This is a genomic window from Streptomyces corchorusii, assembly GCF_001514055.1.
GTDB lineage: Bacteria > Actinomycetota > Actinomycetes > Streptomycetales > Streptomycetaceae > Streptomyces > Streptomyces olivaceoviridis.
On sequence record NZ_KQ948355.1, the window covers coordinates 347,439 to 578,124 of the forward strand.

155 protein-coding genes, 1 tRNA gene and 4 pseudogenes (1 of these 160 running past the window's edge) are annotated in these 230,686 nt (G+C 74.3%); 74 read left to right on the forward strand and 86 right to left on the reverse strand.

Annotation, left to right across the window (positions count from 1 at the left end):
* Positions 1 to 115 precede the first annotated feature (115 nt).
* On the forward strand, positions 116 to 3,946 hold the full coding sequence (locus tag AQJ11_RS14400) for a S8 family peptidase (protein ID WP_244218235.1): 3,831 nt from the start codon (positions 116 to 118) through the stop codon (positions 3,944 to 3,946).
* Between the two features lie 188 nt (positions 3,947 to 4,134).
* On the opposite strand, the gene AQJ11_RS14405 is transcribed toward AQJ11_RS14400, so the two are convergent.
* The gene (locus AQJ11_RS14405; RefSeq protein WP_014670479.1) at positions 4,135 to 5,139 is read right to left on the reverse strand and encodes a helix-turn-helix transcriptional regulator; all 1,005 of its coding nucleotides are present in this window, start codon (positions 5,137 to 5,139) and stop codon (positions 4,135 to 4,137) included.
* Between the two features lie 136 nt (positions 5,140 to 5,275).
* Here AQJ11_RS14405 and AQJ11_RS14410 point away from each other — a divergent pair, with 136 nt between their 5' ends.
* The 6 genes from AQJ11_RS14410 to AQJ11_RS14435 all read left to right on the forward strand — a co-directional run bounded on the left by AQJ11_RS14410 (position 5,276) and on the right by AQJ11_RS14435 (position 14,920).
* On the forward strand, positions 5,276 to 5,713 hold the full coding sequence (locus tag AQJ11_RS14410; protein ID WP_244218236.1) for a hypothetical protein: 438 nt from the start codon (positions 5,276 to 5,278) through the stop codon (positions 5,711 to 5,713).
* 37 nt (positions 5,714 to 5,750) lie between these two features.
* On the forward strand, positions 5,751 to 6,512 hold the full coding sequence (locus AQJ11_RS14415) for a class I SAM-dependent methyltransferase (protein WP_208616510.1): 762 nt from the start codon (positions 5,751 to 5,753) through the stop codon (positions 6,510 to 6,512).
* 532 nt (positions 6,513 to 7,044) lie between these two features.
* Entirely contained in the window at positions 7,045 to 8,310 is a 1,266-nt protein-coding gene (locus AQJ11_RS14420) for an MFS transporter (RefSeq protein WP_059263307.1), read from the forward strand.
* Positions 8,311 to 8,709: 399 nt separating this feature from the next.
* Positions 8,710 to 12,798, forward strand: a complete 4,089-nt coding sequence (locus AQJ11_RS14425; protein WP_059263308.1) for a discoidin domain-containing protein — start codon at positions 8,710 to 8,712, stop codon at positions 12,796 to 12,798.
* A gap of 193 nt (positions 12,799 to 12,991) precedes the next feature.
* Positions 12,992 to 13,852 (forward strand): NAD-dependent epimerase/dehydratase family protein, encoded by an 861-nt coding sequence (locus AQJ11_RS14430; protein ID WP_059263309.1) that lies wholly within the window; start codon positions 12,992 to 12,994, stop codon positions 13,850 to 13,852.
* A 171-nt stretch (positions 13,853 to 14,023) separates the two neighbouring features.
* Positions 14,024 to 14,920 (forward strand): LysR family transcriptional regulator, encoded by an 897-nt coding sequence (locus AQJ11_RS14435; protein WP_059263310.1) that lies wholly within the window; start codon positions 14,024 to 14,026, stop codon positions 14,918 to 14,920.
* Positions 14,921 to 15,174: 254 nt separating this feature from the next.
* Here AQJ11_RS14435 and AQJ11_RS14445 read toward each other — a convergent pair whose 3' ends face one another.
* From AQJ11_RS14445 to AQJ11_RS14455, 3 genes are all read right to left on the reverse strand, one after another.
* Positions 15,175 to 16,560, reverse strand: coding sequence for a vWA domain-containing protein (locus AQJ11_RS14445; protein ID WP_244218237.1), 1,386 nt, complete (start codon positions 16,558 to 16,560; stop codon positions 15,175 to 15,177).
* Positions 16,557 to 17,861, reverse strand: a complete 1,305-nt coding sequence (locus AQJ11_RS14450) for an AAA family ATPase (RefSeq protein ID WP_059263312.1) — start codon at positions 17,859 to 17,861, stop codon at positions 16,557 to 16,559. Before AQJ11_RS14450 ends, AQJ11_RS14445 begins: the two co-directional genes overlap by 4 nt.
* A 109-nt stretch (positions 17,862 to 17,970) precedes the next feature.
* Positions 17,971 to 19,467: a serine/threonine-protein kinase gene (locus AQJ11_RS14455; protein WP_059263313.1), complete on the reverse strand. Its 1,497-nt coding sequence runs from the start codon at positions 19,465 to 19,467 to the stop codon at positions 17,971 to 17,973.
* A gap of 198 nt (positions 19,468 to 19,665) precedes the next feature.
* Here AQJ11_RS14455 and AQJ11_RS52675 point away from each other — a divergent pair.
* The 3 genes and pseudogenes from AQJ11_RS52675 to AQJ11_RS45845 form a co-directional block, all read left to right on the forward strand.
* A pseudogene (locus AQJ11_RS52675) lies at positions 19,666 to 20,118 on the forward strand (transposase family protein); the annotation flags it as partial.
* Between the two features lie 103 nt (positions 20,119 to 20,221).
* Positions 20,222 to 20,776 carry an AAA family ATPase gene (locus tag AQJ11_RS14465; protein ID WP_208616511.1) on the forward strand — a complete coding sequence of 185 codons (555 nt, stop codon included), beginning with the start codon at positions 20,222 to 20,224 and terminating at the stop codon, positions 20,774 to 20,776.
* 24 nt (positions 20,777 to 20,800) lie between these two features.
* Positions 20,801 to 21,025 (forward strand): annotated as a pseudogene (locus AQJ11_RS45845) (transposase); the annotation flags it as partial.
* Positions 21,026 to 21,313: 288 nt separating this feature from the next.
* Here the strand turns inward: AQJ11_RS45845 and AQJ11_RS14470 are convergent.
* Complete coding sequence (locus tag AQJ11_RS14470) at positions 21,314 to 21,799, reverse strand: DoxX family membrane protein (protein WP_014670492.1); 486 nt, start codon at positions 21,797 to 21,799, stop codon at positions 21,314 to 21,316.
* A 336-nt stretch (positions 21,800 to 22,135) separates the two neighbouring features.
* Here AQJ11_RS14470 and AQJ11_RS14475 point away from each other — a divergent pair, with 336 nt between their 5' ends.
* The gene (locus AQJ11_RS14475; protein WP_059263315.1) at positions 22,136 to 22,681 is read left to right on the forward strand and encodes a hypothetical protein; all 546 of its coding nucleotides are present in this window, start codon (positions 22,136 to 22,138) and stop codon (positions 22,679 to 22,681) included.
* Between the two features lie 303 nt (positions 22,682 to 22,984).
* On the opposite strand, the gene AQJ11_RS14480 is transcribed toward AQJ11_RS14475, so the two are convergent.
* From AQJ11_RS14480 to AQJ11_RS14510, 7 genes are all read right to left on the reverse strand, one after another.
* Positions 22,985 to 23,266 carry a WhiB family transcriptional regulator gene (locus AQJ11_RS14480; protein ID WP_059263316.1) on the reverse strand — a complete coding sequence of 94 codons (282 nt, stop codon included), beginning with the start codon at positions 23,264 to 23,266 and terminating at the stop codon, positions 22,985 to 22,987.
* A 77-nt stretch (positions 23,267 to 23,343) separates the two neighbouring features.
* The gene (locus tag AQJ11_RS14485; RefSeq protein ID WP_014670494.1) at positions 23,344 to 24,060 is read right to left on the reverse strand and encodes an alpha/beta fold hydrolase; all 717 of its coding nucleotides are present in this window, start codon (positions 24,058 to 24,060) and stop codon (positions 23,344 to 23,346) included.
* A 199-nt stretch (positions 24,061 to 24,259) separates the two neighbouring features.
* Complete coding sequence (locus AQJ11_RS14490; RefSeq protein WP_244218239.1) at positions 24,260 to 25,126, reverse strand: AraC family transcriptional regulator; 867 nt, start codon at positions 25,124 to 25,126, stop codon at positions 24,260 to 24,262.
* 35 nt (positions 25,127 to 25,161) lie between these two features.
* Positions 25,162 to 26,031, reverse strand: coding sequence for an alpha/beta fold hydrolase (locus AQJ11_RS14495; protein ID WP_244218240.1), 870 nt, complete (start codon positions 26,029 to 26,031; stop codon positions 25,162 to 25,164).
* A 315-nt stretch (positions 26,032 to 26,346) separates the two neighbouring features.
* On the reverse strand, positions 26,347 to 27,600 hold the full coding sequence (locus AQJ11_RS14500) for a PucR family transcriptional regulator (protein ID WP_059263318.1): 1,254 nt from the start codon (positions 27,598 to 27,600) through the stop codon (positions 26,347 to 26,349).
* A gap of 320 nt (positions 27,601 to 27,920) precedes the next feature.
* Positions 27,921 to 28,211, reverse strand: a complete 291-nt coding sequence (locus AQJ11_RS14505; RefSeq protein ID WP_014670498.1) for a DUF6355 family natural product biosynthesis protein — start codon at positions 28,209 to 28,211, stop codon at positions 27,921 to 27,923.
* Between the two features lie 318 nt (positions 28,212 to 28,529).
* Positions 28,530 to 29,300, reverse strand: coding sequence for a GNAT family N-acetyltransferase (locus AQJ11_RS14510; RefSeq protein WP_208616520.1), 771 nt, complete (start codon positions 29,298 to 29,300; stop codon positions 28,530 to 28,532).
* A gap of 271 nt (positions 29,301 to 29,571) precedes the next feature.
* Here AQJ11_RS14510 and AQJ11_RS14515 point away from each other — a divergent pair, with 271 nt between their 5' ends.
* A complete protein-coding gene (locus AQJ11_RS14515; RefSeq protein WP_059263320.1) occupies positions 29,572 to 30,864 on the forward strand; it encodes a ThuA domain-containing protein in 1,293 nt (430 codons plus the stop codon).
* Positions 30,865 to 30,988: 124 nt separating this feature from the next.
* Here the strand turns inward: AQJ11_RS14515 and AQJ11_RS14520 are convergent, their stop codons facing one another.
* Genes AQJ11_RS14520 through AQJ11_RS14530 form a run of 3 tightly spaced genes read right to left on the reverse strand, consistent with a single transcriptional unit; the run spans position 30,989 to position 36,426 of the window.
* Complete coding sequence (locus tag AQJ11_RS14520) at positions 30,989 to 32,263, reverse strand: protein kinase domain-containing protein (RefSeq protein ID WP_059263321.1); 1,275 nt, start codon at positions 32,261 to 32,263, stop codon at positions 30,989 to 30,991.
* A gap of 1 nt (position 32,264) precedes the next feature.
* Positions 32,265 to 35,768, reverse strand: a complete 3,504-nt coding sequence (locus AQJ11_RS14525; RefSeq protein ID WP_059263322.1) for a WD40 repeat domain-containing serine/threonine protein kinase — start codon at positions 35,766 to 35,768, stop codon at positions 32,265 to 32,267.
* Between the two features lie 10 nt (positions 35,769 to 35,778).
* Positions 35,779 to 36,426 carry a DUF7019 family protein gene (locus AQJ11_RS14530; RefSeq protein ID WP_014670503.1) on the reverse strand — a complete coding sequence of 216 codons (648 nt, stop codon included), beginning with the start codon at positions 36,424 to 36,426 and terminating at the stop codon, positions 35,779 to 35,781.
* 191 nt (positions 36,427 to 36,617) lie between these two features.
* Between AQJ11_RS14530 and AQJ11_RS14535 the strand changes: the two genes are divergently transcribed.
* Entirely contained in the window at positions 36,618 to 37,406 is a 789-nt protein-coding gene (locus AQJ11_RS14535) for an SAM-dependent methyltransferase (RefSeq protein WP_014670504.1), read from the forward strand.
* A gap of 218 nt (positions 37,407 to 37,624) precedes the next feature.
* Here AQJ11_RS14535 and AQJ11_RS14545 read toward each other — a convergent pair whose 3' ends face one another.
* Positions 37,625 to 38,725: a PP2C family protein-serine/threonine phosphatase gene (locus AQJ11_RS14545; RefSeq protein ID WP_014670505.1), complete on the reverse strand. Its 1,101-nt coding sequence runs from the start codon at positions 38,723 to 38,725 to the stop codon at positions 37,625 to 37,627.
* A 1,233-nt stretch (positions 38,726 to 39,958) separates the two neighbouring features.
* Between AQJ11_RS14545 and AQJ11_RS14555 the strand changes: the two genes are divergently transcribed.
* A complete protein-coding gene (locus AQJ11_RS14555) occupies positions 39,959 to 42,601 on the forward strand; it encodes a SpoIIE family protein phosphatase (RefSeq protein WP_059263325.1) in 2,643 nt (880 codons plus the stop codon).
* Positions 42,602 to 42,626: 25 nt separating this feature from the next.
* Here the strand turns inward: AQJ11_RS14555 and AQJ11_RS14560 are convergent, their stop codons facing one another.
* Complete coding sequence (locus AQJ11_RS14560; RefSeq protein ID WP_014670507.1) at positions 42,627 to 43,355, reverse strand: SDR family oxidoreductase; 729 nt, start codon at positions 43,353 to 43,355, stop codon at positions 42,627 to 42,629.
* A 183-nt stretch (positions 43,356 to 43,538) separates the two neighbouring features.
* Between AQJ11_RS14560 and AQJ11_RS14565 the strand changes: the two genes are divergently transcribed.
* From AQJ11_RS14565 to AQJ11_RS14590, 5 genes are all read left to right on the forward strand, one after another.
* Positions 43,539 to 44,561, forward strand: coding sequence for a LacI family DNA-binding transcriptional regulator (locus AQJ11_RS14565; RefSeq protein WP_059263326.1), 1,023 nt, complete (start codon positions 43,539 to 43,541; stop codon positions 44,559 to 44,561).
* Positions 44,562 to 44,816: 255 nt separating this feature from the next.
* Entirely contained in the window at positions 44,817 to 45,944 is a 1,128-nt protein-coding gene (locus AQJ11_RS14570; RefSeq protein ID WP_059263327.1) for a glycoside hydrolase family 12 protein, read from the forward strand.
* A 156-nt stretch (positions 45,945 to 46,100) separates the two neighbouring features.
* A complete protein-coding gene (locus AQJ11_RS14575; protein ID WP_059263328.1) occupies positions 46,101 to 48,287 on the forward strand; it encodes a glycoside hydrolase family 3 N-terminal domain-containing protein in 2,187 nt (728 codons plus the stop codon).
* A gap of 342 nt (positions 48,288 to 48,629) precedes the next feature.
* Positions 48,630 to 49,730, forward strand: coding sequence for a lytic polysaccharide monooxygenase auxiliary activity family 9 protein (locus AQJ11_RS14585; protein WP_059263330.1), 1,101 nt, complete (start codon positions 48,630 to 48,632; stop codon positions 49,728 to 49,730).
* A 110-nt stretch (positions 49,731 to 49,840) separates the two neighbouring features.
* Positions 49,841 to 50,401, forward strand: coding sequence for a DinB family protein (locus tag AQJ11_RS14590; RefSeq protein ID WP_208616512.1), 561 nt, complete (start codon positions 49,841 to 49,843; stop codon positions 50,399 to 50,401).
* Between the two features lie 13 nt (positions 50,402 to 50,414).
* Here AQJ11_RS14590 and AQJ11_RS14595 read toward each other — a convergent pair whose 3' ends face one another.
* Entirely contained in the window at positions 50,415 to 51,326 is a 912-nt protein-coding gene (locus AQJ11_RS14595; protein ID WP_059263332.1) for a LysR family transcriptional regulator, read from the reverse strand.
* 177 nt (positions 51,327 to 51,503) lie between these two features.
* Here AQJ11_RS14595 and AQJ11_RS14600 point away from each other — a divergent pair, with 177 nt between their 5' ends.
* Both AQJ11_RS14600 and AQJ11_RS14605 read left to right on the forward strand, forming a co-directional pair.
* The gene (locus tag AQJ11_RS14600; protein ID WP_014670516.1) at positions 51,504 to 51,842 is read left to right on the forward strand and encodes a hypothetical protein; all 339 of its coding nucleotides are present in this window, start codon (positions 51,504 to 51,506) and stop codon (positions 51,840 to 51,842) included.
* A 30-nt stretch (positions 51,843 to 51,872) separates the two neighbouring features.
* A complete protein-coding gene (locus AQJ11_RS14605) occupies positions 51,873 to 52,244 on the forward strand; it encodes a hypothetical protein (protein ID WP_014670517.1) in 372 nt (123 codons plus the stop codon).
* 45 nt (positions 52,245 to 52,289) lie between these two features.
* Here the strand turns inward: AQJ11_RS14605 and AQJ11_RS14610 are convergent, their stop codons facing one another.
* Positions 52,290 to 54,473 carry an FUSC family protein gene (locus AQJ11_RS14610; RefSeq protein WP_244218241.1) on the reverse strand — a complete coding sequence of 728 codons (2,184 nt, stop codon included), beginning with the start codon at positions 54,471 to 54,473 and terminating at the stop codon, positions 52,290 to 52,292.
* 225 nt (positions 54,474 to 54,698) lie between these two features.
* On the opposite strand from AQJ11_RS14610, the gene AQJ11_RS14615 reads away from it, so the two are divergent.
* From AQJ11_RS14615 to AQJ11_RS14625, 3 genes are all read left to right on the forward strand, one after another.
* Positions 54,699 to 55,910 carry a glycosyltransferase gene (locus AQJ11_RS14615; protein ID WP_175252062.1) on the forward strand — a complete coding sequence of 404 codons (1,212 nt, stop codon included), beginning with the start codon at positions 54,699 to 54,701 and terminating at the stop codon, positions 55,908 to 55,910.
* A 182-nt stretch (positions 55,911 to 56,092) separates the two neighbouring features.
* The gene (gene helR, locus AQJ11_RS14620) at positions 56,093 to 58,249 is read left to right on the forward strand and encodes an RNA polymerase recycling motor ATPase HelR (RefSeq protein ID WP_059263333.1); all 2,157 of its coding nucleotides are present in this window, start codon (positions 56,093 to 56,095) and stop codon (positions 58,247 to 58,249) included.
* 578 nt (positions 58,250 to 58,827) lie between these two features.
* Positions 58,828 to 61,617 carry an AAA family ATPase gene (locus tag AQJ11_RS14625; RefSeq protein ID WP_079082313.1) on the forward strand — a complete coding sequence of 930 codons (2,790 nt, stop codon included), beginning with the start codon at positions 58,828 to 58,830 and terminating at the stop codon, positions 61,615 to 61,617.
* A gap of 81 nt (positions 61,618 to 61,698) precedes the next feature.
* Here AQJ11_RS14625 and AQJ11_RS14630 read toward each other — a convergent pair whose 3' ends face one another.
* From AQJ11_RS14630 to AQJ11_RS14675, 10 genes are all read right to left on the reverse strand, one after another.
* Complete coding sequence (locus tag AQJ11_RS14630; protein WP_059263335.1) at positions 61,699 to 72,210, reverse strand: type I polyketide synthase; 10,512 nt, start codon at positions 72,208 to 72,210, stop codon at positions 61,699 to 61,701.
* Positions 72,211 to 72,319: 109 nt separating this feature from the next.
* On the reverse strand, positions 72,320 to 83,125 hold the full coding sequence (locus AQJ11_RS14635; protein ID WP_059263336.1) for a type I polyketide synthase: 10,806 nt from the start codon (positions 83,123 to 83,125) through the stop codon (positions 72,320 to 72,322).
* 82 nt (positions 83,126 to 83,207) lie between these two features.
* A complete protein-coding gene (locus AQJ11_RS14640; RefSeq protein ID WP_058079137.1) occupies positions 83,208 to 84,497 on the reverse strand; it encodes a methylaspartate mutase in 1,290 nt (429 codons plus the stop codon).
* On the reverse strand, positions 84,494 to 84,946 hold the full coding sequence (locus AQJ11_RS14645) for a cobalamin B12-binding domain-containing protein (RefSeq protein WP_041664935.1): 453 nt from the start codon (positions 84,944 to 84,946) through the stop codon (positions 84,494 to 84,496). The genes AQJ11_RS14640 and AQJ11_RS14645 overlap by 4 nt, the downstream gene beginning before the upstream one ends.
* On the reverse strand, positions 84,946 to 86,184 hold the full coding sequence (locus tag AQJ11_RS14650) for a type III PLP-dependent enzyme domain-containing protein (protein WP_059263337.1): 1,239 nt from the start codon (positions 86,182 to 86,184) through the stop codon (positions 84,946 to 84,948). The genes AQJ11_RS14645 and AQJ11_RS14650 overlap by 1 nt, the downstream gene beginning before the upstream one ends.
* The gene (locus AQJ11_RS14655) at positions 86,181 to 87,707 is read right to left on the reverse strand and encodes a class I adenylate-forming enzyme family protein (protein WP_059263338.1); all 1,527 of its coding nucleotides are present in this window, start codon (positions 87,705 to 87,707) and stop codon (positions 86,181 to 86,183) included. Before AQJ11_RS14655 ends, AQJ11_RS14650 begins: the two co-directional genes overlap by 4 nt.
* A complete protein-coding gene (locus AQJ11_RS14660) occupies positions 87,704 to 89,266 on the reverse strand; it encodes an amino acid adenylation domain-containing protein (RefSeq protein ID WP_059263339.1) in 1,563 nt (520 codons plus the stop codon). The genes AQJ11_RS14655 and AQJ11_RS14660 overlap by 4 nt, the downstream gene beginning before the upstream one ends.
* A gap of 25 nt (positions 89,267 to 89,291) precedes the next feature.
* Positions 89,292 to 89,543, reverse strand: a complete 252-nt coding sequence (locus AQJ11_RS14665; protein WP_014670529.1) for a phosphopantetheine-binding protein — start codon at positions 89,541 to 89,543, stop codon at positions 89,292 to 89,294.
* A 26-nt stretch (positions 89,544 to 89,569) separates the two neighbouring features.
* Positions 89,570 to 90,505, reverse strand: coding sequence for an ACP S-malonyltransferase (locus tag AQJ11_RS14670; protein WP_059263340.1), 936 nt, complete (start codon positions 90,503 to 90,505; stop codon positions 89,570 to 89,572).
* A gap of 114 nt (positions 90,506 to 90,619) precedes the next feature.
* Positions 90,620 to 91,516 carry a proline iminopeptidase-family hydrolase gene (locus AQJ11_RS14675; protein ID WP_014670531.1) on the reverse strand — a complete coding sequence of 299 codons (897 nt, stop codon included), beginning with the start codon at positions 91,514 to 91,516 and terminating at the stop codon, positions 90,620 to 90,622.
* Positions 91,517 to 92,602: 1,086 nt separating this feature from the next.
* Here AQJ11_RS14675 and AQJ11_RS14680 point away from each other — a divergent pair.
* The 3 genes from AQJ11_RS14680 to AQJ11_RS14690 are packed head-to-tail and all read left to right on the forward strand — an operon-like array spanning position 92,603 to position 95,347.
* A complete protein-coding gene (locus AQJ11_RS14680; protein ID WP_059263476.1) occupies positions 92,603 to 93,835 on the forward strand; it encodes a cytochrome P450 in 1,233 nt (410 codons plus the stop codon).
* Between the two features lie 58 nt (positions 93,836 to 93,893).
* Positions 93,894 to 95,129, forward strand: coding sequence for a cytochrome P450 (locus AQJ11_RS14685; RefSeq protein WP_059263341.1), 1,236 nt, complete (start codon positions 93,894 to 93,896; stop codon positions 95,127 to 95,129).
* A gap of 26 nt (positions 95,130 to 95,155) precedes the next feature.
* The gene (locus AQJ11_RS14690) at positions 95,156 to 95,347 is read left to right on the forward strand and encodes a ferredoxin (RefSeq protein WP_059263342.1); all 192 of its coding nucleotides are present in this window, start codon (positions 95,156 to 95,158) and stop codon (positions 95,345 to 95,347) included.
* Between the two features lie 81 nt (positions 95,348 to 95,428).
* On the opposite strand, the gene AQJ11_RS14695 is transcribed toward AQJ11_RS14690, so the two are convergent.
* The 6 genes from AQJ11_RS14695 to AQJ11_RS14720 all read right to left on the reverse strand — a co-directional run bounded on the left by AQJ11_RS14695 (position 95,429) and on the right by AQJ11_RS14720 (position 102,461).
* A complete protein-coding gene (locus AQJ11_RS14695) occupies positions 95,429 to 96,292 on the reverse strand; it encodes an SDR family oxidoreductase (protein WP_059263477.1) in 864 nt (287 codons plus the stop codon).
* Entirely contained in the window at positions 96,289 to 97,044 is a 756-nt protein-coding gene (locus tag AQJ11_RS14700; RefSeq protein WP_014670536.1) for a thioesterase II family protein, read from the reverse strand. The genes AQJ11_RS14695 and AQJ11_RS14700 overlap by 4 nt, the downstream gene beginning before the upstream one ends.
* Positions 97,045 to 97,154: 110 nt before the next feature.
* Positions 97,155 to 97,799 carry a response regulator gene (locus AQJ11_RS14705; RefSeq protein ID WP_014670537.1) on the reverse strand — a complete coding sequence of 215 codons (645 nt, stop codon included), beginning with the start codon at positions 97,797 to 97,799 and terminating at the stop codon, positions 97,155 to 97,157.
* Entirely contained in the window at positions 97,763 to 99,061 is a 1,299-nt protein-coding gene (locus tag AQJ11_RS14710) for a sensor histidine kinase (protein WP_208616513.1), read from the reverse strand. Before AQJ11_RS14710 ends, AQJ11_RS14705 begins: the two co-directional genes overlap by 37 nt.
* Before the next feature lie 86 nt (positions 99,062 to 99,147).
* Positions 99,148 to 101,658 carry an FtsX-like permease family protein gene (locus AQJ11_RS14715; protein ID WP_059263343.1) on the reverse strand — a complete coding sequence of 837 codons (2,511 nt, stop codon included), beginning with the start codon at positions 101,656 to 101,658 and terminating at the stop codon, positions 99,148 to 99,150.
* Positions 101,658 to 102,461: an ABC transporter ATP-binding protein gene (locus AQJ11_RS14720; RefSeq protein WP_058079146.1), complete on the reverse strand. Its 804-nt coding sequence runs from the start codon at positions 102,459 to 102,461 to the stop codon at positions 101,658 to 101,660. Before AQJ11_RS14720 ends, AQJ11_RS14715 begins: the two co-directional genes overlap by 1 nt.
* Before the next feature lie 287 nt (positions 102,462 to 102,748).
* Between AQJ11_RS14720 and AQJ11_RS14725 the strand changes: the two genes are divergently transcribed.
* Entirely contained in the window at positions 102,749 to 103,003 is a 255-nt protein-coding gene (locus AQJ11_RS14725) for a hypothetical protein (protein ID WP_041664937.1), read from the forward strand.
* 66 nt (positions 103,004 to 103,069) lie between these two features.
* Here AQJ11_RS14725 and AQJ11_RS14730 read toward each other — a convergent pair whose 3' ends face one another.
* The 10 genes from AQJ11_RS14730 to AQJ11_RS14780 all read right to left on the reverse strand — a co-directional run bounded on the left by AQJ11_RS14730 (position 103,070) and on the right by AQJ11_RS14780 (position 138,492).
* Complete coding sequence (locus tag AQJ11_RS14730; protein WP_059263344.1) at positions 103,070 to 106,930, reverse strand: type I polyketide synthase; 3,861 nt, start codon at positions 106,928 to 106,930, stop codon at positions 103,070 to 103,072.
* 93 nt (positions 106,931 to 107,023) lie between these two features.
* Positions 107,024 to 122,425 carry a type I polyketide synthase gene (locus tag AQJ11_RS14735; RefSeq protein ID WP_059263345.1) on the reverse strand — a complete coding sequence of 5,134 codons (15,402 nt, stop codon included), beginning with the start codon at positions 122,423 to 122,425 and terminating at the stop codon, positions 107,024 to 107,026.
* 67 nt (positions 122,426 to 122,492) lie between these two features.
* Complete coding sequence (locus tag AQJ11_RS14740) at positions 122,493 to 127,241, reverse strand: type I polyketide synthase (RefSeq protein ID WP_059263346.1); 4,749 nt, start codon at positions 127,239 to 127,241, stop codon at positions 122,493 to 122,495.
* Positions 127,241 to 132,745 (reverse strand): type I polyketide synthase, encoded by a 5,505-nt coding sequence (locus tag AQJ11_RS14745; RefSeq protein ID WP_059263347.1) that lies wholly within the window; start codon positions 132,743 to 132,745, stop codon positions 127,241 to 127,243. Before AQJ11_RS14745 ends, AQJ11_RS14740 begins: the two co-directional genes overlap by 1 nt.
* Positions 132,746 to 132,982: 237 nt before the next feature.
* Complete coding sequence (locus AQJ11_RS51025) at positions 132,983 to 133,723, reverse strand: EamA family transporter (protein ID WP_244218242.1); 741 nt, start codon at positions 133,721 to 133,723, stop codon at positions 132,983 to 132,985.
* 65 nt (positions 133,724 to 133,788) lie between these two features.
* A complete protein-coding gene (locus AQJ11_RS14760) occupies positions 133,789 to 134,739 on the reverse strand; it encodes a GlxA family transcriptional regulator (RefSeq protein ID WP_059263348.1) in 951 nt (316 codons plus the stop codon).
* A gap of 23 nt (positions 134,740 to 134,762) precedes the next feature.
* Positions 134,763 to 135,407, reverse strand: a complete 645-nt coding sequence (locus tag AQJ11_RS14765) for an HD domain-containing protein (protein ID WP_014670548.1) — start codon at positions 135,405 to 135,407, stop codon at positions 134,763 to 134,765.
* Between the two features lie 210 nt (positions 135,408 to 135,617).
* The gene (locus AQJ11_RS14770; RefSeq protein WP_107120831.1) at positions 135,618 to 136,847 is read right to left on the reverse strand and encodes a glycoside hydrolase family 88 protein; all 1,230 of its coding nucleotides are present in this window, start codon (positions 136,845 to 136,847) and stop codon (positions 135,618 to 135,620) included.
* A gap of 218 nt (positions 136,848 to 137,065) precedes the next feature.
* Positions 137,066 to 137,509, reverse strand: coding sequence for an ester cyclase (locus AQJ11_RS14775; RefSeq protein WP_059263349.1), 444 nt, complete (start codon positions 137,507 to 137,509; stop codon positions 137,066 to 137,068).
* A 227-nt stretch (positions 137,510 to 137,736) separates the two neighbouring features.
* On the reverse strand, positions 137,737 to 138,492 hold the full coding sequence (locus AQJ11_RS14780) for an FG-GAP repeat domain-containing protein (protein WP_059263350.1): 756 nt from the start codon (positions 138,490 to 138,492) through the stop codon (positions 137,737 to 137,739).
* A gap of 529 nt (positions 138,493 to 139,021) precedes the next feature.
* On the opposite strand from AQJ11_RS14780, the gene AQJ11_RS14785 reads away from it, so the two are divergent.
* Complete coding sequence (locus AQJ11_RS14785; protein ID WP_059263351.1) at positions 139,022 to 139,672, forward strand: hypothetical protein; 651 nt, start codon at positions 139,022 to 139,024, stop codon at positions 139,670 to 139,672.
* A 192-nt stretch (positions 139,673 to 139,864) separates the two neighbouring features.
* Here AQJ11_RS14785 and AQJ11_RS14790 read toward each other — a convergent pair whose 3' ends face one another.
* Both AQJ11_RS14790 and AQJ11_RS51030 read right to left on the reverse strand, forming a co-directional pair.
* Complete coding sequence (locus AQJ11_RS14790) at positions 139,865 to 140,752, reverse strand: NAD(P)-dependent oxidoreductase (protein WP_059263352.1); 888 nt, start codon at positions 140,750 to 140,752, stop codon at positions 139,865 to 139,867.
* 19 nt (positions 140,753 to 140,771) lie between these two features.
* Complete coding sequence (locus AQJ11_RS51030; protein WP_059263353.1) at positions 140,772 to 141,164, reverse strand: SRPBCC family protein; 393 nt, start codon at positions 141,162 to 141,164, stop codon at positions 140,772 to 140,774.
* A gap of 32 nt (positions 141,165 to 141,196) precedes the next feature.
* On the opposite strand from AQJ11_RS51030, the pseudogene AQJ11_RS52390 reads away from it, so the two are divergent.
* Positions 141,197 to 141,286: pseudogene (locus tag AQJ11_RS52390) on the forward strand (LysR family transcriptional regulator); the annotation flags it as partial.
* Here the strand turns inward: AQJ11_RS52390 and AQJ11_RS52395 are convergent.
* On the reverse strand, positions 141,245 to 141,694 hold the full coding sequence (locus AQJ11_RS52395) for a hypothetical protein (protein ID WP_059263354.1): 450 nt from the start codon (positions 141,692 to 141,694) through the stop codon (positions 141,245 to 141,247). The pseudogene AQJ11_RS52390 and the gene AQJ11_RS52395 sit on opposite strands and share 42 nt — an antisense overlap.
* Before the next feature lie 38 nt (positions 141,695 to 141,732).
* On the opposite strand from AQJ11_RS52395, the gene AQJ11_RS52400 reads away from it, so the two are divergent.
* From AQJ11_RS52400 to AQJ11_RS14820, 4 genes are all read left to right on the forward strand, one after another.
* Complete coding sequence (locus tag AQJ11_RS52400; protein ID WP_341846281.1) at positions 141,733 to 142,053, forward strand: LysR substrate-binding domain-containing protein; 321 nt, start codon at positions 141,733 to 141,735, stop codon at positions 142,051 to 142,053.
* Positions 142,054 to 142,143: 90 nt separating this feature from the next.
* Positions 142,144 to 144,993 carry an AfsR/SARP family transcriptional regulator gene (locus AQJ11_RS14810; RefSeq protein ID WP_244218243.1) on the forward strand — a complete coding sequence of 950 codons (2,850 nt, stop codon included), beginning with the start codon at positions 142,144 to 142,146 and terminating at the stop codon, positions 144,991 to 144,993.
* Positions 144,994 to 145,060: 67 nt separating this feature from the next.
* Positions 145,061 to 145,594: a chloramphenicol phosphotransferase CPT gene (gene cpt, locus AQJ11_RS14815; RefSeq protein WP_175252064.1), complete on the forward strand. Its 534-nt coding sequence runs from the start codon at positions 145,061 to 145,063 to the stop codon at positions 145,592 to 145,594.
* Positions 145,561 to 147,318 (forward strand): AfsR/SARP family transcriptional regulator, encoded by a 1,758-nt coding sequence (locus tag AQJ11_RS14820; protein WP_106436813.1) that lies wholly within the window; start codon positions 145,561 to 145,563, stop codon positions 147,316 to 147,318. The genes cpt and AQJ11_RS14820 overlap by 34 nt, the downstream gene beginning before the upstream one ends.
* 140 nt (positions 147,319 to 147,458) lie before the next feature.
* On the opposite strand, the gene AQJ11_RS14825 is transcribed toward AQJ11_RS14820, so the two are convergent.
* Positions 147,459 to 148,736, reverse strand: a complete 1,278-nt coding sequence (locus AQJ11_RS14825) for a CPBP family intramembrane glutamic endopeptidase (protein ID WP_059263357.1) — start codon at positions 148,734 to 148,736, stop codon at positions 147,459 to 147,461.
* Between the two features lie 151 nt (positions 148,737 to 148,887).
* On the opposite strand from AQJ11_RS14825, the gene AQJ11_RS14830 reads away from it, so the two are divergent.
* Positions 148,888 to 149,637 (forward strand): SDR family oxidoreductase, encoded by a 750-nt coding sequence (locus AQJ11_RS14830; RefSeq protein ID WP_059263481.1) that lies wholly within the window; start codon positions 148,888 to 148,890, stop codon positions 149,635 to 149,637.
* A 22-nt stretch (positions 149,638 to 149,659) separates the two neighbouring features.
* Here the strand turns inward: AQJ11_RS14830 and AQJ11_RS14835 are convergent, their stop codons facing one another.
* The 5 genes from AQJ11_RS14835 to AQJ11_RS14855 all read right to left on the reverse strand — a co-directional run bounded on the left by AQJ11_RS14835 (position 149,660) and on the right by AQJ11_RS14855 (position 154,082).
* The gene (locus tag AQJ11_RS14835) at positions 149,660 to 150,724 is read right to left on the reverse strand and encodes a YihY/virulence factor BrkB family protein (protein ID WP_059263358.1); all 1,065 of its coding nucleotides are present in this window, start codon (positions 150,722 to 150,724) and stop codon (positions 149,660 to 149,662) included.
* Between the two features lie 139 nt (positions 150,725 to 150,863).
* Complete coding sequence (locus AQJ11_RS14840; protein ID WP_014670564.1) at positions 150,864 to 151,313, reverse strand: peptidoglycan-binding domain-containing protein; 450 nt, start codon at positions 151,311 to 151,313, stop codon at positions 150,864 to 150,866.
* Between the two features lie 161 nt (positions 151,314 to 151,474).
* Complete coding sequence (locus AQJ11_RS14845) at positions 151,475 to 152,077, reverse strand: Rv1733c family protein (protein WP_059263359.1); 603 nt, start codon at positions 152,075 to 152,077, stop codon at positions 151,475 to 151,477.
* Positions 152,078 to 152,265: 188 nt separating this feature from the next.
* Complete coding sequence (locus AQJ11_RS14850; protein WP_059263360.1) at positions 152,266 to 153,003, reverse strand: TIGR03943 family putative permease subunit; 738 nt, start codon at positions 153,001 to 153,003, stop codon at positions 152,266 to 152,268.
* The gene (locus AQJ11_RS14855; RefSeq protein WP_244218244.1) at positions 153,000 to 154,082 is read right to left on the reverse strand and encodes a permease; all 1,083 of its coding nucleotides are present in this window, start codon (positions 154,080 to 154,082) and stop codon (positions 153,000 to 153,002) included. Before AQJ11_RS14855 ends, AQJ11_RS14850 begins: the two co-directional genes overlap by 4 nt.
* Before the next feature lie 195 nt (positions 154,083 to 154,277).
* Here AQJ11_RS14855 and AQJ11_RS14860 point away from each other — a divergent pair, with 195 nt between their 5' ends.
* The 3 genes from AQJ11_RS14860 to AQJ11_RS14870 all read left to right on the forward strand — a co-directional run bounded on the left by AQJ11_RS14860 (position 154,278) and on the right by AQJ11_RS14870 (position 156,708).
* Positions 154,278 to 155,072 (forward strand): serine hydrolase, encoded by a 795-nt coding sequence (locus AQJ11_RS14860; protein ID WP_059263361.1) that lies wholly within the window; start codon positions 154,278 to 154,280, stop codon positions 155,070 to 155,072.
* A gap of 147 nt (positions 155,073 to 155,219) precedes the next feature.
* On the forward strand, positions 155,220 to 155,633 hold the full coding sequence (locus AQJ11_RS14865; RefSeq protein WP_014670569.1) for an SRPBCC family protein: 414 nt from the start codon (positions 155,220 to 155,222) through the stop codon (positions 155,631 to 155,633).
* Position 155,634: 1 nt separating this feature from the next.
* Positions 155,635 to 156,708 carry a class I mannose-6-phosphate isomerase gene (locus tag AQJ11_RS14870; RefSeq protein WP_059263362.1) on the forward strand — a complete coding sequence of 358 codons (1,074 nt, stop codon included), beginning with the start codon at positions 155,635 to 155,637 and terminating at the stop codon, positions 156,706 to 156,708.
* Positions 156,709 to 157,038: 330 nt separating this feature from the next.
* Here AQJ11_RS14870 and AQJ11_RS14875 read toward each other — a convergent pair whose 3' ends face one another.
* Positions 157,039 to 158,577: a hypothetical protein gene (locus AQJ11_RS14875; RefSeq protein ID WP_059263363.1), complete on the reverse strand. Its 1,539-nt coding sequence runs from the start codon at positions 158,575 to 158,577 to the stop codon at positions 157,039 to 157,041.
* Between the two features lie 267 nt (positions 158,578 to 158,844).
* Between AQJ11_RS14875 and AQJ11_RS14880 the strand changes: the two genes are divergently transcribed.
* From AQJ11_RS14880 to hypA, 11 genes and pseudogenes are all read left to right on the forward strand, one after another.
* A complete protein-coding gene (locus tag AQJ11_RS14880) occupies positions 158,845 to 159,423 on the forward strand; it encodes a hypothetical protein (protein WP_059263364.1) in 579 nt (192 codons plus the stop codon).
* A gap of 309 nt (positions 159,424 to 159,732) precedes the next feature.
* Positions 159,733 to 160,361 (forward strand): annotated as a pseudogene (locus tag AQJ11_RS14885) (LysR family substrate-binding domain-containing protein); the annotation flags it as partial.
* 117 nt (positions 160,362 to 160,478) lie between these two features.
* Positions 160,479 to 162,023 (forward strand): hypothetical protein, encoded by a 1,545-nt coding sequence (locus AQJ11_RS14890; protein ID WP_059263365.1) that lies wholly within the window; start codon positions 160,479 to 160,481, stop codon positions 162,021 to 162,023.
* The gene (locus AQJ11_RS14895; RefSeq protein WP_059263366.1) at positions 162,010 to 162,555 is read left to right on the forward strand and encodes a hemerythrin domain-containing protein; all 546 of its coding nucleotides are present in this window, start codon (positions 162,010 to 162,012) and stop codon (positions 162,553 to 162,555) included. Before AQJ11_RS14890 ends, AQJ11_RS14895 begins: the two co-directional genes overlap by 14 nt.
* Entirely contained in the window at positions 162,552 to 163,643 is a 1,092-nt protein-coding gene (locus AQJ11_RS14900) for an NADH-quinone oxidoreductase subunit B family protein (protein ID WP_014670576.1), read from the forward strand. Before AQJ11_RS14895 ends, AQJ11_RS14900 begins: the two co-directional genes overlap by 4 nt.
* Before the next feature lie 48 nt (positions 163,644 to 163,691).
* Entirely contained in the window at positions 163,692 to 165,491 is a 1,800-nt protein-coding gene (locus tag AQJ11_RS14905; RefSeq protein WP_014670577.1) for a nickel-dependent hydrogenase large subunit, read from the forward strand.
* Positions 165,484 to 166,026 (forward strand): NifU family protein, encoded by a 543-nt coding sequence (locus tag AQJ11_RS14910; RefSeq protein WP_014670578.1) that lies wholly within the window; start codon positions 165,484 to 165,486, stop codon positions 166,024 to 166,026. The genes AQJ11_RS14905 and AQJ11_RS14910 overlap by 8 nt, the downstream gene beginning before the upstream one ends.
* Positions 166,023 to 166,610, forward strand: a complete 588-nt coding sequence (locus AQJ11_RS14915) for a DUF5947 family protein (protein ID WP_014670579.1) — start codon at positions 166,023 to 166,025, stop codon at positions 166,608 to 166,610. The genes AQJ11_RS14910 and AQJ11_RS14915 overlap by 4 nt, the downstream gene beginning before the upstream one ends.
* A 26-nt stretch (positions 166,611 to 166,636) precedes the next feature.
* Positions 166,637 to 166,843: a hypothetical protein gene (locus AQJ11_RS14920; RefSeq protein WP_041664940.1), complete on the forward strand. Its 207-nt coding sequence runs from the start codon at positions 166,637 to 166,639 to the stop codon at positions 166,841 to 166,843.
* Positions 166,844 to 166,851: 8 nt separating this feature from the next.
* Entirely contained in the window at positions 166,852 to 167,073 is a 222-nt protein-coding gene (locus AQJ11_RS14925; RefSeq protein ID WP_059263367.1) for a hypothetical protein, read from the forward strand.
* Between the two features lie 7 nt (positions 167,074 to 167,080).
* Positions 167,081 to 167,437 (forward strand): hydrogenase maturation nickel metallochaperone HypA, encoded by a 357-nt coding sequence (hypA, locus tag AQJ11_RS14930; RefSeq protein WP_014670582.1) that lies wholly within the window; start codon positions 167,081 to 167,083, stop codon positions 167,435 to 167,437.
* Positions 167,438 to 167,458: 21 nt separating this feature from the next.
* Here hypA and hypE read toward each other — a convergent pair whose 3' ends face one another.
* The 10 genes from hypE to AQJ11_RS14980 form a co-directional block, all read right to left on the reverse strand.
* Positions 167,459 to 168,538 carry a hydrogenase expression/formation protein HypE gene (gene hypE, locus AQJ11_RS14935; RefSeq protein WP_014670583.1) on the reverse strand — a complete coding sequence of 360 codons (1,080 nt, stop codon included), beginning with the start codon at positions 168,536 to 168,538 and terminating at the stop codon, positions 167,459 to 167,461.
* Positions 168,531 to 169,676, reverse strand: coding sequence for a hydrogenase formation protein HypD (gene hypD / locus AQJ11_RS14940; RefSeq protein ID WP_059263368.1), 1,146 nt, complete (start codon positions 169,674 to 169,676; stop codon positions 168,531 to 168,533). Before hypD ends, hypE begins: the two co-directional genes overlap by 8 nt.
* Positions 169,673 to 169,963 carry a HypC/HybG/HupF family hydrogenase formation chaperone gene (locus tag AQJ11_RS14945; protein ID WP_058079171.1) on the reverse strand — a complete coding sequence of 97 codons (291 nt, stop codon included), beginning with the start codon at positions 169,961 to 169,963 and terminating at the stop codon, positions 169,673 to 169,675. The genes hypD and AQJ11_RS14945 overlap by 4 nt, the downstream gene beginning before the upstream one ends.
* 3 nt (positions 169,964 to 169,966) lie before the next feature.
* The gene (gene hypF / locus AQJ11_RS14950) at positions 169,967 to 172,366 is read right to left on the reverse strand and encodes a carbamoyltransferase HypF (RefSeq protein ID WP_059263369.1); all 2,400 of its coding nucleotides are present in this window, start codon (positions 172,364 to 172,366) and stop codon (positions 169,967 to 169,969) included.
* Complete coding sequence (gene hypB, locus AQJ11_RS14955) at positions 172,363 to 173,082, reverse strand: hydrogenase nickel incorporation protein HypB (protein ID WP_014670587.1); 720 nt, start codon at positions 173,080 to 173,082, stop codon at positions 172,363 to 172,365. Before hypB ends, hypF begins: the two co-directional genes overlap by 4 nt.
* 58 nt (positions 173,083 to 173,140) lie before the next feature.
* The gene (locus AQJ11_RS14960; RefSeq protein WP_014670588.1) at positions 173,141 to 173,719 is read right to left on the reverse strand and encodes a hydrogenase maturation protease; all 579 of its coding nucleotides are present in this window, start codon (positions 173,717 to 173,719) and stop codon (positions 173,141 to 173,143) included.
* On the reverse strand, positions 173,716 to 175,425 hold the full coding sequence (locus AQJ11_RS14965) for a hydrogenase maturation protein (protein ID WP_059263370.1): 1,710 nt from the start codon (positions 175,423 to 175,425) through the stop codon (positions 173,716 to 173,718). The genes AQJ11_RS14960 and AQJ11_RS14965 overlap by 4 nt, the downstream gene beginning before the upstream one ends.
* 66 nt (positions 175,426 to 175,491) lie before the next feature.
* Complete coding sequence (locus tag AQJ11_RS14970) at positions 175,492 to 175,860, reverse strand: hypothetical protein (RefSeq protein WP_014670590.1); 369 nt, start codon at positions 175,858 to 175,860, stop codon at positions 175,492 to 175,494.
* A gap of 119 nt (positions 175,861 to 175,979) precedes the next feature.
* Positions 175,980 to 176,504, reverse strand: a complete 525-nt coding sequence (locus AQJ11_RS14975) for a hypothetical protein (RefSeq protein ID WP_014670591.1) — start codon at positions 176,502 to 176,504, stop codon at positions 175,980 to 175,982.
* Between the two features lie 141 nt (positions 176,505 to 176,645).
* Positions 176,646 to 177,905 (reverse strand): FAD-dependent oxidoreductase, encoded by a 1,260-nt coding sequence (locus AQJ11_RS14980; protein WP_014670592.1) that lies wholly within the window; start codon positions 177,903 to 177,905, stop codon positions 176,646 to 176,648.
* Positions 177,906 to 178,062: 157 nt separating this feature from the next.
* On the opposite strand from AQJ11_RS14980, the gene AQJ11_RS14985 reads away from it, so the two are divergent.
* The 4 genes from AQJ11_RS14985 to AQJ11_RS15000 all read left to right on the forward strand — a co-directional run bounded on the left by AQJ11_RS14985 (position 178,063) and on the right by AQJ11_RS15000 (position 181,155).
* Positions 178,063 to 178,554, forward strand: coding sequence for a DUF1360 domain-containing protein (locus tag AQJ11_RS14985; RefSeq protein WP_014670593.1), 492 nt, complete (start codon positions 178,063 to 178,065; stop codon positions 178,552 to 178,554).
* Between the two features lie 122 nt (positions 178,555 to 178,676).
* On the forward strand, positions 178,677 to 179,111 hold the full coding sequence (locus tag AQJ11_RS14990) for a DUF2267 domain-containing protein (protein WP_059263371.1): 435 nt from the start codon (positions 178,677 to 178,679) through the stop codon (positions 179,109 to 179,111).
* A gap of 263 nt (positions 179,112 to 179,374) precedes the next feature.
* On the forward strand, positions 179,375 to 179,833 hold the full coding sequence (locus tag AQJ11_RS14995) for an ANTAR domain-containing protein (RefSeq protein ID WP_059263372.1): 459 nt from the start codon (positions 179,375 to 179,377) through the stop codon (positions 179,831 to 179,833).
* A gap of 146 nt (positions 179,834 to 179,979) precedes the next feature.
* Positions 179,980 to 181,155: an AI-2E family transporter gene (locus AQJ11_RS15000; protein WP_059263373.1), complete on the forward strand. Its 1,176-nt coding sequence runs from the start codon at positions 179,980 to 179,982 to the stop codon at positions 181,153 to 181,155.
* Positions 181,156 to 181,213: 58 nt separating this feature from the next.
* On the opposite strand, the gene AQJ11_RS15005 is transcribed toward AQJ11_RS15000, so the two are convergent.
* Positions 181,214 to 181,771, reverse strand: a complete 558-nt coding sequence (locus tag AQJ11_RS15005) for a TetR/AcrR family transcriptional regulator (RefSeq protein ID WP_014670597.1) — start codon at positions 181,769 to 181,771, stop codon at positions 181,214 to 181,216.
* Positions 181,772 to 181,859: 88 nt separating this feature from the next.
* Here AQJ11_RS15005 and AQJ11_RS15010 point away from each other — a divergent pair, with 88 nt between their 5' ends.
* Entirely contained in the window at positions 181,860 to 183,017 is a 1,158-nt protein-coding gene (locus AQJ11_RS15010) for an FAD-dependent monooxygenase (protein ID WP_059263374.1), read from the forward strand.
* Between the two features lie 72 nt (positions 183,018 to 183,089).
* Here the strand turns inward: AQJ11_RS15010 and AQJ11_RS15015 are convergent, their stop codons facing one another.
* Together AQJ11_RS15015 and AQJ11_RS15020 are read right to left on the reverse strand one after the other, a co-directional pair.
* A complete protein-coding gene (locus tag AQJ11_RS15015) occupies positions 183,090 to 183,638 on the reverse strand; it encodes a hypothetical protein (RefSeq protein WP_059263375.1) in 549 nt (182 codons plus the stop codon).
* 40 nt (positions 183,639 to 183,678) lie between these two features.
* A complete protein-coding gene (locus tag AQJ11_RS15020) occupies positions 183,679 to 184,077 on the reverse strand; it encodes an ArsR/SmtB family transcription factor (protein ID WP_063609134.1) in 399 nt (132 codons plus the stop codon).
* A 99-nt stretch (positions 184,078 to 184,176) separates the two neighbouring features.
* Between AQJ11_RS15020 and AQJ11_RS15025 the strand changes: the two genes are divergently transcribed.
* Positions 184,177 to 186,264 (forward strand): heavy metal translocating P-type ATPase, encoded by a 2,088-nt coding sequence (locus tag AQJ11_RS15025; RefSeq protein ID WP_059263376.1) that lies wholly within the window; start codon positions 184,177 to 184,179, stop codon positions 186,262 to 186,264.
* 124 nt (positions 186,265 to 186,388) lie between these two features.
* Entirely contained in the window at positions 186,389 to 187,495 is a 1,107-nt protein-coding gene (locus AQJ11_RS15030) for an FUSC family protein (RefSeq protein WP_059263377.1), read from the forward strand.
* Between the two features lie 62 nt (positions 187,496 to 187,557).
* Here AQJ11_RS15030 and AQJ11_RS15035 read toward each other — a convergent pair whose 3' ends face one another.
* The 5 genes from AQJ11_RS15035 to AQJ11_RS15055 all read right to left on the reverse strand — a co-directional run bounded on the left by AQJ11_RS15035 (position 187,558) and on the right by AQJ11_RS15055 (position 193,715).
* A complete protein-coding gene (locus AQJ11_RS15035; protein ID WP_059263378.1) occupies positions 187,558 to 188,073 on the reverse strand; it encodes an MOSC domain-containing protein in 516 nt (171 codons plus the stop codon).
* A gap of 63 nt (positions 188,074 to 188,136) precedes the next feature.
* Positions 188,137 to 189,033, reverse strand: a complete 897-nt coding sequence (locus AQJ11_RS15040) for a lysozyme (protein ID WP_398780304.1) — start codon at positions 189,031 to 189,033, stop codon at positions 188,137 to 188,139.
* An 84-nt stretch (positions 189,034 to 189,117) separates the two neighbouring features.
* Positions 189,118 to 190,980: a M1 family metallopeptidase gene (locus tag AQJ11_RS15045; RefSeq protein WP_059263379.1), complete on the reverse strand. Its 1,863-nt coding sequence runs from the start codon at positions 190,978 to 190,980 to the stop codon at positions 189,118 to 189,120.
* A gap of 256 nt (positions 190,981 to 191,236) precedes the next feature.
* Complete coding sequence (locus AQJ11_RS15050) at positions 191,237 to 191,893, reverse strand: maltokinase N-terminal cap-like domain-containing protein (protein WP_059263380.1); 657 nt, start codon at positions 191,891 to 191,893, stop codon at positions 191,237 to 191,239.
* A 205-nt stretch (positions 191,894 to 192,098) separates the two neighbouring features.
* The gene (locus AQJ11_RS15055) at positions 192,099 to 193,715 is read right to left on the reverse strand and encodes an adenosine deaminase family protein (RefSeq protein WP_351794565.1); all 1,617 of its coding nucleotides are present in this window, start codon (positions 193,713 to 193,715) and stop codon (positions 192,099 to 192,101) included.
* A 326-nt stretch (positions 193,716 to 194,041) separates the two neighbouring features.
* Here AQJ11_RS15055 and AQJ11_RS15060 point away from each other — a divergent pair, with 326 nt between their 5' ends.
* Both AQJ11_RS15060 and AQJ11_RS15065 read left to right on the forward strand, forming a co-directional pair.
* Entirely contained in the window at positions 194,042 to 194,317 is a 276-nt protein-coding gene (locus AQJ11_RS15060; protein WP_059263381.1) for a DUF5133 domain-containing protein, read from the forward strand.
* A gap of 218 nt (positions 194,318 to 194,535) precedes the next feature.
* Positions 194,536 to 195,399, forward strand: a complete 864-nt coding sequence (locus AQJ11_RS15065) for an SGNH/GDSL hydrolase family protein (RefSeq protein ID WP_059263382.1) — start codon at positions 194,536 to 194,538, stop codon at positions 195,397 to 195,399.
* A gap of 53 nt (positions 195,400 to 195,452) precedes the next feature.
* Here AQJ11_RS15065 and pgm read toward each other — a convergent pair whose 3' ends face one another.
* The 3 genes from pgm to AQJ11_RS15080 all read right to left on the reverse strand — a co-directional run bounded on the left by pgm (position 195,453) and on the right by AQJ11_RS15080 (position 199,987).
* Positions 195,453 to 197,093 (reverse strand): phosphoglucomutase (alpha-D-glucose-1,6-bisphosphate-dependent), encoded by a 1,641-nt coding sequence (gene pgm, locus AQJ11_RS15070; protein ID WP_059263383.1) that lies wholly within the window; start codon positions 197,091 to 197,093, stop codon positions 195,453 to 195,455.
* A gap of 343 nt (positions 197,094 to 197,436) precedes the next feature.
* Positions 197,437 to 198,294, reverse strand: a complete 858-nt coding sequence (locus AQJ11_RS15075; RefSeq protein ID WP_014670611.1) for a chitosanase — start codon at positions 198,292 to 198,294, stop codon at positions 197,437 to 197,439.
* A 145-nt stretch (positions 198,295 to 198,439) separates the two neighbouring features.
* On the reverse strand, positions 198,440 to 199,987 hold the full coding sequence (locus AQJ11_RS15080) for an MFS transporter (RefSeq protein WP_059263384.1): 1,548 nt from the start codon (positions 199,985 to 199,987) through the stop codon (positions 198,440 to 198,442).
* Between the two features lie 177 nt (positions 199,988 to 200,164).
* On the opposite strand from AQJ11_RS15080, the gene mgrA reads away from it, so the two are divergent.
* The 7 genes from mgrA (at position 200,165) to AQJ11_RS15110 (ending at position 205,027) form a co-directional block, all read left to right on the forward strand.
* Positions 200,165 to 201,208, forward strand: coding sequence for an L-glyceraldehyde 3-phosphate reductase (gene mgrA / locus AQJ11_RS15085; RefSeq protein WP_059263385.1), 1,044 nt, complete (start codon positions 200,165 to 200,167; stop codon positions 201,206 to 201,208).
* A 140-nt stretch (positions 201,209 to 201,348) separates the two neighbouring features.
* Positions 201,349 to 201,528 carry a hypothetical protein gene (locus AQJ11_RS15090; protein ID WP_014670614.1) on the forward strand — a complete coding sequence of 60 codons (180 nt, stop codon included), beginning with the start codon at positions 201,349 to 201,351 and terminating at the stop codon, positions 201,526 to 201,528.
* Positions 201,529 to 201,648: 120 nt separating this feature from the next.
* The gene (locus AQJ11_RS15095; RefSeq protein ID WP_058079197.1) at positions 201,649 to 202,134 is read left to right on the forward strand and encodes a cation:proton antiporter regulatory subunit; all 486 of its coding nucleotides are present in this window, start codon (positions 201,649 to 201,651) and stop codon (positions 202,132 to 202,134) included.
* A gap of 5 nt (positions 202,135 to 202,139) precedes the next feature.
* Positions 202,140 to 203,432 (forward strand): cation:proton antiporter, encoded by a 1,293-nt coding sequence (locus tag AQJ11_RS15100; RefSeq protein ID WP_059263386.1) that lies wholly within the window; start codon positions 202,140 to 202,142, stop codon positions 203,430 to 203,432.
* Positions 203,433 to 203,466: 34 nt separating this feature from the next.
* Positions 203,467 to 204,087 (forward strand): DedA family protein, encoded by a 621-nt coding sequence (locus tag AQJ11_RS15105; protein WP_014670617.1) that lies wholly within the window; start codon positions 203,467 to 203,469, stop codon positions 204,085 to 204,087.
* A gap of 80 nt (positions 204,088 to 204,167) precedes the next feature.
* Complete coding sequence (locus tag AQJ11_RS45865) at positions 204,168 to 204,341, forward strand: CsbD family protein (protein ID WP_078611676.1); 174 nt, start codon at positions 204,168 to 204,170, stop codon at positions 204,339 to 204,341.
* Between the two features lie 236 nt (positions 204,342 to 204,577).
* On the forward strand, positions 204,578 to 205,027 hold the full coding sequence (locus AQJ11_RS15110; RefSeq protein WP_014670619.1) for an ATP-binding protein: 450 nt from the start codon (positions 204,578 to 204,580) through the stop codon (positions 205,025 to 205,027).
* Positions 205,028 to 205,045: 18 nt separating this feature from the next.
* On the opposite strand, the gene AQJ11_RS15115 is transcribed toward AQJ11_RS15110, so the two are convergent.
* From AQJ11_RS15115 to AQJ11_RS51040, 4 genes are all read right to left on the reverse strand, one after another.
* On the reverse strand, positions 205,046 to 207,457 hold the full coding sequence (locus tag AQJ11_RS15115) for a SpoIIE family protein phosphatase (protein WP_014670620.1): 2,412 nt from the start codon (positions 207,455 to 207,457) through the stop codon (positions 205,046 to 205,048).
* Between the two features lie 61 nt (positions 207,458 to 207,518).
* A complete protein-coding gene (locus AQJ11_RS15120) occupies positions 207,519 to 211,775 on the reverse strand; it encodes a HAMP domain-containing protein (protein ID WP_059263387.1) in 4,257 nt (1,418 codons plus the stop codon).
* 265 nt (positions 211,776 to 212,040) lie between these two features.
* Positions 212,041 to 212,691, reverse strand: coding sequence for a thiamine pyrophosphate-dependent enzyme (locus tag AQJ11_RS51035; protein WP_244218245.1), 651 nt, complete (start codon positions 212,689 to 212,691; stop codon positions 212,041 to 212,043).
* Complete coding sequence (locus AQJ11_RS51040) at positions 212,688 to 213,752, reverse strand: thiamine pyrophosphate-binding protein (protein WP_244218246.1); 1,065 nt, start codon at positions 213,750 to 213,752, stop codon at positions 212,688 to 212,690. Before AQJ11_RS51040 ends, AQJ11_RS51035 begins: the two co-directional genes overlap by 4 nt.
* Positions 213,753 to 213,941: 189 nt before the next feature.
* Between AQJ11_RS51040 and AQJ11_RS15130 the strand changes: the two genes are divergently transcribed.
* The 3 genes from AQJ11_RS15130 to nrfD are packed head-to-tail and all read left to right on the forward strand — an operon-like array spanning position 213,942 to position 216,872.
* Positions 213,942 to 214,856 carry a ubiquinol-cytochrome c reductase cytochrome subunit B gene (locus AQJ11_RS15130; RefSeq protein ID WP_244218247.1) on the forward strand — a complete coding sequence of 305 codons (915 nt, stop codon included), beginning with the start codon at positions 213,942 to 213,944 and terminating at the stop codon, positions 214,854 to 214,856.
* Positions 214,840 to 215,856 carry a 4Fe-4S dicluster domain-containing protein gene (locus AQJ11_RS15135; protein ID WP_014670625.1) on the forward strand — a complete coding sequence of 339 codons (1,017 nt, stop codon included), beginning with the start codon at positions 214,840 to 214,842 and terminating at the stop codon, positions 215,854 to 215,856. Before AQJ11_RS15130 ends, AQJ11_RS15135 begins: the two co-directional genes overlap by 17 nt.
* Positions 215,853 to 216,872: an NrfD/PsrC family molybdoenzyme membrane anchor subunit gene (gene nrfD, locus AQJ11_RS15140; RefSeq protein ID WP_208616514.1), complete on the forward strand. Its 1,020-nt coding sequence runs from the start codon at positions 215,853 to 215,855 to the stop codon at positions 216,870 to 216,872. Before AQJ11_RS15135 ends, nrfD begins: the two co-directional genes overlap by 4 nt.
* Positions 216,873 to 216,917: 45 nt before the next feature.
* On the opposite strand, the gene AQJ11_RS15145 is transcribed toward nrfD, so the two are convergent.
* Together AQJ11_RS15145 and AQJ11_RS15150 are read right to left on the reverse strand one after the other, a co-directional pair.
* Positions 216,918 to 217,631, reverse strand: coding sequence for a haloacid dehalogenase type II (locus AQJ11_RS15145; protein ID WP_059263389.1), 714 nt, complete (start codon positions 217,629 to 217,631; stop codon positions 216,918 to 216,920).
* The gene (locus AQJ11_RS15150; RefSeq protein WP_059263390.1) at positions 217,621 to 217,959 is read right to left on the reverse strand and encodes a hypothetical protein; all 339 of its coding nucleotides are present in this window, start codon (positions 217,957 to 217,959) and stop codon (positions 217,621 to 217,623) included. Before AQJ11_RS15150 ends, AQJ11_RS15145 begins: the two co-directional genes overlap by 11 nt.
* A 250-nt stretch (positions 217,960 to 218,209) precedes the next feature.
* On the opposite strand from AQJ11_RS15150, the gene fdh reads away from it, so the two are divergent.
* Positions 218,210 to 221,470: a formate dehydrogenase gene (gene fdh / locus AQJ11_RS15160; protein ID WP_244218248.1), complete on the forward strand. Its 3,261-nt coding sequence runs from the start codon at positions 218,210 to 218,212 to the stop codon at positions 221,468 to 221,470.
* A 62-nt stretch (positions 221,471 to 221,532) separates the two neighbouring features.
* Here the strand turns inward: fdh and selD are convergent, their stop codons facing one another.
* Positions 221,533 to 222,546 carry a selenide, water dikinase SelD gene (selD, locus tag AQJ11_RS15165; protein WP_059263392.1) on the reverse strand — a complete coding sequence of 338 codons (1,014 nt, stop codon included), beginning with the start codon at positions 222,544 to 222,546 and terminating at the stop codon, positions 221,533 to 221,535.
* Between the two features lie 37 nt (positions 222,547 to 222,583).
* Between selD and AQJ11_RS49225 the strand changes: the two genes are divergently transcribed.
* Both AQJ11_RS49225 and AQJ11_RS15170 read left to right on the forward strand, forming a co-directional pair.
* Positions 222,584 to 222,676, forward strand: a tRNA-Sec gene (locus AQJ11_RS49225).
* Between the two features lie 313 nt (positions 222,677 to 222,989).
* On the forward strand, positions 222,990 to 223,652 hold the full coding sequence (locus tag AQJ11_RS15170) for an HAD family hydrolase (RefSeq protein ID WP_203348833.1): 663 nt from the start codon (positions 222,990 to 222,992) through the stop codon (positions 223,650 to 223,652).
* Here the strand turns inward: AQJ11_RS15170 and AQJ11_RS15175 are convergent.
* Positions 223,633 to 224,859 carry an NsdA family TPR-like regulatory protein gene (locus AQJ11_RS15175; protein WP_059263393.1) on the reverse strand — a complete coding sequence of 409 codons (1,227 nt, stop codon included), beginning with the start codon at positions 224,857 to 224,859 and terminating at the stop codon, positions 223,633 to 223,635. The two genes, AQJ11_RS15170 and AQJ11_RS15175, sit on opposite strands and share 20 nt — an antisense overlap.
* A gap of 666 nt (positions 224,860 to 225,525) precedes the next feature.
* On the opposite strand from AQJ11_RS15175, the gene tgmA reads away from it, so the two are divergent.
* The 3 genes from tgmA to tgmC are packed head-to-tail and all read left to right on the forward strand — an operon-like array spanning position 225,526 to position 227,899.
* Positions 225,526 to 225,819, forward strand: a complete 294-nt coding sequence (tgmA, locus tag AQJ11_RS15185; RefSeq protein ID WP_059263395.1) for a putative ATP-grasp-modified RiPP — start codon at positions 225,526 to 225,528, stop codon at positions 225,817 to 225,819.
* Between the two features lie 14 nt (positions 225,820 to 225,833).
* Positions 225,834 to 226,766: an ATP-grasp ribosomal peptide maturase gene (tgmB, locus tag AQJ11_RS15190; protein WP_059263396.1), complete on the forward strand. Its 933-nt coding sequence runs from the start codon at positions 225,834 to 225,836 to the stop codon at positions 226,764 to 226,766.
* Complete coding sequence (gene tgmC / locus AQJ11_RS15195; protein WP_059263397.1) at positions 226,763 to 227,899, forward strand: ATP-grasp peptide maturase system methyltransferase; 1,137 nt, start codon at positions 226,763 to 226,765, stop codon at positions 227,897 to 227,899. The genes tgmB and tgmC overlap by 4 nt, the downstream gene beginning before the upstream one ends.
* A gap of 197 nt (positions 227,900 to 228,096) precedes the next feature.
* On the opposite strand, the gene AQJ11_RS15200 is transcribed toward tgmC, so the two are convergent.
* Positions 228,097 to 229,863, reverse strand: a complete 1,767-nt coding sequence (locus tag AQJ11_RS15200) for a SelB domain-containing protein (RefSeq protein ID WP_059263398.1) — start codon at positions 229,861 to 229,863, stop codon at positions 228,097 to 228,099.
* 272 nt (positions 229,864 to 230,135) lie between these two features.
* On the reverse strand, positions 230,136 to 230,686 hold the final stretch of the coding sequence (gene selA, locus AQJ11_RS15205) for an L-seryl-tRNA(Sec) selenium transferase (RefSeq protein WP_059263399.1). 853 nt of this gene lie beyond the right edge of the window; the window shows 551 of its 1,404 coding nt (coding positions 854–1,404); the start codon falls outside the window, past its right edge; it ends in the stop codon at positions 230,136 to 230,138.

A 230,686-nucleotide genomic window follows, 5' to 3' on the forward strand; every position in this document is an offset into this window, starting at 1 on the left:
GTCGCCGTTGGGACATGTCGCAGCTGTGACACCGCATGCCCGTGACAGGTCCGGCCTTCTCACCGAATGATTTCGGACAGTTGTGATCTACGACTGTTCGAAAGGTGTTTCCCCGATGGCAAAGTTCCGCCCCATGGCGGTGATATCAACAGGGTTGATACTGCTCGCAGGCGTCGTACCCACCACCGCCGTGGCGCGGACGGCGGCCGGCGGTACCGTCGCTCCTCCCGCGTCCGAGGCGGGGGCTCGGTCCACGACCGTACGGCTGATCACCGGGGACCAGGTGACCGTGACGTCGCTGCCCGGCGGACGGCGCACCGCGTCGGTGCGGCCCGGCCCCGGTCGCGAGCACATCCCCTTCCAGACGCTCGAAGAGGACGACAAGTCGCTGACCGTGCTCCCGTGGGACGCCGAGGGCCTGGTGTCCGCGGGCGCACTGGACCGCCGGCTGTTCGACGTGACGGCGCTGATCTCCCAGGGCTACGACGAGGCGCACACCTCCGCGCTGCCGTTGATCGTCTCCTCCGAGCCGTCCCGGAAGGGGGCCAGGGTCACCGCCGAGGCGGCACGGGCCGCGGCGGCCACCGCCGACCGGCTCGTGGCGCTCAACGCCCCGGGGACCCCCTCCCGGAACCTGCCGAGCATCCACGCGCGGTCGCTCCGGGTCGCCGACCGCCGACTGGGGGCCTTCTGGAAGACGTTGAACCCCGGCGGCAAGACCGGTGTCGCCCGTGCCGCGCTGACCCCCCGGGTGTCGCTGGACGGCAGGGTGAAGGCCGTGCTGGACCGCAGCACCGCGCAGATCAACGCCCCCACCGCCTGGAAGGCGGGGGACGAGGGCCAGGGCGTCAAGGTGGCCGTGCTCGACACGGGCGTCGACGCGAGCCATCCCGACCTCGCCGGCCGCATCACGGAAGCCGTGGACCTCTCCAACAGTTCCAACACGGACGACCACTTCGGGCACGGCACGCACGTCGCCTCGATCGTCGGCGGCAGCGGCGCCGCGTCGGGCGGTACCCGTCGGGGCGTGGCGCCCCGGGCCGACCTCCTCATCGGCAAGGTCCTCGGCGACGACGGCTACGGCTCCGAGTCGGCCGTCATCGACGGCATGCAGTGGGCGGCGCGCGAACACGCCAAGGTCGTCAACATGAGCCTGGGGTCCGGGTCTGCGACCGACGGCACCGATCCGCTCAGCCAGGCCGTCGACTCCCTGACCGCGTCCAGCGGGGCGCTCTTCGTCGTCGCGGCGGGCAACGAGGGGGAGACGGGTCCCTCCAGTGTCGGCTCGCCGGGTGCGGCCGACGCGGCGCTCACCGTGGGGGCCGTCGACCGTGACGACTCCCTCGCCCCGTTCTCCAGCCGCGGCCCGCGCCTGGGCGACGGCGCGGTCAAGCCCGACGTGACCGCCCCCGGAGTCGGCATCATCGCCGCCCGCGCGTCCGGCACCACGCTGGGCGACCCGGTCGACGCGCACTACGTCGCCCTGTCGGGGACCTCCATGGCCACCCCGCACGTCGCCGGCGCCGCCGCGCTCCTGGCCCAGCGGCACCCGGACTGGGACGCCCAGCAGCTCAAGGACGCGCTGATCAGCACCGCGCACACCGTGCCCCACACCCAGGTGACCGAACAGGGCGGCGGCCGTATCGACGTGGCCACGGCCATGGGGCCCGTCAGGGCCAGCGGTTCCGTCTCCCTCGCCCCGCTGACCACCGGCGGCTCGGGAGGGCGGCAGCAGTCGGCCACCGTTCGCTACACCAACTCCGGCGACCGCCCGGTCACGCTCTCCCTGGCCCTCGGCCTGGCCACCGCATCCGGGCGCGCGCTTCCGGACGGGGTGGTCGGCCTCGGCTCCGACACGGTGCGGCTCGCCCCCGGCGCCACGGCCGAGGTGCCGCTGAGCACCGACGCCCGGAACGCGGTCCGCGGCACCTACTACGGGTACCTCACCGCGAAGTCGGCGGACGGCGCCGTACTCACCCACACCACCGTCTCCCTCGCGGTGCACGCCCCGCGGCACCGGCTGACCGTGTTCTACCGCGACCGCGACGGCAAGGTGATGCCGGACTGGTTGCCCACGATCTGGGGCCCTGACGGATTCGTGGACTACACGGACAGGCAGGCCCACGTCGCCCTCGTGGAGGAGGGCACGTACTACGTGAGTTCGGCCTTCTACGACATGACCGATCACGGCGGCGAGGCGGGCACCGTCGTCGTCCCCGAGGTCAAGGTCACCAAGGACCGGACGGTGACGCTGAACGCCGCCGAGGCCACCCAGGTGCACATCCGCACACCGCGCCCGGCCGAACAGCACGGCATCCTCAGCACCACCGTGTACCGCCGGATCGACGGTCACGGACTGGTCCAGGGAGTCATGTACTTCGACGACGTCACACGCCTCTACGTCAGCCCGACCTCCCGGGTGACCGACGGCGCCTTCGAGTTCTCCTCGCGCTGGCAGATGGTGGCCCCGCAACTGCGGGCGAAGGTCTCCGGCGGCTCCCGGGAGTTCGTCCCGTTCTACGAGCCCGACTCCTCCGTCTTCCCGGACCGCGGCGCACGGCTGACCGCCGTGGACGCGGGCACGTCGTCGGCGCCCGACTTCCGCCGGGCACGCGGGAGACTCGCCGTCGTACGGTACGACTTCTCCGTCACCGAGCCGGAACTCGCCCGGTCCGCCGCGAAGGCCGGGGCCAAGGCGCTGCTGATGGTGTGGCCCCAGGAGCAGGGCAGTGCCTGGACCCGGTGGCAGCCGACCGGTGACCGGACGGCTCTGCCCAGCATGCGGGCCTCCTGGAAGGACGGCACCGCCCTGCTGAAGCGCGTCGAGAAGGGCACCACGACGGTCGCGTTCTCCGGCACGGTGCGCAGCCCGTACCTGTACGACGTGATGCAGGTGTCGAAGGGCTTCGTCCCCAAGCAGGTCGTGCACACCGTCTCGGAGCGGGAGAGCGCCGTAGTGCGCAGCACGTACACCCGCACCGGTGCCGCGCTGTGGGCCAGCGAGCAGCGTTTCGGGTGGCGGCCGTACCAGGAGACCGCGTGGAACCAGTACAGCCGCTACGTCCCGGTGGGCCGGGAACGCGTCGAGTACGTGACCGGCGGGGACACGCTGTGGAACCACGTCGTGCACCACGACGTCGTCGACGTCCCCGACCTGCCGCTGGCGGCCGGCATGCGGAACGCGCCGCGTACCTACCGTCCCGGCGGGCACGTCACGGAGACGTGGTTCGGAGCGCCGGTCCGTCCCTCCATCCCCCGCGGCTGGACCCGGCCGTCGGTCCGCACCGGCGACACCCTGACCGTGTACGTCCCGGAGTTCACCGATTCCGACGCCGGCCACTGGTCGTTCGCGGAGAGGAGTGGCTTCGGCGTCGGCCGGGCGTCCGCCGCCGACGACGTCGCGTCGGCGGTGCTGTACCGGAACGGCGAGCGGACCGCGGTCTCCGACGACGGAGCGTGGGGCAGTTTCGAAGTGGCCCCGGGCGATGCCCGGTACCGGCTGGACCTGACGACCGCCCGTGTCTCGGACGACTGGCGCCTCGGCGTGCGCACGCGCACCTCGTGGACGTTCCGCTCGGACACCACGGCCGATGCCGCCCCGCTGTCGCTGCTCCAGCTCGACTACGACGTACCGGTCGACGCGCAGGGCGCCGTGAGCCGGGCACGCGCACAGCGACTGGGCCTCACCGTCCGCATGCAGGACGGCATGGCCGCCCCGCGCGGCGTGCGTCTGAAGGCCGAGGCGTCGTACGACGGCGGGAAGACGTGGACCACGGCGCGCACCGAACGGCACGGCGACGGCCGGCGGTTCACGGCCACCGTGGAGCGGCCGTCGAAGGTGCGCGGTGACGCTTACGTGACGCTCCGCGTGACCGCCACGGACTCCGCAGGCGACAGCGTGCGCCAGACCGTGGAACGGGCGTACCTGCACCGCGGTACGGCGTGACGCGCGGACGACGCTGACCCGCTCGTGCGGTCAGTCGGCGCGGCGGGTGCCATGCCCATGGTGGGCCCGGTACCCGCCGCGCCGGTGCAGGAGCGGGACGACTCCACCGTGGCGTCGATCGGCACCCGCCCGGGAACCGCGTGCCCACAGTGCGCGTACCGGCGTCCTGGGCCTCCGGGCGGGCCTCTTCACAGCCAGCCGCGGCGCGACGCCTGCCAGGCGAGTTGCATACGGGTCACCGCGCCGGCGCGCTCCATCATGCCCTGGATGCGGCGCTGGACCGTCCGGCGGCTCAGCCCCATCTGCGAGGCGATCGCCTTGTCGGCGACCCCCGCCACGAGCAGCGACAACAGCTTGCGGTCGGTGGCCGAGAGCGAGTCGCCGGGGCCGGCCCCGTCGGTCCCGGCGAGCGTGCCGGTGCCGTCGATGTCCAGGGGGACGGCGTCCTCCCAGTAGCGGTCGAACAGGGCGAGGAGGGCCGCGAGCAGGTTGCTGTCCCTGACCAGCGCCGTGGTCGGCTCTTCCGGGCTGCCGTGCGGCCCACCGGCCACGAGGGGGAAGACGGCGACGGAGCGGTCGGCGATGGCCAGGCGCAACGGCAGGTGCGGTACGGCACGGGCCACCTCGCCGGCCCGTACACCCGCCACGACGTTCTCCAGGGCACCCTCGTCGTCGAAGAACGCCTTCTCGTACAGCACTCGGTAGCGCACGCCCCGGGCCAGCGCCTCGAACTCCTCGGCGTTGGTGCCCGACGGCATGGCCACGTACTGGGCCTTGCAGAACCACAGCATCTCGTGGCGCGCGCCCGACTGAATCTGCCGGAGCTGCTGGCGCAGGGCCTCCGCCCCGGTGATCACCTCCAGCAACTGGCCGGCGTCATGCCTGCGCATCGTCTCCCGATAGGACTCGATGAGCCGTGCGGCCTCGAACCGGGCCAGGTCCAGCGCGTCGGCGCTGCGCTTCAGCCGGGGCAGCAGCGCCACCTCCGGCGGAGCGGGACGGAACACCCGGGGCGTGCCGTCCGTATGGGTGGCGAGGCCCTTGGCGACCAGTGAGTCCAGGATCCGCCCGGTCTCCGCGCCGGTCAGGCCGGCCCGCTGGGCGATGTCCTCGCCGGTGGCCCGACCGGACGTCACGAGCATCTGGTAGAGGGATTCCTCCTCGGGCGAGACGCCAGCCACCTCCAGCGCCACGGACGCCTCCCGGAATCTCGGAATCCAATGGTTGAAGATCGTACATGGGGGTGCGGGGGCGGCGCGTGGAGCACGTACGGGGTGAACCGGCACGGTACCGGGCCCGCCACCGGTCCGAGGCCGTGCAGGGGAACCCGTGGGGATCACGAGCGGTGCCGGTACCAGCCTGGTGGCCTGCCCCGTGGACACCGGCGGGTACGCGGGCCCTGAGGCGGAGTCGGAGTCGTTCCGAACCGACCCGCCGCCCGAGCACCTGAAGGCCGGGGACGTCTGCCGGGTCGGAGTGGTCGCCGACCCGGCAGTCCACGTCACCGCCGCCGACCACCACGACCCGCCCCTGGACACGGGCTGGCTGCCGCGTCCCCGGCTGACCGCGAGCGTGCCGCGCCGCGGCCTGTCCTACCGGGAGTTCCCGGACGAGAGCCACCTCACCGGCTCGGGATACGCCATCGACGGAGAACGGGATACCGTCGACCGGCTCCCACCAGGAGACGGCCCGGCACTGGACGTCCCTCACCGGCGCCCCGCCCACGCCTGCGAGTGCTGTGACCGCATCGGTTCGCCAGGTCGGTGACGGTCGAATGTTCGGTGCCGGGGGCGATGATGAGGGTATGACCGCCAGTTCTCGCGCCCAGTCCTTCGACGTAGCCGCGGCTCAGTACGCGGCGAGCCGGCCTTCTTACCCCGCCGCGCTCTTTGACGGCATCGAGGAGTTCGCGGGCCGTCGTCTGGCGGGCGCCCGGGTCGCGGATGTCGGCGCGGGCACCGGAATCGCCAGCGTGCTGCTGCGGGAGCGGGGTGCTGATGTGATCGCCGTCGAGCCGGGTGAGGCCATGGCTGGTGAGTTCCGTCAGGCGCTCCCGGGGGTGCCGGTCGTACGGGGTGACGGTAATGCTCTGCCGCTGGCCGCGGCTTCCTGCGACCTCATCACGTATGCCCAGTCCTGGCAGTGGACCGACCCTGGCCGGTCCGTCCCGGAGGCATTGCGTGTCCTGCGGGCGGGCGGTGCGCTGGCGATCTGGTGGAACACCACGGCCTTCGACGTGCCGTGGATCCGCGAGCAGCACGGGCGCATCGCGCACCACTGCGGGGTGAAGCCGAGGTCCGCCGTGCGCCCTTCGGACGACGACGCCATCCGGCTGGCGGGGCTGACAGGGCTACGGGTTGCGCGCCGTCAAGTGCGCTGGAGCCGCACCGTCTCCTTGGACACGCATCTCGCCAACATCGGCAGCCGCTCGGCATTCCTCGTCCTCGAAGAGGCCGACCGCCAGGCGTTCTTCGTTGATGAGCGTGAGCGGCTGGTCAAGATTTTTCCTCGCTATGAGGTGGAGGAGACCTACGTGGTCGATCTCCTGGTCGCACTCCGTCCCTGACGTCGTGCGCCTGCGAGGCGGTGGCGGCGCGCCCATGCAGCCGAGACGAGTGGCCGTCCGCCGCCACGCTCCTCAACGCCGCCGGCCGCGACACCGTCTGCCTGGAGGCCCGCGACCGCGTCGGCCACTCCCTCTTCGGCCACCCCCTCTCCCAACACCCGGCGCTCGACCACCGGTTGCACTGGGCATCGACCGAGACGGCGACCGAGCACGCCGGACACGTCGAAGGCGCCCTCTCCTCCGGGGGAGCGCGCGGCCCTGGCCGTCCTCGCGGCGCCCTCCGGCGCGGACGAGCCCGGCACCGGCGTCATCGCGTCGGCACGGAGAAATCCCGTTGTCGTGCGCCGGCCCGCAACGGGAAGGTTGTGACCCGGCGCGCCGACGCGTTACGACGGATCGTACGAAGTCACCCTCGTACCCCTCGTACCCCTCGCACACACCGTAAGAAGTCGCCCTCGTACGAAGCCCCTTCGGACAGCAACGCGGGAAACCCCTTCCCCGTGCACGGCGACACCACCGCCCCGGGAGAGACATGACCAGCACCGCACCCGCCGGTACGACGGCCCACATACGCGACCCCGCACAGGCGCAGCGCCGCGTCCTGCGCGTCCTGGTCGCCTCCCAGGTCCTCAGCGGCGCGGGCCTCGCCGCCGGCGTGACCGTCGGTGCCCTCCTCGCGCAGGACATGCTCGGTTCGACCAGCCTCGCCGGCCTGCCCAGCGCCCTGCTCACCGCCGGATCCGCGCTCACCGCGGTGGCCGTCGGCCGTATCTCCGACAAGCACGGCCGCCGTCCCGGTCTCGCCGCCGGGTACCTCACCGGTGCCGTCGGCTCGGCCGGCGTCATCACCGCCGCCGTCCTGGACGATCCCGTCCTGCTGTTCGTCGCCCTCTTCGTCTACGGCGCGGGCTCCGCCACCAACCTCCAGGCCCGCTACGCCGGAGCCGACCTCGCCCACCCCGGTCACCGGGCCCGAGCCGTCTCCACGGTCCTGGTCGCGACCACGCTCGGCGGTGTCGCCGGCCCCAACCTCGCCGCGCCGACCGGCACGTTCGCCGAACACCTCGGCATCCCGAACCTCGCCGGCCCCTTCCTGCTGTCCGGCACCGCCTACGCGCTGGCCGCGCTCGTTCTCGCCCTCCGGCTGCGCCCCGACCCGCTGCTCCTGGCCCGTGAGGTCGCCGTGGCCGAGGAAGCCGGTGTGGCCGCGCACCGGGCCGCCGCGGAGGCCGTCGACCGGGGCGAGGGGCGCGGAGGCGTCGTCCTCGGCGCGCTGGTCATGGTCCTCACCCAGCTCGTCATGGTGGCGATCATGACCATGACGCCGGTCCACATGCACGACCACGGGCACGGCACCGCCGCCTCCGGCCTCGTCATCGCCCTCCACGTCGGCGCGATGTACCTGCCGTCGCCGCTGACCGGCCGGCTCGTCGACCGCCACGGCGGCATGAAGGTCGCCGCCGCCTCCGGCATCACCCTGCTGGCGGCCGGTGTGCTCGCCGCCGCGGCGCCCGGTGACTCCGTGGCCCTCCTGGCGCTCGCCCTGGCCCTGCTGGGGCTGGGCTGGAACTTCGGCCTCGTCTCCGGTACGGCGATCATCACCGACACCGTGCCGCTGGCCACCCGCGCGAGGACCCAGGGCGTGGTCGACGTCTCCATCGCCATCGCCGGCGCCACCGGCGGCATGGCCTCCGGCCTCATGGTCGCCGCCGCCGGCTACCCCGCCCTCGCCCTCACCGGCGGCCTCCTCTCCCTCGCCCTGCTGCCCGCCGTCGCCGCCACCGCCTACCGCCGATGAGCGCCCCGTGAGCCAGGCGTGACGTTCACCCGTCACCGTCCGACACCGATCACATCTGCAACCACCCTGCGGATTCAGGGCGAGCTCCCACCCACCTCGCCACGGTCGGCCGACCCGACGTGCCACGCCGCGGAAATGCCGCGTGGCAGGATTTCGCCACCGTAGGACCCCTCTTCGAGCCCTCTGCGCCCACGGATGACGACCGCCCGCTTCCCTCATTCGCTCCAGCCATGATCCACCGGAACCCGTCACAAGACGGCGGAAGCGGTCACACATCGATCCACGCATCAGGGGTTGACATGAGCCGCTGCGCCATCGAGCCTTTGGCAACGTTGTCATTGCTCCTGCGGCAGACCCAGAGAGGTCCGGACTGCACCGCTTTTGATGGGACGTCAGCTCATGACAGATCAGTCGGATCCGTCGCGCCATCCGTCGCGACGGGCCATCGTCACCACGGGTACCACCCTGCTGGCCGGGTTCGGCCTGGGTGCCGTGCTTCCCGCGGCGACCGCCGTCGCCGCGCCCGACGGCGCGCCGGTGGGCTCCGCCGCCTCCCCCGGTGAGCTGGCGCTCTACCGGCCGGTCTCGGTCTCCTCGACGGCCTACGCCGCGACCCCCGGGTCCTTCGTGGTCGACCGCCTCTCCTCCCCCGGTGTCAAGGGCAGCGGCTGGCGTGCCGAGGGCGGCGATCCGCAGTGGATAGCCGTCGACCTCCAGGCGGCCTGCGAGGTCACGCGGGTCCGCCTCACCTTCGAGGCCGACGCCTCCGACCCGGTGTACACGCCGCCCACCACCGGCAATGTGCACAGCGGCACCACCGGCGAGGAGATCCAGTCGAGCTTCTCGCTGGTCTTCGTGGTCGAGACGTCCGTGGACCACGAGTCCTGGACGACGGTGTACAGCACCACGTCCGGGACCGGTGGCGTCGTGGACGTCCCGCTTGCCCGCCCGGTGTCCGCGCGCTGGGTGCGCATGACCTCGCGGAAGCGCTCCAGTCCGCTGCCCCTCGGCCTCAACGGCTTCGAGGTGTACGGCACCGCCAAGGGCCACCGCCCCTCGGCCACCGGCTGGACCGACTGGGGCACCCGGCACGACGAGGCACCGGCGCTCACGGTCGCGGACGACGGGACCGTGCCCGTGGAGTCGGGCTGGCGGCTCACCATGGACGACTGGGCCGGGGCGGACGGCGCCGGCCTGTCGAAGACGTCCGTCGACACCAGCGGCTGGCTGCCCGCCACCGTTCCCGGCACCGTGCTGGGCTCGCTCGTGGAGCAGGGCAAGCTGCCCGACCCGGTGGCGGGTCTGAACAACCTGCACATCCCGGAGGCGTTGTCGCGCCACTCCTGGTGGTACAAGCGGGACTTCGCGTTGCCGCGCGGTCTGCGCACCGGCGCCGGCCGGCACGTCTGGCTGGAGTTCGACGGCGTCAACCACAAGGCCGATGTGTGGCTCAACGGCAAGCAGGTGGGCGACCTGACCTACCCGTTCGCCCGTGCCGCCTTCGACGTCACCCGGCAGCTCGCCGAGAGCGGCGACAACGCGCTCGCGGTGCGGATCACGCCGATGCCGGTCCCCGGCAGCCCCGGTGACAAGGGTCCGCTGGGCGAGTCCTGGGTGGACGCCGGCGCGCAGCAGATGAACCTCAACTCCCCGACGTACCTGGCGTCCTCGGGGTGGGACTGGATGCCGGCCGTACGCGACCGCGCGGCGGGCATCTGGAACCACGTCCGGCTGAGATCGACCGGGCACGTCGTCATCGGCGACCCCCGCGTGGACACCGTGCTGCCCTCGCTGCCGGATGTCTCGGTGGCCGAGCTGACCGTCGTGGTGCCGGTGCGCAACGCGGACAACGCCGACCACCAGGCGACGGTCACGGCCGCCTTCGACGGGATACGGGTGTCGAAGACGGTCACCGTGAAGGCGGGCGAGAGCCTGGACGTCGTCTTCGCTCCGGACGCCTTCGGCCAGTTGAGGCTGCGCGACCCCCGGCTGTGGTGGCCGAACGGCCTGGGCGAGGCCCACCTGCACGACCTCACGCTCACCGCCTCGGTCGGCGGCCAGGAGAGCGACCGGCGCACCACCCGCTTCGGCATCCGCCAGTTCGGCTACGAGTACGACGTACCGCTCGCGTTCACGGCGTCCGGCGACGCCTACACGCAGACCGTGACCTTCGACCGGCAGCAGGCCCGGCACGTCCGCATCCGCTGCCTGACGCGGGCCACTTCATGGGGCAGCTCCCTGTGGACCCTGTCCGTGCGGGACAGCGCCCAGCCGGGCACCGACCTCGCGCTGCACGCCCAGGCGGATGCGTCCAGCACCGATCAGGACAGCAACCGCGCGGCCAACGCCACCGACGGCGACGCCGGCACCCGCTGGTCCTCCGCCTATGAGGACGACCAGTGGATCAGCGTCGACCTCGGCTCCGTCCAGTCCTTCGACAGGGTCGACCTCACCTGGGAGCAGGCGTACGCGAAGACCTTCGTCGTCCAGGTCTCCCCGAACGGCTCGGACTGGACCGATGTGAAGTCGGTGGACAACGGGGCGGTGCCGCTGCCGTTCAACAACGGCAACGCCAGCCTCCAGATCGAGGACTTCGACCGGCGGACCGCACGCTATGTCCGTCTCAACTGTGGCTTGCGCAATACCAGTTGGGGCAACTCGTTGTGGTCGTTCTCCGTCGTCGACCGCAGTGAGCCCGGCACCGACCTCGCCCTGCGCCAGAAGGCCACCGCCTCCACGGAGGAGTCCGACCACCCGGCGTCGAACGCCACCGACGGCAACCCGAACACCCGCTGGTCGTCCGCCTACGAGGACCATCAGTGGATCCAGGTGGACCTCGGCTCCTCCCGGGCGTTCGACCGCATCGCCGTTGTCTGGGAGACCGCGTACCCGAAGTCGTACACGATCCAGGTGTCCGACGACGGCGAGCAGTGGACCGACGTCAAGTCCGTGTCGAACACGCCGGACCCGCTGAAGATCAGCGTCAACGGCGTGCGCGTGCTGGCTCGCGGCGGCAACTGGGGCTGGGACGAACTGCTGCGCCGGATGCCGGCGGAGCGCATGGACGCGGCGGTGCGGATGCACCGGGACATGAACTTCACCATGATCCGCAACTGGGTCGGCAGCAGCGACCGGGAGGAGTTCTTCGCCGCCTGCGACCGGCACGGCATCCTGGTGTGGAACGACTTCCCCAACGCGTGGGGCATGGACCCGCCGGACCACGACGCCTTCAACGCGATCGCACGGGACACCGTGCTGCGGTACCGCATTCACCCGTCCGTGGTGATCTGGTGCGGCGCGAACGAGGGCAATCCCCCGGCCGCCATCGACAAGGGGATGCGCGAGGCGGTGGAGCGGCAGGTGCCCGGCGTGCTCTACCAGAACAACTCGGCGGGCGGCATCATCACGGGCGGCGGTCCCTACGGCTGGGTGGAGCCGGAGAAGTACTTCGACCCGATGACGTACGGCAGCCGTGACTTCGGCTTCCACACCGAGATCGGCATGCCCGTCGTCTCCACCGCCGCGAGTACCCGCAGCATGACGGGCGACGAGCCGGAGTGGCCGATCCGGGGTGCGTGGTACTACCACGACTGGAGCGAGCGCGGGAACCAGGCGCCGCAGAACTACAAGGCCGCCATCGAGGCCCGCCTCGGCGAGTCCGGCGACCTGGACGACTTCGCCCGCAAGGCGCAGTTCGTCAACTACGAGAACACCCGCGCCATGTTCGAGGCGTGGAACGCCAACCTGTGGGACAACGCCTCCGGTCTGATGCTGTGGATGTCCCACCCGGCCTGGCACAGCACGGTCTGGCAGACGTACGACTACGACTTCGACGTCAACGGCACCTACTACGGCGCCCGTTCGGCCTGCGAGCCGCTGCACGTGCAGGCCGATCCGGTGAAGTGGCGGGTCATCGCGGTGAACCACACGTCGGCGGACCTGCGGGGCGCCACCGTCACCGCCCGGCTGTACGACCTGTCCGGGCGGCAGCTCGGCGGCAGCAGGACCGCCCGGCTGGACGTGGAACGGGCGGCCACCGCCGAGGCGTTCACCGCCGCGTGGACGGACGGCCTGCCGGACCTGCACCTGCTGCGGCTGACGCTGGAGGACTCCCGGGGCAGGGAGCTGTCGCGGAACACCTACTGGCGCTACCGCGAGGCCGCCGCGCTGCGGGGGCTGAACAAGGTGAAGCAGGTGAAGCTCACAGGTGCGATCACCGGGTGGTCGCGCTCCGGCGACCGCCAGGAGCTGACGGCGGTGATCCGCAACCAGGGCTCGGCGGTGGCCGCCATGGTCCGGCTGTCGCTGCTGGAGGACGCGCACGGCCGCCGGGTCCTGCCGACGCTGTACAGCGACAACTACCTGTGGCTGCTGCCCGGCGAGTCCCGGACCGTCCGGCTCTCCTGGCCGAAGGGGGCCGGCTCGGCACGGCGCCCGGTGCTGACGGCCGAGGCGTACAATAGCCCGGCCGCGACGCTGCGCGGCTGAGCCACTGCGCGCACCGGGCCGCCGCCCGGACCCGGCAGACGCCGGGCCCGGGCGGCGGCCACGCGTCCTGCGCGACTGTTGATGCTCATCGGGTATCACAGACGGCGGAAGAGGTCTTGGACGGGCATCCCTCCCCGGGCTCAGGCTGGTCAGCGAAGTCAGCGAGCGAGCTACGGAGACAGGAGCCACGGCCATGAAGATCTTCCTCACCGGCGGGTCCGGATACATCGGCAAGGCCACGATCAGCGCGCTGATCCGCCACGGACACACCGTCGAGGCGCTGGCCCGCACCGACCGCGCCGCCGAGACCGTCGCCTCCCTCGGGGCGACGCCGGTGCGCGGCGGGCTGGGCGATCTCGGTGTGCTGAACGCGGCGGCGGCCCGCGCGGAGGCGGTCGTCCACCTGGCGCAGGCGGAGACCGGGGACGAGGACCTCGCGGCGGCCACCGCCATGCAGGACGGCATCGGCACCGGCACCTACGTGCACACCGGCGGCACCTGGGTCTACGGCGACACGGACGGGGTCGTGGACGAGACCGCCCCCTGGAACCCGCCGTCCCTGGTCGCCTGGCGCAAGCCGGTGGAGGACGCCGTACTGGGGCGCGCGCAGCAGGGCGGCCGTCCCGTCCTGGTGCAGCCCGGTCTGCTGTACGGCGGCGAGAACCGCCTGATCGACGCCTTCTACGCCGTCCCCGGCAAGGAGGCGGGCGCCGTTCCGTACATCGGCGACGGTGCGAACCGCTGGGCGCTGGTGCACATCGACGACATCGCGGAGCTGTACGCCGCCGCCCTGAGGGCGAGGCCCGGTTCGGTGTACGTCGGTGTGGGCGGCGTGAACCCCACCGCCAAGGAGTGCTCGCTGGCCGTCGCCCGCTCCGTCGGCCTCGACGGCAAGGTCGCCTCCATCACGCTGGAGCAGGCACGTGAGCGGATGGGTCCGGTAGCGGACGCCTTCGCCCTGGACCAGCAGCTCACTCCGGCACGCGCCGAGGCCGAGCTGGGGTGGACCCCCACGCACACCGACCCGCTGGCCGTCCTCGCCGGCGAGGAGTGACCCCGGTCAAGGACAGGACGGGCACCGTCCGTGACGGCTCGCCGTGGCCGGGACGGGTAGATTCGTGCGCAGCTGCCTGGATCGTCCTGCGAGGCGATCGAGGAGTCGTTCCAGGAAGAGCCGACCGCCCGGCGGGGCCGTCGCCTCGGAGAGAGTGAGCGGTGAGTCCGGGTGGATCTTGACCTGCGGAAGCTCCGGTATTTCGTGGCCGTGGCCGAGGAGCTCCACTTCGGGCGCGCCGCCGAGCGGCTGCACATCGCGCAGCCCGTGCTGTCCCGGCAGATCCGGAGCCTGGAGGACGACCTGGGCGTCGAGGTCTTCGCACGGGACCGGCGCGGCACGCTGCTCACTCCGGCCGGGGAGCAGTTGCTGGAGGACGCCGTCCCGCTGCTCGCCTCGGCCGAGGCGCTGCTGCGGCGGGTGAGGACGGCGGCGCGGGGCACCCCCACCCTCACCATCGGGTTCATGCCCGGCATCACGGTCACCCCGGCGACGGCCGTCTTCGCCGCCCGCCGCCCCGGCGTCGACGTGCGTCTGCTGCGCACCAGTTGGGACAACCAGGTGGAGGTGCTCCAGGACGGCCGGGCGGACATCGGCGTCGTACGGCTGCCCGTCGACCAGCGGGGCCTTCAGGTGCGGCCGCTCTTCCGGGAGCCCCGAGTCGTCATGCTGCCGGCGGGGCACCGTCTGGCGGACAGGGCGTCGGTGACCGTCTGCGACCTCGCCTCCGAGCACCTGCTCCAGGACCCGGACGCCGTACCCGAATGGCGTGACGTGGCACTGGAGTTGCGGGAGCGGCGGCGCCCCGTGGTGCCCGCGATCCACCAGGTGGAGGAGAAGCTGGAACTGGTGGCCTCCGGTGCGGGCATCTGCGTGCTCCCCTTGTCCACCGCCTCCTTCTACACCCGCCCGGATGTGATCTCGCTGCCCGTGGAGGGCATCGGCCCCAACGAGGTGGCCCTGGCGTGGGTGGCGTCCCGGCGCTCGCCCCTCATCCACGACTTCGCCGAGGCCGCGGCGGAGACCCTGGGCCGGCCCCGGACCGAGGAACAGCCGCCGCAACGCTGAGGATCACACGAGAAGCCCGTCCGGATCTCCTGGAGACACCGGGCCGGTTCGCCCGGGACCGGCCTCAGGCGCCGGTGGCCCGGTGCCGCAGTGCGGGGAGAGATCCGCCCAGGCGTGGCTCTTCACGCCCCCCGCCATCCGCAACGCCACCGACGACAACGAGGCCGCCCGGCTCAGGCGGCACCGCGCGGCCGTCGCCACCTCGGTCGAGGCGCCGGCCGGGCGACTGATGCCGCCCGGTACCGGTCGCGGTCTCAGCCGATCGTGACGACCCGTGCCCAGGACGGTGGGGTGTCCGGGACGTAGTCGGGGTCTTCCTCGTCCACGGCGTGGGCGGGGCGTGGGAAGAGGCCGACGACGGTGCGGCAGGGCGGCTGGGCGGAGGGCCACGGCGTCTGCCCGTCCGTGAGGACGACCACCACGTCCGGGCGGGGACGGGAGCGCAGCGCCCGGGTGAAACCGGAACGCAGATCGGTTCCGCCGCCGCCGACCAGTGCGATGTTCTCGGCGCGGCAGAGGGGGACGGCGACCCCGGCCGCCGCGTCGCAGGAGATCACCGAGACCAGGTCGCGCCGTCCGCCCACCGCCCGCGAGATCGCCGCGACCTCCAGCAGCGCGCTGCCCAGTTCGGCGTCGCTCACCGACCCGGAGGTGTCGATCACGACGCAGACCCGGGGCGGTTTGCGGCGCAGGCTCGGCAGCAGCACTCCGGGGACGCCGGCCGAGCGCCGGGACGGACGCCGGTAGCTGTGGTCCTCCCCCGCCCCGGGCGCGCCCGTCGCCGAGCGGACCGCCGCTCCGAGCAACTGCCGCCAGGGCTGCGGCGGGTGGAACACCTCCTCGGCCCATCGGCGCCAGCCCTCCGGCGCGTGGCCGGGCCGGCCTGCGATGCCCTCGGCCACCCGGAAGCGGACCGCGTCCCGCTGCTGCCTGCTCAGCCCGTGCGCCCCGTCGGGTCCCAGCTCCCACGGCCGGGCCTGCCCGTCGGCGCCGCTGCCGCAGTCCAGCCAGGCCAGGTCCGCGGTGAGCCCGGACAGCGACGCCGTGCGCAGGTACTCCTCCATGAGGAGGCATTCGGGCAGCCGCAGCATCGACGGGTGCACCGCTCCGAGGGGGCGGGGCAGGCCGTCGCCGTAGATGTCGTCGTTGATCTCGAAGTCGGCGGCGATGTTCCGCCGTAGCCTCTCCCGGCCTTCGGTCTGGGAGGTCCCCGTCTCGCTTCGTTCGCCCGGCCCCTGCGTGTCGTGCTCCCGCGCGTACCGCTCGCCGCGCGCGTGGTGGTCGCGGAGCAGGTGGGAGACCTCGTGCACCCAGACACCCGCCAGTTCCTCCACCGGGGTGCGCGCCACGAAGCCGGGTGAGACGTAGCAGCGCCAGTGGGCGTCCACCGCCATCGTCGGCACCGAGCGGTCCTCCACCACGTGCAGCGCGAAGAGGGCGGCTGCCAGGTAGGGGCGGACCTTCACGGCGTGCAGCCGGGCGGCCAGCAACTTCTCCTGGTCCAGCGGCGGTCCGGGACGGTCGTCCGGCCCACCGGAGGCGGTCGGCGGGGGCGGCACCGTGGCCCGTACCGGGCGGGGCGGCGCGGGCCGGGGCAGGGGACGTGGCAGCGGTCCGGGGCGCTTCGTGCTCCCCGTCATCGGCGCGTTCCCGGCGTGCGCCCGGCGTAGGCCGCCGTGGCCCGTCCCACCGACTGCTCCGCCCGTCGGGCGAGGCCGACCACCCCGGCCAGCCGCTCCACCGCGTCCGGCACCTCCCAGTCGTCGCGCCGCAGCGCCGCCAGTGCCGCCGCCGGGGCCACCAGCAGGTCGGGGGCGCCGGTCTCCAGGGCCCGGACCAGTACCGCCCAGCCCGCCTCCCACCGTTGCCGCTCCGGTCGCGCTCCGACGGCGGCCACCACCGCCTCCAGCGCCGCCTGGCGCAGATCGCCCCGCACCGGCAGTTCGGCGGAGGCGGGATCGGCCAGCAGCGGTTCCGGGTCCGGCAGGTCCATCCGGTCCAGGTGGGCGAGGAGTTCGAGCCCTGGGCCGTCCCCCACCGCGCCCCGTACCAGCAGTGCCAGCACCTCCCGGGAGACGGAGGCCGCCGTGCCGAAGGCCAGCAGGGTCAGCGCGGCGTCCCAGCTGCGCGGCGAGGGCCAGGCGGTGCCACGCCGTGTCTCCGTGCTCGGCAGCCGGTGGATCAGCGTCGGCCGGGCCCGCAGGAAGCCGCAGACCGCGCGCCGGGCGTGGGCCGCCGCTTCCGGCAGCCGCTCGGGCACCAGCCGGGGCAGCTCCGCCCGGGGCCAGACCCCGCCCAGCCCGCGTACCACCACCTCCGGATCGTGCACCCAGTGCAGATGCACGAACCGGTTGGCGAGCGGCGGGCTCAGTTCCCACCCGTCCGCCGCGGAAGCGCGGGGATTGGCGGCGGCGACGATCCTCACCCCCCGCGGTAGTTGGAGAGCGCCCACCTTCCGCTCCAGGACGACCCGGAGCAGTGCGGCCTGGACGGCGGGGGTGGCGGTGGAGAGTTCGTCCAGGAAGAGCAGCTCCCGTCCGGCCCGCACCAGTTCCACGGCCCACTGCGGCGGCGCCATCGGCACACCCCGCACCGCCGGGTCGTCGCCCACGATGGGCAGCCCGGAGAAGTCGGACGGCTCGTGGACGCTGGCGATCACGGTCGTCAGCGGCAGGCCGAGGGAGTGGGCGAGCTGTGTCAGGGCCGCGGTCTTGCCGATGCCCGGTTCACCCCAGAGCAGTACGGGCAGGTCGGCCGCGACGGCCAGGGTGAGTGCTTCGAGCTGGTCGTCGGGGCGGGGCTCGGTGGTGGTGGTCCGCAGGAGGGTCAGGAGGTCGTCGGCGACGGCGAGTTGGGCGCGGGTGCCGGACGGGCCGGCGGGCAGGGGTGCGGGCGCGCCGACGGCGGGGACCGCGGGCTGCGCGAGGGTGCTGGGGGTCATGGGCATCACCTGGGTGGGATGAGGGGACGGGGCGGCCCGTCCGGATGTCATGAGGCATGGGGCGCCGAAGGTGCGGCGCCGGTGGGCGAGTCGGGCGGTGGACGAGCGGTCAGCGCATGAGGCCGGTGCGTGGCCGGGCCCGGCTGCTCCGCTTGCGGAGCATGGCGTGAGGGGTACGGCGGTCGGGCCGGGGGCGATGACTGGTGTCGGCGTGTTCCGCGTCCGGGGCGTTCCCGCCTCCGGAGGCACGGGCAGCGGGGTGCACGGTGACCAGCCCCGAGCGGAAGAGACCGTGGTCGACGCGTCGGGTCGCGGCCGACTCCAGTTCCCGCCGGAGCGGCCCGTCGGGCAGGAGGGCGCCGGGGCCGAGGAGTCCCTCGACCACGGTCAGCGCTCCGGCGACGTCACCGTGGAGGAGCCGCTCCCGGACCGCGGGCAGTGCCTCCGGGCTGCGGTGCACCGCGTCGATGGCCCGCAGGCAGGGCAGCGCCGGCCCGCCGAGCGCCACCAGCAGGTCCTCCCGCCGCAGTTCCGCCGGATCGTGGTCGATCGCCGTCAGCGCCCCGTCCCGCAGCGCGATCCGGTGGACCTCGCCCCGGCACCGCACCCGGTGCGGGTCGTCGGATGCGGGGGCCGGTCCGGTCGCTGCTGCCGGGCCCGGCTCCGCCAGCGCCGCGGCGACGAGCGGATGCAGGCGGTCGGCCGCGACGAGTCCGGCGCGCAGCAGTTCCAGATCGGGCAGGACGCGGGCCGCCGCCTCCGGCAGCACCGGAAGCGCGGCGACCTGCTGCGTCGGCAGCGGCTCCCGCAGCGGCCGGAACGTCGGGGCGTGGCTGTCGTCGGGCGCGACGAGTTCGAGCACGGCGCGGCTGCGCGCACCGAGCCGCACGGTGAAGGCGCCGCGAGGGCGGCGGCCCTCGGCCCGCAACAGCAGCTCCGCCTCGGCGGCCCAGCGGGAGACCGCCCACGACGCGTCGCCGCCGCTGGGCCGCTCCGGAAGATCCGGAGGGGCGGGACGGCGGGGGCCGGCGGAGCGGCCGGACGGCACCCTCGGCGGTGCGCCGTCCGCGCCGCATCGCTGCGCGAGTTCATCGCTTCGTCCGGCGTCCCAGAGGTGCCGGTGCAGGTCGAGACGGTGGCGCCGGTCGGGGTAGGGGTGCGGGTGGTGTCCCGGGACGCTGCTTCCGGGCCCCTCCCACAGGGCCAGCGACATACGCTGGCCGGCGTCCGCCAAGGTCGGTGGTGTCCGCACCACCAGGTGCAGCGGCGTGCCGCCCGAACTGCCGTAACGGGCCAGGGAGAGGGTGAGACCGGGCCGGAGCCGCCCGTCGGGGGCGATCCGGGGCATGTGCCAGCGGAGCAGGTCCGGCGCCAGCCGGCGCAGATCCGCACGCAGCAGAGAGGCGACATCGGTGCCGTGGCGCTTGCGCACGGCGCGCAGATCGAGATCGATGTCGATGCGGGCGGCGGCGCAGGCCCCCGACCAGTCACCGACCGCACGACGCGCGGTCGCGGTCTCGATCATGGACGGTGGCACGGCGTACTCGCGTACGCGCCGCCACATCAACAGGCGGGACGGGATGTCGTTCGCGAAGTGATGTGCCATCAGCACTCACCTTGCGCGAACGAGTCCCCCAATCCGTACGAGGAGAAGTTCTTCATCGCCGGCATCGTAACCACACCGCTGACCACCTGTCCCCGAATTTCACACCGGGCGCACCGCGGTGGCCACACAGACCGGGATCAGCCCGGTGATCCGGGGTGCCCAGTCGTGGACCAGCGCGGGACCGGGGTGGAGCCGCTGATGCCGGCCGATCCGGTCCGGGGACGGCGGTGGGCCGTCGACGGCACTTGGGGAGAGAATCTTCACCGCCGTCCCTGCGGCAGCCGGTGCCGCCGACGACATCGGCTGGACCGTGTCGGTCGGCTCCACCGCCGTCCGAGCACACCAGCACGCCGTCGGATCACTCAGAAGGGGCTGAAGGCCGGAGCGAGCCGGCCGACCACGCACTCGGACGCTCCCGGGGCGGGCTGAGCACCAAGATCCATCTGACCGCAGACGGCCATGCACGGCCCCTGGCACTGGCCGTCACCGCGGGACAGGCCCGGTGACGCGTCATGGCCCCTGTCCGGGTACCGAGAACCGGCCCCGGCCGGCCCCGGATCCGCCCCACCATGCGTCCTGGCCGACCGTGCCTGCTCACCCCGCGCGATCCGCGGCCACCTGCGCCGCAGGCGGATCCACGCGGTCATCCCGTAGTCGTCCGACCCGATCGGCCACCGTCTGCGCCGGGGCCGCCACGGCGGACGCCCGCCCTATCGGATCGCGAAAGACGGATGCGGGCTGGCACGCTGCCTCTATGGATCACGCGGAAGTGCTACTGATCGGCGGGCGGGCCGGAGTCGGCAAGACGACGGTGGGGTGGGAGGTTTCGGCGTTGCTGCGGGCTGCGGCGATCCCTCACGCGGTCATCGACGGTGACTTCATGGGGCAGGTGCACCCGGCCCCGGAAGGGGATCCTCACCGCTCGGAGATCACCGAGACGAACCTCACCGCTGTGTGGGCCAACTTCGCCCGGCTCGGCTACCGCCGACTGATCTATACGAACACTCTCAGTGTGCTGCCCGAGGAGACCGGCATGTTCCAGCGGGCCATGGGAACGGGTGTCCGGATTGTACGGGTCCTTCTCACCGCCTCCGATGCCACGGCCCGCGAGCGGTTGATGCGCCGGGAGCTCGGCTCGGAACTGAAGCGGGAGCTGGAAGGCAGTGCCCGCAAGGCGCGGCTCCTGGACCAGCGCGTCCCCGCAGAGACGATACGGGTGGTGACGGACGGGAGGGCTGTCGTAGACATCGCGGGTGAGGTCGTGGCTGCCACGGGCTGGTCCGGGCGGCACTCCGCGACCGGACCGTGATCGAGTCGGCAGGCCGGTCCGGACTCGCCCCGTCCGGTCCCGCTGTCCACCCTGGTCAAGGCCGCCGGAAGCCGCTGGACGGTGGAGGAGACCTTCCAGAGCTCCAAGACATTGGCCGGACTGGACGAGCACCAAGTGCGCCGCTGGGATTCCTGGCACCGTTGGGTCACTCTTGCCCTGCTCGCCCACGCCGTCCTCCCCGTCACAGCCGCGCTCGAACGCCGTGGCCCGACTCCGGCTGACGACGAAACCAGCACCGACGGGCTGATCCCGTCCAGGACTGCTCGTTCACCTTCGTGCGCGGCCAATCGGTATGACCGATTTCCCTGCTCGACAGTCACCAAGTGGCTACGGATCCTCAAATGGGATATCCAAGTCGTATATGCACCTGTGACGTGCTTCGAGGTGGGTTGCACGGCATCTGCCGGTGCCGCCGAATGCAACGCGGCCAGCGCGGGTCTGAAGCACATGTGCAAGCAGTCGACGACGACTACGAACTGGCACCTCTACATCTGCGATTCCAAAGAGACAGCACACCTAGACGCTGAGTGAGATCGCGGCGCCGATGCCGCCCAGGCCGAGGGCGACGGCCGCCTCCGTCCAGCCGCCCCTGCCCCAGGGGAGGAAGCGGTCGGCGGCCAGCCGGCCGGGGCCGATGGCGGCTACGGCCAAGGCGGCGACGGCGATCGCCACGTTGTACTCCACACCGCCGTACGTGTCCCACAGGCCGTGGGCGGCGGTCACCGTGACCATCGCGTTGATCATGACGCCGATCAGGGCGGCAGCCGCGAGCGGGGTCAGCAGCCCCAGCGCCAGACCGAGACCGCCGAGCAGCTCCGACAGGCCCCCGATCGCGGCGAAGAGCTTGCCCGGGCGATACCCCAGGGACTCGAAGGCCTTGCCGGTCGCGGTCAGGCCGCCACCTCCGAAGAGACCGAAGACTTTCTGAGCGCCGTGCGCGGCCATGAACAGGCCGAAGGTCAGCCGGAGGAGCAGCAGCCCGCAGTCGGCCGCGGTCACCATCGGCCCGGTGGCCCTCGCCGGAGGCTCCGTGGCGGTGGGGTGCGCTGCCGATCGCGGAGACTGAGGAGAACGGTTCAGGATGCGTTTGATCAACATGACAATGGTCCGGTTGGAGCGCCGAAACGGGCGTTTCCCCCAGCTCGCACGGATGCCGAGCAACCGATGACGTGTGGGTGCGCGCACCGCACACCAGCACGGAGCACACACGCCTCACAAGCGATCCTTGCCGTGCGGGCCGCGTCGTGCATCTGGGAGGCCCGCCACCGGGTCGAACGGGCGTGCGGTGGTCGTGCGCGTCGGTGACCATCGGCGCGCACGTCTTCGAGGAAACGCGTGATGACACTTCACAGCACGAGACCCGCGGCGGCCGGCTCACGCCGCATCGCGGTGGCGGCGGCGCTGGCGCTGGTGCTCACCGGTGCCGTGGGCGGGGCGGGAACCGCCTTCGTCTCCGCCGCCGACCCGGCGGCCGAGACGCCGTCCTCGATGGCCCGGCGCACCGGCGCGGTGGCCGGCATCAACGGCGACTACGTCGAGATCCACGCCAGTGGACGCCCGCTCGGCGGCATCGTCTCGGACGGGCACATGCTGAAGAGCCCCAAGCCGGGTTTCGCCTCCCAGCTGGGCGTCAGGCCTGAGGGCACTATGGTGATGGGCCCGGAGACGTTCTCCGACACCGTCACGGCCGGTTCCGCGACCCGCTCTCTGACCTCGGTGAACACGGTGAACGACGTGTCGACCGGCGGCATCACCGAGGTCACCCCCGATCTCGGCGAGACTCCGGACCTGGCCAAGCCGTCCACGCTGGTCGCGCCGGCCGACCAGGGCGGCATCTCCCACTTCGCGCTGGTCCGGATCGGTGACGACGGTGGCCTCCCGTAGACCGTGGAGCCTGCGCTCGCGTCGATCACGGTCCACGGTCCGAAGGACCCCGTCGCCAAGGGCGAGCAGATCGGCGGCGACACCATCGCGGCACCGTCACCGTCTCGGTGACCGCCGGCGGTGTCACGGGTCGTACCGGGGTCGTCGTGCGGTGACCTGACCCACGGCCGGGGTGCCCGGGCCTTCTCGGGCACCCCGGCCCACCGGGACCGCTTCCGGCGCGGGCCGGCCGACCGGTCTCCCCGCGCGGCTCCGGGCGCCCTGCCCCGTGGTGCCGACGGCCCACGCCCGAGGCTGGAAGGTTCAGGCGCTCCGCATGTCCGGGGTCGCGTTGGCGACGCGGCGATCGGCCTCCGTGCTGCCGCCCCACACGCCGTACCGCTGGTCGGACGTCGCGGCGAAACCCGCGCACGGCACGCGCACCGGGCACTGCCGGCAGATCTCCTGCGCCCTCTGTTCGCGCCGGCGCCGCGCCGAGCCCCGCTCACCGGGCGGTGAGAAGAACACCGAGCTGTCCAGGCCCCGGCAGGCGGCCTCGGCCTGCCATTCCCACGTCCGCAGAAGCGGCTTGAGCTGCGTCGTCATCGGCTGGTCGTTCCTTTCGGCTGCGGTCTCATGCGGGGGGATGCGTATGGGGGCCGCGCGGGCGGTCGCGTACGGGGTCAGCTCACCGCGTGGACGGCGTCACGGATGAGCCGGGCCACGGCCGTGGGCTGGGAGAGGGTGACGGCGTGCGAGGCACCGTCGATCTCGACCACCGTCGACCCGGCCCGCGCGGCGCCGAAGCGCTCCGCATCCGGGGCGATCACCCGGTCCGCGCCGGCCACCAGGGCCCACGACGGTTTGGTCCGCCACGCGGCGGCAGTGGCCTTCTCCTCGGCAGCGGCCAGGGCCAGCGGCGGCTGACAGGAGGCGAGCACCTCGGCGACTGGGGCCGACACATCGGTGGCGAACACGGCCGCGAACGCCTCCACGTGGAGGGTGACTTCGACGCCCTCACCGCCACCGGGGACCGGGTAGCTCCACCGCCGCAGGCCGCCCGCCGGTCCGGCGGCGGGGAAACGGCCCTGGAGTTCGGCGAGGCTCTCCCCCTCCTCCGGCACATGGGCGGCGACGTAGACCAGGGCGACGACGTTGTCGGCGGTGCCCGCCACGGTGATCACCGCGCCGCCATAGGCATGCCCGACCAGGACGACGGGGCCGTCGATCTGCGCGGCCACCGACGCGATGCGCGCGGCGTCGGCCGCGAGGCCGCGCAGCGGGTTCGGCGGGGCGACGACCGGGATGCCGTGGCTGTGCAGTTCGGCGACGACGCCGAACCAGATCGCCGTGTCGGCGAACGCTCCGTGGACCAGGACGACGGTGGGGGTTGGGGGCATGGCGGTGTTCCTTCCCGGTTCACGGGTGCGTCGGCGAGGGATGGCCGGCCAGGGGGCGGACGCTGGCGTGCCCGGCGGCCTCGACGGCTTCGCATGGGTGGCCTCGTGGGCGGTGGTGGGATGCGGGGCTGCGGCGGCGGGAGATGCCGGCGAACGGGCCGGCGGGTGCGGGTGCCTCTGGCGGTGGCGGGTGGGCGGCTCAGGCGTCGCAGGACGCGGCGGCCTGCCACTCCTTGGGGGTGATGCCGTAGGTCTGCCGGAAGAGACGGCTGAAGTGGGAGGGGCTGGCGAAGCCCCAGCGGTTGGCCACGGCGGCCACGGTACGGCGCCGCCCGCGCAGTTCGGCGCGGCAGGCGTCGAGTCTGCGCTGCCGTATCCAGGCGCTCACGGTGGTGCCGCCGGACTGGAAGAGCTTGTGCAGGTAGCGCACCGAGATGTGGTGTGCCCGGGCGATCGACTCGGGCGCGAGGTCCGGGTCCATGAGGTTGTCCTGGATGTGCTGCTGGATCCGCGCCAGCATGTCCTGAGCCCCGGGGGCCGCGCGCCGGCCGCGCATCTGGAGCACGTCCCCGACGAGGAGGGCCACGAGGTCGGCCGTGTTCAGGGCGAGACGACGGCCGCCGGTCAGGCGCTGGTGGCGCGGCGTTCTGGCGAGTGCGGTCAGGAACTGCGAGACCAGCGACGTCAGGCCGCTCCGACCGCTGAGATGGGTGTGCGAGACCTCGTGCAGATCGGCCGCCGACGCGTCCAGCAGGCACAGGGGAATACGGAACAGGGCCAGCTTCTCGCCGCTGGAAAGGAGCTGGGGGCTGCGGAAGGCGGCGCCGATGACGATGTCACCGGGCTCCAGTCGCAGAAGGGAATCGTGCGGGAAAGGCACGGTCTCGTCGGAGACGTTGACGGCCAGATACAGGTGCTCGTCGTCGCCGACGGTCGGCCAGGGCAGGTTGATGAAGGGGCCTGAATCATTTCCCGGGGCCGTGGTGGACGGCTCGTGTTCGGGGGTTTCGGGCAGGGCAGGGGTGATCGACCGGGTCACATCGGGCTCCCGTCGTTTCTTTTTCATGTTCAGTTTTCCAAAGACGAAGCCGGACGTCGGATTCAGACGTTCACGCCGGTGTGATCCACTGGATCCGGCTGCTCGGAGAGGAATGCGCCGACGACGTCGTTGAAGGCCGGCGGATTCTCCAGGAAGGGAAAGTGCGAGTTGGCCACCGTGACCGGGAAGACATGGAGCCGCGCGCCCGGGATGCGCTGGGCGACGAACTGCTGCGAGCGCGGGTGGACATGGCTGCCGTCGCACCCGATGACCAGCGTCGGCACATCGATACGGGGCAGCACGTCCCGCCAGTCCTGGGCGCAGTGGTCGAAGAGGAGCGGCACTCCCGCGTGCGCGGGGGTGGCTTTGATCTGCTCGGCCACGAAGGAGAGGATCGCGGGGTCGGGGTCACCGGAGAACATGCCGCGGACGAACTCGTATCGTGCCTGTTCACCGCCCGGACCGGCGAGCTGAGCGCCGAGCGCGAGCAGACCGGCCACATCGAAGATGGCACCCGACTGCCGTTGCTCCTCGACCGACATCCACGGCACCGCGGCGACGGCCGCGGGCTGGTCCACGGCGACGAAGCGCCGGAGACGGCCGGTGCCGTACTGGTCGACGAAGCTCCACCACACCGAGGCCCCCATCGACCAGCCCAGGGCGTCGAACCGGTCGAGACCCAAGTGGTCGACGAGGTCCAGCACATCGGCCGCGAAACGAGCGATGCGATAACCGTGGTACGGCTTGTCGGACACCCCGTGTCCCCGGAAATCCAGGGTGATGACGCGGTGCGCGGGGGAAAGTCCCCGCACCTGGTGGCGGAACATCTCCTGCGTCTGTCCCCAGCCGTGCAGCATGACCAGAGGGAATCCCTCTCCCCCGCTGTCCCGGTACACCAGGCGCACTCCGTCGCCGGTCGTCAGCTGTTCCACGGCCCCCACGTCGATCCTTCCTGGTACTCCACCGCTACGGCGTGCTCCGCGTCGGCGAGTTACGGTTCTGATTCACGGACCCGGCCTCAGCACGGCTCCCGCATACCGGAATTCTGTGCCATCCGACACCTCGCGCACCACCGCGCTCCGTAGTGATCGGCCGGCGAAATCTTCGTCATTCTGTAGGGGGCCGGTACCGCACCCCGGCGCCGTGTAGTGATCGGCCGGCGCTCGTTTCGTCACTCTGTAGGGCGGGCCCGGTTCCGCCCGGTACCGGTGGCGTCCCGCGTTCTCCCGCACCGGGAGGCGGCCCGGTCAGACGGCGGGCTGGACATCGGTCTCCGCCTGGAGCAGCTCAAGGGTGCGCAGGCCCAGGTGCAGGACCAGGCGGTCGCCGCCGCTGTCGAGGTCGAGTCCGGTGATCTCCTGGATCTGGCGCAGCCGGTAGTACAGGGAGGTGCGGTGGATCTGGAGGGCCTCGGCCGTGCGCGGGATGGACCCGGCGTGTTCGAGGAAGCACCGCAGTGTGTCCACCAGGCGCTGGCCGCCGGGGCTGTCCAGCAGCCGGTGCAGCGGTGTGGGCACCAGTGACCGGGTCAGGGCGTGGTCGGGTACGTGCAGGAGTACGGCGAGTTCCCCCAGCGATTCCCAGGCGCCGACGCCCTTGAGGTGGGGCAGCCGGCGCGCGGCGCGGGCCGCGACCATGGCCTGCGCGTGCGAGGTCCAGGCGTCGGCGAGGCCGTCCTGGGTTCCGCCGATGCCGAGGACGGGGGCGGCCGAGGCTTCCAGGTAGGCGGCGAGTGCCTCCCGGACAGCCGTGGCCTGGTCTGCCAGTTCCTGTGCCGACAAGGGCTTGGACGACACCTGGAGGAGCACCGCGCCGTCCGGCGTGGCGGCCATGGCGCCGTCCGCCGAGCGAGTGCGCAGGAACCGCTCCAGGGACGCGCGCAGCGCGATCTCCACCTGTCCCGGCGGCTCCACCGAGCGGGAGATCTGGACGACGCTCACCACCGCGTGCGGGGCGTCGGGCAGGACGCCGCCGTCCAGGATCTGCCGGCGCGCCGCGGCGCGGGCCGCCTCACCGGTGCCGAAGAGGGAGTGCAGTGTCTCGTGCAGGTCCACCTCGTCGGCGGAGGCGGCCAGTTGGTCCGCGCGGAGCTGGGCGCTGATCGCCGGCACCGCCTGCGCGACCTGGTCGGCCTCCTCGCGGGTGAGCGTTCCGTCCGGCGCGACGACCATGAGCAGGCCGAGCAGTTCGCCGCGTTCGCGCAGCGGTACGCAGTAGCGGGTGAGCAGCCCCAGGTCGTCGCGGCCCGCGATGAACCCCGGCTTCGTCCAGCGGGCGACGCCCTGGTCGAGGACGTACCGGATAGCGACGTCGTCGGCCCGGCCCCGCAGCAGGCTACGGATGCGGACCGGGTCCTCGTCGCCGAAGTGCTGACTGGAGCAGATCAGCCGGACCAGGGGGTCGTCGACGACCACGGACCGCTCCAGCCGTTCCGCGAGTTCCTCGATCAGTTCCTGGAGTGCGTCGCTGCCCACCCGGATTCGCAGTCGCCGCTCAGCCATGGCGTCTCCCTCCCTCTGCCCCGGTCTTTCTACAAGGCGTGGAAGGAGAGGTTCAAATGTTCAACAAGGTGCGGAAGACCGTGCCGGAGGCCGCGGGAGCTGCCGGGTGGAGGCGGTCCGGAGGCGTACGGACACGTCGACGGCCCCGAAGGGGCCGGGAAACGCCGGGTGATTGCCTCAGAGCGCACCAACCCTGGTCCCGGAGTGCACAGAAGGGCCGGCGTCCTTGCCGTGGCAGGTCGGCCGGCACCCGCGCAAGAGTGCACTCACAGAACAGTTCCGGTGCGCTCGGAGAACACAGGGCTGGAGTGACGCCGGGGTCAGCAGGTGCGGCCCACGTAGTAGGCGCCCTGGATCTTGGTGGCGGAGCCCAGCCAGGTCCTGCCCGGGGCGACGCACCGCTCGTAGTCGGGCGCCAAGGCCACCTCGACCTTGATCACCACGTGGGAGCCGTCGGAGGTGCAGTGGTTGTAGTAGGCGTCGGAGCCGGTCTCGTAGAAGCCGCACGGATCGGCCGCCGCCGGGGTCGCGGTGGCGGTGCCGGCGCCCAGGAAGGCGAATGCGAGGGCGAAGGAACCGAGGGTACTGGTGAGCTGACGACGGACACGCACGACGATCTCCTCGTGGGATGCGGGAGGGCAGAAGACGTGCCGCCGGGACGGCGGGGCCGCCCGGTCGGGCACGCGCCCATGCTCACGGACCGCGGCGCCCCGGTACGCCTCCCGCCTCCCGATTCACCCGCCGAATCATTTCCTCGGTACGCCATCCGGGTCACGGATCCGGTCGCGCGCCCGGAACTGCCCCGGGCCGCCGGACGAAGGGGCCGCTCTCCTCACACCACACCGGCTACACCACCCGCGCCGAGCCGGCCGGCGCCATCGCGGCCCTCGGCGCGCTGGACTGACGCCTGGCACCCCCAGCGGTGCCGGTCACTGCTTCAGTGCGTAGAAGTGGATCGGCGAGTTCGGCCTGAAGCCGATGCGGGGATACACGGGCGCTCCCGCCTCGGTCGCGTGCAGCGTGGCGCGGGTCAGGCCGGTGGCCCGGGAGCCCTCGTACAGGGCCTTGCGCGTCACCGCCTCCCCGTAGCCCCTGCGCTGCCAGTCCGGCGAGGTGGCGACCAGCACGACGAACAGGCGGCCCTCCGCCTCGACGGTTCCGGCGCACGCCACCGGGACACCGTCCCGCAGCCCCAGGTAGGCATGCACCTGGTGCTTCCACAGCGCCGAGCCGAGGAGTCCGTCGCGGCCGTCCTCCAGCGGGAAGCCGTACGCGCGCGAGTTCAGGTCCGCGTACGCCCGCACGTGTTCCTCGGTGGTCACGCGTACGAACGTCAGGTCCGGGTGCGACGGCTCGGGGAGGGGGAGGATGTCGCCGGCCATGCCGGTGCCGGGAAAGGCGTACTCAAGGCCCGCCTCCTCGGCCGCGGTCCGTACGCCCGCACGCGCCTCGTCGCCGAGGAGGTCCTCGAAGAGCCACAGGAATCCCGGGTGCCGCTTCGCGCGCATGATGTCCGCCGCCTGGCCCAGGCGTTCCTGGACCAGGGCCGGGTCCGCGTCGACGTCCGTCAGGGTGACGCAGTTCCAGAAGGCGAACCGGCAGTCGGCCCAGCGGACGGCGATGCCCGGGAGGTCCCGCACATCGGCGTCCGTGTCGCGGTCGAGCACCATGGCGCGCCAGACCACGGCGAGCTGCTCCATCGATTCGACCGACTCGGCGCGGTCCTCACGGTCCGTCACATCGCCTCCTTGGCAGTGGAGTTGTCGCAGCCTATCCATGTCCGTTGGCTACAAGTGCTTAACGCATCCGATCTGCCGGCGGCATTCTTGTCGTCGGCTCTTGACGGGTCTGGTACAGACCTTTAGGTTCACCGGCCAGCAGCATCTACGCATACGACCAGCACTCACGTTCATGAACGCCTTCGTTCATGCCTGGCCCCCTTCCCGGGCCCGGCCGAGAAGGGAGCATCGGATGCAACAGGTGAGATCCGGCGCGGCACGCATCCCCATGTGGCTGGCCTTTCTCCTCGCGGCCCTGGTGAGCCTGACGGCACAGCCACCCGCCCAGGCCGCGCCGGCCGCGGAGCCGTTCCGCGTACTGGCGCTGTACAACGGCACCTACGACGCCGCACACATCAGCTTCGTCCACGAGGCCAACCAGTGGTTCCCGCAGCAGGCAGCCGCGAACGGCTTCACCTACACCGCCAGCAACAACTGGGACCTGCTGGCGAACGGCGGCGTCAACAACTACCAGGTGGTCCTCTTCCTCGACGACCTGCCCCAGTCGGCCGCCCAACGGGCGGGCTTCGAGCAGTACATGCGCAACGGCGGCGCATGGATGGGCTTCCACGTCTCCGCCTTCACCACCGACGCGCAGAGCTGGCCGTGGTACCACAACCAGTTCCTGGGCAGCGGGAACTTCGTCTCGAACACCTGGGGACCGACCACGGCCGTCCTGCGCGTGGAGGACCGTACGCACCCCTCGACCCGTAACCTGCCCGCCACCTTCACCTCGTCGGTGAGCGAGTGGTACAGCTGGTCCAACGACCTGCGCAAGAACCCCGACATCAAGATCCTGGCCTCCGTCGACCCCAGCAGCTTTCCGCTCGGCACCGACCCCAACCAGACCTGGTACAGCGGGTATTACCCGATCCTGTGGACGAACACCAAGTACAAGATGCTGTACGCGAACTTCGGCCACAACGCGATGAACTACGACACCAACACGGCCCTGTCGTCCACCTTCGCCAGCGCCACGCAGAACCAGTTCGTCCTGGACGGGCTGAAGTGGCTGGGCGGAGCGGCATCGTCCCAGCCGCCCGCGGACGGCATCTCCGAGACCGCCTGGTACACGCTGGGCAACACCGGGAACGGCACGTGTGTCGACGCCCGAGCCGCAGGCACCGCCAACGGGACCGTCATCCAGCAGTACACCTGCAACTCCACGACGGCACAGCAGTTCCAGTTCCGCTCCACCGACAGCGGCTACACGCGCATCGCCGCCCGCGGCAATCCGCAGCAGGTCGTCGACGTCGTCGACCGTTCCACAGCCGACAACGCGCCCTTGCAGCTGTGGTCCTACGGCGGTGGCACCAACCAGCAGTGGCTGCCGGTGAAAGAGGCCACCGGGCGGTACCACTTCACCGCCCGGCACAGCGGAAAGTGCCTGACCGCGTCCGGCACGGCCGCCGACAGCGTCCAGCTCACCCAGCGGACCTGTGACGGCTCCGCCGCCCAGAGCTTCCAACTGACCGCGCAGCCCTGATCGCTCGGCCCCGGTCCCGCCCCCGGCCGGACATCGCCGCCCCGGTGCCCCGTCCGCCGCGCAGCCGCGGACACCGCATCGGGGCGGCACTCGTCGCGGCACCTGGCGGCGGGCGGTGCCTCGCTCACAGCGCCTGACGGATGGCGCGTGCCAGGTCGGCCGCGCTGGTCAGGGTGACACGGGGCGCGTCGACGAGAGCGGTGTCGATGACCGCGGCGAGTCGGCGGGGCAGGGTGGGCAGCCGGTCGCGCACGGGCACGACCGGCTCGCGCAGGACTACGGCGACGGGATCGGCACCGGCCGGGAAGTCCCGTGGGGGCGAGCCGGTGAGCATCCAGTACAGACAGGCCGTCATCGCCCACAGATCGACTTCGGGCAGCGCGTACTTGAAGTCGATGACCTGGCCCCGCGGCATGAAGGCCAGGCTGCCGCCCATCGCACCGGTGAGGGTGTGGCCGGACAGGCCGGCGCTGTCGAACGCCTTGGACAGGCCGAAGTCGGCGACTTTGACGGTCGCGCGGTCCCTGGCCCCGGTGAGCAGGAGGTTCTGCGGCTTGATGTCGCGGTGCACCAGCCCCCGGTGCGTCGCCGAGGTCCCGTCGGCCAGCCGTACCGGCACCTCGGCCCCGTGCGCGTAGTGCAGTCCCCGGAGCGCCTGGAGGGTCACCCCCACCGCCTGGTCCACGCCGAGTCTGCCGCCGGCGTGGGCCACGAGGTCGGCGACGCTGCCCAGACGGCAGAACTCGCAGGTGAAGTAGAAGGTGCTGTCGTGCACGCCGCCGCCGTGGAAGGCGACGACGTGGGGATGGCGCAGGGCGCGCGTGCAGGCGAACTCGCGCAGGAAGCCGTCGCGGGCGGCGGGGTCGACGGCACGGTGGGCCGGCAAGGTCTTCAGGGCGAGGAGTTCGCCGGTCTCCTCGTTCCGGACGAGGTGGACGACGCCCTGTCCGCCGCGGCCGAGTTCCTGGAGCAGCCGGTAGCCGCGGATGCCGGCGAGTCCCGGCTCTCCTGCCTCGGCCGCGTCGAGCAGCGTGTGCAGTGCGTCGACGGGGTCCCGCGCGTCGGCGTGCGCCGGCGAGGGCTCCCCCGCCTGGACGGAGACGCGCAGTACCGCGCCGCCGACGCGGATCTCGTCGCCGTCGGCCAGGTCCCGCCCGGCCGACCCCGGCGCCAGCCGTTCGCCGTTGACGAAGGTGCCGTTGCGGCTGTCGAGGTCCCGCACGCGCAGGTGCGGGGGATTGACGTCCAGCAGGCAGTGGTGCCGGGAGACCTTCGTCTCGGTGCGGGCCAGCCGGATCCCGCACTCGCTCGCCCGGCCGACCAGACAGGTGGTGCGGTGGCTGAAGACGTACGCCGCGGCCGGGGGCGCGCCGTCGGGGGTCAGGGTGACGGACGGCATGTCACCAGTCGTAGTCCCAGTCGAGTTCCCAGCAGCGCACGGAGTCGACCCCGGCCGCCAGCAGGTGGCGGGCGTCGGCACTCAGGGCCAGGCCGAAGACCTGCCCCTGGTGTCCTGACAGGACGCGCAGCCGCCGCCCCTGGTCGAGGTCCCACACGTGGACCTCCTGGTGTGCGAGGCCCACGAGGGCGAACCGGCCGTCGGAGGTGAGGGTGAGGGTGTTGATCAGGCCGGGATCGCGGATCTCCCGGAGCACACGGCCCGTGGCCGGGTCGAGGACGACCAGGGTCCCGTATCCGGCGATCACCGCGCGCCGGCCGTCCGCGGAGGTCACCAGCGTCCTGACGCTGTAGGGGCCGTCCACCGCGCAGATCCGGCGCCCGCTCGCGGCGTCGTAGGAGTGCACGCTGGAAAGGCCGTACTCCAGCAGGGTCCGGCCGTCCGGGGTGAACCGCAGGCCGGCTCGGCCGGGGCGCCCGGTGTGCCGCCACAGACGCTGCCCCGAGGCCAGGTCCCACCCGCAGAGTTCGTCCTGGTCGTGGCGCCGCTGCCGGTCCTCTTCGGCGCCGGCGAAAGCGTTCGACGCGCCGTACCGGCCATCGGGGCTGATCGCGACGGACTCCACCTGCTCCTGGTGGGCGCGGAACGCGAGGGAGGGCTTCGCGTGGTCGTGGCGCCTCGCCACGTCCTCGATGTCCCAGCGGCACAGGTGTCCGCTGTCGTCGCCGGTGAGCAGCCATCCGCTGTCGTCGGCCCATGCCACGGCCCTGACCGCGTCGTGCGGCAGCATGACGGTCCTGTCGTCCCGCAGGTCGAGCAGGGCCGCCTCTCCCATGCCGTGGACGACGGCCCGGGTGCCGTCGCGGGTCACCACAAGGGCCACGTCGGCCGTGGCCGTTGAGGCGATCACGCGGTACTGCCGTGCGTTGGCGGCGTCGCACAGCAGGAACCTGTCACCGTGCAGCGCGGCGAGGAACAGGCTCGTGTCCCCGACGAACGCCAGCGCCGAGGGGTGCGCCACTCTGCCGGTGAAGTCGAACGTCTGCCAGGCACCGAGCAGTCCCGTACGGCGCCCGTGCCGGCCCAACGCGTTCCACGCGTGCCGCAGGTCGGGATGCCGTGCGTGGCCGGGCACCGCCCGCGCGGTGCGCAGCCAGGCGGCCGACCGGGCGTAGCGGCCTTCGTCCAGGAGCCGTTCGCCCTCGCGCATGGCCGCCCGGAACCGCCCGGCGTGATCGGACAGTTCACCGGCGGGCCGGGGCCGGGCGTACGCCCACGGCGCACGGTAGCCCGGGACCGGAAGGGGCTGCACCCTGATCCGCACGCCGTCTGTCGTGCGCAGTACGGCGTAGCGGCCGTCGGCGCTCACCGCCAGGTGGTGCACGTGCCGTGCCGTGCCCTCGTCGAGCGTGCGCAGGCAGCGGCCGGTCGCCGTCTGCACCACCTGGAGCGGGTTGCCGCTCCCGACGACGGCGAGGGAGCCGTCGGGGGTGAGGGCGAGCGCCGTGACATCCGTCAGGTGGTGAGACGCCTGGGTGGCGATCCGGCCCGTCCGCACGTCCCACAGCACCATCGGCCCGCCCCACACCTGCACGGCGTACCGCGCGCCCGGGGCCGCGGCGGCTCTGCGCACGAAGCCTCCCCAGGCCGAGTGGAGGGGATTGGCCCGCGGCTCGGTGAGGACGGCCCGGCAGACGCCCGTGGCGACGTCCCACAGGCGGACCTTGTCGTCCCGCAGGTCGCCGGCCGTCAGGGCGACGGAGCCGTCGTCACTGAGCTCCAGCACGGTCATCAGCTCCGCCTGGCTCTGCACCGGACCCAGGACTCGCCGCGTGCGCAGGTGCCGGAACAGGAGGGTGCCGTCCGCGTGTCCGGTGGCGCCGACCGACCCGTCAGCGCTGAGCGCGACCGCGGTGACGCCGGCGGCGACAGGGCCCGGCGGAAGGGGGAGCCGCTCGCCGTGCGCGAGGTCCCATGCCTCCGGCGGACCCTGCTCGCGTCCGACCAGGCCGATCCGCCCCTCGGCGTCCAGGGCGGTCACCACGACGGCCGGGCCCTCGGACGTCAGCTCCCGCAGGCACCGGCCGCCGGCCGTTTCCCACAACCGCAGGCCGCCCCGATGGTCGCCGGACAGCACCAGGCCCCCGTCGGCCGACACCGCCACCGCGCTCACACCGGCCTCGTGGCCGGCGAGGACCACGGGGCGCGTCCCCGGATGGCGTGTCAACTCCGCCAGCGCGGCCTCGGTCTCGGCCGGGTCCGGTTCGCCCGGGGTCGCCGGGCGCAGCAGTTCGGCGGCGCGCTCGCGGTCGTCGCGCTCAAGGTGGACCAGACCGATCAGCCGCGCGCCCAGGACGTCGTCCCCGCTGATCTCACGGGCGGACTCCAGTTCGGCGATGAGGTCGAGATCGGTCTTCTGCGCCGTGCGCCAGCGGTGCAGGCCGAAGTTGAAGGTCGCGATCAGGTGGTGGGGTTCCGCCGTCATCGCCTCCCGCCACCGCGCCTCGGCCTCCTCGGTCCGGCCGAGGTCGAGCAGGGACAGCGCCTGGTTGGAGAGCCCGTCCGCCAGCAGGGCGGCGGCCTGCGGAGCCCGCCGCGGGAACGGTGTGCCGGTGAGGTCGCCGTACGCGTCGCGCAGCACGTCGGCGACTTCGTCCAGCCGGGCCGGCCGCGCCGTCGCCTCGGTCCGGAAGCACTGGCGCAGCAGCCCCACGACCACCGGCGGCATGGGCGGCACGCGGGGGTCGGCCGGGCCGGCGTCCAGCAGCGCTTCGAGTACGGCTGCGGCGGCTTGGCCGTACCGGGTGGGACGGCGGCCGGTGAACATCTCCAGCACGGTCAGCGCCCACGACCACACGTCCGTCGCGGGGGTGAGCCGGATCTCCCGGCGACCGGCCGCGGCGAGCGCCTGCTCGGGGGAGCAGTAGGCCGGGGTCATACCGCCGAAGGTGACGGCGGACGGAGTGGCGGGCGTCCCGCCGGTGTCGGCCGGTCGCGCTCCGGCCAGCCCGAAGTCGGTGACCTTGGCGGTCCCGTCGGGTTCGAGCATGACGTTGGCGGGCTTGACGTCCTGGTGGACCAGGCCGGTGTCGTGGGCGTGCTGGAGGCCCCACGCGGTCTGGACGGCGACGTCCAGCACGCGCGCGAGGGCGGCCCGGGGACCGCCCTCGTAGAGGCTGCCGCCGGTGATCGCCTCGGCGAGGCTGCCGCCGTCGACCCACTCGGCGAAGACGCGGGGCAGGCCGTCGACCGTGCGGACGTAGGCGCAGTTGACGGTGTGCGGGTGCAGGCCCAGGCTCACCCAGGTGCCGGCCTCGGCTTCGAACCGGCGCCTGCCCGTCTCGGAGGCGACCAGCTCAGGGCGGGGCGTCTTGACCGCGAGGTCCACGTTCCAGCCGCGGTGCCGGACGCGGTGGACCACGCCCATGCCGCCGCTGCGCACGTCGTCGAGTACCTCGTACAGATCGAGGACCACCTCGCCGGGCCGCCAGGTGCCGAGGGCCATCGCCGCGCCGTCAGTCGGCCAGGGCCACGTACAGGGGGCTGCCGAGCAGTACCCGCATGCCGGGCCGGGCGTCGAGTTCGGGGTAGGGGCTGGGGCCGGACAGCAGGCGCCGGGCGACGAACTCCACTTGCTGCCGGGGGCCGCGCAGCAGGCGTCCGGCGGTGTGCACCCAGGCCAGGGACGACTCCTCGGCGGGCATCTCGGCGCTGTCGGCGGCGAACGCCGAGGCCAGGCCGGCCAGGAGCGTCGGCACCGAGGAGGGCGCGAACTCCTGGGCCTGCGGGGCGCTCGCGCCGAGCACATGGCCACTGGCGCCGCCGAGACCGAGGACCGTCTGCTCGGTCCGGCCGCCGAAGTACACCAGTGACCCGCCGTTCTCGCCGTTCAGGGGCCCCCACTGCATGGGCAGGCTGCCGCGGAAGTACGGTCCCGGGTCGTCCACCGATCCGGTCTGCCCGGTCTCCTCCAGGTGCCGCAGGACGCGCTCCAGTTTGGCCGTCCGGTCCGGCGCCGGTGCTTCGACGCTGCGCCTGACGCTGAACAGCTTGACGCTCACGCCGGCTTCGGTGGTGCTCCTGCGGCCGAAATCGGGGTCGATCTGGGAGAGCAGCATGTCGACCTTGGAGTCGCTGATGTACACGTAGTACCGGACCGTCACCCCCCGAGGCTATCGCGCAACCGCCGTCCGGGTCCCCGGTTTCGACCCCGGGCATCGGAAGTCGCCGGGGAGTCGCGGACGGCCGTCGTCCGCTTCAACTCCCGTTCCCCGCGCGGCACGAGGCACGTCCGGGCGCGAGTAGGATGATCGAACACATGGCCTGAACTGCTCACCCGCGCAACGGAGCTGCTATGACGACCGATTCACTGCCGCCCCTGGAGATCGACACCAGCAAGGCGCACCCTGCGCGGGTCTACGACTGGCTGTTGGGCGGCAAGGACAACTACCCGGTCGACGAGGCCGTGGGACAGCGGCTGCCGGCCGAGGCGCGGGACGCGGCGCGGCAGAACCGCCAGTTCATGCACCGGGCCGCCGCCTGGCTCGCCGGGCAGGGAATCGACCAGTTCCTGGACATCGGCACGGGCATCCCCACCCAGCCCAATCTGCATCAGATCGTCCAGGAGATCGTGCCGACGGCGAAGGTCGTCTACACCGACAACGACCCGATCGTCCTGCGCCACGCAGAGGCGCTGCTGATCAGCAGCGACGAGGGTGTCACCGACTACATCCAGGCCGATGTGCGGGAGCCGGAGTCCATCGTCCGTCACGCCCGCCGGATCCTGGACTTCGACCGGCCGATCGCGCTGTCGCTGATCGCGCTGATGCACTTCGTCACCGACGAGCAGGACGCCCACGGAATCGTCCGGAACCTGATCGCCACGCTGCCCACGGGCAGTCACCTGGTGCTGTCGCACGCCGCGTCCGACCTCTATCCGGAACTCGCCGCGCAGGTCACGGCCGAGTACGCCAAGGGCGGCATCCAGCTCGGTTTCCGGACGCGCCCGGAGGTGGAGCGCTTCTTCGACGGCCTGGATCTCGTGCCGCCCGGCCTGGTGACCGCCACGGAGTGGGGCGTGTCGGGTACGGACGCGGTGCCGGAGGGAAGCGGGATCTACGCGGCGGTGGCCCGCGTTCCGTGACCCTGCTTCCGCCCTGCGGCGGTGCGCCGCCGGGGCGCGGGCCCCGGCGGCACGGCCGGTGGGCGGTGACGGTACGGCTGGACGCGGACAGCTCCCGGCCGCCGCCGGCCGGTGATGACGCCGAGTCCGAGCCGGAGAGGGTGCCGGTGCGCGGGGAGGCGGCGGATCCTCTGCTGCCCTTCTGATGCGGTGGCGGCCCGGGGTGCCGCGCGCCGTGCTCAGCCGGGCGGCGGCGTGGCCGGTACGGCCGGTTCGTCGGCCGGGAGGCGGACGGCGAGCGCCGCGATGTCGTCCTGGAGCCGGTCGCCGCTGTAGGCCAGCAGGTCGCGGTGGAGCCGTTCCAGGAGCTCCCGGGGCGGCAGGGCGGACCAGGAACGCAGGCGCTGGAGCAGGGGGTAGAACGAGCCGGCCGCGTCACGCGTCTCGGTGATGCCGTCCGTGTACAGCAGGAGCTGGTCACCGGGCCGGAAGGAGTAGGCGTCCACGTGGTACGGCTCCCCCAGCAGCACCCCGAGGTTCAGCGGCGGCGCCGACCGCCCCCGGTCGAGTTCGCACACCTCGCCGGAGCGGATGCGGACCGGGGGTGGATGGCCGCAGTTGACGACGCGGATCAGCGGCTCCCCGAAGGGGATCTCGGCGAAGACCGCGGTGACGAACCGTTCGCCCACCTCGCTGCCGCCCAGCAGCACGGCCCTGCGGTTCATGCTCGTCTCCACCCGGTCGGCCAGGGCGGGCAGAGCGGGTTCGTCGTGCGCCGCCTCGCGGAACGCGCCGAGCAGGGCCGCGGCGGTCTCCACCGCGAGCAGCCCCTTGCCGCGGACGTCGCCGATGAGCAGCCGGACGCCGTACCGGGTGGGGACGGCCTCGTACAGGTCGCCGCCGATGCGTGCCTCCGCGGCGGCGGACCGGTACAGGCTGTCCAGGTGGAGGCTGCCGATCTGGTGCGGAACCGGCCGGAGCAGGACCCGCTGGGCGATGTCGGCCACGAAGCGCAGGTCGGCCAGTGTGCGCTCACGGCGGATGCGGTGCCCGGCCAGGATCATGCCGAGGACGCCGACCAGGCCGGTGCAGATGTAGGAGGCCACGTAGTGGCGGTCCCACAGGTAGCCGACCTCACGGCCCGCGCAGCACGGGGTGCCGGCCAGCACCCCTTCCAGGACGACGGCGAACACGGTGGCGCCGCCGACGACGGCCGGGCCGTGGGCGAAGGCGGCCACGAGGGGCAGGGCGATCAGCACGAAGCTGACCGGCCACTCCACGGGCGTCACGGGTTCCAGCAGCAGAAGGGCCGCGACGTACAGGACCGGTAGCCATCGCATCCATGCCGGAGGGGCCGACAACTGCGTCCGCGCACCGGCTCCGCCCTCCGGATCCCGACCGGTATGTCCAGGCTTCGGCATACGTGGCACACGGACTCCTGTCACAGGAACTCGACAAGACGTCCAGCCTGGTGCGCGGGGCCGCGACGCGCCGTGATTGCTCCACTCAGCGGCATGTTCCCTGGGGTGGCCACGCGTACGGGACGTCCGTCGGGTGCCAACCCGAGGAGTGGACCCCGTGAGGGGGTGGCCACGCGCGTACGGGACGTCCTGCGCCCGTGCGGAGCCGATCCGCTGCCCGTGCTCGTGCGCCACGGCCCCGAGTGGGTCGCTGAGTCTTCCGGGTCCGCCGGGGTATCGGCGTCGTCGAACGGTCCGACCGGCGCGGCGCGCACCGGCAGGTATGCGGTGAACCAGGTGCCGGTCAGCAGCACGCAGACGCGGTTGCCCGTGTCCCGGGACGGCCCCCGGTGTACCTCGGCGTCCATGAGCCGCGCCTGGTCGCCGCCGTCCGCGTCGGCGACGGCAGGCCGGGCCCGGCGCGGTGCGGGCCGCGGCACGTTCGGCGATCCACGCACCGGGCGGCGCACGACCGCCTGGCACCGGTCGTCGGGGCGGTGGCGGCCGGCGCCCCGGAACCGTCGACGGGCGGCGCGCCCGATGCGCGGGTCCAGGGTGCCCACGCGCCCGCCGCCGAGGCCCGGCAGGGCGCATGACCGCCCCGGCCCCCGATCCGCGCCGCCCGTGCCATGCCCCGCCCCGCGCATCGGCGGCCACATCACGGGCCAGGCTCCCGCCCACCTCGGCACGGCATGTGCCCGCCCGCACCCCATCGAGGTCCACACCGGTCGCCGATCGCACGATCGCACCCCCCGGCAACCCCGACATCACACGGCCCCCTTCCGCCCACAACCGACACACACACCCGGCCGCCCGCCCACCCGGCACACAACACCCCACGCCCACCCCCGGCACACAGACCAGCCGCCCGCCCACCCCGGCACACCGCGCCCCGCCCCCACCCATCGGCGGACGCACCGGTCGCCGAGCGTGGTGGCGCAGTGCTAGAAAAGGGAGATGAGCGGACGTTCCCGCTGGCCATGGGCGAGCGCGGCGCCGCCGCCCGGTTCACGGGGGTCATCCGGTCCGACCCGTGACCGCGGGCTCTGGCCGCCACGCAGACGCCCTCTTTCGCCGTCCCTGAGCGTCCGCACGCTCGCCGCGCAGGTCTTCGTGCTGCAAGCGCTGATCATGCTGTTGCTGGTGGCGGCGGGGGCCACCGCCCTGGTGGTGCAGGGGCGGTACGACGCCCGGCGCACCGCCGAGGACCGCTCCCTCGCCGTGGCGGAGGCGTTCGCGCACGCGCCCGGAACGGCGGTCGCGCTGCGGTCGGCGCATCCGGCCGCCCAGTTGCAGCCGGCGACGGAGCAGGTGCAGAAGGGGTCCGGCGTCGACTTCGTCAGCGTCCTCGACCGGCGCGGAATCCGGATCACCGACAACGACCCCACCCTGATCGGCACGAAGGCCGGGGGCGTCGGCCGGGCCGCCACGGGCGAGATGTACACCGAGACGTTCCACGGCCCGCCCGCCGACGCCGTGCGGGCGGTCGTACCGGTGACGGACCCCGGCAGGCGCGTGGTCGGCGTGGTCACCGCCGGGATCCAGTACGGCAACGTCGGCCAGGTGCTGGACCAGCAGTTGCCCATGCTGCTCGGCATGGCCGCGGGGGCGCTGCTGCTGGCGACCGGCGGCGCGGCGCTGGTCAGCCGCCGGCTGCTGCGGCAGACCCACGGTCTCGGGCCGGCCGAGATGACCCGGATGTACGAGCACCACGACGCCGTGCTGCACGCGGTGCGCGAGGGCGTGGTGATCGTCGACGGCGACGGGTGCGTGGTGCTGGCCAACGACGAGGCACACCGGCTGCTGGGCCTGCCCGGGGACGCCGACCGGCGGCATGTGCGGGAGCTGGGGCTGGGACCGGTCCTGACGCGGCTGCTGCTGTCGGGTGAGACGGCGACCGACCAGGTCGTCCCGGCCGCGGACCGGCTGCTGGCCGTGAACACCCGGCCCACCGCCCCGTACGGCGGTGCCCAGGGCCTGGTCGCCACCTTCCGTGACACCACGGAGCTGAGGGCGCTCTCCGGGCAGGCCGAGGTGGCGCGGAGCCGGCTGTCGTTCCTGTACGAGGCGGGGGTGCGGATCGGCACCACGCTCGACGTACGGCGTACGGCGGAGGAGCTGTCCGAGGTGGCGGTCCCCCGCGTGGCCGACTTCGTCACCGTGGAACTGCTCGACTCCGTGCTGCGCGGTCAGGAGCCCACGAGCGCGGTCCGCGAGATGCGCCGTACCGCGCTGCGGGCCTCGCGGGGCGGACACCCCTTGCAGCCGGTGGGCGAGGTGATCCGGCTCCTGGTGGCCGACACGCCGATGGCGGCGGCGCTGCGGCGGGGCAAGGCCGTCCTGGTCCCGGACCTGCACTGTGCCGAGGACTGGCGGGCGCAGGACCCCGAGGGGGCGCGGCGGGCGCTGGACTATGGCATCCACTCGCTGGTCACGGTGCCGCTCCGGGCGCGCGGGGTGGTCCTCGGCATGGTCAACTTCTGGCGTGGTGCGGGCTTCCCCCGGTTCGAGGAGGAGGACGTGGCCGTGGCCGAGGAGCTGGTGGCCCGCGCCGCCGTCGCGATCGACAACGCGCGCCGGTACTCCCGTGAACACGCGCTCGCCGTGACGCTGCAACGCAATCTGCTGCCGCTGGGCCTGCCGGACCAGGACGCGCTGGAGGTCGCCTCGCGTTATCTGCCGGCGGAGTCGGGCGTGGGCGGCGACTGGTTCGACGTCATCCCGCTGCCCGGGTTCCGGGTGGCGCTGGTGGTCGGGGACATCGTGGGGCACGGGCTCCAGGCCGCGGTCACCATGGGACGGCTGCGCACGGCCGTGCTGAACTTCTCCTCGCTGGACCTGGCCCCGGACGAACTGCTCGGGCATCTGGACGAGATGGTGACCCGGCTGGACACCCAGCTGGACGGCCCGAGCGCGACCGCCGACGACGACCGGGTTCCGCTCACCGGTGCCACCTGCCTCTACGCCGTCTACGACCCGGTCGGCGGGCACTGCACCCTCTCCCGCGCCGGGCACCTCGCACCCGCCGTGGTGGATCCGCGGGGCAGGGTGTCCTTCCCCGACCTGCCGCTGTCGCCGCCACTGGGGGTGGGCGGTCATCCCTTCGAGGCCGGGGAGCTGGAGCTGCCCGAGGGCAGTCGTCTCGTCCTGTTCACCGACGGGCTGATCGAGAACCGTGGACGGGACGTCGACGAGGGCTTGGCGATGCTGTCCTCGGCCATCGCCGACGCGGACCGGACGCCGGAGGAGACCTGCCGCGTCCTCGTGGAGAGGATGCTGCCCGGGCATCCCAGCGACGACGTGGCGCTGCTGGTCGCCCGGACCCGGCTGCTCGACCCGGCGTGCGTCGCGACCTGGGACGTCCCCTTCGACGTGGAGGCCGTGTCCCGGGTACGCGGCGAGGCGAGCCGGCGGCTCGCCGACTGGGGGCTGGAGGAGACGGCGTTCGGCACGGAGCTGATCCTCAGCGAACTCCTGACCAACGCGATCCGCTACGGCGCTCCGCCCGTACGGGTGAGGCTGCTGCTGGGCCGCACCCTGGTGTGCGAGGTGGCGGACGGCAGCAACACCTCACCCCGGCTGCGGCGCGCGGCGAGCACCGACGAAGGGGGCCGCGGTCTGTTCCTGGTCTCCCAGTTCGCGGACATGTGGGGGACGCGTTACGCGCCGCAGGGCAAGGTCATCTGGGCGGAGCAGCGGCTGGAGGGCGCCCCGGAACCGGACCCTTCGGCCCTCCTGGAGGTCCTGGGCATCTGACGTCGCGGTCCGGCACCGGGGCGGGTCAGGAGAGCCAGTCCTCGTAGCGGGTGGGGGCGAGCCGGGCGTGCGGGTCGGTGAGCACGTCGCCTTTGACGACGGCGAACATGCCGGCGGTCGGATCGGTGACGACGTCGCGGTCGTCGCCCTTGCGGGACAGGGTCGTGCGGCCCAGCTCGTCCAGGGTGAAGACCTCGGGGCCTGCGATGTTGCGGATGCCGTTGAGCGGGGCGCCCACGGCGACCTCCGCCACCGCGTCGGCCACGTCCCTGGCGGCGATCGGCTGGATCGGCGTGGCGGGCAGCCGGACGGTGTCGCCCTCGGTGGTCCAGGACAGGACGTCGTCCATGAACTCCATGAACTGCGTGGCCCGGACGATCGAGTACGGGACGCCACCGGCCGCGAGGATGTTCTCCTGGAGCACCTTGGCCCGGTAGTAGTCCAGCTCCGGCACTTGGTCCACGCCGACGATCGAGAGGATCACGATGTGGCCGACGCCGCCCTTCCGGGCGGCGGCCAGGAGGTTGTCCATCGAGGTCTGGAAGAAGGTCAGGGAGGCCGCGTCGAAGGTCGGGGAGTTCGTCGTGTTGACCACCACATCGGCTCCCGCCACGGCCTCGTCCAGCCCCTGGCCGCTGATGACGTCGACCCCGGTGGAGTGCGAGTGCGGCACCGCCTCGTGCCCCGCCGCCTTCAGGTTCCTGACGACCTGCGACCCGATCAGCCCGGTACCGCCGATGACTGCGACCTTCATGGCACACCTTTCGTCGTAATTACCCGCAATATGGCATATGCGCCTCGGCGGAGCGCGGGGTGGGACGGCGGGCGGGGCAAAGGGGTGACCGGTCACGACCCCTCCCGGCAGCCCGTTCGAAACTTTCCGTGGGCCCGCCGTCGCCGGACCCGTAATATCGGTGATCTCTTGGGGGAGGTGGTCATGGGCAAGCGGCGCCCTGGCTCGCCGACGCTGGAGGAGGTGGCCGCTCACGCCGGAGTGGGCCGGGGCACGGTCTCCCGCGTCGTCAACAACGCGGCCGGCGTGAAGGAGTCGACACGCCGGGCCGTGCAGCAGGCCATCGCGGAACTGGGCTACGTCCCCAATCTCGCGGCCCGTTCACTCGCCGGGCGGCGGGCCGACGCGGTCGCGCTCGTCATGACGGAGCCGGACTGGCGGAAGTTCGCCGAGCCCTTCTTCTCCGAGATCGTCCGTTCGCTCGGCGACGCCCTGAGCGACACCGGGATGCAACTGCTGCTCACCCTGGTCCGCTCGGACACCGACCGGGAGCGCTTCCTGGAGTACGCCCGCGGCGGCCGGGTCGACGGGGTGCTGGTGATGTCCGTGCACGCCGACGATCCGTTGCCCGACAGGCTCGCCGAGGCCCGGCTGCCGACCGTCCTGCTGGGCCGCCGTTCGGCCGACGAGCACGTCAGCTACGTCGACGCGGACAACGTCGGCGGCGCCCGCAGCGCGGTCGCCCATCTGCTGGACAAGGGCCGGCGGACGATCGCCACGATCACCGGGCCGCTCGACATGTACGTCACCCGGTGCCGGCTGCGCGGTTACCACGAAGCCCTGGCCCACGCCGGGCTGGACGCCCCGCCGTCCTGGGTCGCGGAGGGCGATTTCACCGCGGAGAGCGGCCGGCGCGCCATGGCCCGGCTGATCGAACGGCACCCGGAGATCGACGGTGTGCTCGCCGCCTCGGACACCACCGCCGCCGGCGCCCTTGAGGCGCTGCGCGCGGCGGGACGCCGGGTGCCGGAGGACGTCGCCGTCATCGGTTTCGACGACTTCCCGCTGGCCGAGCGGACCGAGCCGCGGCTGACCACGGTCCGGCAGCCGCTGGAGGAGATCGGGCGGGCCATGGTGCGGCTGCTCCTGGAGGAGATGGAGGAGTCGTCCGTGGCGTGGCGGCACGTGATCCTCCGTACGGAGTTGGTGGTGCGCGAGTCGGCGTAGCGCCGGCGGGCGTGCCGGGGTGCACTGCGGCGAATCCCCGCTTCGGGAGCGCTCCCAGGCGACGGCAGCCGAGCCGACCGGGCCGTCGCCGACCTGCGGTTTCGAAACTTCTTCGACACTCCTCGCGCGCGGAGCCTTGTCAGGGACATGAACTCTCCCTACAGTCCCTGCCCAACGGAGGGAATGGGAGCGCTCCCATCCAGCTGCGCCCGGGAGCGCTCCCGAACTCCCCTCACCGTCATGGAGAGGACCCGCATGCGACCGTACAAGCACCCTGTCCGTGGAGCGCGCGGCCTGCTGGGCGCCCTGCTCACCGCGCTCGCCGCCCTGGCGGCGCTGCTCACCGTCGCTCCCGCGGCCCAGGCCGGCACCGCGATCTGCGAACAGTACGGCTCGACGACGATCCAGGACCGCTACGTCGTCCAGAACAACCGCTGGGGCACCAGCGAGACCCAGTGCATCGACGTCACGGACTCCGGATTCCGCGTCACCCAGGCCGACGGCTCCGTTCCGACGAACGGCGCCCCGAAGTCCTACCCGTCCGTCTACAACGGCTGCCACTACACCAACTGCTCGCCCGGGACGAACCTTCCGGCCCGGCTCAGCAGCATCTCCCGCGCTCCCACGAGCATTTCCTACGGCTATGTGAGCAACGCGGTGTACGACGCCGCGTACGACATCTGGCTCGACCCCACGCCCCGCACCGACGGCGTCAACAAGACCGAGATCATGGTGTGGTTCAACAAGGTGGGCTCCATCCAGCCGGTGGGCTCGCAGGTCGGCACCGCGACCGTGGCCGGGCGTCAGTGGCAGGTGTGGTCCGGCAACAACGGCGGCAACGACGTGCTGTCCTTCGTCGCGCCGTCGGCGATCACCAGCTGGAGCTTCGACGTCATGGACTTCGTCCGGCAGGCCGTGTCCCGCGGACTCGCGCAGGACAGCTGGTACCTGACCAGCGTGCAGGCGGGCTTCGAACCGTGGCAGAACGGCGCCGGCCTGGCCGTCACCTCGTTCTCCTCCACGGTCGAGACCGGCAGCGGCGACCCGGGCGGCCCCGGGAACCCGGCGGCCTGCAAGGTGGCCTACGGGACCAACGTCTGGCAGGGCGGCTTCACCGCCGAGGTCACCGTCACCAACACCGGCTCCTCCCCCGTCAGCGGCTGGCGGCTGGTCTTCGCCCTGCCCTCGGGGCAGCGGATCACCAGCGCCTGGGGGGCCGCCGTGACGCCGTCCTCGGGGGCGGTTACGGCGAGCGACCTCACCTACAACGCACAGATCGCGCCCGGTGGTCAGGTGACCTTCGGCTTCCAGGGCAGCTACGGCGGCACGTTCGCCAAGCCCTCCGGATTCACCCTGAACGGGGCCGCGTGCACCACCGCGTGACCCGCGCACCGTCCGTGTGACACACCCATCCGCTCCGGGACCCGCCCGTCTCGCACCGGCCGATCGGGCGGGTCCCGGCTCCACCTCCCGGCGCCGCCCCGCTCAACGGACCTGCCCCGTCCCGCTCCCGGACCGCTCCAGGAAAGGCCCGCCCGCATGAGCCTCCCGCTCGCCCGCCGCCGCCCGGTGACGGCCCTGGCCGTGTGTGCCGCGACCCTGGCCCTCACCGCGTCGGCCGTCGCCGCACCGGAGCCCGTCGCCGCCTCCCCGGCCGCGGTCCTGCCGTACCAGGACCCGTCCGCACCCGTTCCGGACCGCGTCAGCGATCTGCTGGCGCGGATGACCCTGGACGACAAGCTCGGCCAGATGACGCAGATCGAGAAGGACGCCCTCGTCCCGCAGTCCGACCTCGCCGCCTACCGGATCGGCTCCGTGCTCTCCGGCGGTGACTCGACCGTCAGCCCCAACAACGCGCAGACCTGGGCGGACACCTACGACGCGCTCCAGCGCACGGCCCTGACGACCCCGCTCGGCATTCCGGTGATCTACGGCATCGACGCGGTGCACGGCCACAACGCGGTGCGCGGGGCCACGCTCTTCCCGCACAACATCGGCCTCGGCGCCACCCGGGACCCCGCGCTCGTCCAGCGGATCGGGCGGGCGGTGGCCGAGGAGGTGTCGGGCACCGGGATCGACTGGGACTTCGCGCCATGCCTGTGCGTGGCCCGCGACGACCGGTGGGGCCGTACCTACGAGTCGTACGGCGAGACGCCCGAACTGCCCTCCTCCCTCACGACGTTCATCACCGGGCTCCAGGGCGAGCCCCTGGGCGAGGGGCCGGCGCCCGTGCTGGCCACCGCCAAGCACTACCTCGGTGACGGCGGCACGGCCGGGGGTGTGGACCAGGGCGACACCAGGCTGTCCGAGGCCGAGCTGCGCGCCGTCCACCTGCCGCCGTTCAAGGAGGCGGTGCGCCGGGGCGTGGGCGCGGTGATGCTGTCGTACAGCAGTTGGAACGGGGTGCGGTCCCACGCCAACAGGTACCTGGTGACCGACCTGCTGAAGGGTGAACTCGGCTTCGGCGGGTTCGTGGTGTCCGACTGGGCCGCGGTCGACCAGCTCGACGGGCAGAGCGGCTTCACCGGCGCCGAGATCACCACGGCCGTCAACGCGGGCGTCGACATGGTGATGGTGCCGCACGACTACAAGAAGTTCCTCACCCTGTTGCGCGGCGAGGTCGCCGCGGGCCGGATCGCGCAGTCCCGGATCGACGACGCCAACCGGCGCATCCTCACCAAGAAGTTCCAACTCGGCCTGTTCGAGCGCCCGTTCACCGACCGCTCGTACACCTCCACGGTCGGTTCGGCCGCGCACCGGGAGCTGGCCCGGCAGGCGGTGCGCGCCTCGCAGGTGCTGCTGAAGAACGAGGGCGGTGTGCTGCCCCTGCCGAAGTCGGCCAAGCTGTTCGTCGCGGGCAAGTCCGCCGACGACATCGGCAACCAGAGCGGCGGCTGGACCGTCGGCTGGCAGGGGCGCAGCGGTCCCGTCACGGACGGCACCACGGTCCTGGAGGGCATCCGGGCCGCCGTCACCGACCCGTCCCGGGTCACCTACGACCGGTACGGCAACGGCATCGACTCCAGTTACCGCGCCGCTGTCGCCGTGGTCGGCGAGACCCCGTACGCCGAGGGCCGGGGCGACCGGCCGGGCGGCCTCGGGCTGGACCAGGAGGACCTCCAGACCCTCGCCCGGCTGAGGGCGAGCGGGGTGCCGGTCGTCGTGGTCCTCGTCTCGGGCCGTCCGCTCGACGTCTCCGGCCGGCTGCCCGACTGGACGGCGCTGCTGGCCGCCTGGCTGCCCGGCACGGAGGGCGCAGGCGTGTCCGACGTCCTGTTCGGCGACTACGCACCCACCGGGAAGCTGCCGGTGAGCTGGCCGCGGACCTCCTCGCAGGAACCGGTCAACGACGGGGACGGCAAGGACCCGCTCTTCCCGTACGGGTACGGGCTGACGTACTCCGGTGCCGGCCCCACTTCCCCGCCGGCGCCCGGAGCGTGTACCGCGCGGTTCCGCACGGCCTCCTCCTGGCAGGGCGGTTACCAGGCGGAGGTGACGGTCGAGAACACCGGCTCGACCGCGCTGACGGGCTGGTCGGTGGACTGGGACCTGGGCGGCTCCCGCGTCACCAGCCTCTGGAACGGCTCCCTGACCACGGCCGGCGGCCGGGCCACCGTCCGCGACGCCGCCTTCAACGGTTCCCTGCGCCCCGGCGACACCACGACGTTCGGCTTCACCGCGGAAGGCACCGCCGGCACACCCGCCCCGCACTGCGCCGGGAGCTGAATGACGCGCCCGCCGACCGCACCTGCCCCCCTGCCACCCGCAGCCCCGCACCAGGAGGACGCATGACACACCCCACCCGCCGGACACCCGCGCACCGGCCGAGACCAGGGCGCCGGCGGCACCGGGCGGCCTCGCTGGGCGCGCTGTTCGCCACCCTGGCGCTCGGTCTGACCGGGCAGCTCACCGCGCACCCCGTCGTCGAGACCAGCGCCGGCACCCCGTCCGCCCGCCCGCTCGGCGCCGGCGTGACGTACACCGACGCCCCGGCGGTCCCGCCGTACTCCGGTACGGCGCCCGCCCGGGGTTTACCCCCCGTCTGATCCGAATCGGAAGGAGCTGAACGTGGCTCGACGCAACAGACTGATGTCGGTGGCAGCGGCTCTGTCGACGCTGCTGGCGGCACTCGCCCTCACTCTCCTGGGGCAGACCAGCGCCCAGGCGCACGGGGTGGCGATGCTGCCCGGATCCCGCACCTACCTGTGCTACCTGGACGCGCACACGACGACCGGCGGGCTGGACCCGACCAACCCGGCGTGCCGGGACGCGCTGGCCAAGAGCGGCGCGTCGGCGCTGTACAACTGGTTCGCCGTGCTCGACTCCAACGCCGGTGGCCGGGGCGCCGGTTACGTCCCGGACGGCACCCTGTGCAGCGCGGGTGACCGGTCGCCGTACGACTTCCGCGCCTACAACGCGGCCCGCTCGGACTGGCCGCGCACCCATCTGACCAGCGGGGCGACCATCCAGGCGCAGTACAGCAACTGGGCGGCGCACCCGGGTGACTTCCGGGTCTACGTCACCAAGCAGGGCTGGTCGCCCACCTCCGCCCTGCGCTGGGCCGACCTCGACCTGGTCCAGACGGTCACCAATCCGCCGCAGCAGGGGTCGCCGGGCACCGACGGCGGCCACTACTACTGGGACCTGAAGCTGCCCTCCGGGCGGTCCGGTGACGCCCTGCTGTTCATCCAGTGGGTCCGTTCGGACAGCCAGGAGAACTTCTTCTCCTGCTCGGACATCGTCTTCGACGGCGGCCATGGCGAGGTCACGGGCATCCGCACCTCCGGCGGTACGCCGACGCCCACGCCGACGCCCACGCCCACGCCCACGCCCACGGATCCGCACACCGGTTCCTGCATGGCCACGTACTCCGTGGTGAACTCCTGGAGCGGTGGCTTCCAGGCCTCCGTCGAGGTCATGAACCACGGCACGGCGCCGCTCGACGGGTGGGCCGTGGCCTGGCAGCCCGGAGCGGGCACCAAGATCAGCAGCGTGTGGAACGGCACGCTGTCCACCGGTACCGACGGGACGGTCACGGTCCGCAACGTGGACCACAACCGGGCCGTGCCCGCCGACGGCAGTGTCACCTTCGGCTTCACCGCCACGTCGACCGGCAACAACGTCCCCGCCGGTTCCATCGGCTGCGTCACGGCACAAGGCACCACCTGACGCGGACGGCCCCGCCGCCTCCCCGGCCGGTTCCGGTCAGGCGGCGGGCGCCCCGAGGGACATGACCCGGCACTGGCGAACTCCTGCCCGGCGGGGCGACGATGGCACGCATGACTGAGCAACCCGCGCGCTGGAGCCAGGCAACCGTCCACCCCGACATGTGGGTCGACCCCGCGGACGATCCCCGGCACAGCGAAGGGGCCGGTCCGGAAGGCGAGTCGGCGACCCTGGAGGACTTCCTCACGGGGTACCGCACCACCCTGCGGATGAAGTGCGAGGGCCTGGACCCGGAGCAGCTCGCCCGCCGGTCGGTACCGCCGTCGACGATGTCGCTGCTCGGCCTGCTGCGCCACCTCGCGGAGGTGGAGCGGGACTGGCGCGGCTGGATCAGCGACGGTGACCCGCTGCCGACGCTGTACGGCGAGCCGGACGGGGACTTCCTCGGAGCCGTCGCCGAGCAGGCCGTGGTCGACGCCGCGTACGCCGATCTGGAGCGCGAGCAGGCCGCGACCGACGCGGCGCTGGCCGGGCACCCCGATCTGGGTGAGCGGCTGGGGAAGGACAGGATCGCGGTGCGCGAGCTGCTGGTGCACCGGATCGAGGAGTACGCCCGTCACTGCGGACACGCCGATCTGCTGCGCGAGTGCGTCGACGGACGGGTGGGCCAGTGACCGGGGCGGAGTGTCACGGGCGTTGCTCACGGTCCTGTGCGGTGGCGCGGGCCGCCTCGCGCAGGGCGCGTACGGCGAGCACGTCCCGGTGTGCCGGGAGCCAGGCCAGGTAGGACTCCGATTCGCCGAGCTCGGGCGCGTCCACGTAGACGAGGCCCGGCCGTGGGTAGAGCTGGCGCGCGGCTGCCGGGAGGAAGGTGATGGCCCGTGCCTGGAGCACGGCGAGCACCATGGCCTCGGTGTCCCGGACGACGGGGCCGAACCGCACCGGCGTACCGTCCGGTCGTGGATTGACCGTGAGGTGGTCCCACCACAGCCGCGGGACGTCGCGTGGCATGTCGACCACCGTGCGGTCCGCGAGCTGCGCCAGGGTGAGGGTGGTCTCGCCGGCCAGGGGGTCGTCCGCCGGGAGGCAGACGACCCGCGGCTCACTGGCCAGCCGGACGCTCTGGAGGCCCGGGGGCAGGGGGCCGCGCAGGAAGGCCGCGTCGACCTCCCCGTTCGCCAGTGCGTCGAACTGCTCGACGAAGTTCAGGTTGCGCACCTCGACCCGGAGGTGCGGGTGGTGGTCACGCAGGTGGGCGAGGACGGCCCTGGCGTGCGGCATGGCCGCTTCGGCGCCGAGCGAGCCGACGCACAGCTCCCCCCGGACGGCGTCGGCCTGCGCGTCGGACACCCGGAGCAGTCGTTCCATCGCCGCGACGACGGACCTGGCCTCCTCGACGACGGCCGCACCGGCGGTCGTCAGCCGGGCACCGCCGCCGCCGCGCTCGACCAGGCCGATCCCCAGACGTTCCTCCAGCGCCCGGATCTGCTGACTGAGTGCCGGTTGCGAGATGAACATCCGCGCGGCTGCCCGCTTGAAGTGCAGTTCCTCCGCCACCGCCAGGAGCAGGCGCAGCTGATGGACGCTCGGCTCCCGCACCTTCCCGCGACGTCCTTGAGCAGGGACCATAGTCAAAAGGCTATCGAAGCATCGACCTTTCTCCTACGGACCGTCCCTGTCCCGGTCGCCGGGACGGCGGGCAGCATGGTCCGAGGACAGCAGCAGGACATGACCGCGTCACCGACCGCCTGCTGCGCTGGGACTGGGGGAATCCACATGCGTCGTTCCCGTGTGCTCGCCGCCCTCGGCGTCCTCACCGCGGCGGTGGTCGTCGCACCGGTGGGGACAGCCGCCGCGGCGGCCGACGAGACGTCGTACGGCGTGGTGCCGTACGAGAACGTCAATGTCCGCAAGCTGCCGACCAAGGACAGCGCCTATCTGGCCACGCTCACCGCCGGCCAGACCTATCAGGCCTATTGCTGGACACACGGTCAGACCATCACCGACAACGGCTACACCAACGACATCTGGATCGGCTTCGCGGACGGCTACAGCAGCGCCGTGTACTTCAAGGGCGACGCGTACGCCAACCTGCCCGCGTCGGCGCAGTGTTGAGCGCGTGCCCGCTCAGGACAGGGGGATGACATGAACAAGATCTCGCGAGGGCTCGCCGTAGCCGTGACCGCCGCGGCGTCCGTCGTGGCGCTGAGCGGCGCGGCGCAGGCGCGGCCCGCCGCAGGTGACTGGAACGGCTGCCCGTACGGGGCCGTCTGCATCTGGGGGCAGGACCGCAACCCGTACCTCGACCCGCACCCGACCAACGTGTACTGGAGCTACGGCGCGCACAACCTGAGCAACCAGTACGGCGATCATTACGTCTTCAACAACCAGTACGGCGGTGCCAGCATGAGCCTGTGCACCGGCTACAACGGTGCCGGGTGCCATCTGGCGCTGCTGGAGCAGGAGATCGGGAGCTTCAACCTGACGCCGTACAACTCGGTCACCCTCAACCGGTAGCCGCGGGCGCGGCACCTCCTCCGGGCGCCGCGCCAGGCGCCCGGCTCAGGAGGTGTCGGCCGTCGTCCTCGCCGACGGGTGCCACGGGACGGCGTACGTGATGCGTGTCAGGTCGGTCATGAGGGAGTCCAGCCACGCGACGGTCGCGTAGTACCGGCGGGGAGCGCCGGGCGGCTCGGCGGTGAGACCGGGCAGGGCCGGATCGATCAGCGGTGTCGCCGCGACGGGGGTGTCGTCTCCCGGGTCCAGCGCCGCCGAGACCAGCAGCATCCGGCCCGCCACCCGCTCCCCCAGCATGCCGGCCGACAGGGCCGCCGCCGGGTTCAGCGGGGTGAGCGGCGGCTCCAGCAGCCGTGCCGAGCCCCACAGGGTGTGGTGCCCGGCGATCAGCGTCGCCTGCCAGTCCAGGGCGGGTGGCCGCACCCGGCGCCCGCTGCCGCCGAAGGGCGGTGTCGGCTCGCTCTGCACCTGTGCGTACGCGGACTCCGCGAGGACGATGGCACGTTGCAGGCAGCGGTGATGGGGCGCCCTGGACAGCGGGGGCGACACCGTGCCGCACGCCACCGAGGCACTGGTGGCCACGACGATCTCCGCGGCCCTGCGCAGCAGGTCCGCCGCCGTCCGGCGCAGCTCCTCGTGGCCGCCCCGGGGCCAGGCCAGCACGCCGAAGACCGCGCCGATCGCGCTGCCGATGAGCACGTTCAGCACGCGGACCTCGGCCAGCCGCCAGGTCGGCGGCGCGAGCTGTGCGAAGACCAGCGCCACCAGCACGGTGAACAGTCCCTGCGCCCATCCCACGCCCCTGACCGGCCCCACCGTGAAGCCGAGCAGCATCCACAGCGGCAGGAGGACGGCGTACACGGTGGTGTCGGAGCCCACGGTGATCAGGATGCCGACGCTCAGCAGGGCCCCGGCCAGCGTGCCCACCAGGGCCAGGCGGATGGTGCTCCAGGTCTCGCCCATGGTGGTGCGGGTCAGGGTGAGGGTCGCCAGCATCGCCCAGAAGCCGTGCGGCAGCGTGTCCACCCCGGCCACGAGCCGGGCCGCCGTCAGGGCCAGGGCGATGCGCACCGCGTTCTGGAAGAACACCGAGCGGCGCCCGGCATGGCCGCGCAGCCGGTGCCACCACAGGACGGGGGCCCAGGTGGTGGCGTACCAGAACCGGCCGGGCTGGAGTTCCACCGAGGCGTGCCGGCCCCGCACCGCCAGATCGGCCGCCGCGCCCATGGCCAGCGCCGCGTCGGCGATCTCCAGCACGGCGGCGTGGCAGCGCAGGACGGCGGGCGGGAGAAATGCGCCGGCCGGGGTGGCAGGGGGGCCCGCGGACACGGCGGACAGGTCGGCGCGTGCCGCGGTCAGCTCCTTCTGCCGTGCCGCGGGGGACGTCCCGGCCCGCAGACAGCTCGCGGTCGCCGTGGCCGTGCGCGCCACCGCCCGCAGTACGGCGGTCACCTCGGGTGCCGGGCCCTGGTGCGGCAGGGCGGGCAGCTCGGCGAGCCTGCCGAGCAGGGTGCGGGTGGCCAGGCCGGTGTGGGCGAGGGCGCGGGCGCGCACCCCGGGCCCCGCCGGCCGCTCCGCCTCGGGCACGCTGAGCGACCGCAGCGACTGGCTCGCCTCCTGGGCCGCCAGGACGTCGGTGCCGGACAGGGCGTCCCGGTGTGCCGCGAGCTTCGCCGCGCACCGCTCGGCGACCACCGCCGCGCGGGCGACCCGCTCCCGGTACGTCGGCGCGGCGGGCTCCCGGAAGAGCAGCGCCTCGGCCGCGACGAAGAGGGCCAGCCCCGTCGTCGTACCGATCAGCCGGTCGCCCAGCGAGCCGGGGTCGTACGGCGGGAAGGAGGGGAGGATGTAGAGGAGTTGGAGGCCCGGCGCCGCGCCCGCCGGGCGGGGTCCGCCGACGGCGGCGAAGGCCAGCGTGAAGCCGACCACCAGCATGCCGACGACCGCGCTCCAGGTCCGCACCGACAGATAGGTGCCGGCGGCCACCAGCACCCAGCACACCGGCAGCAGGCGCGTCATCACCGCCGCTCGCTGCCGCCCGGTACCGGGGATCCTGGCCAGCCCGCCCAGCGCGACCACGGTGAACAGCGCATAGGTCGCCGCCACGGGACGGCCGAAGCCGTAGCGGAAGGCGTAGAAGCCGGTCGCGGCCACGAGTGTCACACGCAGCGCACGACGGCCGGAGGCGGCGTAGGCCGCCTGGAGCCGCGCACCTCGCTCACCCCACACTCCTCCAGAATCACCTACCGCGGGGCATCCGGCACCTCACTGGGCAGGCGGGTCGCCGAGGGGGCGCCCAGGGGATTCGCTGGGGCACAAACACGAAGGCGAGGAGTCAGCCACTCCTCGCCACTCTTAACTTATAGCGCACCGGGGGGCTTGCGGCAAGGCCCCCGCCGTACCGCAGAATTGCCCGCCGAGGCCAGGAAGCTGCGGAAACAGGTGATGCGCGAAGTGCGGGTACTTCTGTCGACATATGGGTCGCGCGGGGACGTCGAACCCCTGGCGGGACTCGCCGCGCGGTTGCGGGGACTCGGCGCTCAGGTGCGGGTGTGCGCGCCGCCGGACGAGGACTTCGCGCGGCGGCTGGCCGAGGTCGGCGTCCCGCTGGTCCCGGTCGGCCCGTCGGCGCGCGCGCCGACGAAGGCGGCGCCCCCGCCCGCGTCCCTGCCCCGGCGCGCGGCGGAGCTGATCGCCGGTCAGCTCGACACGGTCACCGAGGCGGCGCAGGGCTGCGATGTGCTGGTGGCGACCGGCATGCTGCCCGCCGCGGCCGGTGCGCTGTCGGTGGCGGAGAGGCTCGGCGTCCGTTCCGTGTCCGTGACCTTCCAGCAGCTCACCCTGCCCGCGCCGCACCGCCGGCCGCCGGCGTACCCGGGCCGCCCGCTCCCGCCGGAGGTGACCGACAACGAGGTGCTGTGGGAGCTGGACGCCCGGAACGCCGACGCGCTGTTCGCCGAGGCGCTCAACACGAGCCGTGCGTCGGTCGGCCTGCCCCCGGTGGAGAACGTGCGCGACTACGTCATCGGCGACCGGCCGTGGCTGGCGACGGACCCGGTGCTGGACCCCTGGCGGAAGAGCCCGGACCTCGACGTCGTCCAGACCGGCGCCTGGCTCCTGCCCGACGGACGCCCGCTGCCGGCCGGCCTGGCGGCGTTCCTTCAGGCCGGCGCACCGCCGGTGTACGTGGGTTTCGGCAGCATGCCCCTGCACGCGGCGGCGGGCATCGGCCAGGTCGCCGTCGAGGCGGTCCGCGCGCAGGGGCGGCGCGTGGTGGTGGCCCGGGGCTGGGCCGGCCTGTCCCCGGCCGGCGACCGGGACGACTGCTTCGTCGTCGGCGAGGTCAACCAGCAGGCCCTGTTCGGCCGGGTGGCCGCCGTCGTGCACCACGGCGGCGCCGGTACGACGACGACCGCGGCGCGGGCCGGCGTGCCCCAGGTGGTCGTGCCCCAGGCGGCGGACCAGCCGTACTGGGCGGGCCGGGTGGCGGGGCTGGGCATCGGCGCGGCGCACGACGGTCCCACGCCGACGTTCGCCTCCCTGTCGGCCGTTCTGCGGACGGCCCTCGCCCCGACGACCCGCGGACGAGCGGCGGCCCTGGCCGGCCGCGTCCGCACCGACGGGGCGTCGGTGGCCGCGCGGCTGCTGCTCGACGCGCACGGCTGAGCCCGCCGCCCCGAACCGGGAGCGGCCACACGGCACACGGAGCACCGCGCCCCGATGGCCCCGAGCTCGCCGCCCCCCCATCCCCCCATCCCCTCGTCCCCCCGTCCTGCCACCTGCCACCTGCCACCTGCCGCCTGCCGCCTGCCGCCTGCCGTAACCGGCCTCACAAGGGAGCCCCTGACGTGAAACTTCCCCTGCCCACCCGTGCCTTCGACCTCCCCGACCGTCTCGCCGCGAAGGCCGACCCGGCGCTGATCGCCGACGACGAGCGGCACTTCGCGGCCATCGCGGAGTGTCTTGAGGAGTCGATCGCCGAACTCTCCGACCGTCTCGACGCCGAGCGCAGGGCGCCGGGCGGCAAGGGCCGGCAGGCGATGGACCGGGACGCCGAGATCCACCGGCTCACCGGTCGCCTGCGCGCCCTGCGCCGCTACGGACTGGACCTGTGCCTCGGACGCATGGTCGGCGCGGACGGCCAGGAGCCCGTCTACGTCGGCCGGCTCGGGCTCACCGACAGCGCGGGCCGCCGGCTGCTGGTCGACTGGCGCTCCCCCGCAGCCGAGCCGTTCTTCGGAGCCACCCACGCCCGCCCGATGGGGCTGGCGAGCCGTCGCAGGTACCGCTGGACCGACGGCCGGATCACCGACTACTGGGACGAGGTGTTCACCCCGGACGGGCTGGTCGGGCATGCCGCGCTGGACGACCAGTCCGCGTTCATCGCCAGTCTGGGCGGCAGCCGCTCGCCGCGGATGCGGGACGTGCTCGGCACCATCCAGGCCGACCAGGACGCCGTCATCCGGGCGGGCTCGCGCGGTGCCCTCGTCGTGGACGGCGGCCCGGGTACGGGCAAGACCGTCGTCGCCCTGCACCGCTCTGCCTACCTCCTGCACGCCGACCCGCGCCTGGGCCACCGCCGGGGCGGCGTCCTGTTCGTCGGTCCGCACCGGCCGTACCTGGCCTACGTCGCCGACGTCCTGCCCAGCCTCGGCGAGGAGGGCGTGCAGACGTGCACCCTGCGGGACCTGGTCGCCGAGGGCGCCGCAGCCGTGGCCGAGGCCGATCCGGAGGTGGCCCGGCTGAAGTCGTCCGCCGACATGGTGAAGGCGATCGAGAAGGCCGTCGCGTTCTACGAGGAGCCGCCCGCCGAGGGGATGACGGTCACCACGCACTGGGGCGACGTCCGGCTGACCGCCGACGACTGGGCCGTGGCGTTCGAGGCGGCCGAACCCGGTACTCCGCACAACGAGGCGCGGGACCAGGTGTGGGAGGAACTGCTCACGATCCTGGTGGACAAGCACGACGGTGACGCCCCGCCCGAACTGCTGCGCAGGTCGCTGCTGCGCAACCGGGACCTGCTCGCGGCCTTCGGCCGTGCCTGGCCGCTGCTGGAGGCGGCCGATCTCGTCGGGGACCTGTGGTCGGTACCGGCCTACCTGCGGATGTGCGCCCCGTGGCTGAGCCGCGAGGAGGTGCGGCTGTTGCAGCGCGCGGAGGCCCAGGCCTGGACGGTGTCCGACCTGCCGCTCCTGGACGCGGCCCGGCAGCGGCTCGGCGACCCGGAGGCGGCCCGGCGAAAGCGCCGCCACGCCGCCGTCCTCGCCGCCGAACGGGAGCGCATGGACAGGGTCGTCGACAACCTGCTGGAAGCGCACACCTATGACGACGGCGAAGGCGTGCTGGTCATGCTGCACGGGCAGGACATGCGCAACTCCCTGGTCGACGACAGCGCCCTGCCCGCCGCCGACCCCGACCTGCTCGCCGGGCCGTTCGCGCACGTCGTCGTGGACGAGGCGCAGGAACTGACCGACGCGGAGTGGCAGATGCTGCTCCTGCGGTGCCCGTCCCGCAGCTTCACCATCGTCGGGGACCGTGCCCAGGCCCGGCACGGGTTCACGGAGTCGTGGCAGGAGCGGCTCGCCCGGGTGGGGTTCGACCGGATCCGCCTGGCGTCCCTGACCGTCAACTACCGCACGCCCGAGGAGATCATGGCGGAGGCCGAGCCGGTCATCCGGGCGGTGCTGCCGGACGCCAACGTGCCGACGTCCATCCGCGGCAACGGCGTCCCCGTCGTCCACGGCTCGGTTTCCGAGCTGCGCTCGGTCCTCGACACCTGGCTCGCCGCGCACGCCGACGGGACCGCCTGTGTCATCGGCGATCCCGCGTTCCGGCCGACCGCCCGCGTCAGTTCCCTGACGCCGGAGCTGTCGAAGGGACTCGAATTCGACCTGGTCGTCCTGGTCGACCCGGAGAAGTTCGGCGAGGGCGTCGAAGGGGCGGTCGACCACTACGTCGCCATGACCCGGGCGACCCGGCAACTGGTCGTCCTCACGAGTCCCTGACCCACGGTCCGGTGCAGGAAGGTCCGGTGGTGGCCGGAGGCGTGCCCTCTTCGTATACCGCCACCGGCCTAAAGGGTTCACAGGCTCCCGGGCAATGGCCTTGCCCGAACGGGCAGCGGAAGCGCTTTCCCGTGACCGATGTCACGATTGACCGTGCCCGGCCCCTTTCTTTAACCGTCCGGTAAATCAACAGACTGTAAAAGGACGTCTCGGTGGACGATCCGCACAGTAGGGCAGGAGGTCGTCAAGGGCGACAGTTGACAACGTTGGCCTAGACAGATAGCGTTTCTGCCTGCTATGAGCACCTAATCTTTATTCGGTACTTCACCAGCAAAGCCGCGGACATCCGAACCAAAATCAGCCACGCAATTGGCCGAAATCATTCGGGTACATCGATGCGACACTCTTCGCCGCCGGTCAGAGGCCATTTTGACCGATTCCGGGCCGATCCGGCGCGCCGCCTTCGCGACAGCGCCGTCGCCTTACAAACTCTCCACGCAGCGTCGCGCGACGCCGCCTCGTCACGGGGGAAACGGGGCGCCATCTCGCTCGAAAAAATGAATCTAGGGGGAACCTCGATGCACCTTTTCGGCCGTACGCGAGAACTCCGGGCCCTGGGTGAGGCGTTCACTGACAGCGCGCGGGGACACGGCCGTCTCGTGATCATCACGGGTGGTCACGGATCAGGCAAGACCCAGCTGGTACATGAATTCCTGACCACGCTGAACAGCACCGGCGCACACATACTGACCGGTACTGCCGGTTCGGCCGAACGAGATCATCCGATGGGTCTGGCCGGGCAATTGCTCCGCGCCGCCCAGGCGGAGTGCGCCATGTCACACCCTGCCCCGTCGGCAGTGCACTCCTCGCCGGACGTCCGCCGGCCCACGGACCCCGCGCACCAGCCCGTCGGCGCGCCCGCCGGACACGACACGGCGGCCGAAACCCTGCTGCGCCTCGCCGGTGGCGACCGGCCCCTGGTCATCGCCGTGGACGACGCCCACGCCATGGACCGGGCCTCGTTACAGACGATCGTCCACCTGCTGCACCGCGGCCGCTCCCGGCGGGTGCTCGTGGTGTGCGCCACCTCGGGACACCTCGGCGAGACCCGCTCGCCCGCGCACACCGAGCTGCTCCGCCAGCCGCACCGACGCGTACGCCTGGCCCCCCTGTCCGAGGCGAGCGTCGGCGAACTGCTCGCCGCACAGGCCGGCCGGGCCCTGCCTGGACACATCCGCGACGCCTACCACCGGGCCACCGCCGGCAGCCCGCTCCTCGTCCACGCCCTGCTCGACGACAGCACCCACTCCGCCCCCGAGATCGGCCTGCCCGTCGCCGGCGCCGCCTACCGCCAGGCGGTGCTGTCCCTGCTGCACCGCGGCGAGCCGGGCCACGTCCGGGTGGCCCGCGCACTGGCCGCGCTCGGCGGCCTGGCGGGGACCGTCCCCGTGGGAGAGCTGGCCGGCACCACACCGGCCGGCACCCAAGAAGCCGTGGACGTCCTCAACTCCTCGGGCCTGCTGGACGGTCACGCCTTCCGGCACCCGACCGCCGCCGCGGCGGTGCTGGAGGACATGGACGCCGTCGCCCGCACCCGGCTGCACGGCCGGATCGCCCACCTGCTGTACCGTTCCGGCGCGCCCGCCGTCGAGGTGGCGCGCCACCTGCGTCTCGCGGACCTGGTTCCGGCGGGCTGGGGCGCGGGCATCCTGCGCACCGCCGCGGAACAGGCGCTGGCCGCCGACGACGTGGAGCGCTGCACCGACTACCTCGGCCTGGTCCTGCGCGACTGCGCCGACGAGCGGGAGCGCCACGCGCTGTCGGTGGCCCTCGCGCGCGCGCAGTGGCGCACCAACCCGGCGGCGGCCACCCCCCATCTGGAACCGCTGCGGGAGGCCGCGCTCGCCGGCGAACTGAGCATGCGGGACGCCGCCACCGTCCTGCGGTACCTGCTGTGGCAGGGCGACACCGAACTGGCCGCCCAGGCCGTGGCCACCCTCGTCCACGCGCAGTCGCCCGCCGACGCCCAGATCGTCGCCGAGGTCGAGTTCGTGCGGCAGTGGTTCTACGGCGTGGCGCTCCCCGGCAAGGGCGCCCCCGTGGCCGGTCTCGACCCGCGCCGCCGGCAGGCGCACGCCGGTACCGGCGGACTGGCCGCCCGGGTGGCCGCGCTCATCGGCGGTGAGGCAACCGACGACTCCGCGGCGGCCGTCGCCCAGGCCCTCCAGGGGCACCAACTCGACCACCTCAACCTGGAGTTGGCCGCCATGTCCCTGCTCGCGGTCGCCCACGCGGACCGGCCCGCGATCGCCGCCGACGCCTGCGACGCACTGCTGGAGCGGGCCGTGGAACGCCGGGCGACGACCTGGCAGGCCCTGCTCGGCAGCATCCGGGCGGAGATCGCCCTGCTCCAGGGGGACGTGACCACCGCGTCGCAGGGCGCGCTCGCCGCGCTCGGCACCCTGCGCGCCGAGAGCTGGGGGGTCCTCATCGGCCTCCCGCTGTCGACGGCGATCTCCGCGCACACCGCCCTGGGCTCCTACGACGAGGCCGAGGAACTGCTCAAGCACGACGTGCCCGAACCGATGTTCCGCACCGTGTTCGGCATCCAGTACCTGCGTGCCCGCGGTCACCACTTCCTCGCCACCGACCGGCCCTTCGCCGCGCTGGGCGACTTCGAGACCTGCGGACGGCTGCTCCGGGAAGGCAACCCCAGCCTCCAGAAGGGCATCCCCTGGCGGTCCGACCTGGCCCTGGCCAATCTGCGGATCGGCAAGGCCCGCACCGCCCGGGAGTGGGCCGAGGAACAGCTGCGGCTGCCCGGAGGACACAGCTCCAGGGCCCGGGCGATGGCGCTGCGCCTGCTGGCCGCCACCTGCAAGCCGCACCGCCGGGCCTCGCTGCTGCGCGAGTCGATCGACCTGCTCAAGGCGTGCGGCGACCGGTACGCGCTGGCCCAGGCGTACGCCGACCTGTCCGCGGCGCACTACGAACTCGGCGAGTACGCCCGGGCCCGGCTGGTGGCACGGCAGGCGGCGCGGGAGGCCGAGGCCTGCCGCATCGAGTCGCCGGTCGACGCGCACCTGCTGGAGGACCCGGTGCGGCCCGACAGCGCCGACTCCGACGCCGGCCCCGCCATCCTGAGCGACGCGGAGTGCCGGGTCGCCGGGCTGGCCGCGCTCGGGTACACCAACCGGGAGATCAGCGCCCGCCTGCACGTCACGATCAGCACGGTGGAGCAGCACCTCACCCGGGTCTACCGCAAGCTGAACGTGGCCAACCGCTCGGAGCTGCCGTCGAAGATGCTGGACCACCGCATACCGAAGCTGTCGGACCGCTGGGCCGGCACCCACTCGTCCGCCGGCTGAGCGGTCCCCGGCTCACCGTCCACGGAGCGCGGCCCCACCGGAGGTGTCTCCGGTGGGGCCGCGCTCCGTCGGGCGTGTGCCTCAGCTGAAGCTGCCCAGTTCACCGTCCAGGATGTCGAACAGCTCGTCGGCCGTGGCCGTCTCCAGACCCGTGTCCCCGGTGGGACCGGTGCCGCTCTCCCGCCACTCACCGGTGCCGTCCCAGCGCGCGCTCAGGGTGCGCAGCCGGGCGGCCACCCGGGCCCGCTGCTCCTCGTCCAGCGCGGCCGAGTCCAGCGCGGTGCCCAACAGCTCCTCCAGGCGGACCACTTCGGCCTCGATGTCGACCGCGTCGCCGGACGTGTCCCCGCCGAGCTCCTCGAAGAGGTGCCGGGCGAGGGCGTCGCAGGTCGGGTAGTCGAAGGTGAGGGTGGTGGACAGCCGCAGGCCGGTCTCGGCGCCGAGCCGGTTGCGCAGGTCCAGGGCGGCGAGCGAGTCCACGCCCAGGTCGCCCAGGGAACGCTGGGGATCGACCGCGCTGCCGGAGCCGTGTCCGAGGACGTCGGCGACGTGCCCGCACACCGTCTCCACCAGCAGCCGCACGGCGTCGGCGGCGCTCAGCCGGGCCAGCCGCCGCGGCAGCGGTTCGACGGCTGCCGGCGCCTCGGTGGCCGCCGCCCGGGCGGTGCGGCGTACGGCCGCCGGGGCGAGGCCCCGTACCAGGGCGGGGGCGTCGGCGGTGACCTGGACGCGGACCGGGAGCAGCAGGGCGCGGTCGGCGGCCGTGGCGCCCGCCTCGGTCAGCGCCGCGTCCCACAGGTCCAGCGCGCGGTCGGCGGGCAGCGGCAGGATGCCGTCGCGGGCCAGCCGGCGCAGCTCCGTCTCACCGAGACCGGCCGCCATGCCCTCCCCCGTGTCCCACAGCCCCCAGCCCAGCGACAGGGCCGGCAGGCCCTCGGTGCGGCGCTGCGCGGCGAGGGCGTCCAGGAAGGCGTTCCCGGCCGCGTAGTTGGCCTGCCCCGCCGCGCCCAGGGTGCCGGCGGCGGAGGAGAACAGGACGAACGCGGCGAGGCCGAGGTCACGGGTCAGCTCGTGCAGATGCCAGGCGGCGTCGGTCTTCGGGCGCATCACCGCCTCCAGCCGCTCGGGGGTGAGGTCGGTGAGCAGTCCGTCGTCCAGGACGCCGGCGGCGTGCACCACGGCGGTCAGCGGGTGCTGGGCCGGCACGGACGCCAGCAGGGCGGCGAGCGCGTCCCGGTCGGTGGCGTCGCAGGCGGCGACGGTCACCTTCGCGCCGAGGGCGGCCAGGTCGTCCAGGGCGCCGGGCTCGGGCAGCCGCCCGCCCCGGCCGGTCAGCAGCAGGTGGCGTACGCCGTGCCGGGTGACCAGGTGCCGGGCCAGCAGTCGGCCGAGGCTGCCGGTGCCGCCGGTCACCAGCACGGTGCCGTCCGGGTCGAGCGCGGGCGCCGGGCCGGGCTCCGCGTCCGTGGCCTTGGCCAGTTCCGGCACGTACACCGTGCCCGCCCGCAGGGCGAGTTCGGGTGCGCCGGTGGCGACGGCGGCCGGGAGGACGGCGGCCGAGGCCGGGTCGTCGTCGGTGTCGACGAGCACGAACCGGCCGGGGTGCTCGACCGCCGCCGCCCGCACCATGCCCCAGAGCACGGCCTGCGCCGGGTCGGGCACGGCGTCGGCGTGGACGGCGACGGCGGACCGGGTCACCACCACCAGCGGCGCGCCGTCCGGCACGTCGGCGAGGTCCCGTCGCAGCGCGGCGAGGGCCCGCACGGCGGTCCGACGGGCCAGCGCGGGCAGGTCGTCACCGGGGTCACCCTCCGTCGGCACGGTGAGGGTGCGGGGCTCGGGTGCCGAGTCGGTGCGGGTGAGCGGGAGTTCGGTCCAGCGCACGCGGAACAGGTCGCCTGGGGCCGGTGTGGCCGCGTTCAGCTGCTCGGTGGTGACCTGGCGGACGCGCAGCGCGGTCACCTCGGCGACGGGGGCGCCCGTGCCGTCGTACAGGCGCAGGGTCATGTGGTCGGTGCCGTGCGGGGTGAGGCGCAGCCGGACGGCCGTGGCGCCGGTGGCGTACAGGGTGACGCCCTCCCAGGAGAAGGGCAGGGTCATCACGGTCGGGTCCTGGCCGTCGAGCAGGTCGATGGCGTGCAGCGTGGAGTCGAGCAGCGCGGGGTGCAGTCCGAAGCCGTCGGCCGCCTCGGCGTCGGGCAGGGCGAGTTCGGCCCAGACCTCCTCGCCGAGCCGCCAGGCGCCGCGCAGGCAGCGGAAGGACGGGCCGTAGTGGTAGCCCTGTTCGGCGAGGTGGTCGTAGGTGCCGGTGACGTCCACGGGGACGGCTCCGGCGGGCGGCCAGTCGGTGACCGGGGCCGGTTCGGGGGCGCTGTGCGGGGCGAGGACGCCGGTGGCGTGCCGGGTCCACTCGCCGTCCGCGCCCTCCGGACGGGCGTGCACGGTCAGCCGCCGGCGCCCGTCGGCGTCGGGGGCCGCGACGGCCACCTGGAGGTGGACGGCGCCCCGATCGGGCAGGACCAGCGGCCGTTCCAGGGTGAGTTCCTCCACGCGCGGGCAGTGCGTGCGGTCGCCGGCCCGCACGGCCAGTTCGACGAAGGCGCTGCCCGGGACGAGGACGACCCCGGCCACGGCGTGGTCCGCGAGCCACGGGTGGGTGGCGAGGGACAGCCGGCCGGTGAGGGCCACCCGGTCGTCGCCGGCGAGTTCCAGGGCGGCACCGAGCATCGGGTGCCCGGCCGGTGCCTGGCCCAGCCCGCCGGCGTCGGTGACCGCGCCGGGCTCGTCGTCCAGCCACAGCCGCCGCCGCTGGAAGGCGTAGGTCGGCAGGTCGGTGCGGCGGGCCCCGGTACCGGCGAAGACCCGTTGCCAGTCGACGGTCACGCCGCGCACGTGGGCGGCGCCGAGCAGCGTCGCGAAGGTCCGCTCCTCGTCGCGGTCACGGCGCAGCGCGGGCACGAACGCCGACCGTTCGGCGTCGGCGACGGCCTGCGCGCCCATGGCCGACAGGACGGCGTCGGGACCGAGTTCGAGGAAGGTGCGCACGCCGTCGGCCTCCAGTGTGCGGACGGCGTCGCCGAAGCGGACCGCCTCCCGGACGTGCCGGACCCAGTACTCGGGCGCGCACAGTTCGTCCTCGCCGGCGCGTACGCCGGTCACGTCGGACACGACGGGGATCGCGGGCGGCGCGTACCGCAGTTCGCGGGCCGTCTTCTCGAACTCCGCCAGCATCGGGTCCATCAGCGGGGAGTGGAAGGCGTGGCTGACCCGCAGCCGCTTGGTGCGGCGGCCGGGGAACGCCTCGGCGACGGCGGCGACGGCGGCCTCGGAGCCGGACACGACGACGGCGCGGGGCCCGTTGACGGCGGCGACGGACACCTCGGGGCCGAGGTGCTCCAGCACCTCCTCCTCGGTGGCGTCGACGGCGAGCATCGCGCCGCCGGCGGGCAGCGCCTGCATCAGCCGGCCGCGCGCGGCGACCAGCCGGGCGGCGTCCGCCAGGTCCCAGACGCCGGCGACGTGCGCCGCCGTCAGTTCGCCGATGGAGTGCCCGGCGAGCCAGTCGGGCCGTACGCCGCAGGACTCCAGCAGCCGGTACAGGGCGGTCTCGACGGCGAACAGGGCGCTCTGCGTGTAGAGGGTGTGGTCGAGCAGGCCGGCGTCCTCGGTGCCTGGCTCCGCCCACATCACGTCCCGCAGCGGGCGGTCGAGGTGGGCGTCGAGCGCCTGGCAGACCTCGTCGAGGGCCTGCCGGAAGGCCGGGTGGGCGGCGTACAGGGCGCGGCCCATGCCGGGACGCTGGGCGCCCTGGCCGGTGAAGAGGACGGCGGCCTTGCCGTCGGCGGGCCGGCCGCGGACCACGGTGTCCGAGGCGGTGCCGTCGGTCAGCGCGGCGAGTCCGGCGAGGAGTTCGTCCCGGTCGCGGGCGACGACGGCGGCCCGGTGGGTGAGGGCGGCGCGGCCCGTGGCCAGGGAGCGGGCGAGGTCGGGCAGGGACCGGTCGGCGACCGCGCTCAGCCGGGCGGCCTGCGCGGCCAGGGCCTCGGGGGTGGCGCCGGAGAGCACGAGGGGCAGCAGCGGGGCCGGTGCCGCGTCCGTGTCCGTGTCCGGGGCGGGCTCCCCGGCCGGGGCCTCCTCGATGATGGTGTGGACGTTGGTGCCGCTGATGCCGAAGGAGGACACACCGGCACGGCGCGGACGGTCGGTCCGGGGCCAGGGCCGCTCCTCCGTCAGCAACCGCACCTGTCCGGCGTCCCAGTCGACCTTCGTGGACGGCTGATCGACGTGCAGCGTCCTCGGCAGCACCTCGTGACGCATCGCCATCACCATCTTGATGACACCGGCGACACCGGCGGCGGCCTGCGTGTGCCCGATGTTCGACTTCACCGACCCCAGCCACAACGGCTCGGTACGGTCCTGCCCATAGGTGGCCAGCAGCGCCTGCGCCTCGATCGGGTCACCCAGCGTCGTCCCCGTACCGTGCGCCTCCACCACGTCCACGTCCGCCGCAGACAGCCGGGCCGACGCCAACGCCTGCCGGATCACCCGCTGCTGCGACGGACCGTTCGGCGCCGTCAGACCATTGGACGCCCCGTCCTGGTTCACGGCCGAACCCCGCACCACCGCCAGCACCGGATGCCCGTTGCGCCGCGCGTCCGACAGCCGCTCCAGGACGAGCATGCCGGCGCCCTCGGACAGGGCCGTGCCGTCGGCGGCGTCGGCGAAGGACTTGGCGTGGCCGTCGGCGGCGAGGTTGCGCTGCCTGCTGAAGTCCACGAACGTGTCGACGGTCGACATCACGGACACACCGCCGGCCAGGGCCAGGGTGCACTCGCCCTGGCGCAGTGCCTGCGCGGCCAGGTGCAGGGCCACCAGGGACGACGAGCAGGCCGTGTCGACGGTGAGCGTCGGGCCCTCCAGACCGAGGGCGTAGGCGACCCGGCCGGAGGCCACGCTGCCGAGGCTGCCGTTGCCGAGGTAGTCGCGGACGGACTCGGGGACGTGCCGCAGCCGGCTGCCGTAGTCGTGGTACATGACGCCGGCGAAGACGCCGGTGCGGCTGCCGCGCACGGAGTGCGGGTCGATGCCGGCCCGTTCCAGCGCCTCCCAGGAGGTCTCCAGGAGCAGCCGCTGCTGCGGGTCCATGGCGAGGGCCTCGCGCGGGCCGATGCCGAAGAAGTCGGGGTCGAAGTCGGCGGCGTCGTACAGGAATCCGCCCGCCCGGGTGGAGGAGTGGCCGGCCTTGCCCGGCTCCGGGTCGTACAGGCCGTCCAGGTCCCAGCCGCGGTCGGTCGGGAAGGCGCCGATGCCGTCACCGCCGTCGGCGAGCAGCCGCCAAAGCTCCTCGGGTGTGCTGACGCCGCCGGGGTAGCGGCAGGCCATGGCGACGATGGCGACCGGCTCGTCGGGTTCCCGCGCGGCGGCCTCGGCGGCGGCCTCGGCCTGGTCCCCGAAGAGTTCGCTCCGCAGGAATCCCACGAGGGCGCCCGCGTCGGGGTAGTCGAAGACGAGGGTGGCGGGCAGGCGCAGGCCGACCGCGGTGCCGAGGCGGTTGCGCAGTTCCACGGCGGTCAGCGAGTCGAAGCCCAGTTCGCGGAAGGAGCGGCGCGGGTCGAGCGCCATGTCGCCGCCGTGGCCGAGGACGGCGGCGACATGGGTGCGGACGAGTTCCGTGAGGGCCGCGTCGCGTTCGGCGGGGCCGAGGGCGGCCAGCCGGTCGGCGAGCGATCCGGCGTCCGCGCGAGAGGCCGCGGTACGGCGGGCGCGCACGGGCACCAGAGCGCGCAGCACGGCCGGGACGTCGCCGGCGCGGCGCAGGACGGCCAGGTCCAGGCCGACCGGGAGCAGCAGCGGCTCGGCGGTGCCCAGGGCGGCGTCGAGCAGCCGCAGGCCCTCCTCGGTGGCGAGGGGACGGACGCCCGCGCGGGCCATGCGGGCCACGTCGGCGTCGGTGAGGTGGGCGGTCAGTCCGGTGCGCTGCTCCCAGAAGCCCCAGGCCAGCGAGTGCGCGGGCAGGCCGTGGTGCCTGCGGTGGGCGGCCAGCGCGTCGAGGAAGGCGTTGGCGGCGGCGTAGCCGGACTGTCCGGCGCCGTCGACCGTGCCGGCGGCGGAGGAGAACAGGACGAACGCGGCGAGGCCGAGGTCGCGGGTCAGCTCGTGCAGGTGCCAGGCGGCGTCGGCCTTGGGACGCAGTACGGCGTCCAGGCGTTCGGGCGTCTGGTCGGTGACCAGTCCGTCGTCGAGGACGCCGGCGAGGTGGACGACGGCGGTCAGCGGGTGCTCGGCCGGTACGTCGGCGAGGAGGCGGGTCAGCTGGCCGCGGTCGGCGGCGTCGCAGCGGGCCACGACGATCTCCGCGTCCAGGTCGGCGAAGTCGTCGGCGGCGGTGCCGCTGCGCCCGGCCAGCACCAGGCGGCGCACGCCGTGCGCGGCGACCAGGTGACGGGCGACCAGGGCGCCGAGCACGCCGGTGCCGCCGGTGATCAGCACGGTGCCGTCCGGGTCGAGGGCGGGCGGCGGTCCTGCCGGGGTGGCGCGGGCGAGCCGGGGCACGTGGACGGTGCCGTCGCGCAGGGCGAGTTGGGGTTCCGCGGTGGCCGCCGCGACGGCCACGGCGGCGTCGGCGTCCGCGCCGTCCACGAGCACGAACCGGCCCGGGTGCTCGCCCTGCGCGGCCCGGACCAGGCCCCACACGGCGGCCCCCGCCAGATCGGTGACGTCCTCCTCCCCCACCGCGACGGCGCCGCGCGTGAGCACCAGCAGCCGTGCGGAGGCGGTGCGTTCGTCGGCCAGCCAGTCCTGTACGGCGGTCAGCACCCGCTCGGTCGCCCGGCGCGCCCCGGTGAGCGGGTCGGCGTCGCCGGCCGGCAGCACCACCCACGCGGGCACGGTGTCCAGCGCGGCCGGGCCCTGTTCGTCCAGGACGGCGAAGCCGGGCGCGGGCGCCTCGGGCACGGGCAGGGCCGGCCAGTCCAGGCGGTACAGGTCGTCCGGGCGGGCGGCCGGGGTGAGGGCGGCCGGGTCGACGGGCCGGGAGACGAGGGCCTCGACCTCGGCGACCGGGGCGCCCGTGGGGTCGGCCAGCTGGACGGAGAGCGTCTCGCCGCCGTGCAGCCGGACCCGCAGGGCGGTGGCCCCGGCCGCGTGCAGCGAGACCCCGGTCCAGGCGAAGGGCAGCCTGGCGGTGGCCTCACCGTCGGCGGGGGAACCGTCCGCGGCGAGGCCGTCGGCGTGCAGGGCGGCGTCGAACAGCGCCGGGTGCAGGGCGAAGCCCTCACGCTCGACCGGCAGTTCGACCTCGGCGAAGGTCTCGTCGCCGCGCCGCCAGACCGCGCGCAGCCCCTGGAAGGCGGGCCCGTAGTCGTAGCCGAGGCCGGCCAGGCGGTCGTAGGCGTCCTCGACCGGTACGGGCCGGGCGCCCTGGGGCGGCCAGGCCGTCAGGTCGAAGGACGGCGGGGCGGCCCGCGGGGCGAGCAGACCGGTGGCGTGCAGGGTCCAGGCCGTGCCGTCGGCGCCCTCGGGGCGGGAGTGGACGGTCAGCGCGCGGTGTCCGCCGTCGTCGGCGGCGGCCACGTGCAGCTGGAGCTGGACCGCGCCCCGCTCGGGCAGCGGCAGCGGCGCCTGGAGGGTCAGTTCGGCGAGGTGCCCGCAGCCGAGGTCGTGGCCCGCGCCGAGCGCCAGCTCGACCAGGGCGGTGCCGGGCAGCAGGGTGGTGCCGGACACGGCGTGGTCGGCCAGCCAGGGGGCGGTGGCGGTGGAGAGCCGGCCGGTGAACAGGGTGCCGCCCTCGGCGACCGGGACGGCGGCGCCCAGCAGCGGATGGCCGGTGGTGTCCAGGCCGGCGGCGGTGACGTCACCGGTGGCGGCGGACCGGCCCAGCCAGTACCGCTCGCGCTGGAAGGCGTAGGTGGGAAGGTCGGCGGCGCGTACCGGCATGCCGCTGAACACGGCCGACCAGTCGACCGGGACGCCCGCGACGAAGGCCTCGCCCAGGGCGGTCAGGACGCGCTCGGGGCCGCCGTCGTCGCGGCGCAGCGAGCCGAGGCCGGTGACGTCGGCGCCCGCGGCGTCGGCGGTCTCCTCGATGCTGTGCAGCAGCACGGGGTGCGGGCTGCACTCCACGAACACCCCGTACCCGGCGTCGAGCAGGGTGCGGGTGGTGGGCTCGAACAGCACGCTCTGGCGCAGGTTGGTGTACCAGTAACCGGCGTCCAGGCGGGTGGTGTCCAGCCGGGCGCCGGTGACGGTGGAGTAGAACGGCACCTCGGCGGGCCGGGCCTGAATGCCCGCCAGGTCGGTGAGCAGCCGCTCCCGGATCGACTCGACGTGCGCGCAGTGCGAGGCGTAGTCCACGGGGAGCCGCTTGGCGCGGTCGCCGCCGGCCACGATGGTCTCGCGGAGTTCGTCCAGGGCGTCGGCGTCGCCGGACAGCACCACGGAGGAGGCGCCGTTGACGGCGGCCACCGCGACCCGGCCGTCGTAGCGGCCCATGAGCTCGCGCACCCGGGCCTCGGGCAGCGCCACCGACATCATGCCGCCGCGGCCGGAGAGTTCGCGGGCGATGGCCTGGCTGCGCAGGGCGACGACGCGGGCGCCGTCGGCGAGGGAGAGCGCGCCGGCCACGCAGGCGGCGGCGATCTCGCCCTGGGAGTGGCCGATGACGGCGGCGGGCCGGACCCCGTGGGCGCGCCACACCTCGGCGAGCGACACCATGATCGCCCACAGCACGGGCTGGACGACGTCCACCCGCTCCAGCGGCTGCCGCGCCCGTACGGTCTCGATGAGGTCCCAGTCGGTGACGGGGGCTAGGGCGGCGGCGCAGTCGGCCATGCGCGCGGCGAACGCGGGTGAGGTGTCGAGCAGGTCGGCGGCCATCCCGGCCCACTGGGAGCCCTGTCCGGGGAAGACGAAGGCGATCCGGGACTCGGTCGCGGGCCTGCCGCGCACCACGTTCGGCGCGGTGCCGCCCTCGGCGAGGGCGGTCAGGCCCGCGGTGAGGGCGGGCAGGTCGGCGCCGGTGACGACGGCCCGTTCGGTGAGCGCGGCGCGTCCGGTGGCGAGGGTGTGGGCGATGTCGGGGACGGGGTCGGTGCCGGTGGTGAGGTGGTCCAGCAGGCCGCGGGCCTGGGCGGCGAGGCCCTGCTCGCCGTGGCCGGACAGCACCAGCGGGAGCGGTCCGGTCCAGGAGGGCTCCTGTGCGCGGGGCTCGGGCTCCGGGGCGGCCTCGATGATGACGTGGGCGTTGGTGCCGCTGATGCCGAAGGAGGAGACGGCGGCGCGGCGGGGCTCGCCGTCGGCGGGCCAGTCGCGGGCGTCCTTCAGCAGTTCGACGGCGCCCTCCTCCCAGTCGACCCGGGAGGTCGGCTGTTCGGCGTGCAGGGTCCTGGGCAGCCGGCCGTGCCGCATGGCCATCACCATCTTGATGACCCCGGCGACACCGGCGGCGGCCTGGGTGTGCCCGATGTTGGACTTGACCGACCCCAGCCACAGCGGCTCGGCCCGGTCCTGGCCGTAGGTGGCCAGCAGCGCCTGCGCCTCGATCGGGTCGCCGAGCGGGGTGCCGGTGCCGTGGGCCTCGACGGCGTGCACCTGGCGGGGTTCGAGGCGGGCGTCGGCGAGGGCGGCGCGGATGACCCGCTGCTGCGAGGGGCCGTTGGGGGCGGTGAGGCCGTTGGAGGCGCCGTCCTGGTTGACGGCGGTGCCGCGGACCACGGCCAGCACGCGGTGGCCGTGGCGGCGGGCGTCGCCGAGCCGTTCCAGCAGGAGCAGGCCGGCGCCCTCGCCCCAGCCGGTGCCGTCCGCGCCCTCCGCGAAGGACTTGCAGCGGCCGTCCAGTGCGAGGCCGCGCTGGCGGGAGAAGTCGATGAAGGTGTCCGGGGTGGACATGACCGTGACGCCGCCCGCGAGGGCGAGGTCGCACTCGCCGGTGCGCAGTGCCCGCACCGCGAGGTGGAGGGCGACGAGCGAGGAGGAGCAGGCGGTGTCGACGGTGACGGCGGGCCCTTCCAGGCCGAGGGTGTAGGAGACGCGGCCGGAGGCGACGCTGCCCAGGTTGCCGTTGCCGAGGTAGCCCTCGACGCCCTCCGGCACCTCGGTGAGCCAGCTGCCGTAGTCGTGGTACATGACGCCGGCGTAGACGCCGGTGCGGCTGCCCTTGAGGGTGTGCGGGTCGATGCCGGCGCGTTCGAAGGCCTCCCAGGACGTTTCCAGCAGCAGCCGCTGCTGCGGGTCCATGGCGATGGCCTCGCGGGGGCTGATGCCGAAGAAGCCGGGGTCGAACCGCGGCGCGTCGTACAGGAAGCCGCCCTCACGGACATGGGTCTTGCCGGGGGCGTCGGGGTCGGGGTCGTAGATGCCCTCGGTGTCCCAGCCGCGGTCCGCGGGGAAGTCGCCGACGGCGTCCGTGCCGGTGTCGACCAGCTCCCACAGCTGCTCGGGGGTGGTGACGCCGCCGGGGTAGCGGCAGCTCATGGCGACGATCGCGACGGGCTCCTGCGCCGCCTCGGTGAGCTGGGCGTTCTGCTGGCGCAGCCGCTCGTTATCGAGCAATGACTCGCGCAGCGCCTCGACGATCTGCTCGACGGATGTGTCCACGGTCGGTGTCGCTCCCTGCTGGTTCGGCGGCGCTGGTGACGCGGTGGAGGTGCGCCGGTACGGGTGGCCCGGTGCCGGACCAGGCGCGTCGTCCGGCACCGGGGCGGGGTCACTGGGTGCCGCTGCGGTCGAGCGCGGCGCGCACCAGGTCGGCGACGGCCATGGACTTGATGTCCAGGGCGCGGTCGGCGGGGGCGGGGTCCGGGGCCCGCTCGGAGAGCTTCAACAGGCTGTCGAGCAGGCCGGCTTCCCGGATGCGGGCGACGGGGATGCGGGAGATCAGGGCGCGCAGTTCGTCGTCGCCGTGCGTGGCGGCCGGGGGTTCGGGGTCCGCGGTGTCCGGGAGGAGCCGCTGGAGGAGGTGGCCGGCGAGGGCCGCCGGGGTGGCGTAGTCGAAGATCAGCGTGGACGGCAGGCGCAGTCCGCAGACCGCGTTCAGCCGGTTGCGCAGTTCGACGGCGGCGAGCGAGTCGAAGCCCAGCTCGGTGAAGGCGCGGCGCGGCTCGACGGCGGCCGGTCCGGCGTGGCCGAGGACGGCGGCGACCTCGGTGCGGACCGCCTCCAGGACGGTGTGCTCGTGGTCGGCGGCGGGGAGCCCGGCCAGTCGCTCGCCCAGGGTGCGGGCCCGGTCGTCGCCGGCCTTGCGGGCGGTGGCGCCGGCCAGGGTCCGCAGTACGGCGGGAACGTCGTCGCCGCGCCGGCGCAGGGCCGCGGTGTCCAGCCGTACCGGTACCAGGGCGGGGCTGCCGGTGGCCACGGCGGCGTCGAACAGCTCCAGTCCCTCGTCCGGGTCGAGCGCGCCGATGCCGGAGCGTTCGATGCGCTGGATTCCGGCCTGGTCGAGGGCGGCGCCCATGCCGCCGCCGGACCACAGTCCCCAGGCGAGGGAGGTGGCGGGCAGGCCGAGCCCGGCGCGGTGGGCGGCCAGCGCGTCGAGGAAGGCGTTGGCGGCGGCGTAGTTGCCCTGGCCGGAGGCGTCGAGGGTGCCGGCGGCCGAGGAGAACAGCACGAAGCGGGACAGCTCCCGGTCCCGGGTGAGGTCGTGCAGGTGCCAGGCGGCGTCCGCCTTGGGCCGCAGTACGGTGTCCAGCCGCTCCGGCGTCAGCGAGGCCACCAGGCCGTCGTCCAGGACGCCGGCGGTGTGCACGACGCTGTCCACGGGGTGCGCGCTGAGCAGGGCGGCGAGCGCGGCGCGGTCGGACACGTCGCAGGCGACGATCTCGGCGTCGGCGCCCCGTTCCGCCAGGTCCGCGCGCAGGGCGGCGGCGCCGGGCGCGTCGGGCCCGCGGCGGCTGGTCAGCACCAGCCGGGTGACGCCGTGCCGGGTGGCCAGGTGGCGGGCAACGAGGGCGCCGAGTCCGCCGGTGCCGCCGGTGACGAGGACGGTGCCCCACGGTCGTTCCTGGGCCGGGGAGTCGTCGGCGCGCACCAGGCGCGGGGCGTGCGCGCGGCCGTCCCGCCAGCGGACCTCCGGCTCCCCGGAGTCGAGGAGGGCGGCGAGTGCGGCCCGGTCCGGTACGGGGCCGCCCTGACCGGTCCGTGCGACGAGCAGGATGCGGCCGGGGTCCTCGGCCTGCGCGGCCCGCACCAGGCCGTGCACGGCGGCGTCGGCGAGGCCGCCGCCGGTGAGCACCACCAGCACGGACCCGCTGTACCGTTCGTCGGCCGTCCAGGCCCGCAGGGTCCCAAGGGTGTGGCCGAGCACGGTCCGCACGGCGCCCGGCAGTCGCTCGCCGTCCGCGCGCGGCGCGGTGACGGGCAGGATCACCACGTCGGGCACCGAGGCGCCGAGCGCGTCCAGGCCGGTGTGGACGGGGACGCCGAGGCCGAGGTCGTCGTCGCCGAGGACCGCCCAGGTACGGCGGTCGGGGCGTCCGGCGGTCTCGGGCAGCGGTTCGTCGGTGACGGCGTAGAGGTGGCGCTGCCGCTGGGTGAGCCGGTCGGCGGTGACCGGCCGGGTGGCGTACGACGCGACGGTGGCGAGGGGCCGGCCCTCGCCGTCCGCGAGGTCGATGCGGGTGCCGTCGGTGCCGGGGGTGACGCGGACGCGGGCGGTGAGGCCGCCCCGGCCGTGCGGGGCGACGCCGGTCCAGGTGAAGGGCAGGGCGATGCCGTCGGTGCTCTGGTCCGGCTCGCCGTCCGCGAGGGACGTGACGTGCAGGGCGGAGTCCAGCAGGGCCGGGTGCAGGGTGTGCCGGGCGGCGTCCTGCCGTGCGGAGTCGGGGAGTTCGAGTTCGGCGAGGAGGCAGTCGCCGTGCCGCCAGGCGGCCTTGACGCCGCGGAAGACGGGGCCGTAGTCGTAGCCCTCGGCGTGCAGGCGCGGGTAGAGGCCGGTGACGTCGAGCGGGGTGGCGCCGGGCGGCGGCCAGGCGCCGGGCGCGGGCGGGGGTGCGGTGGCGGAGCCGGTGAGGGTGCCGGTGGCGTGCCGGGTCCAGCCCGCGTCCGCCGGGGCGTTCTCGGGGCGCGAGTGGATCTCGACGGTACCGTCGGGGCCGGTCGCGACCTGGAGGTGGAAGGCGGTGTCCGCGTCCAGCACCAGCGGGGCCTGGAGGGTCAGTTCCTCCACGACGGGGCGTCCGGTGAGACGTCCGGCGTGCAGGGCGAGGTCGACCAGCGCGGCACCGGGCACCAGGACCGTGCCCAGCACCGCGTGCTCGGCGAGGACCGGGTGGGTGGCGGTCGAGATCCGGCCGGTGAGCAGGACCCCGGCGTCGCCGGGCAGGTCCAGGCGGGCGCTGACCAGCGGGTGGCCGGCGGCGGCGAGCCCGTGTCCGGCGGCGTCGCCGACGGCGACGGCGGGCGTGGGCAGCCAGTACCGGCGGTGCTCGAAGGCGTAGGTGGGCAGTTCGACTGGGCGGCCCTCGTACGACGCGTAGAGCGCCGCCCAGTCGACGTCGAAGCCCCGGGTGTGCACGGTGGCCAGGGCGGCCAGCAGGCCGGGCACGGGGTCGGTGTCCTTCCGGCCGGCCGGGACGAACGCGGTGTCCTCGGCGTCCGGCAGGCAGTCGGGGCCCAGCGCGGTGAGCACGGGCACGGCCCCCAGTTCGAGGAAGGTGTCGGCGCCCTGCGCGGCCAGCGTGGTGACGGCGTCGGCGAAGCGCACGGTCTGCCGCACGTGCCGCACCCAGTAGTCGGCGGAGCCGAGTTCGGCGGCGCCGGCCGGTGCGCCGGTGAGGGTGGAGACGATCGGCACGGCCGGTTCGGCGGCCTCGATGCCGTTCATGACCTCCCGGAACGCGGCCAGCATGGGCTCCATGCGGGGTGAGTGGAAGGCGTGCGAGACGCGCAGCCGGCGGGTCGTCGTGAAGTGCGCGGCGACCTCGGTGACGGCGTCCTCGTCGCCCGAGACGACCACGGCGCGGGGGCCGTTGACGGCGGCGATCCCGCACCGTCCGTCCAGCAGCGCCGCCACCTCCTCCTCGGTGGCCTGTACGGCGGTCATCGCGCCGCCCTCGGGCAGCGCCTGCATGAGCCGGCCCCGGGCGGCGACCGCGGTGACGGCGTCCGCCAGCGACCACACGCCCGCGACGTGCGCGGCGGCGAACTCGCCGACGGAGTGGCCGGCCAGCCAGTCGGGGCGCAGCCCGAAGGACTCCAGCAGCCGGTAGAGCGCGACCTGGGTGGTGAACAGCGCGGCCTGGGTGTACGCGGTCTGCTCCAGGGGCTCCGGGTCGTCGCCGAAGACGACCTCGGCCAGGGGCCGTTCGAGGTGCTTGTCGAAGAGGGCGGCGGCGCGGTCGAAGTGCTCGGCGTAGACGGGGAAGGCGTCGTACCAGTCGCGGCCCATGCCGGGGCGCTGGGCGCCCTGGCCGGAGAACAGGTAGGCGAGCGTGCCGTCGGTGGCGGAGCCGGTGACGAGCAGCCCGGGTGCCTCGGTGCCGTGGGCCAGGGCGTCCAGCGCGGCGGCGGTCTGGTCGTCGCCGCCGGCGAGGAGCACGGCGCGGTGCGGGTGGGTGCCGCGGGTGGTGGCGAGGGCCAGGCCGAGGTCGGCCGCGGTCGTGCCGGTCAGTTCCCGCAGGCGCCGGGCCTGGCCGCGCAGGGCCTCGGGCGAGCGGGCGGAGACGGGCAGGGCGAGCACCGGCGGGGCGGTGGCGGGGTCCGGCTCGGCGGGCTCGGGCGGGGCGAACTCCTCCAGGATCACATGGGCGTTGGTGCCGCTGATCCCGAACGAGGACACTCCGGCGCGGCGCGGCCGGTCCGGGGCCGGCCACGGGCGCCGCTCGGTGAGCAGCCGTACCGCGCCCGCCTCCCAGTCGACCTGGGGGGACGGCGCGTCGACGTGCAGGGTCTTCGGCAGGACCCCGTTGCGCATCGCCATGACCATCTTGATGACGCCGGCGACGCCGGCGGCGGCCTGGGTGTGCCCCATGTTCGACTTGACGGAGCCGAGCCACAGCGGTTCGGCGCGGTCCTGGCCGTAGGTGGCGAGCAGCGCCTGCGCCTCGATCGGGTCGCCGAGGGTGGTGCCGGTGCCGTGTGCCTCGACGGCGTCGACGTCGGCGGGGCCGAGCCCGGCGGCGGCCAGCGCGGCGCGGATGACGCGCTGCTGGGAGGGGCCGTTGGGCGCGGTGAGGCCGTTGGAGGCACCGTCGGAGTTGACGGCGGAGCCGCGGACCACGGCCAGCACGCGGTGGCCGTTGCGGCGCGCGTCGGAGAGGCGTTCCACGACGAGCACGCCGGCGCCCTCGCCCCAGCCGGTGCCGTCGGCCGCGGCGGCGAAGGACTTGCAGCGGCCGTCGGCGGCCAGCCCGCGCTGCCGGGCGAAGTCGATGAACGTGTCCGGTGTCGACATGACGGTCACGCCGCCGACCAGGGCGAGGTCGCACTCGCCCTGCCGCAGCGCCTGGGCCGCCAGGTGCAGGGTGACCAGGGAGGAGGAGCAGGCCGTGTCGACGGTGACGGCGGGTCCCTCCAGGCCGAGGGCGTAGGCGACCCGGCCGGAGACGACGCTGCCGAGGCTGCCGTTGCCGAGGTAGGCGGCGAGGTCCTCGGGCACCTCGGCGAGCCAGGTGCCGTAGTCGTGGTACATGACGCCCGCGAACACGCCGGTACGGGAGCCGCGCAGCCGGTGCGGGTCGATGGCGGAGCGCTCCAGCGCCTCCCAGGACACCTCCAGGAGCAGCCGCTGCTGCGGGTCCATGGCGGTGGCCTCGCGGGGGCCGATGCCGAAGAAGCCGGCGTCGAACTCGGCCGCGTCGTACAGGAAGGCGCCCTGGCGGGTGTAGGTGCGGCCGGGGGTTCCCGGCTCGGGGTCGTACAGCGCCTCGGTGTCCCAGCCGCGGTCCGCCGGGAAATCACCGACCGCGTCGACGCCGTCGGCGACGAGCCGCCACAGGTCCTCCGGGGAGCGGACCCCGCCGGGGTAGCGGCAGCTCATGCCGACGATGGCGATCGGGTCGTCGTCCGGTGCGGTGCGGGTGGCGACGGCGGGGGTGTGCCGCGGGCCGGTGCCGAAGAGCGTGTCGCGGACGTGCTCGGCCAGGGCGCGGGAGGTGGGGTGGTCGAAGACGAGGGTGGCGGGCAGCCGCAGCCCGGTGGCGGTGTTCAGCCGGTTGCGCAGTTCCACGGCCGCCAGCGAGTCGAAGCCGAGGTCGGAGAAGGCCCGGCCGGGGTCGATGGCGGACGGCCCGTCGTGCCGGAGGACGGCCGCGACCTCGGTGCGCACCAGGTCGAGCAGGGCGCGGTCGCGGTCGGCGGCGGGCAGCGCCGCGAGCTGTCCGTCCGTGCCCGTGGCGGGTGGGGCGCTCGCGGCGGCGCGGCGGGCGACCGGGCGGACGAGGCCGGTCAGCAGCGGCGGTATGCCGTCGGGGCGGCGGCGTACGGCGGCGGCGTCGATCTCGACGGGGACGAGGTGGGGCGCGCGGGAACGGACGGCCGCGTCGAACAGCTCCAGGGAGCGGGCGGCGGACAGGCCGGGGATGCCGTAGGCCGCGATGCGCTCCCGGGCGGCCTCGTCCAGTGCGGCGCCCATGCCGCTGTCGATGTCCCACAGGCCCCAGGCGAGCGCGGTGGCGGGCAGGCCGAGGGCGGCGCGGTGCGCGGCGAGGGCGTCGAGGTAGGCGTTGGCGGCGGCGTAGTTGCCCTGGCCGGGGCCGTCGAGGACGGCGGCGAGGGAGGAGAACAGCACGAAGTGGGCGAGGTCGCGGTCCCGGGTCAGCTCGTGCAGGTGCCAGGCGCCCAGCGCCTTGGCGTGGAAGACCTCGTCCACCATCGCGTCGGTGAGGGTGTCCACGACGCCGTCGCGGACGGTGCCCGCCGCGTGCACGACGGAGTCGACGGGGTGCTCGGCGAGCAGGCGGCGCAGCGCCTCGCGGTCGCCCACGTCGCAGGCGGCCACGGTCACCTCGGCGCCGAGCGCGGTGAGTTCGGCGTGCAGGCCGGGGGCCGTGCCGCGGCGGCCGGCGAGCACCAGGCGGCGCACGCCGTGGGCGCGGACCAGGTGCAGGGCGAGCAGCGCGCCGAGGCCGCCGGTGCCGCCGGTGACGAGGACGGTGCCCCAGTCGGCGGTGGGTTCGTCCCCGGAGGGCAGGACGGTCAGCCGGGGCACGTCGAACCCGCCGTCGGCGAGGGACAGTTCGGGTTCGCCGGTGGCGAGGACCCGGCGCAGGTCGGCCTCGCCGGGCAGGTGCTCGTGCTCGACGAGGACGTACCGGCCGGGGTTCTCCGCCTGGGCGGACCGGACGAGGCCGCGGACGGCCGCGTGGGCGGGGCTGCCGGGCGGGGTGACGACGACGAGCCGGGTGCCGGCCAGCCGCTCGTCCTCCTGCCAGGTGCGCAGCAGCCGCAGGACGTGGTGGACGTGGGCGCGCGCCGCGGTGGCGTCGGCGTCCGCCGGGCCGGGCACGCGGTGCACGACGGCGTCCGGGGCGGGGCCGTCGAGCAGGGCGTCCACGGAGTCCGTGAGGACGGCGGTGCGCGGGGGTGGCGCGGTGGTCGCCGGTCGGGGGTACGGCGACCACCGCACCGCGTACAGGACGTCACCGTCCGGTACGGGACGGGAGGTCAGGGCCTCGATGTCGGCCACCGGGGCGCCGGTGGCGTCGGCGAGGCGCAGGGCGATGGTGTCGCCGCCGGCGCGGGTGATCTTCACGCGGAGGGCGGGGGCGCCGGTGGCGTGCAGGGTGACCCCGCTCCAGGCGAACGGCACCAGGACCTCGGGGCGCGGCGGGGCGTCGAGGTCGGCGGCGTGCAGGGCCGCGTCGAGCAGCGCCGGGTGCAGGCCGAACCGGGAGGCGTCGGTGGCGGCTTCCTCGGGCAGGGCGACCTCGGCGTAGACGTCGTCACCGTGCCGCCAGGCGGCGCGCAGGCCCTGGAAGGCGGGGCCGTACCCGTAGCCCTGGTCGGCGAGGTCCGCGTAGACGCCGGCGGTGTCGAGCGGGCGGGCGTCCCGCGGGGGCCACACGGTGAGGTCGGCCGTGGCGGCGGGGGCGGTGGTGGTGAGGACGCCTGCGGCGTGCTGGGTCCAGGGGGCGGCTTCGTCGGCGCGGGTGTGGACGGTGACGGGGCGGCGCCCGGCCTCGTCGGGTTCGCCGACGGCGACCTGGACGGCGACGTCCTCGTCGGCGCGCAGCACGAGCGGGGCGCCGAGGGTCAGTTCCTCCAGGGTGTGCGCGCCGACGTGCTCGCCGGCGCGCAGGGCGAGTTCGACGAAGGCGGTGCCGGGGAACAGCACCCGCCCGCCGATGACGTGGTCGGCGAGCCAGGGCTGGGTCCGGGTGGACAGCCGCCCGGTGAGGACGACGCCCTCGGCGCCGACGGCCACCACGGCGGCCAGCAGCGGGTGGCCGGCGGGGAGCTGGCCGAGGCCGGCGGCGTCGGTGGCGGCGCGCTGCTCCAGCCAGAAGCGGCGCCGCTGGAACGGGTAGGGCGGCAGGTCGATCCGGTGCCCGCCGAGGCCGGCGAAGTGCCGCCGCCAGTCGACGGGGACGCCCCGGGCGTGGGCGGCGGCGAGCGCGCCGACGGCCTCGCGGGCCTCGGGCCGCTCGCGCCGCAGCACCGGCAGGAAGGCGGTGCCGGGTGCGTCGGTGCAGTCGGGGCCCATGGCGGTCAGGACGGCGTCGGGGCCGACCTCCAGGAAGGTGCGGACCCCGGCGTCGGCGAGGGCGCGGACGGCGTCGTGGAAGCGGACCCGGGCGCGTACGTGCTCCACCCAGTACTCGGGGTCGCACAGCTCGGTGGTGACGGGCCCGCCGGTGACGGTGGAGACCACCGGCACTCTCGGCTCGGCGAAGTCGAGCACGTTCACCACGCGCCGGAATCCGTCCAGCATCGGTTCCATCAGCGGCGAATGGAAGGCGTGGCTGACCCGCAGCCGCTTGGTGTCGTGGCCGCGCGCGGCGAGTTCGGCGGCGATGCGCTCCACGTCGTCCGCGTCGCCGGACACCACGACGGAGGCGGGCCCGTTGACGGCGGCGATGCCGGTGCGCGGGGTGAGCAGCGGCGCCACCTCGTCCTCGGCGGCGCGTACGGCGACCATGGCGCCGCCCTCGGGCAGTCGCTGCATGAGCCGGCCACGGGCAGCGACCAGGATCGTCGCGTCCTGGAGGGTGAGCACGCCGGCCACGTGCGCGGCGGCAATCTCGCCGACGGAGTGCCCGGCGAGCTGGTCCGAGGTGAGGCCCCAGCTCTCCAGGAGCCGGTGGAGAGCGACCTCCACGGCGAACAGGGCGGGCTGCGCGTACTCGGTACGGTGCAGCAGCTCGGCCTCGGGAGTGCCGGGCGCGGCGAACAGGACGTCCGTGAGCGGCCGGGCGAGCTGGAGGTCGAAGTGGGCGCAGACGTCGTCCAGGGCGTCGGCGAACACCGGGTAGGCGGCGGCCAGTTCGCGGCCCATGCCGATCCGCTGGCTGCCCTGCCCGGTGAACAGGAAGGCCAGCTCGCCGTCGGCGCGCCCGGTGAGCGGGGTGACCCCGGAGGCCAAGTCCTCCAGCGCGGCGCGGAGTTCGTCGCGGTCGGCGGCGACGAGGACGGCCCGGTCGTCGAGGGCGGCCCGGGTGGTGGCCAGCGAGTGGGCGAGGTCCAGCGGGTCGGTCTCGTCCACGAGAGGCAGCAGATCAGCGGCACGGGCCCGCAGAGCGGCTCCGCCGCGAGCGGACAGGGCGAAGGGCAGGGGGGTGCCGGGGTCGGCGGTCCCGAGCACGGAGTCCGGGCGTACGGGGCCGCCGGCCGCACCGTCGGCCGCGTCTTCCGACCGCACCGGGAGACCGCCGGCCGCACCGCCGACCGCACCGTCGTCCGCGTCCTCCGGCCGCGCCGGGAGACCCGCGTCCGTGGGGTTCGGCTCCTCCAGGATGACGTGGGCGTTGGTTCCGCTGACGCCGAAGGACGACACGCCCGCTCGTCGGGCGCGGCCGGTGTGCGGCCAGGCGCGTTCCTCGGTGACGAGTTCCACGGCACCGGAGGACCAGTTGACGTTCGGGGTGGGGGCGTCGACGTGCAGGGTCGCCGGTACGCGGCCGTGCCGCATGGCGAGGATCGTCTTGATCAGGCCGGCGGCGCCGGCGGCGGCCTGGGTGTGCCCGAGGTTGGACTTGACCGAGCCCAGCAGCAGCGGGGCGTCGGCGGGCCGGCCCTGGCCGTAGGTGGCGAGGAGCGCGGTCGCCTCGATGGGGTCGCCGAGCCGGGTGCCGGTGCCGTGCGCCTCGACCACGTCGACGTCGGCGGCGGTGAGGCCGGCGTCGGCGAGCGCCCGGCGGATCAGCCGCTGCTGGGAGGTGCCGTTGGGCGCGGTCAGGCCGTTGGAGGCGCCGTCCTGGTTGACGGCCGAGCCGCGCACGAGGGCCAGGACGCGGTGCCCGTTGCGGCGCGCGTCGCTCAGCCGCTCCAGGACGAGCACGCCGACGCCCTCGGCGAATCCGGTGCCGTCCGCGGCGGCGGCGAACGCCTTGCAGCGGCCGTCGGGCGCGAGGCCCCGCTGCCGGCTGAAGGCGGTGAACACACCGGGACCGCCCATGACCGCGACACCGCCCGCGAGCGCGAGCGAGGACTCGCCCTGCCGCAGCGAGCGGCAGGCCAGGTGGACGGCGACCAGGGAGGCGGAGCACGCGGTGTCGACGGTGACGGCCGGCCCTTCGGCGCCCAGCACGTAGGCGACGCGGCCGGAGATGACACTGTTCGCGTTCCCGGCGAGCAGGTAGGCGTCGAGCCCGTCCGGGGCGTCGTGCAGGCGCGGCCCGTACTCCTGCACCTCGGCGCCGAAGAACATCCCGGCCGGCGTGCCGCGCAGCCCCGTGGGGTCGATGCCGGCGTCCTCCAGGGCCTGCCAGGACGTCTCCAGGACGAGCCGCTGCTGCGGGTCCATGCCGAGCGCCTCGCGCGGGCTGATGCCGAAGAAGTCGGCGTCGAACTCGGTGGCGGTGTCGAGGAATCCGCCGCTGCGGACGTAGGCGCTGCCGGGTACCTCGGGGTCCTCGTCGAAGAGGGCGTCCAGGTCCCAGCCACGGTCCCGCGGGAAGCCGGACAGCACCTCGCCGCCCTCGGTGAGCAGCCGCCACAGGTCGGCGGGCGAGGAGATGCCGCCGGGGAAGCGGCAGCCGATGCCGACGACCGCGACGGGTTCGTCGGCGCTGCCGTCAGCGGCCGGCTCGTCGGGGACGTCGGCCCCGCCGTGGACCTCGGCGAGCAGCCGGGCCGCCAGGTCGTGCACGGTCGGGCAGTCGTAGGCGACACCGACCGGCAGGTCGAGCCCGGTCCGCTCGGTCAGCCGCCGGTGCAGGTCGACGGCGGCGAGCGAGTCGAGTCCCTGCGCGGCGAACGGGGCGGCCGGGTCGAGGGTGTCCACCGTGCCCGGCCGGGCCGCTTCAATCGCCTCGGTCACGGCGGTGCGCACCAGTTCGGTCACCAGCCTGCGGTGCTGGGACGGTACGGCCGTGGCGAGCCGTCGCGCCAGAGCTGAGTCGGTTCCGGGCCCGTTCATCCACGCATCTCCACTTTCGGCCGACACCGGTTTTCCTCACCTTTTTCCACACCGTAGTGACGGCCCCGGAAAGGCCACACCCTTAAGCACCCCTAGGGGCCGGCAACGCGACCGGCCATGTGTCGTCGGGGTCGTGCCGGTCGAACGAACGGCGTACATACGACAGCGAGTCGAGCAGATCCGCGGAGGTGATGGCCCGGGCCGGGCGTACGTCGGCGACACCGTCCAGCGGCATCCTTCCGATGTCGGCCCAGCACAGCCGGCCGTCCGCGGCGATATAACTCCGGCTGAATCCGGCGTTGTCCGGATGCAGACAGTAGGGAACGTCGAGATATCCCTTGGCGAACGCCGTGAGCAGCGCGGCGCCGAGGTCGTCGTCCAGTTCCAGCACGGCGTTCACCAGCGCCGACGCCTCGGCGTAGGTCTGGGTGCCGGTGCCGTCGAGTGGGGCGCGCGGCGTGCGCGCGGCGACGGCCGCGGCATGTTCGAGGGCGGCGACGTTCTCGGCGACCGACGGAATGCGGCGGGATTCCGCGACGGTTTTCACGATGAGCCGTTCGGAGCCGGTGGCGGCGGCGAGTTCCGCCGCTTTCCCGAGCAGCCGGTAGGCGCCTTCCTCGGTTTCCGGGAACAGTCCCATGTAGGCGTAGACGACGACGTGCCATTCGGTGTCCGGCAGCAGTCGCGCGCACAGGCTGCGCAACGCGGCCACCGCTTCGGCGTCCTGGCGCGGGTCGGTCTGCTGCGCGTAACTCAGCGAAATGCTCCGGATGCCGTGCCGGCGGAAGAACAGCGCCTCCAGCACGCTGACGGCGACGAGCAGGGCGGGCGGGCAGAGCTGGCCGAGGACGCAGCCGCCGAAGGTCTCCAGGTGCGGTTCGGCTCCCGATTCCCGCCCTGCGGCGAGCAGTTCGCAGGAGGCGGCCCAGTGGGCGACGGACTCGCGCAGCGGGACCCGGCCGTAGGGCAGGCAGTAGGAGACCGGTCCGCCCTCGGAGGCGTCGAGGCCGACGGCCGTCAACGCCCGGAAGATGTCCTCCGGCGCGGCCGAGCCGTGCCGGACCTGGACCGGGAAGTCGGGGCCGTGGATCCCGTCGAGGACGTTCAGGGTGGTGGTCGTCTCGTGGCTCACGATCGGGTAGCCGTTGAGGGCGACGCCCTCCAGGACGGCCAGTTCGGCCGACTCCAGGTCGCCGACCCGGGTGTAGCTGTCCAGGGTGATCGTGCCGACGGTGGTCGCCGCGGCGCCCTTCGTGGCGAGCAGCCCGGCCCGCATCCGTTCCGGACTGCTCATCCCCATCCGGGGCTGGACCACCAGGTGGCCGGCGTCGTGAGCCCGGCGCACGAACGCGCCGAACCCGACGCCGGTCACACCAGGGCCCGCTGCGGCAGCGTGTCGAGCATCCGCCGGAAGGCGGCGACGCCCTCGGCGCTGTCGTCGAACACCGCGTCGTAGCCGGCGGCGCGCAGCGCGGCCACCTCGTCGCCGCCGCAGGGCCCGGCGATGCCGAGCTTGCCGCCGATGACGGCGGGCACACCGGCGAGCTCCGGGTGTTCGCGCAGCCGGGTGACGGTGCGCATGCCGTCGTGGTAGCCGTGGCCGTTGACGCTGCTGATCACGATGAGGGCCGGGCGGTGCGCGAGGGCTTCGGCGATGAGCAGGTCCTCGGGGACGCAGGGGCCGAGGTTGACCACGCGGTGCCCGTGCTCCTGAAGCAGGAGCTGGAGGTAGACGAGGTTCCAGGTGTGGGAGTCGGAGATGCCGCCGGCCACGAGCACGGGCTGGTCGCCGGGGGCGGGGGCGGTCGGGAAGGGGCTCATCACAGGGCCTGTCCGTGGTCGTAGGTGCGGGTGTGCCGGATGCGGGAGACGGAGACGAGGGTGTCGCCGCGGACGACGATCTCGGCGGGGGCGGGCCGGCCGAGGAACATCAGCAGGCTGGCCGTGGGTCCGTAGGCGCCGGCGTTGGGCACGGTGAGCAGGTCGCCCGGTGCGAGCTCGGGCAGCGGGACGTTCCGGCCGAGCAGGTCGCCCGGGGTGCACAGCGGCCCGGCGAGGCTGGCGGGGGTGCCGTCCGCGCCGACGGACTCGTGCGGCTCGACGGACACGGGCAGGATGCGGCCGAGTCCGGACATGCCGCCGAAGGTGTTGATGCCGGCGTCGAGGACGAGGTAGCGGGTGTCGCGGCTGTCCTTGACGTTGACGACGGAGGTGAGCAGGGTGCCGCTGTCGGCGACCAGGTAGCGGCCCGACTCGCAGGCGATCCGCGGGGCGCCGTCCCGCCAGCCGGGGAAGTGCTCGTCCAGGGTCTCGGCGAGGGCGTCGCGGAGCCCGCCGTAGACGGGCCGCTCGCCCTGCACGGCGTAGGGCGCGGCGAACCCGCCGCCGATGTCGAGGAAGCGGAAGGTGACGCCGAGGGCGTCCTGGAGGGCGGCGGCGGTGGCGACGGTGTGGCGGAACTCGGCGACGAGGCTGGCCTCGTCCTTGGCGTTGCTCAGCGGGAAGAAGTGGAGTCCGGCGATGCTGGTGCCGGGGACCTCGCGCAGTGCGGCGGCGAGGCCGGGCAGGGTCTCGCTGTCGAAGCCGAACTGCGAGGGGACGCCGGTCATGCGGATGCTGGTGGCGGCTGCGCCGGTGGCGTTGTTGACCCGGATCAGGCAGTCGGCGGTGAGGCCGAGTTCGAGCGCTGTCTCGCCGACGCGGCAGAGGTCGCCGTAGGACTCGGTGGAGAACAGGCGGACGCCGCGCGTCAGCGCCTCGGTCAGTTCCCCGGTGGTCTTGCCGGGGCCGGTGTAGAGGATGCGGTCGCCGGGGAAGCCGGCCCGCAGGGCGGCGTCGAGTTCGCCGACGGAGCTGATCTCGGCGCGGCAGCCGCGGGCGCCGCCGCAGCGCAGTTCGCGCAGGACTTCGGGGTGCGGGTTGGCCTTGGCGGCGTAGAACACCTCGACCTCGTCGGGCAGCGCGGCGAACAGGTCGTCGCGGGCCGCCGCCACCCGGTCCAGGTCGTACACGTAGGACGGGGTGCCGAAGCGTTCGGCCAGCTCGGTGGGGCCGGTCACGGGGTGGTTCCTTCCAGGAGGCGGGCGAGCTGCTTGCGGTCGTGCTTGCCGTGCGGGGTCAGCGGCAGCTCGGCCACGACGCGGCTCACGCCGGGCACCTTGGCGGGCTCAAGCCGCAGGGACAGCTCCTTGAGCAGGGCGTGCGGGTCGATGTCGCCCTCGGCGAACACCGCGAGGTCGCGGCCGGGGGCGGGCGGCAGCACGGCGGCGGCGCGGACGCCGGGGACGTCGGTGGCGGCGCTCTCGATCTCGGTGGTGCTCATGCGCACGCCCTTGTGCTTGAACATGTCGTCGCGGCGGCCCTCGTAGTACAGGAAGCCGTCCTCGTCCACGTGGCCGAAGTCGCCGGTGTGCAGCCGCAGTCCGCCGCCGGGGGCGGGGCGGAAGGCGCGTGCGGTCTGTTCCGGCGCGCGCCAGTAGCCGGGCATGACGTGCGGGCCCTCGACCACGATCTCGCCGGTCTGCCAGGGCGGCAGCGCGTTGCCCTCGTCGTCCACGACGTAGGCGCGGGTGCCGGGCAGCGGGCGGCCGACCGAGTCCGGTTTGGCGTCCTGGTGGGCCGGCGGCAGTACGGAGACGCGCTTGCACTCGGTCTGCCCGAACTGGATGACCACCTCCGCGCCGGGGAACGCGCCGCGCAGTCCGTCGGCGGTGGACTTCGGCAGCGCGGCACCGGTGTTGGTGAACATGCGCACCCGGGACTCCCGGCCGGGTTCGCGTTCGGCGAGGGCGCAGATCATCGTGGCCAGGGACGGCACGATGGGGACGATGGTGGCGCCGGTCTCGCGGATGCGGCGCAGCAGCACCAGGTCGGACTCGCCGTCGGCGAGCACGATCTCGCAGCGGCCGGCCGCGGTGAGCAGCACCTTGTACAGGCCGTAGTCCCAGGAGATGGGGAAGCGGCAGAACACCACGTCGTCGGGGCGGTAGCCGAGTTCCAGGTTGATGGCCTCAGTGGCGAAGACCATCCGGCCGTGCGGGCAGATGACCGCCTTGGGGGCGGCGGTGGAGCCGGAGGTGTAGACGAGGACGGCGATGTCCTCGGGGTCGACGTCCGCTCCGCCGGTGCGCGCCCCCCGCACCCGCAGCGCGGTGATCTCCCGCCACGCCTCGCCGAGGCCGAGGACCGGGACGCCGCCGGCGAGGGCGGTGATCCGCTCGACGGCGGGATCGGTGACGACGACCAGCGCGGGGTCGGCGTTCTCGGCGACCGACCGCAGGTGGTAGTCCTTCATGCCGGTGTTGACGGGGACCAGGACGGCGCCCCGGCGCGCGGTGCCGTACAGCAGCGCGACCAGTTCGCGGGTGCTGGGCAGCTGGACGAGGACCCGGTCGCCGTGGCCGATGCCGCGCTCTTCCAGCCAGGCGTCGACGGCGTGGCTGTGGGCGGCGAGTTCCCGGTAGGTCCAGCGGCCCGTGCCGTCGGTGACCGCCGGGGCGTCGGGGCGCTCGGCGGTGGCCTCGTCGAGCAGGTCGTGGACCCGGGCGTCGGTGCGGGCCTGCGCTGTCGGTTGACCGTTCACTGCGACTCCTGCCGCCTTTCGTGTGTGCGTCCCGCCCCGGTGGCCTGCCGCATGGCCGTGGCCCGGGAGGCGAGCTTCCTGCGGTCGGTCTTGCGGTTGGAGTTGAGCGGGAGCGCGTCCAGGTGGTGGTAGGCACGCGGGACGACCCCGGCCGGCAGCAGCTCCCGCAGGTGCCTGGCGAGCCGGGCGGGTGGCACGGGCTCGCCGGTGTGGAAGACGGCCAGCTCCACCGTGCCGTCCACGGGCACCGCCACGGTGACGGCGTCCTCGACGCCCGGGCAGGTACGCGCGGCGGCGTCCACCTCGGCGAGTTCCACCCGCACCCCGTGCACCTGGACCTGGGCGTCCTGCCGGCCCAGGTAGAGCCAGCCGCCGTCACCGGCGCGCCGGACGCGGTCGCCGGTGCGGTAGAAGCGGTGGCCGTCGTGGTGCAGGAACCGTCCGGTGTCGTCGGCCGGGTCGAGGTAGCCGGGGGTCAACTGGAGTCCGGCGACGCACAGTTCGCCCTCGTCCCCGGCGGTGGGCGTGCCGGAGGGGTCCAGCAGGAGCGTCGTGTGGCCGGGGTGGACGGCGCCGATGGGCACCATGTCGTTCAGGTACCGGCCCGGCGTCCAGCGGTGCGCGGTGACGGTGATGGTGAGTTCGGTGGGGCCGTACAGGTTCTCCAGGGTCGCGCCCGGCGCGGCGGCGGCCCAGTCCTCGGCGTCCTTGCAGCTGAGCGCCTCCCCCGCGAAGAAGCTCCAGCGCAGCGACGGCAGCGCGCCCGGCCCGAGCCCGCCGGTGCGGCGCACCAGGGTGATCGCGCTGGGCGTGGAGAACCACACGGTCATCCGCTGCTCGGCCACGAACTCCGGCAGGTGCGCGTACGCCCGCGCCGGGACCGGTACGACGGCGGCGCCGGCGCCCCAGGCGCAGAACAGGTCGAACATCGCGCAGTCGAAGTTGAGGTCGAAGGTCTGCGAGAAGACGTCGTGCGGCCCGAAGTCGTAGCGCTCGTCGAGCAGGCGGAAGTAGTGCGCGGTGTTGGCGTGGGTGACCGGGACGCCCTTGGGCCGGCCGGTGGAGCCGGAGGTGAACAGCACGTAGGCGATGTCGCAGGGCCGGGCCGGCAGGGGCGCCTTCAGGGTGCTGTCCGGGTCGACGGCGAGCGCCGGCATGGGGTGCCCGCCGGGCGCGAACAGGGTCGGCAGGGTGACGCCGGCCTCGTGCAGGGCGGTCAGGGCGGGCAGGGCCTCGTCGTCGGCGAGCAGCGCGCCGACCCCGGCGGCCTCGATCATCTGCCGGGTGCGGGCGGCGGGGAAGGCCGGCTGGAGGGGGACGACGGTGAGGCCGCTGTACAGGCCGGCCAGCAGGGCCGCGTACGCCGTGGGTCCCTTGCCGGCCAGCACCCCCACGGCGGGCTGCCGCCCGGGGAACCCGGCCAGCAGCGAGCCGGCCAGGAGCAGGGCGCGTTCGTGCAGTTCGCGGTAGGTGAGCTCGACGCCGTCGGCGCGCAGCGCGGGCCGGTCCGGGGCGAGGGCCAGGCCGCGCGCGAACCGGGCGGACAGCGTGCCGTCCATGGTGGGGTCCACGGTGGCCGTCCCGTCAGCTCGCGGTGCTCTGGAGCATGCCCCGCACGGTGTCCCACAGCACGCCGGCGGTGCGGAAGGTGTCCATGGTCAGCGCGCTGTCGCGGAAGCGGACCTGGTAGTCCTCCTCCAGCGTGCCGAGGAGCTGGACGGTGCCGAGCGAGTCCAGGCCGAGGTCCTTCAGGTCGGTTTCCGGCGTCAGCTCCTCCTGCGGCGGAAGGAACGGCAGGAAGGGGCGGAGTATCTGTTCGAACCGGTCGTCCCACATGGGTGCCTCCAACGTGTCGGGCGGGGTCAGGCGGCGCGCGAGCGGCGCCGGGGGGTCATCGCCAGCCGCGGTTGCGCGGCGACGACGTCGAACTGGCGGATCGTGCGGGGAACCCGGCCGAAGAGGCTGTCGGGCCCGGCGACGCACAGGCGGCGGACGCCGGCCTCCTTGAGGGCCGTGGTGACGCTCGGCCAGTCCATCGGGTGGTCGAAGCCGTCGAGCAGCATGGTGCGCAGTTCCTCGCCGGTGTGCAGGAGCCTGCCGTCCTGGTCGGCGACGACGGGCAGCCGGGGGTCGGCGAAGGTGTAGCGGGACACCACCTCGCGCGCGGCCTTGTCGCGCAGCGACCGGAACGCCGAGGCGTGCATGGGGGGCCGCATGGTGTACAGCGGGAGGCTGCCGATGGCGCGCAGCCGCTCCTGCATCCACTCCACGCGGCGCTCGGACAGGGAGACCATGTAGAAGCCGTCGTCGACGTGGCAGGAGATCTCGTGCCACTCCCCCGCCGCGTCGAGGTCGGCGAGGATCGCGTCGAGCCCGTCGCGCGGGGCGCGGACGAAGGACAGGGTCACCTTGTCCCGGTGCTCCTCGGCGAAGTACTCCTCCAGGCAGCGGGCGATCTCGGCGGTCAGGCGGACCGCGTCGGGCAGCTCCAGGGCGCCGGTCCAGGCGAGGGCGGCCTTCTCGCCGAAGCTGGGCCCGGCGACGATGTCGGGTTCCACGCCGAGGTGGTCCCGGGCCCAGTGGGCGCAGGCCAGGCAGTTGACGAAGAAGGCGACCTGGGCGGCCTCGGAGTAGTCGCCCGGGGAGGTCCGGAAGGCGTCCACGAGCGAGTAGCCGAGCGCTTCGTCGGCGACGGCGACCAGGTCCCGGGCGAAGGGGTTGGCCACCATGAACCTGCCGACCTCGGCGAACGGGACGGGGCCCATGCCGGGGAAGACGAGCGCGGTGTCGTGTGCCATGGCGGGTTCCCCGCCCCCTTTCACGGACTCGTGGATGTCAGCGGCTCTCGTGGACGTCAGCGGGGCCTCGGGACGTCGGCCGATTCCGTGGACGTCAGCGGGCCTCGGCGGGCGTCAGAGGCTCTTGAGGAAGTCGGTCATGACCGCGAAGAACCGTTCCGGTTCCTCCAGGTGCGGAAGGTGGCTGGACTCCTCGAAGATCTCCCAGCGCGCTTGGGGGATCTCGTCGTGGTACGGCCGCACGACGGCCGGTGTGGCCTCGTCGTGGCGCCCGCTGATCAGCAGGGTCGGCGTGCGGATGCGGTGCAGGTCCCCGACGATCGACCAGTCCTTGAGCGAGCCGATGACATGGAACTCGTTGGGCCCGTTCATGGCGTAGTAGACGGTCGGGTCGTTGTAGATCTCCATGAAGGAGGACAGGAAGTCCCGGGGCCAGGGCGTCACACGGCACACGTGGCGGTCGTAGAAGACCCGCATCGCGGCCAGGTACTCCTCGCTGTCGTAGGTGCCGGCGGCCTCGTGGCGCAGCAGGGTCTCCTGCACGTCCGGAGGCAGCTCGGCGCGCAGGCGGGCCATCTCCTGGAGCCAGAGCGGGTACGAGGCGGGGGCGTTGGCGATGACCAGTCCGCGCAGACCGGCCGGGGCCGTCATGGCGTGCCGGGCGCACAGAGGGCCGCCCCAGGACTGGCCGAACAGCACGTAGTCGTCGGCGATCCCCAACCGCTCGACCAGGTTGCCGAGTTCCTCCTCGAAGAGCTCGACGGTCCAGAACTCGGCGCCCTTGTCAGGCAGATGGGTGGAGCCGCCGTTGCCGAGCTGGTCGTAGTGGACGACGGGCCAGCCGTCCTCGGCGAGCCGGGCCAGCGGCAGCAGGTAGTCGTGGGTGCTGCCGGGGCCGCCGTGCACGGCGACGACCGCCGGTCGTCCCGCGCCGAGCTCACCGGTCACCCGGTACCAGGTCCGGTACTCCCCGAAGGGTACGGTGCCCTTCGCGCTGGGATCCGGGGTCACGCTGATCACCTCTGCTCGGCTGCGGGACTTCGGCGGCGGCCGGGGACGGGACGCCGGCCGGGACCGGGAGAGCCGGGGCGGTGGGGATCCGTGTCCCTGTCCGGTCCGCCGTGCCTCTGCCCGTGTTCCGCAGCCGACGCTAACCGCCGCCGCGCCGCCGCCGGACCCCTAACCGCCCCTAGGCGGGGTCCGGCCGGGAGGGCATCGTCTAGGGGTCGGCGGGGGGCGGCGACGGGCGGACCCGGCGGAACGCAGGGGAACCTCAGCAGGTGCTGGACAAGGCCGCGGAACTCCGCGTACCCCCTGCCGGCGTCCTGCGGCTGTCCCCCGCTGGGCCGGGCCCGCGCCCACGGGAGGGAGCTCGCGCCGCGCCGTCCGGACCAGACGGCCGCGCCGGACGTCCTGCGGGTGCCCGAGGCGGTGCACCTGGTGACCTCGTGGCCTCCCGAGGACGGCCACGGCCGCCGGTGGAACGCCGGCGTCGAGGAGGCGAGGGCACGCTGGACGTGTCGAACACCTCCGCGTACTCCGCCCACTGCACGGCACAGGTGCTCGCCGCGGCGACCGACCCGGACGGCCACCCGTACCGCTGGGCCTTCGATCAGACGCCCGACCGCGAACTCGTCCTCGATCCGTCCGTCGGACCAGCGCGGGGGGGGGGGGACGGGAGGAGTCGGCGCGAGCCTGGCGGGCGGAGTCGCCGCGAGCCGGCCCACCGGAAGAGTCGGCGCCGGTCGCCGGGCCAGAGCCCATGGCAGCCGGCCGGGGATCAGCGCGGGCGTGCAAGTCGCCGGCCGGTCGCCGGAGTCGGCACGTGGCGGCCGGTCGGAGGCGTCGGCGCCGCGTCGAGCCGGCCGCACAGGACCGCACATGGTGACCGGTCGTAAGGGGTGGCTCCCCAGGGCGGCGGGGAGGGCGGTGCTGCTCGGGGGCGATCGGGGTGGTGACCCTAGGGGCGCCTAGGGGTTGGGGCCCCGGTCGTGGCTGCTTAGCGTGCGAGGGGCGGCTGACAGCGCCGCACCGGCGCCGGGCCCGGACCCGCTCCGCTACCGGCGCGTCCCGCTCCCTCCGTGCGATGAGGACATGATGACTGCACCTGCCGAACCGGCCGACGAGGCCGCGCTGCCGGAGTTCCCGATGCGGCGGGCCTGCCCCTTCAGCCCGCCGGCCGCCTACGCCGAGCTGCGCGAGACCGAGCCGGTCTCCCGGGCCCGGCTGAAGGTGAACGGCAAGCCCGCCTGGCTGGTCACCCGTCACGACCTGTACAAGAAGCTCCTGGGCGACTCCCGGGTCAGCGCCAATCTGAAGCTGCCCGGATATCCCCTCCAGGTGCCGGTCCCACAGGAGACGCTCCAGTCGGTGCCGCTGACCTTCCTCTCCATGGACCCGCCGGACCACACCGTCCAACGCCGCATGCTCGCCCCGGAGTTCAGCGTCCGCCGGATGCGCGAGCTGCGCGGCCGGGTGCAGCAGATCGTGGACGAGCAGATCGACCAGATGCTCGCCAAGGGCGCGGACGGCCCGGTGGACCTGGTCACCGCGCTCGCGCTGCCGGTGCCGTCCCTCGTCATCTGCGAACTGCTCGGCGTGCCGTACGAGGACCACGGCCGGTTCGAGGAGTGGGCGTGGGCCATCATGAACCACGACATCAGCGACGAGGACCGGGGCCGCGCGCACTACGAGCTGGACCGGTACGTGGACGGGCTGGTCACCGCCAAGGAGAGCGAGCCCGGCGACGACATGATCAGCCGGCTGATCGAGTTCAACCGGCAGACACCGGCGGTGGAGCACTCCGACATCGTCAGCATGTCCAAGCTGATGCTGGTCACCGGGCACGAGACCACCGCCAACATGATCGCTCTGGGCGTGCTGGCGCTGCTGGAGCACCCCGACCAGCTCGCCGCCCTCCGCGCGGAGCCCGAGCTGATGCCGAAGGCGGTGGAGGAGCTGCTGCGCCTGTTCTCCATCTCCGACGCGGGCACCGCCCGGGTCGCCCTGGAGGACATCGAGCTGGGCGGGGTGACCATCCGGGCCGGCGAGGGCATCCTGCCGCTGAACAACGCGGCCAACCACGACGAGCGCGTGTTCCCCGACCCCGACCGCCTCGACGTGCGGCGCGAGGCCCGCAGCCACCTGGCGTTCGGTTACGGCGTCCACCAGTGCATCGGGCAGAACCTGGCGCGCATGGAGCTGGACGTCGTCTACTCGACGCTGCTGCGGCGCGTGCCGACGCTGCGCCTGGCCGCCCCGCTGGAGGAGCTCAGGTTCAAGGACGACGCGATCGTCTACGGCCTGTACGAGCTGCCCGTCACCTGGTGACACCGCGGCCCCGCCCCCGTACCCCGCTTCCGTCACCGACACGTACCGAAAGGCAGCCATGACCCAGTCCGCCGACGCCGTACCCGAGACGGGGTCGCCGCTCCCGCGGTTCCCGATGCGGCGCACCTGTCCGTTCAGCGAGCCGCGCGAGTACGCCGGGATGCGCGCGAACGCCCCCGTCTCGCGTGCCGCGTTGAAGGTGAACGGCAAGCCGACCTGGCTGGTCACCCGGCACGAGGACGTCCGGCAGGTGCTGGGCGACAGCCGGGTGAGCTCCAACCTGAAACTGCCGGGCTACCCGCACCAGTTCCACATCCCCGAGGAGATGCTGGCGCAGGTCCGGCTGATGATGCTCAACATGGACCCGCCGGAGCACAGCGCCCAACGGCGCATGCTCATCCCGGAGTTCACCGCGCGGCGGGTGAGGGAGATGCGCCCGCGCATCCAGCAGATCGTGGACGAGCACGTCGACGCGATGCTGGCACAGGGCGGCCCGGTGGACCTGGTCACCGCGCTCGCGCTGCCGGTGCCGTCCCTGGTCATCTGCGAACTGCTCGGCGTGCCGTACGAGGACCACGCCCAGTTCGAGGAGTGGTCGGCGGCGATGATGAACCACGATCTGAGCCCGGCGGAGTACGGGGCGGCGGTGCAGGCCCTGGACACGTACCTCGACAAGCTCGTCACCCTCAAGGAGGACGAGCCGGGCGACGACCTCATCAGCCGGTTCCTGGAGAAGAACCGCACCGAGAAGGTCGCCGACCACGTCGACGTGGTGACGATGGCCCGGCTGATGCTGGTCGGCGGACATGAGACGACGGCGAACATGATCGCCCTCGGTGTGCTGGCCCTGCTCCGGCACCCCGAGCAGATGGCGGCGCTGCGGGACGACCCCGCGCTCCTGCCGAACGCCATCGAGGAGTTGCTGCGCGTCTTCTCCATCTCCGACTCCGGCACGGCGCGGGTGGCGGTGGCGGACATCGAGGTCGGCGGCGTCACCATCCGCGCCGGCGAGGGCATCCTCGCCCTGAACAACGCCGCCAACCACGACGAGTCCGTCTTCCCGGACCCGGGCACCCTCGACATCCGCCGCGAGGAGGCCCGCAGCCATCTCGCCTTCGGCTACGGCATCCACCAGTGCATCGGCGCCAACCTGGCCCGGGTGGAGCTGGAGACGGTCTACGGCACGCTGCTGCGCCGCGTCCCCGGCCTGCGGCTGGCGGCCGAGCCGGAGAAACTGCGCTTCAAGGACGACGCCATGGTCTACGGCGTCTACGAACTCCCCGTCACCTGGTGACGGCCGACCCGGACGGAGTCCCCCTCATGCGTGTCACCGCCGACCGCGACCGGTGCGTGGGCTCCGGCCAGTGCGCGATGCTCAGTCCCGAGGTGTTCGACCAGGACGACGACGGCCTCGTCCTGGTCCTGCGGGAGGTGCCGGGCGCGGATCTCCACGAGGAGGTGCACCGGGCCGCCGACCTGTGCCCGGCGCGCTCGATCCAGGTGCAGGACTGAATCTCGTCGGCCGTCATGGTCGCGGGCCTCGGAGGCGGATCGGCCACCTCCGAGGCCCGCGTCGCATCGATGGCCGCTCGTTCACGGGGTGGGCCGGGGCCCGGCCAGGGACTCGGCCTGGTCGAGGAAGCGGGGCAGCCACTGCTCGTAGGAGACGCCCGCGAGGAACCCCAGTGCCGCTTCCGCGTCCTTGCCGACCACCGTGTGCAGCGGGGTGCCGGGGTCGTCGGCGGCGGCGACGACGGCCTCGGCCGCCTCCGCGCAGTCGGCGGCGCCTTCCGCGACGCGGGCGAGGAACCGGGCCAGCCAGGCGTGGTCCGCGCGGTACGGGTCGTCCTCGGACGGTTTCCCGTCGCTCGCGCCGGCGACGGACCTGCCCTGGATGCGGGAGGCGAAGCTGCCCGGTTCCAGGCACACCACCCGGATGCCGAAGGGCTGGACCTCCGCGTACAGGGCCTCGCTGAGCGCGCCCAGGGCGGCCTTGCTCGCCGCGTAGAACCCGCCGTGCGGCACCGCGAACGTCCGCCCCGCGAGGGACGAGACGTTCACGATGACCCCGCTGCCACGGGCACGCATGCCGGGCAGCACGGCGCGGGACACGCGCAGCGGCCCCCAGAGGTTGGTCTCCATCAGGGCCCGCGCCTGGTCGAGCGGCATGGTCTCGACGGGGCCGGTCCGGTCGATGCCCGCGTTGTTGACCAGCACGTCGACAGGTCCGTGCCGGTCCTGCACCGCGGTGACGGCGGCGGTGACGGACGCGTCGTCGGTGACGTCCAGCCGGGGCACGTCCAGGGTGAGGTCCTCGGCGCGGGCGCGCCGGAGCAGTTCCTCCGCGCCGGCGGGGTCGCGGACGCAGGCGTGGACGCGGTCCCCGCGCCGTGCGAACGCCAGCGCCGTCTCCAGGCCGATGCCGCTGCTGCACCCGGTGATCAGGACCGACGTCACGACCGCACCGCCCACGTGGTCAGCAGGTCCAGGACGTCCTGGGCGTGCGCGGTCAGGTAGAAGTGGCCGCCCGGGTAGACGTGGAACTCGGACGCCGTGTCCGTGTGGCGCGACCATGCGCGGGCCTCGTCCACGGTGACCTTGGGGTCGTCGTCGCCGACCAGGCTGACGATGGGGCAGGCCAGGTTCGGGCCGGGCTCGTAGGTGTAGGTCTCGGCCGCGCGGTAGTCGGCGCGGATCGCGGGCAGGGCCATGCGGATCAGTTCCTCGTCGTCGAGGATGGCCGCGTCCGTGCCGCTCAACTGGCGCATCTCCTCGACGAGTCCGTCGTCGTCGCGCAGGTGGACCGTCTCGTGCCGCGGGCAGGAGGGGGCCCGGCGGGCGGAGGCGAACAGTGCGCGCGGGACGATGCCGTGGTCGCGTTCCAGCCGGCGGGCGACCTCGAAGCCGAGGGTGGCGCCCATGCTGTGGCCGAAGAGGACCAGCGGGCGGTCCGCCCACGGCAGCAGGACGGCGGTGACCTGGTCGGCGAGTTCGGCGATGCTCGTGGCGCACGGCTCGGTGCGGCGGTCCTGGCGCCCCGGGTACTGCACGGCGAGTACGTCCACGGAGGCCGGCATGCCCGCCGACACCGGGTGGTAGAAGGTGGCCGAGCCGCCGGCGTGCGGCAGGCACACCAGCCGGGCCGCCGCGTCCGGGCGGGGATGGTAGCGGCGGATCCAGAGACTGTCCTGCTCGGTGAGGGTGGTCATGGGGGCGGGCGTTCCCTTCCTGGGCTGCGGCGCGGGGCGCGGGGCGGTGCCCCTGAAGTCTCACGCGCGAAGCGGGGGCGGACCACCCCTACCCGCCCCAACCGGCCTGCTCAGGCGTTGAGGTAGGCCAGTACGGCGAGCACCCGGCGGTTGCTGTCGCCCGAGGGCGGCAGCATCAGCTTGGTGAAGATGTTGGAGATGTGCTTCGCCGCCGCGCCCTCGGTGATGGTGAGCCGCTGGGCGATCGCCGTGTTCGAGCAGCCCTCCGCCATCAGTTCCAGCACCTCGCGCTCGCGGGCGGTGAGCGCGGCCAGCGGCTCGTCCCGGGAGTGACTGGTCATCAGTTGGGCGACCACGGCGGTGTCCATGGCCGTGCCGCCGGCCGCGACCCGGCGCACGGCGTCGATGAACTGCTCGTCGTCCAGCACGCTGTCCTTGAGCAGATAGCCGATGCCGCCGGTGCCGTCGGCCAGCAGTTCGCGGGCGTACATCTGCTCGACGTGCTGGGAGAGGACGAGGATCGGCAGGCCGGGCTGCTCGCGGCGGGCGCGTAGGGCGGCCTGGAGGCCCTCGGTGGTGAAGGTGGGCGGGAGCCGTACGTCGACGATGGCGATGTCGGGCCGGTGCTCGGTGATCGCGGCGGCGAGGTCCGTGCCGTTGTCGACGGCGGCGACCACCTCGAAGTCATACGCCTCCAGCAGTTGGATGATCCCCTGCCTCAGGAGGAAGAGGTCTTCGGCGAGGACAACGCGCACGGCAACTCCATCTTCATCACGGTCGGACCGCCCGGTGGACTGTCGATCTCCAGGACCCCGTCAAAGGATGCCAGCCGCCGCCGGATGCCCGCGAGGCCGCTCCCGGCCGACGCGTCGGCGCCGCCGCGGCCGTCGTCGGTGACCCGGGCGTGCAGCATGCCCTCCTCGCACCAGGCGACGACCTCCACGCGCCGCGCGTCGGCGTGCTTGAGGGCGTTGGTGAGCAGCTCGGACACCGCGAAGTACACGGCGGACTCGACCGGGTCGGGCAGCCGGCCGGGCAGGTCCGCCACCACGGTGACGTGGAGCGGGCTGGCCAGGCCCAGGGCGCGCAGGGCGTCGGGCAGGCCCCGCTCGGCGAGGACCGGCGGGTGGATGCCGTGCACCAGGTCGCGCAGTTCGCGCAGTGCCTGCACCGACGAGGTGCGGGCCTGCCGCAGCAGCCGCCGGGCCTCCTCCGGGTCCTGGTTCATCGTCCGGTCCACGGCGCCGAGTTGGAGACCGAGGCTGACGAGCCGGGCCTGGGCTCCGTCGTGCAGGTCGCGTTCGATGCGGCGCAGTTCGGCGGCCTGGATGTCCAGGGCGCCGGAGCGGGTCTCGGACAAGTGCTGGACGCGCGAGGCCAGTTGGGACTGACGGGTGGGGCCGAGCAGGAAGCGGACGAAGTAGGCGTACCCCTTGAGCACCAGCGGGCCGAGGAACAGCCAGCCGGTGAGCACGACGAGTGCGAGCAGGGCCGCGGCGAGCGCGGCCGGCCAGCTGTCGACGGTGACGAAGGAGTACCAGCGGCCGTGTCCGTCGTCCGCGAGGGGCCGCCACAGGCCGCAGGCGAGGAACAGCCCCTCCCCCGCGTAGTAGAGCAGCGCGGCCGGGACGAACCCGACGAGGCCGACGACGCAGTTGAGGAGCAGCCACAGCAGGTCCCGCCAGGTCGCGGGGTCGGCGAGGATCCACTTGCAGCGCCGCATCCAGCCGACGATGTCCTTCTCGATCTCCTCCGGCTCGGGCCGGTAGGGCCGCTCCACCGGGACGCCGGAGCGCGCGGCGGCCCGCCGGTTGAGGTCGCACAGCCATCGCACGGCCCGGGTGAGGTAGGGCAGCGCGAGGAAGCCGATGCCGATGAGGCACAGGACGATGAAGTAGGTGGTGGAGACGAAGAGGACGACCGACAGCAGCGCTCCGGAGGCGATGGCCACGCCGACCAGGGTGTCCACGGTGGCGCGGCCGAGTCGGCCGCGCCACGTGACCGGCACAGTCTTCATGTCCTCATGCTCCCATTCCCGACCGCCCGTCATGGAGGGGCCGCCCCCGCCCGGGGAAAGCGGGGGCGGCCCGGCCAGGAGGTGACTCACGCGGCCTTCACCGTCTCCACGGCGGGGCTGCGCATGCCGCGCCAGGACGGCAGCAACGTGGCGCCGAACACCAGCAGCAGCGATCCGCCGACGATGGCGAGGTAGATGCCGATGGATCCGGAGGGCAGGTAGGAGTCGCTCTTGACGAGGCTGTAGGGGACGATGGTCGTCGCGGAGGCGACGGTGCCGAGGACGGTGGCGACGACGCCGATCAACAGGCCCTCGACGGTCAGCATGCCGAGCACCTGGGCGCGGGTCGCGCCGGTGAGCCGCTGGAGGCCGAACTCGGCGCGCCGTTTCCGGGTGACGGACACCAGGGTGTTGACGACGGTGATCGCGGCGTACCCGACGATCATGGCGACGATGGTGTAGTTGGCGGAGACCAGGATCTGCTGGATCTGGTTGTTCCGGCCGGCCAGTGAGGAGCTGTCGTCCAGTTCGGTGCCGGGCACCTGGGCGGCCAGCGCGGCGAGGCGTGCGTGGACGTCGGCGCCGCCGCCGCGCGCGGTGCGGACGAGGATCTGGTGCGGCAGCCCGTCACCGGTGTGCGGGGCGAGGGTGGCCGCGGGCAGCGTCAGGTACTCCTGCTTGGGGTTGTCGGCGTACAGGGCCACGACGGTGGGGCGTACGGCGGTGCCGTCCCCGAGGTGCATCGGCAGCCGCTCGCCGACCTTCACCCCGTACTCCCGGGCCTTCTTGTCGGACAGGGCCACGGTGTCACCGCGCAGGCCGGTGAGGGAACCGGCGACCACGGGCAGGTCCAGGCTCTGCCGCACGCCGTCGGCGGAGACGCCGCGCAGGTCGACCTGGTCCGGGCCGCCGGCGCGGTCCACGAAGCCGCGGCTGGTGACGAACTCGGAGGCCGCGGCCACCCCCGGGGTGGCGCGCACCCGGTCGACGACACCGGGCGCGAATCCGCCCGTCGTGGAGTCGAGGACGTAGTCGGCGAGGATGTTGCGGTCGTAGGAGGTCCGCGAGACGTGGTCCTCGGTGGACTGCATGTACAGGGTGCCGGTGGCGATGCCGATGAGCAGGACGATCGGCGCGACCGCGCCCGCCATGCGGACGTTGGCGGTGGCGGCGTTGCGCAGCGCCAGCTGACCGGAGAGCCCGGAGAGGGCCCGCACCGGCAGGCGGAGCAGCGCGACCATGGCCTTGGTGATGCCGGGGGCGAGCAGGGCGAGCCCGATGCAGAAGAGCACGGAGGCGGGTCCGGCGGTGCTGGCGAGGGTGGGGCCGTCCTCCATGACGGTGGCGGTGGCGACGGCCAGGCCGATGCCGTTGGCCAGGAAGAACAGCGCGAGCAGCAGCCGGGGCACGCTGAACCAGCGGGTGCCGGCGGTGGATTCGGCCAGCGCGGCGACCGGTTCGGTGCGGGCGGCGCGCCGTCCGGCGAAGCGGGTGGCGCCGGCCGCGGCGAGGACGGTGACGACGGCTCCGACGGCCATCGGCATCCAGCCGGCGTGGTAGACGATCGCCGGCGACACCACACCGCTGGCGGTCAGCACCCCGAACAGCAGCCGCCCGATGGCGTAGCCGGGCAGCAGGGCGAGCAGGACGGAGCCCACCGACAGCACGGCCGTCTCGGTGAGGATCATGCGGCGCAGCTGGTGCGGGGTGGAGCCGACGGCGCGCAGCAGGGCCATCTCGCGGGCGCGCTGCTGGAGGGAGAGGCCGAGGGTGGAGGCGACGCCGAACATGACGATCAGGACGACGGAGGAGCCGAAGACCGCGGCGAGGATGACGACGGTGCGCTTGCTGGAGAGGGTGCCGGGCAGTTCGGCCAGTCCCCGGCGTTCGCCGGTCAGCACCTCGGCACGGTCGCCGACCTCGGCGCGCACCGCGTCCGCGACCGCGGCGACCCGGGCGCCGGGGGCGGGCAGGACTCCGATGGAGTCGATCCGGCCACCGGCGAGGGTGCGGGCCTCGTCGTCCGTGAAGAACACGGCGGCGTCGGGGTTGTGGTCGCCGCGCTGCTCGGCGATCCCGCTGACCAGGAACCGGCGGACCGTGCCCTGGACGACGATGTCGACCGAGGATCCCGGGCGCGCTCCGGCGCGCCGGGCGAGGTCCGCGTCGAGAACGGCCTCGCCGCCGGCGACGGGGGTTTTTCCGGCGGCGAGGGTATAGGGGGTGAGCCGGGCGGAGGCCCAGCCGTGGCCGTACGAGGCGGACTCGCCGGTCACCGGCTTGCCGTCCTTGAGGACGGTGGCCGGGACGGACACGTCGCCGACGGCCGCGCGGACGCCCCGTACCCGGGCGACCTCGCCGACGAGGCCGGGGGCGATGCGGTGGCGCTCGGTCAGGGCGGTGGAGTCGTAGGTCTGTTCACCGGTGACGACGACCGGGGCGCCGCCCAGGCGCTGGGGTTCGGCCGCCATGCGGACGCCCGTCTCCATCAGGCCGCCGCAGCCGATGACGATCGCGGCGCCGAGGAACATGGCGAGGAAGGTCGCGACGAAGCTCGTCCTGCGGAACTTCAGGGTGCGCAAGGCCAGGCGCCACATCAGTACCGCCCTCCCGAGGGCTGCGCGGCGCCCTGCCGGTGGGTGTCGTCCTCCCAGGCGCCGAGCCGGGTCATCCGGGCGGCGACGGCCTCGGCCGTCGGCCGCAGCAGTTCGCCGGCGAAGGCGCCGTCGGCGAGGAAGACCACGCGGTCGGCGTAGGAGGCGGCCACCGGGTCGTGGGTGACCATGACCAGCGTCTGGCGGGCGGTGTCGACGGACTCGCGCAGCAGACCGAGCACGGAGGCGGCGGTGCGGGTGTCGAGGGCGCCGGTGGGCTCGTCGGCGAAGACCACGGCGGGGCGGGTCACCAGGGCGCGGGCGATGGCGACGCGCTGCTGCTGGCCGCCGGAGAGCTGGGAGGGCAGGTGGCCGAGCCGCTCGGCCAGGCCCACGCGCTGCACGACGGTGCGGATCAGGCTCTTGTCGGGCCGCTGTCCGGCCAGTTGCAGCGGCAGGGTGATGTTCTGCATGACGGTCAGCGCGGGCAGCAGGTTGAAGGACTGGAAGATGAAGCCGATCCGGTCGCGGCGCAGCTTGGTCAGCCGGGTGTCGTCCAGGCCGGCGAGGTCGGTGCCGCCGACGGTGACCGTGCCGGAGGTGGGCTGGACCAGTCCCGCGGCGCAGTGCAGGAAGGTGCTCTTGCCCGATCCGGACGGTCCCATGACGGCGGTGAAGGTGCCGTCGGCGAAGCTCACGGTGAGCCCGCGGAGCGCGGCCACCTGGCTGTCCCCTCGGCCATAGGTCTTCGACACGGCGTCCAGCCGTACCGCCTCCGCCCGGCGGAGGTCGTGTGAAGTGTGCACGGGGGCTCCCCTACGAGATTTCGCTTCTCACGCGGTGTCTGCGGACCAGATTAGGAACGCCGGGACCGCGGCGCATTGGCATTGCCAGGCCGGTTCGAGGTAGAGGTTTCTCTACCTCGAACCGGCAGGTTCCGGCGGGTGTCCACCACCTTTGTGCCGCGGTGTCATCACCCTTGTCCGCATATTTGACTCCCCTTCGAAAGGGCCGGTTGCCACCCGTGTCCCGGGGCTTGTCCGCGGGTACCGTCGGAACCGTCCACGGAAATCCGCGAAAGAAGGGAAGTGCCATGGTCACGAGGCCTGACCAAGAACTGACCGCACGGGTCCGGCCCGACGGATATCTGGAGCTGTTCTCCCGGCGCACCGGGAAGCGGCACCGATGCGGCCCACGCGGCACGACGATGTGGCTGGCGCTCCAGCGCAGCGGCTGGCAGCCCGAATCGGCCGCGGATGAAATCGCCCTGCAATTAGGTGTCGATCCGGCCAGTATCCGATGCGATATCCACGCGTGGCTGGCGCATTTCCGCGAGGCCGGCGAGTGAAGAGGAATCGGGGCGCGGGCAGCCTTTCGGCCGCCCGCGCCCCTTCTCTTCCGACCGCCCCGGATTTCAGGACGCGACGGTGGACCGGGCCGCCGTGAGCCACGCCTCGACCGCCTCGGCGGTGGTCTCCGCGCGGTCCTCCAGCATCGTGAAGTGCGTGCCGGGCACGTCGGCCGGCTCGTGCTCCGTGGGCCAGCTCGCCCGCCAGTCGTCGCTGCCGGCGGCGAAGGACTCCGTGGGCCGTACGAACAGCACGGGCGCCGCCAGGGCGCCGGGCAGGCAGTGCTGGATCAGGTCGCTGTAGCGGCTCATGGCGGCGAGGCGGGCGGTCCCGAAGCCCCCGAGGGACGACTCCCGGTCCAGCATGCCGTCGAACATCTGCCGCCACAGGTCGTCCTTGCCGTCGTCCCCGGGCAGATAGGTGTCCAGCAGCACCACGCCGGCGGCCGGCTGTCCGGCCTTCTCCATGATCTCGGCCGCCGCGTGGGCGAACTGACCGCCGGAGGAGTAGCCGACGAGCACGTACGGCCGTTCGTCCGCGCAGGCCCGGCGGATGCCCTCGACGACCACCTCCACCACCGCGTCCACGGAACGCGGCAGCGCCTCGCCGGGGCCGAAGCCGGGCACCGCGGGCACCACGACGTCCCGGCGGCCGTCGAAGTGCCGGGCGAAGCGGGCGTACTGGTGGGCGCCGCCGAGCGCCATCGGCGAGGGCAGGCAGACGAGCCGTGGGGCGGCGTCGCCGGTGGCCAGCCGCACCGGGTCGGGGACGGCGCCGAACTCGGCCAGGGAGGAGAAGCCGGGCAGGATGTCGGCCACGGTGCGCAGGAGGTCGATGGCCCGCTCCATGCGCCCGTCCGAGGCCGCGCGCCGCACCAGCCCGCTGACGGATTCGAGGTCACCGGCGCCGGCCGGGCCGGGAGCGCCGCCCGCCAGGTGCCCGCGCAGGGCGGCGGCGAGAGCGGCCGGGGTGCGGTGGTCGAAGACGGCCCCGGCCGGCAGGGTGCTGCCCAGGGCGGCGCCGAGGGCCCCGCGGAGTTCGGCCGCGGAGACGGAGTCCATGCCGATCTCCAGGAAGACGGCGTCGGGCTCGACGGCCTCCGGTCCCGGGTGCCCGAGGATCGCCGCGGTCTGGGCCCGGATCACCTCGGTCAGCAGCGCCTCCTGTTCGGCCGGCGGGGCACCGGCGAGCCGTTGCCCGAGCGGCCTGGCGTCCACGGGCGCGGCGGGCGACGCGGGTTCGGCGGCCGGAAGGGCGGTGAGGGCCACGTCCGCGTTCAGCCAGTACCGCTCGTGCCGGAACGCGTAGGTGGGCAGGTCCACGCGGGCCGTGCCGGGGAAGAGCGCCGCCCAGTCGGGGGCGAGGCCGTCGGTGTACAGACGGGCGAGACCCGTGAGGAGGGCCACGGGCTCGCTGCCGTGGCGCCGGCCGAGGGCGACGAGGACGGCGCCGTCGGCCGCCGGGCACGCGCGGACGAGGCCGGTGAGCACGGCGTCCGGGCCGACCTCCACGAAGCGGCCGACGCCCGAGGCGGCGAGGGCCGTGACGGCGTCGGCGAAGCGGACCGTCTCCCGCACGTGCCGCACCCAGTAGCCGGGGTCGCACAGCTGCTCGCCGTCGACGGGGCGCCCGGTGAGCGTGGACACCAGCGGGATGCGCGGCTGATGGAACGTCAGCTTCTCGGCGACCGCCCGGAACGCGTCGAGCATGCCGTCCATCAGGGGCGAGTGGAAGGCGTGCGAGACGGTGAGCCGCTTGGTCTTCGCGAAGCCCTCGGCGGCGGCGAGCACCGCCGCCTCCTCGCCCGAAAGCACCACGGAGGACGGCCCGTTGACCGCGGCCAGCCCGACGCGGTCGTCCAGCAGCGGCCGTACCTGCTCCTCGCCGGCCTGTACGGCGACCATCGCGCCGCCCTCCGGCAGCGCCTCCATCAGCCGGCCGCGGGCGGCGACCAGGGTGCAGGCGTCGTCCAGGTCGAGGACGCCGGCCACATGCGCGGCGGCGATCTCCCCGACGGAGTGCCCGGCCAGGACGTCGGGCCGCACGCCGAAGGACTCCAGCAGGCGGAACAGGGCCACCTCGAAGGCGAACAGCGCCGGCTGGGCGTACCCCGTGCGGTGGACGGCGTCGGCGTCGTCGCCGGCCAGCAGTCCGGCGAGGTCCAGGCCGAGCCGGGCGTCGACCGCGTCGAAGGCGTCGGCGAACACCGGGTAGCGGGCGCGCAGTTCGAGGCCCATGCCGAGGCGCTGGGCGCCCTGGCCGGTGAACAGGAACGCCGTACGGGTGCCGGTCCGCGCCCTGCCGGTGGCGGCCGTGGGGGCGGGGGTACCGTCGGCGAGCGCGCGCAGTCCGGCGAGAAGCTGGTCCCGGTCGGTGCCGGTGACGGCCGCGCGGTGGTCGAAGGCGGTGCGCCGGGTGCCGAGGGCCCTGGCGACGGCCGCCGGGTGCAGCTCGGGCCGGTCCGCCAGGAAGGCGTGCAGGCGCTCGGCCTGCGCGGGCAGGGCCGCTGCCGAGCGGGCGGACAGGGGCCAGACGACCGCCGGGGCGTCCGGTTCGGCCTCCGCCGGCTCCTGCGCGGGCGCCTCCTCGATGATGGCGTGGGCGTTGGTGCCGCTGATGCCGAAGGAGGACACACCGGCCCGGCGCGGACGGTCGGTCCGGGGCCAGGGCCGCTCCTGCGTCAGCAGGCGGACCTGCCCGGCGTCCCAGTCGACCTTCGTGGACGGCTGATCGACGTGCAGGGTCCTCGGCAGCACCCCGTGACGCATCGCCATCACCATCTTGATGACGCCCGCGACACCGGCGGCGGCCTGCGTGTGCCCGATGTTCGACTTCACCGACCCCAGCCACAACGGCGCGTTCGCGGAGCGCTCCTGCCCGTAGGTGGCCAGCAGCGCCTGCGCCTCGATCGGGTCACCCAGCGTCGTCCCCGTACCGTGCGCCTCCACCACGTCCACGTCCGCCGCCGACAACCGGGCCGACGCCAACGCCTGCCGGATCACCCGCTGCTGCGACGGACCGTTCGGCGCCGTCAGACCATTGGACGCCCCGTCCTGGTTCACGGCCGAACCCCGCACCACCGCCAGCACCGGATGCCCGTTGCGCCGCGCGTCCGACAGCCGCTCCAGCACCAGGACGCCCAGTCCCTCGGAGAAGCCGGTGCCGGCCGCGTCGTCGGCGAAGGAGCGGCAGCGCCCGTCCGGGGAGAGGGCGCCCTGCCTGCTGAACTCCACGTACGTGCCCGGCGAGGCCATCACCGTCACTCCCCCGGCCAGCGCCAGGGTGCACTCGCCCTGCCGCAGCGCCTGCGCGGCCAGGTGCAGCGTGACGAGCGACGACGAGCAGGCGGTGTCCACGCTGAGCGTCGGCCCCTCCAGGCCGAGGGTGTAGGCGACGCGGCCGGAGACGATGCTGCCCGAGCCGAAGCTGCCGAAGTAGTCGTGGTACATGACGCCCGCGAACACGCCGGTGCGGCTGCCGCGCAGCCCGGCGGGGTCGATGCCGGCGTTCTCCAGGGCCTCCCAGGAGCCTTCGAGCAGCAACCGCTGCTGCGGGTCCATGACGAGGGCCTCGTTCGGGCTGATGCCGAAGAACGCGGCGTCGAAGTCCCCCGCGTCGTGCAGGAACCCGCCCTCACGGGTGCGGGAGCGGCCCGGCACGCCCGGCGTCGGGTCGTACAGGTCCGGGTCCCAGCCGCGGTCGCCGGGGAACGGGGTGATGCCCTCCGCGCCGTCCGCGACCAGCCGCCACAGGTCCTCCGGGGACCGCACTCCGCCCGGGTAGCGGCAGGCCATGCCGACGATCGCGATCGGTTCCCGGGCCGCCGCGGTCAGCGCGCGGTTGCGTTCCCGCAGCCGCTCGATCTCCTTCAGCGAGGCGCGCAGCGCCTCGACCATCCTGGTGTCCGGCTTCTCGGACTCGGCCATGGTCCTCTTCCTTGTCGCGGGCGTCGTCACAAGCCGTGCCGTCCCGGCGCGGCTTCACCGCGCGTGGTCCCGGCGCGGCTTCCCTGCTCGGCGTCACAGCGCGTCGTCGTCGCCGACGAGGTCGTCGAGCGCCATGCTGATCAGGCTCTCGGCGTCCATGGCGTCGATCGGCGCGCGGCCGTTTCCGCCGTCCTGCGCCGGCTCCGGCGCGGGCCGCAGCCCGGCGAGTTCGAGCAGGCTGTCCAGCAGGCCGGCCTCGCGCAGCCGCCCCACCGGGATGGCGGCGAGCGCGGCCCGCACGGTGTCCTCCTCGGCGCGCGGGCCGCCGCCGGTACGCGGGGCCAGCTCACCGGCCAGGTGGTCGGTGAGCGCGGCCGGCGTGGGGTGGTCGAAGACGAGCGTGGCGGTCAGCCTGAGGCCGGTGGCCTCGTTGAGCCGGTTGCGGAACTCGACGGCGGTCAGCGAGTCGAAGCCGAGGTCCTTGAAGGGCAGGCCGGCCTCGAACTCCTCGACGCCGAGCACCGCCCGGGCCTCGTCGCGCACCAGCCGCAGCAGCCGTTCGGTCCGCTCCTCGGGCGTGAGCGCGGCCAGTTCGCGGCGCAGCGCCGACGCGGCGGCCGACGCCCCGGGCCCGGTCCGGCGCGGCGCCCGCACCAGGGAGCGCAGCAGCGGGGCGACCCGGGCGGCCTCGCGCGGGGCGAGGTCCAGGCGGGCCGGCAGCAGGAGCGGTTCGGCGCGGCCCACGCCCGTGTCGAACAGGGCGAGCCCCCTCTCCGCGTCGAGGGCGAGCACCCCGCCGGAGGCCATGCGGCGGGCGTCGGTGTCGCCGAGCCGGTCGGCCATGCCGCCGCTGCCCGCCCAGGCGCCCCAGGCCAGCGAGAGCGCGGGCAGGCCGAGCGACCCGCGGTGGGCGGCGAGGGCGTCGAGGAAGGTGTTGCCCGCGGCGTAACCGGCCTGGCCGGGGCTGCCGAGCAGGCCCGCCGCGGAGGAGAACAGCACGAACGCCGTCAGGGGCCGCTCCCGGGTCAGTTCGTGCAGGTGCCAGGCGGCGTCCAGCTTGGGCCGCAGGACCGCGTCCAGCCGCTCGGGGGTGAGCGAGGTGAGGACGGCGTCGGCGAGGACGCCCGCGGTGTGCACGACGGCGGAGACCGGGTGTTCGTCCAGGACGCGGGCGAGGGCGGCGCGGTCGGCGGCGTCGCAGGCGACGACGGTCACCCGGGCGCCGAGCGCGGTGAGTTCGTCCCGCAGGCCGGCCGCGCCGGGCGCGTCGGGTCCGCCGCGGCTGAGCAGCACCAGCCGCTCGGCGCCGTGCGCGGTGACCAGGTGCCGGGCGACCAGCCCGCCCAGGGCGCCGGTGCCGCCGGTGACGAGGACACCGCCGGAGAAGTCGGCCGGGGCGGGCTCCGCCAGGCGCGGCGCGCGCACCAGCCGGGGCACGCTCAGCCCGCCGTCCCGCAGGGCCAGTTGGGGTTCGCCGGAGGCGACGGCGGAGGGCAGCAGCCGGCGGGAGGCGTCCGTGTCGTCCAGGTCGGCGAGGACCATCCGGTCGGGGTGTTCGGTCTGGGCGGAGCGGATCAGGCCCCACGCGGTGGCGGCGCCGGGGTCGGTGACGTCCCCGGGGCCGGTCGCGCCGCGCGTCGCCAGCACCAGGGTGGTGTCGGCGAACCGTGCGTCGGCCAGCCAGTCCTGCACCAGGGTGAGCAGCCGCCGGACGCCGGCCCGGGCCGCGTCCGGACCGTCGCCGCCGGTGTGGACGACGACCAGGGTGTCGGGGGCCTGCCCGGCGGCCTCGGCCAGGTCGTCGGCGACGGCCACCTCGGCGACCTCGCCGGCCAGGGCGCCGGCCAGTTCCCGGTGGCCGGGGCCGAGGACGGTCCACCGCCCGGCCTGCGGGGCCGCGGGAACGGAGACGGGCACCCAGTCGAGAGCGAACAGGTCGTCGTGTCCCCCGCTCGCAGCCGCGGCGATCCGCTCCGGGTCGACCTCCCGCAGCGACAGGGACGCCACGCGCACCACCGGCCGGCCGGTCTCGTCGGCGGCCTCGATGCGCACCGCGCCGGTGCCCGCCGGGGCGATCCGCACGCGCAGGGCGGTCGCGCCCGGCGCGTACAGCTCCACGCCGTTCCAGGCGAAGGGCAGCGTCATGCGCTCCTCGGCTCCGGCGCGCAGCCCGATGGCGTGCAGGGCGGCGTCGAACAGCGCCGGGTGCAGGCCGAACGCGGCGCCGTCGGTGGGGACGGCGACCTCGGCGTACGCCTCCTCGCCGTGCCGCCAGGCCGCGCGCAGGCCCTGGAAGCGGGGCCCGTACTCGGCGCCCAGTCCGGCCAGCCGGTCGTAGACGCCGTCCAGGTCGACCGGTTCGGCGCCGGGCGGCGGCCAGGCGGTGAGGTCGTGGCCGGGCCTGTCCCCGGCGGGGCGGAGCGTGCCGGTGGCGTGGGTGGTCCACGGGTCGCCGTCGACCGCGGCGGCGTACACGCGGAAGGCGCGGGCGCCGGTCGCGTCGGGTTCGCCCACCGTGCACTGGAGGCGGACGGCGCCGTCCTCGGGCAGCGGCAGCGGTTCGGTGACGGTCAGGTCCTCCACCGTGCCGCAGCCGACGCGGGCACCGGCGGCGAGGGCCATCTCGACGAAGGCGGTGCCCGGCAGCAGCGGCACCCCGCCGACGCTGTGGTCGGCGAGCCACGGGTGGTCGGCGAGGGAGAGCCGGCCGGTGTGGAGGGTGCCGTCGGCGCCGGCGAGTTCGACGGCGGTGCCGAGCAGCGGGTGGTCGGCCGCCGGGCGGGGCAGGCCGACGTCGCCGGTCATCCAGTAACGGCCGCGCTGGAAGGCGTAGGTGGGCAGGTCCGAGCCGTCCCGGTGGCTCAGCAGCGGCGCCCAGTCGACGGCGCGGCCGTGCACGTGCAGGGCGGCGAGCCCGGTGAGCAGGGCTTCGGTCTCCTCGCGGTCCTTGCGCAGCAGCGGTACGACGGCCGTCCCGTCGGGCAGGCACTCGCCGGCCGCGGTGGTCAGCGCGCTGCCCGGGCCGACCTCCGCGAAGTGCCGTGCGCCGGCCGCGTACAGGGCGGTGACGGCGTCGGCGAAGCGGACGGCCTCACGGGCGTGCCGCACCCAGTACTCGGGCGTGGACAGCTCCTCGGGGGTGGCCGGGGCGCCGGTGAGGGTGGAGACCAGCGGGATGCGCGGCGTCCCGTACGACAGGGAGGCGGCGACCTCGCGGAACCCGGCCAGCATCGGCTCCATCAGCTCCGAGTGGAAGGCGTGGCTGACGGCCAGTTCCCTGGTGCGCTCGAAGCGGGCGGCCAGGGCGCGGGCGGGGCCGGCGGGGCCGGAGACGACGACGGACGTGGGCCCGTTGACGGCCGCGATCCCCACGCCGTCGCCCAGCAGCGGCGTGATCTCGTCCTCGGTGGCGCGTACGGCGATCATCGCGCCGCCCTCGGGCAGGGCCTGCATGAGGCGTCCCCGGGCGGCGACGAGCGTGCAGGCGTCCCCCAGGTCGAGCACGCCGGCGACGTGGGCGGCGGCGAACTCGCCGACGGAGTGCCCGGCGACGAGGTCGGGCCGGACGCCGAACGACTCCAGCAGCCGGTACAGGGCGACTTCCAGCGCGAACAGGGCGGGCTGGGTGTACTCGGTGCGCCCCAGCAGTTCGGCGGAGTCCAGGACGTCGGCGAGCGGCCGGTCCAGCAGCGGGTCGAGCCGGTCCCGGACCTCCTCGAAGGCGGCGGCGAAGACGGGGAACGCCGCCGCGAGGCGGGTGCCCATGCCCGGCAGCTGCGAGCCCTGACCGGAGAAGAGGAAGGCGAGCCGGCCGTCGGTGGCGGTGCCGAGGACGCCGGACGGCGGGGTACGGCCCTCCGCCAGGGCCCGGACGCCCGCGGTCAGTTCGTCGCGGGTGCGGCCGAGGACGGCGGCCCGGTGGCCGAGCCGGGTGCGGGCGTGGGCGAGCGCGCCGGCGAGGCGGTGCGGGTCGGTGTCCGGGGCGGCGGCCAGGTGCTCCAGCAGCCGGGCGGCCTGGGCGCGCAGGGCCTTCGGGGTGTGACCGGACAGCAGCCACGGCACGGTGCCGGTCGGCGGTGCCGGAGGCTCCTGGGCCGGTTCTCCGGCGGGCGGCGCGGCTTCGATGATCACGTGGGCGTTGGTGCCGGAGATGCCGAAGGAGGAGACGCCGGCGCGGCGCGGGCGGCCCGGGTCGGGCCAGGGGCGGTTCTCGGTCAGCAGCCGGACGTTGCTCCCCTCCCACTCCACGTGCCGGGAGGGCCGGTCGACGCCGAGGCTGGCCGGCAGGGTCTCGGCGCGCAGGGCCTCGACCATCTTGATGACACCGGCGACACCGGCGGCGGCCTGGGTGTGCCCCAGGTTGGACTTGACCGAGCCGAGCCACAGCGGGCGGTCCTCGGTGTGCTCGGCGCCGTAGGTGGCGATCAGCGCCTGGGCCTCGATGGGGTCGCCGAGGGTGGTGCCGGTGCCGTGCGCCTCGACCACGTCGACCTCGGCCGCCGGGACGCCGGCCGCCTGGAGGGCGCGGCGGATGACGCGCTGCTGGGCGGGGCCGTTGGGGGCGCTGATGCCGTTGGAGGCGCCGTCCTGGTTGACGGCGGTGCCGCGCAGCACGGCGAGGATCGTCCGGCCGTTGCGGCGGGCGTCGGAGAGCCGTTCCAGCAGCAGGACGCCGGCGCCCTCGCCGAAGCCGGTGCCGTCGGCGGCGTCCGCGAAGGGCTTGCAGCGGCCGTCCCGGGACAGGCCCCGGTGCCGGCTGAACTCCACGAAGGTGCCCGGGGTGGCCATGACGGTCACGCCCCCGGCCAGCGCCAGGGAGCAGTCGCCCTGCCGCAGCGCCTGCGCGGCCAGGTGCAGCGCCACCAGCGAGGAGGAGCAGGCCGTGTCGACGGACAGGGTCGGGCCCTCCAGGCCGAGGGTGTAGGCGACGCGGCCGGAGACCACGCTGCCGGAGCCGAAGCTGCCGAAGTAGTCGTGGTACATGACGCCCGCGAACACACCGGTGTCGGAACCGCGCAGGGTGGCGGGGTCGATGGAGGCGCGCTCCAGCGCCTCCCAGGAGGTCTCCAGCAGCAGCCGCTGCTGGGGGTCGGTGACCAGGGCCTCCTCGTCGTCCATGGCGAAGAACGCCGGGTCGAAGTCGGCGGCGTCGTACAGGAAGGCGCCGTGCCGGGTGTAGCTGGTGCCGGGCCGGTCCAGGGTCGGGTCGTACAGGTTCTCGACGTCCCAGCCGCGGTCGGTGGGGAACTCGCCGATGGCGTCCCGGCCTTCGGCCACCAGTCGCCACAGGTCCTCCGGGGAGGCGATGCCGCCGGGGAAGCGGCAGGCCATGCCGATGACGGCGATCGGCTCGTCGGCGGCGGTGTCCCGGGCGGCGGTGGGGGCGGTGGCGGCGGCGAGGGTGCCGGTGAGTTCGCCGAGCAGGTGGCGGGCGAGTCCGGCGGGGGTGGGGTGGTCGAACACGAGGGTGGCGGGCAGCCTCAGGCCGGTGGCCGCGGAGAGCCGGTTGCGCAGTTCGACGGCGGCCAGCGAGTCGAAGCCGAGTTCCCGGAAGGCCAGGGTGCGGCCGACGTCCTGGGCGGAGCGGTAGCCGAGGATGGTCGCGACATGGCTCTGCACGAGCTCGGTGAGGAACGGTTCGCGCTCCGCCTCCAGCAGCCCGGCGAGCCGGTCCCGCAGCCCGTCGGCGCCACCGCCGGCGCCCGGCCCGGTGGCCGCACCGGCCCGCCGTACGGGGACCAGGGCGCGGAACAGCGGGGCCAGGCCCTCCCCTTGTGCGCGCAGGGAGGCCATGTCCAGCTTCACCGGCAGCACGGCGGGGTCGGCGCCGCGCAGGGCGGCGTCGAAGAGGGCGACGCCCTCCTCGGTCTCCAGCGGGGCGACACCGCCGCGTGCGATGCGCGTGAGGTCCGTCTCGTCGAGGGTGCCGGTCATGCCGCCCGCCTGCGCCCACAGGCCCCAGGCCAGGGAGTGGGCGGGCAGTCCGAGGGTACGGCGGTGTACGGCGAGGGCGTCGAGGTAGGCGTTGGCGGCGGCGTAGTTGGCCTGGCCCGGCGAGCCCAGCGTGGCGGCGGACGAGGAGAACAGCACGAACGCCGCGAGGTCCAGGCCGGCGGTGAGTTCGTGCAGGTTCCAGGCGGCGTCGGCCTTGGGCCGGAACACCGTGTCGATCCGCTCCGGCGTCAGGGAAGTGAGCACGCCGTCGGCGAGGACGCCGGCCGCGTGGATCACGGCGGTCAGCGGCCGGTCGGCCGGTACGGCGTCCAGCACGGCGGCGAGCGCGGCCCGGTCGGCGACGTCGCACGCGGCGCTCGTCACCTCGGCGCCCAGCGCGGCCAGTTCGGCGACGAGGTCGTCAGGAGCACCGCTACGGCTCACCAGCAGCAGGTGCCGCACGCCCCGCTCGGCGACCAGGTGCCGGGCGAAGATCCGCCCGAGGGCACCGGAGGCGCCGGTGAGCAGAACGGTGCCGCGGCCGAGGCCGGAACCGTCCCCGGTCTCCTCGTCGTCGGCGGCGCCGTCGGTGACGCGGGTCAGCCGGGGCACCTGCCAGGTGCCGTCGCGGTAGGCCAGGTGGGGCTCGCCGGTGGCGACGGCCTCGGCGAGGCGTCCGGCGTCCGGCTCGTCGCCCGCCTCGGCCTCGACGAGCACGATCCGGCCGGGGTTCTCCGACTGGGCGGAGCGGACCAGGCCGCCGGCCGCGGCTCCCGCGGGGTCGGTGCCGGTGACCACGACCAGGGTGGTGTCGGCGGTGGCGAGCGCGGGGCGCAGCCGGTCGAGGACCGTGTCGACGGCCGCCCGCGCCTCGGCGGCGCTCGTTCCGGCCGGGGCGCGCACCACTTCCGGTGCCGTTTCGGCGGGCGGGGCCGACGGGGCCGGCACCCAGGTGACGCGGTACAGCGCGCCCGCGCGGGCCGAACGGGCCGCGGCGGCCAGGGCCTCGGTCCGCAGGGGCCGCAGGGTGAGCGCGTCGACGGTGGCGACCGGCGCGCCGGTGGGGTCGGCGAGCGTGAGCGAGACGGTGCCCTCGCCGGTGGGCCGGACGTGGACGCGCAGCGCGGTCGCGCCGGTGGCGTACAGCCGTACCCCGGACCAGGCGAACGGCAGCAGGGCCTCGTCGCCGGCGGCGTTGGTGAGGCCGACGGTGTGCAGGGCGGCGTCCGACAGCGCGGGGTGCAGGGCGAAGCCGTCGGGGGCCGCGTCGGTCGCGACCTCGGCGTACAGGCCGTCCGGGGTGCGCCAGGCGGCGCGCAGGCCCTGGAAGAGGGGGCCGTAGCCGAGGCCGAGGGCGGCGAGTTCGTCGTACAGGCCGTCGAGCGGTACCGGTTCGGCGTCCCGCGGGGGCCAGGCGGTGAGCGGGGCCGGGTCGGCGGGCAGGGTGCCGGTGGGGGCGAGCAGGCCGTCGGCGTGCCGGGTCCAGGGCAGGTCCTCGTCGGGGTCCTCGGGCCGGGACCAGATGGTGACCGGGCGGGTCTCCCCCTCGGGCGGGCCGACGGTGACCTGGAGCTGGACGGCGCCGTGGTCGGGCAGGACCAGCGGTGCGTGCAGGGTGAGTTCGGCGATGTCGCCGCAGCCGGCCTGGTCGCCGGCGCGCAGCGCGAGTTCCAGGTGCCCGGTGCCGGGGAAGAGCAGCCGGCCGCCGACCCGGTGGTCCTCCAGCCAGGGCTGGGTGCCCGGGGAAAGCCGGCCGGTGAGGACGACGCCTTCGCTGTCGGCCCGTATCATCGCGGCGCCGAGCAGGGCGTGGTCGGTCGGGTCGAGGCCGGCGGAGGTGACGTCGGCGCCGCTCGCGGTGGAGTCGAGCCAGTACCACTCGCGCTGGAAGGCGTAGCCGGGCAGCGGGACGCGGCGCGGCCGGCGGCCCTCGGCGACGGCGGTCCAGTCGACGCCGGCGCCGTGGGTGAACGCCTCGCCCAGGGCGGTCAGCAGCCGGTCCCGGCCGCCTTCGTCGCGGCGCAGGGAGCCGACGGCGGCCACGGCGTCGTCGGTCTCCTGGATGCCGACGGTGAGCACCGGGTGCGGGCTGGACTCGATGAACAGGTGGTGCCCGTCGGCGACGGCGGCGCGCACGGCCTGTTCGAACAGTACGGTGCCGCGCAGGTTGGTGTACCAGTACCCGGCGCCGAGTTCGGTGGTGTCGAGCGGGCCGCCGGTGACCGTGGAGTAGAACGGCACCTGGGTGGCGCGCGGTGCGATGCCGTCGAGGTCGTCGGCGAGGCGCTCGCGCAGGGTCTCGACGTGGGCGCTGTGGGAGGCGTAGTCCACGGGGAGCCGCTTGGCGCGTACCTTCTCCTGCTTGAGCCGCGCGAGGAGTTCGTCCAGGGCGTCGGCGTCGCCGGACACCACCGTGGAGGCGGTGCCGTTGACGGCGGCGACGGACAGCCGGCCGTCCCAGGCGGCGAGCCGGGCGCGGACCGCGTCGGCGCCCTCGCCGACGGACATCATGCCGCCCGAGCCGGACAGCAGTTCGGCGATGGCCCGGGACCGCAGGGCGACGACGCGGGCGCCGTCCTCCAGGGACAGCGCCCCGACCGCGCAGGCGGCGGCGATCTCGCCCTGGGAGTGTCCGATGACGGCGGCCGGGGTGACGCCGTACGCGCTCCAGGTGTGCGCGAGGGACACCATCACGGCCCACAGCAGCGGCTGGACGACGTCCACGCGGTCCAGGTCGCCGCGCAGTTCGGTGGCGAAGTCCCAGTCGGTGTACGGCGCGAGCGCGGCGGCGCACTCGGCCATGCGGGCGGCGAACACCGGTGATTCTTCGAGGAGTTCGGTGGCCATGCCGGACCACTGGGAGCCCTGGCCGGGGAAGACGAACACGGGCCGGGCGCGGCCGGGCGCGGTGCCCTCGGCGAGGGTGCGGGCGGTGCCGCCGTCGGCCAGCGCCGCGAGGGCGCCGCGCAGTTCGGCCGTGTCGGCTCCGGTGATCGAGGCCCGGTGCGGGAAGCGGGCGCGGGTGGTGGCGAGGGTCCAGCCGATGTCGGACGGGTCGAGCCCGGGGTGGGTGTCGAGGTGGCCGAGGAGCGCGGCGGCCTGACCGGCGAGCGCGGCGGGCGTCTTGGCGGTGAGCAGCCACGGCACGGCGAGGCCCTGCGGGCCGGTGCGGTCCGGTGCGGCGGGGGCGGGCGGGGCCTGTTCGAGGATGACGTGGGCGTTGGTGCCGCTGATCCCGAAGGACGACACGCCGGCCCGGCGCGGCCGGCCGAGCCGCGGCCAGTCCCGCTGTTCGGTCAGCAGCCGCACCTGTCCGGCGTCCCAGTCGACCTTCGTGGACGGCCGGTCCACGTGGAGGGTCTTCGGCAGGACGCCGTTGCGCATCGCCATGACCATCTTGATGACACCGGCGACACCGGCGGCGGCCTGGGTGTGCCCGATGTTGGACTTGACCGAGCCGAGCCAGAGGGGTTCGGCGCGGTCCTGGCCGTAGGTGGCCAGCAGCGCCTGCGCCTCGATCGGGTCGCCCAGCGTCGTCCCCGTGCCGTGCGCCTCCACGACGTCGACGTCGGCGGTGGTGAGGCGGGCGTTCTCCAGGGCTTCGAGGATGACGCGTTCCTGGGAGGGGCCGTTGGGGGCGGTGAGGCCGTTGGAGGCGCCGTCCTGGTTGACGGCGGTGCCGCGGACGACGGCCAGCACCTCGTGGCCGTTGCGGCGGGCGTCGGAGAGCCGTTCCACGACCAGGACGCCGACGCCCTCGCCCCACACGGTCCCGGCCGCCGCGTCGGCGAAGGCGCGGGTGCGGGCGTCGGGGGCGAGCGCGCCCTGCCGGCTGAACTCGATGAAGGTCTCCGGGGTGGCCATGACGGCGACGCCGCCGACCAGGGCGAGCCCGGACTCGCCCTGCCGGAGCGACTGGGCGGCCAGGTGCAGCGCCACCAGCGAGGAGGAGCAGGCGGTGTCGACGGACAGCGACGGGCCCTCCAGGCCGAGGGTGTAGGCGACGCGGCCGGAGATGATGCTGCCGGAGCCGAAGCTGCCGAAGTAGTCGTGGTACTGGACGCCGGCGAACACACCGGTGCGGCTGCCCTTGAGGCTGTGCGGGTCGATGCCCGCGTTCTCCAGCGCCTCCCAGGACGCCTCCAGCAGCAGCCGCTGCTGCGGGTCCATCACGAGGGCTTCCTTGGGGCTGATGCCGAAGAACGCGGCGTCGAACGCGCCCGCGTCGTGCAGGAATCCGCCCTCGCCGACGTAGGATGTGTCGGGGCGCTGCCGGGCGGGGTCGACGACGCGGTCGACGTCCCAGCCCCGGTTGGCGGGGAACGCGCTGATGGCGTCGGTGCCGTCGGCGACCAGCCGCCACAGGTCCTCCGGGGTGCGGACGTCGCCCGGGTAGCGGCACGCCATTCCCACGATCGCCAGCGGCTCGTCCGCGCGGGCCCTGGCGGTACGGCGTCCACGGCGGGCCCCGGTCCGGGCGCCGTCGTCGACCAGGGTGCCGAGGTGGGCGGCGAGCGCTTCGGGCGAGGGGTGGTCGAAGACCAGGGTGGCGGCGAGCCGCCGGCCCAGCTCGGCGGAGAGGGAGTTGCGCAGTTCGATCGCGGCGAGCGAGTCGAAGCCGAGGTCCTTGAAGGCCCGGTCGGTCTCCACGCTCTGCGGGTTCGCGTGCCCGAGCACGGCGGCGACATGGGTGCGGACCGTGTGCAGCAGGGCCTCGGCGCGCTCCTCGTCCCCGAGGGCGGCCATGCGCTCGGCGAAGCCGGCGTCGGTGCCCTGGGCCACGGCCTCCCGGCGCACCGGGCGGCCCGCCAGCGCGCGGAAGACGGGGGCGAGGCCGCTGCCCTGGGCGCGCAGCGCGGGCAGGCCGAGCCGCACCGGCGCCAGGGCGGCACGGCCGGCGCGCAGTGACCGGTCGAACAGGGCGGTGCCCTCCTCGGCCGACAGGGCGGTCATGCCGCCGCGCGCCATGCGGGCGCGGTCGGTCTCGTCGAGGGAGCTGGTCATGCCGCCCGACGGGGCCCACGGGCCCCACGCCAGGGACAGCGCGGGCAGGCCCTGGGCGCGGCGGTGCGCGGCGAGGGCGTCCAGCAGGGCGTTGGCGGCGGCGTAGTTGCCCTGGCCGGGGGCGCCGACGGTGCCGGCGACGGACGAGAACAGCACGAACGCCGAGAGGCCGCCGGTGAGTTCGTGGAGGTGGAGGGCGCCGAGCGCCTTCGGCGCGAGGACGGTGTCGATCCGCTCGGGGGTGAGCGAGGCGACGACACCGTCGTCCAGGACGCCGGCGGCGTGGACGACCGCGGTGAGCGGGTGCTGGGCCGGGATGCCGGCGAGGACGGCGGCGAGGCCGTCGCGGTCGGCGACGTCGCAGGCGTGGGCGGTCGCGGTGGCGCCGAGGGCGGCGAGTTCGGTGATCAGGTCGTCGGCGCGGCCCGACCGGCTGAGCAGGGCGAGGTGCCGGACGCCGTGGGCGGTGACCAGGTGCCGGGCGATCACCGGGCCGAGGCCGCCGGTGGCGCCGGTGATCAGGACGGTGCCCTCGGGGTCGATCTCCGAACCGGCTGGTGCGTCGGGTACTTCGGCGCGCACCAGCCGGGCGGCGTGGGCGGTGCCGGCCCGGACGGCGATCTGCGGTTCGCCGGAGGCGAGGACGGCGGGCAGGACGGCGTCGGCGTCCGCGCCGGGTTCGAGGTCGAGCAGGACGAAGCGGTCCGGGTTCTCCGACTGCGCGGACCGCACCAGGCCCCAGACGGCCGCGCCGGCCAGGTCGGGGACGTCCTCGCCCGCGACGCCGACCGCGCCGCGGGTGACGACGGCCAGCGGACGGGGGTCGTCGTCCTGGAGGGCGGCGAGTGCGACGCGCAGCGCCTCGCGTACGGCGCCGGCGTCGCTGCCGGGGGTGCTGTGCAGCACCCGGTGGGCGGTGTCGGGGGCGTCGGCGTCCAGGGGCAGCGGCTGCCAGTCGAGGGTGAACAGGGCGTCGGCGGTCGTGTCGCGGGCGGCGCGCAGGTTCGTGAGCGGGCGGGAGGCGAGCGAGGTGACCGTGGCGACGGGGGCGCCGGTGGCGTCGGCCAGGTCGACGGCGAAGGCGTGGTTCCCGGTGGGCACCAGCCGGGCCCGCAGCACGGAGGCGCCGACGGCGTGCAGGGTGACGCCGGCGAACGTGAACGGCAGCCGGGCGGTGTCGTCGGCGGATCCGTCGCCGAGCAGGGCCAGGGCGTGCAGGGCGGCGTCGAAGGCGGCCGGGTGCAGGCCGAAGCGGGGCGCGTCGGCGGCGGGCCGCTCGGGCAGCCGTACCTCGGCGTAGAGTTCCTCGCCGCGCCGCCAGGCGGCGGTCAGGGCCTGGAAGGCGGGCCCGTACGCCAGTCCGGCGGCGGCGTGCCGCTCGTACAGGCCGTCGGTGTCGAGGGGTTCGGCGTCCTCGGGGGGCCAGACGTCCAGGCGGCTGCCGGGGGTGCCGGTGTCCGCGGTGAGGAGGCCGGAGGCGTGCAGGGTCCACGGCTCGTCGGCGGGCAGACTCTCGGCGCGGGCGTACACCTGCACCGTGCGGGCGCCGGACGGGTCGGGTGCCCCGACGGCGACCTGGACGCGCACGCCGTCGTCCGGGGGCAGCACCAGCGGTACTTCGAGGGCGAGTTCCTCCAGGCGTCCGCAGCCGACCTGGTCGCCGGCGCGGACGGCGAGTTCGACCATGGCGGTGCCGGGGACGACGACGGAGCCGCCGACGACGTGGTCGGCGAGCCAGGCGTGGGTGCGCACCGACAGCCGGCCGGTGAGCACGGCGCCGTCGGAGTCGGCGAGCACGGTGGCCGCGCCGAGCAGCGGGTGGTCGGCGGGGTCCAGGCCGGCGGAGCCGACGTCGCCGACGGGTGCGGCGGTCTCGGGCCAGAACCGCTCGCGCTGGAAGGCGGTGGTGGGCAGGTCGACGGTGCGGGCGCCGGTGAACAGCGCGGTCCAGTCCACGGCGGCGCCGCCGGTGTAGAGCTGGGCCACGGCGGTGAGCAGGGTCTCGGTCTCGTCGCGTTCGCGGCGGGTGGCGGCGGCGAGTACGGCGTCGGTGCCGGTGCCGTCGGTGGCCAGGCACTCGCGGGCCATGGCCGTGAGCACGGCGTCCGGGCCGAGTTCGAGGAAGCGGGTGACGCCCTCGGCGGCGAGGGCGCGTATCCCGTCGTGGAAGCGGACCGCCTCGCGCACGTGCCGCACCCAGTAGTCGGGGCCGGCGATGTCCTGGGTGGCGAGGGCGCCGGTGACGTTGGAGACGACGGGGACGGTGGCGCGGTGGTAGGTTAGGGACTCGGCGACCGCCCGGAACCCGTCCAGCATCGGTTCCATGAGCGGCGAGTGGAAGGCGTGCGAGACCGTCAGACGGCGGCTCTTGGCGAAGTGGGCGGCCACCGCCTCGGCCTCGGCCGCGTCCCCGGAGATCACCACGGACTCGGGGCCGTTGACGGCGGCGATGCCGACCCGCTCGGTGAGCAGCGGGCGGACCTCCTCCTCAGAGGCGCGCAGGGCGATCATCGCGCCGCCCTCGGGCAGCGCCTGCATGAGCCGGCCGCGCGCGGCCACCAGTGTGGTCGCGTCCTTCAGGTCCAGGACGCCGGCCACGTGGGCGGCGGCGATCTCGCCGATGGAGTGCCCGGCCAGGTAGTCGGGCGTGAGCCTCCAGGACTCCACCAGCCGGTACAGCGCGACCTCGAAGGCGAACAGCGCCATCTGGGTGCGGGCGGTGCGGTGGAGCGGCTCGGGGTCGTCGCCGAGGACGAGGTCGCGCAGTTCGTCGTCGCCGAAGAGCGCGCAGATCTCGTCGAAGGCGCGGGCGAAGACGGGGAAGTGCGCGTGCAGCTGTCGGCCCATGCCGGCGCGCTGGGCGCCCTGCCCGGTGAACAGGAAGGCGGTCTGTCCCTTGCGGACCCGGCCCGAGGCGGCGGCCGGACCGCCGTCGGCGACCCGGGTCATGCCCGTCAGGAGCGTGTCCCGGTCCGGGCCGAGGACCACGGCCCGGTAGGGGTGGGCGGTGCGGGTGGCGGCCAGCGAGTGCGCCACGTCCACCGGGTCGGACGCGCCCGCGGCGGCCACCAGGCGGGCGGCCTGTTCGCGCAGGGCGCGCTCGGTGCGGCCGGAGACCACCCACGGCACCAGCGGCGGTGCCGTACGCGGCTCGGTCTCGGCCGGTTCCCCGGCGGGGGCCTCTTCCAGGATGGTGTGCGCGTTGGTGCCGCTGGCGCCGAAGGAGGAGACGGCGGCGCGGCGCGGACGGCCGGGGTCGGGCCAGGGCCGGTTCTCCGTCAGCAGCCGGACCTGGCCCTGGCCCCAGTCGACCTTGGTGGACGGCTCGTCGGCGTGCAGCGTCTTCGGCAGGACGCGGTGCCGCATCGCCATGACGGCCTTGATGATGCCGGCGACACCGGCCGCGGCCTGGGTGTGCCCGATGTTGGACTTCACCGACCCGAGCCACAGCGGGGTGTCGGCGGGCCGGTCCTGGCCGTAGGTGGCGAGCAGCGCCTGGGCCTCGATCGGGTCGCCGAGCGTGGTGCCGGTGCCGTGTGCCTCCAGCAGGTCCACGTCGGCGGCGGTGAGCCGGGCCCCGGCGAGCGCGGCGCGGATGACGCGCTGCTGGGACGGTCCGTTGGGGGCGGTCAGGCCGTTGGAGGCGCCGTCCTGGTTGACGGCGGAGCCGCGGACGACGGCCAGCACCTCGTGGCCGTTGCGCCGGGCGTCGCTGAGCCGTTCCAGCACCAGCATGCCGGCGCCCTCGCTCCAGCCGGTGCCGTCCGCGGTGTCCGCGAAGGACTTGCAGCGGCCGTCGGGGGCGAGGCCGCGCTGCCGGCTGAAGGCGATGAAGTTGCCCGGCGTGGCCATGACGGTGGCGCCGCCCGCGAGGGCGAGGGTGCACTCCTTGTCGCGCAGCGCCTGCACGGCCAGGTGCACGGCGACCAGCGCGGAGGAGCAGGCGGTGTCGATGGTGACCGCCGGGCCCTCCAGGCCCAGGGTGTAGGAGATGCGGCCGGAGATCACGGCGGCCAGCACGCCGGTGCCGAGCGCGGCCTCGCTGTCCTCCGGCATCCTCGCCAGCAGGTCCTTGTAGTCCTGGCCGTTGGTGCCGGCGAACACCCCGATCCGGGCGCCGTGCGCGGAGTCGGGGGCGATGCGGGCGCGTTCCAGTGCCTCCCACGACACCTCCAGCAGCAGCCGCTGCTGGGGGTCCATCGCGACCGCCTCGCGGGGGCTGATGCCGAAGAAGTCCGGCTCGAACCCGGCCGCGTCGGACAGGAACCCGCCGCGCGTGACGTAGCTCTTGCCGGTGGCGTCCGGGTCGGGGTCGTACAGCGCGTCGATGTCCCAGCCCCGGTCGTCGGGGAAGTCCCCGATGGCGTCGGTGCCGTCGTGGACGAGCCGCCAGAACTCCTCCGGGGTGGTCACGCCGCCGGGGAAGCGGCAGCTCATCCCGACGATGGCGATGGGTTCCCGGTCCTGGGTCTCCACCTCGCGCAGCCGCTGCCGGGTCTGGGCCAGGTCGGCGGAGACCCGCTTGAGGTAGGAGAGCAGCTTTTCGTCGTTGGTCATCGGGTGTCGCCACTCCTGTGCGAAGAGGTGGACTGCGGTGGGGCCGGGGTGTCGTGGGAGGGTGGGGTCACGCCGAGCCGAGTTCGTTGTCGATGAAGGCGAAGACGTCGTCGGCGGAGGCCTCCTCCAGCCGTCCGGCGAGGGCGGCGGCGTCCTGGCCGAGGGTCTTGTTCAGGTCGCCCAGCAGCGACTGGAGGCGGGCGGTGATCCGTGCCTGCTCGATGTCCTCGGCGGTGAGGTCGCCGAGCCGGGCCGCGACCCGGTCGAGGTCGGCGAGGACGGAGTCCACGGAGGTGTCGGCGCCCGCGAGTTCGGTGCCCAGGTGCTTGGCGAGGGCGGCGGGGGTGGCGTAGTCGAAGATGAGTGTGGCCGGCAGCGGCACCCCGGCGGCGCCGCTGATCCGGTTGCGCAGGTCGACGGAGGTGAGCGAGTCGAAGCCGAGGTCGCGGAAGGCGGTGGTGGGCTCGACCGCGTCGGCGCCGCCGTAGCCGAGGACCGCGGCGGCCTGGCCGCACACCAGCTCTTGGAGCGCGCGTTCGCGTTCGCCGCCGGTCAGGCCGGCCAGCTTCTCGGCGAAGCCGTCGACCGCGCCCGGCTCGGCGGGCCCGGCCGTGCCGCGCCGCGCCTCGGGCAGCGCGGACAGCAGGGCGCTGGGCCGGGTCGCGGTGAACGCGGGCGCGAACACGGACCAGTCGACGTCGGCGACGGTGACGGTGGTGTCGCCGCCGTCCAGGGCGCGGCGCAGCGCGGTCAGCGCGCGGCCGGGGTCGAGGGGGGACATGCCCATCGCGCGGGCGGCCGAGCGGACGGTGCCGTGGGCGGCCATGCCGTCGCCGCCCCACGGTCCCCAGGCGATCGACGTGGCGGGCAGTCCGGTGGCGCGCCGGTGCTCGGCGAGGGCGTCGAGGAAGGCGTTGGCGGCGGCGTAGTTGGCCTGTCCGGCGCCGCCGACGGTGGCGGTCAGCGAGGAGAACAGCACGAACGCCGACAGGTCCCGGTCCGCGGTGAGTTCGTGCAGGTGGCGGGCGGCGTCGGCCTTGGGGGCGAGGACGCCGGCGAACCGGTCGGGGGTGAGCGCGTCCAGGACGCCGTCGTCGAGGACGCCGGCCAGGTGCAGCACGGCGGTGAGGGGGTGCTGTTCCGGTACGGAGTCCAGCAGCGCGGCCAGTGCCTCGCGGTCGGCGACGTCGCAGGCGGCGAGGGTCACCCGGGTGCCGGCGTCGGTGAGTTCGCGGACGAGGCCGGCGGCGCCGGGCGCGTCCATGCCGCGGCGGGAGGTCAGCAGCAGGTGGTCGGCGCCCTCGGCGGCGAGCCACCGGGCGACGGCTGTGCCGACGGCGCCGGTGGCCCCGGTGACCAGCACCGTGCCGGACGGCTTCCAGGGGGCGCCGGCGCGGGCCGGGGCGTGCTCCAGCCGGCGGCCGTAGGCGCCGGACTCGCGGATGACGACCTGGTCCTCGCCGCCGGCGTCGGCGAGCAGCGCGGCCAGCCGGGCCACGGTCCGCGGGCCGGTCTCGGCGGGCAGGTCGACCAGTCCGCCCCAGCGGTCGGGGTGTTCGAGAGCGGCGACCCGGCCGAGGCCCCACACGGGGGCCTGGTCGAAGCCGGTGACGGTGGCGGCCGTGCCGTGGGCGACGGCGTCGCGGGTGACGCACCACAGCGGGGCGGTGATCCCGGCGTCGCCGAGGGCCTGCACGAGAGCGGCGGTCGCGGTGAGGGGGGTGGCCGGTGCGAGCAGGGACAGCACGCCGTCGACGCCGCCCCGGCCGGCGAGCAGCGCGGCCAGCTCGGCGCGGTCGGCCGTCGCGGGTGCGGTGAGGGTGTCGACGCGCAGCCCCTGATCGGCGAGCCCGGTCAGGACGGCCGTGGTCCACGGGTCGTCGGCCGCCGGGACGACGGCCAGCCAGTGGCCGCCGCGCGCGGGGGTGGCGGCGGGGGCCAGCGGTTCCCAGGCGACGCGGTAGCGCCAGCCGTCGGCGGCGGCGTTGGCCTGCCGCTGCCCGTGCCAGGCGGCCAGGGCCGGTACGACGGCGGCGACGGAGGTCTCGTCGGTGACGCCGAGCGTGGCGGCGACGGCGGTGACGTCCTGGTCCCGGACCAGCTCCCAGAACGGGTCGGCGGCGTCCGTGCCCGCGCGGGCCGCCGCGGCGCGCTCGGCCTGGAGGATGGGGGCGTCCTCCCAGTGCCGGTCACGGCGGAACGGGTAGGTGGGCAGGTCGACCTTGCGGCCCCCGGCGAACACGGCCCTCCAGTCGGGGCCGGTGCCGGTCAGGTGCAGCCGGCAGACGGCGTCGACGAGGGCGGCGTCCTCGGCGCGGTCGCGGCGCTGGGTGGCGATGACGTGCGGGACGACGTCCTGCGCCATGGTCGAAAGCACCGCGTCGGGGCCGACCTCAAGGAAGCGGGTGGCGCCCTCGGCGGCCAGCGCGGTGACCCCGTCGTGGAAGCGGACGGCCTCGCGGACGTGCCGCACCCAGTAGTCGGGCGAGGTCAGCTCGTCGGCCAGGCGGCCGGTGACGTTGGAGACGACCGGCAGGCGGGGCTCGTGGAAGGTGAGGCCCGCCAGTACCTCGCGGAACGCGTCGAGCATGGGGTCCATGCGGTGGGAGTGGAAGGCGTGCGACACCGTCAGCCGCTTGGTCTTGTCGAAGCGGGCGGCCACGGCGGCCACGGCCTCCTCGTCACCGGAGACGACCACCGCGCGGGGGCCGTTGACGGCCGCGATGTCGACGCCGTCGGTGAGCAGCGGCCTGACCTCGGCCTCGGCGGCCAGCAGGGACACCATGGCGCCGCCGGCCGGGAGTTCCTGCATCAGCCGGCCGCGGGCGGCGACCAGGGCGACCGCGTCGGGCAGGTCCATCACGCCGGCGACGTGCGCGGCGACGACCTCGCCGATGGAGTGCCCGGCGAGCAGGTCCGGGCGGACGCCCCAGTGTTCCAGCAGCCGGTACAGGGCGGTCTCGAAGGTGAACAGCGCGGCCTGCGTGTAGACGGTCCGGTGCAGCGGGGCGGGGTCGGTGTCCTCGTCGGACATCACCTCGCGCAGCGGCCGGTCCAGGTGGGCGTCGAAGGCGGCGCAGATCTCGTCGAAGGCGGCGGCGAACACCGGGAACGCCGCGTGCAGGGTGCGGCCCATGCCGGGCCGCTGGGAGCCCTGCCCGGAGAACAGTACGCCGAGCCGGCCGGGTTCGGGGGCCACGACGGCGGCCTGGCTGCCGTCGGCGACGGCGCGCAGACCGGCCAGCAGTTCGTCCCGGTCGCGGCCGGTGACGGCGGCCCGGTGGGTGAACACGGTGCGCGTGGTGGCCAGGGAGTACCCGACGTCGTACGGGTCGAGGTCGCCGGCGGCGGCGAGCAGCCGCTCCGCCTGCCGCTGGACGGCGTCGGCGCCCTTGCCGGACAGCACCCACGGTACGACGGGCAGCGCGGCCCGCTCCGCCGGCGTTCCGTCCGTGCCGACGGGCGGCGCCTCCTCCAGGATGGTGTGGGCGTTGGTGCCGGAGATGCCGAAGGAGGAGACACCGGCGCGGCGCGGGCGGCCGTCGGGGGTGTCCCAGGGGCGGGGCTCGGTGAGCAGGCGGACGTCGCCCGCGCTCCAGTCGACGGCGGCGGACGGCTTCTCCACGTGCAGGGTGCGCGGCAGGGTGCCGTGGCGCATCGCCATGACCATCTTGATGACGGCGCCGACGCCGGCGGCGGCCTGGGGGTGGCCCATGTTGGACTTGATGGAGCCGAGCCATACGGGCCGGCCCTCCGGCCGGTCCTGCCCGTAGGCGGCGATGACGGCCTGCGCCTCGATGGGGTCGCCGAGCGTGGTGCCGGTGCCGTGCGCCTCGACCGCGTCGATGTGGTGCGGGGCGAGCTGGGCGTCGGCGAGGGCCTGCCGGATGACGCGGACCTGGGCGGGACCGCTGGGCGCGGTGAGGCCGTTGGAGGCGCCGTCCTGGTTGACGGCGGAGCCGCGGACGACGGCCAGCACCTCGTGGCCGTTGCGCAGGGCGTCCGACAGGCGTTCCACGAGGAGCATGCCGGCGCCCTCGGCCCAGGCGGCGCCGGCCGCGTCGTCGGAGAAGGAGTGGCAGCGGCCGTCGGGGGACAGCGCGCGGCGCTCGCTGAACTCGATGAACATCTCGGGGCTGGCCATGACGGCGGCGCCGCCGGCCAGCGCCAGGGAGCACTCCCCCTTGCGCAGCGACTGGATCGCCGAGTGCAGCGCGACCAGGGAGGAGGAGCAGGCGGTGTCCATGGTGACCGCCGGTCCCTCCAGGCCGAGGGTGTAGGCGATGCGGCCGGAGACGATGCTGCCGGAGATGGTGCCGCCGATGTAGTCGTGGTGCATCAGGCCGACGAACACGCCGGTGGGGGTGCCCTTCACCGTGGTGGGGTCGATGCCGGCCCGCTCGAAGGCCTCCCAGGTGACCTCCAGCAGCAGCCGCTGCTGCGGGTCGGTGCCGGGCGCGTCCTTGGGGCTGATGCCGAAGAAGGCGGGGTCGCACTCGGCGGCGTCGTGCAGGAAGCCGCCGTGGCGGACGTAGGTCTTGCCGGGGGCGCCGGGCTCGGGGTCGTAGATCGCCTCGACGTCCCAGCCGCGGTCCGCCGGGAACTCGGTGACGACGTCGATGCCCTCGTCGACGACGCGCCACAGGTCCTCGGGGGTGCGCACGCCGCCGGGGTAGCGGCAGCCCATGCCGATGATGGCGACGGGCTCGTGGTCCTGCTCCTCCAGCTCCCGTACGCGGCGGCGGCTGCGCTCCAGCTCGGTCGTGGCCCGCTTGAGGTAGTCGCGGAGCTTGCCGGCCGTGGCCGAGTCTTCCATCACAGGGCTCCCAGTTCGTTGTCGATCCTGGCGAAGAGTTCTTCGTCGCTGGCGTCGTGGACGTCGGCCGGTGACGCGGGCCCGGTGGGGCGGGCGTGGCTGTCCTGCCAGCCCCGCAGCAGCGCTTCGAGGCGCGCGGTGACCCGGGCGTGGCTGCCGTCCTGGTCGGGCAGGGCGTGCAGGGCGGCTTCGAGGCGGTCCAGTTCGGCCAGCGCGGAGCGGGCCTGGTCGGCCGGTCCGGGCACGAGCGCGGTCTTGAGGTGGGCGGCGAGGGCGTGGGGCGTGGGCTGGTCGAACACCAGCGTCGCCGGGAGGGTGAGGCCGGTGGCGCCGGCGAGGAGGTTGCGCAGTTCGACGGCGGCGAGCGAGTCGAAGCCCATCTCCTGGAAGGCGCGTCCCGGGTCGACCGACTCCGGTGAGGGGTGCCCGAGGACGCCGGCGACATGGGTGCGGACCAGCTCCAGCAGGGCGCGGTCCCGGTCGGCGTCCGGCAGCGGGGCCAGCCGCTCGCGCCAGGAGCCGGCGGGGGCGGGCTCGGCGCCGCGCCGCCGGGCCGGCCGCACCAGGCCGCGCAGCAGGGCGGGCACACCGTCCGGCCGGGCGCGCACCGCGGCGGCGTCCAGGCGTACGGGCACCAGGACGGCGTCCGCGCCGCCGAGGCCGGCGTCGAAGGTGCGCAGCCCCTGGGCCGGGGTGAGCGGCGGCAGGCCGAGCCGGCGCAGCCGCTCCAGGTCGGCGGCGTCGATGCCGGCGCTCAGGCCGCCCGAACCGGACCACAGGCCGTAGGCCAGGGAGACGGCGGGCAGGCCGAGCGACCGGCGGTGGGCGGCGAGTCCGTCGAGGAAGGTGTTGGCGGCGGCGTAGTTGGCCTGGCCGCCGCCGACCAGCAGACCGGCCGTGGAGGACAGCAGGACGAAGGCCGACAGGTCGGTGTCGCGGGTCAGTTCGTGCAGGTTCCAGGCGGCGTCCACCTTGGGCCGCAGCACCCGGTCGACCTTGTCCGCGTCCAGGGTGGCCAGCACGCCGTTGTCGACGACACCGGCGGCGTGCACCACCGCCCGCACTTCGTGCGCGGCGAGGAGCGCGGCCAGGTCGGCGCGGTCGGCGGCGTCGCACCGGGCGAGGGTCACCTCGGCACCCGACTCGGCCAGTTCATCGGCGAGTTCGGCCGCACCGGGGGCGTCCGCGCCGCGCCGGCCGGCCAGCAGCAGGCGCCGTACGCCGTGCTCGGCGACCAGGTGACGGGCGATGAGGGCGCCGAGGCCACCGGTGCCGCCGGTGATCAGGACGGTGCCGTCCGGGTCCCAGGCGAGCGGCTCGCCGGCCTTGGCGCGGGCCAGCCGCGGCACCCGCACCTCGCCGTCCCGCACCGCGACCTCCGGTTCACCGGCGGCGAGCGCGGCGGCGAGGGCGGGGCCCGGGGCGGCGCTGTCGTCGCTGTCGACCAGCAGGAACCGGTCCGGGTTCTCGGCCTGGGCGGCGCGTACGAGTCCGTACAGCGGGGCGTGGGTGAGGTCGCCGGTCCGCAGGAGCACGGCGAGCCGGCCGCCGGCGCAGCGGTCGTCGGCCTGCCAGGCGCGGAGGGTGTCCAGGGTGGTGTTCACGCGGTCGCGGACCAGGGCGGGGAGGTCCGGCACCGGGCCGGGGGCGGCCGGTACGGGCAGGACGACCAGGCCGGGGACGGGGCCGGCGGTGGTGAGGGCGGCGAGGTCGGGGTGGTGGGGGGCGTCGAGGGCGGCGGCGAGGGCGGCGCTCCGCGTCTCGCCGGTGTCGCCCGCGCGGGTCCCGGCCGCGCCGCTGTGGCCGGGACCGGTGCCGCCGAAGCCGCACACCGCCAGGGCCGGGAGCTCGGTGGCCGCCGGGACCGGGGCCGGGACGAGGTCGATCCGGTAGAGCGGGTCGTCGCCGTCCCCGGCGAGTTGTTCGGCGGAGACGGGGCGGGCCACGAGGCTGCGCACGGTCGCGACGGGCGCTCCGGCGGCGTCGGCGAGGGTGAGGGCGACGGCTTCGGGGCCGGACGGGGTGAGGCGCAGGCGCAGGGCGTCGGTGCCCGCCGCGTGCAGGGTGACGCCGCCCCAGGCGAACGGCAGCACCGCCTGGCCGCCGGGCAGGTCCAGCAGGTTGACGTGCAGGACGGCGTCCAGCAGCGCCGGGTGGACGGCGAACGCGGCGGCGGTGGCGCGGGCGCCCTCGGGCAGTGCCGCCTCGGCGAACAGCTCGTCCCCGCGGCGCCACATGGCGCGCAGGCCCTGGAAGACCTCGCCGTAGCCGTAACCGGTGCGGGCCAGGCCCGGGTAGAGGCCGTCCAGGTCGACGGGTTCCGCGTCCCGGGGCGGCCAGTCGGTCAGGGCGGCCGGCGACGCCGCGTCGGCGGGTGCGGTGGTGAGGACGCCGGCGGCGTTGCGGGTCCACGGGGCGTCGGGGCTGTCGGCGCGGCGGGACCACACGGTCAGCTCGCGCCGTCCGTCCCGCTCGGGGCCGACGGCGGCCTGTACGGCGAGTGCGCCCTGCTCGGGCAGGATCAGCGGGGCGTGCAGGGTGAGTTCCTCGACGGTGTCGCAGCCGGTGCGCTCCGCGGCCTGGAGGGCCATCTCCACGAAGCCGGTGCCGGGCAGCAGCACGGTGCCGTGCACGGCGTGGTCGGCCAGCCACGGGTGGGAGGCGAGGGAGAGCCGGCCGGTCAGGACCGCTCCCCCGGTGTCGGGCAGGTCGGTCGCGGCGGTCAGCAGCGGATGCCCGGTGGCGCGCTGCCCGAGGCCGTCGGCGTCGCCGCTGCCGCCGGGGCCGGCCTCAAGCCAGAGGCGTTCGCGCTGGAAGGCGTAGGTGGGCAGCTCGGTGCGGCGGGCGCCGTGGGGGGCGAAGAACGCCGCCCAGTCCACGGCGGTGCCGGCCGCGTGCAGCCGGGCCACGGCCGTGACCAGGTCGCGTTCCTCGTCGCCGTCGCGGCGCAGCCCGGCGATGGTGACGGTGCCCTCGGGCAGGCAGTCCACGGCCAGGGCGGTGAGGGCCGCGTCGGGGCCGACTTCGAGGAACGTCCGCACGCCCAGCTCGTGCAGGGTGGTCAGGGCGGGGGCGAAGCGGACGGTCCCCCGGACGTGGTCCGCCCAGTGGTCCGGGGTGGTCAGCCGGCCGGGTTCGGCGAGGGCGCCGGTGAGCGTGGAGACGACCGGGATGCGCGGCTCCGAGAAGGAGCACGCGGCGGCGGCCTTGGCGAAGTCGGCGAGCATCGGCTCCATCAGCGGCGAGTGGAACGCGTGCGACACCGTCAGCCGCTTGCTCTTCCCGAAGCGGGCGGCGAGGGCGTCGACGGCCTCCTCGTCACCCGAAATCACCACGGAGCGGGGGCCGTTGACGGCGGCGAGGCCGACCCGGTCGTCCAGGTGGGGGGCGACCTCGTCCTCACCGGCGCGCAGCGCGGCCATGGCGCCGCCCGGGGGCAGGGCGGCCATCAGCGTGCCGCGCGCGAGCACGAGCCGGACGGCGTCCGGCAGGGACAGCACCCCGGCGACATGGGCGGCGGCGAGTTCGCCGACCGAGTGCCCGGCCACGAAGTCCGGGGTCACGCCCCAGGACTCCAGCAGGCGGTACAGGGCCACTTCGGTGGCGAACAGGGCGGTCTGCGCGTAGTCGGTCCGGGTCAGTGACTCCGCGTCGGTGTCGATCACTTCGGCGAGTGGCCGGGGAAGGCCCCGGTCGGCGAGCGCGCACACCGCGTCGAAGGCCTCGGCGTACACCGGGAAGGCCCGGCGCAGGGCCCGGCCCATGCCGGGGCGTTGCGCTCCCTGGCCGGTGAACAGGAACGCCGTCTTGCCGCTGACGGGGGTGAGCGGGGTCGCGGCGGCGAGCGCGGCGAGCAGTTCGCCGGTGTCCCGGCCGACCGCGACGGCGCGGTGCTCGAAGTGGGCGCGGGTGGTGGCCAGCGACAGCCCGAGGTCGGCCGGGCGTGCGCCGGGGTGCGCGTCGACGTGGTCGCGCAGGCGCGCGAGCTGGGCGGTGAGGGCTTGCCGTGTGCGGCCGGTGACGATCCAGGGGACGTGACCGCCTTCCCTCACCGGCGGGTTGGTGCCGCTCTCAGCAGGGTCGGCATCGCCGGAATCCGTATCGCCGGAAGGCGCGTCGGCGGGTGCCTGCTCCAGGACGACGTGCGCGTTGGTGCCGCTGATGCCGAAGGAGGAGACGGCGGCGCGGCGGGGCCGTCCGGTGGCGGGCCACGGGCGCCGCTCCAGGGCCAGTTCGACGGCGCCCGCGCTCCAGTCCACCTGGTCCGTGGGGGCGTCGACGTGGAGGGTGGGCGGCACCTCGCCGTGCCGCATGGCCAGCACCATCTTGATGACGCCCGCGACACCGGCCGCGGCCTGGGTGTGCCCGAGGTTGGACTTGACCGAGCCGAGCAGCAGCGGCCGGTCGGCGGGGTGTTCGCGGCCGTACGTCGCGAGCAGCGCCTGCGCCTCGATGGGGTCGCCGAGGGAGGTGCCGGTGCCGTGCGCCTCGACCACGTCGACGTCGGCGGCGGTGAGCCCGGCACCGGCCAGCGCCTGCCGGATGACCCGTTGCTGGGAGGGCCCGTTGGGCGCGGTCAGCCGGCTGCTGGCGCCGTCGGAGTTGACCGCGCTGCCCCGGATCACGGCGAGTACCGGGTGTCCGTTGCGCTGGGCGTCGGCGAGCCGTTCCAGCAGCAGCATGCCGGCGCCCTCGCCCCAGCCGGTGCCGTCGGCCGCCGCGGCGAACGCCTTGCAGCGGCCGTCCGGCGCGAGTCCGCGCTGCCGGCTGAAGTCGATGAACGTCTCCGGCGTGGACATCACGGTGACGCCGCCGGCCAGGGCCAGCGAGCACTCCCCCGACCGCAGCGCGCGCACCGCCCAGTGCAGGGCGACCAGGGAGGAGGAGCAGGCGGTGTCGACGGTGACCACCGGGCCTTCGAGGCCGAAGGTGTAGGCGACGCGTCCGGAGGCGATGCTGGCGGCGCTTCCGTTGGCGAGGTAGCCGTCGAGGTCGTCGGGTACGGAGGTGAGGCGGGTGGCGTAGTCGTTGTACATCACGCCGGCGAACACACCGGTACGGCTGCCGCGCAGGGAGGCCGGGACGATGCCGGCCCGTTCGAAGGCCTCGTAGGAGGTCTCCAGCAGCAGCCGCTGCTGCGGGTCCATGGCGAGGGCCTCGCGGGGGCTGATGCCGAAGAAGTCGTGGTCGAAGTCGGCGGCGTCGTGCAGGAATCCGCCGGTACGGGCGTAGGTCTTGCCGGGCCGTGCCGGGTCGGGGTCGTACAGGGCGTCCACGTCCCAGCCGCGGTCGGCGGGGAAGTCCGACACGGCGTCGGTGCCCGTCGCGACCAGCTCCCACAGTTCCTCGGGGGTGGTGACGCCGCCGGGGTAGCGGCAGCCGATGCCGACGACGGCGATGGGGCCGTGTGCGCGTTGCTCGTTCTCGCGCAGCCGCCGCCGCGCCTCCCGCAGATCCGCGGTCGTCCGCCTGAGATAGTCGAGCAGTTGCTCTTCGTTGTTCACCAGCGCGCCATCCGATCGAGATCGAAGTGAGGGCCTCGGCCGTGCGGATCGCCTCCGGACGGTTTCCGGTCCGCTTCCCCTCCGCTGTCGGAGGCTAGGCAGGGGCCGATGACGCGGGACACCCCTACAGCCCCCAGGGCCCCCCGGGGCGGCTAAGGGGTCCCACGGGGTCACGTGGCACGACGGACGGCGGATCGCCGGGCCGGTCCCCTACGGCGGGGCCGCTCGGTACGGTGGTCAGCGCAGGGCGATGAGCGCGATGGCGGCTGCCGCGCACACCAGGCCGGCGGTCTGCCGGCGGGTGAGCCGTTCGTGGAGGAAGGCCGGTGCCGGCAGCACCGGGACGGCCGGGTAGAGCGCGGTCAGCACGGTGGCCACGGCCATCAACTGGTGCCGCGTCGCGGCGAGGTGGAGGAGGATGGCCACGGTCCCGACCGCACCGCCCACGCCGGCCACCGCCGCGAGCCGGCCGGGCAGCATCACAGGGGACCGGTACGGGGCGAGCACCACGGCGATCAGCAGCACGGACGCGCCCCGGCTGACGACGACGGGCCACAGGCCGCCGTCCGCCCCCACCTGGGCCATCGCCAGGAACCGCACCCCGAAGCCGACGCTGGCGGCCGGCGCGGCGGACACTCCGGGGGTCACCGACCCGGCGGTCCGTGCCCAGCGCGGCGCTACGGCGCTCCGTGCCCGGCCCGGCACCACAACGCCCCGTGTCCGACCCGCCGGTACGGCGACGGCGATCCCGGCCCAGGCGACGGCGGCCGGCCGTTCACCGAGGAAGGCCACGCCCACCAGGACGGGGAGGGCGACCGCCCCCACATCGCTGACCGGTACGACGACGCTCATCCGCCCCTGCGCCATCGCCCGGTACAGGAACGCGACCCCGGCACCCGTACCGACGCCCGACAGCGCCCCGGACCCGTAGTCGCCCGCTGTCCCGCCGCCACCCGAGGAGGCGAGCGCCGGCCCCACCGCGACCGCGGTCCCGGCGGGCGTTGGACGCTCGCCGGCATCGGTGCCCGGTCAGGGGTCACGGCTCACCCGGGGACGGTCGTGCGGAAGCGGGCCCGGTAGACCGTCGGTGAGATGCCCAGCGTGTTCTGGAAGGCCCGCCGCATGGTCTCCGCCGAGCCGAAGCCGGCGCGTGCCGCGACGGTGTCGACGGGCTCGCCGCTCGCCTCCAGGAGGGCCTGGGCCGCTTCGAGCCGGATCGATTCGGCGTAGCGCCCGACCGTCATCCCGGTGTGCGCCCGGAAGAGCCGGCTCAGGTGACGTACGCTCACGCCGGCCCGGCGCGCCAGGGCGGTCAGGTCATGGTCCGCGCCCGGATCCGCGCCGACGACGTCCATGACCTGCCGGACGACGGGGTGCGTGGACTCGCGCAGGGTCAGTCGCGCGCTGAACTGGGACTGACCGCCCGGACGCGCCATGAAGACCACCAGTTCCCGCGCGACCTCGCGGGCCACGTCGGGTCCGTGGTCCTCCTCGACGAGGGCCAGGGCGAGATCGATGCCCGCGGTCACTCCGGCGGAGGTGACGACGTTGCCGTCACGGACGAACAGGGCGTCCGTCTCCACGGTCACCCCGGGGTAGGCGAGCGCCAGTTCCCGGGCCAGGCGCCAGTGCGTGGCGGCCCGCCGTCCGTCGAGCAGCCCGGCCTCGGCCAGCATGAAGGCGCCGGCGCACACCGAGGCCACGCGGCGGGCCCGCCCGGCCAGCGCCGCCGTCCCGGCCACCAGCGCCGGGTCGGCGACGGCCTCCCGCCAGTCCCGCCGGCCCGGGACCACGAGCGTCCCCAACCGCGCCGGCAGGTCCTCCCAGCCGCCGGCGGCGTCCAGCCGTACCTGGGCGGAGGTGGCCACGGGCCCCGCGGCGGCGGACACGACCCGCACGTCGTACCGGGCCCCGTAGGCGTTCGCGGTCGTGAAGACCTCCGCGGGTCCGGCCACGTCAAGCAGTTGGACACCGGGGAAGGTCAGCACGGCCACGACATGCCGTGGGCGCGTGGGGCTCACTCCGGCCACGGCGATTCGAGGATGGTCCGCACGAAGTCGCCTCGCTCGAATCCCGGCACGTAGTGCTCCAGGACGTCGGCCTTGACGTTGCCGAACGTGGTCTCGGGCTTGGGACGGATGCCTTCGGTGAAGGCGTCGAGGATCTGCCGCTTGAAGTCGGGGCGGGGGTGCAGCGCGACGACGGCCGCACGGTCGGCGGGGGCGATGTCGTGGTATCCGATGCCCAGCACGTCGTACTCCACACCGGCGGTGACCAGCGCCACCTCGGGCTCCATGAACTCCGGGATGCCGGGCGTGGTATGCAGGGCGATCGCCGTCCACACCCGGCGGATGCCGTCCTCGGGCACGTCGTGGTCCCGCAGGAACCGGCGGGCCGCGTCCGCCCCGTCGACCTCGAAGCGCCGGCCGCTGCCGTGGAAGCGCGCGCCGAGGCCGAGGTCGTGGAACATGGCGCCGATGTACAGCAGTTCCGGGTCGAAGCCGATGTCGCGTCGACGGCCCTGCAAGGCGCCGAACAGGTAGACGCGGCGCGAGTGGTGGTAGATCAGGTCGCTCGTCTCGTCCCGCACGAGCTGGGTCGCCTCCCGGGCGAGCTTGGTGTCGGGCACGGTGATTCCGCCTGCCACGGACTCGTCAGCCATCTTTGCACCTCATGTTTGCCAGTCGTTCGCGCGCCATCGCGCGGTGACCTCAGTGTCGGCCCGCGGGTGCGGGCGGCACCATGTCCATGAGGACAGGCAACCCATAGATCCGGACATCCGTCGCCGGGGCCCGCCGCTCCCCGGCTCCGGGTTCCGCGCCAGTGCGGACGGCGGCCGGGAGGACGTCCCCCCGGTCGCCGCGCCGTCGGCTCACGCCGGCTGCGACAGGTCGATCGCCCGGTCGACGGCCTCGGGCCGGAGCACGCGCAGGATGCCTTCGAGGAGGTAGTAGTCCGCGTAAGGGAGGGAGACCTCGATGCCGTCCTCGGCCGGGCGGTTGCGGGTGCAGCGCGCCACGACCGCGTCGGCGCGGGCCGAGTTCCTCGTCAGGCAGGTGTCCGCGAGCGCGGTGAGCAGCCGCAGCGCGACCTCCCGGTAGGTGTGTCTGCCCGTGGCCGCGTGCAGGTCGAGCAGGCCGCACGCCATGATGGCGCCGGCGGAGGCGTCCTTGATGTCGTGCGGCTGCTGCGGCGCGCGGTAGTCCCACACCGGCACGTGGTCCGGGGTCAGCGCTCCGATGGCGAAGTCGGCGAGCCGGCGCGCGGTGTCCCGGAACTCCTTGTGCCCGGTCCGCCGGTACATCGTGGTGAAACCGTAGATGCCCCAGGCCTGCCCGCGCGACCAGCAGGAGGTGGGGCTGTAGCCCTGCACCGTGTTGGGGCCGATGGGGGCGCCGGTGTCCGGGTCGAAGTCGAACACGTGCGGGGTGGATCCGTCGGGGCGGGGGAAGACGCGCTGCGCGGTCCTCGCGTGCTCGACGGCGATGTCCAGGTAGGTGTCGTCACCGGTCTGCCGGCTCGCGAACGCCAGCAGATCGAGGTTCATCATCGTGTCCATGATAACGCGGCCCGCGTTGGCGCGGTCCGTCAGCGCGCCCCAGGCCCGGATGAACTTCCCGCGTGGGTTGTACCGCTGGATCAGGGAGTCGGCCGCCCGTATCGCGCCCGTCCGCCACTCGTCGTCACCGGTCAGGCGCCAGGCGGTGACCCAGGACGGGGAGAAGAGGAAACCGAGGTCGTGCGTGCTCGTGTCGTCCTGCCGGGGGGCGAGGTTCCGGGCCGACTCGACCGCCCACGCGCGGAAGGCGTCGTCCCCGCTGTACAGCCAGGCCATCCACAGCGTTCCGGGCCAGAAGCCGCCCACCCAGTCGCCGTTGCGCGAGTACGTCCACTTCTCGAACTTGGTCCCGACCGGGAAGCCCGTCACTCCGGGCGCGACGGTGCGGACCTTCTCCACGGCGTAGTCCGCCGCGGCGCGCAGTGTCCGCGTGGTCGCGCCTGGTGGCTGCCGGTCCGACGCCGCCGCGGCAGGCACCGCGGAGGTCCCTACGGCCGCCGCACCGGCCGCCGTGGCCAGCAACGCACGCCGGGAAACGCTCATGCTCGCCCTCCAACTCCACTGTGGACAAGAGAAGTTGGCTGAGCCTTGCACACCGGCCACGACCATGTACACCCATGTGTGCAGAGTTCATCACTGTGAACAGAGTCGGTTCCGAGGGGCATCGGAGTCGTGCCGGAGCCGGACGTAGCCGACCGGCTGAGCGGTGTTCCAGCTCTCGGCGAGGCCGGGGGCGACCCGGCCGGACCCCGGACGCGGGTTCAGGACGGGCCGCCGGGGACCATGCCCAGTTGCCGCATCTGCGTGAGGACGTCGACGACACCCCAGACCTCGGCGACGCGGCCGTCCGCGAACCGGAGGACGAAGATCTCCTGGTACCTGACGGGCCTCCCGGTGGCCGGGAGGCCCTGGTACTCCCCCTGGTGCGTACCGGTGACGGTGTTCCGGAAGACGACCTTGTCCCCCTCCGCGATCTCGTCCTCGATCTCGACGCGCAGGTCGGGGAATGCGCGCAGAAGCGCCTCCCACACGCGTTTGAGTGCCTGCGCGCCCGTCGCCCCCATCGGTACCGGCGCGTGGAACAGCAGGTCCGGCGCGACGATCTCGTCGATCGCCTTCGAGACGGTCTCCAGGTCACCGGTGTGGACGGCGTCGCGCAGGCGGCGGAACGTCGCTTTGTTGCGTGCTTCCCGGGCTGTCGGCACGGGGTGGCTCCTCGGGTCGGCGCGAGTCCTCGGGTCGGTTCTCGCTCGTACGCCCTCTACGACGGGCCGGCCCTCCGGCATGTGACATCGCCGCGTACGCCGCACATGGTCCTCACCGTGGCCGACCACCTCTCCCCGTACGTCCTGGAGGGGACCCTGCACCGCCTGGCCCTGGTAGCCCGCCGTGCCGGAGAAGATGCTCCCCGGGTGAGCACACGGCGCGGGGGTCAGCCGGCTCGCGCCCGTGTCCCGCAGGGCGGGTAGAACGGGGCCGCCCCCGCGTGGGGCAGCGGGGACGGGGGGTGGTAGCCCGTGGCCGGGGCGTCCGTCGTGTAGGCGCGGGTGTCCGGCGACAGGCCCCGGTGCGGGTCGCCCAGGCGGGCCTGGATCTGGTAGGTGCCGTCTCCGGAGTACGTGTACGCCGTCAGGTCGGGATACCGGTCGTGGTTGTAGTCGGCCACCGCGATGTCCTTCGTGGCCCCCAGGTCGAGGGGGACGGTCCGCCGGCTGCGGCCGGTGTCGGAGAAGGGTCCCAGCCTCAGTTCGGCCACCCGGGGCCGAACCGGGTCGTCGCCGCCCTGCTCCTGCCCCGCCACGACGACCAGGTCGGCCCAGCCGTCCCGGTCGAAGTCCGCCACGGCGGTGCTCACGTACTCCTGCCGGCCCGCGGTGCGGTCGGCCAACCCCCGTGCCCCGACCGTCGTTTCGCGGGGCGAGCCGATGCCGAAGGTGATGGCCGACCGGGCACCCCGGTGGGACGGGTCCGTGATCCGGTCCGGCAGACCGTCGTTGTTCACATCGGCGATCAGGTCCCCCGATCGCGTCAGACAGGCGGTGACGGCGGGCGGTCCCGCCGGACGCGGCGGGGGCCCGCCCAGGCGGTCCTCGCCGCCGGCGAGGAGCAACAGCCCGCCCGCCAGCAGGAACGCCGTACGGATGAGCCGTCTCGGCCGGGAGGTACCGCTGGGTTGACGCACGGGCATGGGCAGGGATCGTAGTCACCGGGCCGGGTGCGCCCGGGGGCGGGGCCCCGGCGGATGTTCCCGACCGCCACGGTGCTGCGGGACCGCGACCACCCGAGCGTGGTGATCCGGCCGCTCGGCAACGGGATCGAACTACGACGCCGATGGCACGGGTTCGGTTACCCGTACCTCTGCTTCCAGGGCCAACTGCCTTACTGTACAGGCGAGTTGACGACGGTCGCCCACCGCGACGGCGGGGGGACCGGCCGGACGTCCCCTGGTCGTCCTCCGCACGGCCAAGCGGCCGGGCCGCGTCACCCTTGCCGCGCGGGCACCCGGACTCCGCCCGGCCCGGCTCACCCTGCCGGTGGCACCCACGTGACGGCCCGCCGGTCCGACCGGGCTCGCGCCTGCCCTCACCGACGGTATGCTGGCGCGCCCGGTAGCGGCCCGGAGCGGGTTGTCGGTCAGCCGCTGCCGCCTCGCCAACGGTGAAAACGGGTTGACCGACCCGTATCATCCAGGTGTCGCACCGTCAGGAGCGGAGGAAATGATGCCGGAAAGCGCCGGGCCCGTCACCGAATTGACCTCTCAGTACGTCAGCCAGGTGACCAACGACCTCGAACACAACCTCAAGGAGCAGGAACGCATCACGGCTGAAATCGCCGTGCTACAGGAGCAGTTGGCCACCCTTCAGCATGACCACGGCACCCTGCTGAACATGCAGCAGGCACTCGGCCTCGCCGCACCGGCCGGGCGGGCGGTCGTACCCGCCCCGCGCAAGAAGAGCGGCGGCACGCGCCGCGCCGACGACAAGAAGCCCGCGGCGGCGAAGCCGGTGGCCAAGAAGACGGCGACGAAGAAGGCGGTGGCGAAGAAGGCGGTGGCGAAGAAGGCGACCGCCGGGAAACCGGCGGCCACGAAGGCGTCGCCGTCCGAGCCCGCTCAGCCCACGCTGATCGAACTCGTCCGCCGGCACCTGGCGGAGCAGACGGAGCCCCGTTCCGCCGCCGAGGTCAGCGAGGCCCTGATCCAGGCGTATCCCGAGCGCGGGATCCAGAGGAAGGTCGTCCGCACCACGCTGGAGAACCTTGTGGCGAAGAACGGCGCCCAGCGCACCAAGCAGGGCACCTCCGTCTTCTACGTCGTGCAGGGCGAATCGGCGCAGGAGACCACGGAGGGCGCCGAGACGGGCGCGTGAGCGCCCGCCGCGCCGAGCGGCCGGCGGCGGCCGAGCGAGGCCACACGGAGGTCCGCGCCTCGGCCGGGCTCCTCGCCCCGGGCCGCCGGTCGCCGGACGCAAACACGCTCGCCGTCCTTCAGCGTGCCCCCGCCGCGCCGGCGCTCGGCCCCGGTGTGGACACCGGGGCGCCGTCGGGGCACGAAGAGAACCTCACCGGTCGGCGGAGCCGAAGCTGGCGAAGTAGGCCGCGACCATGTCCTCGTCGGCGTGGCCCTGTGCGGCGGCACGCTCCATGCGCTCGGCGCTCGCGGCGGCCACGTCGAGGCGCACGCCGTGCTGCTCACCCGCCTGGACGATGAGCCGGGCGTCCTTGGCCGCCGTGGCCACCGCGAACTGGGCCGGGGTCAACGGGCCGTCGAGGATCAGCTTCGACTTGGCCCGCAGGTACCCCATGTCCAGCGGGCCGCCCTCGATCGCGTCGAAGAAGTTCTGCGGGTCCACGTCGAGCCCCCGGGCCAGGGCCAGCACCTCGCCGGCCGCGGCGGTGATCGCGAGGACCCAGCTGTTGGCGACGAGCTTGAGGCGGCTCGCCGTGCCGGCCGCGCCGTCCTCGCCGGTCCACACGGTGCGGGACCCGACCGCGTCGAACACCGGGGCCACCGTCGCCCGGTGCTCGCTCGGGCCCGCGGCGAGGACGAGGAGCTGGCCGGCCTCGGCGGGCTGGCGGGTGCCCAGCACCGGCGCGTCGAAGAAGACGAGGCCGTGTTCCCGGGCGAAGGCGGCCAGGTCGCGGATGGCCTCGACACCGGCGGTGGTGGACTGCACCCACGCGGCACCGGAGCGCAGCGCGGGGGCGGCCTCGCGCATGACGTCCAGGGTGGCCGGGCCGTCGTAGAGCATGGTCAGGACGACGTCGGCGCCCTCGACGGCCTCGGCGGGCGTGCCGGCGACGTGCGCGCCGTCGGCGGCGAGCGGTTCGGCTTTGGCGCGGGTGCGGTTCCAGACGCGGACGGTGTGTCCGGCCCGCGCGAGGTTGCGGGCCATCGCGGCACCCATGATGCCGGTGCCCAGGACACTCACGGTGAGCTTGTCGGTCATGACGTCAACTCCCAGGGGACTATGCGGCTTCGGCGGCGCGGACCAGGCCGTCCAGCCACGCCTGATGGCCGTTCGGCACCGGGTTCGGCGTCTGCCGGGCCAGTGCGGCGGCCGGTCGGCCGATCTGCGTCTCCCGGGTGAGGATACGGACCCGGCCGCCAGAAAGATCTTCCACCAGCCAGACGTGCGGCACGTCGAGCCCCTCCTCCGGCGCGCCGTCCTGCCGCGCCGTCCAGGCAGCCGGCCCGGGACGCCCTCGGCCGAAGGTGCCGAAGCGGAAGGCGAGGCCGTCTTCCAGCACCGGGCCGCCGCCCAGCGGGAAGGAGATGTCGGCGACGTTGTCGTAGTACGACTCCCAGGTGGCGGTGTCGCTCAGAAAACGCCGGATCCGGGCGGCGGTGAGGCCCCGCACGCCGACCTGAACCTGCTGCGGACCTTCTGGCCGTGTACCGCGCGGGCCCCTTCACCGCAGCCGCCCCCGCCCTCGGGCTCTCACAGCCGACTGTGACCGCCCAGATCCGCACCCTGGAGCAGCAGACCGGCCGGGAGCCGCTCACGCGGCTGCCGCGCGGTGTGGAACCCACCCCGGCCGCCCACGAGCTCGCGGTCCGGCCGACGGGTCCGCTGGACGCGCTCGCCGCTCCGGAGGGCGCCGGCCCGTCGGCCGGGCAGGCCGTGCCCGTGCACCCCGCCGGCCCGTCGGAGCTGCTCTGCGTGCGGGCGCTGCCCGCGCTGGTGCCCCTCGTCGCCGACGGGGTCCGGCTGCGGGTCGCGCAGGGGCTGCCCGAGCCGCTGCTGGAGGAGATGCGGACCGGCCGGCACGGCCTGGTCGTCGCCACCCGGCGCCCACGGGGCCGGAACGTGGAATCGGTGCCGCTCGCCGGCGAGGAGTACCTGCTGGTCGCAGCACCCGCCTGGGCCGAACGCCCGCCGCGCACCCACGAGCGGAGGACCTGTGCGCCGCCCCGCGCGAGGTACCCCTGGTCACCTACGCCGAGGACCTGCCCCTCGTACGGCGCTACCGGCGGACCGTCTTCGGCGAGCGGCACACCGCGCGTGCCGCGGTCACCGTGCCAACCCTGTACGCGGTCCTCTCGGCGGTCGCCGCGGGCGCCGGTTACAGCGTGCTGCCCCGCTCCCTGTGCCGGGAACACCTCGACTCCGGCCGGCTCGCCCCGCTGCACGAACCGGAAGCGGCCCCGCCGAACACCCTGGTCCTCGTCCGGCGCCCCGGTGCGGAGACCGACCCCGGCGTGGTCCGGGTACGGGAGACCCACCGGCGCGCCGCCCGGGGCCGGTAACGCGAGCCGCTGCTTGCGGAGTCCGCCGTTCCTGCCGGTTTCCCCTGGACACGTACAGTCGGGGCCGAAAGGGTGAGCGGAGGGAGCGGGATGCCACAAGGGGTGTCGGTGCGGTTCGCGGTGCTGGGGCCGGTGCGGGTCTGGCGGGGGGCGGAAGAGCTGGACGCCGGCGGGCCGCAGGCGCGGGCGTTGCTGGCCCTGCTGCTGCTCCGGGCCGGTCAGCCCGTGCCCGTGCCCGAGATCGTCGACGTGCTGTGGGGGCCGGGTCCGCCGCCCACCGCCCTCAACGTGGTCCGCCGGCACGTCGGCTCGCTGCGGCGGCTGCTGGAGCCGGGGCTGCCCGCGCGGACGCCGGGGCACCGGCTGGTGCGCGGCGCGGGCGGCTACCGGCTCGTCACCGACGGGGACGACGTGGACCTCGCACGGTTCCGGGCACTGCGGCAGGAGGCCCGGCGGGCCGTCGCCGAGGGCGCGCCCGGGCGGGCCGTGGATCTGCTCGGCCGGGCGCTGACGCTGTGGGCCGGTCCCGTCGCCTCCGGCCTCGCCCCGGACGTGCGGGAACGGCTCGGGGCGGACGGGCTGGAGCGCGAGCGGCTCGCCGCGCTGCGGGAGGCGGCCGACGCGGCCTTGCAGGCGGCCGTGCCCGGCGCGGTCCTCGCCCGGCTGCGGGAGGCCGCCGCCGCGCATCCGCTGGACGAGCCCCTGCTGGCCCGGCTGGTCCTGGCCCTGGCGGCCACCGGCCGGCGGGCCGAGGCGCTCGCCACCTGCCGGGACGCCTGCCGCCGGCTCGCCGAGGAGCTGGGCCTCGACCCCGGGCCCGAGCTCCAGGAGGCCCATCGGACGGCGCTGGGCGGGACAGGGGACGGGGACCCGGTGGAGCCGCCGCTCGCGGAAGCCGTCGTCGCGCGTCCCGTCGTACCCGCCCAACTGCCGCACGACCTGCCCGCGTTCACCGGTCGGCACATCGAACTGGCCGAGCTGCTGGACCCGCTCGCCGGTGGGGAGCCCGTCGGGACGGTGCTGGTCTCGGCGCTCGGCGGGATGGCCGGGGTGGGCAAGACCACGCTGGCGGTGCACTGGGCCCACCGGGTCGCCGACCGCTACCCGGACGGGCAGCTCTACGTCGACCTGCGCGGCTTCGCCGCCTCCGCGGCGGTCACCGACCCCGGTGAGGCCGTCCGCGGTTTCCTGCACGCGCTCGGGGTACCGCCCGAGCACGTGCCCCAGGGCCTCGCCGCGCAGGCCGCGCTGTACCGCAGTGTGCTGGCGGGGCGCCGGGTGCTCGTGCTGCTGGACAACGCGCGGGACGCCGAGCAGGTACGGCCGCTGCTGCCCGGCACCCCCGGCTGCCTCGCCATCGTCACCAGCCGGGACGACCTGACCGGGCTGGTGGCCGCGCACGGCGCCCGCTCGCTGACCCTGCGGCCGTTCGACGCCGGCCAGTCGCGGGACTTCCTCGCCGGACGGCTCGGGGCGGAACGGATCGCCGCCGAGCCGCGGGCGGTGGACGAGATCGTCGCCCGGTGTGCCGGGCTGCCCCTCGCCCTGGCCTGCGTGGCCGCCCGCGCCGCCCTGCGCCCGGACTTTCCGCTGGCGGCCGTGGCCGCCGAACTGCGCGAGGCTCGCGGCGGCCTCGCCGGGTTCACCCGGCCCGGCACCCCGGTGGATGTCGCCACCGTCTTCTCCTGGTCCACCCGGGCCGTGTCGTCCGCCGCCGCCCGGCTGTTCCGGCTGCTCGCCCTGCACCCCGGCCCGGACCTGTCGGCGGCCACCGCCGCCGCGCTCGCCGGTCTGCCGCCGCGCCGGGCGCGCTCGCTGCTGGCCGAACTCGCCGCCGTACATCTCGTCACCGAACCGGCGCCCGGGCGCTACGGCTTCCACGACCTGCTCCGCGCCCACGCCGGTGACCTCCTCGCCGAGCACCACAGCGAGGCCGAGCGGCAGGAGGCCCGCGACCGGCTGTTCCGGCACTACGTCGAGCGCGCCCACGCCGCCGGAATGCTGCTCGACCCCAGCGGTGACGCCCCGGCGCCGGCGCCCGCGCCGCCGGACCCGCGGGCCGTGCCGTTCGCCGACGACAGCGCGGCTCTGGCCTGGCTCACCGCCGAACACCCGGCGCTGTCGGCCGTCCTCCGGGCGGCGGCCACGACCGGCCACGACCGGTACGCGTGCCTGCTGGCCTGGTCCCTGGAGCCGTACTTCGAGCGGCGCGCCCACTGGCACGACGGACTGGCCGCCCAGCGCACCGCCCTCGACGCCGCGCTGCGGCTCGCCGACCCCGCCCTGGAGGCGCGCGCCCTGCGCGGGCTCGCCCGGGCGGAGGGCAGGCTGGGCCTGTCCGACGAGAGCCGGGCCCGCCTCGACCGGGCGCTCACGCTGTTCACCCTGGCCGGCGACACCGTCGGCCGGGCGGGCACCCACCGCAGTCTGGGCTGGGCGTGCGAGCAGGAGGGCGACCTGGCGGGGGCCCTGCGGCACAACCAGCTCGCCCTGGAGCTGTACCGCGCCGCCGGGTCCCGGCCTGCGCAGGCCAGCGTCCTGAACTCCGTCGGCTGGTACCACGCGCTGCGCGGCGAGTACCGGCCGGCCCTCGCGCGCTGCTTCGAGGCCCTGGCCCTGCTCCAGGACCTGGGCGACCGGTACGGGCAGGCGGCGGCCTGGGACAGCATCGCCTACGCCTACCACTGCCTGGGCCGGCATCCGCACGCCCTGCTCGGCTACCGCAACGCGCTGACGCTGTACCGGGCGCTCGGCGTCCCGTACCCGGAGGCCGACACGCTGACCCGCATGGGCGACACACACCTGGCCACCGGTGACCGGGAGGGCGCGCGGGCCGCCTGGGAGCAGGCCCTCGCCCTGCTCACCCGGCTCGGTCATCCGGACGCGGAACGGGTCCGGGAGCGGCTCGCCGGCCGGGAGGAGCGGTCCGGTGCGGGATGACAGCGCCCGGGGTCCGGGGCGCCAGGCGGGTTGGCCGCCTGGCCGGACGGCTCCGTAGGCTGGCACGGTGACGACTCAGGTGATCCTTCTCAACGGTGGTTCCAGCGCGGGGAAGTCCGGGATCGGGCGGTGCCTGCAAGCCGTACTGCCCGACCCCTGGCTGGTGTTCGGCATCGACTCGCTGGTCGACGCACTGCCTCCGGCACTCCGAGGAGCGGACGGCGGGATCGAGTTCGCCGAGGACGGCGGGGTCGAGGTCGGTGCGGGTTTCCGGGCGCTGGAGGCCGCTTGGATGGAGGGTGTCGCGGCGACGGCCCGCGCGGGCGCCCGGATCGTCGTGGACGACGTGTTCCTCGGCGGGGCGGCCTCGCAGCAGCGGTGGCGGAAGGCCCTCGCCGGACTGGACGTCCTGTGGGTGGGGGTGCGGTGCGACGCCGAGGTCGCCGCGGCACGGGAGATCGCGCGGGGGGACCGGACCCGGGGCATGGCGGCGGCCCAGGCCGAGGTGGTGCACGACGGGGTGGCGTACGACCTGGAGGTGGACACCACCCGCACCGAGTCCCTGATGTGCGCGCGGACCATCGCGGCCCGCGTCGGCTGACCGGCGACGGGGTGGTGCGCGTGCCCGGCGGGCTCGGTGACGTGGCGCGGTCCGAGGTGCTGCGGTTCGAGGTGCTCGGCCCCCTGCGGGTGCTGCGCGCGGGGAGCGAGCTGGACCTCGGGTATCCGCAGGCGCGGGCGCTGCTCGGCGTGCTCCTGGTGTGGCCGGGCCGGCCCGTGCGGATGAGCACGATCGTCGACGTCCTCTGGCCGGGCCGGCCGCCCGCCGACGCGCCGAACGCGGTACGGCGGCACGTCGGCACGCTGCGCAGGCTGCTGGAGCCCGGACTGCCCCCGCGCGCACCCGGGCGGCGCCTGCTGGGCCGTACCGGCGGCTATCTGCTGGAGGCGGCGGCCCACGAGGCCGACCTGCCGCGCTTCCGCGCCTTCACCCGGCGGGGCATGCGGGCCGCCGCCACCGCGCGCCCCGAGCAGGCGGTACGGCACTTCGCCGGGGCCCTGCGGCTGTGGCGCGGCCCGGTGGCGGCCGGCCTGCCGGGACCGGTGCGCGCGCATCCGCACTTCGCGGCCGTGGACCGGGAGATCCTCCGCACGGCGCGGATGGCGGCGGACGCCGCGCTGCTGTGCGGGCGCGCGGACCAGGTGCTGCCGAGCGTGCGCCGGGCGGTCGCGCTGAACCCGCTCGACGAGCCGCTGCTGGCCCGCCTGATCCTGTCCCTGGCGGCGTGCGGGCTCCAGGCGGAGGCGCTGGCCACCTACGAGGACGCGCGCCGCGACCTCGCCGCACAGCTGGGGGTGGCTCCCGGCGCCGAACTGGCCGCGGCCCACGCCCGCGTCCTGCGCCGGCAGATACGCCCCGCCCGGCACCGGCTCCCCGCCGCCCCGCCGGACCCCGCGCGCCCCTTCGTCCGCCCGGCCCAACTCCCGCCGGACCTCCCGGTCTTCACGGGCCGCAACCGAGAACTGACGGCGCTGGACGCGCTGTTGGACGGGGAGACCGCGGGGGCACCACAAACAGCGCCGGATGCCCTGCGGGGCGCGGAAGCGGTGCCGGACGCGCCGGCCCCCTCGACCGGCGTCTGCCCCGCGTCGGGTGTGCTGATCAGCGGTCCGGCCGGTGTCGGCAAGACCGCGCTGGCGGTCCACTGGGCGCACCGGGTCGCCGACCGCTTCCCGGACGGTCAGCTCCACCTGGAGCTGGGCGGATCGGCTCCCCATCAGGCCGCCCTGGAGCCGGCCGAGGCACTGCGCCGGCTGCTCGGGGCCCTCGGTGTGTCCACGCGGAGCATGCCCGAGGGCGTGGCCGCCCTCGCCGCGCGGTACCGCGGTGTGCTGACGGGACGCCGACTGCTCGTCCTGCTGGACGACGCCGCCTGCCTCGCACAGCTCCGCCCGCTGCTGCCCGAGGCGCCGGGCTGCCTGACGGTGGTCACGAGCCGGGGCGGGCCGATCGGGCCGAGGCCGGTGGCCGAACCCGCCGGGCCGGCAGGACGGCTCGGGTTGTCCGGGTCCCGGGAGCGGGCCGCCGGGGCCCTGCGCACGTTGTACCTGGGTCTGCCCTGCGAGGCGGACGCCCGTGACCTGCTCGCCCGGCGGATCGGTGCCGCGCGACCGGCCGCCGAGCCGGAGGCCGTGAGGGAGATCGTCCGGCGGTGCGGCCGGCTGCCCTCCGCCCTGGCCCTCGTGGCCGCACGCGCGGCGAGCCGCAGGGACTTCCCGCTGGCGGCCCTGGCCGCCGACCTCGCCGAGGACGCGGAGCCCTGAGAAGGGCACACCGGAGGACCGGGGTCGACGCGCGCCCTGCTCCAGGGCGTCCTCCTCGGCTTCGGCCCTGCACACCGCCTGAGCGGGGCCGGCGGCGTCCGCGTGGTGGACGGGACGCCCGGGGGCGAGCCGGCCGCGGCCTACGTACGGTCCGTGCCGTCTCCCCCGGCGCCCGGAGAGGCGGGAGGAAGGGCCGTACCGGTCTCGGGCCGACCGGCCGGGGGCGGTGCCGGGACGGTCCCGTCCGGTGCCGTCGGGGGAACGCCCGCACCCGGTCCGCCCTGACCGGCCCACGGCCCGGCACCGGCCGCACCGGGCCCCGGCCGCCCCGCCCACGGCCCGACGCCCCCCGCGCCCGGCCCCGGCTGTCCCGCCCACGGCGGCGCACCCGCCACCCCCGGACCCCATCCCGGCTGCGCCGTCCACTGCTGCGGCACCGGTACACCGTTGCCGTACGGGTGGCCCGGCGGGAGGGCCGGTGGCCGGGGTGCCGGAGCCGTGCGGTCCAGTCGGCGGCGGCGCAGCCACCAGGCCACGGCCGCCGTGTACAGCGCGATGCTCAGCACGTCGAGCACGACGAGCTGCCAACTCGCGTCGGCGGCGGTCTCGTCGCTGGTGAGCCCGTCCACGACGGCGGCCGAGACGCCGAAGGCGAACAGGTTGTTGACGGTGTGCAGGGCGATGGACGCCTCCAGTCCGCCGGTGCGCCAGGTCAGCCAGCCCGCGGCCACACCGAACACCACGAGGTCGGCGAAGCCCCAGGGCGTGCCCCAGCCGTGGGCTGCGGCGAACAGGACCGCCTGGGGCAGCAGCGCGGCCCACGGCGAGCGCAGGAACGCCCCGGCGGTCTGCGTCAGCCAGCCGCGGAACACGTACTCCTCGGCGGCGGCCTGCACCGGCACCAGCAGCACCAGCATGACCAGGGCCCGTCCGAAGGCCGGCCATCCCACCCACTGGCTGTCCGGCTCGCCGTCCGCGGGGAGCAGGAACAGACAGCCCATCGCGAGGCCCACGATCGGTACGGCGGTCAGCACGCACAGCAGCAGCCAGCGCCATCTCAGCCGGCCGGTCACGGAGGACACCGTGCCGGCCGGGCGCCGTCCGATCCAGCGCACGACCAGCAGCAGGACGGGTATGCCGACCGCGATGCAGAGCAGGTCGACGGCCGTCTCGGAGACGGGGCCGAACTCCGGCCAGCCGTCGTCGTCCTGGGGGTAGCCCAGGCCCGACCCCAGGGCCGCGACGAGGAACATGAGGACGACCACGGTGGTCATGTACGCCACGGCCACGACCAGGGTCCCGAGCAGGGGGCGCCACCACCGGTAGCGCGGTGAGAGGCGGGCCAGACGGTGGTAGGGGAGCTGCTCGGTGAACTGCGCCTGCGCGGGGGGCAGCAGCAGTGGCTGTGGCTGTGTCATGGCGTCAGCCTGCCGAAAGACACCGCGACGCGCCATCGGCTTGCGGCAGGACCGGCTTCTCCGCCCGGCGGGGCCGACCGCATTCCGCGCCGCCGAGGTCGATGTCCGTTCGCCGCCGGTGCTCCGCCGGGCCGTCGGCTGGGATGGGCACATGACTTCACCAGCGGATCTGCGGGGCAGGACGGCACTGGTCACCGGTGGCAGCCGGGGCATCGGCGCGGCGACGGCACGGCGGCTGGCGCGCGAGGGCGCGGACGTGGCCGTGACCTATGTGCGGGGCGAGGACGCGGCCGAGGAGGTCGTGCGGGACATCGAGGCGCTGGGGCGGCGGGCGGTGGCCCTGCGCGCGGACGCGGCGGACGCGGCGCAGGCGGCGGACGCGGTGCGGCGCGCGGCGGAGGAACTGGGCGGGCTGGACGTGCTGGTGGGCAACGCGGCCGTCGGGATGATGGGGCCGCTGGAGAGCCTGTCCCTCGCCGATGTCGACCGGCTTCTGGCGGTGAACGTGCGCGGGGTCTTCCTGGCCGCCCGGTCCGCCGCCGCGGTCATGGCCGACGGCGGGCGGATCATCACGGTCGGCAGTTGTGTCACCGCGCGGGTGCAGGGTCCGGGGGCCACGCTGTACGCGATGAGCAAGTCCGCCGTGGTGGGGCTGACGAAGGCTCTGGCGCGGGAGTTGGCCGGGCGCCGGATCACGGCGAACGTGGTGCACCCGGGGCCGACCGACACGGACATGAACCCCGCGGACGGCCCGTTCGCGTCCGGTCAGGCGGCCGCGACCGCCCTCGGCCGGTTCGGTACGGCCGAGGAGGTCGCGTCCATGGTGGCGTTCCTGGCGGGGCCGGACGCGGCGTACGTGACGGGCGCGGAGTTCTCGGTGGACGGCGGATACGCCGCGTGACGGAGCGGGGAGGGCGGGCGCGTCAGGTCTCGTCCAGGCGGCGTACGTCCTCCTCGTCCCACTTCCTGGTGTCGCGGGGCTGGGTGTACGGCTCGGCCCGGGGCGGGTGGCCGCCGGCGATGGCCCGCTGCCGTACGGTCTCCGCGTCGAACTCCAGCCCGAGCAGGATGGCCAGGTTGGTGATCCACAGCCAGACCAGGAAGACGATGACGCCGGCCATGGTGCCGTAGGTCTTGTTGTAGGAGGCGAAGTTGGCGACGTAGAACGCGAAGCCGGCGGAGGCGGCCATCCAGATCAGCAGGGCGAGGACGCTGCCGGGGGTGATCCACCGGAACCCTTTGACCTTGGCGTTCGGGGTCGCCCAGTACAGGATGGCGATCATCATGGTGACGAGCAGGACCAGCACGGGCCACTTGGCGATGGACCACGCGGTCAGCGCCGTGTCGCCGAGCCCGAGCGCGTCCCCGGCCCGGCGGGCCAGGCCGCCGGTGAAGACCACGATGAGCGCGCTGGCCACGGCGAGGACCACCAGGACGACGGTGACGCCGACGCGCACGGGGAGGAGCTTCCACACCGGGCGGCCCTCGGGCATGTCGTAGACGGCGTTGGCGGCGCGGATGAACGCGGCCACGTAGCCGGAGGCCGACCACACGGCCAGCACGAGGCCGAGGACGGCCACGAGGGAGCCGGTTCCGGTGCCGTTCTGGAGCTGCTGCACCGCCCGGGTGATGATGTCGCGGGCGGGGCCGGGGGCGAGGTTCCGCAGGTTGGCCAGGACCTTGTCCGTGACCGACCGGCCGGCCACGGCCAGCAGGGAGACCAGCACCAGCAGGGCCGGGAACAGGGACAGGACGGCGTAGTAGGTGAGCGCCGCGGCCCGGTCGGTGAGCTCGTCGTCGCGGAACTCGCGCAGCGCGCCCTTGAACACCGCCGGCCATGCGCGCCGGGGCAGCTTCACGGGGGTGTCCGGCGCCCTGCGCTCGACGTCCTCGCCGGGTCCGGCCTCGTCCGGCTCGGGGATCCGCGTCTGCGGGGTCTCGTCGGCGGCCTGCTTGTGGTGCCGCCGTGGTACGTGCAACTTCGCCATGTCCGTCGGGTAACCCCACGGAGCGTGATCACGCCCCCGGTTCGCCCGTCGGGCCCCGTCTTCCGGGGGCCTCCCCCACCCGGTGCCCTCCGCCCGGCAGCGGGACGGAGGGCGGGCGGGCGGGCCGCCGTGCCGGGACTCAGTGCGCGTTGGCGAACCGCTTGAACGCGGCCTTGGTGCCGGAGCCGGCGATGCCGTCGATGGGGCCGCGGTAGCCGTAGCTGTCCTTCAGGAGCCGCTGGAGCGCCTTGATCGTGCCCTTGCCGACGACGCCGTCGATCGGGCCGGTGTAGCCCCAGTACTTCTTCAGGCAGCGCTGGAAGGCCTTCCAGCTGTTGGTGCCGAGCTTGCCGTCGATGGAGTTCCGGTAGTTCCAGTACGTCTTCAGCCAGCGCTGGACCTTCTTCGCCTCGGTGGCGTTCAGGCCGAGGTTGGTCACGGCCTGCGGGGTGACGGCCTCGGTGGCCGCCGCCGGGTGGGCCGTCGCGGGCGCCGCGAAGGCGGTGCCCGCTGCGGCGAGGCTGCCCGCGGCCAGCGCCACCGTGGTCGCGGTGGCGAGGAGGGTCCTGGTGAAGATGTTCGTCCGCATGTGTTTCCCCCTGGTTGACGAGTGCCTCTCGGCACGGCACACAAGCTACGTGCCGGGGGTGCGCACGTCGCCAACCCGGGAGTTGACGCCCGGCTCCAACGCCCGCGGTAGGGCCGGACCCGTGTACAACCTCCGTGGTAGGCGCGCCGGTCGCGGGCCCGTCAGCCCCGCCCTCCGCTGAGGTTTCCCCACCGGGGTCCGATCTGCCGCCACTCCTCGTCCCACTCGGCCAGGCGCCGTCGGATGAGCCGGCCCCGGACCAGCCGGCCGGCGCCCCAGACCAGCGCGCCGGCCGCCGGGGCGACGAGGACGCCGGTGAGTGCCGACTGGAGGTCGGCCGCCGCTCCGGTGATGGGGGCGGGCACGATCCGGTCCGCCTGGTTCGTCCACACCGTCACCCGGGTGCCGGCCGGGGCGCCCGGGAAGACCTTCGCCCGGTCGGTGTGCGCCGAGCCGTCGTGGTCCGTCCAGCGCACGGCGGTCCAGACCCGTCCGTCGTCGTAGCCGCTGCCCGCGGCGGGGGTCCGCGCCGCGTCGTCGGTGAGCACCGCGGACACCGGGTGCACCTGGGTCAGCCGTGCCGTGAACGCGGACTCGGAGACCTGGGCCGCCCACAGGCCCGCGACGACCCCGACGACCAGGGCCAGCACCCAGCCGGCGAGGACGATCCAGGCCTCGACGACATCGCTGTGCCGCCGCAGCGGGTTGCGCCGCCACCGCCACAGCCGTATCCGGGTGACCGTCGTGGGAGGTGTCCGTGTCATCGTCACCGCCTCCTCCCGCCCACCGGCGGCCGGAACCCGCAGTGGCCCCCGCGGTCTCCCGGACCCGGTCGTCCGGGCGAGGGTCATGACACCATCCTGCACCTCTCCCGGCCGGTCGTCCGCGCGGGCCGGGCCTGTCTTCCGGATCGGCTGCGCCCCGGCCGGCCGCGCCTCCCGACCGGCGGCCCTCAGCGCTCCTCGGAGGGGGTCAGCGGCAGGTCGTCGGTGTAGGCGTTCACCGGCGGGGCGACGGGTCGGACGTCCCTGGCGTCGAGCGCCGCCTCCGCCGTCCTGGTGCCGAGGGTGCCGCGCGGGTGCCAGGTTCCGGTCACCTCCAGCCAGGTGTCGGCGGGCGGCGTCTCGCCGCCGTAGACGCGCACCTTGACCGTCTGTGAGTCAGCCGCGCAGCAGGAGAAGACGATCCGGGTCAGGTACCAGCCGTCGCCCCCGGCGGCCGGGGTGACGAAGCCGGTCAGCCGGACGGTGCGGTGCTCGACGGCCCGGCCGCGGTCCTGCTGGACCCGCTTGGTGAAGTCGGTGAGGGTCAGCGGCAGCGGCGAGGTCGCGGGCAGCGGCGCGAACCCCTTCTGCTCGGCGACGGGCTTGGTGTCGGCGCGGGCGGCGGTGTACGCGCCGAGCGCGGGCGGGGGGTTCAGGAGCAGGCTGAGCGCGGGGAGGAGCAGCAGCCAGGCGGCGCGCGGGGTGCCGGTGTGGTCGTGGCCGTGCCCGGTGGCGCCGGCCGTGTGCCGCCGGTCGCGGGTGACCGCTCCCGCCAGGCCGAGCAGCAGCAGGACGGCGCCGGAGACGATCAGTGCCGGGCGCAGTCCGGCCTTGACGTAGCGCAGGTAGGTGTCGGTGAGGAGGGCCGTGTGCAGCAGACCGGTGCCGGTCAGTACCAGGAGCAGGGCCTGGAGAGGGCGTTTCACAGCAGCGCTCCTGAGATCAGGACGCTCGCGGTGACGGCCACGACGGTGGTCGCCGTGGAGAACCGCCAGGCGAAGGCGCGGCCGAAGGTGCCCGCCTGAAGCGCGATCAACTTCAGGTCGACCATCGGTCCGACCACCAGGAACGCGAGCCGGGCGGTCGGCGAGAAGCCGGTGAGCGAGGCCGCGACGAACGCGTCGGCCTCCGAGCAGACGGCCAGCAGCACGGCGAGGACGGCCAGGAAGATCACCGAGAGCCAGGGCGAGCCGGAGAAGGCGTCGAGGACGGAGCCCGGCACGGTGACGTTGAAGGTGGCGGCGGCCATGGCGCCGACGACGAGGAAGCCGCCGGCGTGCAGGAAGTCGTGCTGGAAGCCGAGCCGGAACTCGGTCCGGCGGCTGTGGCCGTGCCGGTGGCCGGTGTGCCGGTGGCGCAGGAGCGGGCGCAGCCACGTCTCCTTGCCGAGCCAGAGCCACAGCCAGCCCATGACGGCCGCCGTGGCGAGGGAGGCGAGCAGCCGGGCGGCGACCATCGCGGGGTCGCCCGGGAAGGCGACGGCGGTGGCCGTGAGGACGACGGGGTTGATCGCGGGCGCGGAGAGCAGGAAGGCGAAGGCGGCGGCCGGGGTCACGCCGCGGCGGATCAGGCTGCTCGCGACGGGCACGGAGGCGCACTCGCAGCCCGGCAGGACCGCGCCGGCCACGCCGGCGACCGGGACGGCGAGGGCCGGCCGCTTCGGCAGCACCCGGGTGAACAGGTCGGCCGGCACGAAGGCGTTGATGGCGCCGGACAGGGCGGTGCCGAGGAGCAGGAAGGGCAGCGCCTGGAGGGTGATGGCCACGCAGACGGTGCGCCAGGCCTGGACGGCGGGGTGGTCCAGCCACGGCGCGCCGGCCAGGAGGAGCACGGCCGCGAGTGCGAGGGCGGCACCGAGGGGCCGCGGCCGGGGGACGGCGCCGGGCGGCCAGGACCTCGGGCGGGCGCCCGGTGGCCACGGCCGGATGCGGCGCACGGGCGGAGCGGGGTGGGGCACGGCCGCCACACCCTCCGTCACACCAATCAGCTCATCCGCTTTGTCCATTTTCACTCCGGATGTCGGTGTCTGGCCGACGATAAGCGAGGAGCACGGCCCGGCCGGGTGTACACGCCGCTGTGCGAGCGACCCGGTCGCAACGGTGCGTCCCCCGGGTGGCTCTTCTCACATTTCGGGGCGAACGGGGCCTGAGGTGACGGGCGCCACGTCGCCGGGCGCCGCGGTTGTCTACGTTCGTGACCCATGTCGTCCCGCCTCTCCCGCACCGCACGCGCCAAGGCCTGCGCCCTCGTGGCCTCGGCGACCGCCCTCCTCGCCACCGGACTCCTGCACCCCACTCCGGCCGCGGCCGCCTCGGCACAGGCCACGGCGGCCGTGCTCGACCTGGACGGCGCCAACCCCACACCCGTGGTCCACGGCGAGGACAGGGCGTACGACACCGCCAGCATCGTCAAGGTCGACATCCTCGCGGCGCTGCTGCTCCAGGCACAGGACGCGGGGCGGGGGCTCACCGCGCGGGAACGGGAGCGCGCCGAGCCGATGATCCGGCGCAGCGACAACGCGGCGGCCAACGCCCTGTGGCGGCAGATCGGCCGGGCCCCCGGGCTGGCGGCGGCCAACAAGCGCCTGGGCCTGACCTCGACGACGGGCGGGCCCGGCGCCAAGTGGGGCCTGACCCGGACGACCGCGCTCGACCAGATACGGCTGCTGCGGGCCGTGTTCGGCACCGGCGGAACGGTCCACGCGGGCTCCGGCGGACTCGACGCGGACTCCCGCGCCTACATCCGCACCCTGATGAGCCGGGTCGTGCCCGAGCAGACCTGGGGCGTCCCGGCGGCCGGCGCCAAGGGCTCCGGGAAGACCCTGAAGAACGGCTGGCTCCAGCGCGGCACGACGGGCCTGTGGGACGTCAACAGCGTCGGCCGGATCACCGTCAAGGGGCACCGGTACCTCGTCGCGGTGCTGTCGGACGGCAGCGCCTCCATGAGCGACGGCGTGTCCCTGGTGGAGCGGACGGCGCGCGCGGCAGTGGGGTGAGCGGTCCCCCGCAGGGCGGTCACACCCCCGGGTCGAGTGGGCGTCCGGTCGGGCGCCGGGGGAGCAAGGTGCCGCCGGGGCTTTTCGGTCGCCGTGGAAGGGGCACGCGGTCGGGGAACTGCTTCCGACCGGAGGGGCGAGACCACGATGGCCGAGTACGAACGCTCCCGCACGATGCCCGCGCAGCCCGAGCAGGTCTTCGACCAGGCGGCGAACACCGCCCAGCTCGATGCCTGGCTCCCGGGCGAGCTGCACGTGGACGTCCAGGATCCGCCCGCCGTGACCGTCCACGAGGACCGCTCCGGCGAGGACACGCCCGCCCTGCTGCGGTCCGAGCCGGACCAGATGCGCCTGGAGTGGGGCACGCGCGAGCAGGGCGCCTACGCCGGCTGGCTCCAGGTGGCCGGCATCGGCAGTGGAGCCAGCGAGGTGACCGTGCACCTGTCCTTCTTCGAGGAGGGGCACGACCCGGGTGAACGGGCGGTGTGCGACGCCCTGGACGGCAGCCTGCGCCGGCTGGAGGAACAGGTGCGGATGCGGGTCGACAACGCGGCCGGCTGACATGGCGCACCCGGTGAGCTGGTCCCCGCTGCGGCTCAGCACGCCCGTCAAGCAGCATGTCTTCGGCGGCCGGGCCCTGGCCGACCGGCTGGGCCGGACGGGGCTGCCGTGCGGCCCGGTCGCCGAGACCTGGGAGGTCAGCGACGTCGACGGAGAGGGCGCCACGGTGACCGAGGGTCCACTGGCGGGGCGCTCGCTGCGGGAGCTGATGGCGGAGGACCCCGGCGGCCTGCTGGGCGACCGCCCGCGCGGACCGCGCTTCCCCCTGCTCACCAAGTTCATCGACGGCACCCGCGCGCTGCCCGTGCACCTGCACGCCGACGACGCCACCGCCCGCCGTCTGGAGGGCGAGCCGAACGGCAAGACCGAGGCGTGGCACGTGCTGGACGCCGTACCCGGCGCCACCGCCCTGGTCGGCGTGCGGCCCGGGGTGGACCGGGAGCGGCTGCGCCGGGCGCTGCTCGCGCAGGACTTCGACGCGGTGATGCGCCGCCTGCCGGTACGCGCCGGGCAGACCGTGTACGTACCGGGCGGGACCCTGCACAGTTTCGGGCCGGGCACCCTGGTGTACGAGATCGAGCAGACCTCCGACATCCAGCAGCACGCCATGCCCTGGCGGATGGAGGACGGCGCACCGCTGGCCGAGCGGGAGCGGGAGGCGAACATCGAGCGGCTGCTGGACGAGTGGCGGCCGGAGCCCCGGCCGCGGTTCCAGCCGGGGCTGAGCGTGCCGGTCGACGACTCGGTGGTGCGCACGGTGCTGTGCGCGGGACCGTACTTCGCGCTGGAACGCTGGACCGCCGGCAGCACCGCCCCCCTCGCCCGCACGTTCGCGACCGCGCAGGTCCTCAGCAACGCCGGCGCCCCGGTGACCGTCACCTGCGGCGGCTGGACCGGCCGGCTCGACCGGGCACGGACCCTGCTGCTGCCGGCCGCGCTCGGGGAGGTACGGGTGAGCGGGCCCGCCGATGTCCTGTTCGGCTACGTCCCCGTCCTCGACGACGACGTCCGGGCCCCGCTCACGGCCGTCGGCCACGGCCCGGCCGTGATCGCCGCCCTCGGCGAGGGACTCTGAAACACGGCTTGAGCCGGGGATCGCGGCCCGCCTGCGCGGCCTGGGCGGGCATCTCCCCGTGGACGAAGTCGCGGGTGGCCGCCAGGTGCAGGCCGTGCGGGAGCGGCAGGCCCGGCTCCGGACGGCGGCCCACCGCCTCCGCCGCTTCTCCAGGTGCCGTTCGCCGTCGTGCGGGGTGCGCTGGGCGAGGCCGAGGGCGTTCATCGGGCGCTCCGAGCGGCCTGGTCAGCCGGTCCGGGGAGCCGATGCGGTCGTCGCCGCAGCCGGAGGCGTGGGCCTCCCCGGTGGAGCCGGGGAGGCCGGTGCGTGCCCTGGGGTGTGGCACGCCGGTCAGTACCCGGACCCCAGCCGCTGGGTCGAGTAGGCGCACTCCGTGTAGATGTAGCCGGACCGGAGCCTGGCGGTGTCCGAGGCCGGGGTCGCGGTGCTGTCGCCGTTGGGCTTGTGCACGAAGTACGTGGTGCCGACGGGCAGGCTGATGGTGCGCTGCGGGTAGTTCCGGCCGCTGTCGTTGCAGGGCTTGAAGGTGGAGAACGCCGTGTCGGCGAACGTGTACGCCTTGCAGCCGCCGCAGCCCTTGAGGGTGAAGCTGCCGGTGACCGGGCCGGTGTAGAGGACGGTGATGTCGTCCGGGCTGTCGTTCTTGACCGTGACGGAGATGCTGCCGCCGGAGGCCAGGGTGGGCAGCTTCTTGCCGGCCGCCGGGAGGGTCTGGGCGACCTCGGCGGCTATGGCGACCTTCTGGGCGCGGGCGCGGTTCTTGTCGTGCTTGTGGCCGGCGGCGAACTGCTCCATGGTCTTCCGCGCCGCGTCGAAGTCCCCGTCCCGGTACTGGTCGACACCGCAGGCGTACCCGCCGGCGTCGCCGCTGCGGCCGGCCCGGCCCGCGGCCTTCGCCAGCCGGCCGTCCGTGTCGCCGGCCGACCTGGACAGGTCGGCGATCCGGGTGTCCAGGTCGCGCAGCTTCTCGACGGCCGCGCAGGGTTCGTCCCCGCCGACGGCCTTCTCGGTCTTCGCCACCGCCGCGTCGACGGCGGGCACCACCCTGGCCGCCGCCCCGGACCGCGGGAAGGTGTCGAGCAGGTCGCCGAAGCGGTTCACCCAGTCCGTGTCGCCGCTCGCCAGATGCTGTGCACCGCACTCGTACAAGGCGGTGGCGAGCCGCTCGTCGGGCCAGCGCGCCAGCGACCCGAGCTGTTCCCGCGGCATGGTGTCCGGGACGGTGCGGAGGTACTTCAGCGGCTCCACGGCGTCGCAGTACTCCCGGTGGCCGTAAGCCGCGCCGACCGTCGTGTAGTAGGTCCGCAGCCGGTCGGGAACCTGCCGGGCCGCACGGGAACCGGCGTGGTGCACGGCGATGTCGCGGTAGACCCCGAGGGCCGTCCCGTAGTCGGACCGGGCGGCGCCGAAGGGCCGACGGCCGCTGTCGGCCACCAGGTCGTCGGCGCGCTCCAGGCGGCCGAGGAGCGCCTGCTCCACGGCCTCGTCGTGCGCGTCTTCGTACCAGAGGGCGCCGCCGGCCGGTACGGCGAGCAGCACCACGCCCAGCAGCAGCGCGAGCGGCGCGCCGACCGGCCGGGCGAGCCGGGTGCGCAGTCCGGCGATCGCGCCGTGGACCGCCGCCACCAGCAGCAGGGCGGCATAGCCGGCGGGCACGGCTGCGGGGAGGCCGTCGGCGTCGGCGGGGAGCGCGACGACCAGGAGCACACCGGTCGCGACCCAGCAGGCGGCCATCGCCACCCAGCGGCGCAGGAGCGCGTAACCGAGGCCGAACCCGCTCAGGTTGAGCAGGGCGACCGCGATGGCCCGCCAGGCGTCCGGCGGCGCGGGCGGCGGGGCCGCCGGTCTGGGCGGCGGCCCCGGCGGCATGGGCGGCAGCGGCGGCCCATCGAAACCCCGACCCGGACCGTACGGACCTCCGGACATGATGGCTCCCCCCGGTCAACTCCGCCCGCATGTCTGTGGATTGGCAGTGTACGGGCGCGAGGGCATACCGGACAGAGGGTCGGACACCCACCCTTTCCCACAGCACCGCCGGCAGCCCCCTTTCGGCCCCCTTTTCCCGTCCGCTCCCCGGGCGGGCACGGCGTCGCCGATGATGGCCGGGACAGAGCCGGCGAGGGGAGGGGGGCGGCCGTGGCGTGGACGACCGAGGAGTTCGGGGAGTCCCACGAGGGCATCGTGGGAGCCGTCCTGGAGGACGGCAGCGAGCCGAAGCCCGCGTACTTCGACATCGGCAGCGGCGCCGAGATGTACCGGACCAGCGAGTGGTGGGCGTACGACGGCAGGATGCGCAGGCCGCGGGCGGCGGCGGTGCGCGCCGCGTGCAGCTGCGGCTGGCGCGGGCCGGGCGTCCCCGTCCCGTGGGACGAACTGGACGAGGACGGTCTGGAGGAGCTGGACGTCTCGGGGCCGCGCCGCGACTGGAGCGAGCACATCCGCACGGTCGAGCGGCGGACGGTGCCGCTGCCGGAGGACCTGGCGCAGTTGCTGAGCGCCCTGGAGGACAAGCTGTGCGCGCTGGCCGAGGACGCGCCGGCCGCCGCCCTGCGGGCCGTGGCCGCGCTGGACCGGCTGAGCCGGCGCGCCGGGCGGGAGGCGGCCTGCACGATCGAGGAGGACGGCGAGCAGTCCTGGGAGGCCCTCGGCCGGGCCCTCGGCATCGACGCCGACCGGGCGCGGTCCCTCGTCACCCGGTATCTGCTGCTGCACTGAGCCAGGCCCCGCCCCTGCCCCTGGCAAGGCCCCGCTGCTGCGCCGAGCGTCCGTTCAGCGGGCCGCCGTCAGCGCCTGGGTCCCGACCGCCGGCGCCGGGAACAGGCCCGGGACGACGGTGGTGCGAAATACCCGGGCCCGGACATGGGCGGCCACCGCGCCGACGTAGAAAGCACCAGGCGGACCTGGGCCGAGTTGGCGAGGACGAACGGCGCCTTCGCGAGGTCGGTTCCGCCGCGATGCCCGCGTTGGCCAGGACGGTCGCACGGTGACGGTGAGACAGGCGAGGTTCATGCCGTCCACGCTCGCCGGAGGGCCCGGGTGGTGCGCGTGGGCTTCGTCGCCGGCGCGGCCAACGAGGCCACGCCGGACATCGTCGCCGAGTTCGCCCGGCGGCGGCCCGGATGGCGGCCGAGCCGCGGCAGGCGGCCTGGACGAACCCGGGCGCGGGTCTGGTCGACGGCGAGGTGGACGCGGCGCTGCCGCGGCTGCCGTTCCCGGGGCAGGAGGCGCCGCGGGTCGAGGTGCTGTTCGACGAGGAGCGCTGGGTGGCGCCGCCGAGCACGCACCGGCTCGCGGAGCGGGCGGAGCTCGCCTTGCGGGAGCTGTGGGACGAGCCGTTCGTGGCCGCCCCGGCGGAGACCGGCGCCTGGCGCGACCACTGGCCGGCCGCCGGTGAGCGCGAGGGCCGTCCGGTCCGGATCGGCGCGGTCACCGAGCAGCCCGACGACTGGCTGAGCGCCATCGCCGGCGGGTACGGCATCGCCCTCGCACCCGCGTCCGCCGCCCGGTTCCACGCCCGACCCGGCGTGGTCCACCGCCCGGTCACCGGGGTGAGCCCGACCCGGATCGCCGTGGCCCGGGCGCCCGCCGGCGACCGGAACCCGGTCGTACGGGACTTCGTCCGCTGCTGCCCGGACCTGGCCCGCACCACGTGACGGACGTGCGTTCTCCCCTGTCCGGCCCAATGACGGTGCGCCGGAGGGGCGGGCGGGCGTGACCGGTGTGACCGTGGGGGGTGGGGTCCACGGACGCACCAGTGGCGAGGAGAGGGCATGGCGAACGGAACCGGCGGGGCCTGTGCGCAGCTGAGTGCCGTCGCGGACGCCGTGCTGTACGAGGGCTATCTGCTCTATCCGTACCGCCGGTCCTCGGCGAAGAACCGGGTCCGCTGGCAGTTCGGGGTGCTGCCGCCCCGGAACTGGGTGGAGCGGGAGGGGCCGGTCACGCCCGGTGTCTCCGGCTCCGCCGACTCCTGGTACCAGCGGACCGAGTGCCTGCTGCGGGTGCGGCGCGCCGACGCGGCCGTGCGGGTGCGCGTGCGGTACCTGCAACTCCAGCACAAGCAGGTGGAGGCGGCCGACGGGGACGGGGCGCACCGCCCGGTCGAGTCGTTGCGGACGGCCGACGGGACCGCCCACCTGTCGTTCGAGGAGGCCGTACCCCGCGAGACCGAACTGGTGCTGCCGCTGGAGGAGTTGCCGCGGCAGGGCCGGACCGTCGCCGTGGGAGCGCCGGCCGGGGCGGAGTACGAGCCGCTGCCGGCGGGCGCGGGGCGTACGGTGCGCCGGCGCCGGGAGGTGCGGGCCGCGACCACGGTCACGGCCGAGCCGCTCGGGCCCGGGCTGTACCGGCTGCGGGTGCGCACCGAGAACACCGGTGACGCGCCGGACCCGCGGGCACCCCGGAACGCGGTGCTGGGGCAGGCGCTGCTCGCCACGCACACCCTCCTCACCGGTGACGGGGTGGAGTTCGTGTCGCTGATCGATCCGCCGGCCGCCCTCGCGGAGCAGGTCCGCGGCTGCCGCAACGCGTTCACGTTCCCGGTGCTGGGCGGGGCCCCGCCCCGGTCCCCGAGCGGTGACGGGGCGACCGGCACGCTGCTGCTCTCCGCGCCGATCATCCTCCCCGACCACCCCCAGGTGGCGCCGGAGAGCCCGGGCGACCTGCACGACGCGGCGGAGATCGACGAGATCCTCACGCTGCGCACGATGCTGCTGACCGACGAGGAGAAGGCGGAGGCCCGGGCCACCGATGCGCGGGCCGCGCGGATCCTCGACCGGGTGGACACCATGCCCCGGGAGGTGTTCTCCCGGCTGCACGGCGCCATCCGCTCCCTGACCCCGCGGACCCCCGCCGCCGAACGACCGCCGGCCCCCGCCGCCGAACCACCGCCGGCCCCCGCCGCCGAGCGGCCCGCCTGGTGGCAGGAGGGCGGCGACGACGGGCTGTCCCCGGCGACGGACACCGTGCTGGTGGACGGCGTGCCCGTGGGCGGCGGCAGCCGGGTGCGGCTGTGTCCGCGCGGCCGGGGCGCCGACGCCCAGGACATGTTCCTGGCCGGGCGCACCGCGCGGGTGGCCGCGGTCTTCCACGACGTGGACGGCAGCACGCACCTGGCGGTCACGGTCGACGACGACCCGGCCGCCGAACTCCACGGCTGGTACGGCCGTTTCCACTACTTCCGGCCCGACGAGGTCGAAACGCTCGGCCCCGACGCCCCACCGGGTCCGGGCCGGCCGATCCGGCCGCAGTCCCCGCGGCCACCCGAGCGTCCGGCCGGCGGGCCGGAGGAGGGACGGTTCGATGGACGCCCTTGACGTCCTCAAGCACGACCACCGGATGGTCGAGCAGTTGTTCCGCGACTATGAGGCCGCGGCCTCCGACCGGCAGCGGCGCGGTGTCGTGGAGCTGTTGGTGCGTGAACTGTCCAGGCACGCGGCCCTGGAGGAGATGCTCCTGTACCCGCTGGCCAGGAAGGTGCTGACGGACGGCGACCGGGAGATCGACGAGCACTTGAGCGAGCACATGGGGGTGAAGCAGACCCTCCTCGCGCTCGACCGGCTCGGCGAGGGCGACCGGCGGACCGGCGGACTGGTGGCGGAACTGCGCCGTGAGGTGACGGAGCACATCCAGGAGGAGGAGGGCACCCTCATGCCCCGGCTGCGGCAGGCCGTCTCCCAGCAGGAACTGGACCGGCTGGGCGAGCTGATCGGGCAGGCCAAGGCCGGCGCGCCGACCCGCCCGCACCCGCACGCCCCCGACCAGCCGCCCGCCCTGACCCTCGCGGCTCCCCTGGCCGCGGCCTACGACCGACTCCGAGACCGACTCCAGCGGAGGCCGACGACATGACCACTCAGAGCGGCACCACCGAAGTGACGCGTGAACCCAGCCGGTCCGAGGCGCGCGGGAACGGGTTCGACGAGATCTACATCCTCTGGATCTCGGAGGGCATGAGCTGCGACGGCGACACCGTGTCCATGACGGCCGCCGGGCAGCCCGGCATCGAGGACCTGGTCGCCGGGCTCATCCCGGGTCTGCCGAGAGTGAACCTGGTCAACAAGGTCCTCTCCCCCAGCCTGGGCGGCGAGGACTTCCTCGCTCCCTACCGGGCGGCGGCGCGCGGGGAGTTGGCGCCGTTCATCCTCGTCATCGAGGGTTCGGTGCCGAACCAGAACATCATCGAGGGCGACGGCTACTGGACGTCGTTCGGCAACGACCCCGACACGGGCGAGCCGCAGACCCTCAACTGGTGGATCGACCAACTGGCGCCCAAGGCCTGGGCGGTGGTGGCCGCCGGCACCTGTGCCACGTACGGCGGCATCCACGCCATGGCGGGCAACCCCACCGGCTGCATGGGCCTCGCGGACTACCTGGGCTGGGACTTCAGGTCGCAGGGCGCGCTGCCGGTGGTGAACGTGCCGGGCTGCCCGATCCAGCCGGAGAACTTCATGGAGACCCTCATCTGGGTGCTCTACCACGCGGCCGGTGCCGCGCCGCCGCCCCCACTGGACCACATGCTGCGTCCGCAGTGGCTCTTCGGCAAGACGGTGCACGAGGGCTGCGACCGGGCCGCGTACTACGAGCAGGCGGACTTCGCGAAGGACTACAACTCCCCCAAGTGCCTGGTGAAGAGCGGCTGTTGGGGTCCGGTCGTGAACTGCAACGTGCCCAAGCGCGGGTGGATGGCCGGCATCGGCGGCTGCCCGAACGTCGGCGGCATCTGCATCGGCTGCACCATGCCGAGCTTCCCGGACGCGTTCATGCCGTTCATGGACGAGCCGACCGGCGGTGCCCTGTCGTCCGCGCTGCTCAAGCCGTACGGCGCCGTCATCCGACGGCTGCGCGGCCTGACCAGCATCGCGGTGAACCGCGAACCCAAGTGGCACCACAACGGACCGGAACTGACCACCGGTTACGACCCGCACTGGCGTGCCTGAGCGCCGGCACCCACCCACGCCTACGACGAACGAGGGGCAGGAAGCGACATGACGACCACCGAGGACCCGACCCGGGTCACAGGGCGCAAGCCCGCGCAGATCGTGGACATGTCCTGGGACCCGATCACCCGGATCATCGGCAACCTCGGCATCTACACGAAGATCGACTTCGCCAACCAGGAAGTCGTGGAGTGCCACAGCACCTCGTCGCTCTTCAGGGGCTACTCGGTGTTCATGAAGGGCAAGGACCCGCGCGACGCCGGGTTCATCACCTCCCGGATCTGCGGCATCTGCGGCGACAACCACACCACGTGCTCCAACTACGCCCAGCAGATGGCCTACGGCGTCAAGCCGCCGCGGATGGCCGAGAACATCACCAACCTCGGCGAAGCGGCCGAGTACATGTTCGACCACACGCTCTTCCAGGACAACCTGGTCTTCGTGGACTTCTGCGAGGCGATGGTCAAGGCCACCAACCCCGGTGTGCTGGCCCGCGCCGAGCGCACCGACGCGCCCCGCGGGGACATCCACGGCTACCGGACGATCGCCGACATCATGCGGGCCTTCAACCCCTTCGAGGGCGAGGTCTACAAGGAGGCGCTGAAGGTCAGCCGGGTCACCCGGGAGATGTTCTGCCTGATGGAGGGGCGGCACGTCCACCCCTCCACGCTGTACCCGGGCGGCGTCGGCACGATGCCGCAGCCGAACACCTTCACCGACTACCTCGCCCGGCTGATGCGCGTCATCGACTTCGTGAAGAAGGCGGTGGCGATGAACGACGACGTCTTCGACTTCTTCTACGAGGCCCTGCCGGGCTACGAGGAGGTCGGCAGGCGCCGCATCATGCTGGGCTGCTGGGGCGCCTGGCAGAACCCGGACGTGGTCGACTACCGGTACGAGAACATGAACCGCTGGGGCAAGGCGATGTACGTCACCCCCGGCATCATCGTCGACGGCAAGCTGGTCACCAACAACCTGATCGACATCAACCTCGGCCTGCGCGTCCTGCTGGGCAGCTCCTTCTACGACGACTGGGTCAACGAGCAGCCGTTCGTCACCCACGACCCGCTGGGCAACCCCGTCGACATGCGCCACCCGTGGAACCAGACCACCGTCCCGGTGCCGCAGAAGCGGGACTTCGCCGGCAACTACAGCTGGGTGATGAGCCCGCGCTGGTACCACCCCGAGACCGGTCAGCACCTGGCACTGGACACCGGCGGCGGCCCGCTCGCCCGGCTGTGGTCGACCGCGCTGAGCGCCCTGGTCGACACGCCGTACGTCAAGGCCACCGGCGACAGCGTGCGCATCTCCCTGCCCAGGGGGGAGGAACTGCCGGAGACCACCCTGGAGTGGCGCATCCCCCAGTGGAGCAACACCATCGAACGGGACCGCGCCCGGCCTTACTTCGTCGCCTACGCCGCCGCCATGGCCCTTCAGTTCCTGGAGGAGTCGATGGAGCTGCTGCGGGCCGGCGAGACGAAGATCTTCGAGGACTACGAGGTGCCGGACGAGGCGATCGGCTGCGGCTTCCACGAGGCGGTGCGCGGTGTCCTCTCGCACCACCTGGTGATCAGGGACCAGAAGATCGCCAACTACCACCCGTACCCGCCCACGCCGTGGAACGCCAGCCCGCGCGACATCTACGGCACCCCGGGCCCGTACGAGGACGCCGTCCAGGGCCAGCCGATCTTCGAGGAGAACGGCCCCGACGACTTCAAGGGCGTCGACATCATGCGCACCGTGCGCAGCTTCGACCCCTGTCTGCCGTGCGGGGTGCACATGTACATGGGCAAGGGCAGGACGCTGTCCACCGTGCACTCGCCGACGTACGGGGCGAACCATGGCTGACGCCGGCCGGCTCGCGGACCCGGCCGTCGAGGCGCGGCTGGCCCGGCTGGACGAGCTGCTGGCCGGGCTGGAGTCCGCGCCCGGCCCCGCGGCGGCCACCGCCGTGGAGGCCGTGCGGGTGCTGACCGAGATCTACGGCGAGGCGCTGGCCCGGATGCTCGACCTGGCCGGTGAGCAGCCGGCCGCACGGCTCGCCGAGGACGAGTTGCTCGGGCATCTGCTGGTACTGCACGAGTTGCACCCCGAGCCGCCCGCGCGGCGGGCCGAGCGCGCCGTCGACCGGCTGCGGCCGGCGGTGCGCGAGCGCGGCGGTGACGTCGAACTGGTCGGTGTCGACGGGCAGGTGGCCCGGGTGCGGGTCACCGAGGCGGGTGGCTGCGGGTCCGGCTGCGGCGGCGGGCCGACGGTCGCCGACGCCGTACGGGAGGCCGTACTGACGGCCGCCCCCGAGCTGACGGCGGTCGAGCAGCTCTCCGCGCCGGCCGCCCCCGCCTTCGTACCGCTGGACTCGCTGCTGGTGCGGGAGGCGCGGTGAGGGCGGACGGTGCGCTGGCCCGGGTCATCCGCTCGGCCGCCGGGCGGGACGGCCCCGAGCGGTGCGACCTGTGCGCGCAGGCCGTGCCGGAGGAGCACCGCCATCTGTACGCCGCCGACCGCGAGGAACTGCTGTGCGCCTGCGGGGCGTGCGCGGTGCTGTTCGCCGGTGAGGGCGCGGGCGGCGGCCGGTACCTGCTGGTGCCGAGCCGCCGGGTGCGGCTGGCGCCGGTGGACACCGGGCCGCTCGGGGTGCCGGTCGGGCTGGTGTTCTTCGTGCCGCGCGCGGACGGCACGGTCACCGCGCAGGGCCCGAGCCCGGCCGGGGCGATGCGCTGGGAGGTGGAGGCGGACCGCTGGGCCGGGATGTGCGCCGCGTGTCCTCCGCTGGCGACCATGGCGCCCGAGGTGGAGGCTCTGTTGGTGAACACCGTGCGGGGCCTGGACCACCACTGGATCGTGCCGGTGGACGACTGCTTCCGGATGGTCGCGCTGGTCCGCCGGGAGTGGCGCGGCCTCGCCGGAGGCGGCCGGGTCTGGCCGGCCGTGGAGCGGTTCTTCGCGGAGCTCACCGAGCGGCCGTGAGGGCCTGACACGAGAGGACGACAGCGATGAGCGCCATCCGAGTGGGCCGCCCCCAGGCGAAGCCCGACACACCGGTGCATGTGCGCGGGCTGCACCAGGGCAACAGGGGGCCGTACAAGCGGCAGACCGGACACCACGAGGACGGCACCTCCGACGCGCGCCGTTCCACCGGGATCCACTGGAAGCGGCACAACGCCATCATGAAGATCATGCCGAACATCTCCCCGGGATGAGGAACAGGATGAGACAGCACAAGGGCTTCGCGATGAGGATGCGGTCGGCGGGCAGGACGGGCGCGCCGGTCCGGACGGGGACGACGGCACAGCGTGTGCTGATCGCGCAGGGTGTCGCGCTCGGCGCCCTCACGCTCGGGCTGCTCGTCCTCGAACTGCCGGGCATCGTCCGGGAGGTGCGCATCTGGCGCATGATCAAGCTGCGGTCCGGCGCCAAGCGTCCGCGCTGAGCCGGCCGTGCACGAGCTGTCGATCGCGACCGCGATCGTGGAACAGGCGGCGGAGATCGCCCGCGCGGACGGTGCGGCCGGCGTGGCGTCGGTGACCGTCCGGGTCGGGGAGCTGGCCGGTGTCGTGCCGGACGCGCTCCACTTCGCCTTCGAGGTGGCCCGCGACGGCACGGCGCTCGCCGGGGCCCGGCTGGTCGTGGAGCAGGTGGCGGCGCGGGCCTGGTGCGCCGGGTGTGCCGAGGAGTTCGCGGTCGGCATGCCGCCGTTCTTCTGGTGCCCGCGCTGCGACCGGCCCTCGCAGGAGCTGCGCGGGGGCCGGGAGCTGGAGATCACGGACGTGCGGCCGGTCCCGGCCCCGGCCTGACGGCGGGGCCGGGGGCTTCTCTCAGCAGATCCGGGGCAGCTGCTCGCCGAGCGGCAGGTCCAGCACCCGGGTGCCGCCGAGACCGGTGGCGACGACGACCATGCCGGGGTGCTCCGCGACGCACTCGCCGATGAGGGCGGCGCCCGTGCCCTGCGGGTGGGCGCGCATGGCGGCCAGGACGGCCTCGGCGTGCTCGGGGGGCACGAAGGCGACGAGCCGGCCCTCGTTGGCGACGTACAGCGGGTCGAGGCCCAGGAAGCCGCAGGCGTTCGCGACCTCGTCCGGGACCGGCACGGCCCGCTCCCGCAGCCGTACGCCGGTGCCGGAGGCGCGGGCGATCTCGTTGAGGGAGGCGCCGAGGCCGCCCCGGGTGGGGTCGCGCAGCACGTGGAGGTCCGGGGTGACCGCCAGCATGGCGGCCACCAGGTCCGCGAGCGGTGCGGTGTCGGAGGTGATCTCGACGCCGAACTCCAGGCCCTCGCGGACGCTGAGGACGGCCACCCCGTGCTGGCCGATCGGTCCGCTGACGAGGACGGCGTCGCCGGGCCGGGCGCGCTGCGGGCGGATGTCGACTCCCTCGGGGACCAGGCCGACGCCGGCGGTGGTGACGTAGACGCCGTCGCCGTGCCCGGACTCGACCACCTTGGTGTCGCCGGTGGCGATGGTGACGCCGGCGGCCCGGGCCGCGTCGCCCAGGGCGCGGGCGACGCGCTCGACGACGGCCAGTTCCACGCCCTCCTCCAGGATGAAGGCCGCGGAGAGGTGGGTGGGCCGGGCGCCGCTCATCGCCAGGTCGTTGACGGTGCCGTTGACGGCGAGGTCGCCGAGGCTGCCGCCGGGGAAGAACAGGGGGCGTACGACGTAGGAGTCGGTGGAGAAGGCGAGCCGGGTGCCGCCGAGGCCGAGGACGGCCGAGTCGGTGAGCGCCGCGAGCGTGGGGTTGCCGTAGGCGGGGGCGAAGACCTGCTCGATCAGTTCCGCCGACAGGGCGCCGCCTCCGCCGTGGCCCATGACGACGACCGGCTGGTCGCGCAGGGGTGCGGGGCAGGTCCAGTTCGCGGGGTCGACGGGGGCGGTGTCCGTGGTGGCGAGGTCAGCCAACGGGGTTCATCTCCTCGCGCGGGATCCGGGATCCCTGTGGTGCCGGGCTGTCGGTCATCCTGCGGTACAGGTAGTAGGCCGCGCAGGCTCCCTCGTTGGAGACCATGGTGGCGCCGAGCGGGGTGCGCGGGGTGCAGGCCGTGCCGAACGCCGCGCACTCGGTGGGTTTGATCAGCCCTTGCAGGACGTCGCCGGCGCGGCACACGGCGGGCTCCTCGGTGCGGATGCCGGTGACGTCGAAGCGGTGCTCGGCGTCGTACGCGCGGAATGCCTCGGACAGCCGCCAGCCGCTGGCCGGGATGCCGCCGATGCCCCGCCAGTTGCGGTCGGTGACCTCGAAGACTTCCTCGATCATGCGGACGGCCGCCGGGTTGCCCTGGTCGCGCACGGCGCGGGGGTAGGCGTTCTCCACCCGGTGCTCGCCGCGTTCCAGCTGGTGGACGGCCCGCCGGACGCCTTCGAGGATGTCCAGCGGTTCGAAGCCGGTGACGACGATCGGGACGCGGTGCCGTGCGGCGAGGTCCGGGTACTCGGCGGTGCCCATCACGCTGCACACGTGCCCGGCGGCGAGGAAGCCCTGCACCCGGCATGCGGGGGCGGCCATGATGGCCTCGATCGCCGGGGGGACCCGCACGTGCGACACCAGCAGGCTGAAGTTGGCCAGGCCCAGGCGGCGGGCCTGGTGGACGGCCATGGCGTTGGCGGGGGCGGTCGTCTCGAAGCCGATGGCGAAGAACACGACCTGCCGGTCGGGGTGTCTGCGGGCCAGCTCCACGGCGTCCAGCGGTGAGTAGACGACCCGTACGTCACCTCCCTCGCCCTTGACCCGGAACAGGTCGCGGTCGGTTCCCGGCACGCGCAGCATGTCCCCGAAGGAGCAGAAGACGACGTCGGGGCGCGCGGCGATCTCCAGGGCCTTGTCGATGACGTCGAGCGGGGTCACGCACACCGGGCAGCCGGGGCCGTGGATCAACTCCACCTCCTCGGGCAGGAGTTGGTCGATGCCGTGGCGGATGATGGAGTGGGTCTGGCCGCCGCAGACCTCCATCAGGGCCCAGGGCCGGGTGACCGTGGCGTGGATCTCGTCCAGCAGCCGGCGCGCCAGCTCGGGGTCGTTGAACTCGTCGATGTACTTCACCGGGCCTCCGTCCCGCTCTCCTGCCGTGCCGCCTGCTCCCAGGCGTCACCGAACTCCTCTTCCAAGAGCCCCAGTTGACCGAACAGCTCCAGGGACGCGCGGGCCGACTCCTCGTCGAGGCGCTGGAGCGCGAAACCGACGTGGACGATGACGTACTCCCCCACCTGGATGTCGGGGAGGTACTCCAGGCACGCCTGTTTCTGTACGCCGCCGAAGTCGATCAGGCCGGTGAGCGGGTCGGCACGGTGGTCGATGGACACGACCTTGCCGGGCACTGCCAGACACATGGGTCACTCCGTCTCGTGGTGGGCTGCTGTTCCCGCGACCATCAGCTGGCCGAGCGCCAGACCGCCGTCGTTCGGGGGGACTTCGCCGTGCCGCAGGACGGTGAGGCCGGCCGTGCTGAGCAGCGCGGCGGTCTCCTCCTCCAGCAAGGCGTTGGCGAAGACACCGCCGGTGAGGACGACGGTGGTGAGGCCGGTCCGCGCCCGGGTCCGGCGGCACAGGTGCGCCACCGCCCGGGCGACGCCCCGGTGGAAGCGGGCGGCCAGGACGGGGACGGGGGTGCGGCGGGCCCGGTCGCGCAGCAGAGCACGCAGCACGGGCGCCGGGTTCATCTCCCAGCCGGCCGCCGGGGTCCGCCGGCCGGGCGACCGGCGCCACGGGGTTGCGCCCCCGATGCCGGACAGGGGGGTGAGGCCGAACGGGTAGGCGCCCTTGTCCGCGTCCCATGCCGTCAGCGCCGCCGCCTCCAGTTCCAGCGCCGCCTGTGCCTCGTAGCCGGCGCGGTGGCACAGCCCCACGAGGGAGGACACGGCGTCGAAGAGCCGGCCCATGCCGGAGGTCGGCACGCAGGCCAGTCCGCGCGTCAACTGCTGTCGCAGTACGGCGAGTTCGGTCTCGGTGCACGCCTCGACGCTCGGCAGTCCGGGTTCCCACGGCAGTCCCGCCGCCCACAGCCGGGCCAGGGCGAGCCGGCAGGGGTTGGCGACGCCGGTGTCGCCGCCGGGCAGCGGGGCGGGGGTCAGCCGGGCCAGGCGGCGGTAGCCGGTGTAGTCGGCGAGCAGGATCTCGCCGCCCCACACCGTGCCGTCGTCGCCGTAGCCGGTGCCGTCGAAGGCGACGCCGATGACGGGCGTGCGGCCGTCGAGACCGTGTTCGGCCATCGCCGAGGCGATGTGGGCGTGGTGGTGCTGGACCAGCACCGGCTCGCCCAGGCCGAGCCGGGCGGCCCGGCGGGTCGAGTGGTAGCCGGGGTGGCGGTCGGCGGCGGCCAGCCGGGGGGTGACCCCGGTGAGGAGGGTGAGGTGCCGTTCGGCGCGTTCCGCTGCGGCGAGGCCGGCCAGGTCGCCGAGGTCGCCGATGTGCGGCCCGAACCAGGCCTGGTCGCCCTCCCCCAGGCACAGCGCGTTCTTCAGGTCGCCGCCGGTGGCGAGGGTGGGCCGGACCGGGAGCGGGAGGCGCAGCGGGCGGGGAACGTAGCCGCGGGAGCGGCGCAGGACCTGTTCGGTGCCGTCGGGCCGCACGCGCAGCAGGGAGTCGTCGCAGGGGGAGGCGATGGGCCGGTCGTGGGTGAGCCAGGCGTCGGCGAGTCCGGCCAGCCGGGTCAGGGCCTCGGCGTCGTCGGTGACGATGGGCTCGCCGGAGCGGTTGCCGCTGGTCATGACCAGGACCCGGGGGCCGGGTGGGTCGCCGGGCAGGCCGAGGAGCAGGGTGTGCACGGGGGTGTAGGGCAGCAGCAGGCCGACGTGCGGGCTGTCCGGGCAGACCTGGTCGGCGAGGCGGACGCCGTCCGGGGGTGTGCGGCGGCGCAGCAGGACGATGGGGCGGCGGGCGCTGGTGAGCGCGGCCCGTTCGGCGGCGGAGAGCAGCGCGACGCGTTCCGCCGTCTCCAGGTCGGCGCACATCACGGCGAAGGCCTTGCCGCCCCGCTCCTTGCGGCGGCGCAGGGTGGCGACGGCCCGGGCGTCGGTCGCGTCGCAGGCCAGGTGGTAGCCGCCGACGCCCTTGACGGCGACGACGCGCCCGGCGGCGAGCAGCGCCCGTGCCGTCGCGAGGGCCTCCGCGTCCCGGGCCGGGCGGACACCGAGGCCCGCGGCCGGGACGAGGGCGAGGCGCGGGCCGCAGTCGGGGCAGGCGACGGGCTGGGCGTGGAAGCGCCGGTCGGCCGGGTCGCCGTACTCGCGGGCGCAGGCGGGGCACATCGGGAAGCCGGCCATGGTGGTGGCCGGCCGGTCGTACGGCATCCCGGTGGCGATGGTGAAGCGGGGGCCGCAGTGGGTGCAGGTGACGAAGGGGTGGCGGTGCCGGCGGTCGCCGGGGTCGGCGAGTTCGCGCAGGCAGTCGGCGCAGGTCGCGGTGTCGGGCGGGAGCTGGGTGCGGCCCGGGGAGCGCTCGGTGGGGCGGATGGTGAAGGGGCCGGTGGCGCCGGTGGCGGGGACGTCCTCGCAGCCGACGCCGGTCACGGTCGCGAGCGGGGGCGGCTGCTCGGTCAGCCGGCCGGCGAACCGGTCCACGTCGTCCGGCGGGCCCTCGACCTCGATGAGGACGCCGTCCGCGGTGTTGCTCACGAACCCGGTCAGCGCGAGCCCGGCGGCCAGCCGGTGCACGTACGGCCGGAAGCCGACGCCCTGGACCGTGCCGCGCACGGTGATCCGGCGGCGGACCGGGCGGGTGACGGGCGCGGTCACGAGGCGGGGGCGGAAGCGGGGTGGTGGTGCGGGTGCGGGGCGAGCGGGGGGCGGTGCGGCGGGGCGCCGTCGCGGGCGGCGAGGGCGCGGTCGAGCAGGGCGCCGACGCCGGTGCCGGTGCGGGCGCACGAGCGGATGATCTCCACGCCCGGGTTGACCTGGTGCACGTTCTCGTGGAAGAGGCTCTCGTCGAAGCCGGCCGGTCCGGCGAGGTCGGTCTTGGTGATCACGACGAGGTGGGCGGAGCCGAACGCGGTCGGGTACTTCAGCGGCTTGTCCTCGCCCTCGGTGACCGCCATCAGCACGATGCGCAGGGTCTCCCCGAGGTCGTACGCGGCCGGGCAGACCAGGTTGCCGACGTTCTCCACGAAGAGCACCGAGGTGTCCGGTGGCAGCCAGCCGGTCAGCCGGGCGCCGACCTGGCGGGCCTCCAGGTGGCACAGCCCGTCGGTGAGCAGTTGCTGGACGGGTGCGCCGGACCGGGCGAGCCGGACGGCGTCGTTCTCGGTCGCGAGGTCCGCGGTGAGCGCGGCCACCGGGACGCCCCGCTCCCCGGCGCGGGCCAGCACCCGGGCGAGGAGTTCGGTCTTGCCGCTGCCCGGGCTGGACAGCAGGTTGACCAGGGTGACGCCCTGCCGGGCGAGGTCGTCGCGCAGGCTCGCGGCCAGGCCGTCGTTCTTCGCCAGCACGGCCTGTTTGACGTCGGACCGGCACATGGGCGCTGCTCCTCGGGTGCGGTGGTGCCCGGGCCGCGTCCGGTGCGGCCCGGGGGTCTCACCGATCTTCGGTCGCGCCGGGCGCCGTGCCGGGCAGCGCAGCCGGGTGCGGGGTCCCGGATTCCACCGGGCAGCCCAACGGGGGCAGGGGGCCGGCGGGGTCGGTGAGGAGGGCGGGGACGAGCGCGTGCAGCGCGTCGACGGCCCGGTCGACGGCTTCCCGCACCGGCGCGCTGAGACCGGGGAGGAGGTCGTCGTCGCCCGGCAGGACGCCGGGTTCGCAGGCGAGGACGAGGATCCGGGGCAGGGGCTCGTCACCCAGGTGGGCGGCCAGGGCCAGCACCTTCGCCGGGTCCATGCCGTGGGCCTCGGGCGCGACGGTCCCGTCGGGGGGTGCGGCCTCGATCAGGGAGAGGGTGCCGGGGCGGTGCCCGCGCGGGGCCGCGTCGACGAGGACGGCGGTGGCGCAGCCGGACAGCAGGTCGTAGGCGAGGTCCAGGCCGCGGATGCCGTAGTCGTGGACCCGTGCGCCGGGCGGCAGCGGGCGCTGTTCCAGGGCGCGGATCACCTCGGGGCCGAAGGCGTCGTCGGCGAGGAAGATGTTGCCGACGCCGGCCACCAGGAGGCGCGGCGTCACCGGGTGCCTCCGGCGGCCTGGGCGAGGGGCCGGGCGGAGCCGCCCGGTGTCTTGCGGACGAAGGCCGAACGCAGGGCGTGGTAGGGGGCCCCGGGGTCGAAGAAGAGGGCGTGCATGCGGGCCAGTTCCGCCTCCCGGTAGCGGGCGAGGGGCCGTTCCCGCTCGTCGGCGGCGCGGGCCGCCGCCTTGGCGGCGATCCGCCGGTCCAGGTCCGGGGCGGCGGCGAGCCCGGTCGCCAGTCGCTCGACCTCGGCGGTGAAGTCCCGCGGCGCGGCCGGCACCAGCCGGTCCACGAGGCCGAGCCGTGCGGCGGTCGCGGCGCTGACCGGCAGGGCCCGTGTCGTCAGCCGCTCGGCCTCGTCCGGGCCGACGCGGCGCGGCAGGGTGTACGTCCAGAACTCGGAGCCGTACAGGCCCATGCGCCGGTAGTGCGGGTTGAGGACGACGCCGGTGCGGCACCACACCTGGTCGGCGGCGAGGGCCAGCATGGCGCCGCCGGCCGCCGCGTTGCCGCCGAGCGCGGCGACCACCAGCCGGTCGGTGGTGCGCAGCACGGCCTCCACGAGGTCGTCCATGGCGTTGAGGTTGGCCCAGGACTCCTGGGCCGGGTCGGGGGCCGCCTCGACGACGTTCAGGTGGATGCCGTTGGAGAAGAAGTCGCGGGTGCCGCCGAGGACGAGGACGCGGGTGGGGCGGGTGAGCGCCTCGGTGTAGGCGGCGAGCAGTCTGCGGCACTGGTCGGTGCTCATCGCGCCGCCCGGGAAGGAGAAGGCGAGGAAGCCGGTGTCGCCGTGCTGCCGGTAGCGGATGTCGGTCCAGGTGCGCCGGCCGGGCGGGAGGTCCAGTGGCGCGGGGACCTCCGGGAGGGCGGGGCCGGGCCGGTACCCGGCGAGGACCGAGGCGGCCGGGCGGCGGAAGGGCGCCGGGTCGCCGGAGTTCCTGCGGGGGCGCAGTTCCGGGATCCAGACCGCGCCGTCGCGGGTGGCCCGGCAGACGGCGCCCGCGCGCTGGGCCAGCAGGGCGCCGGGACGGCCGCGCAGTTCGTCCTCGGGGTGCCCGCCGTGCAGGAACACCTCGTGGCCGAGGAGTTCGTCCAGGACGCCGGGCTGGGAGTCGGCGCCGCGGAGCTTGCGCAGGACCGTGTCGGTGTCGTCGTGCTCCCAGTCGATCCGCCGCCGCTCCTGCCGGAAGGTGTCGCGCCAGACGACGGTGACCGACGCGTCGGTCTGCGGCAGGGGCTTGTACGCGCCGTCGGCGTAGCGCCGTACGGCCGTCAGGACGGCGGTGACGGCGGCGTCGGAGGCCTCGTTGCGGTAGAGGTCGCTCTTGCCGACCGGTGCTACGGGGAACGGCTCGGCCGCCCAGACCGGGCCCGCGTCCATCGCCGCCTCGGCCTGGAGCACGGTCACGCCCCACTGCTCCGCCCCGTCGGCGATGGCCCAGTCCAGCGAGGACGGGCCCCGGTCACCCGGCGGGCCGGGGTGCACGATCAGGCAGGTGTGCTCCCGCCACACGTCCTCGGGCAGGGCCGTCCTGAGCATCGGCGCGATGATCAGGTCGGGGCGCAGCTCGCGCACGGCGGCCCGGACCGGGTCGGGGCCGTGCGCGGCGAGCACGACGTCCAGCCGGTGCCCGAGGTCCGACAGTTCGGCGTACAGGCGCTGGGAGAGGCTGTTGAACGCGCTGGCGACGAGCAGAATGTCCATGACACGGCATGGTCGTCGCTCGTCCGGGTGCCGGGAAGGACCGCTGCGGCGTTTCGCCGGCCCCGCTCAGGTCTCTTCCTCCATCCGGATGGCGTTCCGCAGGTCCTCGAAGGCCTGGCTCCGGTTGTCCTGGTGCGCTTCCAGCAGGGCGGCGGCGATCGCGTCGAGCTTGCGCTGGATCGCGTGTTCGGCGCGCATCTCGGAGTTCTTCAGCAGGGCCAGGAGCAGCAGGGCGACCGCCGTCATGGACTCGCCCGCGAGGAGCAGCACCTCAAGCGGCAGATGGGCGACGTGGGAGGCCACGAAGAAGCTGACGAGGAGCAGGCAGAACAGGAAGAACAGCGGTGAGCTGGTGAAGTTCGAGGCGTATTCGGCGAGCTGCTCGAACCGGCCGCGGCGCGGGCCGCCGCGTTGGACGGGGTTCTTGAAGGTCATGGCCGGGCCCTTCCCGCGACGGGCGGCTCCCGCGTCGGCTGCGCGAGTACCCCGGTGCGGGGCGTACGACACGGGGCCCGGCCGGTGCCGTGCGGTGCCGGTGAGCCGGCCCCGCCGGGTCAGGCCGCGAGGGTCTCCCCGGGGGCGAGGCGGTCCACGAGCTGGTCGTGGTGCAGCTCGGCCACCGGCCACAGCAGGTCGGGGTGGCGCAGCAGGGCCGCCGCGCCGCGGTCGCCGTCGTCGGGGGCGAGCAGCCGGCGGAACTCGGTCGGCGTCGCGGCGTGCTCGCTCCCGTCGAGTGCGGCGACGGCCAGCTCGGCCAGCTCGGGGTCGGTGAGCAGGGCGGCGGCCCAGCTGGCCACGACCTCGTCCACCCAGGTGCGCCAGGCCCAGTCCTCGGCCGGGTGCTCGCCGGTCCGCTCGGCGCCGGCGATCCAGTCGAGGCGGGCCGCGCCTCCGGGGCCGGCCATGGTGACGAGGCCGGCGTCGATCGCCGTGGGGTACCGCAGCCAGGCGGCGACCGTCACCGCCTGCCGGGCCTGCGCCTCGCAGAGCGCGGAGGCCAGCGCGCCGCCGCACGGCGGGTAGGCGACCGTCAGCCAGCGTGCCGTCGCGGCTATCAGGGGGGACAGATCAGTGAGCACAGCCGGGCCGTCCGAGGTGCGAGGGGGTACAGGGCTCCCCGCAACGGTAGCCCCGCGCCGGGCACGGCCGGGAGGGGGTGCGTACCAGGTCATATGTGACGTGACCCACTCACCGGGAGATCCCGCTCGCGCCCCACGCGCTCACCCGGTGCGTCCGCCCGCCGTCGGCCGGCGCACCGCCTCGCTCGGCGGGCGCTCCCGGAGGGCGCCGTAGGCGATGAAGTAGGCGGGGAGGCGGCGTAGCCACGGCGCGTCGCCGAGCAGGCCCGCGAGGCGCTGGGCCCGCTGCGCGCCGCCCAGGGGCGGCCGGCCGCTCAGGACCGGCGCGATGACGCGGGCGTGGGCCGCCCGTTGCAGCGCCTGGGTGACGACCGTGGTGGGACGGCGGCGGCGCTGCACACCGCGTACGTCACGCAGCCCCACGGTGCCCCGGCGCAGGGGCCCGACCAGGTGGCGGGCGGTGGCCACGGCGTCCTGCACGGCGAGGTTGATCCCGATGCCGAAGACCGGGGACATGGCGTGCGCGGCGTCGCCAATGCACAGCAGACCGGGGCGGTGCCAGCGGCGCAGCCGGTCCAGGTGCACGTCGAGGAGCTTGACGTCGTCCCAGGAGCGCAGGGTGTGCGTCCGGTCGGCGGTCCAGGGGACGGCCTCGGCGAAGGCGGCGAGGAAGCGGTCCAGGCCGGCGGCGCGGCGCTCGGCGTCGGTGCCCTTGGGGATGAGCGCGGCGCACTGCCAGTAGTCACCGCGGTCGATCATCGCGGTGAGGAAGCCCTCACCGGTGCCGCCGACGAGCCCGCTCGGGTCGCCTTCGCGCCGCGGCAGGCGGAACCACCAGGCGTCCATCGGGCAGGCGAAGTGGCGCAGGCCCAGTTCCGGCAGGGCGCGGGCCAGTGATCCGCGTCCGTCGCAGGCGACGGTGAGGAGAGCGCGCAGTTCGCCGGTGCGGCCGTCGGAGCCGCGGTAGCGCACCCCGGTGACCCGTCCGGACTCGACGATGAAGGAGGTGGCCTCCGTGTTCGTCCTCAGCTCGAAGGACGGCTCGCGGCGGGCCTGGTCGGCGAGGAGGTCGAGCAGGTCCCACTGGGGCACCATCGCCACGTAGTTGTGCGGGCCGGGCAGCGCGGAGAGGTCGGCCACGGTGACCGGCGAGCGGCCGGCGCCCAGCGGCAGCTGGACGGTGCGGACCCGGCGCTGCGGCAGCCGGGCGAACTCCCCGGCCAGACCGAGGTCGTCCAGCAGCGCCAGGGTCGACGGGTGGACCGTGTCACCGCGGAAGTCGCGCAGGAAGTCGGCGTGCTTCTCCAGCACGGTCACCGCGATCCCGGCCCGGGCCAGCAGCAGGGCGAGCACCATGCCCGCGGGGCCGCCCCCCACGACACAGCAGGTGGTCTTTTCCATGGCGGTTCTGCCCTTCCTCGTCGAGAGCAGTAATTCATCAGGTGATGAATACGATACTCCCCGCGGACCGGCACGTCACGTGTCGGCGCGGCGGCCCAGGGAACTCGTCGCGCGCCCTGACCAGGGCGCGGGACGCACCGCGAGGCTGGGAGGTCGCATGGCCACGGACACCGCACGCTACGACGACCAGGGCGAGGTCCCCCTGGGGGGCTATGCCGCCCTCGCCGCCGTGTTCCTGGCGGGCACCGGCACCTTCGCACTGCTCGCCCGGCGCCGGGGCGTCCGTCTGCCGCAGCAGGTGCCGCCCTGGGACGTCGCGCTGCTGGGCGCCGCCGCGTACAAGACGTCGCGGGTCCTGGCCAAGGACAAGATCACCAGCTTTCTGCGGGCGCCGTTCACCCGGCGCGCGGACGAGGGCGAGGCGAGCGAGGTCATGGACGAGCCCCGCGGCGACGGCCTCCGGCGCGCGGTCGGTGACCTGGTGTCGTGCCCGTTCTGCGTCGCCGCCTGGACCACCGGGGCGCTGGTGTGCTCCTACGCGGCGTCGCCCCGGCTCACCCGGCTGGTGTGCGGGGGCTGCGGCGCGCTGACCGTGGCGGACTGGCTCCAGTACGCGTGGACGTGGACCCAGCGGACCACGGAGAGCTGAGGCCGGACGGAGGCGGTGACGGCCGCTCGTGGTCCGGCGGGTACGGGGTACTCGCCCGGTGCCGCTACGCCGGGGGACGGGCGGGCGTACCGTCGGCACTTCGTGCGGAAGGGACCGGTCTCATGCGGCACGACGAGATGATCGGAAAGGTGCAGGCGCTGGCCCAGCTGCCCGACCGGGGGACGGCCGAGCGGGCCGCCCACGCGGTCGTGGCCACGCTGGCGGAACGGCTGCCGGCCGGGCTGGCCCGGCATGTGGCCGCCCAGCTGCCGCCGGACATGGCGGCGGCCATGCGGGAGGCGGTCGACGCGTCCGCCGGGCCGGACTCCGGTACGTCGGCCGAGCGGTTCGGACTGACGGCGTTCGCCGGACGCGTGGCCGTCCGGGCCGGCACCGACGAGGAGACGGCGCTGCGGGAGGCCGCCGCCGTGATGGAGGTACTCGACGCGGCCCTCGCCCCGGAGCTGACCGAGCGGATGGACGGGGCGCTGCCGGCCGACATCCGCGAGCTGCTGCCGGTGGAGCGCGCGGTCCAGGACACCGGGAGGTCGGACTGACGCAGACACCGGAGCAGTCGCAGGCGGGTCGGCGGGGTGCCGGGATCACAGTGGGTGGGGGGCAGCGGGCTGACGGGGAACCGGGCGCGTGAGGGTCCGGGCCCACGGCCGTCGGGGCGGCGCCGGGCGACGGGTGTCCTGGGCCGGGTGCGCCGCACCACGCGCACAGCGTGACCGGGGTGCGCCGGGCTGGTTCAATTCGTGTGCAAGCGCCCACCGGGGGCAGGCGTAGCAGTGACGCCCCCCACCCGAAAAGGTGCTCCATGGCCTTCTTCGCCCTCTCCCGGCACCAGCCGCTGGTCCTGCTCTCGGCCACCGAGCTGGCGTCGGAGTACCACCGGTTGCAGGAAGAGAACCGGCAGCTGCAACGCGCCGTGACCTCGCACGCCGTGATCGACCAGGCGATCGGCGCCGTCGTCGTCCTCGGGCGGATAGCCCCGGAGGAGGCCTGGCGTGCGCTGCGGGACGTCTCCCAGCGCACGAACGTCAAGCTGCGCAGGGTCGCGGAGCACATCCTGGCCTACGCCCAGGGCGGCATGCTTCCCGAAGCGGAACGGATCGAGCTCGGGAAGGCGATCGTCCGCTACCGCCGGAGCGAGGAGCCCCTGGCGCTCGGCGACGGCCTGCCCGCCCCGGCCGGCGGTGCCGTGCACGACGGGCCGCCCGGAGCCGCGCCGGCCACCGGACCCCAACCCGGTCCAGCCCGTACCGCGGCGGACTGAGCACCGCGGGCAGCGCGAGCGCGAGCCCTCCCACCGCGGCCCCCGGGTGCGTTCGGCGCGCCCCTTCCGCGTCCTGTGCTTACGGTGCTGTGGAGGTGACCGGCTGTGAGCGGGGAGCCTCTCAGGGCGGAGCGGAGGTGGGAGCGGTGGTGGGCGACGCGCGCCGGCGGGTGGCCCGGCCGGGCGGCGGGCGCCGGGCCGGGCGCGCGGTGCCGGGCAGCCGCCCGGCGTACTCCGTGCGGCTGCCGTCCGCGCCCCGCCCGGAGCCGCCGGTGCCGCCGGCCGAGCGGACGGTGCCGTGGCTGCGGGTCGCCGCGGCCTACGCCTGGCGGCTGATCCTCGTCGGGGCCGCCGTCTACGGCGTCTTCAGCCTCCTCGGCAGCTTCCAGCTCATCGCCGTCGCGCTGTTCCTCGCGCTGGTCGTGACGTCCGTACTGCGCCCGCCGACCGATCTGCTGAGCCGGTTCCTGCCGAGGCCGCTGAGCGTGGCGATCGCGCTGGTGGGCAGTCTGGTGCTGCTGCTGGGCCTGCTGGCGCTGGTGGGCGGCGCGGTGGCGGGCGAGTCCGCCCGGCTGGCGGACGAGTTCCGGGGCGGTGTCCACCGTATCGAGGAGTGGCTGCACCGGCCGCCGTTCCGGCTCGGCGCCGACGCGTTCGCCGGGCTCCAGCGCCAGGTGACGCACTACGTCTCCACCCACCGGGCGGCCCTGCTCAGCAGCGCGGTCAGCGAGCTGGGCCGGGTGGTGGAGCTGGTCACCGGCGCCGCGCTGGCGCTGTTCGCCTCGGTCTTCTTCCTGCACTCGGGCGAGCACCTGTGGAGCTGGGCGCGGGACGAGTTGCTGCCGAGCGGTGCCCGCCCGGTGTGGGACCGGGCGGGACGGGCGGCCTGGCGGACCTTCGCGGGATACACGCGCGGCATCATCATCGTGGCCGCCACCAACGCCGTCCTGGTGGGGGTGGTCCTGCTGGCGCTGCGGGTGCCGCTCGCGCTGCCGCTGACCCTCCTGGAGTTCTTCGCGGCGTTCGTGCCGCTGGTGGGCTCGCCGGTGGCGCTGGGGGTCGCCACGGTCGTCGCGCTCGCCGGGCGGGGCCCGCTGACGGCGGTGGGCGTGCTGGTGCTGATCGTGGTGATCGGCCAGTTGGAGGGGCATGTGCTGCATCCGCTGGTGATGAGCTGGGCGGTGCGGCTGCATCCGCTCGTCGTGGCCGTGTCGGTCATCGCGGGCAGCATCGTCGCCGGGGTGATCGGCGCCGTCGTCGCGGTCCCGCTGGTCTCGGTCGTCTGGGCGGTCCTGCGGGCGCTGCGCGCGGTGCCTCCGTGACGTGACGGGCCCCCGCGCGGTGAGCGCCGGAGAAGGTCCGGCGCCGTCGTCGTACGGCTCAGCGCAGCGCGCCCGCGACCAGGCCGCGGATCTCCTCCTCCCGGACGCTCCCGCCGTGCACCAGGCGGTCGAAGACCAGCCCGTCCACGCAGGTCAGCAGGGTCACCGTGCGCTCCTCCGGGTCCGCGACGCCCTGCGCGGCGAGGAAGGCGCGCACGACCCGCCGCCCCTGGTTCTCGCGCGGCACGAGGATCTCGCGCAGTTCCGGGTGGTGCGCGCTCTCGACGGCGCAGGCGTAGCGGGCGAGGGAGCGCCGGCGCCCCTCGCCGGTGAGCCGTTGCGCGACCAGCGCGGCGATGCCGGCCGTCAGTTCGTCGGCGGTCCGCGGTACGGGCGTGGCGGCGCCCCTCTCCTCCAGCTCCGCCTGGTCCAGCGCGACCAGGCGCCGGACCAGTGCGGTGAGGAGGGCCTGCCGGGTGCGGTAGTACGCGGAGGTGGTGCCGGGCGGGAGCCGGGCGGCGCGGTCCACGGCGCGATGCGTCAGCCCGCGCATGCCGCTGTCGGCGAGCACGGTGATCGCCGTGTCGGCGAGGAGAGTACGTCGGTCTGTGGCCACCCCCTCTTTCTACACCCGCCTTCTACATCCGTAGAACAGCGCGCTAGGGTGCTTCTACAGATGTAGAAACCCACGGGAGGGGGCCGGCATGGGCGGCACTGCGGTGGTGGTCGGGGGCGGTATCGGCGGGCTGGCCGCGGCACTGGGCCTGCGCCGGATCGGCTGGGAGGTCCGGGTGGTGGAGCGGGCCGCCGTCCTGGCCGACGCGGGCGCGGGCATCTCGCTGCACGCCAACGGACTGCGCGCGCTGGACGCGGTGGGCGTCGGCGCGGCGGTCCGGGCGGCGGCGCGCCCGCAGTACACCGGGGGTACGCGCACCCCGGCGGGCCGGTGGCTGTCGCGCATGGACGGCGCCCTGCTGGAGCGCGAGCTGGGCTCCCCCATCGTCGGCATCCCGCGCGCGGTCCTGCACCGGCTGCTGCGCTCGGCGCTGCCCGAGGAGTGCCTGCTCGTCGGCGCGACCGTGGACACGCTCGACCTCTCGGCCCCCGGCCGGGTGGGCGTCCCGGCCGGGGACGATGTCCTGGAGGCCGACCTGGTCGTCGCGGCGGACGGCGTGCACAGCCGGCTGCGCGGGCAGTTGTTCCCGGACCATCCCGGTCCGGTGTACGCCGGATCGACGGTGCTGCGGGCCCTGACCGAAGGCCCGCTGGAGGTGGCCACCGACTTCGAGCTGACCTGGGGCGCGGGGGCCGAGTTCGGGCACATCGCGTTCACCGACGGCCGCGCCGAGTGGCACGCGGTACTCAACGCGCCGCCCGGGGTCCGCCACGCCGACCCGCTCGGCATGCTCCGCCACCGCTTCCGCGACTGGCACGACCCGGTCCCCGCGCTGCTGGCCGCCACCCGGCCCGAGGCCGTGCTGCACCACGACATCCACGAACTGGCCACGCCCTTGCCGTCGTTCACCGCGGGACGGGTGGCACTGCTGGGCGACGCGGCGCACGCCATGACCCCGCACCTCGGCCAGGGCGCCTGCCAGGCCCTGGAGGACGCGGTCACCCTGGCCGCCGCGCTGGCCGGGGAGGCCTCGGTCGGCGCGGCGCTGGCCCGGTACGACGCCGAGCGCCGCCCCCGCGCCCAGGCGGTCGCCCGAGCCGCCCGGCAGGCCGGCCGGCTCGGCCAGCAACTGTCCCACCCCCTGGCCGTGGCCCTGCGCGACACGGGACTGCGCCTGGCCCCGTCCCGGGCGACGATGCGGGCGATCCTGCGCCACGCCGACTGGACGCCGCCGAGCCTGGGGTGACGGGCAGCCCCCCTCGTCCCGGGTCGGACAGCAGGCCCACCCGCACGCCGATCCCGGCACCGGTTCGGCCGGTCAGGTCCCGGTCCGCTCGGCCTTCGCGCGGGCGATGGCCGCGCCGGCGGGGTTGCGGGTGCTGATCCGGGCCAGCGGGGTGCCGTCCGGGTCGGCCAGGTACAGCCAGTGGACGGTGGGGCCGTGGCTGTTCTGGCCGTAGGACGTGGTCTCCGTGCGCTCGGTGACGGCGAGTTCGGGCCAGGCGAGGGCGTGGGTGCGGGCCAGGCCCACGGTCACGACGACGCCCCCGGCGAACACGTGGAGCCGGGTGTCCCGGTGGGTGAGCCGGCCCTCGACGAGGAAGCCCGCCACGGGGAGGGCGACCGCCAGGACGAGGAGGCCTGCGGCGACGGCCTTCACCCCGGGGCCGTAGGGGCCGGTCGAGAGGCCGGCGCCGAGGATCAGACAGAGCAGCGCGGGCATCAGCGACACGCAGCCCAGACCGGTGATCCGGCTCCCGATGCGCTGGGTGTGCGCCCGCTCGCCCCATCCGTGTGCGGCGGCGGCCCGTTCCGCCCGGCGCAGCGCCTCCTCGTCCGCTTCGGCGCTCCGTGTCCCCCAGCCCATCGCCCGACTCCCCCTCCCGCGGAGACCTTCCGGTGAACCCCTAACGCGCGGTGCCGGACGGCGCCTCCTGCGGCAGGCCGGCGTCCGCGCCGTCGCTCAGGCCGAGCCGCAGGTGCTCGATGTGGTAGACGGCCTGGTCGAGGAGCTCGGCGACATGGCCGTCGTACAGGGCGTAGATCACCGAGCGGCCCTGGCGGCGGCCGACGACCAGGCCGAGGTTGCGCAGCAAGCGCAACTGGTGCGAGCACGCGGACTGTTCCATGCCGACCTCGGCGGCGAGTTCGGTGGCCGCGCACGGGCCCTCGCGCAGCCGGGACAGGATCAGGAGCCGGGACGGGGTGGCGAGGGCCTGGAGCGTGGTCGCCACGCGCGTGGCGCTGTCCGCGTCCAGGCGTGTACGGGGAACCGCCGTCCGCGCGGGAGTTGCTCCATGGCCCATGGCAGTCATCATACAGACGACACTTGAAAGGTTCTTCATATGTACGTGTATGGTGGGCCTCGCTGCCCGTCGCCCACCCCGCCGAAGGGTTCCCCCGCCATGCCCTCCGTCCTCGCCGACCGCCGCCCCCTCCCCACCGGGGCCGCCCGTGCCGAGCCCGCCGCGCCCCGGCGCCGCACCCGGGTCCTCGCACTGCCCGAGGCCCGCTGGGCGGCGGCGGCCACGGTGCTGTTCCTGCTCGCCCTGCCCCTCCAGCTCACCGGCGCGCCCGGCTGGGCCTGGGGCGTGCCGTACGCGCTCGCCTACGCGGCCGGCGGCTGGGAGCCCGCGCGCGCGGGGCTGCGGGCGCTGGCCGACAGGACCCTGGACGTCGACCTGCTGATGATCGTGGCGGCGCTCGGCGCGGCGGCCGTCGGCCAGGTGATGGACGGCGCCCTGCTGATCGTCATCTTCGCCACCTCCGGGGCGCTGGAGGCGCTGGCCACCGCCCGGACCGCCGACTCGGTGCGCGGCCTGCTCGACCTCGCCCCCGCCACCGCGACCCGGCTGCGCGCGGACGGCACCGAGGAGACGGTCGCCCCGGCGGACCTCACCGTCGGCGACACCGTGCTGGTGCGGCCCGGGGAGCGGATCGGCGCCGACGGCCGGGTGCTGGACGGGACGAGCGAGGTCGACCAGGCCACCATCACCGGTGAACCGCTGCCCGTCGCCAAGGAGCCCGGCGACGAGGTGTACGCCGGCACCCTCAACGGCACCGGCGCGCTGCGGGTGCGGGTCGGCCGGGACGCCGCCGACTCGGTGATCGCCCGGATCGTGCGCATGGTGGAGGAGGCGTCCGGGACCAAGGCGCCGACCCAGCTCTTCATCGAGAAGGTCGAACAGCGCTACTCCCTCGGCATGGTCGCCGCGACGCTCGCCGTGTTCGCGGTGCCGCTCGCCTTCGGCGCCGCGCTGACCGGGTCGCTGCTGCGGGCCATGACCTTCATGATCGTCGCCTCGCCGTGCGCGGTGGTGCTCGCGACCATGCCGCCGCTGCTGTCGGCGATCGCCAACGCGGGCCGGCACGGGGTGCTGGTCAAGTCGGCGGTGGTGATGGAACGCCTCGGGCAGGTGGACGCGGTGGCGCTGGACAAGACGGGCACCCTGACCGAGGGCACGCCGCGGGTGACGGACGTCGTACCGCTGCCCGGTGCCGGTCTCGGCGAGCGAGAACTGCTCACGCTCGCGGCGGCGGCCGAGCATCCGAGCGAGCACCCGCTGGCCCGGGCCGTGGTGGACGCCGCGCGCGCCCGTGACCTCGCCCTCCCGACCGCCCACGGCTTCCGGTCCGCACCGGGCGTCGGCGTCACCGCCACGGTCCAGGACCGCACGGTCGCGGTGGGCGCGCCGGCCCGTCTACTGAACGGGACGAGCGAGACGCCGGACGACGGCACGCCGACCGGGCCGTCGCACGCGGTCGGGTACGGCTCCCCCGCCGCCGCTTCCCCGGTCACCACCCGGCAGGCGCCCGACCGCGCCGCCGCGTCCCTCGTCGCGCGGCTCGAAACCGATGGCCGTACCGCCGTGCTGGTCGTGGTGGACGGTGTTCCGGCCGGGGTGCTCGGGGTCGCGGACCGGCTGCGGCCGGACGCCGCCGCCACCGTCGCCGCGCTCACCGCGCTGACCGGGAGCCGCCCGACGCTGCTGACCGGGGACAACGCGCGCGCCGCCGCCCGGCTGGCCGGCGAGGTCGGCATCCCCGACGTCCGGGCCGGATTGCTGCCCGAGGACAAGGTGGCCGCCGTGCGGGAGCGGCAGGACGCCGGCCGCCGGGTGCTGGTCGTCGGGGACGGCGTCAACGACGCGCCCGCGCTGGCCGCCGCGCACACCGGTGTCGCGATGGGCCGCGCCGGTTCCGATCTGGCGCTGGAGACCGCCGACGCGGTGATCGTGCGCGACGAACTGGCCGCGGTGCCCGCCGTCGTCGCCCTCTCCCGCCGCGCCCGCCGCCTGGTCGTGCAGAACCTCGTCATCGCGGCGGTGTTCATCTCCGGCCTGGTCGTCTGGGACCTCGCGGGCACGCTGCCGCTGCCGCTGGGCGTCCTCGGCCATGAGGGTTCCACGGTCCTCGTCGGCCTGAACGGGCTGCGCCTGCTGCGCGAGGCCGCCTGGAGCGAGGCGGCGCGGACGGCCCCGGACCCCACCTGACCCCGTGCAGCCGGACCCCACCCCCTCACCACTTCCGGTCCCGGTGGCATGAGCCGGCGCCAACGGTGGCACCCGAGGCGCCGTGCGTGGGATACGACTGACCTGGCAAGGAGTACGGCGTGACGTGGCGGGCGCGGTGGATGCGGTGCGGCGGGCCTGCGCGGGACCGTGCCGGGAACGGGACCTGGCCGTCCAGGCGGTGAAGGCGGCGCTTGCCGCGTGGGTGGCGTGGGCGGTGGCGGGCTGGTGGCTGCGGGCGCCGGTCGCGTTCGTCGCGCCGTGGGTCGCGGTCGTCCTGGTGGAGTCGACCGTGTACCGGTCGATCGCGCACGGCCTGCAACAGCTCGCGGCGATCGCGGCCGGCACGGTCGCGGCGACCGCGGTCGGACTGCTCGTGCACAGCACCGTGGCCGCGATGGCCGTGGTGCTCCCCCTGGCGATGCTGCTGGGCCAGTGGCGCCGGCTGGGCAGCCAGGGCATCTACGCGGCCACGGGCGCCCTGTTCGTCCTCACCAACGGCTCGGTCACCGTCGCCACCTCCACGGCCCGGCTCACCGAGGCCCTGTTCGGGGCGGTGGTCGGCATCGCCGTCAACGCGCTGGTCCGGCCGCCGCTGTACCTGCGCGACACCCGTGCCGTGCTGCGGGACGCGACCGAGGAGGCCCACGACATCCTGCGGGACGTGGCCGACGGACTGGCCGACAGCCGCTGGGACGCGGAGGAGGCCGACGCCTGGCACCAGCGGGCGCTGCGGCTGCACGAACTGGTCGAGCGGGCCCGCTCGGCGGTCGAGTGGAGCCGGGAGAGCCTGCGCGTCAACCTGCGAGGGCGCCGCAAGCCGGCCCTGCCGCTGCCCGGCAAGGAGTACGACGACGCGCTGGTGGTGCTGGACTACGCGGCCGTGCACACCGCGGGGGTGACCCGCACGGTGCTGGAGGCCGCCGCCGAGGACCGCTCGGCGCCCCGGCCGCACCCGGGGCTCGCGAAGCGGTACGCGCAGTTCCTGTGCGAGACCGCCCGTGCGCTGCGGCTCTACAGCCACAGCCGGTTCGGCGACGAGTGCGAGGACGAACTGCGCGAGGCGGTGGCGCGGCTGCGCGGCACGCTCGGCGACCTGCGCCGGGACCTGGTCCGCTCCACGACGGACGACCCCGACGAGGTCGCCACCTACGGCGCGCTGCTCGCCCAGGCCCACCGGCTGGCCGACCAGTTGGCCGCCTCGGGCAGGTGAGCGCGGCCCCGGTAAGTCGCCGCCCCGGCGTCCCTCCCCAGGGCCGCACCCGGTCGTCGTGCTCATGCGCCGGGCGCCGTCTCCCCTGGTTCGCACACCCCGAACACGGCCGGACCCACGGTGAGGACGCCGTCGGTGAGCGGGCGGCAGCGCACTCCCCCGCCGCCGCGCAGGGCGCGCTGGGCGCCGGGCCCGAGGGTGGTGTTCATCCAGGCGCAGGGCCGCGCGGCGCTGCGCACCTCCAGTTCGACCGGTCCGGAACCGGAGTCGAGGAAGACGGTCCTGCCGATGCAGGCGTCGATGTCGACCCCGCGCAGCAGGACGTTGCGCCGGGTCCGCAGCAGGTCGGCCGGGTACGGCCCCGGCTGCGGCAGCCGCTCGGCGGCCATGAGGGTGATCGACGCGTTGCGGTGGGCGGGGTGGTTGAAGTACCGGTCCCCGACGATGCCGAGGCCCGCGCGGACCTCGGCCGTCGTCACGAGTTCGCCGGGCGGCAGCTCGGGCAGGCCGTCGCCCGGCCGGCCCGCGAGGCGGTGCACCGGGGACACCAGCAACTGGAGTATCTCGACATGCGGCACGCGTCGAGCCTAACCAGCGCCGGCCCGTGCCCGGTGCCCGGCGGTCCGGCCGTCGCTCGGGGATCAGGACCGTGACACCGTCCCGGCGCCGGGTGTCCGCAGCGCCTCCGCGTCCGGTGCGTCACCGGTGGCGAACTCCCGCAGCCTGTCCCGGGAGCCGTTGAAGCGGTCGTGGTCGCCGACCGTCGGGCCGCTGGAGGTGTACTGCCACATCGTGTACGACGTCCAGCCGGCCGGCAGCGGCCCGGCCGTCGAGGCGTACCGGGCGATCCACAGCGGATTGGTCCCGCCGAAGCCGGCGTAGTCGCCGGTGCACTCGATCCACCAGTTGGTCGCCGTGTAGATGACCGCGTCCCGGCCGGTGCGGGACTTGTAGCGCTCCAGGAAGTCCCGGATCCAGCCGACCATGCCGCTCTTGGACTTGCCGTAGCAGGAGTCGCCGTACGGGTTCCACTCCATGTCGAGGGCGCCGGGGAGGGTCTGGGCGTCGTTCGACCAGCCGCCGCCGTGCTCCACGAACCAGTCGGCCTGGGCGGCGCCGCCGGCCGTGTCCGGGGTGGCGAAGTGGTAGGCGCCGCGGACCATGCCGACGTCGAACGAGCCGTCGTACTGCTGGGCGAAGTAGGGGTTGGTGTAGGACGTGCCCTCGGTGGCCTTGGTGTACGCCCACTTGGTGCCGTCGTTCCACAGCGTCGGCCAGTCGACGTCGCGTTGGTGGCTGGAGACGTCCACTCCCTCCGTCTGGGAGGCGCGGGGACCCGGGGGCGGATCGCCGGACTCGCCGTCGTGGGCGAGGACGCCGATGCCCATGTAGGCGCTGCCGCGCTCGGGCGCGCCCCCGGTCGCGTCGGACGCGGCCGGGGGACCGGACAGGAACAGCAGCAGGCAGGTCAGGGTGCCGGTGAGGCACGGGCGGGACCGGCCGCGGGAGCGGAATATGGGGATTCGCACGGAATCCATCCGACCCGGGGCCGGCCCCCCGCGCACTCCGGGCTGCGCCCAACGAGGCTGTCCACGGCCGGTTTCAACCCGTGTGGGTGTCCGTCACCCCTCGATGCGGTGCTGCGTCCAGAAGGAGGTCAGGTCCGTGCTCGTGGCGGCCTGGGCCGCCGCCTTGAACTCGGCCGTGGTGGACACGCCGTACCAGTGCGCGGTCGCGTAGTCCTTCAGCAGCTTGGCCATGGCGGTGTCCCCGAGGACGCGGCGCAGGTCGTGCAGGGCGCACTTGCCGTAGCCGTAGACGACGGTGGAGTACCGGGAGGAGTGCGCGTCCCAGTACGCCATCGAGTTGGTGATCTTCTCGGCGCTGGAGGCCCAGGAGACGCCGCTCCAGCAGTTGCTCCCGGTCTTGCCCTGGGCGAGGTCGGTGGCGTAGTCGGTGAACGACTCGTCCAGCCAGGGGCTGGTGTACTCGTCGTCGCCGACGATGCCGTACCACCACTGGTGGGCGATCTCGTGGGTGAGCGCGGTGGTGCTGACCACGTCGAGCACGAACCCGGGGTACTCCATGCCGCCGAACCAGTAGTTGTCGTCGATGACGGCGTCCAGTTCGCCGTACGGGTAGGCGCCGAACCGGGAGGCGTGGGCGTCGACCGCGGTCCTGGCGGTGCTGAGCATCGACTGGGCGCTGGTGGAGCTGATGCCCGAGACGGAGTAGACGTTCACCGGGACGCCGGCGGCCGAGGTGCCGGAGATCCTGGTGAAGGGGCCGGCGGCCCAGGCGAAGTCACGGACCTTGGAGGCGGTGGCCGTGGTCACGGTACGGCCGCTGGAGCCGGGCGTGTCCGTGGAGGTGCCGGTGGCCGGGACCAGCAGGGTGCTGGGGTGGTCCAGGGTGACCTTGAAGTCGGCGGCCAGGGAGTAGAACGACTCGCCGTTGTTCGTGTACGGGTCCAGGTGCCAGCCGGCGCCGTCGCGGACGGCGAGGACGGGCAGGGCGTTGCCGACGAAGCTGAACGCGCCGTCGTGGCCGAAGCGGTCGGCGCCGCTGGGCACGGTGATGCCGAGGTCGAAGCCGATGGTGGCGCTCTGGCCCTGGGCGAGCGGGCTCGGCAGGTCGATCCTCAGGGCGGTGCAGGCGACGGAGAGGGCGCCGGCGGTGCCGCCGGTGACGTTGCCGACCTTGACGGGCATCGCGTCGCAGCTGCCGTGGTAGTTGTCCCACAGCCTGAGGTAGACCTCGCCGAGCGCGGTGGCGGAGGCGTTGGTGAAGGTCACGCTCTCGCGCCCGGTCCAGACGGTGCCGCCGGTGTCACTGCTCAGGTTCACGGTGTACGACGGGGCCGCCGGGGTCCGTGCGGAGTCGGCCGGCGGTGGTGTGGTGCCGTCCGAGGTGTCGAGGGCGATGTCGTCCAGGACGAAGCTCGTCTGGAGGCTGGAGTCCTCGGTGCCGGTGAAGGACAGGTTCACGGTCTGGCCGGCGAACGAGGACACGTCGATCGACTTCTTCACGTAGCCGGTGTTCTCGTCCAGGTTCGAGTAGGTGGCCAGCGTGGTGCTGCCGAGCTTGGCCGTGAGCTTGTCGTAGGCGGTGGACGAGGTCGTCTCGGCGGTGTCGATGTGCAGCCAGAAGGTGAGGGTGGCGGCGCCGCACCCGGACGGGACGGTCACGCTCTGGCCGAGGGTGTCGGTGCGGGTGGCGCCGACGCCGTCCAGCCAGGCGTAGGAGCCGCCGCCGTGGGCGGTCTGCCCGGAGCGGCTGGTGATCACGGTGGACGCGGACTGGGTCCACGGTGAAGTGCCGCTCTCGAAGCCGCCGTTGGCGACCACCTGCGCCGGGGTGCAGGCGGCGGCGACGGGAGCCGTGGCGGGCCGGGCGGCGGCGGAGGCGCCGGGGAGGAAGAGGGCGGCCAGCGCTGCGGCGGTGACCGGGCCGACGCCGAGGGCCCTGTGGGGGGTCGGTCTCACACGCTACTCCTTTGCGGCGGCCGGGATCCGGCCTGCTCGGAAGACCGCCCGGTCGGCTGGGGTGCGCCGGGGCGGCCGGGGTGGGGCTCGCGCGATCGCTGTGCTCAGGTGCGGCGCGCGCCCCTGTGGGTCGGGGCGCGGGCTGCCGAAAGAGTGACAGATTTGACCGGTCCATGCCAGACCGACGGGCGGGGGTGCCCGCTGCGTGGCGTGTCACAGGCGCCGCCCGCCTCCCTGCGGGCGGCGCCCGCCGGGATCAGAGGGTGCGCAGCGTCATGAAGACGGCCCGCAGACGGGTGCCGTCGGGGCCCGGCCAGCCGGTCGCCACATGGCCGAGGGCATCCCGCGGCGGCAGCGGCGGGTTCTCGGCGACCGGGGTGAGGACACGGTGGACGTGCAGGGACAGGCCCCCGGGCACCGGCAGGCGGGTGCCGTCCTCGCCGTCGGCCGGCTCGGGCGTGAAGGGGTGCGGGCCGAGGGCCGCGCCGCCGTAGGAGCGGGTCACCTCGTGGTCGGGGGTGTCCGAGATGCTCTGGGCCATCGCCCGCGCCCTGCCCTCGAACAGCGCCAGCAACTCCGTGACCAGCACCGGGTCGTGGCAGCCGTCGTACACCCAGCGCGTGCCCAGCACCCCGTGCTCCATCGTGCCGACGAGCGCGTGCTCGGCGCCCTCCAGCGGCGCCCCTCGGTAGGTGAGCGGTGCCAGATAGGCCGTACGCCCGGGGCTCGACGTGTCGGTGGCCACCATGAACTCGATGCCGACCTCGCCCTCGGGGTCGTCCAGCCGGAAGCCGCCGGACTTCTCCAGCACGGGCGCCGCCGGGCCGCCGCGGTACCAGGGGCGGCCGGGCAGCCAGTCGGCGAGCAGTTCCGTCTTGCTGGGCTTGACTGTCGTGCGGTGGATGACGGCCATGCGGGTGGTTGCCTCCCGTTGCGCGGACGCGGACCCGCCCACCCTTCCACACCCTTCCCGCCGGCCACCGCTGGAATTCGCCCCGGCGCGGCCGACCACGGCGTCCGGGGCCGGGCCACGAAGACACCCTCCCAGCCGGCCACCCGGCGCCGGCGCGGCCCCGGTGCGTCGGCGACCTCCGCCACCGACGCACCGGGCACCCGGGTCAGCTCCTGTGCGTCCTTTCGAAGACGGCGAAGGCGGCCTCCTGGTGCCATTCGAGGCGGGCCTTGGCGCTGTCGGCGAGCAGGTGCCGGCAGGCCGCGCCGCGCACGGGGAGGCCGGGGTGCTCCGCACGGCAGGCCGGGACCGGCTGGTACCCCTTGGCGGTGGGGTTGCCCTGCCACAGGCTCGCGCCCGGCAGGAACCCGTACTCCAGGGAGGCGCGGGCCAGGTCCTTCAGCTCGGGGTAGCGCAGCCCGTAGGTGGCGGCGGCGTACTGGTACTCGTGGCTGATGTCGATCCGGGACACCCCGGGGTCGTCGGTGGCGAGGACGACGGGGACGCCGTAGCGGCGGTAGGTGCTGAAGGGGTGGTCGGCTCCCTTGACGCCGAGGATCTGGGCGTTGCTGGAGAAGGGCACCTCCACCGCCACCTGACGGTCCGCCATCGTGCGGGCCGTGCGCCGCCAGTCGTCCTCGTGGACCAGGTCGACGCCGTGCCCGACCCGCTCGGTGCGGGCGACGTCCACGGCCTGGCGGATGTGGAACTTCAGGTCCTGCGGCTTGACCAGCCCGGGCCACAGCTCGCCCGCGTGCAGGGTGACGTGCGCCTTCGGGTACTGGGTGCGCAGATAGCCGACCATGCGCATCTGGAGGCCGTAGTCGCGCAGGGAGGTGTCCGCGTCCTCGGGCTGGACGAGGTTGACGGCGACGAACCGCGGATCGGCCTCGGCCAGCCGCAGGCCGAGGGCGAGCTGGGTGAAGACCCGCTCCGGCGCGCTGCCCCGGGAGGCCTGGGAGATCCAGCGGACGGTGAGGCCGCACCCGGGCCGCGCCTGCGGGGTGCCGCACCGCTCGGTGGCGCGGAACTCGGCGTCGCCGTCGTCCGCCTCCTTGCGGGCCTCGGCGACCAGCTTGTCCAGTCTGCCGCCCGCGACCAGCCTGCGGTGCAGGGCGGCGAGGTCGTCGTCCCAGCCGACCTCGGCGGCGAGCTTCTTCGCGCCGTCGGAGGCCGGGGTGACCATCGTCTCCAGGTAGGACTGGTTGTTGCGGACGACGGTGTCGGCGACCTCCGCGAGCAGCTTGCCCCGGTGGCGCCAGGTGACCTCGCCGAACCTGCCGAAGGTGTCGAAGAAGTGGTCGTGCCCGCTCTCGTCGGGCGGGAAGTCCTGCATGGACCAGGCGCGCACCAGCGCGTCGTGGAAGGCGCGGTCGGTGCGCGCGTCGGCGGCGGGCCGGGTCCCGGCGCCGCAGGGCGGGGTGACCGCGGTCAGCGTCGCGGTGTCGACGCACAGCCCGTCCTCGGCGGCCAGCTCGATCAGGTACTCCGTGGACACCGCGCCGGAGAGGTGGTTGTGCAGGTCCCCGCCCTTGGGGAGCTGCCGGAAGAACTCCCGCAGGGCCGCGGGCCGGTCGCGGAGGGAGCGGAGACGGGCGTCCGTGCGCGCCTCCGCGGCGGTGACCTGCCGGGGCGGCGGTGCGGCGGGCCGGTGGTCCCGCCGCACCGGCTGGGCTGCGGCGGGCAGGGCGGACAGCAGGGACAGGACACTGAGGGTGCCGAGTACGGCCGGAACGACCCGCCGGCTCAGGGCACTTCGACGTTGCAGACTCACAGGGGGCATGATCACGGAAAGATCACGGCGGCGTGCCCTGATCCGGCACATCCCGGGCGGAGAGCACCCGACCGGGTGACGCACGGGCATACCGGACCCCCGGCTCAGCGGTGCCGCATCCCGGCGGCCAGTGTCCGTGTCCAGGGCGCGTCCACCGCGTCGGCGCCATGGAGTAGACGTACGCCTGCGAGCTGCCGTCCGCCTTGGCTTCCTGTGAGGATCCCGTCACTCACACCCCTGTGCGTCAAGGGACGCCTGGGGGGCATGCGCGGCGGGAGCGCGGGTATTCGCGCTGCGACTTCGCACATCGGCGACCCATCAGGGAGGCGGATCGCATGCTCATGGCCCACCCCGCGGTACTGGAGGACCTCATCGCCCAGTACGAGGCCTTCACCTTGCTCGGCGCCGAGGAGAGCACCCCAGAGGCCCGCCAGCGGCTGGCGGACATCTCCTACACGCTGTGCGTGGCCACCGGCACCCGGGATGTCGACATGGCCCTCATCGCCGCCCGCCACCGCCTCTCCGGCGCGCGCCCGGAGGACGACTCCCTGCTCCAGACGGCGGCCCCGCTCCAGCCGTCCGCCCCGAAGGAACAGGTGTCCGGGGTCTGAACCGGCCCCTCCCCCGGGACTGCCGCCCGCCCCTCCCCCTGAACTCGTCGCGTCCGGCTTCTGGTCGGCGGGACCTACCGGACGGTATACAGGCCCGGTCGAACGCGCGAGGGCCGCTCCTTGGCGGTGCCGCCGCGCGCCGCAGCGGGCTCAGGGGGAGGACTCATGGCGAACGGCAGGCATCCGGCGGGCGGGCGAGAGGCCGGCGGCGGAGCGCCGTGCTCGGAGCGGCGCTGGGCGGCTGCGCCCTCGTCGCCGCCAGCACGGCACCGGTCGCGGCGCACCCCGGCGGACCCGGCCGCGCGACCGCCTATGTCGCGCTCGGCGACTCCTACACCTCGGGCCCCGGAATCCCCCGGCAGGTGGACGCCGGCTGCGCGCGCTCGGACCACAACTACCCCTCGCTCGTGGCCGCCGGGCGGCAGGTGGCGGCCTTCAGGGACGTGAGCTGCGGCGGGGCGACGACCGCCGAGATGTGGCAGGCGCAGGGCGCCAACCCGCCCCAGCTCGACGCCCTGGACCGGCACACGGACCTGGTGACGGTGCAGATCGGCGGCAACGACGTCGGTTTCGGCTCCATCATCGGCACCTGTGCCCGCCTGGCCGCCCAGGACCCCGCGGGCAACCCCTGTGAGCGCGCCTACACGGCCTCCGGTCACGACCAGTTGGCCCTCACCGTCGTGCGGACCGCGCCGAAGATCGACCGGGTGCTGCGGGCCGTGCACGCCCGGGCGCCGCACGCCCGGGTGGTCGTCGTCGGCTACCCGGACCTCCTGCCCGACGACGGCAGCGGCTGCTTCCCGCAAGTCCCCTTCGCCCAGAAGGACTTCGGCTACCTGCGGGACACCGAGAAGCGGCTGAACCTGATGCTGCGGCTGGTGGCCGGTGTGAACCGGGCCGCGTACGTGGACACCTACGGCCCCACGGTCGGCCACGACATGTGCAAGGCGCCGGCGGACCGCTGGATCGAACCGCTGCAACCCTCCTCCCCCGCCGCCCCGGCACACCCCAACGCCAAGGGCGAAGCCGCCATGGCCGAGGCCGTGCTGGACCGCCTGGACCGGGGACGCGGACGGGACTGAGCCGGGAGCGGGGGGACGGCCCCCCGGGCCGGGAGGCCGCCCCGACCGTCCGCTCAGCCGCCGAGCGCTCCCAGCACCACGGCCTGGGCCTCCTCCTGCACCCGGGCCAGGTGGTCGGCACCGAGGAAGGACTCGGCGTACACCTTGTAGACGTCCTCGGTGCCCGAGGGCCGGGCGGCGAACCAGGCGTTCTCGGTGGTGACCTTGATGCCGCCGATGGCAGCGCCGTTGCCGGGCGCCTCGGTGAGCACGGCCGTGACCGCCTCCCCGGCCAGCGTGTCCGCGGTGACCTGCGCCGGCGACAACTTGGCGAGCAGCGCCTTCTGTTCGCGGGTCGCGGGGGCGTCGATGCGGGCGTAGGCGGGTGCGCCGAAGCGGGCGGTCAGGTCGGCGTAGTGCTCCGAGGGGGTCTTGTCGGTGACGGCCGTGATCTCGGCGGCGAGCAGGGCGAGGATGATGCCGTCCTTGTCGGTGGTCCACACCGAGCCGTCCCGGCGCAGGAAGGACGCGCCGGCCGACTCCTCGCCGCCGAACCCGAGGTCGCCGCCGACCAGTCCGTCCACGAACCACTTGAAGCCGACCGGTACCTCGACGAGCCGGCGGCCGAGGTCCCCGGCGACCCGGTCGATCATGGTGGAGGAGACGAGGGTCTTGCCGATGCCCGCGGATGCCGACCACTGGTCGCGGTGCCGGAAGAGGTAGGAGATGGCGACGGCGAGGTAGTGGTTGGGGTTCATCAGGCCCGCGTCCGGGGTGACGATGCCGTGCCGGTCGGCGTCGGCGTCGTTGCCGGTGGCGATGCGGAAGCGGTCGCGCTGCTCGATGAGGGAGGCCATCGCGTAGGGCGAGGAGCAGTCCATGCGGATCTGGCCGTCCCAGTCCAGCGTCATGAACCGCCAGGTGGGGTCGGTGTGCGGATTGACCACGGTCAGGTCGATGCCGTGCTGCTCGGCGATCCGGCCCCAGTAGGCGACGGAGGCGCCGCCGAGCGGGTCGGCGCCGATGCGCACACCGGACGCGCGGACGGCGTCCAGGTCCAGGACACTGGGCAGATCGGTGACGTACGTGCCGAGGAAGTCGTACCGCCGGGTGGTGTCCGCGGCGAGCGCGCGGGCGTACGGCAGGCGGCGTACGTCCTTCAGGCCGCCCGTGATGATCTGGTTGGCGCGGTCCTGGATCCAGGAGGTGGCGTCGGAGGCCGCCGGGCCGCCGCTCGGCGGGTTGTACTTGAAGCCGCCGTCGGCGGGCGGGTTGTGCGACGGGGTGACGACCACACCGTCGGCGAGGCCCGTGGTGCGGCCCCGGTTGTGGGTCAGGATCGCGTGCGAGACGGCGGGCGTGGGCGTGTAGCCGTCCGCGCCGTCGATGAGGACGGTCACCTCGTTGGCGGCGAACACCTCCAGCGCGGTGGCCTTGGCCGGCTCGGACAGGGCGTGGGTGTCGGCGCCCAGGAAGAGCGGCCCGTCGGTGCCCTGGGCGGCCCGGTACTCGCAGATGGCCTGGCTGGTGGCGGCGATGTGGTCCTCGTTGAAGGCGCTCGCCAGGGACGAGCCGCGGTGGCCCGAGGTGCCGAACGCCACCCGCTGTCCCGGGTCGGCCGGGTCGGGGTGCAGCGTGTAGTACGCCGTGACCAGCCGGGCCACGTCGACAAGGTCCTCGGGACCGGCCGGCCGGCCGGCGCGCTCGTGCGCCATGAGTCCGTTCCTCCGCTTCGGTGGGTCGTTCGCTCACCGCTCATCTTTCCTCGCCGGAGGCATGCCATGCGAGTGCGCCCCACCAGGTGGGACATCCCCGGCCCGCCGGGCCTGTGGTCCGGACCTCCGCCGATCGCCACGGCACCGCGTCCGCGCCCGCCGCCCGCCCGGCAGGCGGGTGCGCCGGTGTGGCCGGGACAGGGGGCCACGGGAAGCCGCCGTTCGGGCCGCCGCCGTGGCGATCGCCGTGATCCGGCGCGTCCTGGCACGGCGGGCCGCCGGGCCGCGCTCCCCGGTACCGGAGCCCGTGCCCGCCGGCCTGCCGCGCGCCTCCTGACGGAGGTCAGCCGATGTGGTAGCTGTCGCCGTAGACCTTCCAGTCGAGCGGGGTGTTCAGGTCGAGGTTGCCCTTGCGCAGGAAGACCCGCTGCGCGGTGTCGACGCGGCTGGTGTCGCTGTGGGCCTCCTCCTGCTTCATGGCCCACACCCGGGCGTCCAGGAAGGCGTTGAGGTACGTCGTCTCGTCGCCGCCCTGGGCCGGCGGCTTGGCGCTGCGCAGGGCGCGCTTGCGAATGTTGCGGAAGCTGGTCGGGTCGTCGCCGTCGCCGTGCATGACGATGGCGTCGTAGTAGACGAACTGGCCGAGCGCCCGCAGTCCGTCCGTCTTGCCCTGGGCGACGGCGGGGTTGAAGTAGACGCGGTCGCGTTCGTCGTTCTGGGCCTGCTGGAAGGCGGTGTCCTGGGCGGCCTTGCGCCAGTCCGCGGGGTAGTTGGGGTCCAGGCCCTGGTGCGAGTCGGTGCCGTTGACCTTGCGCAGGGCGGGCAGGTACTTGGCCAGGACGTTGCCGGGCTTGCGGTCGGCGTAGAGCTGGACGAGGTCGAGCATGTCACCGGTGCCGGAGCAGAAGCCGATGATGCCGGCCGTGTAGCCGCGGCCGTCGCCGATGTCCTCGATGTACTTGTACTGGGCCTTCCAGTCGAGCGAGGAGTTCTCCGCGCTCGACACCAGCTTCATGGCGATCTCCTTCTTCGCCGGGTCGTCCAGCCCCGGCGCGGCGGCCGAGGCCGTGCCGGCGCGGGAGACTCCGAGCAGGGCGCCCGAGGCGACGGCGCCGAGCGCGGCGACGACGGTACGGCGGGAGAGACGGGAGAGGCCGGCGGGGCTCGCGGCGGCTGCCGCTTCGCGGTCTGCGTACACCACAGGGACTCCAAGGGGGAGTGGGGGGTGGGAAGTTGGTCCGCACCAGTCACTGGTAGGAAAGTTTCCTATCAAACGCGGTGCGGGCCGGTAACCCGGCAGACCGGAAGTTCGTAGGATCGGACAAGCCTCCCGGCACGGCCGTCGCTCAGCCGTGCCGCGCCCTGCCCCGCTCCTGCGCGAGGGCGTACAACTCCTGGGAAGCGCTGATGAGTTCGCGCCTCTCCTCCCGCGAACCGACCATCGGCTGGGAGCCCTTGAGCGGGACCTGGGCGCTCTCGGGCAGGAACCGCACGGTGAGCAGGCCGATGGCGCCGGCCAGCATCAGGTAGTAGGCGGGCATGAGGTCGTCGCCGGTGAGGTCGACCAGCGCGGCGGTGACCAGCGGGGTGGTGCCGCCGAACGCGGCGACGGCGAAGTTGAAGCCGATGCCCATGGCCGCGTAGCGGACGGCGGTCGGGAACAGGGCCGGCAGGGTGGCCGCGCTGGGGGCGGCGAAGCAGGCCAGCAGCGTGGCCAGGAGCAGTACCCCGAGGATCGGCGGCCAGGTGCCGTGCGCCTTGATCAGCAGGAAGGCGGGGACGGCGAGCACGATCATCGCCGCCGCGGCGACGGCGTAGAGCGGACGCCGGCCGACCCGGTCGCTGAGCCGGCCGAGGAAGGTGATCAGGACGACGATCCACACCATCCCGACGAGGACCAGGACGTCCGCGGAACCGCTGGAGCGGTGCAGGGTCTCGGTCTGGTAGGTCGGCAGATAGCCGGTGACCATGTAGTTCGTGACGTTGTAGAGCAGCACCAGGCCCATGCAGACGAGCAGGGGCCGCCAGTGGTTCCTGACGATGTCCTTGAACTCGCCGCCCGCCGACTCCTGCGCCAGCGTCTTCTCGTGTTCGTCCAGCTGCTGCTGGAAGGCCGGGGACTCCTCCAGCTTCAGCCGCATGTAGAGGCCGATCACGCCGAGCGGCCCGGCGATCAGGAACGGCACGCGCCAGCCCCAGGAGAGCATCTGCTCGTCCGTCAGGGCCAGGTTGAGCAGGGTGACCAGGGCCGAGCCGAGGGCGTAGCCGGTGAAGGTGCCGAAGTCCAGCCAGCTGGAGAGGAAGCCGCGCCGCCGGTCCGGGGAGTACTCGGCGACGAAAGTGGTGGCTCCGCCGTACTCGCCGCCGGTGGAGAAGCCCTGGACCATGCGGGCCAGCAGGAGCAGCACGGGCGCGGCGAGTCCGATGGTGGCGTAGCCGGGGATCACACCGATGGCGAAGGTGCCGGCCGCCATCATGATCATGGTGGTGGCGAGCACCTTCTGCCGCCCGATCCGGTCGCCGAGCGGACCGAAGACCAGCCCGCCGAGGGGCCGTACGACGAAGGCGGCGGCGAAGGTCGCGAACGAGGAGATGACCTGGGCGGCCGGGGAGGCTCCGGGGAAGAACACCTTGCCGATGGTGGCGGCGAGGTAGCTGTAGACGCCGAAGTCGAACCACTCCATGCAGTTGCCGAGCGCGGAGGCGCCGACGGCGCGCCGGAGCAGCGGGGGCTCGACGACCTGGACGTCGTCCGCGCGGAAGGCGCCCCGCTTGCGGCGCAGCCTGCGGGTCAGCTCCTCCCGGACCTGACGCGGCAGCCGCGCCACCGCCCCCGGCACCCGCCGTCCCTCCCGGTCCTCCCGTTCCCCGCCGGACCACGCACCGCTGCTCATGAGCGCCTCCTTGCTCTCGCTCCGTTGATCACCGCCTGCCCCTGTGCCCGATTCAGAAACGGAACCGCTCAATCCCATCCGGGACGGCGGTTGGACTTGCGCGGTGCCCCGGAGCAGGGTGGACGGGCCCGCGCGCACACGCGGGGCATCCCTACGGCACCACCCGGAGAAGACCCGATGACGTACGTCGCGGACCCCGCTCGCTACGACGGCACCATGCGCTACCGGCGCACCGGCCGTTCCGGACTGGACCTGCCGGTCCTGTCCCTGGGCTACTGGCACAACTTCGGCGACGACCGCCCGTTCGAGACCCAGCGCGAGATCGCGCTGCGCGCCTTCGACCTCGGGATCACCCACCACGACCTCGCCAACAACTACGGCCCGCCCTACGGCGCGGCAGAGCTGAACTTCGGGCGGCTGCTCCAGCGCGACCTGGCGCCCTACCGCGACGAGCTGGTGATCTCCACCAAGGCCGGCTGGGACATGTGGCCCGGCCCCTACGGGCAGGGCGGCGGCTCCCGCAAGTACCTGCTGGCCTCCCTGGACCAGTCGCTCGCCCGGACGGGCCTCGACTACGTGGACATCTTCTACTCCCACCGGCTGGACGCGAGCACGCCGCTGGAGGAGACGATGGGCGCGCTCGACACCGCCGTCCGCCAGGGCAAGGCCCTCTACGTCGGCATCTCCTCCTACGACGCCGAACGCACCCGGCAGGCCGCCGCGATCCTGCGCGAGCTCGGCACCCCGCTGCTGATCCACCAGCCGTCGTACAGCATGCTCAACCGCTGGATCGAGACCGACGGCCTGCTGGACGCGGCCCAGGAGGAGGGCTTCGGCGTCATCGGCTTCACGGCGCTCGCCCAGGGCCTGCTCACCGGCCGCTACCTGGACGGCGTCCCGGCGGACTCGCGGGCCGCGCGGGGCACGTCCCTGGACGCCTCCTGGCTGACGGACGACCTGCGGGACCGGCTGCGCGCCCTGAACGGCATCGCGGCCCGGCGCGGGCAGACGCTGGCCCAGCTGGCGCTGGCCTGGGCGCTCCGGGACGAGCGGGTGACCTCGCTCGTCATCGGCGCCTCGCGGGTCGAACAGCTGGAGCAGAACGTCGCCGCGCTGGAGAACCTGTCCTTCGGCGACGAGGAGCTGGCCGAGATCGACCGGTACGCGACCGAGGGCGGCGTGGACCTGTGGCGCGACGCCCGGCTGGGGAACCTGGGCTGACCGGCACCGCATGGCATCGCGGTGGTCCCCCATGACATTTATCACTGACATGGGGGAATAAATAGGACATAGTGGACGTCATTCTGATCGCCCGCGTCCCCGCGCACCACGCCCCGCGACCGCAAGGAGCCGCTCACCGTATGGCGCACGGAGCCCACCGCAACCCCTTCCCGCCCCACCCCGATCTGGCCCTCGCCCGCGACTGCGAGCAGTGCCTCGGCTGGGGAACCGTCGTCACCCGCGACGGGGACCACGAGTTGTGCCACTCGTGCCAGCCCGATCCCGCCGGCGGCGAGGGGGCCGCGGCCTCCGGGTCCTAGCGCTCCGCCCCCGCCCGCTCCGCCCCCGCCCGCTCCGCCCCCTCCTGCGACGATCACGCTTCAGGGTAGGGTTCGGCTAAAAGTTTCACCAAGAAACATTCAAGCCGGGCAGGGGGCACCATGAGCGTCGCACGCACCAGCAGGACACCGTTGCCGGGCATAGGCGTCCGGTACGACCTGACGACACGCGAACACCGTCACCTGTCGGTGGTGGCCCACCGGGACGGTTCGCGCACGCTCAGCGCCTACCAGCGTGACGATCCGGACGCCTGCGCCCTGTCGGTCCATCTCACCGGCCAGGAGGCGGAGGCGCTGGTCGACGCGCTGAAGCCGACCCACCACAGCCCCACCCTGCTCTCCACCACGGAGCTGGGCCTGGTGGCCGAGCGGATCGAGCTGTCCGGGACCTCGCACTGGAACGGACGGCTGCTCGGCGAGACCCGGATGCGCACCGAGACCGGCGTGTCGATCGTGGCCGTCCTGCGCCGCGCCGAGGCGATCCCCTCCCCCGGCCCCGGTTTCCGGCTGGCCGGCGGGGACACACTGATCGTCATCGGCACCCGCGAGGGCGTCGACGCCGCCGCCGCGATACTCGGGCGGGAGTGATCCGGATGCACTCCTCCGCGGTCTTCCTGATCGAGTTCGGCGCGATCATCCTCGGCCTCGGGCTGCTGGGCCGGCTCGCCGCCCGCCTGCGGTTCTCGCCCATCCCGCTGTATCTGCTGGCCGGACTCGCCTTCGGCGAGGGCGGTCTGCTGCCGCTCGGCACCAGCGAGGAGTTCGTCGCGATCGGCGCCGAGATCGGCGTGGTCCTGCTGCTGCTCATGCTGGGGCTCGAATACACGGCCGGCGATCTGGTCTCGAACCTGAAGACCCAGTACCCGGCCGGGATCGTCGACGCCACCCTCAACGCCCTGCCCGGCGCCGCCATGGCCCTGCTGCTGGGCTGGGGCCCGATCGCCGCCGTCGTCCTGGCCGGCATCACCTGGATCTCCTCCTCCGGCGTCATCGCCAAGGTCCTCGGCGACCTCGGCCGGATCGGCAACCGGGAGACGCCGGTGATCCTCAGCATCCTGGTGCTGGAGGACCTGTCCATGGCGGTCTACCTGCCCGTGGTCACGGCCCTGCTGGCCGGGACCGGTTTCGCGGCCGGCAGCGTCACGCTGGCCATCGCGCTCGGCGTGGCGGGCCTGGTGCTGCTGGTCGCGGTCCGCTACGGCCGGCACATCTCCCGGTTCGTCTCCACCGACGACCCCGAGAAGCTGCTGCTGGTGGTGCTCGGGCTGACGCTGGTGGTGGCCGGTGTCGCCCAGCAGCTCCAGGTCTCGGCGGCGGTCGGCGCGTTCCTGGTGGGCATCGCCCTGTCCGGGGAGGTCGCCGAGGGCGCCCACAACCTCCTCGCCCCGCTGCGGGACCTGTTCGCGGCGGTGTTCTTCGTCTTCTTCGGCCTGCACACCGACCCGGCGAGCATCCCGCCGGTGCTGCTGCCCGCCCTCGCCCTGGCCGTCGTCACCACCCTCACCAAGGTCGCCACCGGCTACTGGGCGGCCCGCCGCGCGGGCATCTCGGCCAAGGGCCGGTGGCGGGCCGGCGGCACCCTGGTCGCCCGCGGCGAGTTCTCCATCGTCATCGCGGGGCTCGCCGTCACCTCCGGCATCGACTCCGACCTCGGCCCGCTCGCCACCGCCTATGTGCTGCTCCTCGTCGTGCTCGGCCCGCTGACCGCCCGGTACACCGAGCCGCTCGCCCGGCGCCTGACCGGCCGCCGGGACCGGCGCACGGCACCGGAGGCCGAGGCCGGCCCGGACGCCGCCGCGCGGGACCAGCGGGACAGCCACGACCAGCAGGACCAGCAGGACCAGCAGGACCAGCAGGACCAGGAAGCCTCCGTCAGCCGGCCCTGATCACCGCACGGCCGCACCGACGTACCGTTGAGGCATGTCGCCTCCGCTTCCGGGACCGCTGGCCCATCTGGAGCCACTGCTCGGCCACTACGGCTACTGGGCCGTGGGCGCGGTGGTCTTCGTCGAGGACTTCGGCGTCCCCGCGCCCGGCGAGACCATCCTGCTCGCGGCGGGGGTGTACGCGGGCACGGGGCGGCTGAACGTCGCGGCCGTGGCGGTCATCGCGTTCGTCGCGGCCGTCGCCGGGGACAACCTCGGCTACCTGATCGGCCGGTTCGGCGGGCGGGCCTTCGTGCACCGGTGGGGCAGGTACGTCTTCCTGACGCCCAAGCGGTTCGAGGCCGCCGAGGCGTTCTTCACCCGGCACGGCGGCAAGATCGTGACGGTGGCCCGGTTCGTCGAGGGCCTGCGCCAGGCCAACGGCGTCATCGCCGGCACGACCGGCATGCACTGGCGCCGCTTCCTCGCCTTCAACGCCCTGGGCGCGGCCCTGTGGGTCGGCCTGTGGACGACCCTGGCCTACCTCGCGGGCAGCCACATCACCGCGATCTACGACGAGATCCGGCGCTACCAGCTGTACGTCCTCGTCGCCGTCGCCGTCCTCCTCGCGGCGTTCGTCGTACGGCACCTCGTGCGGCGGCGCCGCGAGCCCTGACGCGGACAGTGGTTTGGACGGCCGCACAGCGGCAAGTCGGATGGCGACCAGAGACCGTCGATGTGGGGATGTGACACGTGATGGCCGGCAACCAGAAGGCGAAGGCCAAGGCGGAGCAGGCCAAGGGCAAGGTCAAGGAGGCCGCGGGCCGCGCCGTCGGCAACGAGAGCGTGGAGGCCGAGGGCCGCATGAAGGGCGCCAAGGGAGACGCCCGTGAGGCCAAGGAGAAGGCCAAGGACGTCTTCAAGCACTGAAGCGTTCCGGCTGCGGAACGGGTCCGGAGAATCCCGCGCGAGCGGGCCTCCGGGCCCGTTCCGCTGTGTTCCCGCGCCGCCCGCGCGGCCCCTCAGCAGGGCTTCGTGAGCATCCGGAGGATTCCTCGGGGACGTCCCCTTGACCGGCGGCCCTGCGGGTAACCGAGCAGGGACGGCAACGACCCCCCTGTGCACAGGAAGGGCCCCTGTCCCCAGAGGAAAAAGGGCAACGAGGTATGGACATCCCGCTCAGGACCCACGCGACGACGCAGGACCGCGCCGCGCCCCTGCGTTACAGCCGCACCTGGGACACCGGCGTCTCCAGCATCGCCGAGGCGAGAGACGCCGTCGCGGCCCTGCTGGCGCGGGCGCGGCCCACACCGGGGCGGCGGCCGGTGCAGGATGCCCAGCTCGTCGTCAGCGAACTCGTCACCAACGCGGCCAAGCACGCGCCCGGCCCGTGCGCGCTGCGCCTGGAGCTGCTGCCCGACGCCACCGCGCTGCGCATCTCCGTCACGGACACCTCCGGGGAACCGCCACGCCGGCGTCCTCCCGATCCCCGGCGGGTCGGCGGCCACGGTCTGCACCTCGTGGCGATGGTCTCCCGCGGCCTGGAGGTGACCTGGCTGTCCCAGGGCAAGCGGGTCACCGCGACCGTGCCGCTCGTGGCGCCGGCCGGCGGCTGACCGGCCGGGCCGGGAGCGTCAGTCGACCCTGATGCCGACGATGCAGGTGTCGTCGTCGGTGTCCGACCTGCTGTAGGTGAGCAGCCGGTCCAGTTGCTGGTCCAGGGTGCTGGGCGCCGCGCGCGCCGTGTCCAGCAGATACGACAGCGACTCCTCCACCGAGCGGTCCCGGCGCTCGATCAGGCCGTCGGTGTACATCAGCAAGGTGTCCCCGGCGGCCAGCTGCACCTCCGTCTCCTCGTAGCGCGCCTCCGGGACGGCGCCCAGCAGCAGCCCCTTGACCGGGGGCAGCGCGGTGGCGTCCGCCTCCCGTACCAGCACCGGCGGCAGATGGCCCGCCCGCGCCCAGCGCAGGGTCCGCCGCTCGCCGTCGTACAGGCCGCACACGGCGGTCGCGGTGACGGCGCCGGTCAGATGGTGGGCGACGATGTTCAGCCAGGACAGCAGCTGCGCCGGGCCGGCGCCGGTCACCGCGAGGCCGCGCAGCGCGTTGCGCAGGACGACCATGCTGGTCGCCGCCTCGATACCGTGCCCGGCGACGTCGCCGACGCACAGCAGGACCAGTCCGGAGGGCAGCACCACGGCGTCGTACCAGTCGCCGCCGACCAGGTGCTCGGTCTCGGCGGGCCGGTAGCGCACCGCCACCTGGAGGCCGGGCACCCGCAGCGGGGCCTGGGCCGGGGGCATGATGGCGTGCTGGAGCTGGAGGGTGAGCCGGTTGCGCTCCACGGCCTGCTGCTCGGTGTGGGCCAGCTGGTCGCGGGTGGCGGCGAGGGCGACCTCCGTCCAGTGCTGGGCGGAGATGTCCTGGTAGGCGCCGCGGACGCCGAAGAGCTGGCCGCCGGTGTCGAGGACGGGTTCGGCGACCACCCGGATGTGCCGGGTCACCCCGTCCGGGCGCATCAGCCGGAACGCGGCGGAGGCGGACCTGCGGTGGTGCAGCACGGTGCGCAGGAAGCGGCCGAGGATGACGGCGTCGTCGGGGTGGGCGTGGGCCGGCAGGTCCTGGAGCGCGACCGGGGAGCTCGTGGGCGGGCGGCCGTACAGGCTGAAGAGCTGGCCGTTCCAGGTGATCTCGCCGGTGAGCAGATTCTCCTCGAAACCGCCGATCCGGCCGAGCCGCTGGGCGTGCTGGAGCAGGCTGGCCAGCCGCGCGGTCTCGTCCTCGATCCGCCAGATCAGCAGCACGCCGGAGCCGTGCCGGCTGATGCTGATGTCGGCGACGGCGGACAGCGGCACCTGGTCGACCAGGGCGGTCAGCCGCATCCGCCGGGCGCGGAACGGCTCGCCGGTGGCGTAGACCCGTTCCACCCGCTGGAACAGCTCGCTGTCGCCTGCGGCCATCGGGTATGCCTCCAGCAGCAGGGCGCCGCCCACGACCGCCCGGGGCCGGCCCGCCGGGTCCAGGAAGCGGCTGTTGACGTGCTGGATGCGGAAGTCGACCAGCTGTCCGGTGTCGTCGAGGTGCGGCACGAGCACCAGGGCCGGGTCGTGCAGCCCGTCGGCCAGGTCCATCAGCTCGACCACGTCGGGCAGCAGCCCGGGTTCCGTTCCGGTGCCGGGCGGCGGCACGAAGCTCTCCAGGGAGTGCGCGCACAGCTCGGCGAGGGCCTCCACCTGCCGGAGGACGGGGCGCGGCAGCGGTTCCTCCGGCTTGGGCCAGGCGATCTCCAGGACGCCGTGGATCCGGCCGCCCGCCCCGGCGGGTACGGCGATCCGGGCGCCGTCGGCGTACTCGCGGCGGCCGATCGTGGGCAGCCCGGACCCGGCGAGCGACGGCAGCCACTGCCCGTCGGGCTCGGTCAGGCCCCGCCGGGCCACGGTGGCCACGTCGGGCGGGACGTAGTGCCAGCGGGCCGCCTCGCCCGGCGGGAAGCCGGCGCTGCCCGCGAGGGTCAGCGAGCCGTCGGAGCGGGCCGACCAGATGGCGACGGCGACCGCGCCCAGCGGGCGCAGGGCGTGGTCGAGCAGGGAGTCGGCCATCGCCTGGGTGTCGTGGGCGGCCAGGAGACCGCTCTCGGCGGCGCGCAGCCGTACGGCGGCGGACTCCGCGACGGGCCCGGCCGGGTCCGCGGCGACGGACAGGAACGCCTCGGTGACCTCCGCGACGCGGTCCCGGGCCGCCTGGTTGATGACGTCCACCGCGAACTCCAGCGGGGTCACCTGCGCCTGCTCGGTGAGTTCGGCGAGCTGACGGGCGGCCTGGGCGGGGCCGCAGCCGAGGCGTTCGACCAGGATGCCCTTGGCCAGTTCGATCAGCGCCCGGCCCTCCGCCTCGGCCTGCGCCACCTGTACCTCGCGGCGCAGCCGGTCCACGGTGGCGGCGAGCCGGCCGACCGGGGTGGTGGCGGGTACGTCGGACGAGGCCGCGTCGGCGGCGGGGAGCTGGGCGGGCACGCCTGCGGGCGTGCCCGGTTCGTACGCGTTCACCGGATCGGTACTCCTCGGCCTGCGGTGGGGCGGGCGCACTGTGCCGTGCTCATGGCCGTGTTCATGCGGGGAGCCAGCGCCGGACACAGGCGATGAGGTCGTGGGTGTCGACCGGTTTCGTGACGTAGTCGCTGGCGCCGGAGGCGAGGCTCTTCTCCCGGTCGCCCTGCATGGCCTTGGCGGTCACGGCGATGACCGGCAGGTCGGCGTACTGCGGCATCTTGCGGATCTCCGCCGTGGCGGTGTAGCCGTCCATCTCGGGCATCATCACGTCCATCAGGACGAGTTCGACGTCCGGGTTGTGCAGCAGCGTCTCGATGCCCTTGCGGCCGTTCTCCGCGTGCAGGACGCGGAAGCCGTGCAGTTCGAGGATGCCGCTGAGCGCGAACAGGTTCCGGGCGTCGTCGTCGACGACGAGGACGGTACGGCCCCGGGTGTGCTCGTCGATCAGGTGGGGCGCGGTGTGCTGGGTCTCGTCCCCGCGGACCAGGGTGAGCACCTCGCCGGGCTCCTCGGCGGACAGGTGCAGGGCGATCCGTTCGCGCAGCTCGTCCAGGCTGAACAGGTACTCCAGCGAACCGCCCGCGGTGTCCTCGGCGAGGGGTTCGGTGCGGTGCGAGCCGTGCACCAGCACCGGGACGCCGGTCAGGGCCGAGTCGGCGCGCAGCGCCTCCAGGAACCGGGCCGACTCCCCGTCGGGCACGCCCAGGTCCACCACGACGCAGTGGCAGGGTTCGGCGGCGAGGGCACCGGCCGCTTCCTGGGCGCCGACCGCGGTGATGATGTCGACGGGCGTGCCGTCGCCGTCGGTGCGGCCGGTCTCCAGATCTCGCACGACGCTCTCGGCGACAAGCGTCAGCAGTCCGCGCGGGCGCTCCTCGACGACGAGCAGGCGGCGTGGCCGCTCCCGCCGCGCGAGGACCGGCGGACGCTGCTGGACGGGGCCGTCCGGCTCGTCCACGGCCTCCTGCCCGGTCTTCAGGACGGAGCGGCCGTTGCGCAGGAGTTCGTCGAAGTCCGGCCGGGCCACCGGGAGGAAGAGGGTGAACGTGCTGCCCCTGCCGGGGGTGCTGTCCACGGTGACGGCGCCGCCGAGCAGGTGGGCGATCTCCCGGGTGATGGACAGACCGAGCCCGGTGCCGCCGTACTTGCGGCTCGTGGTGCCGTCCGCCTGCTGGAACGCGCCGAAGATGGTCTCCAGTTGCTGTTCGGGGATGCCGATGCCGGTGTCCTTCACCCGGAAGGCGACGACCGCGCCGCCGCGTACGACGCCGGCGGGCACCTCGTCGTCGCCGACGGGTTCGACGCGCAGTTCGACACCGCCCTGCTCGGTGAACTTCACCGCGTTGGACAGCAGGTTGCGCAGGATCTGCCGGAGCCGGGAGTCGTCGGTGAGCAGGTCGGCGGGGGCGCCGGGGGCCGTGGTGACGGTGAAGTCCAGGCTCTTCTGGGAGGTCATCGGGCGGAAGGTGGCTTCGACGTAGTCGATGAGCTGCCGCAGCGGGACCCGTTCGGGACTGACGTCCATCTTGCCGGCCTCGACCTTGGACAGGTCCAGGATGTCGTTGATGAGCTGGAGCAGGTCGGAGCCGGCCGAGTGGATGATGCCCGCGTACTCGACCTGCTTCGGGGTGAGGTTGCGGGAGGGGTTCTGGGCCAGCAACTGGGCGAGGATGAGGAGGCTGTTGAGCGGGGTGCGCAGCTCGTGGCTCATGTTCGCGAGGAACTCGGACTTGTACTTGGAGGCGAGCGACAGCTGCTGGGCGCGCGCCTCCAGTTCCTGCCGGGCCTGTTCGATCTGGAGGTTCTTCGCCTCGATGTCCCGGTTCTGCTCCGCCAGCAGCGAGGCCTTCTCCTCCAGTTCGGCGTTGGAGCGCTGGAGTTCCTCCTGCCGGGCCTGCAACTCGGCCGAGCGGGACTGGAGTTCACTGGTCAGCCGCTGCGACTCCTGGAGGAGTTCGTCGGTGCGGGCGTTGGCGACGATGGTGTTGACGTTGACCCCGATGGTGTCCACCAGCTGCTGGAGGAAGTCCCGCTGGACGGCGGTGAACGGGGTGACGGAGGCCAGCTCGATGACGCCGAGGACCTGCTCCTCGAAGACGATCGGCAGCAGCAGCAGCGCGGTCGGCTCGACCTGTCCGAGCCCGGAGGAGATGGTGACGTATCCGGGCGGCAGCTCGTCCACGGCGATGGTACGGCGGCTGCGCGCGGCCTGGCCGACCAGGGAGCGGCCGAACGCGATGCGGACGGGCCGGGTGTCCTCCTCGGGCCGGCCGTAGGAGCCGACGAGCCGCAGCTCGGGCCCGGCGTCGCTCTCCTCGGCGAGGTAGAAGGCGCCGTACTGGGCGGACACCTGCGGCACCAGCTCGTCCATGATGAGTTCGGCGACGACGGGCAGGTCGCGGTGGCCCTGCATGAGGCCGGAGATCCGGGCGAGGTTGGTCTTGAGCCAGTCCTGTTCCTGATTGGCCCGGGTGGTCTCGCGCAGGGACTCCACCATGGAGTTGATGTTGTCCTTGAGGTCGGCGACCTCGCCGGAGGCGTCGACGGTGATGGAGCGGGTCAGGTCGCCCTCGGCGACGGCGCTGGCGACGTCGGCGATGGCGCGAACCTGACGGGTGAGGTTGCCGGCGAGTTCGTTGACGTTCTCGGTGAGCCGCTTCCAGGTGCCGGAGACGCCCTCGACCTCGGCCTGTCCGCCGAGCCGGCCCTCGGTGCCCACCTCGCGGGCGACTCGGGTCACCTCGTCGGCGAAGGCGGAGAGCTGGTCGACCATCGTGTTGATGGTGGTCTTCAGTTCGAGGATCTCGCCGCGGGCGTCGACGTCGATCTTCTTCGACAGGTCGCCCTTGGCCACGGCGGTGGTCACCAGCGCGATGTTGCGGACCTGGCCGGTGAGGTTGTTGGCCATGGAGTTGACGTTGTCGGTGAGGTCCTTCCAGGTGCCGGCCACGTGGGGCACGTGCGCCTGGCCGCCGAGCCGGCCCTCGGTGCCCACCTCGCGGGCCACCCGGGTCACCTCGTCGGCGAACGCCGACAGGGTGTCGACCATGGTGTTGATCACATCGGCGAGGGCGGCGACCTCGCCCTTGGCCTCGACGGTGATCTTCTGGGACAGATCGCCCTTGGCGACGGCGGTGGCGACCTGGGCGATGGAGCGGACCTGGCCGGTGAGGTTGGAGGCCATCACGTTGACGTTGTCGGTGAGGTCCTTCCAGGTGCCGGCGACCCCGCGCACCTGGGCCTGACCGCCGAGCCGGCCTTCCGTGCCCACCTCGCGGGCCACCCGCGTGACCTCGTCGGCGAACGCGGAGAGCTGGTCGACCATCGTGTTGATGGTGTTCTTCAGCTCCAGGATCTCGCCCCGCGCGTCCACCGTGATCTTCTGCGACAGATCGCCCTGCGCCACCGCGGTGGCCACCTGGGCCACGTTGCGCACCTGCGCCGTCAGGTTCCCGGCCATGAAGTTGACCGAGTCCGTCAGGTCCCGCCAGGTGCCCTTGACGCCCTTGACGTCGGCCTGACCGCCGAGCCGGCCCTCCGTGCCCACCTCGCGGGCCACCCGCGTCACCTCGTCGGCGAACGCGGAGAGCTGGTCCACCATCGTGTTGATGGTGCTCTTCAGCTCCAGGATCTCGCCCCGCGCGTCCACCGTGATCTTCTGCGACAGATCACCCTGCGCCACCGCGGTCGTCACCTGGGCCACGTTGCGCACCTGCGCCGTCAGGTTCCCGGCCATGAAGTTGACCGAGTCCGTCAGGTCCCGCCAGACCCCCGCGACCCCGGGGACCTGGGCCTGCCCGCCGAGCCGGCCCTCGGTGCCCACCTCGCGGGCCACCCGCGTCACCTCGTCCGCGAACGCCGAGAGCTGGTCCACCATCGTGTTGACGGTTTCCTTCAGCTGGAGGATCTCGCCGCGGGCGGGCACGTCGATCTTCTGGGACAGGTCGCCCTTGGCCACGGCGGTGGCGACCTGCGCGATGTCGCGCACCTGCGTGGTGAGGTTGCCCGCCATCGCGTTGACGGAGTCGGTGAGGTCGGCCCAGGTGCCGGAGACACCGGGCACCTGGGCCTGACCGCCGAGGGTGCCCTCGGTGCCGACCTCGCGGGCCACCCGGGTGACTTCGGAGGTGAACACGGACAGCTGGTCGACCATGCCGTTGAACACGGTGGCGATGTCGCCCATGAGCCCGGTGGAGTCGTCCGGCAGCCTGGTGCCGAAGTCCCCGTCGCGCACGGCGGTCAGCCCCGCGAGCAGCATTCTCAGTTCGTGGTCACCCGGGACAGCCTCGGTCGTCCCGGTCGCCTTGCCGGCCATGCGCACCCTCGATCCGCTCCCCAAGAGCCCCCGCGGCGAGGGCTCGGAACCGCGGCCGGGAGCACAGCGCCGCCCAGCCGTTGGTGTGTGCATTTCCGCAGTTCACGGATTTGCATGATGAGAAAAATACGCCGCAGGCTAACCCACCTTCACGGCCTCGGACAAAGCATCCGGCCAACCTGCGACGACCACGAAATTCACCGGCCCCTCACAGGTGTGGAGGGGCGTCGACCGGGTACCCGCAGCAGTTTGGCCGCGGGTGCGCTCAGCCGGACACGCGCAGGAATTTCGCCAGGGGCGCCAGGAGCGGGGCCGGGCGGGAGTGGTCCGCCGTGCCCACCCGGGCCGCCCAGTCCGGCGGCGTCTCGCCGTCCACCACGAACTCCAGCAGCACCGGTCCGCGTCCGGCGAGCACGTCGGCCCAGACCGAGCCGACGTACCGGGGCCGGTCGCAGCGGACGGCGGGCAGTCCGGCCAGGCGCGCGCATTCGGCGTACGGCAGGGCGGGGACCTCGGCGGAGAGCGGGACCAGCGGATCGCCGGCGGCGGCCCGGCGCTGCCAGGTGAGCCGGTTCAGATCGCCGTTGTCGAAGACGCAGAACACGAGCGGGGGCAGGTCGGCCGGCCGGTCGAGATGGCGGCGCACGGTGAGCAGTTCGTTCAGGCCGCCGCCCTGGAGGGCGCCGTCGCCGACCAGGGCGATCACCGGCCGCTCGGGGGCGGCGAACCAGGCCGCCACGGCGTAGGGGACGGCCGCGCCGGGCAGGCCGAGGTGGCCCGAGAGCAGGGACCGCATGCCGGGCCGGAGCCGGAGGTGGCGGGTCCACCAGTCCAGTGAGGTGCCGGAGTCGGTGACGACGACGGCCCGGTCGGGCAGCCGGTCCGACAGCTCGGCGACGACCGAGCGGGGGTTCACCGACGTACCGAAGTAGCGGCGGGGCCTGGCCGCCCCCTCGTCCCGCCAGGCCCCGACGAGCCGCTCGACCCGGGTGCGCCAGGCGCGGTCGGCGGGGGGCGCAGGAGCGGGGCGAGCGCTTCCAGGCAGGCCGTGACGTCGCCGGTCACCCGGACGGCCGGTGCCCCGCCTTCCAGCGGGCAGTCGTCGGGCTCCCGGTCCACGGCGACGATGCGGCACCGGCCGGGGCCGGGGAGCACGGCGGGGTCCAGGTCCTCGGCGCCGGCGAGCAGCAGCGTGTCGCACTCCCCCGGCAGGGTCGCGGCGGCCTCGCTGCCGAGCGGGCCCGCCACACCGGCCAGACACGGCAGGTCGTCGGGCAGGGCGTCGCGGGCCAGGCCCGTCGTGGCGACCCCGGCGCCCAGCAGCCGGGCCACTTCGACCACCTGGCGGGACGCCGGGCGGCCCGCGTTCCCCACGACGACGAGGGCCTTCCCGGCGCCGTCGAGGACATCGGCCGCGCGCCGCAGGTCCTTGGCGGCGGGCGGTCGCGGGGGCGGCGGAACGGGCCGGGCGGCGGGCGGTGCCCCGGGCGCCGGGGCGGCGAGGACATGGCGGGGCACGACGAGACTCGCCGCTCCCCGGTCGGTGAGCGCGGCCCGCACCGCCCGGTGCAGGGCGTCGTCCATCAGCTCCGGCCCGGACACCTCCTCGCAGTACACGCAGACCTCCGCCAGATGGCGTACCGCGTGGCCGCCGATGTGCCGCGCGGCGGGGTCGGCGCCGACGAGGGCCGGCACCGGCGCGCGGTCGGCCGCCGCGTCGTACAGGCCGCCGAGCAGCCGCAGCGCCCGCGCGCCGGGCGGGGCGACACAGCAGCCGAGGCCGCCGCTGAGCTTGGCCTGCGCGCACGCCATGAGCGCGGCGGACTCCTCGCCGCGCGCCTGGACGAAGCCGGGGGCCGTGGGCGCGCCGCGCAGGGCACCGATCAGCGGGTCCACCGCGAGTCCCGATGTGCCGTACACCCGGTCCACCCCCATGAGCCGTAGCCGGGCGGCGACCACCTCGGACACGTTCTCCACGAAGACCTCCTTCGAGCACGGCGCCCACCGGCCCGGGTCACCTTGGGTAGCCGCGCGCCCACCCGCGCAAACGGGGCCGCGCGCTCCGGCCGGTCCGTTGCGGACGCGCGGGGCGCGGGCACCCGTGCCAGGCTCGGAGCAGAGCACCGGGAGTGAGGGCCGAAGCACGGGGCGGAGGGCGAGCACGCGGTGACGGTGTCCGAGGAGCGGCGTTCGGCCCGGCGGGCGGGGCGTGGCGAGCGGTGGGTGACCGCGCTGAACCGGCGGCTGCCGGTCGCGTCCGCCGGGAAGGAGTTCCTGCGCAAGGCGTTCCCCGACCACTGGTCGTTCCTGGCGGCACTGGTGTTCGTCGCGGCGACCGGCGTGCACCTGCTGCGGATCCCGGGCTATCTGGAGGGCGCGCTGCGGCTGATGCCGGGCTGGGAGACGGATGTCGCCGGACACACGATCGTCTGGGACGTGCTCCTGCCCGGTGCGGTGCTGCCCGCAGTGCTGTTCCTGGTCCTGTACGGCTATCCGTTCTTCGAGCGCCGGCTCACCGGCCCGCGGCCCGAGCAGCATCTGTGCGACCGGCCGCGGAACCAGCCCACGCGCACCGCCCTGGGCGCCGCCGCCGTCTCGGCGTACGGCGTGCTGCTGCTGGCGGGTGGGCAGGACGTGCCGGCCTACCGGTTCTCCCTGGACGTGGAGTTGCCGGCCCGGATGTTCCGCACCGCGCTGTTCGTGCTGCCGTTCGTGACCTACCACATCACCAAGCGGGCCTGTCTGGGGCTGCAAGCGGCCGACCGGCGCAGGATCCTGGAAGGCGGGGCGACCGGCGAGGTGCGGCGCACGGCCGGCGGCGGCTACGAGGAGGCGCACACGCTGCTGTCCCGCGAGGGACACGCCCCGGCCGCGCGCCGAGGGCACGGAGGCCTGGCGCTGGTTCCACCGGCACCGGCTGCGCAACGCCCTCAGCCGCTGGTACTTCGCCAAGAGCGTGGAGATGCCGGCCACCGCCTGGGAGAAACGCCGGGTCGAGGTCGTACGGGCCGCGCCGGGCGAGGTACCCGGACAAAGGCACGAGTCATGAACGAGGAGGCACCGCATGAGCGACGGCGCTGAGGGCCACGGGAACCTCCTGTACGGGCCGCAGCCGGACGTGGCCGGGGCGGCCGGTTATCCGGACGCCCCGCCGCGCATGGGCTTCTTCACCGACACCTCGGTGTGCATCGGCTGCAAGGCATGCGAGGTCGCGTGCAAGGAGTGGAACGCCGTGCCGGAGGACGGGCTGCTGCTGACCGGCATGTCCTACGACAACACCCAGGGCCTCGGCGCCGACACCTGGCGGCACGTGGCCTTCATCGAGCAGCGCAAGCCGCTCGCCGGACAGGAGCCGGGGGTCGCGCACGACGACGTCGACGTCTTCGCCGCCGCGTCCCGGCTCGGCACCGGCCCCGCCTCCCCGGGGCCGGGCGCCACCGCTCCCCCGCCGGACCGGGCTGCCGAGGGCGCGCCCGCCGGGGAGATCTCGCCCGTCTCCCCCGACGGACGGACGGAGTTGCGCTGGCTGATGGCGTCCGACGTGTGCAAGCACTGCACACACGCCGCCTGCCTGGACGTGTGCCCGACGGGTTCGCTGTTCCGCACCGAGTTCGGCACGGTCGTCGTCCAGGAGGACATCTGCAACGGGTGCGGCTACTGCGTGCCGGCCTGCCCGTACGGCGTGATCGACCAGCGCAAGGACGACGGCCGGGCGTGGAAGTGCACGCTGTGCTACGACCGGCTCGGCGTCGGCATGGAACCGGCCTGCGCGAAGTCCTGCCCGACGGACTCCATCCAGTTCGGCCCGCTGGAGGAGCTGAGGGAGCGCGCACGGGCCCGGGTGGCACAACTGCACGCGGCCGGCGTGACCGACGCCCGCCTGTACGGCGAGAGCCCGGACGACGGGGTCGGCGGCGACGGCGCGTTCTTCCTGCTGCTGGACGAGCCGGAGGTGTACGGCCTGCCACCGGACCCGGTGGTCACCACCCGGGACCTGCCCGACATGTGGCGGCACGCGGCGCTGGCCGCCGTCTCCCTGGTGGCGCTCGCCGCCGGCAGCTTCGTACGGAGGCAGCGATGAGCGAATCCGATGTGACGCGGGACGGGGTGCGGCACGCGCGGCCCGGCCGTCAGGCACCGACGGGAGTGCGCGCGGGGCGTCGCCGGCGTCGGCGCGGGCGGGGCGAGCAGCCGATGGTGCCGGATGCCGAGTTCTCGTCGTACTACGGCAAGCCCGTCCTGAACAAGCCGACCTGGAAGCCGCTGGACATCGCCGGGTATCTGTACCTGGGCGGGCTGGCCGGAGCCTCCTCGCTGCTGGCGGCGGGAGCCGCGGCCACGGGGCGGCCGGATCTCGGCAGGGTGGCCAAGCTGGGCGCGGCCGGTGCCATCACGTTGTCGCTGGCGGCGCTGGTGCACGACCTGGGGCGCCCGGCCCGGTTCCTGAACATGCTCCGGGTGTTCAAGCCCACCTCGCCGATGAGCGTCGGCTCCTGGATCCTGAGCGGGTACGCGCCGCTGACGCTGGCGGCTGCGGCGACCGAGGTGGCGGGCCGGTACCGGCTGGCGGGCTCGGCCGCCACCGCGGGTGCCGCCGTTCTCGGCCCGGCCGTGGCGACGTACACCGCGGTGCTGCTCTCGGACACGGCGGTGCCGTCCTGGCACGAGGGCTACCGGCAGCTGCCGTTCGTGTTCGCGGGTTCGGCGGCCACGTCGGCCGCCGGTCTCGCCCTGGTGGCGGTGCCCACCGCACAGGCCGGACCGGCGCGGCGGATGGCCGCGCTGGGAGCCGTGCTGGAACTGGGCACCTTCCAGGTGATGAAGCGGCGGATGGGGCTGACCGCGGAGCCCTTCGCGCAGGGAAGGGCGCATTGGCTGCTGCGCGCGTCGGAGGCGCTGACGGCGGGCGGAGCCGCGCTGGCCCTGCTCTCGGCCCGGGTACGGGACCGGCGTCCGGCCCTCGCGGCGGGAGCGGCCCTCCTCACCGGTTCGGCAGCGCTGCGGTTCGGCGTCTTCCACGCCGGGGTGGCCTCCGCGGAGGATCCCCGGTACACGGTCGTCCCGCAGCGGGAGAGGCTCCGGGCGCGGGACCGCTGACGGTGCCGTCCGCCGCTCGTGGCGCACCGCACGGGCGGCCGGGCCTCACCCGATGTCCTCCCCGCCGATCAGCCGCCCCTGGGCGCCGAGCCGTTCGGCCAGGTCGCGCAGGCCGGTGGCCTCGATGGCCGCGGGGAGCCGGGTGGCGGGGTAGGGCTGGGGGGTGCGCCGCAGCCAGGCGGTGGCGAGGCCGGCGCGGGCCGCGCCGTCGATGTCCCAGGGGTGCACCGACACCAGGACGACCTCGTCGGCCGGAACGCCCACGGCTGCCACGGCGTGGGCGTACGGCTCCCGGGCGGGCTTCCAGCGGCCCACCGCCTCGACGTCGAGGTGTGCTTCGAAACAGTCGGTCAGTCCGCCCCGGTCGAGGACCGCGCGGGTGGTGCCGGCGGAGCCGTTGGTGAGGGTGGCCAGGCGGTACCCGGCGGCGCGCAGGGCCCGGACGCCGTCGGGGACGTCCGGGTGGAGGGGCAGCCGGGGCAGCGCGGCGAGGACGTGGTCCGCCGCCGCCTCGGGGTCGGCCACGCCCTGTGCCGAGGCCGCGAGCGTCCGCAGTCCGTCGCGGGCCACGTCGCCGAAGCGGGCGTGGCCCCCGGCCAGGCTCAGGGCGATCCCGTCCCGCAGTACCCCGGCGAACCAGACCGGGAGCGACTGCTCCGGCAGCCCGGTCTCCGCCATCCGGGCCGCGAGCGGGGTCAGGTCGGTGAGGGTTTCGTTGACGTCGAACACGAGGACGTGGGGGCGTCCGTCACCGGGCAACGGGATCTCCTCCTCCCAGGTGGGCGGCCTCGTCGGCCAGGGCCTCGCGTTCCTCGCGGTTCACCCACGACCAGGTGACCGCCGCCGCCGCGATGCCGACCGGCAGCATGCCCACGATCATGGCGAGCCCGGCGGCGGTGTGGCCGGCGGCGACCATGCCGACCGCCGGGAGGTCGAGCAGCGGTGCGGCGAGGAAGAGGTACAGACAGCGGCCCGGGTCGTCCAGCCGGTGCCGGGTGCGGGCGACGGCCGGCAGCCAGAACAGGACCGCGCTCGCGAGCAGGACGGGTTCGGCGACCAGTGCCCCGCCGGGTGGTGCGAGGTCCACGATATCGCCGAGGACGGCCCAGGCGTGCGTGAGGACTGGGGTCTTTCGTTTGGATCAGGCCTGATCCAAACGAGAGGCCCTAGCAGGGGCAGGGCCACGCCCGCGGGGACGCCGATCCGCTCCCAGAGCGGGGAGCGCCGCAGGCAGCGGACGGCCGCCGGGACCACCGCGGCGACGAGGACGGCCGAAGATGCCGTGTGCACCAGGCTGCGGGACAATCGTGGCACCGAGCGGGAGGAGGAGAGGAGCCGTGGGCGTACGCACCTGGATCGACTCCTGGCCCGTGTACCGCCAGCTCACCGGCACGGACCCGCTCGGCCGCGGCGCCGCCGCGAAGAGCGGGCGCAGCGCACGGCTCACACCCCGGGTCGCCACGGCCGACCGGGTGGTGAAGTCCGTCTGCCCGTACTGCGCGGTCGGCTGCGGCCAGAACGTGTACGTGCAGGACGAGAAGGTCACCCAGATCGAGGGCGACCCGGACTCCCCGATCTCACGCGGACGACTGTGCCCCAAGGGCGCGGCGAGCCTCCAGCTGACCACCGGCGACGCCCGCGAGCACCAGGTCCTCTACCGGCGCCCGCACGGCACGCGGTGGGAGCGGCTGGATCTGGACACGGCGATGGACATGATCGCCGACCGGGTGATCGAGGCCCGCCGGTCCGGCTGGCAGTGGGAGGTCGACCAGACCCGCACCCGGCGCACCCTGGGCATCGCCAGCCTCGGCGGGGCCACGCTCGACAACGAAGAGAACTACCTGCTCAAGAAGCTGTTCACCGCGCTGGGTGCGATCCAGATCGAGAACCAGGCGCGTGTTTGACACTCCTCCACGGTTCCCGGTCTGGGAACCTCGTTCGGCCGCGGCGGCGCGACCACCTTCCAGCAGGACCTGCAACACGCGGACTGCATCGTCATCCAGGGCTCGAACATGGCCGAGTGCCATCCGGTCGGGTTCCAGTGGGTGATGGAGGCCAAGGCCCGCGGCGCGAAGGTGATCCACGTCGACCCCCGGTTCACCCGCACCAGCGCGCTCGCCGACCTGCACGTGCCGCTGCGCGCGGGCACGGACATCGCCTTCCTCGGCGGGATTGTCAACTACGTGCTCCGGCACGAGAAGTACTTCCGCGAGTACATCGTGGCGTACAGCAACGCGCCGATGATCCTGCGCGAGGACTTCCAGGACACCGAGGACCTGGCCGGCGTCTTCTCCGGCCTGGACACCGACACCCGCAGCTACGACAACACCACCTGGCAGTACGAGGGCACCGAGGTGCAGGCGGCCTCCGGGGAGCGCGACCAGGAGTACGAGGAGCGCACCCGGGGCGGCAGCTCGGTGTCCGAGGCGGCGCGCGGCGAGGCCCACGGCGCCGGCGGCGCGGCGATCGGTGCGGGGGAACCGGAACGGGACGAGACGCTGTCCCACCCGCGCTGTGTGTTCCAGGTGCTGAAGCGGCACTACGCCCGCTACACGCCCGAGCTGGTCGAGCAGGTCTGCGGGGTGCCGCAGGACGTCTTCCGGCAGGTGTGCGAGCTGGTCACGGAGAACTCCGGACGGGACCGGACGACGGCCTTCGCCTACGCGGTCGGCTGGACGCAGCACACGGTCGGGGTGCAGAACATCCGGGCGGCCTCCGTCCTCCAGACCCTGCTCGGCAACATCGGCCGGCCCGGCGGCGGCATCCTGGCCCTGCGCGGTCACGCCTCCATCCAGGGGTCCACGGACATCCCGACCCTGTTCAACCTGCTGCCCGGCTACATCCCGATGCCGCACGCCCACCAGAACCAGGACCTGGACGCCTTCGTCGAGGCCGAGGCCGCGCACAAGGGCTACTGGGGCAACATGCGGTCGTACGTGGTGAGCCTGCTCAAGGCGTACTGGGGTGACGCGGCGAGCGCCGACAACGACTTCTGCTTCGACTACCTGCCCCGGCTGACCGGCTCGCACTCGACGTACGAGACGACGATGGCCCAGCTGGACGGCGTCTGCAAGGGCTACTTCCTGCTCGGCGAGAACCCCGCCGTGGGCAACGCCAACTCCAAGCTGATGCGGCTCGGCATGGCCAACCTGGACTGGCTGGTCGTGCGCGACTTCTCCCTGATCGAGTCGGCGACCTGGTGGCAGGACGGCCCCGAGATCGAGACCGGGGAGCTGCGCACGGAGGACATCCGCACCGAGGTGTTCTTCCTGCCGGCCGCCGCGCACACCGAGAAGGACGGCAGCTTCACCAACACCCAGCGGCTGCTCCAGTGGCACCACCAGGCGGTCGAACCGCCCGGCGACTCGCGCAGCGACCTGTGGTTCGCCTACCACCTGGGGCGGATCATCCGGCGCAAGCTGGCCGGGTCCGGCGACGAGATGGACCGGCCGGTGCTCGACCTGGCCTGGGACTACCCGACGAAGGGCCGGCAGGCCGAACCGGACGCGGAAGCCGTCCTCGCCGAGATCAACGGCCGCGACGCCGAGGGCAATCCGCTCTCCTCCTACGAGCAGTTGAAGCCCGACGGCTCGACGGCCTGCGGCTGCTGGATCTACTGCGGTGTGTACGCCGACGGCGTCAACCAGGCGGCCCGCCGCAAGCCGGGCCGGGAGCAGGACTGGGTGGCGGCCGAGTGGGCGTGGGCCTGGCCCGCCAACCGGCGGATCCTGTACAACCGCGCGTCCGCCGACCCGGAGGGCAGGCCGTGGAGCGAGCGCAAGGCGCTGGTGTGGTGGGACCCGGACAAGGGCGAGTGGACCGGGCACGACGTCCCCGACTTCAAGAAGGACAAGGCGCCGGACCACGAGCCGCCCGAGGGCGCGAGCGGGCCGGAGGCCCTGTCCGGCACGGACCCGTTCATCATGCAGGCCGACGGCAAGGCCTGGCTGTACGTGCCGGCCGGACTGACCGACGGGCCGCTGCCCGCCCACTACGAGCCGCAGGACTCCCCGTTCCCGAACCTGCTGTACGACCAACAGCGCAACCCGGTACGGCAGTTGCTGCCGCCGCACCCGGACAACCGCTACCAGCCGAGCGGCGACGAGCCCGGCTCCGGGGTGTTCCCGTACGTGGCGACCACCTACCGGCTCACCGAGCACCACACGGCGGGCGGCATGTCCCGCTGGCAGCCCTACCTCGCGGAGCTCCAGCCGGAGTTCTTCTGCGAGGTGTCCCCGGAGCTGGCCGCCGAGCGGGGCCTGGCGCACACCGGCTGGGCGACGATCGTCAGCGCGCGGGGCGTGGTCGAGGCGCGGGTGCTGGTCACCGACCGGATGGCCCCGCTGACCGTGCACGGCCGCCGGCTGCACCAGGTGGGGCTGCCGTACCACTGGGGCCCGAACGGCTACAGCACCGGGGACGCGGCCAACGAGCTGCTGCACCTGTCCCTGGACCCGAACACGCACATCCAGGAGACGAAGGCGTTCGCCGTCGACATCCGCCCGGGCCGGCGGCCCCGAGGTCCGGCGGCCCTGGCGCTGGTGCGGGCCTACCGGATCCGCGCGGGCATCGACGAGCACACGGGCACGGAGCCGTGAGCGGTGCGCGCGGGGGGGGTGAACGGTGCGAGGGAGCTGAGTGTGTGAGCGGGTGAGCGGTCCTACCTGAGCACGACGGAGTGGGCTCCGCGCGGCACCAGCTCCCCGACCACCGGCGCCCCGGGCACCTCACCGGCGACGAGCAGCCCGCCGGAGGTCTGGGCGTCGGCGAGCAGCAGCCGGGTGTCCGCGTCGGTGTCCCCGAAGTCGGTGTGCGGCGCGACCCACTCCAGATTCCGCCGGGTGCCCCCGCTGACGTACCCGTCCCGTACGGCCTCCCGGGCGCCCTCCAGGTACGGCACGGCGGCGGTGTCGACCACGGCCGTGACGCCCGAGGCGCGGGCCAGCTTGTGCAGATGGCCGAGGAAGCCGAACCCGGTGACGTCGGTGGCGCACTCGGCGCCGGCGGCCAGCGCGGCCTCGGAGGCCTCCCGGTTGAGAGCCGCCATCGTGGCGACGGCGTGCGCGAACCGCTCGCCGGTGGCCTTGTGCCGGTTGTTCAGGACACCGATACCGAGCGGCTTGGTCAGCGACAGCGGCAGCCCGGGCCGGCCGGCGTCGTTGCGCAGCAGTCGCGCCGGATCGGCGATGCCGGTGACGGCCATGCCGTACTTGGGCTCGGGGTCGTCGACGCTGTGCCCGCCGCCGATGTGGCAGCCCGCCTCGGTGGCGATGTCCAGTCCGCCGCGCAGCACCTCGCGGGCGAGGTCGAACGGGAGCCGGTCGCGCGGCCAGGCGAGCAGGTTGACGGCGAGCACGGGCCGGCCGCCCATGGCGTACACGTCGGACAGGGCGTTGGCGGCGGCGATCCGGCCCCAGGCGTAGGGGTCGTCCACGACCGGGGTGAAGAAGTCGGCCGTGCACACCAGGGCGGTCCCCCGGTGCGTGACCACGGCCGCGTCGTCGCCGGTGGCAAGGCCGACGAGCAGCGGGGTGTCGCCGCCGGCGAGCGGCGATGCGGTCAGCCCGGCGACCACCTCCTCCAGCTCCCCGGGCGGGATCTTGCAGGCGCAGCCGCCGCCGTGGGCGAACTGCGTGAGCCGTACGGGCGCCTGATGGGCCGGTGTCGTTGTCATACCGGTGGTCTCCTGGGGCAGTAGCCTGACGGGCGGTGGAGGCGTGTGGGTGCCTGGTGGCCCTCCCGGTCTTCAAAACCGAGGTGCCCGAGGATCTCGGGCAGGCGGGTTCGATTCCCGTCCGCCTCCGTCTTCTACCTGCATGAATAACGTGCTCGGCCAAACGTGGGCCTAACGCACCCCTGACCACTCTATTCCGCCCTCATGGCGAGCACCCGAAGGCGCGAGCGCGGGGACGGCAGCGCGATCTACCAGGTGTCCTGGACCGGGCCAGCCCCGTGGATGTGATCTAGCCGTTGGGGGCGGGTGCCTGCGACGCTGGGCTCAGGTCCCGCCGCGCTCCCCGTCACGGCGGGCCGCGCACGTCCGGGTCACAGCTTGACCGCCCCTTCTCGCCTTCACGCGGGAGGGGTCCCTTTCATCATGCCCGGTACCCTGCCCGCATGATTCGCGCAGTGATCTTCGACGTCGGCGAGTGCCTCGTAGACGAGACGACCGAATATGGCACCTGGGCCGACTGGCTCCAGGTCCCCCGCCACACCTTCGCGGCGATGTTCGGCGCCGTCATCGCCCAGGGCCGCGACTACCGCGAGGTGTTCCAGGAGTTCCGGCCCGGGTTCGACCTGTACGCCGAGCGTGAGCGCCGCGCCGAAGCCGGGAAGCCGGAGACGTTCGGAGAGGCTGACCTCTACCCGGACGTCCGTGACACGCTCGCCGCTCTGCGCGCCGATGGCTTGTGGCTGGGGATCGCCGGCAATCAGACGGTCCGCGCCGGCCGGATCCTCCGCGAGCTGTTCACCCCGGACGTCGACCTCATCGGCACAAGCGACGACTGGGGCGCCTCGAAGCCGGACCGGGCGTTCTTCGACCGGGTCGCAGAGGTCGTGCCCACCGAGGTGGGCGAGATGCTGTACGTTGGGGACCGCGTCGACAACGACATCCGCCCCGCGCGCGAGGCCGGCATGCACACGGCGCTGGTGCACCGCGGACCTTGGGCGACGATCCAGTGGAACACGGAGGAAGCGAAGAAGCTTCCCACGTTCCGCGTGGAGAGCCTCCTGGAACTGTCACCGCTCATCCAGCGGTTCAACGAGCCAGCGCGCTGACCGTCGTAGACCACCCGTACAGCCGGTCGTCCAGGTCGCGGACGCACTGCTCGTGCTGGTGAGGTGCCAGTGCGCGCCGCACCTCCCGCACCCGGTCCATGCCCATCGCGTACCAGGTGCGTTCCAACTGGTCGAGCGCGCGGACTGCGTAGCCGCAGGCGGCCTCGGGATTGCCGGCCGCGGCCTCGACCGCGGCCAGGTCCCCGAGGATGACGGTGGCCTGCTTCTCGTCCTGCGGGCCGAGCTCGTCGAGGACTTGAAGGAGTGTGGTCCGGGCCTGCGGGAGATGCCCGGCGCGCAGCGGGGTGTTGCCCTTGAACGCGGCCAGGCGAACCGGGGAGAACCAGTCCAGCCACTCAGGCGAGACGTGGTCGCTGCCCTGGGCGAGGACGTCTTCGGCGTGCCCGATCAGGTGCAGGGCGGTACGGGGGTTGCCGCAACGCGTCTCGCACTCCGCTTCCACCGCGTCGAGCCAGGCGAGCAACTCGGCCGGGGCAGGACCGCGCCGGGCGTATGTCCGGGCGGCCACCATCCGCTCCACGGCCTCCTCGCGACGGCCGTCCCAGCCGGGGATGAACGCAGTGTGCGCCAGGACCCCGGCGCCGAGCAGAGGGTCGTCGGCCTCACCGGCGGCCTGGAGCGCCCGCAGCAGAGTGTGTGCGGCCTGGTCCGGATCGCGCAGGTCGAAGAACTCGATCCGGCCCGCCAGGAGCCACGTCTCGGCGAGCGCCGCAGCGATCCGCTGCCGGGTCTGCCCGGCGGCCTCCGGAAGCAGTGCGCAGCCGAGGGTGGCGTGCGCGATCGCGGCCGGGTGCAGCGTGGCCGGGGCGACGGTCCAGTACAGGCGTCGGTGTGAACGGGTGACGGCCTCGAAGTCCTCGGCGGCTGTGGCGGGTTGCATGGCGATGGCCTGAGTGGGGACGGTGGCGAGACCGACGGCGGCTGCGGTGGCGGCGAGCACGGTGCGGCGAGCATGTCCTGCCGGCCTGCCACCAGTAGGGGTGAATCCCAGGGCTTCGAGGTCCTGGCCGAGGAGCCGTGTGAGAGCCTGGGCCACCTCCGGCTGCGGAACCGGCGGCTGTTCGGACTCCCACCGCCGGACCTGCCGGACACCGACCCCGAGGGCTTCCGCGAGAGCCTGCTGGGAGTAGTAGCCGGCCGCGACCCGGGCCGCCTTGAGTCGGAAGTTTCCTGCGGGGCGTGCCACTGCTGCACCTCCATCGTCGAGCGCTGCGGCAAGTGTCGCCGCACGCCCTCGCATTGGCCAGTCACCCCCCGGATGCCCCGATGAAAGTCCTCTTCGTGGCACCCAAAAGACCTGTTGAAGTCCTCGGCTTGGCGCAATTACAGGGCCAGTCTGGTGTGCGTTCGATCACGCCTGCCGTGGAGGAGACACCATGTCCACCGCTCCACCCGTGGACGCCCCTGAGTGGGACGCCGTCCGCGTCCCCCGACAGCTCGGCCTCTCCCCGATGGAGATCCTCGGCACGCGTGCTGGTGCCGTGATCGAGGACCCGACTCGGGGGGGCGCTCTCCTTCTTCACCCCGGCGGGCGCCGCCGACAAGGCCGGATGACCACCGCGACACAGCGGCTCGCTGTCCTTTCGCTTCGCCACAGCCAGATGTGTGAGCAGTGCGTCGACGACAGCGACCTCTGCACGATCGGGCTCGGACCGACCCGAGCAACTTGGGAAGCCCCGCCGTCGAGCCTGTCAGTCCCCGGCACTTGAGGTGAGCGCCGGACGGCACCCGCACGGCCTGCACGGGTGGCCGCAGGTCCGCCGCCGGGCCGCCCGTCCCGGCGGCGGACCCCCTGCATGTCCCCGCCGCAACCGAACGGCGGGCACCCGCACCACCGACGAGAGGAACTGCCTTGTACGTGCACTCCGATCGACTCCCGACCGGCACACCGCTGCCGTCCGGCACCACCACGCCCACTCCCTGGGGACTGAGGCGCATGGCCCCCTACCCCACGATGACCCCGGCCTACGCGCGCGCCGTGCTGGACCCGGCCACCCAGACCACCGTGTTCTACGACCACCTCGGCCGGGTCATGGAGATGCCCGGCCACGGCACCAGCACCGGCACCCAGCCGTCGACGGGCACCAGCCCCGACGGCAATGGCACCACCAACGACAGCGACACGGGCAGCGACGGCGACCAGTGAACGAGCCTCGTCCGGTGCTGGTCGTCACCTGCCTGAACGATCCCACCGCCGACGTGGTGATCAGCGAGCTGCACGACCGGGGCGTCCCGGTCGTGCGGTTCGACAGCGCCGACTTCCCGCATGCCCTGTCGGTCGCGGCCACCATCACCACCGACGGCGTGGACGGCACCTTGTCCACGCCCACCCGGACCGCCGAACTCTCGCAGGCCCGCTCGCTCTACTACCGGCGGCCCACCGGGTTCTCGTACCCGCACCTCGGCGAGCAGGACGCCCGGTTCGCCATCACCCAGGCCCGCTACGGACTCGGCGGCCTGCTGGCGTCCCTGCCCGGCTGCCTCTACGTCAACCACCCGCACCGCATCGGTGACGCCGAGTTCAAACCGTCCGGGCTCGCCACGGCGGCGGCCGTCGGCTTCCAGGTCCCCCCGACCCTGATCACGTCCGAGCCGGACGCCACCCGGGTGTTCATCAAGCGGTACGGCCCCACCATCTACAAACCCCTCGCGACACCTGCCTACTTCGTGGACGGCGTCTCCAACACCGTCCAGGTGGCCGAGGTCGAACTCGACGACATCGACGCGACGGTCGCCGGCACAGCGCACCTGTTCCAGCAGATGGTCGACAAGACCGCGGACGTACGCGTCACCGTCATCGGCGACCAGATCTTCGCCGTCCGTATCGACTCCGACCTGCTGGACTGGCGCACCGATTACAGCCAGTTGCGCTACACCCCCGTCACACCACCGCCCGGCATCACCGACGCCCTCTACGCGTATCTGGCCCGGTTCAGCCTCGTCTTCGGCGCATTCGACTTCGCCGTCGACCGCGAGGGCCGATGGTGGTTCCTGGAGTGCAACCCGTCCGGCCAGTGGTACTGGCTCGAACCGGAGACCGGCCTGCCGATGCTCGCGGCCATGGCCGACCTCCTGGAGAGGAAACCCCGATGAGCGACCCAGAGACCGCCGCCCTGCGCCGCGCGCTCGCCGACCAACTGGCCGACGGCGGCCACCTGCACACCCAGCAGTGGCGCAGGGCCGTCGAGTCGGTACCGCGGCACGAGTTCCTCCGCACCGGGTTCTTCGAACGGGTGATCGGACCGGGTCCTACCGCGTGGCGGCCGGTACTGGCGGAGTCCCCTGGCTGGCTGCTGCGCTGCTACGACGACGAGTCGTTCGTGACCCAGGTGGCCGGCACGATCGTCCCGGCGGACATCCGCGGCGAGATTCTGCGCGAGCCGACGTCGTCGAGCACGCTGCCCAGTCTGGTCGTTCGGATGCTGGAGGACCTCCAGGTCGAGGACGGTCACCGCGTGCTGGAGATCGGCACCGGCACGGGGTACTCCACCGGCCTGCTGTGCCACCGCCTCGGCGACGACCTCGTGACCTCGGTGGAGGTCGACCCTGAGGTGTCCGCCCGGGCGGCGACGAGCCTCGGCGCCTGTGGCCACTTCCCGGACCTCGTCGTGGGTGACGGCCTCGCCGGCCACAAGGACGGCGCCCCGTACGACCGGGTCATCGCCACCTGTAGCGTGCTGGACGTTCCCTCCGTCTGGGTCGAGCAGACCCGGCCGGGCGGGATCATCCTGGCCACGGTGACCGGCTGGATGCACGCCTCCGGACTGGTACGCCTCACCGTCGGCGATGACGGCACAGCACGCGGCCGGATCGTGGACGAGTCGGTGTCGTTCATGCTCGCCCGCCCGCAGGCGCCCCCGCCGTTGGGCATGCTGCCGGACTTCGGCTCCGGTGAGGAGCGCCGGGCCCGGCTCGCTCCGACCATCCTGACCGAGCCGGCAGCCCGGTTCGTCGCACAGCTCGCGGCGCCTCGCGCGCAGCACCTCACGCTTCCCGGTCCGGGCGGAACGGAGCACATCCTGCTGGATGCGGGCGCCGGCGCGTGGGCCGCTCTCCGTCAGGAAGAAGAGCAGCGCTGGAGTGTCCGCCAGGGTGGTCCCGGTCGCCTGTGGGACGACGTCGAGGAGCACCTGCTGCGCTGGCAGACAGACGGCGCACCGTCGCTGGAGCAGTTCCGGATAGAGGTGTCGCCCCAGGGACAGCGGGTCGCCTGGGCAGGAGCCTGACGCGCACGCCGCACCCACTGACCTCCTGCCGTCAGGGCGCTCTCGTTCCTGCGGCAGGTTGCTCAGCGGACGAGGTCGGCTGGTGGCACGCCCAAGGCGTCAGCGATGAGGAGTACGGCCACGGTCCGGGACCCTGACGCATGCGCCGATCTGCGGCATCGAGCGCCATCAAAAACGGCACTACTTGTCACGGTTCATCATTCCGCGCGACAGCGCCGGCGCTGTTCGTCGACGCGCTCCGTGTACCCGTGGGCGTCCAGGAACTCCAGCAGCGGTACGGCGACCCGGCGGGTGGTGTCGAGTGCGCGCCGGGCCTCGCTGAGCGTGAACGGCTGGGGCAGCGCGCGCAGGACGGCGGCGGCGTCGGCGTCCGCGCCGGGCAGCAGCACGATCCCGTCGGCGATCCGCAGCAGGGCTCCGGCTGCCGCTGCCGCTGCCAACGTGCGGCGGTCGAGGCCCAGTTCGGCGAGCCGCCCGGCCTCGGGGGCGCGGAAGGGGGTACGGGCGAGGTCCCGGCGCAGGGCGTCCACGGCGGCGCGGACGGGTGCGGGCAGGGCGGGCCCGGGGCTGTCCGCGGGGTACAGCCGGCCCTGCCCCGCCCGGAGCCGGGGCTGTGCCGCCGCCAGCGCGTCGACCAGGGCGCGGTCGGGCAGGCCGAGCAGCCGGCGGGCCGCCTCGGTGGGCAGGCCGGGGTCCAGCGGGTGGGCGCGGGCGTGTTCCAGGACGTGGCCGGCCAGCCGGTCCTTGAGGAGGTTCCAGTGCGCCGCGTCGGCGAGCCAGTCCCCGGCGACGGGGTCGCCGGGCGCCGGGACGCCCATCGCCCGCAGGTCGGCGCGGCGGACGAGCTTGCGGCGGCGCAGTTCGGCGGCGCCGTCCGGGCGGCCGGTCATCGTCTCCAGTTCGGCCGCGCGGGCCCGGCCGGCGCCGCGCCGGGCCAGCCGGGGCGGCCGTACGTCGAGGACGGTGACGCCGCAGGGCGGGCGGGTGCCGCCGGGTTCGCGGAGCACCGCGCGGTCGCCGACCCGGAGGGGCAGCCCCCGGCGCAGGGTGAGCCTGGCGGTGTCCGGGCCGAGCGGGCGGACGGTCACCGGTACGGCGGCCGTTCCGATGTGCAGGGTGACGCACCGGGGCAGCTCGGCCACCGGCTCTCCGGTGACCCGTACGTCGGCGGCCTCGGTGCTCAGCCAGCGGTCCGGGGTGAGCAGCACCCGGCCGCGGCCCAGGGTGGTGTCCCCCTGGCCGTGGACGTTGACGGCGACGCGGGCCACCGCGCCGACGGCCGTCCGCTCCTCGTGGAGGCTCTGGAGGCCGCGCACCCGCAGGACGGCCGATCCGTCCGGGGTGACCAGCCGGTCGCCGACGCGCAGGGTGCCGGCGCCGAGGGTGCCGGTCACCACGGTGCCGTGGCCCCGCACGGTGAAGGCCCGGTCGAGCCACAGGCGTACGTCGGCTTCGGTGTCGGGCGCGGGCAACTCGGCGGCCATCCGCGCCAGTTCGGCACGCAGGTCGTCCAGTCCCGAGCCGGTGACCGCGCTGACCGCGACCTGCGACACCTTGCCCAGGGAGGTGGCGGCCAGCCGCTCGACGGCGTCGGCGCGGACCGGCTCGGGGTCGGCGAGGTCGCTGCGGGTCACCGCGAGGACGGCGTGCCGGACGCCGAGCGCGTCGAGGATGGCCAGGTGCTCCTGCGACTGCGGCTGCCAGCCCTGGTCGGCGGCGACCACGAACAGCACGGCGGGTACGGGGCCGACACCGGCCAGCATGGTCGGCACGAACCGCTCGTGACCGGGTACGTCGACGAACGCGAGGTGATCCCCGCCGAGCCTGGTCCAGACGAAGCCCAGGTCCAGGGTGAGTCCCCGGCGCCGCTCCTCCTCGTACCGGTCGGGCTCCATCCCGGTGAGGGCCCGGACCAGCGCGGACTTACCGTGGTCGACATGCCCGGCGGTCGCGAGAACGCGCATCACGCCTCCCTTCCGCAGGGGGCCGGCATCAGGCCGCCGGCCATGCCACGGGGCCCCGGCAGCACGCCGCCCACTCCGCCACCGGGCCGTCCCGGGGTGCCGCCCGCCGTCGTTCCCGTCGTTCCCCGCGGACCGCGCATCATGCCCGCCCTTCCACGAGGACCAGCATCACACCGTCCGCCCTTCTTCGGGGACTGCGAACCGTGCCGCCCACGCCGGCCCGCTCTTGCGGGGGCGCCCTGGGTGCCGTGCGCCGCCCCGCGCCTCCCCCGTCACTTTCCCCGCCCCTCCGCCACCGGCCGCGCCGACCGTACGGCCTCGGCCAACCGGTCGTCGTCCTCCGGGGACACCGCCCTGAGGTCCAGCAGGCAGCGGCCCGTCTCCAGGCGGCCGACGACGGGGATACGGCCGGTGCGCAGTGCGGCGGCGTACGGTTCGGGCAGGGAGAGGGCGGCGCTGGGCAGGGTGACGCCGGGGGCACCTCCGCCGCCGACCGTCGCGGCGCTCTCGACGGCCAGGACGTCGATCCCGTCGGCGGCCAGCCCGGCGGCGAGCCGGCCGGCGCGGGCCCGGAGCCGGGCCGGGTCGGCGGCGAGGGCGAGGGCGGTGGGGGTGGGCGGGCCGGTGAGGGTGGCCTCCAGGGCGGCCAAGGTCAGCTTGTCGACGCGCAGGGCGCGGGCCAGCGGGTGCCGGGCGAGGGTGCGGACCAGGTCCTCCCGGCCGAGCAGCAGCCCGCACTGGGGTCCGCCGAGCAGTTTGTCGCCGCTCGCAGTGACGAGCGCGGCGCCGGCGCGCAGCTGGGTGTCGGCGTCGGGCTCCTCGG

Excerpts from the sequence above, each read along its gene's own strand:
- AQJ11_RS14400 (WP_244218235.1), top strand. The coding sequence starts at position 116 with ATGGCAAAGTTCCGCCCCATGGCGGTGATATCAACAGGGTTGATACTG.
- AQJ11_RS14415 (WP_208616510.1), top strand. The coding sequence starts at position 5,751 with ATGACCGCCAGTTCTCGCGCCCAGTCCTTCGACGTAGCCGCGGCTCAG.
- AQJ11_RS14420 (WP_059263307.1), top strand. The coding sequence starts at position 7,045 with ATGACCAGCACCGCACCCGCCGGTACGACGGCCCACATACGCGACCCC.
- AQJ11_RS14425 (WP_059263308.1), top strand. The coding sequence starts at position 8,710 with ATGACAGATCAGTCGGATCCGTCGCGCCATCCGTCGCGACGGGCCATC.
- AQJ11_RS14430 (WP_059263309.1), top strand. The coding sequence starts at position 12,992 with ATGAAGATCTTCCTCACCGGCGGGTCCGGATACATCGGCAAGGCCACG.
- AQJ11_RS14445 (WP_244218237.1), bottom strand. The coding sequence starts at position 16,560 with ATGACGGGGAGCACGAAGCGCCCCGGACCGCTGCCACGTCCCCTGCCC.
- AQJ11_RS14450 (WP_059263312.1), bottom strand. The coding sequence starts at position 17,861 with ATGACCCCCAGCACCCTCGCGCAGCCCGCGGTCCCCGCCGTCGGCGCG.
- AQJ11_RS14455 (WP_059263313.1), bottom strand. The coding sequence starts at position 19,467 with ATGGCACATCACTTCGCGAACGACATCCCGTCCCGCCTGTTGATGTGG.
- AQJ11_RS14465 (WP_208616511.1), top strand. The coding sequence starts at position 20,222 with ATGGATCACGCGGAAGTGCTACTGATCGGCGGGCGGGCCGGAGTCGGC.
- AQJ11_RS14470 (WP_014670492.1), bottom strand. The coding sequence starts at position 21,799 with ATGGTGACCGCGGCCGACTGCGGGCTGCTGCTCCTCCGGCTGACCTTC.
- AQJ11_RS14475 (WP_059263315.1), top strand. The coding sequence starts at position 22,136 with ATGACACTTCACAGCACGAGACCCGCGGCGGCCGGCTCACGCCGCATC.
- AQJ11_RS14480 (WP_059263316.1), bottom strand. The coding sequence starts at position 23,266 with ATGACGACGCAGCTCAAGCCGCTTCTGCGGACGTGGGAATGGCAGGCC.
- AQJ11_RS14485 (WP_014670494.1), bottom strand. The coding sequence starts at position 24,060 with ATGCCCCCAACCCCCACCGTCGTCCTGGTCCACGGAGCGTTCGCCGAC.
- AQJ11_RS14490 (WP_244218239.1), bottom strand. The coding sequence starts at position 25,126 with ATGAAAAAGAAACGACGGGAGCCCGATGTGACCCGGTCGATCACCCCT.
- AQJ11_RS14500 (WP_059263318.1), bottom strand. The coding sequence starts at position 27,600 with ATGGCTGAGCGGCGACTGCGAATCCGGGTGGGCAGCGACGCACTCCAG.
- AQJ11_RS14510 (WP_208616520.1), bottom strand. The coding sequence starts at position 29,300 with ATGGAGCAGCTCGCCGTGGTCTGGCGCGCCATGGTGCTCGACCGCGAC.
- AQJ11_RS14515 (WP_059263320.1), top strand. The coding sequence starts at position 29,572 with ATGCAACAGGTGAGATCCGGCGCGGCACGCATCCCCATGTGGCTGGCC.
- AQJ11_RS14520 (WP_059263321.1), bottom strand. The coding sequence starts at position 32,263 with ATGCCGTCCGTCACCCTGACCCCCGACGGCGCGCCCCCGGCCGCGGCG.
- AQJ11_RS14525 (WP_059263322.1), bottom strand. The coding sequence starts at position 35,768 with ATGGCCCTCGGCACCTGGCGGCCCGGCGAGGTGGTCCTCGATCTGTAC.
- AQJ11_RS14535 (WP_014670504.1), top strand. The coding sequence starts at position 36,618 with ATGACGACCGATTCACTGCCGCCCCTGGAGATCGACACCAGCAAGGCG.
- AQJ11_RS14545 (WP_014670505.1), bottom strand. The coding sequence starts at position 38,725 with ATGCGATGGCTACCGGTCCTGTACGTCGCGGCCCTTCTGCTGCTGGAA.
- AQJ11_RS14560 (WP_014670507.1), bottom strand. The coding sequence starts at position 43,355 with ATGAAGGTCGCAGTCATCGGCGGTACCGGGCTGATCGGGTCGCAGGTC.
- AQJ11_RS14565 (WP_059263326.1), top strand. The coding sequence starts at position 43,539 with ATGGGCAAGCGGCGCCCTGGCTCGCCGACGCTGGAGGAGGTGGCCGCT.
- AQJ11_RS14570 (WP_059263327.1), top strand. The coding sequence starts at position 44,817 with ATGCGACCGTACAAGCACCCTGTCCGTGGAGCGCGCGGCCTGCTGGGC.
- AQJ11_RS14575 (WP_059263328.1), top strand. The coding sequence starts at position 46,101 with ATGAGCCTCCCGCTCGCCCGCCGCCGCCCGGTGACGGCCCTGGCCGTG.
- AQJ11_RS14590 (WP_208616512.1), top strand. The coding sequence starts at position 49,841 with ATGACTGAGCAACCCGCGCGCTGGAGCCAGGCAACCGTCCACCCCGAC.
- AQJ11_RS14600 (WP_014670516.1), top strand. The coding sequence starts at position 51,504 with ATGCGTCGTTCCCGTGTGCTCGCCGCCCTCGGCGTCCTCACCGCGGCG.
- AQJ11_RS14605 (WP_014670517.1), top strand. The coding sequence starts at position 51,873 with ATGAACAAGATCTCGCGAGGGCTCGCCGTAGCCGTGACCGCCGCGGCG.
- AQJ11_RS14625 (WP_079082313.1), top strand. The coding sequence starts at position 58,828 with ATGCACCTTTTCGGCCGTACGCGAGAACTCCGGGCCCTGGGTGAGGCG.
- AQJ11_RS14635 (WP_059263336.1), bottom strand. The coding sequence starts at position 83,125 with ATGAACGGGCCCGGAACCGACTCAGCTCTGGCGCGACGGCTCGCCACG.
- AQJ11_RS14645 (WP_041664935.1), bottom strand. The coding sequence starts at position 84,946 with ATGAGCCCCTTCCCGACCGCCCCCGCCCCCGGCGACCAGCCCGTGCTC.
- AQJ11_RS14660 (WP_059263339.1), bottom strand. The coding sequence starts at position 89,266 with ATGGACGGCACGCTGTCCGCCCGGTTCGCGCGCGGCCTGGCCCTCGCC.
- AQJ11_RS14665 (WP_014670529.1), bottom strand. The coding sequence starts at position 89,543 with ATGTGGGACGACCGGTTCGAACAGATACTCCGCCCCTTCCTGCCGTTC.
- AQJ11_RS14670 (WP_059263340.1), bottom strand. The coding sequence starts at position 90,505 with ATGGCACACGACACCGCGCTCGTCTTCCCCGGCATGGGCCCCGTCCCG.
- AQJ11_RS14680 (WP_059263476.1), top strand. The coding sequence starts at position 92,603 with ATGACTGCACCTGCCGAACCGGCCGACGAGGCCGCGCTGCCGGAGTTC.
- AQJ11_RS14685 (WP_059263341.1), top strand. The coding sequence starts at position 93,894 with ATGACCCAGTCCGCCGACGCCGTACCCGAGACGGGGTCGCCGCTCCCG.
- AQJ11_RS14690 (WP_059263342.1), top strand. The coding sequence starts at position 95,156 with ATGCGTGTCACCGCCGACCGCGACCGGTGCGTGGGCTCCGGCCAGTGC.
- AQJ11_RS14700 (WP_014670536.1), bottom strand. The coding sequence starts at position 97,044 with ATGACCACCCTCACCGAGCAGGACAGTCTCTGGATCCGCCGCTACCAT.
- AQJ11_RS14710 (WP_208616513.1), bottom strand. The coding sequence starts at position 99,061 with ATGAAGACTGTGCCGGTCACGTGGCGCGGCCGACTCGGCCGCGCCACC.
- AQJ11_RS14715 (WP_059263343.1), bottom strand. The coding sequence starts at position 101,658 with ATGTGGCGCCTGGCCTTGCGCACCCTGAAGTTCCGCAGGACGAGCTTC.
- AQJ11_RS14725 (WP_041664937.1), top strand. The coding sequence starts at position 102,749 with ATGGTCACGAGGCCTGACCAAGAACTGACCGCACGGGTCCGGCCCGAC.
- AQJ11_RS14730 (WP_059263344.1), bottom strand. The coding sequence starts at position 106,930 with ATGGCCGAGTCCGAGAAGCCGGACACCAGGATGGTCGAGGCGCTGCGC.
- AQJ11_RS14735 (WP_059263345.1), bottom strand. The coding sequence starts at position 122,425 with ATGACCAACGACGAAAAGCTGCTCTCCTACCTCAAGCGGGTCTCCGCC.
- AQJ11_RS14740 (WP_059263346.1), bottom strand. The coding sequence starts at position 127,241 with ATGGAAGACTCGGCCACGGCCGGCAAGCTCCGCGACTACCTCAAGCGG.
- AQJ11_RS14765 (WP_014670548.1), bottom strand. The coding sequence starts at position 135,407 with ATGGCTGACGAGTCCGTGGCAGGCGGAATCACCGTGCCCGACACCAAG.
- AQJ11_RS14770 (WP_107120831.1), bottom strand. The coding sequence starts at position 136,847 with ATGAGCGTTTCCCGGCGTGCGTTGCTGGCCACGGCGGCCGGTGCGGCG.
- AQJ11_RS14780 (WP_059263350.1), bottom strand. The coding sequence starts at position 138,492 with ATGCCCGTGCGTCAACCCAGCGGTACCTCCCGGCCGAGACGGCTCATC.
- AQJ11_RS14785 (WP_059263351.1), top strand. The coding sequence starts at position 139,022 with ATGATGCCGGAAAGCGCCGGGCCCGTCACCGAATTGACCTCTCAGTAC.
- AQJ11_RS14790 (WP_059263352.1), bottom strand. The coding sequence starts at position 140,752 with ATGACCGACAAGCTCACCGTGAGTGTCCTGGGCACCGGCATCATGGGT.
- AQJ11_RS14810 (WP_244218243.1), top strand. The coding sequence starts at position 142,144 with ATGCCACAAGGGGTGTCGGTGCGGTTCGCGGTGCTGGGGCCGGTGCGG.
- AQJ11_RS14825 (WP_059263357.1), bottom strand. The coding sequence starts at position 148,736 with ATGACACAGCCACAGCCACTGCTGCTGCCCCCCGCGCAGGCGCAGTTC.
- AQJ11_RS14830 (WP_059263481.1), top strand. The coding sequence starts at position 148,888 with ATGACTTCACCAGCGGATCTGCGGGGCAGGACGGCACTGGTCACCGGT.
- AQJ11_RS14835 (WP_059263358.1), bottom strand. The coding sequence starts at position 150,724 with ATGGCGAAGTTGCACGTACCACGGCGGCACCACAAGCAGGCCGCCGAC.
- AQJ11_RS14840 (WP_014670564.1), bottom strand. The coding sequence starts at position 151,313 with ATGCGGACGAACATCTTCACCAGGACCCTCCTCGCCACCGCGACCACG.
- AQJ11_RS14845 (WP_059263359.1), bottom strand. The coding sequence starts at position 152,077 with ATGACACGGACACCTCCCACGACGGTCACCCGGATACGGCTGTGGCGG.
- AQJ11_RS14855 (WP_244218244.1), bottom strand. The coding sequence starts at position 154,082 with ATGGACAAAGCGGATGAGCTGATTGGTGTGACGGAGGGTGTGGCGGCC.
- AQJ11_RS14860 (WP_059263361.1), top strand. The coding sequence starts at position 154,278 with ATGTCGTCCCGCCTCTCCCGCACCGCACGCGCCAAGGCCTGCGCCCTC.
- AQJ11_RS14865 (WP_014670569.1), top strand. The coding sequence starts at position 155,220 with ATGGCCGAGTACGAACGCTCCCGCACGATGCCCGCGCAGCCCGAGCAG.
- AQJ11_RS14870 (WP_059263362.1), top strand. The coding sequence starts at position 155,635 with ATGGCGCACCCGGTGAGCTGGTCCCCGCTGCGGCTCAGCACGCCCGTC.
- AQJ11_RS14875 (WP_059263363.1), bottom strand. The coding sequence starts at position 158,577 with ATGCCGCCGGGGCCGCCGCCCAGACCGGCGGCCCCGCCGCCCGCGCCG.
- AQJ11_RS14890 (WP_059263365.1), top strand. The coding sequence starts at position 160,479 with ATGGCGAACGGAACCGGCGGGGCCTGTGCGCAGCTGAGTGCCGTCGCG.
- AQJ11_RS14895 (WP_059263366.1), top strand. The coding sequence starts at position 162,010 with ATGGACGCCCTTGACGTCCTCAAGCACGACCACCGGATGGTCGAGCAG.
- AQJ11_RS14900 (WP_014670576.1), top strand. The coding sequence starts at position 162,552 with ATGACCACTCAGAGCGGCACCACCGAAGTGACGCGTGAACCCAGCCGG.
- AQJ11_RS14905 (WP_014670577.1), top strand. The coding sequence starts at position 163,692 with ATGACGACCACCGAGGACCCGACCCGGGTCACAGGGCGCAAGCCCGCG.
- AQJ11_RS14910 (WP_014670578.1), top strand. The coding sequence starts at position 165,484 with ATGGCTGACGCCGGCCGGCTCGCGGACCCGGCCGTCGAGGCGCGGCTG.
- AQJ11_RS14920 (WP_041664940.1), top strand. The coding sequence starts at position 166,637 with ATGAGCGCCATCCGAGTGGGCCGCCCCCAGGCGAAGCCCGACACACCG.
- AQJ11_RS14925 (WP_059263367.1), top strand. The coding sequence starts at position 166,852 with ATGAGACAGCACAAGGGCTTCGCGATGAGGATGCGGTCGGCGGGCAGG.
- AQJ11_RS14945 (WP_058079171.1), bottom strand. The coding sequence starts at position 169,963 with ATGTGTCTGGCAGTGCCCGGCAAGGTCGTGTCCATCGACCACCGTGCC.
- hypB (WP_014670587.1), bottom strand. The coding sequence starts at position 173,082 with ATGTGCCGGTCCGACGTCAAACAGGCCGTGCTGGCGAAGAACGACGGC.
- AQJ11_RS14965 (WP_059263370.1), bottom strand. The coding sequence starts at position 175,425 with ATGGACATTCTGCTCGTCGCCAGCGCGTTCAACAGCCTCTCCCAGCGC.
- AQJ11_RS14970 (WP_014670590.1), bottom strand. The coding sequence starts at position 175,860 with ATGACCTTCAAGAACCCCGTCCAACGCGGCGGCCCGCGCCGCGGCCGG.
- AQJ11_RS14980 (WP_014670592.1), bottom strand. The coding sequence starts at position 177,905 with ATGGAAAAGACCACCTGCTGTGTCGTGGGGGGCGGCCCCGCGGGCATG.
- AQJ11_RS14985 (WP_014670593.1), top strand. The coding sequence starts at position 178,063 with ATGGCCACGGACACCGCACGCTACGACGACCAGGGCGAGGTCCCCCTG.
- AQJ11_RS14990 (WP_059263371.1), top strand. The coding sequence starts at position 178,677 with ATGCGGCACGACGAGATGATCGGAAAGGTGCAGGCGCTGGCCCAGCTG.
- AQJ11_RS14995 (WP_059263372.1), top strand. The coding sequence starts at position 179,375 with ATGGCCTTCTTCGCCCTCTCCCGGCACCAGCCGCTGGTCCTGCTCTCG.
- AQJ11_RS15010 (WP_059263374.1), top strand. The coding sequence starts at position 181,860 with ATGGGCGGCACTGCGGTGGTGGTCGGGGGCGGTATCGGCGGGCTGGCC.
- AQJ11_RS15015 (WP_059263375.1), bottom strand. The coding sequence starts at position 183,638 with ATGGGCTGGGGGACACGGAGCGCCGAAGCGGACGAGGAGGCGCTGCGC.
- AQJ11_RS15020 (WP_063609134.1), bottom strand. The coding sequence starts at position 184,077 with ATGGGCCATGGAGCAACTCCCGCGCGGACGGCGGTTCCCCGTACACGC.
- AQJ11_RS15025 (WP_059263376.1), top strand. The coding sequence starts at position 184,177 with ATGCCCTCCGTCCTCGCCGACCGCCGCCCCCTCCCCACCGGGGCCGCC.
- AQJ11_RS15040 (WP_398780304.1), bottom strand. The coding sequence starts at position 189,033 with ATGGATTCCGTGCGAATCCCCATATTCCGCTCCCGCGGCCGGTCCCGC.
- AQJ11_RS15050 (WP_059263380.1), bottom strand. The coding sequence starts at position 191,893 with ATGGCCGTCATCCACCGCACGACAGTCAAGCCCAGCAAGACGGAACTG.
- AQJ11_RS15055 (WP_351794565.1), bottom strand. The coding sequence starts at position 193,715 with ATGCCCCCTGTGAGTCTGCAACGTCGAAGTGCCCTGAGCCGGCGGGTC.
- AQJ11_RS15060 (WP_059263381.1), top strand. The coding sequence starts at position 194,042 with ATGCTCATGGCCCACCCCGCGGTACTGGAGGACCTCATCGCCCAGTAC.
- pgm (WP_059263383.1), bottom strand. The coding sequence starts at position 197,093 with ATGGCGCACGAGCGCGCCGGCCGGCCGGCCGGTCCCGAGGACCTTGTC.
- AQJ11_RS15080 (WP_059263384.1), bottom strand. The coding sequence starts at position 199,987 with ATGAGCAGCGGTGCGTGGTCCGGCGGGGAACGGGAGGACCGGGAGGGA.
- mgrA (WP_059263385.1), top strand. The coding sequence starts at position 200,165 with ATGACGTACGTCGCGGACCCCGCTCGCTACGACGGCACCATGCGCTAC.
- AQJ11_RS15090 (WP_014670614.1), top strand. The coding sequence starts at position 201,349 with ATGGCGCACGGAGCCCACCGCAACCCCTTCCCGCCCCACCCCGATCTG.
- AQJ11_RS15095 (WP_058079197.1), top strand. The coding sequence starts at position 201,649 with ATGAGCGTCGCACGCACCAGCAGGACACCGTTGCCGGGCATAGGCGTC.
- AQJ11_RS15100 (WP_059263386.1), top strand. The coding sequence starts at position 202,140 with ATGCACTCCTCCGCGGTCTTCCTGATCGAGTTCGGCGCGATCATCCTC.
- AQJ11_RS15105 (WP_014670617.1), top strand. The coding sequence starts at position 203,467 with ATGTCGCCTCCGCTTCCGGGACCGCTGGCCCATCTGGAGCCACTGCTC.
- AQJ11_RS45865 (WP_078611676.1), top strand. The coding sequence starts at position 204,168 with ATGGCCGGCAACCAGAAGGCGAAGGCCAAGGCGGAGCAGGCCAAGGGC.
- AQJ11_RS15110 (WP_014670619.1), top strand. The coding sequence starts at position 204,578 with ATGGACATCCCGCTCAGGACCCACGCGACGACGCAGGACCGCGCCGCG.
- AQJ11_RS15120 (WP_059263387.1), bottom strand. The coding sequence starts at position 211,775 with ATGGCCGGCAAGGCGACCGGGACGACCGAGGCTGTCCCGGGTGACCAC.
- AQJ11_RS15135 (WP_014670625.1), top strand. The coding sequence starts at position 214,840 with ATGAGCGACGGCGCTGAGGGCCACGGGAACCTCCTGTACGGGCCGCAG.
- nrfD (WP_208616514.1), top strand. The coding sequence starts at position 215,853 with ATGAGCGAATCCGATGTGACGCGGGACGGGGTGCGGCACGCGCGGCCC.
- selD (WP_059263392.1), bottom strand. The coding sequence starts at position 222,546 with ATGACAACGACACCGGCCCATCAGGCGCCCGTACGGCTCACGCAGTTC.
- AQJ11_RS15170 (WP_203348833.1), top strand. The coding sequence starts at position 222,990 with ATGATTCGCGCAGTGATCTTCGACGTCGGCGAGTGCCTCGTAGACGAG.
- tgmC (WP_059263397.1), top strand. The coding sequence starts at position 226,763 with ATGAGCGACCCAGAGACCGCCGCCCTGCGCCGCGCGCTCGCCGACCAA.
- AQJ11_RS15200 (WP_059263398.1), bottom strand. The coding sequence starts at position 229,863 with ATGCGCGTTCTCGCGACCGCCGGGCATGTCGACCACGGTAAGTCCGCG.